Raw genomic sequence first — 226778 nt, 5'->3', positions numbered from 1 at the left:
CGGCCTTCGCGCAGGCCTTGAGATGCGTGATGAGCGCGATCTGGTGCGCAAGATCGAGCGCGGCCACCGGCTCGTCGGCGAGAATCCAGCGGGGCTCCCCGGCCAGCACGCGGGCGAGCAGCACCCGTGCCCGCTCCCCGCCAGACAGGCGGCTGGCAGGGCGATGGCGCAATTCTTCGAGCGTCAGTGCCGCGATGGCCGCCTCGATGGCCTGGGTTCCACGGTCGCGCCACGGCAGGCGGCCGAGTGCGACGAGGTTCTCTACCGCGATATCCCACGCGATTTCGGGCATCTGCGGAAGATAGCCGATCGCCTGCGCCCGCTTGCGCGGCGACACGGAGGCCAGATCGCTGCCGCCCTGCACCACCCGTCCGGCGCTGGGGGCCAACAGCCCGGCAAGACCCAGCAGCAGGCTCGACTTGCCCGCGCCATTGGGGCCGACGATGGCCGTGATCGTGCCGGGTTCGAGCGTGGCAGACAGGCCCTCCACCACGCATGCGCCGCCGCGAACCAGCATCAGGTCTTCCGCCGACAGACTCACAGTCGTCCCCGCCGCATCCGCACCAGCAACCACAGAAAGAACGGCGCGCCGATCAGCGACAGCGCGATGCCGAGCCTGAGTTCGGTGACCAGCGGCAGCACGCGCACCGCGCTGTCAGCCGCCAACACCAGGCAAGCTCCCGCCAGTGCGCTGGGACCGATCAGGCTGGAGGGCAGACGGTCGGTCAGCGGGCGCACCAGATGCGGCACGACAAGCCCGACAAAGCCGATAATCCCCGCCACCGCGACGCCCGCGCCGACCGTCAAACCCACGCCGATCACCAGTACCAGCAGCAGCCGTGCAGGATCGAGCCCCATCGAGCGCGCTGCCTCCTCGCCCAGTGTCAGCGCATCGAGACTGCGGGCGGCGAGCGCCAGTACCGCAATTCCGGCTGCGACCAGCGGGGCGGCGAGCAGCACCTCGCGCCATGAACGGTCGGTCAGCGCGCCGTTGAGCCACAGCACGATCTCCGACAGGGCAAACGGATCGGGTGCCAGGGTAATGGCGAGCGCGGTCAAGGCCCCGGCAAGGCTGGCAATCATCAGCCCGGCGAGCGTGAAAAGCGCGATCCCGCTGCCCGCCCCGCCTTGCGCGTCGGAGGCTGTGCGTCCGGCAATCAGCGCCAGTGCTGCCATGCCCGCCCCCGCACCTGCCAGCGCCATCAGCGGCAGGGCCCATTTCGTCCCGAGCCAAAAGCTCGCCACCGCACCCAGAGCTGCCATCGGAGCGATGCCGAACAGGCCGGGGTCGGCCAGCGGATTCCTGAGATAACCCTGCATCGCCGCCCCCGCCGCGCCCAGCCCGGCGCCAACGACTACTGCCAGAACCGCACGCGGCAGGCGCAGTTCGGCAAGGATCAGCGCGGCATTGGCCGGCCCCTCGCCGGCAAAGGGATCGATCCACACCCGTCCGGCCAGCAGCGAGAGTGGCAACAGCACCGCCAGCAGCATCGCAAAGACGAGGCTGGCGCGGTTCACTTGCCCAACTCCGCGCGGATCCGGTCCAGACGCATCGCCAGACCCACGATCGTCCGCCCGCCGCAGAACAAGAGGCGCGGATCGAAAGTCTCGACGCGGGTGTGCGTCAATCTGCCGAGCAGCGGGTGGCGCTGCCCGGCGCTGTCTCCGGCCACCAGCAGCAGTTCGGGCGGATCAGCGAGCACGGTTTCAAGCGGCGCGAAATCGGCCTGCGATAGGCCCATGGCCTCGCCGTGATTGGTAAAGCCGCGCGCGCGCAGCATTTGCGCCACCAGCGTCGCCTCGCCCGGAACGATCTCGCCCGGTTGCCACAGCAGGGTGGAGACCGGAAGCGCTTCCGCCGGCGGCTGCGCGGCCTGCTCCATGTCGCGCACCAGCCTTTCGCCCTCGCTTTCGCGCCCCGCGAGCGCGGCGACCTCGCGCACCTGGGCTGCGCTCTCGGCGATGCTTGTCGGGCTGCCGAAGGTCGCCACCCTCAGCCCTGCCCGTTCAAGCGCGGCCCGTGTCGGCTGTGGCAGGAAGACCGAAGCGAGCACCAGGTCAGGGGCAAGCGCGATCACCTCTTCCGCCGCGCCGCCGGTCACCTCGTAATGCGCGGCGACCTCCGGCGGGATCGAGCTCGAGCCGGGATCGCGGCTGTAATGCGACAGGGCCATCACCTGCTGAGGCGCGACCTCTACGAGGATCGCATCGAGACAGGGATTGAGGCTGACGATGGTCGGCCCGCCGGTATCCGCGCCCCCGGACGCAGGAGCCGGAGCGCAGGCGGCAGCCAGCAGCGCCAGCAGCGCAGCAAGCCCGCCGGGTGCGTGTCCGGTGCCAGTCTTGTCCCGATCCCTCGCCATGTCCGCTGCCCGCGATAGGGCCGCCCCGCGCCCTGTGCAAGCGCACCCGGTGACACCTTGGCGCGGGCCTGTCCGGTTTCGGGACGCGCTGTCGGCCGGCGCTCGCGGGCGGAGCGCGAAGCGTCTAGGGCGAGGATGAGCTCATGCCTCTTGCCCGCGCGCCCTTCGCGTCCATCGCCTCGCTCGCCGCCGCGATCCCGGTCAGCAATGTCTGGCGCAAGCGGCTTGCAGTCCTGGCAGCAGCAATCGCCGTGCCTGCGCTGGCCGCCCCCGGAAACATTGTCGCCCTGCCCGGCCCCGCGCTCGAGAGCACCGCGGCAACCGACACACGGCAGGCTGCAGCCACGGCCCTGCCATTCGAGCGGCCGGGAATGAGCTTTCCGGGCTCCGCCTTCTATTATCTCGCAGATCCGCCCGGCAGCGCGCTGGTGGCGCTGCCCAAGGCCGACCCGCTCTCGCCCGGCGCAGAGGACGGGCGCGAGCTGGGCGCACTGATCGATGTCGGCGCCCCGGCGAGACCGTTCTTCTCGGCCGGCACCGGCATCACCCACATGCGCGCGCAGGAATGTCTCGCGCAGGCCGTCTGGTACGAGGCCGCGAGCGAGAGCGAGGCCGGCCAGCGCGCGGTGGCGCAGGTGGTGCTGAACCGCGTGGCGCACCCCTCGTGGCCGGCGAGCGTGTGCGGCGTGGTCTATCAGGGCTCGGAACGGCGCACCGGGTGCCAGTTCACCTTCACCTGCGACGGCAGCCTTGCGCGCCGCCCCTCGGGCACCAGCTGGGCGCGCGCGCAGCGGGTGGCGGCCGAAGCACTGTCGGGCAGCGTCTATGCGCCCGTGGGCCATGCGACCCATTACCACACGCTCTGGGTCAATCCCTACTGGGCAGGCACGCTCGACCATGTCGGCACGATCGGCGCGCACCGCTTCTACCGGCTACGCGGCGGTGCGGGCGAGAAAAATGCCTTTTCGATGGCCTATGCCGGGCTGGAGAGCGGCCCTGCCGCCGCCCCTGCCCTTTCCCAAACGGCCGCTGCTGCGCGGCCCGCAATCGCCTATGATCTCGCGCCGCTGACGGACAACAAGCGTGACTCCGGAAGGCCCGCCAGTCCCGCCGACACCGCCAAGGCGCCTGCGTCGACGGGCGATCCGGCCTATGCGGCAGCCGGGCAGGTAAAGCCCGAATATGCGCGCGCGGGCCAGTGGAAAACGCCTCCCGCCAAGGCCCCTGCGCCTGCCCCCGAAGCCGCCGCGGATTGAAGCCGCTGTGCGCAAGCACGCAATCACGGTTAAGCGCGCTGAAACCCTGTTCGGCCACCAAGGCTTCAGCCCCGCGCTGCTAGGGCTCCTGCAACAGTCAGAACGCAAGCCCTGTCACCGCCGCACGCTTGCGCCCAGCAGGAACCTTTCTCTTCATGTCGATCCGCCTTGCCCCCGCCCTTGACCCCGCCCGCTACGCTGGCAGGGGAGCCGCCGGCCGCGGTCTGGTCACGCGGGTCAGGGTGTTGGCCGCCAATGACAATGGCACTGCACCAGAGGCCGCAGACGGCGGCTTCGATCCGGTGCTGGTCACCGCGCTGAGGCATTTTGCCCGCCACGGGCTCGATGCCGCGCGCGTGGCCCATGCCGAGGCCCGGCGCGCTGCCGCCGACGGCCAGGCACAAGAGGCCGCCGAATGGATCGCGATTACCGCGATGTTCGACCGCCGGCTCGCCGCGAGCGCCGCGCGCTCGCCGATCCCCGCCTGACGCTTCGTCGGATCCATCGCCAGCTTGTGTTCCTGCGCTACGGCGTTTCCCTGATGCGTTGACCTGATTGCCTTAATGCAATTGCGAACTGTTTGCAAAGATAGTTGCCGCTTACGGCCTTTTGACGGTTGCAAACCGGTTTTGAGAGGCCTACCGCGCCCAATGTAACGGGTGCCTGGCCGCTTGGGACGGGAGGCTGGCACCGGCGCCACGTTTGTTCTTGCGCGCTTCATCGCTTCGTCCCGAGAAATCAGGGAAGGAAGTCCAGAACATGGCCCGCAAGAAGATCGCCCTCGTCGGCGCCGGCAATATCGGCGGCACGCTCGCCCACCTCGCCGCCACCAAAGGCCTTGGCGACGTTGTGCTGTTTGACGTGGTCGAAGGCGTGCCGCAGGGCAAGGCGCTGGACCTCAGCCAGTGCGGCCCGGTCGAGGGCTTCGATGCCAAGATCACCGGCTCGAACGACTATGCCGACATCGCCGGCGCGGACGTGGTGATCGTCACCGCGGGCGTCGCGCGCAAGCCCGGCATGAGCCGCGATGATCTGCTCGGCATCAACCTCAAGGTCATGAAGGCGGTCGGCGAAGGCATCCGTGACAACTGCCCCGATGCCTTCGTGATCTGCATCACCAACCCATTGGATGCGATGGTCTGGGCGCTGCGCGAGTTCTCGGGCCTTCCGGCGAACAAGGTCGTCGGCATGGCCGGCGTGCTCGACTCGGCGCGCTTCGCCACCTTCCTCGCGTGGGAATTCGGCGTCAGCGTGAAGGACGTGAACGCCTTCGTGCTCGGCGGCCATGGCGATACCATGGTGCCGGTGCTCTCCTACTCGACGATCAACGGCATCCCCGTGAAGGACATGGCCAAGATCAAGGGCATCTCCGAAGACCGCCTCGGCGAAATCGTCCAGCGCACCCGTTCGGGCGGCGGCGAGATCGTCGCGCTGCTCAAGACCGGCTCGGCCTTCTACGCGCCTGCCACCAGCGCCATTTCGATGGCTGAAGCCTATCTCTACGACCAGAAGCGCATCCTGCCCTGCGCAGTCGAGGTCAACGGCCAGTACGGTGTTGACGGGCTTTATGTCGGCGTGCCGGTGGTGATCGGTGCGGGCGGTGCGGAAGAGGTGATCGAGATCAACCTCACCGACGAGGAAAAGGCCAACCTCCAGGTCAGCGTCGATGCGGTCAAGGAACTGCTCGAAGCGTGCAAGGCGCTGGATAGCAGCCTTGCGTAAGGCTTCTATCCTTCTATCGGCATTGTTCGCACTCGGCGCAGCCCCTGCTGCCGCCGAGATGCGGGCAGCGCCGGTCGGGGAGATCTTCGAAAGCTACAATGATTGCTTCGCCGCCACGAACGGCGGCACGCTTGACCCGACGGAGCTTGAGAAACTTGGCTGGTCGCGGGCGACCATCTCCTCGGACGGCAAGGCCGTCGAGGATGGACCGATCATTTACGGCCATGGCCAAAGAGCCCCGATCATACTGCTCAGCGGGACCGGGGGCGCGGGCATTTGCATCGTCAACGCGCGCATCAAGAGCTTTGCAGTCTTCGAGGAATTCACCGCCGCCTTCGGAGGCAAGCTGCACAAGCCCAACAAGGACGGCGAAATCACCTTTATGGCGGAAGGGCGGCCGGTCCAGATCGCCCCGACCGGCTCACGCGACAAACCGGCCATGCGGCTGGTGGTCATGACCCCAACGGAGAATAAATAATGTCCATCCTCGTAAACAAGGACACCAAGGTCATCACGCAAGGGATGACCGGCAACACCGGCACCTTCCACACCCAGGCCGCGCTCGATTACGGGACGCAGATGGTCGCGGGCGTGACCCCGGGCAAGGGCGGCACCACCCATATCGGCCTGCCGCAGTTCGACACCGTGCGCGAGGCCAAGGCCGCGACCGGCGCGACCGCCTCGTGCATCTACGTGCCGCCGCCGTTCGCCGCTGACGCGATCTGCGAAGCCATCGATGCCGAGATCGAGCTCATCATCTGCATCACCGAGGGCATCCCGGTGCTCGACATGGTCCGCGCCAAGCGTGCGCTCGCGGGCTCGAAGTCGCGCCTGATCGGCCCCAACTGCCCCGGCGTGCTGACGCCGAACGAGTGCAAGATCGGCATCATGCCGGCCAACATCTTCAAGAAGGGCAGCGTCGGCATCGTCTCGCGTTCGGGCACGCTCACCTATGAAGCCGTGCACCAAACCACCATGGCGGGCCTCGGCCAAACCACCGCGGTCGGCATCGGCGGCGATCCGGTCAACGGCACCAATTTCATCGACGTGCTCGACCTGTTCCTCGACGATCCGGAAACCGAGTCCATCATCATGATCGGCGAAATCGGCGGCAGCGCCGAAGAAGAAGCCGCCGCCTTCATCAAGGCCGAAGCTGCCAAGGGCCGCAAGAAGCCCATGGTCGGCTTCATCGCCGGGCGCACCGCCCCTCCGGGCCGCCGCATGGGCCACGCGGGCGCCATCGTCTCGGGCGGTCAGGGCGGCGCGGAAGACAAGATCGCGGCGATGGAAGATGCGGGCATCCGCGTCAGCCCCTCGCCCTCGCTGCTCGGCGAAACGCTGGCGGCGATGCTGAAAGAAAACGCTTGATTTGACGACTACCGGCCTCCGGCGCGCCTCGCGCCGGGAGCCATCCTTCCTCCTCCCCAGGAGACCCATGATGGGCAACGAACCGACCAACTTCATCCCCGCATTGACCGACCAGGAAGGCCCGCAGCCCGGCCCTTCGTGGGAAAAGCGCGGCTGGCTCGACACTGTGGCGGGAAGCGCCGCCGATCTGGTGGCGGCGATGGACCCGACCGAGATGCGCCTCGCTGTTGCCAAGGCCGCCAAGGATGCAGGGCGCGCGATGGATCCCAGGGCGGTCGAAAAGGCCGCCGCGCTCTCGATCGCGGCGATGACGCTGGTGCGGCTTTACCGTGTGCGCGGCCACATGGCGGCCGATCTCGACCCGCTCGGCCTGTCGAACCGCGAAGGTCCGGCCGATCTCACGCTCGAATGGCACGGGCTGGCGGGCAAGGAAGCCGAAGAGGTCTATGTCGGCGGCGTGCTCGGCATGGAATGGACCACGGTGGGCAAGCTCCACCAGCGCCTGCGCGAAGTCTATTGCGGCAAGGTCGGCCTCGAATACATGCACATCGCCGACACCGAGGAACGCCGCTTCCTGCAGGACAAGTTCGAAAGCCCGGGCGAGACGATCCAGTTCACCCCCGAAGGCAAGAAGGCGATTCTTGCCGCGGTGCTGCGCGGGGAACAGTACGAGGAATTCCTCGCCAAGAAGTACGTTGGCACCAAGCGGTTCGGCCTTGATGGTGGCGAATCGATGATCCCGGCGCTGGAAGCGGTGATCAAGCACGGCGGCAGCGCTGGCGTGCGCGAGATCATCTACGGCATGGCCCACCGCGGGCGCCTGAACGTGCTCGCCAACGTGATGGCCAAGCCTTACCGCGTGATCTTCCACGAATTCTCCGGCGGCAGTGCGAACCCCGACGAGGTCGGCGGTTCGGGCGATGTGAAATATCACCTCGGCACCTCGACCGACCGCGAGTTCGACGGGATTTCGGTGCACATGAGCCTCGTGCCCAACCCCTCGCACTTGGAGGCGGTCAATCCGGTCGTGCTCGGCAAGGCGCGCGCGCAGCAGGCGATCCGCGACGATCTTGCCAAGAAGGACCAGGTGCTGCCCGTGCTGATCCACGGCGATGCCGCCTTCGCGGGTCAGGGCGTGGTGTGGGAAAGCCTCTCGCTGTCGGGCGTGCCGGGCTATGACACTGGCGGCTGCATCCACTTCATCATCAACAACCAGATCGGCTTTACCACCTCGCCGAAGTTCGCGCGTTCCTCGCCCTACCCCTCGGACGTGGCCAAGGGCGTGATGGCGCCGATCCTGCACGTCAACGGTGATGATCCCGAAGCGGTGACCTTCGCCTGCAAGCTTGCGGTCGAATACCGCCAGACCTTCCACCGCGACGTGGTGATCGACATGTGGTGCTATCGCCGCTTCGGCCACAACGAAGGCGACGAGCCCAAGTTCACCCAGCCGCTGATGTATGACGCGATCCGCGGCCACCCCAAGGTTTCCAAGATCTACGAAGGCCGCCTGATTGCCGAAGGCGTGGTCGAACCCGGCACGCGCGATGCACTGGCGGCGGAATTCGTCCGTCTGCTCGACGACGAGTTCGAGGCCGGCAAGACCTACAAGCCCAACGAGGCCGACTGGTTCGGCGGTCGCTGGGCCGGACTCAACAAGCCGGTCGACCCGGAAACCGCGCGGCGCAACGTCGATACCGCGATCGAGCCCAAGATGCTCGACGCGCTGGGCCGCGTGCTGACCGATGTTCCCGCAGATCTCGACGTCCACAAGACCCTCGACCGCGTGCTCGCTGCCAAGCGCGAGATGTTCAGCAGCGGCGAAGGCTTCGATTGGGCCACGGCCGAAGCGCTGGCCTTCGGCTCCCTGGTCATGGAAGGCTACGGCGTGCGCCTCTCGGGACAAGACAGCGGGCGCGGCACCTTCTCGCAACGTCACGCGGTGTGGGTCGACCAGAAGACCGAGCGCAAATACGTTCCGCTCTCCACCCTGCCCCACGGCAAGTTCGAAGTGCACGATTCGACGCTGTCGGAATATGGCGTGCTCGGCTTCGAATACGGGTTTGCCATGGCCGATCCCAAGAGCCTGGTGCTGTGGGAAGGCCAGTTCGGCGATTTCGCCAACGGTGCGCAGATCATGATCGACCAGTTCATCGCGAGCGGGGAGGCCAAGTGGCTGCGCGCCAACGGCCTCGTGATGCTGCTGCCGCATGGCTATGAGGGACAGGGGCCGGAACATTCATCGGCCCGCCTCGAACGCTTCCTTCAGCTGTGCGCCAACGACAATATCCAAGTCTGCAACATCACCAGCCCGGCCAACTACTTCCACGTTCTGCGTCGCCAGATGTTGCGGCCGTTCCGCAAGCCGCTTGTGATCATGAGCCCCAAGTCGCTGCTGCGCCACCCGCTCGCCAAGAGCGACCGCGCCGATTTCCTCGGAGATTCGCAGTTCAAGCGCATCTTGTCCGACACGACCGAGATTGCCGATGACAAGGTCAGGCGGCTGGTGCTGTGTTCGGGCAAGGTCGCCTATGACCTGATCGAGGCGCGCGATGCGGCGGGACAGGATGACGTTTCGATCGTCCGCATCGAACAGCTCTTCCCCTTCCCCGGCGACCCGCTGGCGATCCGTCTCAAGCGCATGACGAACCTTCAGGAGGTGATCTGGTGCCAGGAGGAACCGCGCAACAATGGTTCGTGGTTCTTCGTCAACGAACGGATCGAGGAAGCCCTCACCGCCGCGGGGCACCAGGGTATGCGTCCGCGCTATGCGGGTCGCGATGCCGCCGCCTCGCCCGCCACGGGACTCGCCAGCCGTCACAAGGCCCAGCAAGAGGCGCTGATCGCCGACGCGCTGGGATTGAACGCCTGACGCACCTCACAGCTCATATCAGTTAAACGCAGGAACCCGTTCCAATGGCTACCGAAATCAAAGTCCCCGTTCTGGGCGAATCCGTCACCGAAGGCACCATCGCCGAATGGCTCAAGCAGCCCGGTGATGCGGTCGCCGCGGACGAGCCGATCTGCAGCCTCGAGACCGACAAGGTCGCGGTCGACGTGCCCTCGCCGGTTGCCGGGATCATGTCCGAACACCGCGCCAATGTCGGCGACAATGTCGAAGTCGGCGCGGTGATCGCGGTGATCGAGGAAGGCGCCACCGCGTCTGCTTCCACCCCGGCCCCGGCGGCGGCCAAGGCTGATTCGGCTGCCCCGGCGGCCTCTGACGAACTGCTCGCCGCCACCCAGACCATGTCGCCCGCGGTGCGCCGCGCGGTGCTGGAACACGGGGTTGACCCTTCGACCATCAAGGGCACCGGCAAGGATGGCCGGTTGACCAAGGAAGACGTGCTCGCCGCCGCCGAAGCGAAGAAGTCGGGCAGCACGCCCCCCGCACCGGCCCCTGCTCCCGCGCCCGCTCCCGCCCCGGCGGCGACCTCTAGCGGCGCGCGCAACACCGAACGCGTCAAGATGACCCGCATGCGCCAGACCATCGCCAAGCGGCTGAAGGGCGCGCAGGAACAGGCCGCACTGCTCACCACCTTCAACGATTGCGACATGAGCGCGGTTATCGAGGCGCGCGACAAGTACAAGGACCTGTTCGCCAAGAAGCACGACATCCGCCTGGGCTTCATGGGCTTCTTCGCCAAGGCCGCCTGCCTTGCTCTGAAGGACGTGCCGGCGGTCAACGCGTATATCGACGGTGACGAGATCGTGTACCACGACTATGTCGATATCTCGGTCGCCGTCAGCGCGCCGAACGGCCTTGTCGTCCCCGTCATCCGCGATGCCCACAAGAAGGGCTTTGCCCGGATCGAGCAGGACATTGCCGATTTCGGCGCGCGCGCGAAGGCGGGCACGCTGACCATGGAAGACATGACCGGCGGCACCTTCACCATCTCCAACGGCGGCGTGTTCGGCAGCCTGATGTCGACCCCCATCATCAACCCGCCGCAGAGCGCGGTGCTGGGCCTCCACCGCATCGAGGACCGCCCGGTGGTCCGCAACGGCGAGATCGTGATCCGCCCGATGATGTATCTCGCGTTGTCCTATGACCACCGCCTGATCGACGGACGCGAAGCGGTGACCGCGCTCAAGATCATCAAGGAAGCGATCGAGGATCCCACCCGGATGCTGATTGATTTGTAATGCCGGGCTGGACCCTCGAAGGATTGAAGTCCGCCCTGACGGGGGCCGGCATAGATCCGGATAAGTGGACGATCGCCTACAGCAAAGCCGATCTTGCCGAAGCTAACGAGGTCTATGGACTCTTCGACGAAGGCGGTTTCTGGACTGTGGCCTATGGCGAACGCGGGAAATGGAATGAGCTGGCACGGTTCAGGCAGCAGAGCGAGGCAATACGATATTTCTGGTGGCGCATGACGGATGCACCAGTCCCCTTCGAATGATCCGAGCAGGAACAGACAATGGCTAACTACGATTACGACGTCCTCATCATCGGTGCCGGCCCCGGCGGCTATGTCGCAGCGATCCGCGCCGCGCAGCTGGGGCTGAAGACCGCCTGCGTCGAAAGCCGCGAAACGCTCGGCGGCACCTGCCTCAATGTCGGGTGCATTCCCTCCAAGGCGCTGCTTCACGGCTCGGAACTGTTCGAGGAAGCCGCGGGCGGCCACTTCGCCACCTGGGGCATCACCGCCAAGCCGACACTCGATTTGGCCAAGATGATGGCCGAGAAGTCCAAGGCCGTGGGCGAGCTCACCGGCGGGATCGAGTTTCTGTTCAAGAAGAACAAGGTCACCTGGCTCAAGGGTCACGCCGCCTTCGAGGACGCGCACACCGTCAATGTCGGCGGCGAGAAGGTGACAGCCAAGGACATCGTGATCGCCACCGGATCAAGCGTCACCCCGCTTCCCGGGGTTACCGTCGACAACGCGGCCAAGCGCATCGTCGATTCCACAGGCGCGCTCGACCTCGATGAAGTACCCGAACACCTCGTGGTGATCGGCGGCGGCGTGATCGGGCTGGAACTGGGTTCGGTGTGGCGGCGTCTGGGCGCGAAGGTCACCGTGGTCGAATTCCTCGACCAGCTGCTGCCCGGCATGGACGGCGAAGTGCGCAAGGAAGCGCAGAAGATCTTCAAGAAGCAGGGCATGGACATGATGCTCGGCCACAAGGTCACCGGCGCTGAAGTGAAGGGCAAGACCGTTACCCTCACGGTCGAACCGGCCGCAGGCGGCGAGGCCAAAACCGTCACCGCCAGCCATGTGCTCGTCGCCATCGGGCGGCGTCCGAACACCGAAGGCCTCGCGCTCGACAAGGCGGGCCTCAGCACCAACAATCGCGGCCAGATCGAGATCGGCCATGATTTCCGCACGAGTGTCGACGGCATCTGGGCGATCGGCGACGTCGTGCCCGGCCCGATGCTCGCCCACAAGGCCGAGGATGAAGGCATCGCGGTCGCCGAGAATATCGCTGGGCAGACCGGCATCGTGAACCACGATGTCATCCCCAGCGTCGTCTACACCGCGCCCGAAATCGCGGGCGTGGGCCTGACCGAAGAACAGGCCAAGGAAAAGGGCATCGCCGTCAAGGTCGGCAAGTTCCCGATGATGGCCAACTCCCGTGCCAAGGCGAACCGCGACACCGACGGTTTCGTGAAAGTCATCGCCGATGCCGCCAACGACCGCGTTATCGGCGTGTGGATGATCAACAGCCTCGCCGGCACCATGATCGCGCAGGCGGCGCAGGCGATGGAATTCGGCGCCACGAGCGAGGACATCGCCTATACCTGCCACGCCCACCCCACCCATGCCGAAGCCTTCAAGGAAGCGGCGATGGCGGTGCAGGGCAAGCCGATCCATATGTGAATTGCGCACCCTTCCGGCTTTGCCTAGACCGCAGAGCCGAGGGGAGAATTTGCACATGGCCTATCCGCAACTCACCGACGCGCCCGGCGCGCTGGCGACCGCCGCTGCAATCCGGGCAGGCAGCCTCAGCGTTGCCGAGGCGATCGATGCCGCGATCGTGCGGATCGAGCATCTCGATGCCAGCATCGATGCGCTCGCCGTGCCCAATTTCGAGGCCGCCTATGCCGAGGCCCGCGCGCTCGACGCTGCCGGTCCGCAGCCGGATCAGCCGCTTTTCGGCGTGCCGATGACGATCAAGGAAAGCTTCGACGTCGCAGGACTTCCCACCACCTTCGGCCACCCGCGCTTCAAGGACACCATCGCCCCGCGCGATGCCGAACTGGTGCGGCGCCTGAAGGCCGCAGGGGCGGTGATCATCGGCAAGACCAACGTACCGGTCGATCTCACCGACTGGCAGAGCATGAACGCGGTCTATGGCCGCACCTCGAACCCCCATGATCCCGAACGCTCGCCCGGCGGTTCCTCGGGCGGGAGCGCGGCCGCGGTGGCGAGCGGGATGGTGCCTTGCGACTATGGCACCGACATCGGCGGATCGGTGCGCGTGCCGGCGCATTTCTGCGGGGTATGGGGCCACAAGACCACCTGGGGCCTGGTGTCGAAGCGGGGTCACGATCACCCCGCCATGTCGCGGCGCGATGGCTTCATCGCCGCGCATGACGGGGCGCTGAGCATCGCCGGGCCGCTGGCCCGCAATGCCGCCGATCTGGCGGTCCTGACCGAAATCGGCGCCGAAGTGCCGCTCACCCGCAGCGCAAAGCCGCTGAAGGACTGCCGCCTGCTGGCGATCACCGACCTGCCGGGCGCGCCGGTCGATGCGAGCGTCATGGCCCCGACCGAGGGTGCGATCGAAACCCTCGCCCGCGCCGGAGTAATGATCGACCGGGCAAGCGATCTTCTGCCCGATCAGGCGCAGCAATATCGCCAATATCTCAAGATGATGAACATCGCCATGGCGCGCGGCGCTCCCGCGCCCGACGGCAAGCGCGCGAGCGCGACCGACTGGTTCGATCTGCTTGACGCGCAGGCTGCCTGCTCCGCCCAGTGGGCTGCGCTGTTCGAGACCTATGACTTCGTCCTCGCACCGCCCGCGCCGGTGCTGGCTGTGCCGCATCGCGACGAATCGGTATTCAGGGGCAAGCTCACCATCAATGACGCCGAGCAGCCCGGCGCCAACGCGCTCGCCTGGGCAGGGCTGGCGACCTTCCCGAACCTGCCCGCGGCCGTCCTGCCTATCGGTAGCGGCACCTACCTCGGTTCCGAACTGCCCTGCGGAATGCAGGTGATCGGCCCGCGCTGGAGCGACCTTGATTGCATTGCAGCGGCAGAAGCGATCGGGCAGATCCTGCACGGCTGACGTGACGCCCACCGTCCTCACTCCAATTCTCGACCTGCTCGATCTTGCAGGCATTGCGCTGTTTGCCCTTTCGGGCGCGGTGCTGGCGGCGCGCCTGCGGCAAACCTTTGTCACCATGGCCTTCTTCGCGCTGGTGACAGGCGTGGGCGGCGGGACGGTGCGCGACTTGCTTATCCGTGCGCCGGTGTTCTGGATCGATGATCCATGGGTCGCCGCGGTGTGTCTGGCGACCGCTCTCATCGCATGGTTCACGCCGGTTGCGTGGTGGGAGGGCAAGGGGTTTGCCTATGCCGATGGCGCGGGCCTTGCAGCCTATGCCGTACTCGGCAGCGCCAAGGCGCTGGCCTACGGGGTGCCGCCCGTGCCTGCTGCGCTGATGGGGGTCATCACCGGCTGCGTGGGCGGGATCATCCGCGATGTGGTGGCGGGCCGTCCGTCGATCATCATGAGCCCTGAACTCTATGTTACTCCCGCCGCGCTTACCGCTGCGCTGACGGTGGCGGGGATGCTGGCCGCGCCGCTTGCCGGAGTGCCCAAGGAATGGGCCTGGGCAGCAGGCTTCGCCTGCGGCTTTGCCCTGCGCGCCGCGGCAATCCGCTGGGAATGGGGCCTGCCGAGCTATGGCGGCAGGCCCGGGGAAACAGACTAGCCGCCGATATCGCCATCAATGGTTTCGGGGATGACCTCTCCCGGAATCGGCCCGCCGGGATAGGCCGGCATGGGCCGATCGGCGAGACCAGCCTGCGCGGGCGCGCGAGCAGCGAAGCTTTCAGGCGCGGCGGCCTGCGGTTGGGCCATGCCACCCATCGCAATGCGGGCATCGGCGTAGCGCGTATCGCTCCACTGCCCCTCGGCGCGGTCGGTATAGGTCGTCGCCGGAGCCGCGCCCCAATCGCCGCCACCGCCGAAGTTGATGTCGTCGATCCTTCCGTCATTGCCGATCCGGCACTGGAACGGCGAACCGTTGAACAGCGCGCCGCTCACCAGCCAGCCACGCCCGGTACGCTCGACATTGTCGACGGTGTCAACGCGCACATCACGCTCGATCCGGGTGAGGCACTGGTCAACCGCGTTATCAAGCCCCGAAGCGCCCGTGCTGCGGCGCTCGGTGCGACGATCATCGAAGCGGCGGTTATCGTCACGCCAGTCGTTATCGCGCACAACGACCACGTCATTGGTGCGCACGCGGCGATTGTTGGAGCTGGCAATGGCGGCAATCCCGCCGATAATCGCCGCGCCGATCAGCACGTCACCGGCATCGATGCGGTTGCGTCGCCAGCCGCGCCCCCAGCCCCGGCCCCAGCGCCCGCCCCAACGGTTGCAGCGCCAGCCACGGCAGCGCCAGTCGGCAGTGTCGGCGGCGGGATCGAAGCGACTATGATCGAACGCCCCGGCAAGGCTGATCGCGCCCGGCGGAGCAGCAGGCAGATCAGCGGCGCGCGCGGGCGCGGAAAGGGCGGTGGTTACGGCAAGCGCGCCGGCCAGGGCCAGCGAATGTTTGACAAGAGCCATGGTGCTCCCTCCGGATTGTAACGAGCGCCCACCAAACGCCCCGATGCATCAAAGCCTAGGCGGTCCAGGCTTTCGAGTGCCTGAACCGCCCTTAGACTTGCGATGCTGAAGACCTATCGCAGGCCGCGGATGCCGTCAAAGTCGATCCTCGGCGCGCCGCGTCCGTCCAGACGGCAGGTGAACCGCCCGCGGTCAAAGTTGCGGCCTCGGAAGCGCGGCGAGCCTTCGACAACCATCCTGCCCTGCACGCGGAAGCCGAAGCGGGTTCGATCGACATCGCGGATTTCGGTCACGTCGGCAAACCGCCAGCCGCCAAAGCGCCGGGCCTGGTTCTCTGCAGCCCGCACACAGCGCTCCACTGCGCCGCGCGCACCGCCACCGCGAAAACCGTCTCCGCGCCAGCCGCGCCGATCCCGCCGGTCCCAGCGGTCGCGGTCGCCGTCAAAGGCACCGGCCAGCGCGGCAATGCCGCCAATCACCACCGCGCCGGCAATGATCTCGCCTGCGCCGATGCCGCCCCGGTCGCGATCGCGGTGGTCATCAGCCAGCGCCGGCGTGGCCGAAGCAAAGGCCAGCGCGCCGGCCGCGAGCGTGCCGAGCGCGGCACGCGAAAACTTGGGGGAGATGGTGCTCGTCATGGGTCTCTCGTCCTCGCTTGGCACCGATGCGGGATTGCGCCGGTGTTGATGCCAAGCTGGACGATTCGCGCTGAGACGAAGCTGAATCGTAGCGACAGGAACTGTTAATCTAAAGTCGGATTTGAATGAACATTCTTGTCAGCGCTCCAGCGCCGCCAGCACATCGCGGGTGAAGGCGGCAATGTCGAACCGGCTGCCGACCGGATCCTCGCCCCGCCGTACGATCACCACCTGGCGCGACGGCACGATCACGACATACTGCCCGCGATTACCGAAGGCGGCGAAGGTATCGGGCGGCACACCTTTGGACTTGTTCATCAGCCAGAAGCCCGCGCCATAACCGAACGGGCCATCGGGCTGCGGGCCGGAAGGGGTGGAAACGTATTTCACCCAGCCTTCGGGCAGGATGCGTTCGCCCGAGGGAAGAACGCCGTCGTTGAGATAGAGCTGGCCGAAACGGGCAAGATCCTCGGCGGTGGCCCAAACCTGGCTCGAGAGCACGTAATTCCCCTGCCAATCGGTTTCCGCCACCGTCTGGTTCATCTCCAGCTTGGCAAAGAATGCGGCAGGCGGGTGCGCTGCGAATGTGGGCTTGATCGCGGCGATCGCTGCCAGCGTATCGTTGTTGGCATAGCGGAAAACCGTGCCCGGCGGATGGACCAGTGGCCAGTTCTGCGCCCCCTCGTCCACCGTCTCGCCGCCCCAGTACAGCGGATCGGTGCGGTTGCCCGGCGTGTCGCTGTAGCGACCTGTCGCCATGCGCAGCGCTTGGTCGATTATGATGGCGCGGCGCGGGTCGCTCGCATCGATGCCCAATCCGGCGGACGCGTTCACGTCGATCTCGCCGCGCTGAACCGCCGCCCCCACCAGCGTTGCAGCGATGCTCTTGGCGACCGACCAGGTGCGCTGGGGCTCGCCCGAAAGTCCCTCGGCAAAGCCAGTGAACCGCGTGAAGCTGCCCGCTTTGACAATCACGGCTGTGGTGCGCGCGCCTTCGCCGTAGCGATCGGTGAAAGCGGCATTTCCGGTATCATCCAGCGGACCGGGTACCGCCGAGTGCATCTCGTTGAAGACCTTCTCCCATCGATCGATTGGCCAGCGATCCATTGCCGGAACGGGCGCACCGATCGGGAGCACCTTACACCCCTCACCCGCATCATGCCGAGCATAGCGCGGGGGCATGTCGGAGGCCCACTCGACCGCGACATGGTTTACACGGCGATCGGCGGCGCGGACGATCTCGAACGGCAAGTCGCGGATGATCGGATCGAGCGTGGGATAGATGCCGACGAGTTCCCACTCTTGCACGCTTTGCGGGGTCCGGGTTCGGACACCGGCATTGCGTTCGGCGTTGGCGATCGCGCTGCACAGCGTCAGCGCCTTGTATCCTGCCGCCAGCGCGCGGTTGTAGCGGGCGTCGAGCGCCTCCTGCTGAGACTGTGCAACGGCGGGAGCGGCGGCGAGAAGCAGCGGCACGGCTGGGAGAAAAATGCGGATCATGGCGCGCACCCTACCCCGCCCCGCCCAAAAGAAAAGGGCCGCGCGGATCGCTCCGGCGGCCCCTGTTCTATCGCTGTCAAGGCGCGATCTTACGCGTCTTCGTATTCGTCCTCGGACTGCACCGGGCCCGAATCCTGACCCTTCGCGGCTTCATCGCGGTCGACCAGTTCGATCACCGCCATCTGCACCGCGTCCGAAGCGCGGATGCCGGCGCGCAGCACGCGGGTGTAGCCGCCGTCGCGATCCGAATAGCGCTCGGCCAGCACGTCGAACAGCTTCTTGAGCTGGGTCTCGTCACCCAGACGGCTCATGGCGAGGCGACGGTTGGACAAGCCACCACGCTTTGCGAGCGTGATCAGCTTCTCGACATAGGGACGCAGTTCCTTGGCCTTGGGCAGAGTGGTGGTGATCTGCTCGTGCTTGATCAGCGCGGCGGCCATGTTGCGCAGCAGCGCGTTGCGGTGGCCGGTCTTGCGACCCAGCTTGCGGCCCGAAATACCATGACGCATTGTATTCTTCCTTCGTTCGTTATGGGCCCGTGTCAGGTAGCCCGTAGCCGGTTCGGATCAGGGCTCCGAACCTTCGCCCTTCTCTTCGGCCAAGCCGACACGGGAATAAATCCCGTGTCGTCGAACGGGCTGACGCCCGCCGGCCGGCTTTGCTTCAGTCCGCCCCGAGCTTACGCTCGGGAGCGGCGACGCATCAGCCCAAAAGTTCCTGTTCGAGCTTCTTGGCCATTTCCTCGATGTTCTCGGGCGGCCAGCCGGGGATGTCCATCCCGAGGCGCAGACCCATGCTCGAGAGCACTTCCTTGATTTCATTGAGCGACTTGCGGCCGAAGTTCGGCGTGCGCAGCATCTCGGCTTCGGTCTTCTGGACCAGATCGCCGATATAGATGATGTTGTCGTTCTTGAGGCAGTTGGCCGAACGCACCGACAGTTCCAGCTCGTCCACCTTCTTGAGAAGGTAACGGTTGAGCTGGTTGGCGTCGCTTTCTTCCGGCTGCACGGCATGGCCGATCATCGCGCTCTGCGGCTGCGGGATGCCGTCCTCGAAGTGGACGAACAGCGTCAGCTGATCCTGAAGGATGCGGGCAGCATAGGCGACCGCGTCTTCCGGCGTGACGGTGCCATCGGTCTCGACGGTCAGCGAGAGCTTGTCGTAGTCAAGCTCCTGCCCGACGCGGGCGTTCTCGACCTTGTAGCTCACCTGACGCACCGGCGAGTAGAGCGAATCGACCGGGATCAGGCCGATCGGCGCGTCCACCGGACGGTTCGAAACGGCCGGGGCATAGCCCTTGCCCGTATCGGCGGTAAGTTCCATGTTGAGCGTGGCGCCCTCATCGAGCTGGCAGATCACGAGGTCCTTGTTCATCACCTCGATATCGCCGGTCACGGCAATGTCACCCGCCTTCACCGCGCCCGGACCTGTGGCCGAAAGCTGCAACCGCTTGGGGCCTTCGCCTTCCATCTTGAGCGCGATCTGCTTCACGTTGAGAACGATGTCGGTCACGTCCTCGCGCACACCGGCGAGCGAGGAGAATTCGTGGAGCACGTTCTCGATCTTGATCGAGGTGATTGCCGCGCCCTGAAGGCTGGAAAGCAGCACCCGGCGCAGCGCGTTGCCGAGGGTCAGGCCAAAGCCGCGCTCGAGCGGTTCGGCAACAAAAGTCGCCTTGCGCTGGCGATCGCCGCCATCCTTGATTTCGAGGGTGTTGGGTTTCTTGAGTTCCTGCCAGTTCTTCGTGTTGACGGACATGGATTTCCCCTAATTCGCCTGTGGAAGGCGGTTCACATTCTGGACGGGCCGGAAGCTATGCGACGCGGCGCGGCTTCTGGCCCCTTCGGGCGGCGACGGCACGGATTGCCGCCGCCATCCCGGCGGATCAGACGCGGCGACGCTTGGACGGCCGGACCCCGTTGTGCGGGATCGGCGTCACATCGCGGATCGAAGTGATGTTGAAGCCCACGGCGGCAAGACCGCGCAGTGCGCTCTCGCGGCCCGAACCAGGACCCTTCACTTCGACTTCGAGCGTGCGCACACCGTGTTCGGCGGCCTTCTTTCCGGCATCGTCGGCGGCGACCTGCGCGGCATAGGGAGTCGACTTGCGGCTGCCCTTGAAGCCCATCATGCCCGCGCTGGACCAGCTGATTGCATTGCCCTGCGCATCGGTGATGGTGATCATGGTGTTGTTGAAGCTGGCGTTGATATGCGCAACGCCGCTGGTGATGTTCTTCTTGTCACGGCGCCGGATACGGCCTGGTTCGCGTGCCATTTTTGAAAGTCCTCTAGCTCGTCAGAAGGAAAAAGCTTGGGCGTGAGCCCGGCTTACTTCTTCTTGCCCGCGATGGGCTTGGCCTTGCCCTTGCGGGTGCGGGCGTTGGTGTGGGTGCGCTGGCCGCGAACGGGCAGACCATTGCGGTGACGCAGGCCACGATAGGCACGCAGATCCATCAGGCGCTTGATGTTCATCGCGGTGTTGCGACGCAGGTCGCCTTCCACAGTGAAATCGGCATCGATGGTTTCGCGGATACGCAGCACTTCCTCGTCGGTGAGGTCCTGCACGCGCGCCGTGTGCGGAATGCCGAGCTTGTCAGCGATCTGGACAGCCGTGGTGCGGCCAATCCCGTGAATATAGGTGAGCGCGATGATCACGCGCTTGTTGGTGGGGATATTGACCCCGGCAATACGAGCCACTTATTTCTCCATGCTCCACAGGGGCTTGACAGTCGGCATGACCTTGTCCCCTATCTCAACGCTCTTTCATCGACCGGCCCGCTTGCCGCACGGCCTGCGATGCGCAGGTTCGCAAACGGCAAAAAGTCCGGTCGGCACGCGCGAAGGCTGTGCCTGCCGAACTTGGTTCGAGCATGTCGAATGAGCCGCGCGCATAGGCCGATTCGGCAGCGCGGTCAACCGCTAGACGCGAGATAAGTGCGCTCCCCCATTTATGCCGGAAGAGCGATCCCCTTGTTGCAAGGCGGTCTAACCTAGGCATGGACAAGGCGGGGCGTCAAAGGAACGCTAGGCGATTATCCCCGAAGTGTCAGGCAAGAGCAACAATCAGGAACCCGCACCGTCTTCGGCAAGATCGCCAAACACATCATCTATCGAGGGTCGGGGAGCTTCTTCAGCTTCGGACGGCTCGCTTTCGGCAGGATCTTCCAAGGTGGCATCGGCCGCTTCGCCCTCGGCGCTCTCTGCCGGGGCTTCCGAAGGTTCCTCCACCGGCGCGGTCGCTACCGGTCCCAGAAGCTCCGCCAGCCCGGTGAGCTGCACACCCATGACACCGTCGACCGCGCGGGCGATCACCGGAATCTCGTACCGCATCGCGCCGCCGACATTGTACTCCCAGACGATCCGGGTACCCTCGTCGACCTTGCTGATCGCGATGGTGAGAATGCCCGTGACCGGCTCGCTCTGCAGCGGCCCGAGGGCACCCTGCATCCTGAGCGCGACTTCGGGATAGGCCTGGATCACACGCATGTGCTCGACACTGCCTTCGAGCGTGAACCGGTCGGGCTCGTTGACCTCGGGGATCTTCTCGCAGAAGCACCCGCCGGCCTGCGGCGTGAGCGTGAGGTTGGCCGAATCGCCAGACCAGGTATGCTCCGCCGCCCACCAGCCCGAGGGCGAAATCAGCGCAAGCCACACATCGCGCGGGTTCGCCTCGACGATCGCCTCGTGCCGCGAGACGAAGCCGTTGGGCCCGGAGGAGACAACTTCGGCCGATGCCGGCACCGGCACGAAAAGCGCCGCAGCGGCCAGGACAACCGGCAGACGGAATTTGAGCATCGCGGCAATCTCCCTCCAGACGCGCGGCTCTAGGGCAAAGCGCGGCGCGGTGAAAGCTCTGCTCCGCGATCAGCTGCGCAAAATGGCGTCGATCTGACCGGCGACCGTTTCGATCGCCGCCATGCCGTCTATCCGCGAGACAATCCCGCGCGCTTCATAGCCCGGGAGGATGGGCGCGGTCTTGGCGCGGTATTCCTGCATCCGCGTGCGCACGGTTTCCTCGTTGTCATCCGGACGGCGCTTGAATTCGGTGCTGCCGCAGGCATCGCACACGCCTTCGGTTTCGGGCGGATTGGCGGTATCGTGATAAAGCGCGCCGCACTTGGCGCAGGAAAAACGACCGGTGATGCGTTCGACCAGCGCATCCTCGTCAACCTCGAGCTCGATCACATGGTCGAGCGCGCGGCCGTTCTTCGCCAGAATCGCATCCAGCGCATCGGCCTGTGCGGCGGTGCGGGGATAGCCATCGAAGATCGCCCCGGTCTCGGGCGCCATCGCGGCCAATTCGGCATCGATCAGGTCGGAGACGATCTCGTCCGAAACGAGTTCGCCGCGCTCCATGACTTCCTTGGCCTTGAGCCCGACCGGCGTACCTGCCTTGACCGCGGCGCGCAGCATGTCGCCGGTCGAAAGCTGGCGCATGCCGTGGCGTTCGACCAGGCCCGCACTCTGCGTCCCCTTGCCGGCTCCGGGAGGGCCAAGAAGAATGATGTTCACGAACCGTCCCCCATTATCGCTGCCGGTCGGTGCCGACGCTTGCTTTCACTCTTGCGGGTTCAACCATCGCTGGCTTTGCGTCAAGTATACTTGCGTCTGATCTCAGCGCATCCGGCCCTTGAGCTTCGCCTTCTTGATGAGGTCGCCATACTGGTGGGCCAGCAAATGCGACTGGACCTGACTGATGGTGTCCACCGTCACGTTGACGACGATGAGCAGGGACGTGCCGCCAAGGAACAGCGGGATGCCGGTCTGGGCGATCATCCATTCGGGAATGACGCAGACCAGAGTCAAGTAGATCGCCCCGATCACGGTGATGCGGGTGAGGACATATTCGAGATAATCGGCGGTGCGCTTGCCCGGCCGGATGCCCGGAATGAAACCGCCGTTCTTCTTAAGGTTGTCGGCCGTCTCCTCGGGATTGAAGACAACCGCGGTGTAGAAGAAGCAGAAGAAGATGATCCCGATCGCATACAGCGCCATGTAGAGCGGCTGCCCGTGGGCGAGATACTGGTTGAGCGAGACGATGACGTTACCGAACGTGCTTTCGGTATCGACCGACTGACCGGCGAATTGCGAGATCGTCAGCGGCAGCAAGAGTAGCGAGCTGGCGAAGATCGGTGGGATCACACCAGCAGTGTTGATCTTGAGCGGCAGGTGCGAACGGTCCGCCTGCATCATCCCGTTCTGGGTGGCACGCTTGGGATACTGGATCAACAAGCGGCGCTGGGCGCGCTCCATGAAGGAAATGCCGAGGATCAGGATCACCACCATGGCGATGAAGCCGATGATGATAGCAGGCGCGATCGACCCGGTGCGTCCGCCTTCGAACAGGTTGGAGGCGAAGGTCGGGAACTGTGCGACGATGCCCGCCATGATGATCAGCGACACGCCGTTGCCGATACCGCGACTGGTGATCTGCTCGCCCAGCCACAGCAGGAACATGGTGCCGCCGACAAGATTGATGACCGCCACGATGCGGAACATGTAGCCGGGGTTGACCACCGCCTGCAGCCCGCTCTGCGCGCCAAAGCTTTCAAGGCCAACGGCAAGGAAATAGCCCTGGATCGCGCACAGGAACACGGTTCCGTAGCGGGTATACTGGTTGAGTTTCTGGCGGCCCGTGGCGCCTTCCTTCTTCAACGCGGCAAGCGTGGGGTGCAGCGCCGAGGCCATCTGCACCACGATCGAGGCGGTGATATAGGGCATCACGCCGAGCGCGATCAGGCTCATGCGTTCTAGGCTGCCGCCCGAAAAGGTATTGAACAGGTCGAGAATGCCGCCACGGGTCTGGTCATACAACTCGCTGAGGATCAGCGGGTTGACGCCCGGCAGCGGTACGAAGCTGAGAAAGCGGAAGACGATCAGCGCCCCGATGGTGAACCAGATGCGCTGGCGAAGCTCGGTGGCCTTGGCGAAATTGCCGAGGTTGAGGTTGCTCGCGATATTGTCGGCGCGTGATGCCATGTCGTCTTGTCGATCCTAGCTCTTGGTCCACTGGCGGGGCCCGTGCGGCCGATCACCCCGAACCATCTCCTGCGCCACCGGAAAAGCCGTGTCCCGACGCGCGCGAGCCTAAATAGGGAGCGCGGGGGCGCTTGTCGAACCCCCGCGCACCGTCTTTCGTCGATTACTGCGCGCGCGCGGCCTTGTTGGCTTCGCGGCGGGCCAGCTTCTTTTCGTGTTCCGGAGTCGGTGCCGGGGCCACTTCGACCTTGCCGCCGGCCTTTTCGACCGCAGCAATCGCGCCCTTGGTGGCGCCGGTCACGGCGAAGGTCGCCTTGGCGGTGATCTCACCCTTGCCGAGCAGACGCACGCCGTCCTTGCCGCCGCGCACCAGGCCTGCTGCACGCAGGGCTTCCTCGGTGATGGTAGCCTTGGCATCGAGCTTGCCCGCGTCGATGAACTTCTGGATGAGGCCCACGTTCACTTCGGCATAGTCCTTGCCGAACGGGTTGTTGAAGCCGCGCTTCGGCAGGCGCATGTGGAGCGGCATCTGGCCGCCCTCGAAGCCCTTGATGGCAACGCCCGAACGGCTCTTCTGGCCCTTCTGGCCGCGCGCCGAGGTCTTGCCCTTGCCCGAACCGATACCGCGGCCGACGCGGACGCGACCCTTGCGGGCACCGGGATTGTCACGGATGTCGTTGAGTTTCATGATATTGCACTCGCTTTCGCTTTTGTCGCGCTGAGAGATGGAAAGCCCCGCCGCAGCGGGGCCTTCGGGATGATTAGTCGATCACCTGCACCAGATGCGGGATCTTGGCGATCGCGCCGCGCACCTCGGGGGTGTCCTGACGCTCGACCACCTTGTGCATCTTGTTCAGCCCCAGACCGATAAGGATCTGGCGCTGGCTGGCAGGGCGACGGATGGGCGAGCCCACCTGCTTGATCTTGATGGTAGCCATGTCGGATTACTCCACGATCGCCGCAGCTTCGGCTTCCGCCTCGGCTGCGCTCGACCCGCCGCGACCCAAGAGGTCGGCCACCTTCTTGCCGCGACGCTGGGCAACCGACTTCGGCGAAGTCTGGTCAGCGAGCGCGTCAAAGGTGGCGCGGATCATGTTGTAGGGGTTAGAGGTGCCGACCGACTTGGTCACCACGTCGGCAACGCCGAGGCTCTCGAACACGGCGCGCATCGGACCGCCGGCGATGATGCCTGTGCCCGGAGGCGCCGAACGGACGGTCACCTTGCCCGCGCCGAAACGGCCGTTGCCGTCATGGTGCAGGGTGCGGCCTTCCTTGAGCGGAACGCGGATCATCTTCTTGCGCGCCGAAGCAGTCGCCTTGGTGATCGCCTCGGGCACTTCGCGGGCTTTGCCGTGGCCGAAGCCGACCCGGCCCTGACCGTCGCCGACCACGACCAGCGCCGCGAAGCCGAAGCGCTTGCCGCCCTTCACGGTCTTGGAGACGCGGTTGATGTGCACCAGCTTCTCGATGATGCCGTCATCTTCCTCTTCGCGCTTGCCACGACGGTCGTCACGACCCCCGCGACCACGACCGCGACCTTCGCCTCCTTCGCGGTTGCCACGACCACGACCGCGACGGCCCTGGGTCTCGCCCTCGGCGCCGGCTTCAACCGCCACTTCGGGGGTTTCGATGGTGTTTTCGTCAGCCATGATCAGAACTCCAGCCCGCCTTCACGGGCGGCATCGGCCAGCGCCTTGACGCGGCCATGGAACAGGAATCCGCCGCGGTCGAACACGACGGTGGTCACGCCCGCCTTCTTGGCAGCTTCGGCGATCTGCTTGCCGACTTCGGCCGCAGCCGAAACGTTGGCGCCGCTCGCCTTGGTGCCCAGCGTCGAAGCGGCAGCAACGGTCTTGCCGGCCGCATCGTCGATGATCTGGGCATAGATGTGCTTGCCGGTGCGGTGCACGGAGAGACGCGGCTTGCCACCGGCACGCGCACGCAGCGCAGTGCGAACCCGGCGACGGCGACGTTCGAAAAGGGAAAGCTTTGCCATCTTACTTCTTCTTCCCTTCCTTGCGGAAGATGTACTCGCCGCGATAGGCGATACCCTTGCCCTTGTAGGGCTCGGGCTTGCGCCAGCGACGGATTTCGGCGGCGAACTGGCCCACGGCCTGCTTGTCGATACCCGAGACTTCGACGGTGGTCTGGTCCGGGGTCTTCACTTCCAGGCCCTCGGGCACGGGAAGGTCGACATCATGGCTGTAGCCGAGCTGCAGCTTGAGCGTGCGGCCCTGCGCGTTGGCACGATAGCCAACGCCCTTGATCACCAGGGTCTTGGTGAAGCCTTCGGTCACGCCTTCGACCAGGTTCGACACGAGCGTGCGCTGCATGCCCCAGAAGGCACGCGCCTGCTTGCTGTCATTGGCCGGCTTGACCGAGATCTCGCCCTCTTCGACCTTGTACTCGATGAGGTCGGACAGGCCCATGGTGAGAGTGCCCTTGGGCCCCTTCACGCTCAGCGTGCCATTATCGATGGTGGCTGTCACCCCGCCCGGGATCGCCACCGGCTTCTTGCCGATGCGGCTCATCAGAACACCTCCGCCAGCACTTCGCCGCCGACATTGTTCGCGCGGGCCTCGGCATCCGAGAGCACGCCGCGCGGCGTCGAGACGATGGTGATGCCAAGGCCGTTGCGGACAGTCGGCAGCTCCTTGGAGCCCGAATAGATCCGGCGGCCGGGCTTCGAGACGCGGGCCACGTGCTTGATCGCGGGCTCGCCTTCGAAATACTTCAGTTCGATCCGCAGCGCCGGGTGCTTGCCCGAATTGTCCTCGGAATAGCCACGGATGTAGCCTTCACGCTGGAGCACTTCGAGAACGTTGGCGCGCAGCTTGCTGGCGGGCGTAAGGACGGAATCCTTCTTCGCCTGCTGGCCGTTGCGGATGCGGGTGAGCATATCACCCAGGGGATCGGTCATAGCCATCTATGTATTCCTCACCAGCTCGACTTGGTCAGGCCCGGAATCAGGCCCTTGTTGCCGAGATCGCGCAGTTCGATACGGTTGATGCCGAACTTGCGGTAATAGCCGCGGGGGCGGCCGGTGGTGGCGCAGCGGTTGCGCACCCGGGTCGGGTTCGCGTTGCGCGGAAGCTCCGCCATCTTGAGCCGGGCCATCAGGCGCTCGGTCTCGTCAAGCGAGGTGTCATTCGCAATCGCCTTCAGCTTCTCGTACTTCGCAGCATACTGCTTGACGAGCTTCTTACGGCGTTCGTTCTTGTTGATCGAACTCAGTTTCGCCATGGACTTAAGCTCTCTTCTTTCGTGTCTCTACGAGGCGACGGCTCACGCCGCCTCCTTCTGTTCGGCCTTGGCTTCGCCCTGGAAGGGGAAGCCGAACAGGCGCAGCAGCTCGCGCGCCTCTTCGTCGGTCTTGGCGGTGGTGGTCACGATGATGTCCATCCCCCGCACCTTCTCGATCTTGTCGTAGCTGATCTCGGGGAACACGATCTGTTCCTTGAGACCCATCGCGTAGTTGCCACGGCCGTCGAACGACCGCGCGTTCAGCCCGCGGAAGTCGCGGATGCGCGGCATCGCGACGGTCACGAGGCGGTCGAGAAATTCGTACATGCGGTCGCGGCGCAGGGTCACCTTGCAGCCGATCGGCATGCCTTCGCGCAGCTTGAACTGGGCGATCGACTTCTTGGCCTTGGTGATGACCGGCTTCTGGCCGGCGATCAGCGCCATTTCCTCGGCAGCGGTCTGGACCTTCTTCTTGTCCTGGCTCGCCTCGCCCACGCCCATGTTGAGTGTGATCTTTTCGAGCCGCGGGACTTCCATCCGGTTCTTGTAACCGAACTTCTCGGTCATCGCCTTGACGATCTCGGCCTCGTAGCGGGCCTTCATCCGGGGGGTATAATCAGCCATCGATGGTCTCCCCACTCTTCACGGCGACGCGCACCTTCTTGCCGTCCTTCACTTCGAAACGGACGCGGGTGGGCTTGCCATCCTTGGGATCGGCCAGAGCGACCTTGGAGATGTGCATCGGGGCCGGGAAACGGTCGATGCCACCCTGCGGGTTCACCTGGCTCGGCTTGCGGTGACGGGCGACGATGTTCACGCCCTCGACAACGACCTTGCCGTCCTTCGGCATGACCTGGGCGACCGTACCGGTGCGGCCCTTGTCCTTGCCCGACAGCACGACGACGCTGTCACCCTTCTTGATCTTGGCGGCAGCCATCACAGCACCTCCGGAGCGAGCGAAATGATCTTCATGAAACCGCGCCCGCGCAGTTCGCGCACGACGGGGCCAAAGATACGGGTACCGATCGGCTCCTCGTTCTTGTTCACGAGCACCGCGGCATTGCTGTCAAAGCGGATCACGCTGCCATCGGGACGGCGCACGTCCTTCTTGGTGCGCACGATCACCGCGCGGTGAACGTCGCCCTTCTTGACCTTGGCGCGCGGCTGCGCCTCCTTGACGGAGACGACGATCACGTCGCCGACGCCCGCGGTCCGGCGCTTCGACCCGCCCAGCACCTTGATGCACTGGACGCGCTTGGCGCCGCTGTTGTCCGCGACGTCGAGATTGGATTGCATCTGGATCATTGATCCGTTTCCTTCTCACTGGCTTGCCGGGACGCCCGATCCGACCGGGGCCCGGTAGTTCCGTTAACGCCTAACTCAGTTACCGGCTTCCGCGACGTCGAGATCGGCCTCGATCGCCTGGGTGCCGCCCGCAACCACCCGGTCCTTCACGGCCCAGGTCTTGGTCTTGGAAATCGGGCGGGTCTCTTCGATCCGCACGACATCACCCACGGTGTATTCATTGTTCTCGTCGTGCGCGTGATACTTCTTCGAACGACGGATGATCTTCCCGTAAAGCGGGTGCTTCACCTTGCGTTCGACCTTCACGGTCACGGTCTTGTCGGTCTTGTCGGAGGTGACAGTCCCGATCAGGATACGCTTCGGCATTGTCTACTCCTCAGGCCTTCTGAGCTGCGGCCTTGGCCGCGCGCTCGGATTGCAGCGTCTTGATCTGCGCGATGGTCCGGCGCACCTGACGGATGCGCGAGGGAGCCTCGAGCTGGTTGGTCGCAGCCTGGAACCGAAGGTTGAACTGCTCGCGCTTGAGCTCGGTGAGCTCGGCGTTCAGCTGGTCATCGGTCTTGGTGCGAAGGTCCGCGATATCGGCCATTATTCGCCTCCCAGGTGGCTGGTGTCGCCGAGACGGGCGACGACCTTGGTCTTGATCGGCAGCTTCATCGCCGCACGCTCGAACGCCTCAGCGGCCAGCGGGCCGGCGACGCCGTCGAGTTCGAACAGGATGCGGCCTGGCTTGACCCGCGCGGCCCAGTATTCGACCGAACCCTTGCCCTTACCCTGACGGACTTCGGCAGGCTTCTTCGACACGGGCACATCGGGGAACACGCGGATCCACAGACGACCCTGACGCTTGATGTGACGGGTGATGGCACGACGCGCCGCCTCGATCTGGCGGGCGGTGATCCGCTCGGGCTCCAGGGCCTTGAGGCCATAGGAGCCGAAGTTGAGGGTGGTGCCACCCTTGGCTTCGCCCTTGATCCGGCCCTTGAAGGCCTTGCGGAACTTGGTTTTTTTCGGTTGCAGCATGATCTGTTACCTTTAGCGGGCCGGACGGACGCCGGAAGTCTGGGCTTCCATCATCAGGCGGTCCTGCGCGGTCGGATCGTGAGCGAGAATCTCGCCCTTGAAGATCCAGCACTTGATGCCGATGATCCCGTAGGCGGTCAGCGCTTCGGCTTCGGCATAGTCGATGTTGGCACGCAGCGTATGGAGCGGCACGCGGCCTTCGCGGTACCATTCGACGCGGGCGATTTCAGCGCCGCCAAGACGGCCGCCGCACACGATCTTGATGCCTTCGGCACCCAGACGCAGCGCCGACTGCACCGCGCGCTTCATCGCCCGGCGGAACGCCACGCGGCGCACCAGCTGGTCGGCGATGCCCTGCGCAACGAGCTTGGCGTCGATTTCCGGCTTGCGGATCTCGAGGATCTGCAGCTTCACCTCGCTCGCCGTCATCTTCATCAACTTGGCGCGCAGCTTTTCGAGATCCGCGCCCTTCTTGCCGATGATGACGCCCGGACGCGCAGCATAGATCGAGATGCGGCACAGCTTGGCCGGACGCTCGATCACCACCTTGGAAATCGCCGCCTGGGGCAGGCTCTCCATGATGAACTTGCGGATCGCGAGGTCTTCCTTGAGCAGGCCCGCATAGTCACGCCCTTCGGCGTACCAGCGGCTGTCCCAGGTGCGGTTGATCTGCAGGCGCAGACCGATCGGATTGCTCTTCTGGCCCATCTTACGCCTCCTCTGCTTCGCGAACGACGATCCGCAGACGGCTGAACGGCTTGAGGATCCGGGTCGACTTGCCGCGGCCGCGGGTGTGGAACCGCTTCATCGTCACCGACTTGCCAACCGAAGCCTCGGCCACGACCAGCGCGTCAACGTCGAGGTTGTGGTTGTTTTCCGCGTTGGCGATCGCCGAGGCGAGCACCTTGCTCGCATCGCGCGCCATCGCCCGCTTCGAAAAGGCGAGGATGTTCATCGCCTCTTCGGCCTTCTTGCCGCGGATCAGGGCGGCAACGAGGTTCAGCTTCTGCGCCGAACCACGGATCGTGGTACCGACGGCCAGCGCCTCGTTATCGCCCACGCGGCGGGGTGCCTTTGCCTTGCCCATTAGCGCTTGCCCTTCTTGTCGGCAGCGTGACCGGGGAACGTGCGCGTGGGCGCGAATTCGCCGAGCTTGTGGCCGACCATTTCTTCCGAAACCGAAACGGGAATGAACTTGTGCCCGTTATAGACATTGAAGGTGAGCCCGACGAACTGCGGCAGGATCGTCGAACGCCGCGACCAGGTCTTGATCGGCTTGGCGTTCGTGGTTTCCTGCGCTTCCTCTGCCTTCTTGAGCAGGCTCAGCTCGACAAACGGACCTTTCCAGACGGAACGTGCCATCGTCTCTTACCTCTTCTTCTTCGCGTGACGCGAACGGATGATCATCTTGTCCGTCTGCTTGTTGTGGCGCGTACGGGCACCCTTGGTCGGCTTGCCCCACGGGGTTACCGGATGACGGCCACCCGAGGTGCGGCCTTCACCACCGCCGTGCGGGTGGTCGACCGGGTTCTTCGCAACGCCGCGGGTCAGCGGACGCTTGCCCATCCAGCGCGAACGGCCGGCCTTGGCAAAGTTCTGGTTGCCGTTGTCGGGGTTCGACACCGCACCAACCGTACCCATGCAATCGGCACGAAGGTAACGCTGCTCGCCCGAGTTGAGGCGCACGATCACCATCGCGCGGTCACGTCCGACGACCTGGACATAGGTGCCGGCCGAACGGGCGATCTGGCCGCCCTTGCCCGGCTTCATCTCGACGTTGTGGCAGATCGTGCCGACGGGCATCTGGCCCAGCAGCATCGCGTTGCCCGGCTTGGTGTCGACCTTCTCGCCCGCGATGACGGTGTCACCGACAGCCAGACGCTGCGGAGCGATGATATAGGCCTGCTCGCCGTCCTCGTACTTGACGAGAGCGATGAACGCGGTGCGGTTCGGGTCATATTCCAGACGCTCGACGGTGGCCGGCATGTCCCACTTGCGACGCTTGAAGTCGATAAAGCGGTACTTCTGCTTGTGACCACCGGCGATGCCACGCGAGGTGACATGACCCTTGTTGTTGCGGCCACCGGTCTTGCGCTTGCCTTCGGTCAGCGCCTTGACCGGCTTGCCCTTCCACAGGGCCGACTTGTCGACCAGGATCAGACCGCGACGCGCGGGACTGGTCGGCTTGTAGTTCTTGAGTGCCATTGTTCGTTTCCTGTCCCTTGGCCTCAGATACCGCTGGTGATGTCGATCATTTCACCCTCGGCGAGGGTGACGATCGCCTTCTTCACGTCGGTGCGGCTGTATGCCTTGCCCTTCCAGCGCTTGGTCTTGCCCTTCATGACCAAGGTGTTCACCGCGACGACCTTCTTGTCGTAGATCGCTTCGATGGCTTCCTTGATCTGGGGCTTGGTGGCGTCCCGCGCGACCTTGAAGACGACCGCGTTCTGCTCGGACGCAAGGGTCGACTTCTCGGTGATGTGGGGAGCGAGGATCACGTCGTAATGACGCGCATCGACGGTCTGCTTCTTAGCCATTGAAGCGCGCCTCCAGCTTTTCGACCGCGGCCTTGGTGAGAACCAGCGTGTCGTGGTTGAGGATGTCGTAGACGTTGGCGCCGATCGCCGGGAGCACGTTGATGCCCGGCAGGTTGCCCGCAGCCTTCTTGAAGCCCGCGTCGACCTGTTCGCCGTCGATCACCAGCACCTTGCCCGAAAGACCGGCCTTGGCGAGGTGGCCCTTGAGGAGCTTGGTCTTGGCATCGGCCAGCGCAAGACTGTCGACCACCACAAGACCATCCTTGGCCTTGCTCGAGAGCGCCATCTTGAGGCCGAGCGCGCGGATCTTCTTGTTGAGCGACTGCTCAAAGTCGCGCTTGCGCGCACCGTGAGCCTTGCCGCCGCCGATGAAGATCGGAGCCGAACGGTCGCCGTGACGGGCGGTGCCGCCACCCTTCTGGCGGCCGAACTTCTTGCCGGTGCGGGCCACGTCCGAACGCTCGCGCGTGGGACGGGCGGTGCCGCGGCGGTTCTCCAGCTGCCAGGTCACGACCCGGTGCAGGATGTCGGCGCGCGGCTCGATGCCGAACACGTCATCCGACAGCTCGATATCGCCCGACGCCTTGCCGCCGTCGATTTTCTGAACCTTCACCTTCATGGCTCAGCCTTCCTTGTTTTCTTCGCTGGCCGGAGCTTCCGCTTCGGGAGCCTCGGTCACGATCGCTTCTTCGGCCGCAGCTTCAACCACCGAGGGGGTTTCATCAGCCACAGGCGCGTGCTTCTCGATCACGGCGCCGGGGAACGGCAGGCCTTCGGGAAGCGGCAGCTTGACCGCATCGCGCACGAGCAGCCAGCCGTTCTTCGAACCCGGGACCGAGCCCTTCACGAACAGCAAACCGCGCTCGGCGTCCGTACGGACGATTTCTAGGTTCTGCTGGGTGCGCTGACGGTCGCCCATGTGGCCGGCCATCTTCTTGCCCTTGAACACGCGGCCCGGATCCTGGCGGTTACCGGTCGAACCATGCGCACGGTGCGAGATCGACACGCCGTGGGTGGCGCGCATACCGCCGAAACCCCAGCGCTTCATGGCGCCCGCAAAGCCCTTGCCCTGCGTGTGGCCGGTGATGTCGACCTTCTGGCCGGCGACGAAATGTTCGGCGCTGATCGTTGCGCCAACCGGAACCAGCGCATCGGCGCTGTCGACCCGGAATTCGGCAACCTGCTTCTTCAGGCCGACATCGGCCTTGGCGAAGTGCTCGCGCTGCGGCTTGGCCACGTTCTTCTGCTTGGCCTCGCCCGCGCCGAGCTGGACCGCGAAGTAGCCATCGCGGTCTGCGGTGCGGTGCGACACCACCTGGCAATCCTCCAGCGCCAGAACGGTCACAGGCACGTGCCGCCCATCCTCCTGGAAGAGGCGGGTCATCCCGACTTTCTTTGCGATAACGCCGGTGCGCATCGTCTTGTTACTCCTCAACAGAGGCACCCGGCGGACCATCCGCAAGGTGCATGGCAGACCACGGCACGATCGCCGCAGCCCGGTTCAGCCCGAATTGTCATGCATCGCCCCGTCCGGGCTGAGTGCTTCCGCTGGCCGGGTGGCCGCAGGAAGCGAGACGGGGGACGCAGCCCGGAGTGTTTCTCCGGCGGTATCCACCCTATCGTCAGGCGAGGCGCTCAAGGCCTCAACGATAGAGGCCCCTCACCTTGGCGAGGGGCATTTCGGCCGGCTTACGCCAGCTTGATCTCGACGTTCACGCCGGCAGCCAGATCGAGCTTCATCAGCGCGTCGACCGTCTGGGCGTTGGGCTGCACGATGTCGAGCAGCCGCTTGTAGGTGCGCACCTCGAACTGCTCGCGCGACTTCTTGTCGATGTGCGGGCCGCGGTTCACGGTGAACTTCTCGATACGCGTCGGCAGGGGAATGGGGCCACGAATAAGCGCGCCGTTCCGGCGGGCCGTCTCGGCGATTTCGCCGGTGGCCTGATCAAGAACGCGATGGTCGAACGCCTTGAGGCGAATGCGGATATTCTGAGCTTCCATGTCCTACTACCGATGCGAAAGAGCCAAGGAACCGCCAGCAAGGCCGACAATCCCCAAAACAAAAGGCCCGCCCCGTGCCAACCGGTTTCCCGTGTGCGGGCGGCCTTCGTGAAATTCGTTACAGCGGAAACGAATCCCCGCTGCGGAGCCGCGCCTATACGGAGCGGCAAGGATTCTGGCAACCCCCGAACTGCGACGAATTGCGCGTCATGCTGATCGCGGCTCGCCCGGCTCGGAAAAGGGCCAGTCCCCTCAACCAAAAGGGCCCGGCACCATGTGGTACCGGGCCCTTCCGGATATCGTACGCCCCAGGCGGGGCGTGATGCTTACTTGGTGATCTTCGCGACCACGCCCGAGCCGACGGTGCGGCCGCCTTCGCGGATCGCGAAGCGCAGGCCTTCGTCCATGGCGATCGGCGCGATCAGCTTGACGCCGATCGAGACGTTGTCACCCGGCATTACCATCTCGGTGCCTTCGGGAAGGATCACTTCGCCGGTCACGTCGGTGGTGCGGAAGTAGAACTGCGGACGGTAGTTGGCGAAGAACGGCGTGTGACGGCCACCTTCGTCCTTCGACAGCACGTAGACTTCGGCTTCGAACTCGGTGTGCGGCTTGACCGAACCGGGCTTGCACAGCACCTGGCCACGCTCGACTTCTTCACGGCCCACGCCGCGGATCAGCGCACCGATATTGTCGCCCGCTTCACCGCGATCGAGCAGCTTGCGGAACATTTCGACGCCGGTGACGGTGGTCTTGCGGGTGTCCTTGAGGCCGACGATTTCGACTTCGTCGCCCACGTTCACCACGCCGGTTTCGACGCGCCCGGTCACCACGGTGCCGCGACCGGAGATCGAGAACACGTCTTCGATCGGCATCAGGAAGTCCTTGTCGATCGGACGGTCCGGCTGCGGGATGTACTCGTCGACCGCGTTGATGAGCGCGATGATCGAATCCTTGCCGATGTTGTCGTCACGACCTTCGAGCGCGGCCAGAGCCGAACCCTTCACGATCGGAATATTGTCGCCGTCGAAGTCGTACGAGCTGAGCAGCTCGCGCACTTCCAGTTCGACGAGCTCGAGGATTTCCTCGTCGTCAACCTGGTCGACCTTGTTCATGTACACCACCAGCGCGGGCACGCCGACCTGACGGGCGAGCAGGATGTGCTCGCGGGTCTGGGGCATCGGGCCGTCAGCGGCGTTCACCACCAGAATCGCACCGTCCATCTGGGCGGCACCGGTGATCATGTTCTTCACGTAGTCAGCGTGACCCGGGCAGTCGACGTGCGCGTAGTGACGGTTGGCGCTCTCGTATTCGACGTGGGCGGTCGAGATGGTGATCCCGCGCTCACGCTCTTCCGGAGCCTTGTCGATGTTGGCGAAGTCGACGGCCGCGCCGCCGTAGGTTTCCGCCATCACCTTGGTGATCGCAGCAGTCAGCGTGGTCTTGCCATGGTCGACGTGACCGATGGTGCCGATGTTGCAGTGCGGCTTGTTCCGCTCGAATTTTTCCTTGGCCATTTCTCTGGTGTACCTTCTTGAATGAAACGATGTGTTCGCGGGAGAAAGGCGGTGCCCGCTGAATCAGGCGCCGCCCCTAGACCGATCGCTCGGCTTAGGCAAGTTTCTCCTTGACCTCGGCTGCGACGTTGGCCGGAACCTCGTCATAGTGCGAGAACTGCATGGTGTACTGCGCGCGCCCCTGGGTGAACGAGCGCAGTTCGTTGACGTAGCCGAACATGTTGGCGAGCGGCACGTTGGCCTCCACCGCCTGGGCATTGCCGCGCGTGTCGGTGCCCTGGATCTGACCGCGCCGGCTGTTGAGGTCGCCGATCACGTCGCCGAGGTAATCCTCGGGGGTGACGACTTCGACCTTCATGATCGGCTCGAGCAGCTTGATGCCCGACTTGCTGGCGACTTCGCGCATGGCACCGCGGGCGGCGATTTCGAACGCGATCGCGCTCGAGTCGACGTCGTGGTAGGCACCATCGATCAGCTTGATCGAGAAGTCGATGATCGGGAAGCCGACGAGGTGGCCGCTTTCGGCCTGCTCGCGGAAGCCCTTCTCGATCGCCGGGATGTATTCACGCGGGATGTTCCCGCCCTTGATCTGATCTTCGAAGATCACGCCCTGGCCGCGCTCACCCGGAGTGACGACAACCTTCACGCGGCCGAACTGGCCCGAGCCGCCCGACTGCTTCTTGTGGGTGTAATCGACCTCGACCTCGCGGGCGAGATATTCACGGTAGGCCACCTGCGGCGCGCCGACATTGGCCTCGACCTTGAACTCGCGCTTCATGCGGTCGACGATGATGTCGAGGTGAAGCTCGCCCATGCCCTTGATGATGGTCTGGCCGCTCTCGTGATCGGTCGACACGCGGAAGGACGGATCCTCCTGCGCGAGACGGTTGAGCGCGACGCCCATCTTTTCCTGGTCGGCCTTGGTCTTGGGTTCGACCGACAGCTCGATGACCGGCTCGGGGAATTCCATCCGTTCAAGGATGATCGGCTTGGCCGGATCGCAGAGCGTATCGCCGGTGGTGGTGTCCTTCATGCCCGCCAGAGCGACGATGTCGCCGGCAAATGCCTCATCGATGTCCTCGCGGTTGTTCGAGTGCATCAGCAGCATGCGGCCGATCTTTTCCTTCTTGTCCTTCACCGAGTTCAGGACCTGGCCCTTGGTGAGCTTGCCCGAATAGATGCGGGTGAAGGTCAGCGAGCCGACGAAGGGATCGTTCATGATCTTGAACGCCAGCGCCGAGAACGGCGCGTCGTCGCTCGACGGACGCTCCTGCTCCTCGTCGCTGTCGGGCAGCACGCCCTTGATCGCGGGAACGTCGAGCGGCGAAGGCATGTAGTCGACCACCGCATCGAGCAGCGGCTGGACGCCCTTGTTCTTGAACGCGGAACCGCACAACACGGGCACGAAGGCGCGCTCCATGGTGCCCTTGCGGATAAGGCGCTTGAGCGTGGCGGCGTCGGGGATGTTGCCTTCGAGATAGGCTTCCATCACCTCGTCGTCCTGCTCAACGGCGGTCTCGATCAGCTTCTCGCGGTATTCGGCGGCCTTGTCGGCGAGATCAGCGGGGATCTCGACGAATTCGTATTTGGCGCCGAGGCTCTCGTCCTTCCAGACAATGCCGCGGTTGTTCACCAGGTCGACCACGCCCTGAAGCTGGCTCTCGGCCCCGATCGGGAGATAGAGCACCAGCGGGGTCGCGCCGAGACGGTCGATGATCGACTGAACGCAGTAATAGAAATCGGCGCCGGTGCGGTCCAATTTATTAATGAAGCACATGCGGGGGACGCCGTATTTGTCGGCTTGACGCCAAACAGTTTCCGACTGGGGTTCCACGCCCGCCACGCCGTCGAACACGGCGACGGCGCCGTCGAGGACGCGCAGACTGCGTTCGACTTCGATGGTGAAGTCCACGTGGCCCGGGGTGTCGATGATGTTGATGCGGTGCTTGGGCTGGTTCGCACGCAGCGCTTCGGGATCGCTCATCGGATCCATGGTCGCATCTTCGGCGGTCCAGAACGTGGTCGTCGCGGCCGAGGTGATGGTGATCCCGCGCTCCTGCTCCTGCTCCATCCAGTCCATCGTCGCAGCGCCATCGTGCACTTCGCCGATCTTGTAGGACTTGCCGGTGTAATAGAGGATACGCTCGGTCGTGGTGGTCTTGCCGGCATCGATGTGAGCCATGATGCCGATATTGCGATAGCGCTCCAGCGGATATTCGCGGGCCATATCAGGTTCCTTACGAGTGAGGGGGCCGCCAGCGTGCGGTCAGCGCCCCATATAGAGATGATTGTGACAGCCGAAAGACCAGACCCCCCGGCTGCCCACAATCAACGGAGTTACCAGCGGTAGTGCGAGAAGGCGCGGTTGGCATCCGCCATGCGGTGGGTGTCTTCGCGCTTCTTCACGGCATTGCCGCGGTTGTTGGCTGCATCCATCAGCTCGCCCGACAGGCGTGCGGCCATGGTGGTTTCCGGACGACCGCGCGCGGCCGAGATCAGCCAGCGGATCGCGAGCGCCTGGGCACGCTCGGGACGCACCTCGACCGGCACCTGGTAGGTCGCACCACCGACACGGCGGCTGCGGACCTCGACCTGCGGCTTCACGTTGTTGAGCGCATCGTGGAACAGCTGAATCGGATCGGCCTTGGCCTTGGCCTCCACCGTCGAGAGCGCCCCATAGACGATCTTTTCGGCAACGGCCTTCTTCCCGTCGAGCATGAGGTTGTTCATGAACTTCGACAGCACCTGATCTCCGTACTGCGGATCAGGCAGGATTTCCCGCTTCTCGGGACGACGACGACGTGACATGTTTTCGAACTCCTTCGTCGTTGGGGGCCTTGCCAGCCCGCGCCCCCGCCCTTCCACCCGGAAGGATACTTGTCAGGGCGGAAGGGCGGGGGCGCGGGCTGGCAAGGCACCAAGCCCCGGGCGGATGCCCGGGGCGCACCCAACAAAAAACTCTTACTTCGGACGCTTGGCGCCGTACTTCGAACGCGACTGCTTGCGGTCCTTCACACCCTGCGTGTCGAGCACGCCGCGCAGCACGTGATAGCGAACGCCCGGAAGGTCGCGCACACGCCCGCCGCGGATCAGCACCACCGAGTGCTCCTGCAGGTTGTGGCCTTCGCCCGGGATGTAGCTGATGACTTCGCGCTGGTTGGTCAGGCGCACCTTGGCCACCTTGCGCAGCGCCGAGTTCGGCTTCTTCGGGGTCGTCGTGTAGACGCGGGTGCAGACGCCGCGCTTCTGCGGGTTCTGCTCCATCGCAGGGACCTTGGACTTGGCCTTCTGCGGAACGCGGCCCTTGCGGACCAGCTGGTTGATCGTCGGCATTAAGTGTTTCTCTCTTCACCGTGTGAGAGGTGGTACCCGGGCCGGACGATGCGGGGAGAGAGGATTGCCTTGCGCGAGGCTGTCATCCCGGGCTTGACCCGGGACCCAGCGAACAGAGGCGCCCGCTGCAAGCGGACCGCCTTCGCCCTTCACACAAGCCGAAACGCTCCACCCTTATCGTCAGGCCCTTCGGCCACCGGGTTACTTTGACGGCTGCCCTTGCTGGAAGGACGAGACCGCCAATGTTCAGCTCGCTTTCCGAGGCAGTGCCCCGGAAGGATGCGCGCCCTTAGGCGGGATTGGGGTGGGGGTCAAGGGAGAGTGTTGGAACAAGCGTTCCACCCTACCCCCCGTCACCCCGGACTTGATCCGGGGTTCGGCTTCACTGCCTTGCTGACTCGGAAAAAAAAGCCAAGCCCCGTGTCAAGCACGGGGCGACGAGGAAGGGTCAGAGCAAAGTACCCTGCTTGCCCGTATCCTCGCGCTTGGCTGCCTTGGCCACGCTGGCATCGACCCACGGAATATCGGGCCGCTTGCCTTGGAACAATTCGGCAAGCGTCAGGACTTGTAGATGCAGGTGTTTATTCCGTGCACCATCAAAGCTCATCGAAAAAGCGGTCTACGATCGTCACATCGTGAACGATACGCTCTTTAACATCGACACCCAAACGTAGATCGAAAAGCAACTGGCAAAGTGCTTCACCATCAATCAAGTCTATGGCGGGCGCACCATCTCGAGTTGCCTCACGGCGAGCATCAGGCGTAAAAGTCCCAGTCGTTAAAATCAGGCCTTTATCCGCACGCCCCTGCATCGCTCCACGAAAATCCCGTACGGTCCCAGCGCTGACCGAGCCGCTGTATCGCTTGCATTGGAAGAGAACCTGAAAGCTGATGAGCTTCATCCGAAGCACACCAACGCCATCAATTCCACCATCTCCAGATTTACCCAACACCTCGACTTTTACGAATCCACTCTCCCTCAAAATTCTCTGGGCAAGCCTTTCAAATGCGGCAGGATCCATTGCCTTCATCTTGATCAGCAAAGCATCTGTCCAATCTTGGGCAGTCTCTTCGGTTTCGTCCTGCGACAGGCCCGAGCGTTCTTTTGAGTTTTTGCGTTGTCCATGCCGCGCAGCGTACCCTTTGGCGACAGCCTTACGAACTTCATCATCGGTCATACTTAGGGCAGCACGCCCTTCGTCGGTCAAAACCCAGACACCGCGCTTTGGATTGTCCACGAACCCGGGATACTTAAGATAACTCCGCGCCCACGACATCCGGTCAGGTGCAATAAGTGCCCCCGAGCTTTCGTAGGAGACAGACATTTGTTCGGGTGACAAACCAAGCCGCTCAATCAAAGCGCCTTCGATTTCTTCATTGGTCGCAGAACCTCCCAACGCGACAAGCACCTCTAGCGTTGGGCGCATAAAGTCATCATGCCGTGGAAGATCAATCATTGCTTCACTCCATTAACCCACGCCTGCATCTCCATGACGCTGTCTGAAAAACAACGCTTATAGTCGGCGATATGCTCGCGCAGGACGTGGAGATTGTCCCCGAAATAGAGCTTGTTCGGCATGGTGCGGCCCCCGGCGATTTCAATTCGTAAAACAGCAGGAAGCTGGACCCCGGGTCAAGCCCGGGGTGACGAAAAGGGGGGAGCAGAAACATTTTCCTACTCCCCCGCCCTGTGCCACCCCTCCCCCATGCCCGCGCCCTCCGCCGACGACTCCCCCGCCCAGCCCAAGCGCAACAAGCGCAAGATTGCGCGGCAGGCCACCTCCGAAGTCGCGTGGGAGTTCGAGCCGGCGGTGGTCTCCGAGGAGGACATGCTGCTCGCCTTCCGGCCCTATCTCCACAAGCGCCCGCGCCGCAATTCGATCACGCCCGATCTCCAGCGCGCGTTCGTCGCGCGGCTGGCCGAGACGGGGATCGTCAAGGCGGCTGCGGTGCATATCGGGCGCAGCCTCGAGGCGCTGTACAAGCTGCGCCAGCAACCGGGCGCGGAGGGCTTTGCGGCCGCCTGGGACGAGGCGCTCGGGTGGGGGGTGCTCAGGCTCGAGGATTGCGCGATCGAGCGGGCGCTGTCCGAGGGGCTGGCCAACCCGCGCGTCAACTCGATGCTTGCCTTCGTGATCCGCCACCGCCACGCGCAATATATCGATGCGCGCGAGGTGATCAGCGGCCACTGGCTCTACGAAACCATCCGAGCCGAGGTGCTGCGTGAGGTGGGGCTGGAATACGAGGAGGAGGAGGAAGGGGAGGCCTTACCTCCCTTAAAGGCTCTGGATCGGGCCGAAGGCCCGCAAGCGCGACCGCGCGCCGCGCCTTATGGCGCGAAAGCCAAGCAGCGCGGACGCGCTGCGCCCGGCGCCTGAGGGCGAAACAAAAGACTCAAGCGCTCAAAAACCCCACCAGCGCGCGCACCTTCTTGCTGCGCCATTGCGGCGCGGGTGCGAGCAGCCAATAGGCGCGGGTGCCGGGGTGCGGCCCGTCGAGCACGGTCAGCTGGCCGCGCGCAATCGCGCTCTCGGCCAGCGCCAGCGGCAGGACGGTGCGCCCCATTCCGGCGAGCGCCGAGGCGAGCGCCTGTCCGGGGCTGCCGGCCTTGATGCAGGGGGCGATGCCATCGGGCAGCGGCATCCCCGGCCAGTCGATCCATGCGTCCCTGTGCTCCGGCGCGGCGACGGTAACGCGCATCGCGGGGGCAAGCTGGACGCCCTGAAGCTCGCCCGGCCCGTCGACCAGCCGGATCGCGAGATCGAGGTTGGCCTCGGTGAAATCGGCGTGCTCGTCAGGGGCGAGGATGTACTGGATGCCCGGAGTGCCGGCCTGGAACCGCGCGAGGCGGGGGGCGAGCCATTCGGCGTAGAATTCGCGCGGGACAGCGATGGTGTAGCGGTCCGAGGCTTGGCCGGCCTGCATCGCCTCGACGCTTTCCTCGAACCTCAGAAAGCCTTCGCGCAAAGGGTCGAGCCCCGCCTCGCCCTCGGGCGTGAGTTCCAGCCCCTTGGAGGTGCGGCGGAACAGGACGACGCCGAGCACATCCTCCAGCGCGCGGATCTGCTGGCCGACGGCGGCAGGGGTGACGGCAAGCTCGTCCGCCGCGCGGGTGAACGAGAGGTGCCGCGCCGCCGCGTCGAACACGCGCAGGGCATTGAGGGGGAGATGGGTGCGCTTCACGCCGCGTGGATTAGGCCCGCCAAGGGCTTAGGGCAAGGCTCAGCGCGGCCGGTCAGTTCGGGGGGCGCCCCTCGGCCGTCTCCGGCGCGGAGAGGGGGAAGAAGGGGATGCGCACCTCGAACGGGGAGCCATCGGCGCGCTGGAAGGTGTAGAAGCCTTCCATCGAGCCGAACGGGGTCGTCAGCGGGCAGCCCGAGACATAGTCGTGGCTCTGCCCGGGCGCGAGCAGCGGCTGTTCGCCGACCACGCCCTCGCCATCGACATGGTTCACCATCCCGCGCCCGTCGGTGATGCGCCAGTGGCGGGTGCGCAGGCGCAGCGGTTCGTGAGAGCCGTTCTCGATGCGGATGTGATAGACCCAGAACCACTTGCCGGCCTCCGGATGGGATTGCTCGGGCAGGTAGTTGACGGCGACCCGGACAGTAACCCCGTCGGTGGTGGCGGCGTGCTGGAAGAGCTCTTTCATGTCGGGCCTCAACGTAGCGATTCTGTGCAGGGTCACAAGAGGGGCAACGCGCTTAATCCACCCTGTATCCCGCGATGCGCGCAATTTGCTCGCCTGAGGGGCCGGAGGGCGACATAAGGTGCCTTGCGTGAAGGGAGATACGGGGATGATCGCGGATCGGCTGCAAACCGCCCTGCCCCTGACCCGCCGTGCGGTGCTGCGCGGGATTGGTGCGGGCGTGGTGGCGGGAATGACCGGCGGGTGCGCTGCCCGGCTTGCCATGCCGGTCGACCCGGCGGCCAGCGCAGTGCCCGATCTGGTCGACCTCGCCCGCTTCGATCCGCGCCTCAGGTTCGACATACGCTATGCGCGCACAGACAATTTCATGGGCCGGGTGCTCTACCCCGTGGCCCGCGCGGTGGCGCAGCGTCCGGTGGCCGAGGCGCTCTCGCGCGTCCAGACCCGGGCCGAGGCGGCGGGTTATGGCCTGCTCATCTTTGACGCCTATCGCCCCTGGCGCGTCACGAAGATGATGTGGGAGGAAACTCCGCCCAACAAACGCGAATTCGTTGCCGACCCGCGCGGCGGATCGCGCCACAACCGGGGCTGCTCGATCGACCTCTCGCTGCACCGCGACGGCGTGGAGGTGGCGATGCCCAGCCCCTATGACGACTTCACCCCCGCCGCCTATCGCAGCTTCGCTTACGCCCCGGCAGAAGCGCTGGCGGCAAGCCGGATGCTCGAAGGCTGGATGGTCGCCGAGGGCTTCGTGCCGCTCGCCAACGAATGGTGGCACTACGACTGGGCCGAATGGCGCCGCTATCCGATCATGGATGTGCCGCTGGAGGATGTGACGGCGGGGTGAGAGGCCATCGCTGGCGATGCGGAACAAAACCCGCTTCCGCAGCGCGCCGCCCAATTGCAGTCCTTCAGCAAACGACCCCGCAAGAGACACTAGGGCGCGCGTCGGTTGCACCAAGGGGCCAATTCCTGCACCATGACAGGATGCGGTACTCGAAGACACTCATCGGGCTCGCGCCTGTATTGCTCATGCTCGCGACCCCTGTGCAGGCCATGCCGAAGGACCCAGCGGAACTCGCTGCCATTATCCAGAACAAGTATGGCGGCGATGCCAATTCCTATGTCGATGACAACAAGGGCGAATTCCGGAAGATGGGCTGCAACGGCCGCGCCGATCTCCTGCAGGCGCTTCTCGATGCAGGGCTTGTGCTCGAGAACCTCGAACAGGGCCGCTATTCCGCTCATACTCAGGCGATCCGTTGTGCCTTCGAGAAGGGCAAGATGGAAGCACTAGCCCTGGTTTTGACGCCTGACGCCATGGCCATGTTCGAAGAGGTGGAGTTCGGACAGACGTGGCAAGCCTCGCTTTTGAGCCAGGCGATCTACTGGGATTCCTATGATCGGGTGCGATATCTGCTCGAGAACGGCGTGCATGCCGTTCAGCACGATAAGGACGCCGCCATCCTGACCCGCGAGGAACACCTCCTGCTTGCGGCCTATCAGGCGCTGGATACGGAGAAGGAGGACGCGATCCGGGCGTTTCAGGATGCGGGCTTTGGCCACATTCTCGATGCGGCGCGCAACAAGGCCAATTACCGCTATGTGATCGACAGGATCACAGGAAGCGGCGGCGGCGGTGGCGGCGGCCTGTTCCGGTCCTTGCTGGGCGGCGTGGCAGGCGCGGCGCTCGGCGGGACCACCGGTGCGGCGCTCGGTTTCCTCGGCGCGGGCGCGAATGCGGCGGACGAGAACGATACAAACGGCGCTGCCCAAGGCAATGGTCCGCTGCCGCTGGCGACCAACCGGGCGGACCTCGGGCTTGACCTCGCTCCGGTGACCGCACCGCGGCGCGGGCTTCAGGTGCAACAGGTGCTGCCGGACGGACCCGGCGCTCTGGCCGGACTGGCAAAGGGCGATGTGATCCTGACCATTGCCGGGTTGCCGGTTGCCTCGCGCGGCTCGTTCTATGTTGCCACGCACAAGGCTTTCGGCATCAAGGAGTATGCGGTCGAATACATGCGCGGGGGCGAGGTTATCACCACGGTCGTGGGCAAGGCTCAGCCGCAAGAAATCGCCACGCCGGAGGAGCGCCGAACTCCGAGCGACGCCAATGTCGCGGCATCTGTCGGAACCGACACGGCAACGACACTCGATCAACTCAAGAAGCTGGGAGAGCTGCGCGAGAGCGGGGTTCTGAGCGAGGAAGAGTTCGAGGCGATGAAGGCACGGATACTCGAAGGAGGCTGAGGCGAGAGCGTTGCTGCTCCCCATCCAGTTTCAGCCATCAGCACCGAGTTTGTGCAAACCCGGAATCTGCTCTCACCCCTTGGCGAGTTCTTCCTCGACCTGCCCCAGCCGTTCCTTTCCGAAGAACATTTCTCCCCCGACCCACATCGTCGGGATGCCGAAGGCGCCGCGCTCCACCACGGCGTCGGTGTTGGCGGCGAGCGCCTGTTTGACTTCGTCGCTCTGCGCGCGGGCAAACAGGTCTGCAGCATCGAGGCCCGCCGCGCTCACCGCCGCGCCGATCGCTTGCGGATCGAACACGTCCAGCCCTTCCTCCCAGATCGGCGCCAGCAGTGCCTCGACGAAATCGACCCCGCGCCCGTCATCGCAGGCTGCTGCAAGCATCCGCTGCAAGGTGATGGAGTTGAACGGAAATTGCGGGTGAAGCCGGTATTTCGTCAACCCGTGCTTCGCGATGAAACGGTCCATCTCCAGCTGGGCATAGGCGTTCTTGCCCTTCACCTCGGCATCGCGGATCATCGGCGGAGCATTGCCGGTGAGGCGGTGCATCCCGGCAAGGAACACCGGAATCACCGCCAGTTCAGCGCCGTGGCGCGCGGCGATTTCCCTGAGCGGCCACCACACCAGATAGGCATTGGGCGAGACGAAATCGAACACGAGTTCAACGCGCTTGCTCATGGCTTCCCCCTATATCCCTGCCGCGGCCAGCGCGCGGTCCATGTCTTCGGTGAGGTCGGCAATGTCCTCAAGGCCCACGTTGATCCGCAGCAGGCCTTCGGTCACGCCCATCGCCGCGCGCGCCTCGTCGCCCATGTTGGCGTGGGTGGTCGAGGCCGGGTGGCACATCAGGCTGCGCGCATCGCCAATATTGTTGGAAATGTCGATCAGCCCGAGCGCGTCGAGAATGGCGAAGGCGCGCGCGCGGCTGCCGACGTCGAGCGCGAAGATCGGACCCGTTGCATCCATCTGCTTCAGCGCCAGATCGTGGCGCGGGTGGCTGGGCAGCCCCGGATGACGCAGGTGACCGCCTACCGCGACGATGCGCGGTTCGAGGAAACGGCCGAGCGCGACCGCATTCTCGCTTTGCTTGAAGGCGCGCAGCGGCAGCGTCTCCAGCCCCTTCATTACGACCCAGGCGTTGAAGGCCGAGAGCGTCGGTCCGGTGTTGCGCTGGAACGGCATCAACACCTCGTCGATCCACTGCTTGCTCGCGCAGATCGCGCCGGCCAGCACGCGGCCCTGCCCGTCCATCAGCTTGGTCGCGCTGTAAGCCACCACGTCCGCGCCAAACTCCATCGGGCGCTGCAAGACCGGCGAGGCAAAGGCATTGTCGACCACCGTCGTGATGCCGTGTGCGCGGGCCAGAGCGCAGACGTAAGCCAGATCGACAATATCGAGCGTGGGGTTGGCCGGGGTCTCGAAGAAGAACACCTTCGTTTCGGGCCGGATCGCGGCCTCCCATGCGGCGTTGTCGGCGCTGTCGATCACCGTGGTTTCGATCCCGAAGCGGGGCAGCAACTGATCGACCAGCCAGCGGCAGCTCCCGAAGGCGGCGCGCGCGGCGACCACGTGATCGCCGGCGGAAAGCTGGCACAGCAGGGCCGCGGTCATCGCTGCCATGCCGCTTGCCTGAGTGCGGCAGGCTTCGGCCCCTTCCATAAGCGCGATGCGTTCTTCGAGCATCGCGACGGTCGGGTTCTGGAGGCGCGAATAGGTCATGCCCTCGGCCTCGCCCGCGAACCGGTCGGCCACCGTCTGGGCATCGTCATAGGTGTAGCCCGAGGTGAGGAACAGCGCCTCGCTGGTCTCGCCATGTTCGGAGCGCCAGGTGCCGCCGCGCAGCGCGCGGGTTGCGGGGCGCCAGTTCCTCGTGGCGGCGCGGTCCATTCCGGTGGTCTTCTTCATGGCGCGAGTGCTTAGGCGGGCGCGAGGCCGCTCGCAAGCAGGCCGTCGCGCGCGGTATCCTCGTGACCCACGGCGGCGAGCATCAGCGTGCCTTCGATCAGGGTCAGCAGATAGCGAGCGCCGCCCTTGGGGTCGGGGTCGTCTGCGGGCATCTGCCCTTCGAGCCAGCCGAGCAGTTCGGCCGTGATCGCATGGGCTGCCGGAGCAAAGCCGGTAAGGCCGCGCGCGGCACCGGCGACGATTTCCCACCAGAGGGCCATGAAGGGCTGCATCTGGGGGCTGCGGGCATGGGTGAGGATGCGGGCGAGCGCCTGCCCCCGGGTCGCCGCCCTCTCGCTGCCGAGCGCGGCATCGAGCGCTTGCGAATAGGTGCGCGCGACAAAGCCGAGCAGTTCGGCGATCAGCGTCTCCTTGCTGCCGAAATGGTAGAGCAGCATCCTGTCGCTCGTCCCCGCAGCCCTTGCCAAAGGGCGCAGGCTTGCCTGTCCGAGACCATGGGTCAGGACGTGCGCGGCCAGCGGTGGCAGCAGGCTCTCCTTGGACATCGGCGAATTTTTGACTGAGGCGGGCATGGCGGGGGTTGTAGCAAGTGCTACAGCAAGCTACAAGCGGACGTAGCACTTGCTACATAAAGATGGAGATTCGCCCCTATGCCAAACGAACTGACCCCCTTCCTCGCGCTTGCAGGCGGAGGCCTCGTCTGGGCCGTGGCGGCGATCCTTTCGATCATGTTGCGTCCCAATGCGCCCGGCAGCGCGTTGCTGGCGGCAAGCCTCGCCGCCGGGTTCGCCGCCTTCACGGCGATCACCATCGCGACCGAGGGCGTGTTTCCGGTGGTGCTCAATCACACCAGCAACCTGTGGGGCGTGCAGGTGTGGTGGGATCTGCTCCTGTCGCTTTCGGTCGCCTACTTCCTCATCGCCCCGCGTGCCCGGGCTCAGGGCATGAACCTGCCATTGTGGACCGTTTTCATCCTCGCCACCGCCAGCATCGGCCTGCTGGCCATGTGCGCGCGGCTGTTCTGGCAGGAGAGCAAGGCAAAGGCCGCAAGCTCCTGAACCCGCTTGCTCTTGGCGCTGCCCCTGCCTAAGCGACAGGGGCCATGGCCGAGGCGCAAGCGTCCCTCTCTGCTGCCGCGCAGCCGCCGCTGCATCCGCGTGATCCGCTATTATGGTGCATCGCGCTCATGGGTCTTTATGCACTGCTGGCAGGCTGGCGGCTGGCGACCCCTTCGACCCCCTATTTCGACGAGGTTCATTACCTCCCCGCCGCGCGCGAATTGTTGGCGCTGTGGCAATATGGCGAGGGCGCCTATCTCAACCGCGAGCATCCGCTGCTTGGCAAGGTGATGATCGCGCTGGGCATGGGACTGGCCGGGGACAATCCGCTCGGCTGGCGGATCATGCCGTTGCTGGCTGGCACGCTGGCGCTGTTCGCCGGCATGCGCGCGCTGTGGCATGCCAGCCTCGACCGTTTCGCAACACTTGCCTTCGGGTTCCTCCTGGCGACCGGCTTCCACCTCTTCGTGCAATCGCGCATCGCGATGCTCGATGTGTTCATGGCGGCCTTTCTCGCGCTTGCGGCGTGGCAGTTTGCTGCAGCCATCCGCGAACCGGAAACGGGTCGCTGGCGCCTCGCCTTGACGGGGGTCGCTCTGGGCTGCGCAATGGGCGCCAAGTGGAACGCGATCCCGCTCGCCGTGCTGCCGGGCCTTGCCTTCTTTGCCGCGCGCCTTTCGGCCGGGCGCCGCCGCCTGTTCCTGTCGCGTCGGGGGATGCCCGTGCCCGGGATCACGCTGGTCGAGGCTTTCGTGTGGCTCGGCATCGTGCCGCTCGCCACCTATGCGCTGACCTTTGCGCCGGGATACTGGCTGGGCGGCTACCTGCGTCCCTCGCCGCTGGCAGAGGCGGGCCTGATCGGGTTCCACGGCGAGATCCTCAGCCTCCAGCAGCAGGTCATTACCCCCCACACCTACCAGAGCACCTGGCCGCAATGGATGCTGAACACGCGCGGCATCTGGTATCTTTACGAGGTCGTCGACGCAGCGCAGCGCGGGGTGCTTCTGATCGGCAATCCGCTGACCATGCTGCTGGGACTGCCCGCGCTGGCGTGGTGCCTTGCAAGCGGAGCATGGCGCGGCGACTGGGCGCGGCTCGGCGCGGTGATCGGCTATGCGGCCAGCCTCGGCCTGTGGCTGATCGCACCCAAGCCGGTGCAATTCTACTACCACTATTTCGTGCCGAGCTTCTTTCTGCTAGCGGCGCTGTCGCTGGCGCTGTCCGACTTGCGGCGCACGGGCTGGGGCGCATGGCTGGCATGGGGCACGCTGGTGGCATCGGCAGGCATCTTTGCGCTATTCTACAAGATCCTCGCCGCCGCCCCTCTCGAAAGCGCTGACAGCTTCGTCAAGTGGACGTTGCTGGCAGGGTGGCGATAGGCCCCTAAAACCGCCCCCAGACAAAGCGGCTCGACAAGGCGTAGTTCCAGACCGAGCCGACCAGGATTCCCGCCAGCGCAGCAAGTGTCCAGAACACGCCCTTGCCTTCCAGAAAGGTCGCCACCGCGACATTGGCGAAGGCCCCGACGGCGCAGGTGGCACAGAACCCCAGCCACCCGCGCAGCACCTGACCCCAGCCTTTCAGCCTTTTATCCCGATAGGTCAGCCAGTTGTTGAGCCAGAAATTGAAACTCATCGCCACCAGCACGGCGCCCGTCTGCGCCAGCGCGAAGCCCTCGCCCAGCACGAACAGCAGGGCCGATAGCGCAGCGAAATGCACAACCACGCCCAGCCCGCCGACCGTGCCGAACAAGGCGAAACGGGTGGGGATCAGGCGGCCGAACGTCTTGTCGTAGAGCCCTGCCAGGAAATCGAACAGCACGGCACGGTCCAGCTTGCTTTCACCTTCCCGGCGAGCGGCAAAGCGCAGGGGAAATTCCTTGACCCGCATCGGCGCATCCGCCGTCGCCAGCAAATCCAGCAGGATCTTGAACCCGATCCCCGACAGGCGCGGCACAAGCGCGCGGGCAGTGCTGGCAGGCAGCATGAAATAGCCGCTCATCGGATCGCTGAGGTTCACGCCCGTCAGTCGCCGCGCAAGGCCGTTGGCAAAGGCAGACAGCCGCTCGCGCTCGGGCGCGGCCCAGTCGTCGGTGCTGGCACCGGGCATGAAGCGGCTGGCAACGCAGATTTCCGCTTCACCCGCCTTGAGCGCCGCCAGCATGCCCGGCAGCAAGGCGGGATCGTGCTGGTGGTCCGCATCCATCACAGCCACGAAAGGCGCAGGGGTGGCGCAGAAACCCTCGATCGCCGCGCTGGCAAGGCCTCGGCGCCCGATCCGCTGGATCACCCGCACGCGGTTATCGCCAAGCGCGAGCGCACGCGCCTCGTCCGCCGTCCCGTCGCGGCTGTCGTCATCGACGATGATGACTTCCCATCCCTCGGGGCCCATCGCGGCGGCGATCCGCTCCACCAGCGGAGCAAGATTCCCGCGCTCGTTCAGGGTCGGCAGGATGATCGCGAGATCGAGCATCGCTCTAGAGGCGCGCGCGCACCGCCTCGCCGATTGCCGCCGTGCCGTGACTGCCGCCCAGATCGCCGCCGAGGATACCGTCGGCCAGCGTGGCCGCCACCGCGTTCTCGACCCGCGCGGCCTCGGCATCCATCCCGAAGGAATGGCGCAGCATCATCGCCGCCGAAAGGATCGTCGCCATCGGATTGGCCTTGCCCTGCCCGGCAATATCGGGCGCGCTGCCATGGATCGGTTCATACAGTCCGAAAGTGCCGAACGCCGTCTCGCGCTCGCCCAGCGAGGCGGAAGGCAGCAGGCCGATCGAGCCCACCGCAGCACTCGCCAGATCGCTGAGAATGTCGCCGAACAGGTTGCCGGTCAGCACCACGCCGAAGCGGTCGGGATGGCTCACCACCTGCATCGCAGCATTATCGACATACATGTGGTCCAATTCGACATCGGGGTATTCCGCCGCCACCTCGATCACCACGTCGCGCCACAGCTGGCTGGTTTCCAGCACATTGGCCTTGTCGACGCTGGTCAGCGGATGGCCGCCGGCCGCCGCAGCACGGAAGGCCACATGGGCGATACGGCGCACCTCGTGTTCGGCATAGGACATGGCATCCCACCCCTCGTGCTCGCCTGCCTCGCTCACCCGCCGGCCCTTGGCGCCGAAATAGACATCGCCCGTCAGTTCGCGCACGATCAGCATGTCCAGCCCGCCCGCTATATCGGCGCGCAGCGGCGAGAGATGTTCCAGCCCCGCGAACACACGCGCCGGGCGCAGGTTGGCGAAAAGGCCGAGATGCTTGCGCAGGCCGAGAATGGCCTGCTCGGGGCGCAGATGGCGTTCCAGCGTATCGCAGGAGGGATCGCCCACCGCGCCGAACAGCACCGCATCGGCCGCGCGCGCCATGTCGAGCGTCTCGTCCGGCAACGGCACGCCGTGGCGCTTGTAGGCGATGCCGCCGACATCCCCCTCGAACAGGGTCAGGCCCGGCAGGGCGAGACTTTCCAGCACCGCAACCGCCTCGGCAGTGACTTCCGGGCCGATCCCGTCACCGGGCAGGATGGCAATCTTCACGCGTGAATTCCCCTTACGCCATGCGGGCCAGCCGCTCGGTCAGCAGTCTCCGCGCGGCCATAACATCGCGTCCGCGCCCTGCAAGCAACGAGTTCGCAAGCGGTGCCTCGAGCGCGCCAAGCGCCTGCATCTGCGCGGCGAAATCCGTTCCCGGATCACTGCGAACGCCGCCATAGCCCATTTCCGCAAGCAGCATCGTCTCGTAGGCGACAAGGCCCGGCACCCAGCCGCGTGCCGAGGGCGCAAAGGCGATCGCGCCCAGCAGCGCCTCAAGCGCCGCGAAGATCGCAGGGCAGGGATAGCGCTCGGGCAAAGCCGCGGCAGCAAGCGCGCAGACCCACTGGATCGCGGCCGCCGGCAAGGGTTCGGTCATCAATGCGGCGCGCGAATGTTCGAGTTCGAGCCGCGCAAAGGGCAACTGGGTGCCGGAACGCACCGCGAGTTCCATTGCGACGCGGTTGCCCGGCACCATCACCGCCCGCATCTGCCGCCCTCGCCCGCCTGCGACATAGGCGGCGACCAGGCCATTATCGGGGGACAGCAGCCGCGCAATCGCGCCGGTCTCGCCGTGAGCGCGCGATGCGAGCAGGATCGCGGACGAGCGCAGGTTCATCGCCCGCGCGCGCCCCGCTTCACTTCTTGGACAGCTTGGCTTCCAGCGCGGCGACCTTGGCTTCCAGGGCATCGGCCTGTTCGCGGGCCTTCTGGGCCATGGCCTTGACCGTGTCGAACTCCTCGCGGGAGACGAAATCGATCCCGCCCATGGCCTCGCGCAGCCGTTCGCGCGCGCTTTCGCGGGCTTCGCGGGTCATGCCCGCCATTGTCCCGGCGGCACTGTTGGCGATTTTGACAAGGTCGGCGATGATCGGGTTCTGGCTTTGCATGGCAGGCTATTTGGCGATGCGGACAGGGCTTGTCCAGTGTGCCCGGGGCAGAAACGGTGCCGTCACAATTCAACCCGCATCTGCGCGCCGCTCGATCCGCGCAGGCCGCCGTCTGGATTGGCCTGAATGAAAGCGTAGTTAAGCACCCCGGCAAAGCACACCCAGGCAAGATAGGGCAGCAACAGCAGCCCCGCCACGCGCCGCACGCGCCAGACCAGCGCGACCGCCGCGACCAGCAGCACCGCCGAAGCGCCCAGCAGATAAAGCCCGCCGGTCATGTCCTGCATCCCGAAAAACACCGCGGTCCAACCCTGCGTCAGCAGGAATTGCACCGCGAACACACCAAGCGCGAGCCCTCGTCCGGGGGCACCCCAGGCGCTCGCCACGAGCGCGAGAGACAGGCCGATCAGCACGAACAGGATACTCCATACGATCCCGAAAACAGCCGTCGGGGGATAGATTGCGGGCTTTTCCAGTCCGGCAAACCACGGCGTATCGGGGCCGCCCAACTGGCCGGCGGTAAAGCCGATCAGCAGCACCAGAGGCACCAGAAACAGCGCCCAGCGCAGGAAGCTCGCACGCAATTGTTGTTTGGAAGCAAGGACGTTCATTCTGTTTCCCCATGCCTGGGCGCAGGTGATTCTCCCGCGCCCGACCGTCGCGGAAAGGCGATAACAGAGCCGCCCGCGCGCGCCAAATTCGCTGCGGAATTCTGACCCATATTGGACCACCTCCTACCGCAAAGCCGACAAAAAGATGTCCCGCCGGCCCGCGGGAAAAGGAAAGGCTTGGGGCATGACGCTGCACTCTGCTAAGGCCTGCCACATTCCTGCCGTGATTCGGAAGCGTGGTGGCGGCAGGAAGATAACCAACCCGCGCTTCCGCTCATTGCAGGCCGGCAACCCGGCCCTACAGGGGAATGAACCATGAAGAAGATCGCTGCTCTGATCGCCGTCGCCGGCCTCGCCACCGTCACCGCTGCTTGCTCGGCCCCGGCTGAAGAAGCCGCCACCGAAGCCGACACCACCGCGGTTGCCGAAGAAGCCACCACCGAAGAAGCTCCGGCCGAAGACGCGATGGCTGCCGAAGGCGAAATGGCTGCCGAAGGCGAAGCCATGACCGAAGAAGCTCCGGCTGAAGAAGCTGCTGCCGAGTAATCGCCAGCACGTTTCGGTGCCGGCGTAATGCCGGTTCACGGACACGGATCAGGCCGGCAGTGACCCCAGGGGTTGCTGCCGGCCTTTTCGTTGGTGCCGGCCTTTTCGTTGGTGACTCAACAGCGCCGCGCGCTGATCAGGAATTCGACGTTGCCCTGCGGTCCGGTAATCGGGCTTTCCACGATACCTTCGACCGCCCAGCCCAGCCCTTCGAGCCAGCCGCGCACCTCGGCGCACACGCGCTGGTGAAGCACGGGATCGCGCACCACCCCACCCTTGCCGACCTCCTCCCGTCCGACTTCGAACTGCGGCTTGATCAGCGCAACGAGACGGCACTGCGGCGCGGCGAGTTGCAATGGCACCTCCAGCACCTTGGCAAGGCTGATGAAGCTGGCATCACACACCACCCAGTTGCAGGGGCGGTCGATATGTTCGGGCGTCAGCAGCCGGGCGGAGAGCTGTTCGAGCACGGTGACGCGCGGGTCTTCGCGCAATTTCCATGCCAGCTGGTTGGTGCCGCTGTCGACGCAGAAGACGTGATCCGCCCCGTGGGTCAGCAGCACATCGGTAAAGCCCCCGGTGGACGAGCCGATATCCATCGCCACCGCCCCTGCCGGGTCGAGGTCGAAATGCTCCAGCGCGTGCGCCAGCTTGATCCCGCCCCGGCTGACCCAGGGATGGTCGCGCCCGCGCACATCGAGCGCCGCATCAACGGCGACCTGCTGGCCGGGCTTGTCGATCTTGACCTCGCCCGCAAACACCAGCCCCGCCATCACCAGCGCCTGCGCCCGTGCGCGGCTTTCAGCCAGCCCGCGCTCGACCAATAGCTGATCGACGCGGCGCTTTTGCGGCTTGGCGGGGCGGGACGGCGTTTCGGGCATGAGCGTTCCAAGAGGGTGGACAGGGGTGGCTCCTAGCGCGCAAAGTAGCGCGATGAAAGCTGCCCTGCCCCTCCTCGCCCTCGCCCTTGCTGCGCTGGCCGGCTGCGTGCCCGCGGCCAAGGTTCCACCTGCCCCTGCCCCGGTTGCGCGCCCGGCACCTGCGCCTGTGCCCGCGCCTCCCGCGCCCCCGGTGCTGCAGGCCGTTCCGAACGATAACTGGATCAACGCGGCGATCACGCCGGGCGACTGGCGTTACGAAGCCGGCGCAGCCGGCCCGCTGGCGGTATTTGTCGGCGCGGGCGGCAAGGGCGATTTCGTGATGACCTGCAACCGGGCGGCCCGGACCATCGACCTGTGGCGGGCAGGCACGAACCCCGCGCCGCTTGCCATGACGATCCGCACCGAAACCGGGACGCGCAGTCTTGCAGTGGTTCAGGCCGAGGACACCAACCCCTATCTCACTGCCAGCCTGCTCGCGTCCGATCCGCTGCTCGATGCCATGGCGCTCAGCAAGGGGCGCTTCGCGATCGAGACCGAAGGCCTTCCGCCGCTCTACCTTCCCAGCTGGGCCGAGGTGACGCGCGTGATCGAGGATTGCAGAGGATAGGCGAAACGTAGACCGTGCGCACCGGTTCGGACCCACAGGGTCCGCAAGGGCGACCGTCCGTCCACAGGGGCCCGTAGCGCAGCGAAGGAACAGACCCGAGGACCTGCCCGCGCAGGCGGGCACGCACACAAGGACTTCCGATTCCATACATTAATATCCACAGGCTTGTGCTCAGCCTGTCCACAACCCGCCGCGCAAATGAAAAGCGCCCGGAGGCTTCCCTCGGGCGCGCGGTCCTGCGGCACTGCGCAGCGACATGTGAGTATGACGTGGGAAAAACATTATTCAAGTCTTGTCGCGCGCCTTCCCATGATTCACATTGCATACCGAGGCCAGCGGCGAACGCGGTCCTCGGCCCCCGGTGATACGAGAGGGTCCTGGCACACTAGCGCGAAAGGAGGTGATCCGATGTCTCATGGTTCAGCAGAGAGGTCGGCAAGTTTCCGCGCGAGGCACTACCGGTAATCCATTACCTCTAGAGGCTTCGTGAGCGGCACTTCCTGGCCGCTGACCATGAAAGGGCGTTTCCACCGACGGGCTGGGGACGCCCTTTTCATTTGTGTCTTGCGTCCTCGCCTCCGCGAGGACGTGCTCGCTATGCGTCCTCCGCTTTGCTGCGGACCCGCTGCGGGCGCGCAGTCGCGCTTGCGGGCCTGTGGCCCGTTCTCGTTTTCGAAAGCGCCTGGGCGCCTGCGGCCCGAAATCGCGCCAAAGAGTAATCTTGCTCTGCGCGGCCCGCAGGATTAGGCGCGTTTCATGCAATTCACCCGCCTGCCCCACCCCTCGCCCACGCCCGACGCCACCCGCGATGCGCTGATCGCCGATCCGGGTTTCGGGACGGTGTTCACCGATCACATGGTGGTGATCGATTATGACGAGGCGCTGGGCGGCTGGCAGACGCCGGTGCTTGGGCCGCGCGAGCCGATTGCGCTCGATCCGGCGGCAAGCGTGCTGCACTATGCGCAGGAGATCTTCGAGGGGCTGAAGGCCTATCGCCACCCCGACGGCGCGCTCGGCCTGTTCCGGCCCGAAGCCAACGCCGCGCGCTTCAACGCCTCGGCTGAACGGCTGGCCATGCCCGCGCTGCCGGAAGAGCTGTTCCTCGGCGCGATCCGCGCGCTGCTGGCAGTCGACGGCAACTGGTATCCGGCGGTCGAGGGCGGAGCGCTTTATTTGCGCCCCTTCATGATCGCGACCGAGGCCTTCCTCGGCGTGCGTCCGGCCAAGAAGTACAAGTTCATCGTCATCGCAAGTCCGGCCGGCAACTATTTCAAATCCGTTGCAAAGGCGGTGAGCATCTGGATCTCCGACTACACCCGCGCGGCCCCCGGCGGGACGGGGGCGGCCAAGTGCGGGGGCAATTACGCCGCCAGCCTCGTGCCCACCGGACAGGCCTTCGCCAAGGGGCATGACCAGGTGCTGTTCCTCGATGCGGTCGAACGCAAGTGGGTCGAGGAGCTGGGCGGAATGAACCTGTTCTTCGTCTTCGCCGACGGCACCGTCATCACCCCGCCGCTGACCGGCACGATCCTGCCCGGCATCACCCGCGACAGCCTGATCGCGCTGCTGACCGAGCAGGGCCTCACGGTCTCGGAAGCCCCCTATTCGATCGACCAGTGGCGCGCCGACGCAGAGAGCGGCCACCTTGTCGAGGTGATGGCCTGCGGGACGGCGGCGGTCGTCACCGCGGTCGGCAAGGTGGCGGGGCCGGAGGGCGAGTTCACCATCGGCGCGGGCGGCATCGGCCAGACCACCGCCGCCCTGCGCGAGACGCTGGTGGGCATCCAGACCGGCAAGATCGCCGACACCCACGGCTGGGTGACGCGGGTTTAGGAGACGCTGATATGCTCGGATTGACCTTCGCCGCCCTCGCCCTGCTTGCGCAGACGAGCGAGATCGTCTGGCGCGATGCCGAGACGGTCGAGGTCACAGTCACCTTCGCCGCCAAGGATCGGGGCAACCCCTTCCCGCAAGGCACCGCGCTGCTGAAAGCCAGGGCCGCCGAAGCCTGCGGCGACAAAGGCACCCCTGCCGCGCAGGGCGAGCCGGTGGTGACCGGGATCGCGATGGCCGGGGGCAAGCCGCAAGTCTCGATGAGCGGGGTCTATGCCTGCCGCAAGAGCTGAACCGGGCGTCGGCGTCGCCGCGCTCTACCAGTTCACGCGGTTCGATGATCCCGAAGCTCTGAAGGAACCGCTACTCGCCGCCTGCGAGACGGCGGGGGTCAAGGGCACGCTGCTGCTGGCGTGCGAGGGCATCAACGGGACGATTGCGGGGGGCGACAAAGCGCTGGCGAGCGTGCTCGGCACGATCCGCGCGCTGCCCGGCTGCGCCGACCTCGACGTGAAGTTCTCCACCGCGCCCGCGATGCCGTTCCAGCGCATGAAAGTGCGGGTCAAGCGCGAGATCGTCACGATGGGCGAGCCGGATATCGATCCCACGCTTTCGGTGGGCACCTATGTCGATCCGCATGACTGGAACGCGCTGATCGCCGATCCCGATACCCTCGTGATCGACACCCGCAACGACTACGAAGTCGCCATCGGCACCTTTGCGGGCGCGGTCGATCCGGCGACGCCCTCTTTCCGCGATTTCCCCGCATGGTTCCGCGCCCACCGCGAGGAGTTGCTGGCGGGCAAGAAGAAGGTCGCCATGTTCTGCACCGGCGGCATCCGCTGCGAAAAATCGACCTCCTTTCTGCGCTCGGAAGGGGTAGATGAGGTGTATCACCTGCGCGGAGGCATTCTCAGATATCTTGAACAAGTCCCTGAAGAACAGAGTCTGTGGCAAGGCGAATGCTTCGTCTTTGACGAGCGCGTGAGCCTGCGCCACGGGCTGGAACCCGGCACCCGCGCGATCTGCCGCCCCTGCGGCCGCCCGCTGGCCCGCGGCGAGGCATGCCCGGTCTGCGAGAGCGGGAATGCTGCGCCGTGAGCCAGCCGCCTGTGCTCTATTCCTTCCGCCGCTGCCCCTATGCGATGAGGGCGCGCATGGCGCTGTGGATCGCGGGGATCACCGTGGAGCTGCGCGAGGTAAAGCTCGCCGCCAAGCCGCCCGAACTCGTCGCCGCCTCGCCCAAGGCGACCGTTCCGGTGCTGGTGCCGGAGGACGGCACCGTGCTTGACGAAAGTCTCGACATCATGCGCTGGGCGCTGCGCTGGAGCGACCCCGAAGGCTGGCTGGCGGGCGAGGATGCGGCGCTGATCGCGGCCAATGACGGGCCGTTCAAACACCATCTCGACCGCGCCAAATACCCGAACCGCTACGAACCGGACGGAGTGGACCACCGCGCGGCCGCGCTGGCGATGCTCGGCCTGCTGGAACAACGGCTGGAAGCAGCGCGGTTCCTGTGCGGTCCAAACCGCACCTTCACCGACATCGCGCTGTTTCCGTTCATCCGCCAGTTTTCAGGCATTGACCCCGACTGGTTCGCCGCCCAGCCGCTGCCGCGCTTGCAAACGTGGCTGGAAGAGCTCGTCACATCCGCCCTGTTTGCGCGCGTCATGCAGAAATTCGTCCCTTGGAAAGCGGGGGACGCGCCGATCCTGTTCGGCCCTTAATCCCCCAGCCCGTCCCGGAACGCATCGACCAGCCAGCTTGCTGCCGGGCCAAGTCGCGTGTCGCGCCGCCAGAGCGCGCTCAAGCCATAATGCGCGCCGGGCTTTTCGGGCAGGTCGAGCTCCACCAGCGCGCCTGACGCCAGATCGCCCGCCACCATGCCAAGCGGCATATTGCCCCAGCCCAGCCCCTCTTTCAGCAGCGAGTGTTTCGCGCCCAGATCACCCAGCCGCCAGGTCAGCGGCGAGAGCACCGAGAACTCGCGCCCCTCGGTCAACGGCGAGCGGTCGGTCAGCACCAGTTGCAGGTGACGGCGGCTTTCGCCCGGCGCCACATCGGGCCGTGCCAGGGGGTGCGACGGCGCGGCGACGGGGACGAGATCGAGCTCCCCCACCGCCTGGCGTTCCAGCGCGGGATGATCGCCGATCACCGGTCCGCCTATGGCAAGATCCGCCCCTCCCTCGATCAGGCAGGCGGCGACCGCGCCCAACCCCTCGATGCGCAAGGTCAGCGCGCAGGTAGGGAACATCCGCCGGAAATTCCCGAGCACCCGTGCGGCGACCTCGCCCGGCACCATGACATCGATCACCAGCGTCAGCGAAGGCTCCTGCCCGGCATGCAGCGAGCGCGCCTTGGCCAGCAACGCATCGACCCCGTCAACCACCGCCCGCGCCTCGGCCAGCAGGCCCTCTCCCTCGGGGGTGAGCACCGGGCGGCGCGAGCCTTCGCGGTCGAACAGCGAGAGCGCCAGCTGCGCCTCAAGCTGGGCGATGCCGTAGGACACCGCCGAAACCGCCCGCCCCATCGCCTTTGCCGCGCCCCCGAAGCTGCCGTGTTCGGCGACGGCGATGAAGATGTGCAACTGATCAAGCGTCGGTTCACCGAGTTTCATGTGGTGAATGTTCGGATAATCCGAACATCTTGGCAAGTTTTATCGCACTTATCCGCACACCGTCGCTGGCCTATCTCCGCCTCAACACGCAACCAAGGAGACACGCGATGATCGAACTGCGTCCCTTCAGCAGCCTCGGTGCCGCCAACCACGGCTGGCTCGATGCGCATCACCACTTTTCTTTCGCGAACTACCACGATCCGGCGCGAGTCCACTGGGGCGCCCTTCGGGTCTGGAACGACGACCGGATCGCTCCCGGCACCGGTTTCCCGACCCACCCGCACAATGACATGGAGATCATTACCTATGTCCGGACCGGCGCGATCACGCACCGGGATTCGATGGGTAACGAGGGCCGTACCGAAGCGGGCGACGTACAGGTAATGAGCGCCGGGAACGGTGTGCGTCACTCGGAATACAATCTCGAGAACGAGGAAACCACGCTGTTCCAGATCTGGATCATCCCTGACGAGCGCGGCGGTGCGCCCAGCTGGGGTGCGCGTCAGTTTCCCAAAAGCGAACGCGCGGGCGCGTTCATCCCGCTGGCGAGCGGGGTAGCCAATGATAACGACGCGCTGCCGATCCGTGCCAATGCCCGCGTGCTGGGCGCAACAATCAAGGCAGGCGAGAGCGTGACCTACAGCCCTCGCTCGGCCGACCGCCGGCTCTACCTTGTGCCTGCCACGGGCAAGGTGCGAATCGAGGATGTCAACGGCGCCGAGACCGTGGAAGCCGGGGCACGCGACGGCGTGGCCATGACTGCGCTCGAAACCGTCACCATCACCGCGCTGGAAGACAGCGAAGTGGTGCTGGTCGACGCAGCCTGACACTTCCCCCGGAGCCGGCCGGTTCCCCCACCCCTCTCCCCGGCCGGCTCCACCCCCTCTCGTCAATCAGGAGCATTCCCATGAGCAATATTCTCTACGTCACGGCCAGCATCCGTCCCGAGGCTGAATCGGTGTCGCGCGGGCTCGGCCAGCGCCTGGTCGAAGGCCTTGCCGCTAGGACCGGCGCCAGCATTACCACCCGTGATCTCGCCACCAACGACCTGCCCTATGTCAGCGCCGAGCGCTTCGCCGCGAACCTCGCCCCTGCGGCGGAACGCAGCGCCGAGCAGGCTGAACTTGCGACCATCGCCGATAGGCTGATCGAAGAACTGCAGGCCGCCGACACCATCGTGATCGCCTCGCCGATCTACAATTTCGGACCCCCCGCCAGCCTCAAGGCCTGGGCCGATCTGGTTGCGCGGGCCGGCACCACCTTCCGCTACACCGCGAACGGCCCGGAAGGCCTGCTGACCGGCAAGAAGGCCTATATCGCGATTGCCAGCGGCGGCACGCCGGTGGGCAGCGATATCGACTTCATGAGCCGCTGGCTGACCTTCTTCCTCGGCTTCCTCGGCATCAGCGACGTCGAAATCGTCGCCGCCGACGGGATCATGGGCGCCGATGGCGAGGCGAAGATCGCCGCCGCGCAGGAAACCGCGCTGAAGCTTGCAGCCTGATCGGGTTCACGAAACGCCGCGCTGTTCCCCCGGGAGCGGCGCGGCGCTGTCGAACACCATCGCGGCGCTGGCCTGGCGCGCGTAATATTCAGGGCGGCGCGGAAATTTGACGAACACCAGCAAGGTCAGCGCCATGGTGGCGCCCGCGCCCACGACGAGGAAGATCGACGCGAGGCCGCCCATAGCATCGGTCTTTCCGAGCATGAAGGCTCCGAAGGAAATGCCGAAATTGCCCACCGCCATATAGATCGTGAACTGCGTGGCGGCGACGCTCGGCTGGCAGAGCCGCATAGAGATCGGCAGCGCGGCCACCGTCAGCAGGTAATCGACCGAGATCCACAGATAGACGAAAGCCATGAAAAAGAGCGGGTTGCCCCAAAGGGGTTGCCCGAAATACATTGTCGTAAGCATCGCCAGCTGGACCACGCACCACAGGATCGCAATCCGCTTCGCCCCGAAGCGATCTCCCAGCCATCCGCCCAGCGTCATGCACAGCCCCCCAGCCACCAGCCCGGCGGTTGCCGTCAGGGCGGCGATTTCCGCAACGTTCCAGCCCCCGTAATTCGCGCCGATCAGCGGGGTCGCGCCGGTCAACCCGCCGTTGAAGATACCGCGACCGAACAGTACGGGCAGCCACAACAGGCTCACAGGCTTGCACAAGGCGGCCACCGTCGTCTTGAGCAGCGGCCACCAGGACTCGATCTGGATCGCCAGATTGCGCTCACTGGCCGCACCCTCGGTCCACGGCAGCGCCCGCTCGCCGACGCGCTCGCGGAAGGCGGCGATATAGGCGCACAGCAAGAAAATGATTGCGGCAACCGTGAGAAAGGCCGCCGGCGCGCCGAAATCGTCGATCAGGAAGCCGCAGATGGCCGTGGCGGTTGCGATACCGATCGACTGCCCGCCGAACATCATGCCGCTTCCGCGCGCGCGCTCGTCCTCGGTCATGATATCGACCGCAAGTCCGTCGACGGCAACGTCCTGAAAGGTCGTCGCCATGTTCACGACGAAACCGATCGCGCCCAGAAAGGCGACGTCGGTGACCGCCGGATCGATAATCGCGGCCACGACCAGGCTGGCGATCATGGCGCTTTGGGCACCCAGAATCCATGCACGGCGACGCCCCATGGGCAGGAAGGTGTAGCGGTCCATGATGAAGCCGTTGACCAGTTTCAGCGACCACGGCAGCGCTGTCAGCGCCGCGACCGATCCGACATCGGCCGCGCTCGCGCCGTTGACCGCCATCCACGCCGGCACCGCGAACCAGAACAGCCCGATCGGCATGCCCTGCCCGACATAGAGGATGAACAGGGTAAACAGCCGCAAGGGGCGGCTGTGTTCGAGCACCATGCCTGTGGGCTTTGTCTGATCGACGATTGATCTTCCCCCGAAGTTCGCCTTGCGGTTCGTTCGCTACACATGAACCGCAGCCGACCTTATGGCGGGGAAAGGGACTGGCAAGGCGACGGGGGCCGTGACCTGCACAATTGACGCTTTTTTGACGCTGCAGGGCCGCGCCTGCGCCTCAGAGCCGCGGGCGCACCAGCAGCGGCTTGAAGATGTTGCGGCTAGGGCGGATCACGATGATCGCCACGCCGGCCAGCGCCAGCGCGCCTCCTGTCAGTAGGGGCCAGCCGATCCGGTCGCCCGTCAGCCAGGTGCCGAAGGCAATCGTCAGCAGCGGGGTGAGCAGCGTCAGTGGCACGATCAGGTTGGCATCATGCCGCTGGAACAGCCGGAAATAGGCCGAATGCGCCCCGACCGAGACGACCAGCCCGGCAAACAGCACACATCCCGCCACCGCCATCGGCGCGGCCTCTACCGCGGCGACCTGTCCGCTCTCCATCGCCAGAGTCGCCGGGAGCATCACCGCGATCGAGGCGACAGCAGCCCAGGCCTGCAGCGCCACCGCGCCCACCGCCAGACGCTTGACGAAGACCGAGGCAAAGGCCCCGATCAATACGCCCGCAAAGGCGAAGGCCAGCCCCGTCAGACTGCTCGACCCCGTGGGTGATCCGATCGCCAGCCCCACACCGCCCAGTGCCAGCACCATGCCGATCCCGCGCCGCCAGCGCACTTCCTCACCCAGAAAGATGATCGCAAACAATACCGTAAGCGGCGCTCCGGCGAGATTGACGATCCCCACGGCCGAAGGGCTCGCGGTCTGAAGCCCGACGAATTGCAGGCCGAAGCTCCCTCCGGTGATGGCGAAACCGACGGCGAGCACAAGTAGCAGGCGCGCCGGAATGTCGCGCAGCAGCGGGAACAGCACCACCAGCACGACCGCCGAACGCAGCACGGTGTAGAACAGCGGCGGCAGGCCGAGCGTCGAGACCGCAATCTTGCTGACCACGACATTCATCGCCCAGGCGACATTGCAGAACAGCATGATCGCCAGCGCCGAAAATGGCAGGTTGGCGGGCATCAGGTGACGGTGTCGCCGAATACCTTGTCCACGACATCGGCAGGCAGGCTCTCGCGCAGTTCCTCGCGCCAGACGCTCGCCACCGCATCGGAAGGCGCGCGCCAGTCTCCGCGCGGCGACAAGGCGCCCGCAGAGGACACTTTCGGGCCATTCGGCAGCGCCGAACGCTTGAACTGCGAGAAGCCGAAGAAGCGGTGCAGGAACTTGTCAAGCCACCGGGCAATGGTCGCCAGATCATAGGCGTTCCTGCGCGCCTCGGGGAAACCGGCAGGCCACAGGCCGCCCTCGCGCTCCCGCCATGCATGCCACGCCAGAAACGCCACCTTGGACGGGCGCTGGCCATAGCGGATCACGTGGTGGAGGAAGAAATCGTTGAGCTCGTAAGGCCCGATAATGCTCTCGGTCGACTGGATCTGCCCGTCGGCGCCCGGCGGCACGAGCTCGGGCGAAATCTCGGTATCGAGGATCGCGCCCAGCACGTCCCCGCAAGCATCGGTGAACTGGCCGGTCGCGATGACCCAGCGGATGAGATACTGGATCAGCGTCTTGGGCACGCCCGCATTAACGCCGTAATGGCTCATGTGGTCGCCCACGCCATAGGTGCACCAGCCCAGAGCCAGCTCCGAAAGGTCGCCGGTGCCGACCACGAAGCCCGAATGCTGGCCTGCCAGGCGGAACAGGTAATCGGTCCTGAGGCCCGCCTGCACGTTTTCAAACGTCACGTCATGCACCGGCTCGCCATCGGCAAAGGGGTGCCCGATATCTTCGAGCATCTTGTGCGCGGCGGGGCGGATGTCGATTTCGCCCGAGGTAATCTCCATCGCCGCCATCAGCTTGTGCGCGTTGGTCTTCGTGCCTTCCGAGGTGCCGAAGCCGGGCATGGTGTAGCCGCGAATGATGCTGCGCGGCAGGCCGAGCCGGTCGCAGGCCTTGGCGGCGACGATCAGCGCGTGGGTGCTATCGAGCCCGCCCGAAATCCCGATCACGAGGCTCTTTGTGCCGGTCGACTGGATGCGGCGCATCAGCGCATCGACCTGGATGTTGAAAGCCTCGTAACAGTCCTCGTCGAGCCGTTCGGGCCGGTGCGGTACGAAGGGGAAGCGCGCCACTCGGCGCTGCAAGCCGATATCGCCTTCAAGGCAGGCGTGTTCAAAGACAATCCGGCGATAGGTGTCCTCGGGGCGCCCTGCAGCCTCGGCGGCATCGGCGAAGGTCTGGTTGCGCAGGCGCTCGGCGGCGATGCGATCCGTGTCGATATCGACCACGGTCAGCTCGCCGGTCAGATCGAACCGCGCGCTTTCGGCGAGAAGGTCACCCATCTCGTAGATCACGCCCTGCCCGTCCCACGAAAGATCGGTGGTGCTCTCGCCATGGCCGCTCGCCGAATAGACATAGGCAGCAATCGCACGCGAGGCGGCGGAGCGGCAATGCAGGTGGCGATCATCCGCTCGCCCGATGGTGACAGGCGAGGCCGAAAGGTTGCACAGGATCAGCGCCCCCGCGAGCGCGGCCATGGTGCCGGGCGGATTGGGCGCCCAGAAATCCTCGCAGATTTCGACGCCAAAGCGGAAACCGGGCAGGTTGGCGGCAGCGAAGACGAGGTCGGTGCCGAACGGAACCTCCTCGCCCGCCACCGCGATCCACAGGTCGGCAAGCCCGCGCCCGTGAGCGAAATAGCGCTTCTCGTAGAACTCGCGGTAATTGGGCAGGTAGCTTTTGGGCACGACCCCAAGCAATTCGCCCCGGGCGATCACCAGCGCGCAATTGTAAAGCTTGCCTGCGCGTCTGAGCGGCGCACCCAGCACCAGCACGGGCGACAGATCGGCGGAGGCCGCGACAACCTCGGCGACGGCCTGCTCCACCCGATCAAGCAGCGCATCCTGCAACAGCAGATCGTCGATCGCGTAGGAGGAGAGAGTCAGTTCGGGGAACACCACCAGATCGACGTTGGCAGCATGGGCCTTTTTCGCCTCGTCGAGCACGCCTGCGGTGTTGAAGGCGACATCGGCCGGCCGCGCACACGGGGTCGCGGTCGCCACGCGCACGAAGCCGTGGGCGTGCATGTCGAAGAAGGGGTGCGAGATCTCGCTCATGATGCTTCACGCGCTTCCTGATGCCTTGGCGGACAGGCTCTAGCGGTTAATCCTTTCTGTTCCTAGCATCGCTGACCAAAAGACCTGCTTCGCGCCGCACAAGCCTTTCGATTGTCACCTTCGCTTGCGAAGCGGCGAACCAGCCTCCAAGTGTCCAGCAACAGTCAACAGGAGCCGCAACGCATGGCAGACAGCACCTATACCCCGCCCAAGGTCTGGAACCCCGATACCGTCTCCGGCGGGCGCTTTGCCGGTATCAACCGCCCGACCGCGGGCGCGCGCAGCGAGAAGGCCCTGCCCGAGGGCAACCATCCCTTCCAGCTCTATTCGCTCGCCACGCCCAACGGGGTGAAGGTGACGGTGATGCTGGAAGAATTGCTCGAAGCCGGGCACACGGGCGCCGAATATGACGCCTTCACCATCAATATCGGCGACGGCGAGCAATTCACCAGCGGCTTTGTCGCGGCCAATCCCAATTCCAAGATTCCCGCAATGATCGACAAGAGCGGGCCTGTCCCCTTCCGCGTGTTCGAAAGCGGCGCGATCCTGGTCCACCTGGCGGAGAAGTTCGGTGCCTTCCTGCCCGCCGATCGGGCAGCGCGCGCCGAGGTGCTTTCCTGGGTGTTCTGGCAGGTCGGCACCGGCCCCTTCATCGGCGGCGGATTCGGTCATTTCTATGCCTATGCGCCCGAGAAATACGAATATCCGATCAATCGCTACGCCATGGAGGCCAAGCGTATCTTCGATGTCGCGGACAAGCGGCTGGCGGAGAGCCGGTTTCTGGGCGGCGAGGAATATACCATCGCGGACATGGCCAACTGGCCGTGGCTCGCGCCCTTCGTGGCCGGACAGATCTACAATGATGCCAAGACGTTCCTTGCCATCGACGAGTATCAAAATGTCGGCCGCTGGGCGCGCGAGATTGCCGCAAGGCCGGCGGTGAAGCGCGGACGGATCGTCAACAAGACCTGGGGAGAGGAGGACACCCGGCTCGTCGAACGCCATTCCGCCGCCGATTTTGCGGGCAAGAACCTCGACTGGACCTTCTGAGCTTGCCGGCGGCGCGATTATGACGCGCCGCCCCCTTCACAAGGCAAAATCACGCGCTATAGAGCGCGGCTCTGCTGGGGCGTAGCCAAGCGGTAAGGCAGCGGTTTTTGGTACCGCCATGCGAAGGTTCGAATCCTTCCGCCCCAGCCACGCATTTTTTCACACTCCAAAATCCTTAAAGATCACGCGGCTCTGCTGGGCTCAAGACCCCGCGCCGGCATGCTTTGGGGCGTAACGATGGGCATTGCTCCACAAGCACGCCACCACCACCGAGCCTTACCGGAGAGACCCGCCGTTCAGCAGATTCCGCAGGTGGCGGTATTGGGGATCAATATGACGCCGCCGTGGAGCTTCGCGCCCTCATTCCCGTGATTGCGGGACCGCTGGCATTGGCCCCGTAGCGGAAAAAGTCCGGACAGCCTCGTTCACCATCTAGACGAGCGCGACGGGCTTTGCGCTGATCATTTCTTCCATGACGAAATGCCCGGTGACCACCGACAGGTCGAACCCGTCGACGAGGCTCTGGTAGAAGCGGTCGTAGCCGGAGATGCCGCGGGTGACGACCTTGATGAGGTAATCCCATTCGCCGCCGATCCGGTAGAGGTCGACGACGCCGGGCATGCGCTCGACATGGGTCTTGAAAGCGTCGGCCCATTCCTTCGAATGGTGCGGGGTCTTGATCATCACCATCACAACAAGATCGAGCCCGAGGCGCGCAAGGTCCAGTTCGGCGCGCTGGCCAAGGATCACGCCTTCGGTCTGCAGGCGCTGAAGCCGCCGCCAGCACGCGTTCTGCGACAGCCCGACCTTGTCGGCGAGCGCCCGCTGGCTGAGCGAGGAGTCGGCCTGGAGCGCGGCGAGAAGCTTTCTATCGATCTGGTCGATTTGAACTGTTTCAGTGGTCATATGACACGCCGTATAGCGGATTCCGCCCGAAAGAGGTGATGATAATTGATCCGGGCTGCGCGATTATTGTCGTATGACCACTGCCACCGCCTGCGTCCAGGCCTCGCCCGTGCCCGCCGCTCCGCCCGCGTCTCCGTTCGCCACATTCCGCGCCGGGATCGAAGCTGCGCTTCAGGAAGGCACGCTGGCGAAAGACATCATCGGCAAGGGCCTCGTATTCGAGGGGCCAGCCGGGCCGGTGAGGCTGGTCTATGCGGACTATGCCGCTTCGGGCCGGGCATTGATGCCGGTCGAACGCTTCGTGATGGAGCAAGTGCTGCCGGTCTATGCCAATCCGCACACGCAAGCCTCGTTCTGCGGGCGCGCGATCAACCGCCTGCGCCGCGCCGCACGCGAGGAGATCGCGTCGTTGTGCGGTGCGGGCGCAGGGGACGCGGTGATCTTCGCGGGCAATGGCGCCACGGCGGGCATCCAGAAGCTCGTCCGCCTGTTCGGGGCCGACCGCCTCGATGCGAAAGGCAAAAGGCCGGTGGTCCTGGTGGGGCCTTACGAACATCATTCGAACCTGCTGCCCTGGCGCGAGAGCATGGCCGAGGTGATCGAGCTTCCCGAAAGCCCCGATGGCGGGCCGGACATGGAGGCGCTCGAGGTGCGACTTGGCGAATTCCACGGCCGGCACATCATCGGCGCCTTCTCGGCGGGTTCCAACGTCACCGGCGCGCTGACCGATATCGCCGCCGTCTCGCGGCTGGTGAAGGCGTATGGCGGGCGCGTGATATGGGACTATGCCGGGGCCGGTCCCTATCTTCCCATGAGCATGCGTCCTGCACCCGACGTGCTTATCGATGCGCTGGTCACTTCACCGCACAAGTTCGTCGGCGGGCCGGGGGCCTCGGGCATCCTTGTGGTGCGCAGGGACGCGGTGATGATCGACAAGCCCTCCGCGCCCGGCGGCGGCACGGTGAGCTTCGTCACGCCCGATGCCCACGATTACCTTGCCGATCTTGCCGCGCGCGAGGAAGCGGGGACGCCCAATGTCATCGCCGAGATCCGCGCGGCGCTCGCGATTATCGTGCGCGATTGCATGACGCGCGCCGGGCTGGACAAACGTGCCGACGCCATGCGGCGCGAGGCGCTCGCGCGCTGGCGGGCGAACCCGCAGATCGAGATCCTTGGCCCCGGTCACGCGGCGATGCTGCCGATCGTGTCCTTCCGCGTGCGCGGCGCGGACGGCGGACTTGTCCATCACCAGCTCGTCACGCGCATCCTGTCCGACCGCTTCGGCGTGCAGGCGCGCGGCGGATGCGCCTGTGCCGGTCCCTATGTCCACCGCCTGCTCGACATCGATGCCGGACGCTCGGCGGCGATCCGCGCAGCCGTCAGGGCTGGCGACGAGCTGGAGAAGCCCGGCTTCGTGAGGGTCAACTTCTCGCCCCTGATGGACGGAGACGAGTTCGCCATTCTTCTCGATGCGGTTGACGCCGTTGCGCACAACGGCGCGCATTACGCCGGACAATACGCCGTCAATCCGGCGACCGCCGTGTTCGAGCCGGTCGAAGCGCGATCCTTTTGAGATCAAGGTCTTGCGCGGCTCGATCGTCAATCCGCCAGCCACAGATCATGCGCGTCAATCCTCAGGCGGGTGATGGCCCGCATCGCCTCGGTGCGGGCCTCGGCCTCGATCCGGAAGGCATCATGCACCATGCGCTCGCCAAGCAGCAGATCGGCCAGGTCGATCTCGCCTAGCTGATGTCCGCGCCGCAGCTTTTCGAGCGCGGCCATCTGTGCTGCTACGCTATCGCGCGAACGCTGCCAGGTGAGAATGCGGAAGCGCGCTTCGGTGACGTCGGAACGCGCCGTCTCGCTGACTTCGAAACGGGCAAGCTGTTCATCGGCCTGCGCGGCGGAGGCACCCGCCCTTGCCTCGCTCGCCAGCGCCTTGCGATGCCCGCCGCCCAGCGGCAGGCTGACGACCACGCCCGCACCGCGCTCGATACCGCCGAATTCGGAAAAGAGCCTCAGGCCCACGGTCGGATCGGCGAAGCGATCGGCCCTTGCACGATCGGCAACCGCCGCCATGCGCGCGCTCTCGGCCTCGGCGGCGGCGATCAGGTGACTGTTGACGATCACCAGATCTCCCAACTGCGACAGACGCGCGTCGGCCATGTCGGGCATGGGCACCTCGGGCGCATCCACAGGCAGGGCAAGCGCGGGGAAATGGGTTTCGAGCCGGGTGCGCGCCAGCGCCGCCAGACCCGATGATTGCTCCAGCGCGCGCCGTGCCTCGGCCAGCGCTGCCTCTGCCTGATCGACTTCCAGTTGCGCGGCGTCGCGCAGGCTCCGGCGCCGCGTGACGGCGGCAAGCCCGGCCTCGTAATTGGCGACTGCCGCCCGGTCGACCCGCGCCTGCGCCGAAGCCGCCAGCCAGTCGAACCAATGCGCGGCGAGCAGCAGGGCAGCTTCGTGCCGCGCATCTTCGGCGACATTCTCGGCCACCTCGGTGCCATACTGGCCGATCGCCCTGTCAAGCCGGGCCTTTCCGGGCAGGCGGATCGGTCGGCTGAGCTGAGCGTCATATTCGGGAAACTCGTTCCCGCCCGAAACGCTGCGGCGGGCGTGACTGCCCTGGACGGTGAATTCGTAAGGGCCCTTGCGCAGCGCATCGGAACGGGCGCGCGCCGCTTCGAGGCGGGCGCGGGCGGCGGTCACGCTGGGATGCTCGGCCAGCGCGCGTTCGACCGCCTCGGGCGGAGGCAGGCCCGGATCGGCGGCGAGCGGGGCAGCGAGCATCGCGGCAAGAGACGTGAACAGGATCAGGCGGCGGATCATGCGGCGGCCTCCGGCAGGTCTTCGGCACGCTCCGCCGGGCCTTCGCCAAAGCGCTCGTAAAGGATCGGCAGCAGCACCAGGGTCAGCAGCGTCGCCGACACCAGCCCGCCAATCACGACGATGGCGAGCGGCTTCTGGATTTCCGATCCCGGCCCGGTGGCGAACAGCAGCGGGACGAGGCCGAAGGCGGCGATGCTCGCGGTCATCAGCACCGGGCGCAGCCGCCGCTCGGCCCCGCGCCGTACCGCTTCGGCGAGCGGCATGCCGGTTTCGCGCAGCTGGCGGAAATAGGTCACCATCACGAGTCCGTTCAGGACTGCGATGCCGAGCAGGGCGATGAACCCGACCGAAGCCGGTACCGACAGATACTCGCCCGACAAGGCCAGCGCGATCATCCCGCCCACCGCAGCAAAGGGAATGTTGGTAAGGATCAGCAGCGAGGCGCGCACCGAGCCAAGGCTGAGATAGAGCACGACGAAGATCAGCAGCACCGCAACCGGCAGCACCACCAGCAACCGGGCCGAGGCACGTTGCTGGTTTTCGAACTGTCCGCCCCATGCGATCCGGTAGCCCGGCGGCAGCGGCACGTTGGCCGCGATATCCGCCTTGGCATCATCGACATAGCTGACGATGTCACGCCCGGTGACAAAGGCCTGCACCATCGCGAAGCGCGAGCCGTTCTCGTGCTCGAGCTTGACCGGCCCTTCAGAGCGCACGACCGTGGCGACATCGCTGGCGCGCACCAACTGGCCCCCAGGCGAACGATAAACGAGATCGGCGAATTTCTGCGCGTCAAGCGCCCCGATGCCATCACCACGCAGCACGATCGGCACGCGTCGAACGCCATCGGCCACCACGCCCGCGCGCACGCCTTCGACCTGCGCGCGCATCATGTCCTGCAAATCCGCCACCGGCATCCCCACCCGGCCCGCAGCCACCCGGTCGATATCGACCAGCAGGTAATCGACCCTGTCATTGGCGACAGTCATCGCCTCGCTGGTGCCCTCGATCCCTTCAAGCCGGTTCTGGATTTCGCCCGCCAGCCGCGCCAGCTCGGCGGCATCCGGGCCGAACAGCTTGATTGCCAGATCGCCCCGCGCGCCGGTCAGCATTTCCGAGGTGCGCATTTCGATCGGCTGGGTGAAGGTCGGCTCGATCCCCGGAAACTGCGCCATGACCTTGCGCAATTCGTCCAGCAGCCAGTCCTTGTCGCGCACTCGCCATTCTTCGCGGGGTTTCAGTTGCAGGAAGCTGTCGGTCTCGTTGGGGCTCATCGGATCGAGGCCCAGCTCGTCCGAGCCGACGCGGGCGATCACTGCTTCGACTTCGGGCACCTGTTCGAGGATCGCGCGCTGCACCTTCAGATCCCCCTCCACCGAATGGGCGAGCGAGATCGAGGGCAGCTTGGAAAGCTGCACGATCACCGAACCTTCGTCCATCACCGGCAGGAAGGTCTTGCCGGTGACGCTGTAGGCCGCGCCCGCCAGCACCAGACCGATGCCCGCCACGGTGAACACCCGTCGCTTGTGCGCAAAGGCACCCTCCAGCAGCGCACGATAGCGCGGGGAGACCCGCCGCATCAGCCAGGGTTCGTGATGATGGCCGTCCGCTTCCGGCTTCACCTTGAGCAGGTAGAACGCCAGCACCGGCACCAGCGTCAGCGACAACACCAGCGCGGATGCGAGCGCCAGCACGATGGTAAGCGCTACGGGTGAGAACAGCTTGCCCTCCAGCCCTTCCAGCGTGAGCAACGGCAGGAAGACAATGGCAATGATCGCAAGGCCCGATGCGACCGGCTTGGCGACTTCGGCCGCGGCCATGAAGACATTGTGGAGCTTGCTTGAGGAGGCGTGTTTGGGATCGGACAATCGTTCGACCACGTTTTCGACCACCACCACCGCGCCGTCGACCAGAATGCCGACCGCAATGGCAAGCCCACCGAGGCTCATCAGGTTGGCGGTAAGGCCGATCGCGCGCATGAAGATGAAGGTCAGCAATACCGCCATCGGCAGCGCCAGCGCCACAATCACCGAGGCGCGCACATCGCCAAGGAACAGCAGCAACAGGATCACGACCAGCACGGTCGCTTCGAGCAGCGCGGTCTCGACCGTGCCGACAGCGTGCGTGATGAGATCGGAGCGATCGTAGAAGACATTGACGCTCATGCCCGCGGGCAGGCTCAGCTTGGTCTCCTCAAGCCGTGCCTTGACGCCTTCGACCACCTTGGCGGCATCCGCACCGCGCAAGCCGATGACAAGGCCCTGCACGGCCTCGCCGGCTCCGTTCTGGCTGACCGCACCGTAGCGGGTGAGGCTGCCGGTGCGCACCTGCGCCACGTCGCCGACCCGCACCACCGCACCGCCGGCCGAGCGCACGACCACAGCGGCGAGATCGTCGAGATTTCGGATCGCGCCGGTCGCGCGCACGATCAGGGCCTCCTCGCCGCTGGTCAACCGTCCGGCGCCGTCATTGCGGTTGTTCGCTTCGATGGCGGCGGAAAGATCGGCGGTGCTGAGCCCGGCTGCGGCCAAGGCGGCGCTGTCGGGGGCGACCTCGAAGGTTTCGGCATAGCCGCCCAGCGAATTGACATCCGCCACCCCCGGCACGGTGCGCAGCGCGGGGCGGATGATCCAGTCCAGCACCCGGCGCTTCTCGGCCAGCGACTGCGGGCCTTCGAGCGTGAACATGAACATTTCGGAGAGCGGCGTGGAAATCGGCGCTAGTCCGCCCTCGACCCCCTGCGGCAGGTCGGCCATCACCGCGCCCAGCCGCTCGGCCACCTGCTGGCGCGCCCAGTAGATGTCGGTCGCATCGGTGAAATCGATGGTGATATCGGCAATCGCATATTTGGCGACCGATCGCAGCACGGTCTGTTCGGGGATGCCGAGCATCTCCATCTCGATCGGGGTGACGACCCGGCTTTCGACCTCCTCCGGGGTCATGCCGGGGGCCTTGAGGATGATCTTGACCTGTGTGGTGCTGATGTCGGGGAAGGCATCGATCGGCAGGTTGAGAAACGACCAGCCGCCCAGTCCGGCGAGCAGGACGGCGAGGCCGAGGACGGCGAGGCGCAAATCGAGCGCGCGGCGGACGAGCGTGTCGAGCATCTATTGCGCGTTCATCGCTTTGAGTTCGGCAACACTGCTGGCGGCAACCACCTCGCCTGCTGTCAGCCCTGCGGAAATCACCGCCAACCCGCCTCCGCGCGCGGCAATGGTGACCGGGCGCTTTTCCCAGTCCTTGCCTTTCCGGACAAACACATGGTCCTTGTCGCCGATGCGGGTGACGGCGTTCTCCGGAACGGCGATGCCGCGCCCCTGCCCAAGAATGGTGACGGTCACATTGCGTCCCGCGATCACGCCGGGCGCCGCGCCGATGCTGGCGCGTGCCATGACCGATCGGGTCGCCGGGTCAATCGAGGGCGCAACCGCGATGATCTGCCCGCCGACCGGTCTTTCCACGTCCCCGCCGAGCGCCAGTTGGACCGCCATGCCTGGGCGCACCGATTGCGCGAGCCTTTCAGGAAGCTGCAATTCGATCTGATAGGCGCCTGTCCCCTCGACCACGAAAGGCGCGGTGAGGGTGTCCACCCCGCCGCCGGTCTCGATCCCGACATGGGCGACGCGTCCGGCAATCGGCGCACGCAGCGTCATGGTGCCGTCCGCGCCAACCTGTCCAAGCGCGGCCAGCCGCTCGAACTGCGCGACGCTCGCGCGAGCCTGTTCGAACTCGGCCCTGGCCTCGTCGGCGCGGGCTTCGGCAATGATGCCTTCCTCGGCCAGTTGCGAGAGTCGCTTTGCCCGCGCCTCGGTCAGCGATGCAGCCGAACGTGCACGCGCCAGATCGCCGCTGATCTGGACGGGATCGGTCGCGCGCACCAGCCCGAGCGCCTCGCCGCGCGCAACCTGCTGTCCTTCGATCACGTAGACCCGCACCACCGCGCCCGCGAAAGGCGCAGTGACCGCAACCCGGGCCTCCGGAGGGAGGCTGATGGTTCCGGGCACACTGCCGAGAGGGACGTTGCCGACCTCCCGAGCAGTCGCAGTCTCGATCGCCAATCCCTCGGTCGGATTGCCTTCGGCGGCCGGATCACCGGACTGCTGTGCAGGGGGGGCAGAGCAGGCAGGCAAGGCTGCGAACACGGCAAATGCGGCCAATCGGGCGATGAGGTGCGTGGTCATGCTCCCGATCATGCCGCGCCAAGCTGACAGAAACTTGCCAGTCTGGCAGGTTCTTGTCAGTTTCGCGGACCATCACCGGCTGTAGAAAGGAAGCGGCACGGTATGCGACTGCTCGTAGTCGAAGACGATCCCGAACTCGGCCGGAGGTTGAGCGAGCGGCTGCGCGGTGCCGATTTCGCGGTCGAACTCGCGGCAAGCCGATCCGAAGCGGAAGAATGGCCCGATGTCGAGCGGATGGCTGCGGTGATCCTCGACCTTGGCTTGCCCGATGGCAGCGGGCTCGATCTGCTGCGCCACTGGCGTAACAGGCGGGTGGAAACACCGATCCTCATCCTGACTGCGCGAGGCAGCTGGCAGGACAAGGTCGAAGGACTGAATGCGGGCGCCGATGATTTCGTGGTCAAGCCGGTGCGCTTCGAGGAATTGCTGGCCCGCCTCAACGCGCTGTTCCGGCGTCAGCAAGGCACCCGCGCGACCGCGTTGACGGCAGGCGATCTGACGCTCGACCCCCTCGCGCGCAACGCTGCTTTGGCAGGCGCGCCACTGGCCCTGAGCCGTCAGGAATTCCGCCTGCTCCACCTCTTTCTGCGTCGCGCCGGACAGGTATTGTCCCAGACCGACATTCTCGATGATCTTTACGCACTGGATGACGAACGCGAACCCAACACGGTCGAAGTGCTGATCGGCCGCCTGCGCCGCAAGATCGGACGCGAGCGCATCACGACGCTGCGCGGTTCGGGCTACAGGTTCGAGAAATGATGCGCGTTCCCGTGGCGGGCAGCTTGCGGCTGCGCTTTCTGCTGGCGGTCACCTTGTGGGTGATCCTCGGCATCGCCGCCATCTGGTTTTCGGCGGTCAGCATCTTCAGCCGCCATGTCGAGCAATCCTATCACGAGGAACTTGAGGTTCATGTCCGCGAACTCGGCCGACTGACCGAAATTGCCCCGGACGGCATGATCGTGCTGACGAGACCCTTGTCGGATCCGCGTTATGATGTGCCCCTGTCCGGCTTCTATTGGCAAGTCACCGCCGATGGACGCGCGCCGCTGCGCTCGCCCTCGATGACGCGTGGCAGCCTGGAGGAGGATATCGCCCATTCGCCCGAGATACTTCACCGGCTGGAAAATGGCCCCACCGGTCCGGCAATAACCTATGGTTTCACGCGCAAGGGGGCGGCGGGCGAGGACATCCACTTCGTCATTGCCACCGATCAGCGCGAACTTGACCGGCTGATCGGCAGCTTCACCCGCGATCTCACGGCATGGCTGGCTGCCCTTGCCGCACTGTTGCTGGCAACGGGCTTTACGATCATTTCCTTTGGCCTCAGGCCGCTCGATCGCCTCTCGCTCGCATTTGCCCGGCTGCGGCATGGCGAGACCGACAAGCTCGAAGGCGACTACCCCGCCGAGATCGCCCCGCTCGCCGCCGATCTCAACGCCTATATCCATCAGAACGAGGCAATGGTCGCGCGCGCGCGGGTGCAGGCAGGCAATCTTGCCCACTCCTTGCGAACGCCGCTTGCGATCATCACCGACGAGGCGGAACGGCTTGCCAAACACGGCGAAAGCCGCGCAGCCGGCATGGTGCTGCTTGATCAGGCGAGCGCGATGGAACAGCAGATCGAATACCAGCTCGCCCAGGCTCGGGCTTCTGCTGGAAAGCCGCCGTCAGGACGCGGTGTGGTGCTGCCCGATATCGCCATGCCGATCTTGCGAGCGATGGAGCGATTGCACCCGGACAAGGGCTTCACACTCGATGCGAACGGGTGCAAGGGCGTGGTGCTTCCGCTCGATCCGGTCGATTTTGCTGAAGTGCTTTCAATCCTGCTCGATAATGCCGGCAAATGGTCACGCTCCCGCGTTGCCTTGTCGTTCACATGCGACAAAACAGGGGCGTGCACGATCCGGATCGCAGATGACGGTCCGGGGATTCCCGCAGATCGGATCGACCAAGCCTTTGTCGTGGGAACACGGTTCGACCGCGAGGCCGCCGGCTCGGGCCTCGGCCTGGCGATTGCACAAGAACTCTGTGCGGCGATGGGGATCACGCTCACGCTTCGCAATGGCACCCAAGGGCTGGTTGCCGAACTGCGCCACACAGCGGCAAGACCGGTAGAGACTTGAAAGCAGGTCAGGCTCGCTCAGGCATCTGCGGCCTGCGACACCGGTCCCGGCAACCCGCCATTGAAGAGGTGGCGCGAGCGCGTGCTTCGGCGCCAGAGCGGGCGGTGCCGGACAATATCATGCCCCCGCCGATCAAGGTGCTGGCGCGACCACCGGCCACCAAAAAACCCGGATCAGCCGGGTCCCTGCGTCAGGAATCAAAAAGCCCCGGAAAACCGGGGCTTTTCAATTGTTTGGGGAACTCTAGATTAACGAGCGCCAAACAGGAAACCAAACCATGCCCACATAAAAGCCTCCTATCAAGCGTGAACTCTGTAGGACGGCTTTTAACACAAAATTAACCTTAATCAAGCGTTAACTACGATTCTTTTCCCTCCCATCATGATGAGCAGTTCGGGCATGGCGATTGCCTGCGAGAACAGGAAGCCCTGCGCCTGATCGCATCCCATGGCGCGAAGCTGATCGGCGACAGCCTCGGTTTCGACCCCTTCAGCCACCACGACCTTGCCCAGCGAGTGGGCGATCTCGATCGTCGCGCGCACGACGGCGTGGCTTTCTTCGGAAGTCGCCATGTGCTGGACGAACTTCTTGTCGATCTTGAGCTCCGAACTCGGAAGCTTCTCGAGGTATTCCAGGTTGGATTGACCGGTGCCGAAATCGTCGATCGAAAGGCCGATGCCGCGCGCATTCAACGCGGAAATCTGCGGCGCAATCAGCTTGTCCTCGAGCTTGGCGGTTTCGGTCAATTCAAGCGTGAGGTTCTCCGCCGGGAAGCCGATCCGCCCGAGCATGGTCATCATGTCGAACAGCAGGTGCGTATCGCTCAGGCTCTTGGCCGACATGTTGATCGCCAGCTTGAATCCGGGATCGAGCGCAATCGCTTCCCTGCCATCGACCAGAGCCGCCTCCATCACGATCATCGTCAATTCATTGATCCGGTCACTCGCCTCGGCCGCCAGCACCAGCTCCTGCGGATTGACGAAATCCTGTCCGTCAGGCTTCCAGCGGATCAGCGTCTCGGCCCCGACGATCCGTCCGGTGGCGAGGTCGATCTTGGGTTGGTAGGCGACCCCGATCTTGCGCTCCCGCAGGCCCTTCTCGAGCACCCGCATGATTTCGAGGCGGTAGTTGCGCGCCTCGACATAGGCAGCATCATTGATGATGAAGCGCACCCCGCGATTGGCGGCTTCATCGGCGGCCTGCATCGCCTTCTTGATACGCTGGCCGAGCGGGAGCGAATAATTGGTGTCGATCCCGATCGCCGGAGTGCTGCTCGCCGATTGCCAGTCATAACTGATCGCGGTCTTGAGCATGAGCGCCAGACCATCGGCGTGCCGTTCGAGGCTGACCTTATCCATCCGCGGCGCCAGCCAGACCAGACTGTCACGCTCGAAGGCGACGTCCCCGGCCTCGCCCGGCCCCTTGATATAGGTGATCAGACTGTTGACGAATTCACCGAGTTCGCGCGGGCTCCATTCCTCGGACATTTCGGCAAGATTGGCGATCCTGAGCGCATAGACATCGAGCGCGGCGCTTCCCTTGTCGAGACTGAGCGCCGAAGTGGTCATCGCATCGACGTCGCTGCTGTAATATTTCTTCGCAATGCGGTGGAAGCCGATGCCCGCAAAGCCCAGGGCGAGCATGGCAGGCATGATGTCGATGTTGAACCGCACTTCGTCGAGCGGAAAGGCCAGCAACGGCAAGCCCACGGCAGCGAACCACAAGGGCCGTGCCGAGCGCGACCTGCCCAGAGTATAGGAACCGATCGCCATCACCACGATCAGCATGGCCGGGAACCAGTACAGATCGGTCGGGACACCGGACTTCAATGTCTGCGCGCCGATCACGTGAAAATAGCTGCCCGGCACGCGCCCTTTCAGAGGCATGACAAGAAAGTCGGAGGACTCGAAAAAACTACGGCCGATAATCACGCTTCGACCGCGCAGCTTGGACGCGGGAACGCGACCCTTCAGCACATCGACGTAGCTGTAGGTGGGAATCGTCCATGGATTAAAGGCGAAATCGGGCCGATAGCGCAGGCTGCTGCCGTCATATCCGGCCAGCGCGGCCGAAATCGAAGGATAGGTCGTTCCGTCGATGTCCACCGATGTAGGGAACACGACCGAGAGGCTGAACGGGCTTGCGAAGCCTGTCATCGACGCCATGGCGGCATGCTGGCGAAAACGTTCAAGCGGCAGGATCCGGTCGATTTTCTGGAATTTGATCTGGTAGGAGGGTGTCATCCCGAGCCAGACCTTTCCCTTGTGACGTTCCAGCATGCGCTCGAATGTGGCATCGGATGCCGGCGTCTCCGGGTCGGCGTGAGCACGGTCGAACACGATCTTGTCGACCCCGGCGGCAACGAGCCGGTCGACCAGCGCGCTGTCATCGGAGCGGGAGGGCAATTCCTTGCCCAGTTCGTTGAGCGTGGCATCGTCCACCGTCACCATGACGATATCCGGCGGAGCGGGCCGCGACCGCAATTGCGCGCGGACGGCGCGATAGGCGTCTTCGGCTGGCAGCGGCAGGTCGATTGCGGCCGATACGAGCCCGAACAGGATCGCGAAAATGGCAACCTTGTTCCGCTTGCGCCGCAGCAGTGCCTCGCCGGACTGCAGGACGTTTTCCTCAGGGGGTTCGGGCGCAAGTTTCTCCGCCCGGCCCGGAATGCGCCGCAATAAGCCTGCCAGAGATGCCAGCGATGGAGTCATGGGCGCCCGGATCGTTAACGAATGCCGGATTTTCTAGCGCCGAGTGGTTAATTCATCCCAAACGATGGCATTCTGCCTCGGGAAAGATCCGGAAGCTCGATCTTCCAGGCAAAGGCTAGACGAGGCCTGCGCCAAACAATCCGAGCGCGATAGTCAGCGCCCCCAGACCAAGCGACAAATGCCAGCGCAGCTGCTGGAAATCGGGCGCGGCAAATCCCAGCGCGCGGTCGATCATGGGGGAAAGCCCGATCAGCGCGCCCAGGTACAGCAGCGCTGGCCCGGGCCATTCCCAGCCGAAAGTCCACGGCAGGAACAGCGCGACCGCGATCAGGCTCGGCATGACCGCCACGATGTAGGCGCCGGTCGTCGCAGGCGCGCCCGCTCTGGCGCTCCCCACTGCCTGCCCCCACCATACCCCGCCGAGGAAACTGAAGATCGCTGCTGCATAGGCAAAGCCACCGGCCAGCGCCGAATAGCGCCATTCATGACCCGTCAGCACCATGGCAAGACACAGCAGCTGCGGCAGCAGCCCGGCATAGCCCAGAGCGCGGGCAGCGGGCGAGAGCGAGGTTTTTCCGTCCATGCCGCCTCAAAAGCCTGCAAGGCCGCGCGGTTCCCGCGTGCTTGCACAGGGGCCGTGTTTGCGGCACTTGAGCGGGCATGGGACTGTTCGATCTGACCGGCCGCGTAGGCCTAGTAACCGGCGGCAATGGCGGGCTGGGCCTTGCCATGGCGCGCGGCCTTGCCAAGGCGGGCGCCCATGTCGCAATCTGGGCACGCAACGCCGACAAGAACGCCGCTGCAGTCGAGGAGCTGCGCGCGCTGGGCGATGGTGACATACTGGCGCTGAGCTGCGACGTTGCCAAGGACGAGGCCATCGAGGCGGCGATGACGCGCACGCTCGGAGCTTTCGGCCGGGTGGACGCATGCTTCGCCAATGCCGGGATTTCCGGTGCCGGCACGGCGATCCCCGACATCACGGCGCAAGGCTGGGACCACACCATGGCGGTCAACACGCGCGGGGCGGCACTGGTCTACAAGCACGTCACCCGGCACATGATCAAGCGCGCGAAAGCGGGCGATCCGGGCGGCAAGCTGATCGCGACCTCCTCGGGCCAGTCGATCATGGGAGTAAACCGCTCGTCGGACTATGCCGCGTCCAAGGCTGCCCTGAACGGCCTGACCCGGGCCGCCGCCTTCGAACTGGCGCGCCACAAGATTACCGCCAATGCCTTGCTATTCGGCTATTACGAAACCGACATCACTGCCAAGGCCGATCCCAAATTCGGGGAATGGATGGCGCGGCGCATCCCCTTGCGCCGTCCGGGCGATCACGCCGGGCTGGAAGGGCTGGCCGTGTTCTTCGCCTCGCCGCACAGCGACTACATCACCGGACAATGCCTGCCGGTCGATGGCGGACTTTGCATCAGCTAGGGCGGAACACCGCCCTGCCCCGACCGTTACCGATCAAACCCCCGCAACCGGAAACCTTCCCCCTGTGGCCGACGACGACCAGATCCCCGACTTCGCAGACCTGCCCGAAGACCGTAACCGCCAGCGCGCCGTGCCGGCCGGACGGATGGCGCGTTTCGGCACCTTCGGCAAGCTGGTCGGCGGCGTGGCCGGCGGCATGGTGGCCGAAGGGGCGCGGCGGCTGGCGAGCGGTGAGGGGATTTCCGCACGCGACCTGATCCTTACGCCCGGCAATGTCCAGCGTCTCACCGACCGGCTTTCGCACCTGCGCGGCGCGGCGATGAAGATGGGCCAGATGATCAGTCTGGATGCCGGCGATTTCCTGCCCGAGGAGCTTTCGCGCATCCTCGCCACGCTGCGCGATCAGGCGAATTTCATGCCCACGCGCCAGCTCGATCAGGTGCTGAAAAGCGAATGGGGGCCAGACTGGCGCAAGCAGTTTCGCTGGTTCAACCCCCGCCCCATCGCCGCCGCCAGCATCGGCCAGGTGCACAAGGCCCTGACCCGCGAGGGCGAGGAACTGGCGATCAAGGTGCAATATCCGGGTGTTGCCAGATCGATCGACAGCGATGTGGACAATGTCATGACGCTGCTCAAGGTCGCCGGCTTCGCCCCGCCCGAACTCGAGATGGAAAAGCTGATGGCCGCGGCCAAGCAGCAGCTCCACGAAGAGGCCGATTACCAGCGCGAGGGCGCGCAGATGGCGATGTACCGCGAACAGCTGGCCGATGTCCCCGGCTTTGTCGTCCCGCGCCTGCACGAAGGGCTGACCCGCGGCTCGATCCTCGCGATGAGCTTCGAGGAAGGGGTTTCGATCGAGGAACTGGGTAGCGAACCGCCCGAGCGCCGCGACGAGGTCTTTGCCCGGCTGATCCGGCTGGTGGCGCGCGAACTGTTCGATTTCGGCGTCATGCAGACCGATCCCAATTTCGCCAATTTCCGTTACCGGCGCGAGACGGGCGAGATCGTGCTGCTGGATTTCGGTGCCTGCCGCCCGGTCGATCCGGCGGTCGCCAACGGGTATCGCAGGATGCTCGAGGCGGGCCTCAGGGGCAATGCGCAGCAGGTGCTTGCCGCCACCATCGAGGCGGGATTCATGATGCCGATCGTCGCCGAAAAGCACCCCGAACGGGTGAACAGGATGATCGACATCGTCATCAACGAAATGCGCGAGGATGCGCCCTTCGATTTCGGCGACCGCGCTTTCATCCCGCTGCTGCGCGACGAAGGTTTCGCGATCGCGCAGGACAAGGACACCTGGGCCTTCCCGCCGATCGAAACGCTGTTCGTGCAGCGCAAGGTTTCGGGCACGGCGCTGCTCGGCGCGCGCCTGAAGGCCAAGGTCAACATCCGCCGTATCACCGAGGAAGTGCTGGCGAGCACGTCGCCGCGCCCGCTGGCGGATGCCTGATCCGGCAGCAGGTTAGCCCCCTGTTAGACCCCCGCCAGACCCCTTCCAGGCCGTTCCTGACCCCGCCTGGACCCGCCCTGCCCCGGCTTAGGGCCTTGTTTTCCAGCTGTTTCACGTGGAACACCGATGATCTGCGATAGACATTGCAGACCGTCTGTCATAATGCGCCCGCATGCTCGGGGGGGTAACCGATAACAGGATCGCAGTGCTGTTCGTGTGTCTCGGCAATATCTGCCGGTCACCGATGGCCGAAGGCGCGTTTCGTGCGGCAGCCTCGCGCTACGGGCTTCAATGCGACGTGGATTCGGCCGGTACCGCCAGCTATCATATCAACCACCCGCCCGATCCGCGCGCTGTCGCCACGGCACTCGGAAAGGGAGTGGACATCAGCAGCCAGCGGGCGCGCCAGATCGCGCGCGAGGATTACTACAGCTTCACCCACATCATCGCGATGGACGGGGCCAATCTCGCCGGGATCAAGGCACAGGCTCCGCGCGATGCCACGGCCCGTGTGGCGCTGCTGATGGACGCGGTCGCCGGACGCGAGGGAATGGCGATCGCCGACCCCTATTACGGCGACGAAGCCCTGTTCGCGAAGGTGTGGGAAGATATTGCCGAGGGCGTGGAAGCGCTCGCCGCCCGCTTCGCTATCGAGGGGGTTGGCATCAGGCTCTAGCCGCCGCGCAGCAGCTGCACACCCCAGTCGCGTTCGAACAGATAGAGCAGCAGCCGCGCGGCCTCGCCGCGTTCGCTGGTCAGCCCCCCGTCGCGCTCCATCAGCAGCCGGGCATCAGCGTGGGCGGCGGGCAGGAGGCGCTGCACCTGGTCGAGTCCGGCAATGTGGAACGCGGCCTCGCCCGATTGCCGCGTACCCAGTAATTCGCCGCCCCCGCGCAATTCGAGGTCTTCCTCGGCGATACGGAAGCCGTCCTGCGTTTCGCGCATCAGGGCCAGCCGCGCGCGGCCAGTTTCCGACAATTCGCTGCCGCGCAGCAGCAGGCAGACCGATTTCTCCGCGCCCCGCCCCACCCGGCCGCGCAGCTGGTGCAGCTGGGCGAGGCCGAAACGCTCGGCCTGCTCGATCACCATCAGCGTTGCGGCAGGCACGTCGACGCCGACTTCGATCACTGTCGTCGCCACCAGCAGCTTCGCTTGCCCGCTGACGAAGCGCTCCATGTTGGCGTCCTTGACCTCGGCACGAAGCTGGCCGTGGACGAGGACGACCGCATCGCCAAACCGCTCTTTCAGCGCCGCATACCGCGCCTCGGCCGCGGCGATATCGGCCAGATCGGGCACGCCATCGATCTCGCGCACCATCGGGCAGACCCAGTAAGCCTGCTGCCCGCTGGCAAGGTGCCGCTCTACCCCCGCCACGACATCGTCGACCCGCTCCATCGCCACCACCCGCGTATCGATCGCCTGCCGCCCGGGGGGCATTTCGTCGAGGCGACTGACATCCATCTCGCCATATTGCGCCAGTGTGAGGGAGCGCGGGATCGGGGTGGCGGTCATGGCGAGGGTATGCGGCGCGCGCCGCCCCTTGCCCGCCAGCGCAAGCCGCTGCGCGACGCCGAAGCGGTGCTGTTCGTCGATCACGACCAGACCCAGATCACGGTAACTGACCGTATCCTGGAAGATCGCATGCGTGCCGACCAGCAGCTGGATCGAGCCATCCATCAGACCCATCAGAATGCTCTCGCGCTCGCGTCCCTTGGCGCGGCCTGTCAGCAGCGCAATCTCGACCCCCGTTGGGCCGAGCATCTTCCTGAGCGTCTCGAAATGCTGGCGCGCGAGGATTTCCGTCGGGGCGAGCAGTGCGGCCTGCTTGCCCGCCTCGACCGCGATCAGCATCGCATTCAATGCCACCACGGTCTTGCCCGCGCCGACATCGCCCTGCAGCAGGCGGAGCATCGGTGCCTCCTGCGCCATGTCGCCCTCAATCTCGGCGATGGAGCGTGCCTGCGCACCGGTCAGCGCGAAGGGCAGTTGCAGCTTGGCCCGAAGTCTCCCGTCGCCCACCAAAGCCTGCCCCTTGCGCCGCCGCCCTTCGGCCTTGACCAGCAGCAGCGCAAGGCTGTTCGCCAGAAGTTCGTCATAGGCGAGCCGATCACGTGCCCTGGCATCGGTCCCCTCGTGCGCCAGCCGCAGTGCCTCGCGCCATGATGGCCAGCCTGAACGCTCCAGCTGGCCCGGCTCGATCCATTCGGGCAATTCGGGAAGCCGGCCGAGCGCCTGTTCGACCAGCCCGGCGACGCGCGGCTGGGTCAAACCTTCCGACAGGCGATAGACCGGCTCGGACAGCCGCCCCATATTGGCCGCGCTCTCCACCTCGATGTGGTCGGGATGGACGATCTGGAGCATGTCGCCATAGCGATCGAGTCGCCCGGCGATCCAGCGCCGCTCGCCCACCGGCAGCAGCTTTTTCGCGGCATAGGCCGCCTTGCCGAACCACGTCAGCGCGCAGATATTGCCCTTGGCGTCCTGCGCCAGCACCCGATAGGGTCCGCGGCTGCCCGCACGGGGGCTGCGGTGCTCGACCGGGGTGAGCGCGATGATCACCTGCTCGCCCTCGGCACCCTCGTCGAGATCGGCAATCGCGCGCCTACTGACGAAGCGCTCGGGCAGGTGATAGGCCACATCCTTGACGCGCCCGAGGCCAAGCCGTTCGAGCGGCTTCATCAGCTTCGGCCCGACGCCCTCGAGCGTCTGGACTTCGGCGAACAGCGGATTGAGAGCCTCGGGGCGCATAACGCATCCGCTACCATCCCGGTCGCGTCTTTGCGAGTTGAAGCGGCGGGAAGCTGTGGCTAGGTGAGCGCCATGACCAAGACCCTCCCATCTGGCCCATCCTTCGAACAACGTCTTGCGCGCGCCAAGTTCCGTTCGTGGCATCGCGGCACGCGCGAGGCCGATTACATGATCGGTGGCTTCTACGATCGCTATCACGCCGATTGGGGCGAGGCCGAGCTGGCATGGTTCGAGGCACTGCTCGACGAAGACGATGTCGATGTGATGGCCTGGGCTCTCGGCAGTGCCGCGCCGCCGTCACATCTGGCCGGCGATTTGTTGGCGGCAATGCAACGCCTCGATTACGTCGATATTCCGCGCTAGGGCGCCCCTGCCCTGCCCACTTTTTGCGGGAACCGCTCCGGCGCGCGGAGCTTCACTGGAAACACCATGCCCGATCTCAACCGCATCCTGTCCGCGCGCGAGCCGCTGACCCTGTCCTCGCTGCCGCGCGGGAGCCTGCCGCTGGTGCTGGCAGACATCGCGCGTGCGGCGCACGGGGTTAAGGGCGGGCAGCGCGCAGTGTTCATCGCACCCGACGAAGCGGCGATGCGCGCAGGCGCCGAGGCGGCACGCTTTTTCGCGCCCGAGGTCGAGGTGCTGACCTTCCCGGCGTGGGACTGCCTGCCCTATGACCGCGCCAGCCCGGCGCTCTCGATCAGCGCCGAACGGCTGGCGACGCTGCACCGACTGCAGAACCCGTCGGGCAGCGCACAGCTGCTGGTCACCACGGTCAACGCGGTGCTGCAGCGCGTGCTCACCCCGTTCCGGGTGCGAGAGAGCGTGCGCGAGTTTCGTCCCGGCACCAGCATCGGCCACGAAAGCCTCGCCGCGCTGCTCACCCGACAGGGCTACAGCCGCACCGACACGGTGATCGATCATGGCGAATTCGCGGTGCGCGGCTCGATCGTCGACATCTTTCCCTCCAGCCTCGATGCCGGGCTCAGGCTCGATTTCTTCGGCGATGAACTGGAAAGCCTGCGCCTGTTCGACCCGGCCACCCAGCTTACGGTTGAGCGGGTTGACCAGCACCTCCTGCTGCCCGCCTCCGAGGCGCTGGTGGACGAGGACAGCATCAAGCGCTTCCGCACCCGCTACCGCGAGCTGTTCGGCGCCCATGCGACGCAGGACCCGCTTTACGAGGCCGTGTCCGACGGGCGGCGGCTGGCGGGGATGGAACACTGGCTGCCGCTGTTCGAAGAGAAGCTGGCAAGCCTGTTCGACCATATCGGCAAGAATGATCTTGTGGTGATCGATCAGGGAGCTCTCGGGGCTGCCGAAGAACGCCTGTCTGATATTGCCGACTATCATGAACAGCGCGGCCGGATCGCCGGCGAGAGGAAGGGCAGCTATCGCCCGCTGGCGCCGGAAGCGCTCTATCTGACCCGCGCAGAATTCGATGCTGCGCTGGCTGCGCTTCCCGCCCATCGCGCGAGCGGCTTCGCCGCCGAGGAAGGCGCGGCCGTCCTCGATTTCGGCTTTCGCTCGGGCCGCGATTTCGCTCCCGAACGCGGGCGCGGCGAGAATATCTACGAGGCCGCCGCCGCGCATCTCAAGGCCGTAGCCAAGGCCGCTCGCAAGCCGCTCTTCGCCGCCTATTCCACCGGCAGCGCGCGGCGCATAGCCTCGATCCTCGAAGAGGCCGGCGCACCCACCGCTCTGGCGGACAGCTGGCAGCACGGGCTCGGCCTTGCGGCCAAGGGCAAGGTCGCGGTGCTGGTGCTGCCGCTCGAGAACGGCTTCGCCAATGACAGCCTCGAACTCCTCACCGAGGCCGACGTGCTGGGCGACCGGCTGGTGCGGCGCAAGAAGAAGCGCAAGGATTCCGATGCCTTCCTCGCCGAACTTCAGGCCCTGTCGCGCGGTGATCTGGTGGTTCATGTCGAACACGGGATCGGGAAATATCTCGGCCTCGAGCCGATTCCCGTCGGCAAAAGCCAGCATGATTGCGTCGCGCTCGAATATGCGGGCGGCGACAAGCTGTTCATTCCGGTCGAGAACATCGATGTCCTCTCGCGCTACGGCTCGTCCGATCAGGTCGTGCCGCTCGACCGGTTGGGCGGCGAGGCGTGGCAGCGGCGGCGGGCGAAACTCAAGGAGCGCATCACCGCCATTGCCGGCGAACTTATGCAGGTCGCCGCGGCGCGTGCGCTGAGGCAGGCCCCCGCCCTCCCGGCTGATCCGGCCACCCTCAACCAGTTCGTCGACCGCTTCCCGTGGTCGGAGACCGAGGATCAGGAACGCGCCATCGCCGATGTGCTGTCGGACCTCGAAAGCGGCCGCCCGATGGACCGGCTGGTGTGCGGCGATGTCGGCTTCGGCAAGACCGAGGTCGCCCTGCGCGCGGCCTTTGTCGCGGCGATGAACGGGCAGCAAGTCGCCATCGTCGCTCCCACAACCCTGCTTGCCCGCCAGCATTATCAGAACTTCGCGGAACGCTTCTCCGGCTTCCCGCTCAAGGTCGGGCGGCTGTCACGGCTGGTATCCGCAAAGGAGGCTGCCGAAACCCGCGAGGGGCTTGAAAACGGGCAGATCGATCTGGTGGTCGGCACCCACGCGATCCTGTCGAAGAGCACCAAGTTCAAGAACCTCGGCCTTGTCATCGTCGACGAGGAGCAGCGCTTTGGCGTCACCCACAAGGAAAAGCTGAAGCAGCTGCGCGCCGATGTCCACGTCCTCACCCTCACCGCCACCCCGATCCCGCGCACCTTGCAAATGGCGATGAGCGGGCTGCGCGAGCTTTCCACCATCCAGACCCCGCCGGTGGATCGCCTCGCGGTGCGCACCTATGTGATGGAATGGGACGACATGGTGATCCGCGAGGCGCTGCTGCGCGAACATCACCGCGGCGGGCAGAGCTTCATCGTCGTGCCGCGCATCTCCGATATGGCGACGGTCGAGGAATGGCTGCGTGAACACGTGCCCGAGATCAAGTCGGTCTCGGCCCACGGCCAGATGTCGCCCGGCGAGGTCGAGGAGCGGATGGGCGCTTTCTACGACCGCAAGTATGACGTGCTGCTATCGACCACCATCGTCGAAAGCGGATTGGACATCCCCTCCGCCAATACCATCATCATCCACCGTGCCGACCGCTTCGGCCTGGCGCAGCTCTACCAGTTGCGCGGGCGCGTGGGCCGCGCCAAGCTGCGCGCCTATGCCTATCTGACGCACGAGAAAGATGTTGCCCTGTCGGAAGTCGCGCAGAAGCGGCTGAAGGTGCTGGGCGATCTCGACAGCCTTGGCGCGGGCTTTCAGCTGGCGAGCCACGATCTCGACATTCGCGGCGCGGGCAACCTTCTGGGCGACGAGCAATCGGGCCATATCCGCGAAGTCGGCTTCGAACTCTACCAGGCGATGCTGGAGGAAGCGATCCTGGCCGCCAAGGCGGGCGAGATGGGCCTCGAGCGACCGCGCGACAAGGTAAGCCCCCAGATCACGGTCGATGCCCCGATCATGATCCCCGAGGATTACGTCCCCGACCTCGCCGTGCGCATGGGCCTCTACCGCCGCCTCAACCAGGCGGAAGGACAGAACGAGATCGAGAGCCTCGCCGCCGAGATGATCGACCGTTTCGGCGACCTGCCGCAGCCGACCAAAAACCTCATCCGGCTGATAGAGATCAAGCATCAGGCGATCACGGCCAATATCGCCAAGATCGATGTTGGCGCGCGCGGGACGCTGGTGACATTCCATCAGGACGACTTCCCCGATCCCATGGGCCTGATCGCCTATGTCGAGCGGCTCAATGACGGCGGGAAAGACACTGCCAAGCTGCGCCCGGACATGAAGCTGGTGATCAACCGCGCATGGAGCGATCCGCTGAGCCGACTCAACGGGTTGTTCCAGCTGACCAAGGGCCTGTCTGGCATCGTCAGGAAAGCGGCAAAGGCAAAGAAGGCAGCCTGAAAACTCCGCAAATCCGGAGTGACACGGCTTCGCGATCTGCTAGCCTCCGGCCGGCTTGAACCGGGACAAGGGGGGACTGAAATGCGCTATTCGACGTCGAGCGGACGATATCGCCAAATTCCGCGGGTTTTGATTATGGCATCGGCATCGATGCTGCTGTTCGGCTCGCCGGTTTCCGGACAGGTTGCCAGCCCTGACCGACCGGTAAGCGATCCGGCCGGTCTGGAAAGCCCGGTCAATCCCGAAGCGGCCGCCGTCCCCGTCGAGGACCTTTCCTATTCCCGCACGCTGGGCGCTACTGCGTGGAGCCGCGACGGCAAGGAGATCTTCCTTGTGACCAGCCTGACGGGCCGGAACAATATCTGGAAAATCCCCTCGACCGGGGGCTGGCCGGTCCAGTTGACCCGTTCCGAAGAGCGGCAGGGCGGACTGATGCCTTCGCTCGACGGGAGCCTGTTGTATTTCACTGAGGATGTCGGTGGAGACGAACAGTTCGATATCTTCGCCGTGCCGGCCAATGGCGGTGCGGTGCGGAACCTTACCAGGACGCCCGAATTGCGAGAGACATCGCTGGTGATCGCGCCGGGCGGCACGACGGGGGCGGTTTCGACCAAGCTGCGCAGCGAAGGGCAGGTCAACCTCGCTTTGATCGATCTTGCGACCGGTCAGACAATGCCGCTGGTGACCGAGCCTGACCCGGCCCTGCGCTGGAGACCGATAGCATGGATCGAGGACGGCAAGGCGCTGATGGCGGTGCGCTCGAACGCCAACAGCACGCTGGCCGAGGTCTGGCGGATCGAGGTGCCGAGCGGCAAGGCACAACTCATTCTAGGCAAGCCCGGCACGATCTACGAAGCAAGCGACGTGACGGCCGATGGCAGGCTGGTGGCGGTAGCCACCAACGAGGGAACGGGCCAGCTGCGCGCCGGCATCTACGATACAAGCGCGAAGTCCTGGCGCTGGCTGGCGCCAACACCATGGGAACAGTCGACCGGGACCTTCAGCCCCGATGGCAAGACCCTCACGGTGACCCGCAATGAAGACGGCCGCACCACCGCCTCGCTGGTCGATGTGGCAACGCTGCAGGAAAGGCCGCTGCCTCTACCGCCGGGCATCAACAGCTTTGCAGGTGCCGATACGCCGTTCTCTCCCGATGGCGGGCGCATTCTCGTCGCCCATTCGGGAGCGGACCGTCCGAGCGATCTGCAGGTAGTCGACCTTGCAACCGGCAGCGCCAATGCCGTCACGGCGATGGGCGTGGCCAGCCTCAAGCCGGAGAACCTGCCCAAGACCCGGATCGTCACCTACAAGAGCTTCGACGGGACGCTGATCAGCGCGATTGTCACCATGCCGTTCAACCTCAAGCGCGACGGCACCAACCCTGCCGTCATGCTGCCCCATGGCGGACCGACCGGTCAGAGCCGCGACGGCTTCAACCGCACCGCCACCGCGCTCGCCAGCCGCGGCTATATCGTCATGCAACCCAACGTCCGCGGTTCAACCGGCTATGGCCAACCGTTCCAGAATGCGAACTATCAGGACCTGGGCGGCGGCGATCTGCGCGATGTCATCGCTGGAAAGCAGTTTCTTGTCGAAAGCGGCTATGTCGATCCGGACAAGGTCGGGATCACGGGCGGATCCTATGGCGGCTACATGACATTGATCGCGCTCGCCAAAACGCCCGACGAATTCGCGGCAGGCGCGCAATTGTTCGGCATCATCAACTGGTTCAGCATGTACGAGACCTCGGATGCGCTCTTGCGGCAATACCTGATCTCGCTGCTGGGTGACCCGGTAAAGGATCGCAAGGTCTACGAGGCAACCTCGCCGATCACCTATATCCGCAACATCAAGGCACCTCTGCTCTCACTACAGGGCGACCGGGACATCCGGGTGCCCCGCGGTCAGGCGGAGGAGGTTGCGGCGATCCTTGCCGAGATCGGCACGCCGAACGAGACGGTTTTCTACCCCGCCGAAGGCCACGGGTTCGCCAAGCGAGAAAACCAGATCGATTCGCTTCGCCGGGTTATCGACTGGTTCGACCGCCATCTGAAAGGCGCTGAACCGCGTCCCTAACCATGGCCCATCCCCCGCGCCGTCTTGGCCAGTGCGAGCACGCTTTCGCTCGACATTGGCTGGGCGCGCAGGAAACCTTGCCAATGGTCGCAACCTTCTGCGGTGATTGCGGCGCGCTGGATCTCGGTCTCGATCCCCTCGGCATAGATCGCAAGGCCCAGTGCCTTGCCGAGCGCCACAATCGCCCGGAAAACAGCAAGCGCGGTGGGATCGCCGGGCACGCCGTCGACCATCACCTTGTCGAGCTTCAAGCCATCAAGCGGGAGTTCGCGCAAATAGCGGAAATTGCAGAAGCCAGCGCCGAAATCGTCGAGCGCGGTGCGGAATCCCAGCTTGCGCAGCGCGCCCAACGCTGCGGCGGCCTGCTTGAGATTGCGCAACAGCAGATCCTCGGTGATCTCCAGCATCAATCGTGACGGGGCAATATCCGACTGCCCGATCAGGGCGGCGAAATCGGCGGCGAAGCGCTCCTCGCCCAGTTCCTCGGGGGTGATGTTCAGGGACAAGGTGAGATTGTCCGGCCAGGTCGCTGCGTCCTCCAGGGCGCGGGCGACGACATGGCGTGATAGCGGAGCCACCAGTGCGGCGCGCTCGGCAATCGCAAAGAGATCGCGTGCGCCGATCGCGCCCAGCGTGGGATGCCGCCAGCGCGCCAGCGCCTCGGCCCCGACCACAGCGCCGCTGGCACAGGAAAACTGCGGCTGGAACAACACTTCGATCTCGCGCCGGTCGAGCGCGCGCAGCAAATCGGCCTCGAGCATGCCGGGGCGCACGCCGGGCAAGCTGCCGCGCGCGGCCATTCGCAATGATGTCCGGCTCTCGTCCATCGCCGTCCTTTCCTCTCTCCCCTTAACCCCGGATCGTGCGTCTGGCTTACATGATTTGCAATCTGGTCGAATCTGGCACATCAGGGCCATCCGCCAGCACGGCGCCGGGGATAAGTGGCATGGCCCCGGCTCAGCGAAACGGGAGGGGGACGGATGACGAGCAACGGCACGCCTTTCCAGCGCCTCGCGCTGCTGGCCTCCGACACACCGCGGGCTCAGGAGGCGCATTATGCACTTCTGAACCAGGGAGAATGGGTTCCTGTCAGTCAGGCAGACGCGGTGGTGGTGCTCGGCGGGGACGGTTTCATGCTGCAGACACTCCACGCGATGATCGATTCCGGGCGCGTGATCCCCGCCTATGGCATGAACCTGGGCACGGTCGGTTTCCTGATGAACCGCTACGACAAGCGCGCGGCGATCGCGGCGCGGGTCGCAAAGGCGCGGCGGTGGTCGATTTCGCCCTTACGCGTTGAAGCAATTACGCAGGACGGCGAAAGTCACGAGTTTTGCGCCATCAATGAACTCTCGCTGCTGCGCGAAACGCGCCAGACCGCCAAGATCGAGGTTACGGTGGGCGACCGGGTGCGGATCAACGAACTGGTGTGCGACGGTGTGCTGGTGGCGACGCCTGCGGGCTCGACCGCTTACAACCTGTCGGCAAATGGCCCGATCCTGCCGCTGGATAGCAAGATGCTCGCGCTTACCCCGATCAGCCCGTTCCGCCCGCGGCGCTGGCGCGGGGCGATTCTGCCCGACCGGATGAAGATCATCCTGAAGGTGCTCGACCCGTCCAAGCGCCCGGTTGCGGCCGTCGCCGACCAGAAGGAACTGCGCGACATTGCCGAGGTCCGCCTCCAGATCGCGCAGGACATTGCGCTCACCCTGCTGTTCGACCCGGGCCAGAGCCTCGAGGAGCGGATCGTCGCGGAGCAATTCGTGACGGGCTAGATCACGCACGAAGAGTGTCAAAACCCCCTTGCAATCATCCGCCCCGCCCCATATAGGCGCGCCTCTGCCAGCGGACTTGTCTGCCGGTTGCTCCCCGATAGCTCAGCGGTAGAGCATTCGACTGTTAATCGAATGGCCGTAGGTTCGAATCCTACTCGGGGAGCCATTTCCTTTTCAAAACAGTGACTTACGCGGCCTCACACCCCCGCCAGCAGCCGCACCCCCACCACCAGCACCAGCACCGCGGTCAGCCAGCGGATCCATTGGAGCGGCAGCAGGCGTGCGGCCATGAGGCTGCCGATCTGGCCGCCCACCACCACCGCCAGCAGCAGCGGCAAGCCTGCGCCGATCGCCTGGCCCATCATGCCGGGACCATTCTTGAGCAATTGTCCGGCCAGACCGAACAGCGAATTGACGAGGATGAACAAGCTCGCGGTCGCGGCAATCGCACGCGCGCCCTGCCAGCGGGCCAGATGCAACAGCGGGGCAAGGAAGATGCCGCCGCCAATCCCCACCAGTCCGGCCAGAAACCCCAGTGGCGGCGCGACAAAGGGCATCCACCGGGCAAACCGCGTCGGCTCGCCCGCGTGCGCCTCGGCCACGGGCACCAGCATGGTCAGGCTGGTCAACACAAGGCTCGCACCCAGCAGGGTCAGAAAGGCCTCCCGCCCGATCGGCACCAGCCCGCCGAGGAAGCTGGCGGGCGCGGCCAGACCGACCAGCACCAGCGCCGGGCGCCACGGGGTAATACCGGCCCGCGCGAAGCGAATGCTCGCGCCCGCCACCACCACGATGTTGCAGGCGAGGCTGACCAGCGGCAGCACGCGGTAATCCAGCCCCGACAGCGCCAGCAGCGCCGAATAGGTCGAACCGCCCCCGAAACCGACGCTGGCATACAGCAGCGCGGTAACAAGGAAGCCCGCCGCCAGCAGCACGGGCACCGCCCCTAGCATCACTCAGCCCCCGGTGCCGCGCAGGTCAGACGATCTGCCGCTCGCTTACTGCGCCATGGCAATGCTTGTACTTGTTGCCGCTGCCGCAGGGACAGGGCGCATTGCGGCTGATGTCGAGATTGGCGAAGGGGTTGTCCGGGTTTGCTCCGCCCGGCCCGAAGGCTGCGCGCGGGCTTCCGGCGAGGGAGCCGAACAGCTCGGGCCGCATCTCCGATCCGTCACCATCAGCCGAGTTGTCGAGGCCGGTCAGCGGATCGATATGTCCAGTGAGGAAATCGGGCAGCTCGGGAAGCTGCTGCGGCTGCGGCGGCTCGATCCTGAGTTCGGCGCGGAACAGGATCTTCGTCACCTCCTCGCGCAGGGTGTCAAGCATGGTCTCGAACAGACCGAAGGCTTCCTGCTTGTATTCGTTGATCGGCTGCTTCTGCGCGATCGAACGCATCCATATCACCTGCCGCAGCGCGTCCAATGTGGCCAGATGTTCCTTCCAGTGATGATCAAGCTGGCGCAGCAGCACGTCCTTTTCGACCACGCGCCAGATTGCCGGATCGGAGGAATTGATCTTTTCCTCCGTCATCGCGTCGGTCATGGTGCGCAGGCGCTCTTCGAGCAGTTCGGGCTCGACCTGGTCTTCTTCCAGCCATTCCTCGAACGGCGGCTGGAGGCCGAAGATGTCCTCGACCTTCTGCTTGAGGCCGGCAATGTCCCACTGCTCGGGATAGGAACCCGGCGGGCAGGCTGTGCCGACGATGGTGTTGATCGTGTCGTGGCGCATGTCGACGACCACATCATCGACCGCCTCGCTATCCATGATTTCGGCGCGCTGCTCGTAGACCACCTTGCGCTGGTCGTTCATCACGTCATCGTACTGCACGACCTGCTTGCGCATGTCGTAGTTGCGCGCCTCGACCTTCTTCTGCGCGGTCTCGATCGCCTTGGAGAGCCACTTGGAGCCGATCGCCTCGCCATCGGCAAGGTTCGACTTCATCATCTTGGAAAACAGCGTGTCGGGGCCGAAGATGCGCAGCAGATCGTCTTCAAGACACAGGTAGAAGCGCGACAGGCCGGGGTCGCCCTGACGGCCCGAACGGCCGCGCAGCTGGTTGTCGATGCGGCGCGATTCGTGGCGTTCGGTGCCGAGCACGAACAGGCCGCCCGCCGCGATCACCCGCTTCTTTTCCTCGGCCACCTCGGCGCGGATGCGGGCGACGGCTTCGTCGCGCTCCGGGCCTTCCGGCATCTCGCCCAGTTCATCCTGGATGCGATATTCGACATTGCCGCCCAGCTGGATATCGGTGCCGCGCCCGGCCATGTTGGTGGCGATGGTGACCGCGCCAAAGCGGCCCGCCTGTGCCACGATCCGCGCTTCCTGCTCGTGGAAGCGGGCGTTGAGCACCGAGTGCGTCACGCCTTCCTTGTCGAGATACTGGCTGAGCAGTTCGGACTTCTCGATCGAGACCGTGCCGACCAGCACCGGCTGGCCGATTTCCTGCTTTTCCTTGATCGCCCGCGCGATGGCGCCGAACTTGTCGGCAGTATTCTTGTAGAACTCGTCTTCCTCGTCGATGCGCGCGACCGGCAGGTTGGTGGGGATTTCGACCACGCCGACCTTGTAGATGTCCCAGAATTCCGCCGCTTCGGTTGCCGCCGTGCCGGTCATGCCGGAAAGCTTGGGATACATGCGGAAGTAGTTCTGGAAGGTGATCGAGGCCATCGTCTGGTTTTCCGGCTCGATGCGCACACCTTCCTTGGCCTCGACCGCCTGATGGAGTCCGTTCGACCAGCGCCGTCCGTCCATCATGCGACCGGTGAACTCGTCGATGATGACAACCTTGCCGTCCTTGACGATGTAGTCGGTGTCGCGCTTGCGGGCGAAATTGGCGACCAGCGCCTGATCGAGGTGATGGACGACCTGGGTGTTCTCGACATCGTAAAGATTGGGCGTGGCAAGCAGGCCCTTATCGAGCAGGATCTTCTCGATTTCCTCCAGCCCGTCCTCGGTCAGCTGGACGCGTTTGACCTTCTCGTCGATGTCGAGCCAGTCAGCCGGGATCTCACGCGCGACCTCGTCAAGGGCGACGTAAAGTTCGGACTTGTCCTCCGTCGGGCCGGAAATGATCAGCGGAGTGCGTGCCTCGTCGATCAGGATCGAATCCACTTCATCGACAATCGCGAAGTTGAACGGACGCTGGCACATCTGGCTGCGTTCGTGCTTCATGTTGTCGCGCAGGTAATCGAACCCGAATTCGTTGTTGGTGCCGTAAGTGATGTCGGCGTTATAGGCGTCGCGCTTCGTCTCTTCGCCCATGCCGGGCACGATCACGCCGACGGTCAGGCCCAGCCAGTTGTAAAGTCGGCCCATTTCGGCCGCATCGCGCCGGGCGAGGTAATCATTGACCGTGACGACATGCACGCCCTTGCCTTCGAGCGCATTGAGATAGACCGCCAGCGTCGCCATCAGGGTCTTGCCCTCGCCGGTGCGCATTTCGGCGATCTCGCCGCGATGGAGCACGATACCGCCGATCAGCTGCACGTCGAAATGGCGCATCCCGAAGACACGCACCGATGCCTCGCGCACGGTGGCGAAGGCTTCGGGCAGGATGTCGTCAAGTTTGGCCCCATTGTCGATCAGGTCGCGCAGCTTCGCGGTCTGGGCCTGCAGGTCTTCGTCGGAGAGAGCCTGCACCTGCGGTTCAAGCGCATTGATCTGGGTAACGATCTTGCGGAGCGACTTCACATATCGGTCGTTGGCCGAGCCGAAGACGGACTTGATGATGGTATTGAGCATGGGTCGGGCGTGCCTTTGAACGGGAGCGGCCCCCTCGCAGGGCGGCCTGAAATCTGTGAGGAAACGCGCGCGCATGGGCGCAGCGCGGAAAGCTTCGGAAAATCGGCGGAAAGTGCGCCTATTCGAAGGCGCGCTCGATACCCATGAGAACCGGCAGGCGCAGCGCGCGCGGATGCGCCGGGCTGCGTTCGGGTGCCTCGACTGCGCGGGTCGCACGCAACGTGGCGGGGGGCGCTTGCACCGCAACGCTCTCGCTGCTGCAAGCCTCGTCCCCGGCGGCGGCGGAGATGCTGGAATCGCATGCCAGCGCATCGACCAGCGATGCCTGCGCCGGGCTGCCGAAGGCAGCAAGGCCGGTAAGCAGAGCCAGAAGGGCGAAGATTTGCCGGGTCATCGCCTTCCCAAATAGGGAATCCCTGCGCCCGCGTCCACCAGCTTTGCCGATTTACTGAAAGCCATCCCCGGCCTAGAGGCGCTCATCATGCAGATCGACCCTTCGCCCCTCGCCCTTCCGTTCCCAGTTTTGCCCGCGATTGCGGGGGTAACCCTGCGCGTTGCCCGGGCGCGTTACAAGGACTGGGACCGGGCCGATCTGACCTTTGCCGAACTGGCCGACGGCACCAGCGTTGCGGGTGTTTTCACCAAAAGTGCCTGCGCCTCGTCCGAAGTCGAACTCGGGAAGGCCAACGTCACGCAGGGGCATGCGCGGGCGCTGGTGGTCAATGCCGGCAATTCCAACGCCTTCACCGGCTGGCGCGGGCGCGAGGCGGTGGAAGCGATCATGGCGCAAACGAGCGCGGCACTGGGCTGCCCGCGAGAGCAGGTGTTCGTCTCCTCGACCGGAGTAATCGGCGTCCCGCTGCCTCAGCACAAGGCGCGCGCCGGGATCGCAGCCGCGCTGGAGGCCGAACCCTGCGGTTGGGAAGACGCGGCGAACGCGATCGGCACCACCGACACCTTTGCCAAGGGCGCGGGCGCGAGCGCGATGGTAGGCGAGACCCGCGTCGAACTTGCCGGGATCATCAAGGGCTCCGGCATGATCGCGCCCGACATGGCGACCATGCTCGGCTACGTCTTCACCGATGCGGACGTTGCGCCTGCCTTCCTCCAGGAAGTGCTGGAGCGCGCCAATCGCCAGACTTTCTCCTGCATCACGGTGGACGGCGACACCTCGACAAGCGACACGGTGATGGTCTTCGCCACGGCCAAGGCGGGCAATGCCCGAATTTCAGGCTGGGACAGTCCCGGCGCGGATGCTTTCGCTGCCGCACTGGCCAACGTCTGCCGCAAACTTGCGCAGCTCGTGGTGCGTGACGGCGAGGGCGCGCGCAAGTTCATCACCATCCGGGTAAGCGGCGCGGTGAGCGATGCCAGCGCGCGCACCATCGGCCTCGCCATCGCCAATTCGCCGCTGGTAAAGACTGCGATTGCGGGCGAGGATGGCAATTGGGGCCGCGTGGTCATGGCGGTGGGCAAGGCAGGCGAACCGGCCGACCGCGACAAGCTCTCGATCGCTTTCGGGGGCATCTGGACGGCGAGGAACGGCGTGCCGGTCGAGGGCTATGACGAAGCGCCGGTCGCATTACATCTCAAGGGCGAGGAAATCGACATTGCGGTGGACCTCGGACTGGGTGAAGGCAGCGCCACCGTTTGGACCTGCGACCTCACCCACGGCTACATCGCCATCAACGCGGATTACCGATCATGAGCGCGCTGGATGACGAAATCCGTGACCTGATGCGCTTTGCCGCGCAGCGTTCGATGCTGCCGCGCTTCCGCCAGCTTGCCGCGCACGAGGTCGAGATGAAGGGTGCGGACGATCCGGTGACCGTGGTCGATCGCGAAGTCGAAGCCTTCCTTACCGAAGCCCTCACTCGCCTTGCTCCGGGCGTCGCGGTGGTGGGCGAGGAAGCAGCCCATGCCGATCCCGCCGTTCTCGATCACCTTTCAGGTCAATGCTGGATCATCGATCCCCTCGACGGCACGGCGAACTTCGCCGAAGGCAAGGAGCCGTTCGGGATCATCGTCGCGCTGGCCGATGCGGGCCAAGCCGTGGCAGGGTGGATCTATGACCCGGTCAAGGACCGCTTCTGTCACGCCCGCAGCGGCGAAGGCGCCTTCGTGAACGGCGAGAAAATCGCCGCGCGCACCACCGGAGCCGATCAGCCGGTCACCGCTGTCAGCCGCATTTTTCTAACCCCCGAACAATCGGCAATGGTCGATGCTAAGCTCGCGCCGCACTACACGCTGGTCGACATCCCGCGCTGCGCTGCGGAGCAATATCCGCGCCTCGCGCTCGGGGAGAACGACGTTTCCAGCTTCAAGCGCACTTATGCATGGGATCACGCGGCAGGCGTCTTGTGGCTCAATGAGGCGGGCGGCAAGGCAGCGCGGCTCGACGGCAGCGAATACCGGGTGGACGAGCACGGCAAGCCGGGGCTCGTCGGCGCGTCCAGCCCGGCGATCTGGGACGAATTCGTCGGGCGGGTGACGGGCTGACGCCTACAACTCGCTTTCGATCCAGCCCTTCAATTGGCTCTTGGGCGCGGCGCCGACCTTGCGGGCGACGGGCTGGCCGTTCTTGAACAGCACCATCAGCGGGATCGACTGTACCCCCATCTGCGCGGCAATATCGGTGTTCTCCATGATGTCGACCTTGGCGATCTTGACCTGCCCGGCCAGTTCCTCGCTGATCTCTTCGAGCGCGGGAGCGATCATCTTGCAAGGGCCGCACCAGTCAGCCCAGAAATCGACCAGCACAGGGGTATCGCTGTCCAGCACATCGGCCTGGAAGCTGGCATCGGTGACATTGACGGTGGCCATTCGACTATCTCCTTTTGCCCGCGAACATAGGGGCGCACGGGGCTCAAATGCAATCTAGTGCGGAGCGGTTTTCACTCAATATCCGGCAGCGACAAGGATTGCTGCGCCGCCTGCAAAGCGTTCTTGTGTAACTTGAGGTCATCGGACGCGAGATCGAACAGCACCGGGGCATGGGTGTAGAGCACGCCTGCGCGCACCTCGTGCCCGGGATAGATGGCCTCCAGAGCGGCGACATAGGCCGCCATCTGGCGCAGCGTCGCAACCGGAATGTCGGCAGCGCTGGCGGGCGGGCGGCGAGTGGTCTTGAAATCGACCACGGTGACGCGCTCCTGCTCGATCACAAGGCGGTCGGCGATGCCAGCCACCACGACGCCCTCGACTGTCGCAGCGAGCGGCACCTCCGCCAGCGCGCGGGGCGAGAAAAGCGCAGCAAAACCGGGGTGGTCGAGCACCCCCATTGCGGCAGCGCACATCTCATCACGCAGTTCGGCCGCTAGATCCCCCGCCTGCCGCTCGAGCCAGCGCCGTGCAGCCTCCTCGCGCTCGGCGGGTGCAACATCGGGCAGACGTTCAAGCAGCTTGTGAATCAGGCTCCCGCGCCGCGCCGCGTTGCGGCCTGCATCGGGCGGTAATGGCGGCTCGGAGCCCGTCTCCTCGCCTGCCGCCGAGGGTGCGAGCGGGCGTGGCGGGCGCGGTTCGGGGCCGATGGGCGCCAGCATCCAGCGCGGCAGTCGGGGTGCGCCGTCCTTGCCCGTTCCGGTGTTATCATCCGGCACCAGCGGCTCGGCACGATGCCCCCATTCCTTGCGCCAGTGCCACACCGGATCGGTCAGTTCCTCGCCTTCGAACAGCGGCGCAAGGCGGGCATACCAGCTATCCTCGTGAGGGACGCCGTTCCTCGCTTCCTTCTTGTTCAGCGATCCGCCGATGAACAGCGCCTCTTCCGCCCGCGTGAGCGCGACGTAGAGCAGCCGCCAATGTTCCTGCATCGCGGCGGACTTCGCGGCCTCCTCTGCCTCGGCGATCCGGCCTGCCTTCTCGTTCTTGCCGAGCGGTGGCAGCGGGACCTCGCGCAGGCGCTCCGGGCCAAGGCCGAAGGGATTGTCTTCCAGCGCAAGCTCGCCCGCTTCGCCCGGCGCACCGGTGGCATCCGCAAGGATCACGATCGGTGCCTGCAACCCCTTGGAGCCATGCACCGTCATCACCCGCACCTGCCCGCTCGCGCTGTCCGAATCGCGCTTGAGATCACCCGTCCCCGCGTCGAACCAGGTCAGGAATCCGGCAAGGCTCGGCCAGTGCTCGGCCTCGTAGGCGAAGGCCGCGTTGAGGAGTTCGTCGAGCGGGTCATTGGCCTCGCTGCCAAGCCGCTCGACCAGCCGTGCGCGGCCCTCCCAGGATCCGGTGAGCACCCATGATATGAGCGCCTGCGGGGTCTGGTAATCGGCTCGCCGCAGCAGATCCTTGAGCCGGTCGGCCGCCTGCGCGACGAACGGCGGCGCGTCCTCGCGCTTCAGGTGTTCCCAGAGGCGCTGCTTCGGCGCGCGCGGGACATGAGCGAGGATATCATCCTGCGTCCAGCCGATCAGCGGCGAGGCGAGCAGGTTCGCAAGGCTCAGGTCATCCTGCGGCTGTGCGGCAAAGCGCAGGGCGGCAAGCACGTCCTTCACCGCCAGCGGCGCACCCAGCCGCAGCCGGTCGACCCCCGCCACCTGCACGCCGCGCGCGTAGAGTTTGGCCACGATCTGCGCGGCGAGCTCCTTGCGCTGGCGCACCAGCACCATGATATCGCCCGCCTGCGCATGGCGCCGGGTGCCCTTCTCGAGCACGAAAGGCTCTTCAGTCAGCCAGCGCTTCACCTGCTCGGCAATGCGTTCGGCCAGCAGGGTGTCGTGGCGGGGCAGCCAGTCGCGCTCGGTCTCCTCGCTGTCATCCTCTTCCGCTTCGGCTTCACCCTCACCCTTCTCCGGCACTACCGGCGGCCACAGTGTCACGAGGCCGGGTCGATCGGCGCCTTTATGGGGGGCGGGCGGCGTGTCGAGGCCGAATTCGCCAAAGCCGAGCAGGTCGATCATGCGGTTGACGAAGTCGAGCACGATATTGGCGGAGCGGAACGACTGGCCAAGGTCGAGATCCTGCCAGCCGGGCTCGCGGCGGTTGGTGCGGCTGGCGCGAATGCCGTCCTGTGCGGCCCGGATTCGGGCGTGGATGCGCTCCTTGGCGCGGGCGAAGTTTTCCGGGCTGGTTCCCTGGAAGCCGAAGATCGCCTGCTTGTAATCGCCCACGGTGAAGATCGTGCGCAGTTTGTCGCCGCGCGCGCCCTCGCCGGTAAAGAAATCGTCGATCAGTGCCTCGACGATATCCCACTGGCTCCGGTTGGTATCCTGCGCCTCGTCGATCAGGATATGGTCGAAATGGCGGTCGAGCTTGTAGCGGATCCAGTCCGAAGCCTCGCGGTCGGACAGCAGGGCTGCAGCCTTGCGAATGAGGTCGCCGAAATCGAGCAGCCCCTCTCGCGCCTTCCTCGCTTCCCAGCGGATGGCGAAGGCGCGACCGATCTCGAGCGATGACGTGACGATCTCGGCGCAGGCTATTAGGGCGCGGCGTTCCTCGAATCGCACCATGGAATCGCTGATTGTCTGCTGGTTCGCGATGAAATCCGGATCGACCTTGGCGGCGTGGCGCAGGTTGCCATTGGGGAGCAATTCGGCATTGAGCACCCCACCGATAAGGCAATCTAGCGAGTCTGCGCGGGCTGCCTTATCGAGCAACAGCCACCGCTCAATTCCGGCGATCGCTTTATCGCCCGAAGGCTTCCCCCATGCTCGCAGTGCGGCGAGGATGGCCATGAGCTCGCCATCGGGGAAGATGTCGGGATCTAGCGGCTCGCTCGCCCAGACCGCGTCCGCATCGGCGGGCATATCGAGCATCTGTCGCACCCGCGCGGCCATCGGCGGTTGCCAGCTTCCCGGCCCTTCCCATAATTCCTGCGCTCCGGCGGCGCGCATCAGCCACTTGTGCAGGCTGGCCGGGTCCTTGCGCGTGGTGAAGTGTTGAAGACCATCGAGCACCGCCACGTCATTGGTGCGCTCGGCCTCCTCGACCATGTCGGAAAGTACCTCGCGCGCCAGCAATTCGCGGCTGCGGTCATCCATGACCCGCGTGCCGGGCGCGAGACCCGCTTCCTCCGGGAAATTCCCGATCAGGAACTGTGCGAAGGCGTGGATCGTGTCGATCCTGAGGCCGCCGCCTGGACAGTCCAGCACACTGGCGAACAGGCTGCGCGCGCGCTCCTGCGTGGTGGGACTGATGTCTGCGCCGAGATGGCGCAGCTCCTTGGCGAGCGTGCCCGCGTCCAGCCGCACCCAGCGCGCCAGCACCGCGTTGATGCGGTTCGCCATCTCCGCCGCGCCCGCCTTGGTGAAGGTCAGGCACAGGATCTGCGAAGGCTCGACATCCTCGCGCAGCAAGAGCCTGAGAACGCGGGCGGAGAGCACCTGCGTCTTGCCTGTCCCCGCCGAGGCTGAGAGCCAGACGTTCTCTTCCGGCTCCGCCGCCGTACGCTGGTTGTCCTGCAAGGGGAAGACAAGGCCGTTGCCGCCGCTCATGCCGCGTCCTCCTTGCCCGACAGGCGCACGATCCATTCTTCCAGCCGCATCAGCTGGTCATATTCATTGTAGCCCTGGTAATCGGGGTTCTCGCGCGCGCGGAACGGCGTGCGGCCCTTGATGTAGTCGCGGATCGCCTCGCCCAGCTTGTCGGCGTGGAAGGTCAGATAATTCTCGGGCAGCAGACCGGTCCGGGCACCATAGAGCTTCATCGGGGTTTCGCGGTAACCGAAGCCATCTTCCTTCTTCGCCTTGCCAAGCGACCAGTACTCGAACCGCGTCGGCGTGCCGGTAACGACCTTTCCGGTATCCTTGTCCGCAAAGCGCCCGTCCCGCGCGATCAGGCCGAGCAGGCCGAGCTGCAGCGCATAACCGGCGGTCACCTGCTTCTTGGGGGGCGGCGCGCCGGTCTTGTAATCGACGATCGCAAGGCTGCCGTCGGCAAGACGGTCGATCCGGTCGGCACGGCCCATGACCTTCACCCCGTTCACCTCCATCACGCCCGAAATCTCGCTCGCCAACACCACACGCCCTTCGGCCTCCTGCACAGCGATCCATTGCTCAAACCGTTCAAGCGCAGCGATCAGGCGCGGTTGCCACAGCGCGCGGAACAGGGGATGAACGCGCTCGGCCTTGAAATGCGCGGCGGCAAACGGGGCAAGCGCGACATCGGGACCGGCAATGCGCGCCTTGTGCCACTGGTCGAGGATGTCGTGGACCAGCGTGCCGCGCAGTGCCGGATCACTGAAGGGATCTGCGGCGAGCGGCTGCAATTGCCTGAGGCCAAGGATCGCCTGCGCATAGAACTGGTAGGGGTCGCCCAGCAGCCGGTCGAGCGCGGTCACCTTGATCGCCACGTCGCGCAAATCCGGCGCGGGATCGGGTGCGGGGCGCGGATAGGGCTTGGCAATCGGGCGCAACCGGTCGAGATGCGGCAGCAGCGCGGGGATACGTGTTTCGCGATGCTCCCTTTCCAGATCCTCGCCCAACAAAGCTTCGACCCTCAGCAGGAAACGCGAGGGCAGCGTCGGCCCCTCGGCATCGCGCAAGGCGCGGCTCAGCACCACTTGCGGAGCACCCAGAGCCCCGGCCAGATCGTGCGCCGCAAGACCGATTCGGAACTCCGCTCCCGGCACGCCGAGCGCGCGCAGGATCGCGGGCGCGAGCAGCGCGTCAGCCCCCGGCGGCTGCGGCCACGAACCTTCGTTCAGGCCGCCGCAGATCACCAGATCGGCCCGTGCCATGCGCGCTTCGAGCAGACCATAGACGGCAACACGCGGATGTCCGCCGTAGCCCGAGCGCACCGCCACCGCGTCCATGCAATCGCGCAAGATCCCGGCGAGGTCCGCCGTCTCGATCGTGGTTCCGAGCGCCGCCGCATGGCCGCGCAGTTCCTCGGTCATCGTGCCGAGCGCGCGGCCATCCTCGCGTTCCCACACGGCGGTGCGGGCAAAGGCTTCGGCAGCATCGGCAAGTCGGCCAAGCGCCTCGGCGAGCGGGATCTGCACGGGCCAATCAGCGAGCGGAGCGACCAGCGCTTCGGCCTCCGCCCACCAGTCGGCCGCTCCGGCTTCTTTCGCGGCCTTGCGCAACGGCGCCATACCCGGCGCCGGGGAAGGCCCGCGCAGTTGCCGGTCGAATGCGCGCAATCCCTTCAGCCAGTCGCGCCGCGCCTCCCTGTCCCACGCGCGCACCAGCGGATGGGCGAAGGCGGCAACCAGATTGGAAGGATCAGGGCCATGCGAAGCAAGCTCGGCCAGCAGACCGAACAAACGCCCCGCCGGTGTGAGGGCTAGCGGCCGACCGGCGGAATCGTCGGCGGCAATATTCCAGCGCTCACAATGCTGCACCACCCGGCGCGCAAGGCCCCGGTCGGCAGTGACGACGGCAATACGCTTTTCCGGCTCTTCCAGCGCCTCACGCACCAGCAGGGCGATAGCTTGTGCCTCCTCCTCGATCGTCGAGCTGGTCATCAGGCGCACACCCGAAAGACGCCGCCGGTCGGCGTCGAGGGTAATCCACGAACGGCTCGCCTGCGGGGGCAGGAACAGCGAGGAGATCGCGCGGCTGCGCGCGGGCTCGGCCGCTGCGATCCCGCGCCGGTGCCACGGCTGCACCTCTGCGCGGTTCACACCCATCCGGTTAAGCAGCAGCTTGAGGTGATATTGCGGGTGGGTCAGCGCGTCCTCGGCCCCGAACACCGCCCCGCCCGGCTCGTCCGATGCACCTGCACGACCGATTTCCGCCCAAGCCTCGTCGCTCATCTCGCGGTCGAGATCGGGCAGGATCACCGCGCCTTCGGGCAAGTCGGCGATCACCCGCAGCAACCGCGCCAATGCAGGCGCGGCGCTGGTGACGCCAGCGGCAATGATCGGGTGTGGCGGCGGGCTTTCTTTCCAAAGCTTCGCCGCGCGGTCGAACAACAGGTTGCGCCGCGTCGCGGCATCGACTTCGCCGCGCGCCTCAAGTTCGGCCTGCCAGCGCGTGTTGACCCGCGCAAACAGACGGATCGACCGCTTCCAGTGCTCTGCAAGATTGCCGAGTTGGTCGAGCACCGCATCGCTCAGCAGGTCCTCCGGCGCCTTTTCCTCGACCAGCAGCCGGTCGATAGTACGTGCCATTTCGCGCGCCAGATTAAGCCGCGCGCGGCCCGGCAACGGCTCCATCTCCTGGGTGTCGCGTTCCTCGGCAATCAGCCGGTCGAGCGCCAGCCAGCGCGCCACCGGATCGCAAGCTGGCGGTATCTCCGCAGCCCCCAGCGGATCAAGTGCCGCACCCAGCCTTTCGTCGAGATCAAGATCGCCCACCGCCACCATGCGCGGCATCAGGAGCCCGACCGCGCCCGTCTCCCCGGCATGGCGGATGAAGGCTTCCGAGAGCGTGCGCGCGGCACGGCTTGACGGTACCAGCACCGTCAAACGGGCAAGGCCGAAGCCCTCTTCGCGATAGCGCGGCACCAGCCCCGCCACCAGCGCATCGGCAAATCCGCGATGCGCGGCAATCGAATAGACCAGCGGACCGGTGCGGCGCGGCTCAGCCACGCTGCAAGGCCTCCTCGGTCGGACGGATCGCCTGCGGCGTGCCGACCTCGAACCACAGCCCGCCGAAGGACAGGCCAAAAAGCCGCCCTTCGTCAATCGCACGGTTCCACAGGATGTTGGTGGAAAATGGTCCTTTCGGCGCATCGCGCAGCAAGCGGTGCGAGACAAGCTGGATACCGGTATAGATGAAGGGTGCGATCCGCCCGTCGCGGCGGCGCGCCAGCTTGCCTAGCGGATCCATATGGAAATCGCCCGGCCCCGAAAAATTGGCCGCCCGCGCATGCGGCACCACCAGCAGCAGCGCGTCCATCTGGTCCGGGTCCCAGCGCCGTGACAGATCGGCAAAGGCGTTGTTCGGCCCGTCGAGCCAGATGTTGTCGGCGTTCAGGGCGAAGAAGGGATCGGGCAGGCCGGGCAGCGCCTTGATCATGCCCCCGCCGGTTTCGAGCAGCAGCGCGCGCTCGTCAGAGATCGTCACCTGCGGAGTCTTGCGCGCTGTTACATGCGCCTCGAGCGCATCGGCGAGATAGTGGACGTTCACCACCGCCCTGGCAACGCCGGCTTCCTTGAGCCGGTCGAGCGCATGATCGATCAGCGGCTTGCCCGCGACACGCACCATCGGCTTGGGCTGGCTTGCAGTCAGCGGCCGCATCCGCTTGCCCAGCCCGGCAGCGAGGACCATCGCGGTGTCGGAGACGAGCGCGCCGCTCATCCAAAGGCTCCGTGGGCGAACCGCAGGCTGGCCGGGATATTGGCATCGAACCAGTCCGCAACCGGGCCGAGCGCCGGATGCGCCAGATCACGTTCGAGTGCCGCCCAGACGCGCGGAATCATGGAGAGATATTTCGGCTTGCCGTCGCGCGCGTTCAGACGCGTAAAGATTCCGACGATCTTGGCGTTTCTCTGCGCGCCGAGCCGGGCGTAATCGGCCAGGAAATCCTCATCCGCTACGCCGGCATGCTGCGCGTAATGGAGCAGCATCGCAGTCTCGAGGTCCTCCGCAACGTCGCGCCTTGCATCCTGCAGCAGCGAGACAAGGTCATAGGCCGGGTGCCCTACCAGCGCGTCCTGGAAATCGATCAGCCCTTGCGGAGCGTCAGCCTTGCCATCCAGCAGCATGATGTTTTCGGCGTGATAATCGCGCAGCACTGTGACGCCGGGGCTCTGGCGTTCCAACAGCGGGGCAAGCACTTCTTCCCACGCCGCCGCATAGGCCGCGGCATCGACATCGAGGCCTTGCGCGGGGCAATACCATTCAGTGAACAGCGCCGCTTCGCGCGCATAGACCGCCATGTCATAGGGCGCGAAGGGACCGGGCGGCAGGCGGTGAAGCGCAACCAGCGCCTCCACCGCGGCTTCATAGGCCGCGCGCTCGTCCGCCGGGTTCAGGTCGAGCCAGTCGCGCATCCGGTCATTGCCGAAATCCTCGGTCAGCACCCAGCCTGCCTCAGGCTCGGCAGCAAGGATGGCAGGTGCCCGCATCCCGTTGCCATTGAGCCAACCCGCTACATGCAGGAACGGCGAGGGGTCTTCGTGCGGCGGCGGCGCGTGCATCAGCATGGCGCTCTCGCCACCGGTACGCCGCAGCCGGAAATAACGCCGGAACGAGGCATCGCCCGGCAGCGGCTCGATCTGCGCACCGGCCCAGCCCGAGCGGGCGACAAATTCGGCGAGACCCTCCGGCAGCTGATTCATGGCATCCGCCCTACCCAATCCTGCCCAGCGCGGGCAATCGCAATCCGCCCCCCTTCCCCGCTTTCTCCGGCCGGTTCGAGCGTGATGGCAAGGCACCCCGGTTCTTGATCGAAGCCCCCTGCATGATCGGGCCATTCGGCCAGCAGCGCTGCCCCTTCGCGATAGTCGTCGAGCCCGATTTCCAGCAGCTCCGAAGGGCTTTCGAGCCGATAGAAATCGGCATGGACCACCGGCAGCCTCAGCGGCGGCGCATCATAGGTCTCGATGATGGTGAAAGTCGGCGAAGGAACCTCGCCCCGATGGCCGAGCGCGGCAAGGATCGCGCGGGCGAGCGTGGTCTTGCCCGCACCCAGCCCGCCTTCGAGCGCGACCACATCGCCCGGTCGCAGCCGGCGGGCAATACGCGCGCCATACGCGGCCATCGCCGCCAGATCGGGCAAGGTCTCGCGCGTGCTGCTCACGGTAGACGGATCGTCGCGGTGGTACCGGCGCCCTTGCGGCTGGCAATTTCCAGCGTGCCGTCATGCGCTTCGATCAGTTGGCGGGCGAGCGGGATACCCAGTCCGGTCCGGCGTTCCGGCGTTCCGTCTTTGCCGGCGGCCAATCCGCCAAGGGCGCGTGACAACTCGTTCGAGGTCATGCCGCGCCCATTGTCGGCAATACTGATTTCCATGCCCCAGTCCGCCCCTTCCGGTGCTCTCCTGATCTCGATAATAATCCGACCGCCATCGGGAGTGCCGGCAATCGCGTTGTCGACAAGATTGCCCAGTGCACGACCAAGCTGGCGTGGATCGCCGTCGACGATCCGCCCGCGACGGCCCTTGAGGTCGAGGCTGAGACCCGCCGCGATGATCGCCTGCTCGCGTTCGCGCACCAGCTTCGTCAGGAATTCGAGCAAGTCGAGGCGCTCCTTGCGGATCGGCAGCAGGCCCGCCTCGCTTTGCGACAGGTCCAGCACGTTCTCGACCTGCTCGGTCAGGCGTTCGACCGCGCTGAGGATGGCATCGACATATTCGCCTGCAGCCTCGGGATCGCTCGCCACGCCCGCCTTGAGCAGTTCGGCATAGCCGCCGATCGTGGTTAGCGGGGTACGGAATTCGTACGACATGTTGGCGAGGAACTTCGCCTTGACCGCATCGGCCTCCTCCAGCGCTTCGGCACGCTCGCGCAAGGCTTGCTCGGCCTTTTGCGAGGCCGTGATGTCGAGCACGGTGAGAAGGCCGTTGCCGTCGGGCAGCGGCACACCGGCAAAACGCAGGGTGCGCCCGTCGGCGAGTTCCACCTGCCCGCCCTTTTCGCGCCGGTCGAGCGTCGCCGCACGCACCGCCGCACCGATCAGAGCCACCTCTTCGGGGTTCACCAGGTTACGCCCGATCGCACCAAGCAGCTCATCGGCGCTGGGATGGGCGTCGAGCAGTTCGGGAGTAAGCCCCCAGGTGCCTGCAAAACTGCGGTTCCACAGCTGCACCGATCCATCGGGCGCGAAGATCGCCAGCGCCTCGAACAGGCTATCGAGCGTGGCGGTACGGGTGCGCAGCAGGGTATCGCGCACAGCGGAGAGCGCGAGCTGCTCGGTACGGTCCTCGGCAATCAGGACGAGTCCGCCATCAGGGAGCGGCTGTGCAACAATCCTGAGATGCGTGCCGCCCGGGAGCGGCCAGGCCTCTTCCAGCGTCGCCCGCGCCTCGAACCAGCCCGCACGCTCGCGGCGCCACTCGGGAAAGTCGCGCACTTCCGGCGTCCGTCCGCGCTCGCGCGCCTCCGCCAGAAAACGCTCGAACGGCGTGTGCGCGGCGATCGTCTCGTCAGTCAGCGAGAAAAGGCGACGGAAGGGACGGTTTGCAAACACCAGCCGTTCCTCGGCATCGAACTGCGCCACCCCGACCGAGAGCTGGTCGAGCAGCGTGCGCTGGGCCTCGCGGAAGGCACGGAATTCGCGCGCGACCTGCTGCTGTTCCTCGATGTCGATGGCATAGCCTGCCACGCCTTCCTGGCCGAGCGGCAGGTCCGAGACCCGCAATGTGCGCCGCGCGCCGTGAATGGTAGCCGCAACCGGGCGTTCGGACTTTTCCTGGCTCTGGAGCGTATCGCCCGCAATCTCTGCCGGGGTGCGGCCGTCTTCAGGTTCGAGCAGCTCGATCTGTCCCTGCACCACCTCGGCCGCATTGCTTGCCCCGACAGCATCGACATAGGCCTGGTTCACCAGCTGGAGCGAAAGGTCGCTGCCGCGGAACCACATCGGCATGGGGGCAGCCTCGATAAGGCCGACCAGCGCGGCAAAATCGCCGGTGGCACGTGCGGCAGCGGCCCGCAGGCGGGCCATTTCAGCGTGGCTCTCGGTGAAGTCGAACACCCATACCAGAGCCGCGCCAGCCGGGGAGACCTGAGGATCGGCAAGCGTGCCGTAAAGCGCAAGACTGCGCCCTGATCCGGGCGGATTGAGTGCCATCCGGAAAGGCGCGGCGCTCTTCTGGGTGGTCTGGATATTGCCCCAGAGTTGCTCCAGCTGGTCCGGCGCAAAACCCCCGGACTGTGGATCACCCTCGACAGCGGCGAGCTCGCTCAGGTAGTTCGGCACTGTCTTGAAGCCGAGCAAGCGGGCAAGCCGGTCGGGTGCCTCGATCCGTCCATCGACCCGGACCAGAAGCGGCACTGCCGGTGCGACATCCAGCAGCGTCTGCATCCGCCGGACACTGGTTTTGAGCGCCTTGGCGCGCTTCTTGCCCGCGCTTGCTCGCAGGATGACCAGCGCAGCGCCCGCCACCCAGGCAGCGAGCACCAGCGCGATCAGCACAAGCGAGAGCGGCGAGACATCCATCTCTCACCAGCTATGCGCGCTGATGCGTCAGTGCAACGGGGTTAAGCTGTTGAAGCCACAACCCCGCTCACCGGGGCCGATCAGTAGCGGTAGTGATCGGGCTTGAACGGCCCTGCCTGCGGCACGCCGATATAGCTCGCCTGCTTCTGCGAAAGCTGGGTGAGCTTCACCCCGAGCTTTTCAAGATGCAGCGCGGCAACCTTTTCATCGAGGTGCTTGGGCAGGACGTAAACGTCGTTCTCGTATTCGTCAGCCTTGGTGAACAGCTCGATCTGGGCCAGCGTCTGGTTGGTGAAGCTCGCGCTCATCACGAAGCTCGGGTGGCCGGTCGCGCAGCCGAGGTTTACCAGGCGGCCCTTGGCGAGGATCAGGATGGACTTGCCATCGGGGAAGGTGACGAGGTCGGTGCCTTCCTTGATTTCCTTCCAGTCGTAGTTGGAAAGGGCCGAAATCTGGATCTCGCTGTCGAAGTGGCCGATGTTGCACACGATCGCCATCGGCTTCATGTTCATCATGTGCTCGGCGGTAATGACGTCCTCGTTGCCGGTAGCGGTCACGAAGATGTCGGCGCGCTTGACGGCGTCCTCCATGGTCACGACCTCGAAGCCGTCCATTGCGGCCTGAAGGGCGCAGATGGGATCGATCTCGGTCACCATCACGCGGGCACCGCCATCACGAAGGCTGGCAGCCGAACCCTTGCCCACATCGCCATAGCCCGCGACGCAGGCGACCTTGCCGGCCAGCATCACGTCGGTCGCGCGGCGGATCGCGTCGACCAGCGATTCCTTGCAGCCGTAAAGGTTGTCGAACTTCGACTTGGTGACCGAATCGTTCACGTTGATCGCGGGGAACGGCAGCTTGCCCTGCTTGGCGATCTGATAGAGGCGCATCACGCCGGTGGTGGTCTCCTCCGAGACGCCCTTGATCGCCTTCACCGTCTTGGTGAGGTAGCCGGGCTTGGCGGCGACAAAGGCCTTGAGCGCGCGCTGGAACTCGATTTCTTCCGCATTGGTGGGCTCGCCCATTTCCTCGCCCGCCTCGATCCGCGCACCCCACAGGGCGAACATGGTGGCATCGCCGCCATCGTCGAGGATCATGTTGGCGGTGAGGTCGGGATCGGCCTCGGAGGACCAATCGAAGATGCGGCCTACATAGTCCCAGTAATCGGCCAGCGTCTCGCCCTTGATGGCGAAAACGGGGATCCCGCGTGCGGCGATCGCGGCTGCGGCATGGTCCTGGGTCGAGAAGATGTTGCAGGTCGCCCAGCGCACTTCGGCACCCAGAGCCACCAGCGTCTCGATCAGGACGGCGGTCTGGATGGTCATGTGCAGGCTACCGGTGATGCGGGCGCCCTTCAGGGGCTGGGACGCGCCATATTCCTCGCGCAGCGCCATCAGGCCGGGCATCTCGGTTTCGGCGATGCGGATCTCGTCGCGGCCGAAATCGGCGAGCGCGATGTCCTTGATGACATATTCCTGGGTCGGGGCGAGAGTGGCCATGTGTCTGTCTCCTGCGTCAAGCGCACGCAATGGGGGTGTAATCCTGCCGCCAGCCCCTAGCCGCGCGCCGCTCGGGAGGCAAATATAAACTTATCTTTATATGTCTATTTGTTGCCCGTGGCGCGGGAAGCGCTATACGACGGCCCGGTTTTCCCCCTCATGCAAGGATGAGCAAGCACATGACGATCTCCGTTGGCGACAAGCTTCCCGATGTCACGCTGATCAAGGCCGGCGCCGAAGGGCCCGAGCAGGTCAAGGCTTCCGACTACTTCGCCGGCAAGCGCGTCGCGCTGTTTTCGGTCCCGGGTGCCTTCACCCCGACCTGTTCGGCCAAGCACCTGCCGGGCTTTGTCGAGAAGGCTGCCGACCTCAAGGCCAAGGGTGTCGATGAAATCGTCGGAACCGCGGTCAATGATGCCTTCGTGATGAGCGCGTGGAATGCATCGGCGGGCAGCGGCGACATCACCATGCTGGCCGACGGCAACGGCGATTTCGTCGAGGCGCTGGGCCTGACGATGGATGCCTCGGGCTTCGGCATGGGCAAGCGCGGGCAGCGTTTCTCGATGGTGATCAATGATGGTGTGGTCGAGCACCTCAATGTCGAGGAGCCGGGCGACTTCAAGGTGTCGAGCGCGGAGTATATGCTCGGCCAGCTCTGATCCGCTAGCCGCAATCAACCGAAAAGGGGCGCTTCCCGATCCGGGAAGCGCCCCTTTTTCGTGCCCCGCCAATCGCTCTCAGGTCAGCGGCGGCGCGCCATAGGTTACCCACAGAGCAAGACCTGCCGCAAGCCCGACCGCCAGCGCAGCACGCGCCCATGGCGTAGGGCCAATTCCTGCCACTTGCGCCATCGGCGGGCGCGCCCCGCCCACCATCGGGCTGAGCAGATCATCGCCCTTCACCGCGTAGAAGGTGATTGCCGCCAGATGCAACGCGATCATCGCGACCAGCACCCAGAAGAACGTCTCGTGCAGTTCGGTAATGGTGTCGGCGGTCATGACCCCGACCAGCGGGTTCAATGGCCCGGTCATGCCGTCATAGGGATCACCCGCAAACAGACCCATTCCGACCTGCAGCATCATCGCCCCGATCAGGGCGATGGTGCTCCAGCCGCCCAGCGGACTGTGGCCAATCTGCGGACCAACGCTGCGGTCCCCGCGCAGATAGGCGAGAACCTTGCCCGGCGCTTTGACGAATTGCGAGAACCGCGCCGTCTCCGGCCCGAGAAAGCCCCACAGCACGCGAAGGGCAAGAATGCCGAACAATGCCAGCCCCATCCTGCGGTGCAGCGCCCATTTGGAGTTTTCCGCCGTCCACCACATCGCGGCGATCAGCAACGGAAAACTCCAGTGGGCGAGTCGCAGCAGCGGATCCCACACCCGGACATCGGGTGCGAGCGCCCTGGGCTGGCCGGACGACTCGTTCATCGGGAGTTACTTCTCGTCGTCGAGCCGGAAGTTGTCGTGGCAGCCCTTGCAGGCACCGCCCATCGCCATTGCCTGAGCCCCGGTTGCCGCCTTGTCACCCTCGCCTGCGATGGTCGCCAGCTTGGCGCTTTCATCGACCAGCTTCTGGGCAGCAGCCTTGAACTCCTCGGGCTTTTCCCAGATCGTCGCCAGCGCTTCGGTGTCGTAACCGTCATCCACGCTGGTCCCTGCAGGGAAATGGCCTTCGATCTTCTGCGCGCGGGTGTTGATGTCGGTTGCGCTGGCAGCGATCAGAGCAAAATCGGGCGCGTCCTTCTCCAACTCGCCGCGAACCGCCTTGAAGGCATCGCCGATCGCCTCGAAATTGTCATGCCGCTCCTTGAGCACTGCCGGCTCTTCGGTCGCGGTGGGCGCGTCGGTGGGCGTTTCGCTCGAACAGGCAGCCAGCGCACTGGCGAGCGCGGCGGCGAGGACAAGACGAGAGGCAGTCGTGCGAACCATCATTGAGCTCCTTCAGCAGACGAAAAGATTGATCCCCAAAGCCAAGCTATGCCGCTTTCACCCTTATCGCAAATCTTTGCTGTCGAACGCGCCGATCAGTAGCCCATCAGGCTCATGACTTCCTTGCGGCTGCGATGGTCATCCATGAAGCAGCCGAGGATGCGGCTGGTCACCATCTCGACCCCGTGAGTCTTGACCCCGCGCCCGGTCATGCAACCATGCTGCGCCTCGATCACCACAGCCACGCCGTGGGGTTCGAGATTATCCCAGATGCACTGTGCGACTTCGGCGGTGAGGCGCTCCTGTATCTGCAGGCGATGCGCGAAACCGTGCAGCACGCGTGCGAGCTTGGAGATGCCGACGACCTTTTTGTTCGGCAAATAGGCGATCGCCGCCTTGCCGGTGATCGGCGCCATGTGGTGTTCGCAATGCGACTGGAAAGGAATGTCCTTGAGCAGCACGATCTCGTCATAGCCGCCGACCTCCTCGAACTGGCGCGTCAGGTGGATCGCCGGATCTTCCTTGTAGCCCTCGCAATATTCGAGCCACGCGCGGCCCACCCGCTTGGGAGTGTCAAGCAGGCCTTCACGCGTCGGATCATCGCCCGCCCATTCAAGCAAGGTGCGGATCGCGTCCTGCACATGCTCGGGCACATCGGGTTTGCCCAGCGGATTGTCCGGGTCGAACTCGTCGTCGTGGGCGCAAACGTAATTCATCTTTGTCGATCTTTCCTCGCCGATCGGGAAGAGCGTTAGCGACCCCTCATCCCGCATGTGTCGAACTTGCGTGACGTTAACCGTCAAGGCCGCCTGACGTTCCGCAGGAATTTGCCCTGAACCTTACCGGTTGCCTCGCTGGAGCCGGGCCCCATAATACCAATGTAGGCGTGAATTGTCGCAATTCATCCCTGCGGCGCCAGGAAAAAGGAGTTGAGCGTGACCAGCCCCGCCGATTTCGAGAGCGCAGCTCGCGCAGTCCTCGGCCGGCTTCCGGGCGCGTTTCGCGAACACCTCGCGGACGTGGTTCTCCGAATCGAGGAATTCGCCTCTGCCGAACAGCTCGCCGCCGTCGGGATCGAGGATCGTTGGGAACTGACCGGACTTTACGAAGGCGTCGCCCTGACTGAACAATCGCAATGGGATCACGAGCGCATGCCGCCGGTCATCAGCCTGTTTCGTCAACCCCTGCTGGCCGAAATGCGCGAGACCGGGGTCGGCTTTGCCGAACTGGTGCGTCATGTGGTCATCCACGAGGCCGGACACCATTTCGGCCTGTCGGACGAGGACATGCATGCGCTGGAGGACGGCGTCGAGGATTGAGCGGTCAGCCAGAACCGACAACGCCCGCCCCTCGGCCGAGGAGCGGGCGTTGTTGGCGCACCCGAAAGGATTCGAACCTCTGACCCCCAGATTCGTAGTCTGGTGCTCTATCCAGCTGAGCTACGGGTGCGCACTGAGGGGCGGCACATAGGGGCGTCAGCTGGCCTTGGCAAGGGGCGTTTGCGGGCTTTCAGAGATTTTGGAACAGCCGCTCTGCAAGTTCGCAGTCGAGCGGCGGCTTGGCGAGGCCGGCGATCTCTGCGGGCGTGAACCAGCCGATCGCACCGCCTTCCAGCGCCTCCGGTTCGCCATGCCAGCCGGTGACGGTGTAAAGCAGTATGACAAGTGCCGGTTCCGCCTCTGCGATATCGGTCCCGGCAAATCCTGCCGGGCTGATACACTCCGGCGAACAGGTGATTCCCAGCTCCTCCCGCAATTCGCGAATCAATGCTTTCTTCGGGATTTCAGCCGGTTCCACCTTGCCGCCGGGAAACTCCCACAGGCCGCCATGATGTTTGTCCGCAGGCCGCCGGTGCATCAGCCACCGGCCATCACTGCCTTGCAAGGCGCCCGCCACCACCGCGATCCAGCATTCGCAAGCGTCGGTTTTTTTTCCATCCATCAGCTGCTCATCAACCTTTTCTTAACCCGCAGGCACGATTTTTGGGACGTCAGACCGCAATAGACAGGTGGACTCAGTATGTTGACGACCTTTTTCAGGACCATGAAGGACGATACGTCTGGTGCCACCGCAATCGAATACGGCCTGATCGTCAGCCTTATCGTGGTTGCCATTCTGGTGTCGATGCAAGCCGTCGCGAGCGAGACCCTGGAAATGTGGGACCACATCGAGACTGAATCGCTGGAAGCAATGGGGGCCTGAGTTGCGGAATAAAAAGCCGCGTTAGGAATTTCTCAACAGCTGCCACTTAATCATCCGATCACCGGGCCGGGCCAAGCGGAACGGTAAGGGTACTGAAGACCGAAACCAGGAGACTACCAATGACCTTCATCAACAAGCTTCTTCGTGACGAACAGGGCGCGACCGCCATCGAATACGGCCTGATCGCCGCTCTCATCGCCGTGGCCGCCATCGTCGGCATGCAGGCTCTGGGCACCCAGCTCGGCAACACCTTCAACGGTGTGTCGACCACCCTGGAAAACAACCAGGCCCAGAACGGCTAATTTTAGCCCGAAAAAAAAGAAGCGGCGGGGCTCGTCCCCGCCGCTTTTTGTTTGTCTGGCGTCCGCGCATATCGGGCGACCGCGTATTGCAGGCTTGGGTCGCCGATTCTAGCGCGCGCGCACTACCAGCTTGACCCTCTGCCCCGGCACCAGCTGGTCGCGGCTGCCCAGCGCATTGAGCACCCTGAAGCGTTCTTCCTGAGCATTGGGATAGGCCATCCGCCGCGCGAGGCTTGACACTGTATCGCCGCGCGCCACCGTCACCACCTGCAGCCGCTTGGGCACCACCGCCCCAGCCTCGTTCGCAGAGATCCGCTGCATCGACTGGAACATCGGGTTGAACACCCCGGCGCGGCCGGCGGGCGCGATGGCGATGAAGTGATAGGCCCGGTCACGGGCGAATTCATAAGCGAAAACAATCACATCAACCTGTGACTGGCCGTTGTTGACCCGCGCCTCGCCATAGGCGGCGGGAAGGCCGTTGATCGTCGTGCGCTGCAGGCGCTGCGGCGCGAGGCTGCGGTTCTGCCCTCCGAGCGCGGTGAATTGCTCGCGCACATAGGTTTCCAGATTGCCGTTGTAGGCCGCGAGCGTCAGCTGCGCCTGGCCGCCCTGCCCGTTGACGCTGACCGCGCTCGGGCTGTTGACCATGTAGAACCCCTGGGGCGCGGTGAAGGACAGACGCAGTTCGGGATGGATAAAGCGGCTCCCGTCGATCAGCCCCTGCTTCGGATCATCACCATAAAGCAATCCGTCGATGCGGGTGAGGAAAGTGTCGCGATTCGTGACACCGCCGGTTGCCGCGCCTGCCTTGGCCAGCGCACCCTGCACCCGGCTGGCCGGATCGGGGTGGGTAGAGGCCCATTCGGGCACGCTTGCATTGCGGCCCTGAAGCCGCGCATCGAGCGAGTTCTGCGCAGCGAGGCTTGCCAGCACCGTACCCATCGCTCTGCGGTCGTAGCCTGCGCGGGACAGATACTGGATGCCAAGGTCATCGGCCTCCAGCTCCTGCGAGCGCGAGAAGCTGAGCGTCAGTAGTTGCGATCCTTGCAGGAACCCGCGCGAGAGCATGTCGCCAAATCCCGAATCGCCAAGCAGGATCGAGGAACCGATCGCACCCAGCAGACCAAAGATCGAATTGCGCTGCGCCGCCTGCTGTCGCCGCTGCGAATGGCGAGCCGCAACATGGCCGACTTCATGGCCCAGCACCGCCGCAAGTTCGGCCTCGTTGTTCATCAGCGTCACCAGCTGACGGGTGGTGTAGATATATCCGCCCGGCACCGCGAAAGCATTATGCACGGGCGAATTCAGCAGGCTGACAGTGAAACTCTCGCGCGCGTTGCCGAGGCCGGACTGGACCGCGATATTCTTGCCGACCTGTTCGACATAGGCCGCCTGCGGCCCGCTCATCGCGCCGCCGAACTGGGCGAGAAATTGCGGATGATATTGCGCGCCCTGCTGCGCTTCGGTCTGGGTGATCGGCGTCGATGCCGAAGGGATTGGAGCGCCTGCGCCCATGCACCCGGCCAGCGCAAGAGGCGCCGCGCCCAGTGCGAGCATCCTGAATGCAAGTCGTGCCATTCCACTCTCTCCCGATACCTTGCCTGGGCGCCAGCCTATCGGCAAACTGGCGATTGGCAAAGCCTCCGAAAGATGCGGCTTAACCGCCGATGGCCAGAAACCGCGCTTCGCGGTGGGCGACCAGGTCGGTACCGCTGCGGCCCGAAAGCTGGTCGAGTTCCTCGGTCAGCGCCTGACCGAGCAGCCGCGCGGCGGCGACAGGATCGCGTTGCGCGCCGCCGACCGGCTCCTTCACGATCCGGTCGATCACCTTGTCACGCTTGAGATGCTGGGCGGTGACCTTCATGGCCTGCGCAGCATCGGCGGCCCTTTCGCTGGTGCGCCACAGGATCGAGGCGCAGCCTTCGGGCGAGATCACCGAATAGACCGCGTGCTCCATCATCAGGACCCGGTTGGCACTGGCAAGCGCTACCGCTCCGCCCGATCCGCCCTCGCCCACGATCGCGGCGACCATCGGCACCGGCAGTGCAAGACAGGCTTCGGTCGCACGGGCGATGGCTTCGGCCTGACCGCGCTCTTCCGCCTCGATGCCGGGAAAGGCCCCGGATGTATCGACCAGCGTCACCACCGGCAGACCGAACCGGCCCGCCAGCTCCATCAGGCGGATCGCCTTGCGATATCCCTCGGGTTTGCCCATGCCGAAATTGTGGGCGATGCGGCTTTGGGTGTCGTGGCCCTTCTCGTGCCCGATCAGCATCACCCGCCGCCCGTTCAGCGTGGCAAACCCGCCCATGATTGCAAGATCGTCGGCATAGAGCCGGTCTCCGCCGAGCGGCATGAAGTCGCTGAAGGCGTGGGCAACATAATCGCGGAAATGCGGCCGCTGCGGATGGCGCGCGACCTGAGTCTTCTGCCACGGCGTCAGCGAGGCATAGGTGCTGGCGAGCAGCTCGGTGCTCTTGGCTTCGAGCCGGGCGATCTCAGCTGCGACATCGACATCGTGCAACGCGTTGACATCGCGCAGCTGGGTGATGCGCTCTTCGAGCTGGGCGACCGGCTTCTCGAAATCGAGATAGGAAATCATTGCGCGGCGCTAGTCCGATGTTGCCCGGGTTGCAAGTGAAGGCGTTGCAAGTGAAGGCTGGGCGAGCGGATGGCGCGCATTGACCAGCGCCACCAGCCGCGCCGGTTCGACATGGGTGTAAATCTGGGTAGTGGCGATGTCGGCATGCCCCAGCAGGGTCTGCAGCACCCGAAGATCGGCCCCGCCCTCCAGCAGATGGGTGGCGAAGGCGTGGCGCAGCACATGCGGGCTGATCGTCGCCGGATCCAGCCCTGCGCGCGCGGCGAGCCCTTTCAGCAGCTGGAACAGCCTGACGCGGGTCAACGGCTTGCCGTCCCTCGAAGGGAACAGGTAGCGCGAGGCCGGCAGGCCGGGCCGCACCGCAAGCCAGCGCGCCAGCGCCTCCAGCGCACGCGCGCCCACCGGCACCAGCCTGCTCGTGCCGCCCTTGCCGGTGATCGTCAGGAACGGTGCATCGCGCGGCACAGCGACCAGCGGTAGCATGACCAGCTCGCTCGCACGCAGACCGGAACCATAAAGCAGTTCGAGCAGTACAAGGCTGCGCACCGCTCCGGGCTCCTCGCTCGCCGCTTCCAGTTCGGCCCGCGCGAACAGGGCGGCGATCTGGTCATGCGCCAGGACCTTGGGAAGCGGGCGGCGGGTGCGCGGCGATGGCAGCGCGCCGGAAGGATCGTCCCTTCGCCAGCCCTCATCGATAGCAAAGCCGAAGAACTGCCTGAGCGCCGAAGCCTTGCGCGCAACGCTCGCCGGGGCGAGATGCGCCCATTCCTGAGCCAGCGATGCGACCGCCTCGCGCGGGGCCGCGGCAAGATCGCCGATGGCCTCCTCCGCCCCGGCAAGATCGCGGGCATAGGCGGCCAGCGTGTTGTTTGCTGCTCCGCGCTCGGCGGCGAGCATTGCGAGGAAAGCGTCCGTTGCGGCGGACATGGGGTTCAGCCGCGCGCGACCGCTTCGGCCGCGATCATCCGCGCCTCGGCTTCGAGCCCCACCCGGCGCAGGGCGGCGGTGATGTGATAGAGATGCAGCGGGGTCATCGCCTGCCAGCTTGTTCCCTGCATCCCCAACCCGGCGAGCAGTGCGACGAGCGCAGGATTGTCCACCTCGGCCGCGCGCGAAATGGCGCGGCTCCAACGGGTCTGGCGGGCAAGATCGATGCCGAGCCTTTCGGACAATGCGGTCCTGTCACCGGCCGAAAGCTTGCCGAGTCCGGCAAGGCCCGCCACCAGAAACGCCGACTTGCGAGCGCTGCGGCTGTCGTCCTCGTCGAGAAATCCGTCGATGGGTTCCCGGCCCACTGCGCTGGCGTTCCGGTCGGAAAGCACGATCAGCGCCCAACCGAGGGAGCCTACCTCGACCACCGAGCGCCACGCCAATGCGTCGCGATCGAGACCGGCGGCAAGCATCGAGCCGATCAGCGCCCCCGCGGCATCGGCATGGGCCGCATCGGCCGGAATGCGGGCGGCGGCATAGGCGGTAAGCACCCGCGCGCCGTAGCCATCGCCACCGCCCAAGGGATTGTCCGGACCCCACAAGCGCTGCATTGCCGAAATGCGGGCAGCTGGGTCGGCGGCAAGGTATGCCTCGCGCAAGGTGGCGGCGGTGGTGGCCACATCGCCGCTTGCCGCCGGATCGGCATAGACGGCGCTGTAGAGATCGATCAGCGCCTGCGAGGAGAGGATCCCCTCGCGCGCTGCCGGTCCGGCAAAACCCGCCCGCTGCACTGCAGGCAGCATTGGCAGAAGCGCGCCGCTGCGGGCGTAGTAGGCGCCGCCCGCCGCATCGCGCGCTGAGGAAAGCAGGTCCTCGGGCACGGGCTCGCCCAGCGCGGTGGCAAGTCCGAAGCGCCACGGGGTGAGCTCGTCGATCCCGTCCCATTCGATCTCGACCGCGCGCTGGCCGCGTCCGGCCGCCCCTGCAAAGCGGCGCGCGAGCAGCACGTCGATGCGCGGCGCGATGCCGCGGAACAGCGCCCGGTCAAGCTGCGCGGCCGCGAGCGCGCCCTCTCCGGCATAGGCGTTGCAGATCGCCTGCATCAGCTGCCATTGACCATCCTCGCGGGCCGAGCCCTGCAAGCGCACCGCCGGGCAGCCCCCGGTGACATCGCCGACACCGAGATAGGCCGCAAGCGCCTGTTCGGTCAGTTCGGGCGACCAGTCGACGGTGTCGATATCCTGGACCATCGCACGCGACACGGCAAACTCGCCAAGACGGTTGAGCAAGGCGACCCGCAAGGCGGCGAATTCGATGGGCGCCATGCCCTCGGGCGCGGCCATACGGCTGGCAAGCGCTCGGCGCAGGAGGATATGGCCCCAGCGCGAGACCATCGGCCCCTTGTTACCCGCCAGTGCGGCGCGCACCAGCGCAGGCGGCTGCTTGGCGAGTGCGCGCGGCGGCAGTCCGCCCTCATCGCTCGCCAGCACCCCGACGCGGGTCAGCGCACGCCGCGCACCGGGCGGAATGTCGAACTTGGGCTTGAGGCCGAGCAGCGCGTCAAGCTCCTCGGTCGAAAGCTCCTCCAACTCCTCCAGGCTCGGCAGGCGGGCGAGCTCGTCGCGCGTGATCGAGGGCAACGACGGTGCCTCGACCGGCACGTTGGGTTGCATACCCGCTTGCGGCTGGCCGGGCACGACGGGGCCGGGAACTGGCGCACCCGGCGCCGGACGGGCAATCGGAGGCGGGGCAGCCGTGGGTGCGGGGGCAGGTCGCGGCGTCGCCGTAGGAGCGGGCGCGGGATCGTCGAAGCCGGGAGGCAGGATCGATTCGGGTTTGCCTTGCGCGACAGCGAGATCGGCCAGTCCCGCTCCAGCGAGCGCACCCGCAAATGCGAGCGCTGCGACGCTCGCCGCCAGCGTCAAGCGCGACCGGGCGCGGTTCACCGGGCGTCTCCGGGCAACTCGACCGGCTGGGCGATCGGGTGAAGCGGTTCCTCGCCGCCATCGACCCAGGCCAGTGTCGCGAGCGCCAGCATCACCAGCACAACCACGGCGACCCGGCCCAGCCGCAAGCGCGGGCGGGGCGCCGGTTCGCGCGCAAGAATCTGCCGGGGTGCCAGCGGACGTGAGAGGTTTGCCATATTGCACGCGCCCTAGCCCATCTATAGGCGATGCGGCAATGTCCGCCGCGTCTGCATCACCCGAACATCTCCCCGCCGCGCTGGCCGCGGTGGCCGCACGGATTGACCGTCCGGTAGTGCTGGTCGGGCTGATGGGGGTGGGCAAGTCCACCGTCGGTCGCAAGCTCGCCCGTATGCTGGGGCGCGATTTCATCGATGCCGACGATGCCATTGCCGAGGCTGCGCAGCTTTCCATCCCGGAAATCTTCGCACAATTCGGCGAGCCCTATTTTCGCGACGGAGAACGGCGCGTGATCGCCCGTTTGATCGAGGAAGGCCACGGTGTGATCGCGACCGGCGGCGGGGCCTTTGTCGATCCCGACACCCGCAAGCTGATCCTGGAGAAAGGCATCGCGGTGTGGATCGACTGCGATGTCGATACGCTCGTGGAACGGACCGCGCGGCGCGGCAACCGTCCGCTCCTGAAACAGGGCGACCCGAAAGAAATCCTCACCCGGCTGGCCGCCGAACGCGGCCCTTTCTACGCCGAGGCTCCCATCCGCGTGGTCAGCGAGAACGGCCCCCATACCGACACCGCCCGCGCCATCATAGAGGCGATCGACCAATGGCTGTAATTCCTGTCGCGCTGGCCGGGCGCGGTTACGAGGTGGTGATCGAGGGTGGACTGCTTGATCGTCTGCCGCAGGCCGCCGCGCCGTTCCTTAAGGGCTATGGCAACGGCCGTGCCGTGCCGTTCGTGGCCGATACCAACACCCGTCGCCTTTATGCCCCGGCGATGGAGCGCGCCCTTGCCGCCCACAACCTCAAGGCCGAATGGTTCATCGTCGAGCCCGGCGAGGATGCCAAGAGCTGGCGGGGGCTGGAGAAACTCACCGACTGGCTGCTGGCGCTGGGGGTCACCCGCAAGGATCATGTCTTCGCGCTCGGCGGCGGAGTGGTGGGCGATCTCGTCGGCTTTGCCTGCGCCATCACCAAGCGCGGCTGCGGGTTCGTGCAGATCCCGACAACGCTGCTGGCGCAGGTCGATAGCTCGGTCGGCGGCAAGACCGCGATCAACACAGCCGCGGGCAAGAACCTGATCGGTGCCTTCCATCAGCCTTCACTGGTACTGATCGACCCATTGGTGCTCGCCACCCTGCCACCACGCGAAATGCGCGCCGGTTATGCCGAGGTGCTGAAATACGGCCTGCTCGGCGATGCGGCGTTCTTCGCCTGGCTGGAGGCGAATGGCGACAAGGTGCTGGCACGCGAGCCCGCCGCGCTCGAACACGCCATCGCCACCAGCATTGCCATGAAGGCGCGGATCGTTGCCGAGGACGAACGCGAAACGGCAGACCGCCGCGCGCTGCTCAATCTCGGCCACACCTTCGGCCATGCGTTGGAGGCCGAAACCGGCTTTTCGCAAGCGCTGCTGCACGGTGAGGCGGTCGCACTCGGCATGGTGCTGGCGGCGCGCTATTCGGCGCGTCGGGGCGAGATTTCGCAAGAGGATGCCGCGCGGGCCACGGCTGCGATTGCGGCAGCGGGTCTTCCTTCCGAGATCGCCGCGCTCGGCCTTTCGCGTGACGGCGCGGCGCTGGTCGAACACATGCGCCACGACAAGAAGGCCGAAGGCACCACCCTGCCCTTCCTGCTGCTGAAGGCGCTGGGCGAGGCTTACGTGGCGCGCGACGTGGACCTCGCCGACATCGCCGCATTTCTGGACGGGGAGCTTGCTGCGTGACCCGCTTCGTCGATCTTTCGATCCCGATCACCAATGACGTGATTTCCGATCCCGAGGTGATGCGGCCCAAGGTCACCTACATGACCCACGAGACAACGTGGGAGCAGATCGCGATGTTCTTCCCCGGCCTGACCCGCGAAGACATGCCCGATGGCGAAGGCTGGGCGGTGGAGTTCGTCGAACTCTCGACCCACAACGGCACCCACATGGACGCGCCGTGGCATTACCACTCCACCACGGATAGCGGAGCGCGCCCTGCCCCCAGCATCGACGAGGCCCCGCTCGACCGCTTCTTCCGTCCCGGCGTGAAACTCGATTTTTCCCGCCTTCCCCACGGCCATGTCGTCAGTGCCGCCGAGGTGCAGGCGGAACTGGCGCGGATCGGATATACGCTCGAACCGCTCGATATCGTGCTGGTGCAGTCAGGCGCGGTCTACGGCTCCGAGGGGTTCACCGATCAGGGCGTGGGCCTTGGCGCGGAGGCGACCTTGTGGCTCACCGAGCAAGGCGTAGAGGTTGTCGGCACCGACGCGTGGAGCTGGGACGCACCCTTCAGCCACACCGCGCGGCGATGGGCCGAAACGCGCGATCCTTCGATCATCTGGGAAGGCCACAAGGCCGGGCGCATCCGGCCTTACTACCAGATCGAAAAGCTCGCCAATCTCGCCGCCCTGCCCCCGCACGGCTTCATGGTCAGCTGCTTTCCGGTGAAGATCGAACGAGCCAGCGCGGGCTGGATCCGCGCGGTGGCGATGGTGGAAGACTAGCGGTGCGAATCGCACCCGCCGACCTTGCCGACCCGCAGGTGCGCGACCTGATTGCCTACCACCAGCGCGAAATGCTCGAAAGGTCGCCGCCCGGTCTCAGCTTTGCGCTCGACCTGTCGGGATTGCAGCGGCCCGATGTCAGCGTCTGGGCGGTGCATGTCGAAGAACGGCTCGCGGCGATCGGCGCTTTGAAGAGGCTGGGGCGCGCGCGCGGCGAGATCAAGTCGATGCGCACCCATCCCGATTTCCTGCGCCGGGGGCTCGCTGCAGCACTGCTGGAGACAATCATTGCCCAGGCGCGCTCCGAGCAACTGGCCGTGCTCAGTCTGGAGACCGGAAGCGGTCCGATGTTCGAAGCGGCGCTGGCGCTCTATCGCCGCCGCGGCTTCGTGAACGGGGAAGCCTTCGCCGATTATGCGCTGTCGGACTTCAACCAGTGCCTGCACTTGCAGCTTGGCTGATCCGGAGAAACCTCAACCCACCGGACGGCTCGGCAGCTTGGCGACATTGTCATTGTCGAGCGCCGCCGCCTCGCGCGCAGCTTTTACCGCAGCTTCTTCCTCGAGCATCCTGTCATGCTCGGCGAATAGTCGCTCGATCTCGGCGCGGCGTTCCAGCAGCATGTAGGCGATGCCCGGCGCAAGGCTTTCGCCCTCGCCGATCTGGCCTAGCAAGCCGGCGAGATCGCTGACCGTCGCATCGCGCGCCGTCTTGAAGAAGTTCCCCTTGCGATCGAAGAACCCGGTCCCCGTATGTGCCACGATCAAACCCTCCCACGAGATTCAATCCGAGCGCGGAAAATACCGCGAATCAGCGAGGTGTTATTCTTGCACGAAGCAGTTTGCAGCATAGTGGATTCCACAAGATTCAGTCCGAAATCATCATTCTGGCGTAAATCTACAACAAAACACGTAATATAATTGCAATCAGTTGAAGCAATTTGAGCACCTGAAGCAAAAACATCACCAATAGACCGGGGGTGAAGCGGGTCTGGCACGGGTCAAGCAGGGGTCAAGCAGGGGTCTGGAGCAGGCTAAAGAGGGGCAAGACAGGGTCTGAAAGGGCCTGGACAGGCGCTGAATTGCGCCCGCTTGTGGGATTGCCCGAGGGCCGTTCCATCATTCGGGGCGAATGGCGCACAAACCGAGGGCAATCGCGCCACAGCGCCATCTTGCCGCAGGGCCAGGATGTAGGAAAGCGCGCGCCCGCGACGGTCCGCCTCAGAACAGCCGCGACCCGTTCGGCACCCGCTGGTCAGGCGCGAACAGCACCACCGCCCCGCTCTCGTCGGCAAAGCCCAGCGTCAGCACTTCGGACATGAACTTGCCGATCTGGCGCGGCGGGAAATTGACCACCGCGGCCACCTGGCGGCCGGGCAGATCTGCCAGCGCATAATGCTCGGTGATCTGCGCGCTCGACTTCCTGACGCCGATCGCCGGACCAAAGTCGATCCACAGCTTGAAGGCGGGCTTGCGCGCTTCGGGGTAGGGCTCGGCGGAAATCACCGTGCCGATGCGGATATCGACCTTGAGGAAATCCTCGAAGGGGATGTCCTTGCCCGAAGGCGCATCGGGATCGTGCCGGACGTGCATTATTCCAGTTCGAGGATCACCGCATCGACCGCGAGGCTCTCGCCCTCGGCGGCGTTGATCTTCGCGATGACGCCTTCCTTTTCGGCGCGCAGGATGTTTTCCATCTTCATCGCCTCCACGGTCGCGAGCGGCTGGCCGGGCTGGACGGTCTCGCCTTCGGCCACGTGGAGCTTCACGAGCATCCCGGGCATCGGGCAGATCAACAGCCTGGACAGGTCGGGCGGGACCTTTTCAAGCATGAGGGACTCATGCCGGGCCAGTCGCAGCGGCATGACCAGCGCGGTATGCGCCGCGCCGTGTGTCGTCACCTTCCACTGGTTGCCGTTGCGCTCGACGATCAGGCCGAGCTTGTGCTCAGGGCCTTCTGCGATGCGCCCGGTCGCTTCGGCCTGGACCATGCCGGGCATCCAGTCACAGGTGCCTTCGACCCGTACGCCATCGACCATGGCGTGCCCCTCACCGAGCACCACCTCGAAACGTTCCTCGCCAAGCTTCACCAGCCATTCGCTCGTCACCGGCAAAGGCCCGTCAAGCTGGCCGCTTATCCGCCGCGCGCGCGATTGCAGGGTGAATTCATTGCCTGCGCACACGGCCGCAAGGATGCGCTTCAGATCATCGCTGGTCGCGGCCCCGGTAAAGCCTTCGGGATATTCCTCGGCGATGAACCCCGTCGTCAGCTCGCCCGAGCGGAAGCGCGGGTGCTGCATGATCGCGCTGAGGAAATCGACATTGTGCCCCAGCCCCTTGATGCGGAAATTGTCGAGCGCCTCGATTTGCAAATCGGCCGCCTCGTCGCGCGTGGGCGCCCAGGTGATGAGCTTGGCGATCATCGGGTCGTAGAAGCGCGAGACCTCGCCGCCTTCATACACGCCATCATCGACGCGCACCGAGCCGGTGCCGCGCGCGACCCCGCGCCTAGGCTTTCCTGCGACGGTTTCATCTTCCTGCCAGCCGGGGAGCGGCGGGGCGTAATGCACCAGTCGGCCGGTGGAGGGCAGGAAGCCGCGATAGGGGTCTTCGGCATAGACGCGGTTTTCGATCGCCCAGCCGTCAATGCCGATATCGTCCTGCGTCATGCTGAGCTTCTCGCCCGCCGCCACGCGGATCATCTGCTCGACCAGATCGATGCCGGTGATCGCTTCGGTAACGGGGTGTTCGACCTGAAGCCGGGTGTTCATTTCGAGGAAGTAGAAGCTCTCCCCCGTCGGGTCCGCGCCGCTGACGATCAGTTCGACCGTACCCGCAGAGCAATACCCCACCGCGCGCGCCAGAGCGACGCATTGCTCGCCCATCGCGCGCCGCATCTTGGGCGTGACGAAGGGCGACGGCGCTTCCTCGACCACCTTCTGGTGGCGGCGCTGGATCGAGCATTCGCGCTCGTTGAGGTAGAGGATATTGCCGTGCTGGTCGCCGAGGATCTGGATCTCGATGTGGCGCGGATTGAGGATGAATTTCTCGATGAAGACGCGGTCATCGCCGAAGGAATTGAGGCCTTCGCGCTTCACGCTTTCAAAGCCCTCGCGCACGTCGGCCTCGGAATAGGCCAAGCGCATCCCCTTGCCCCCGCCACCGGCCGAAGCCTTCATCATCACCGGATAGCCGATGTCGTTCGAAATCCGAACCGCGTGCTCGGTATCCTCGATCTCGCCGACAAAGCCGGGGACGACATTGACGCCCGCCTCTTTCGCCAGCTTCTTGCTCTCGATCTTGTCCCCCATCGCGGCGATGGCGTTCACCGGCGGGCCGATGAAGGCGATGTTCTCCTTCGCCAGCGCCTCGGCGAAACTCGTGCGTTCCGACAGGAAGCCATAGCCCGGATGCACCGCCTCGGCCCCGGTCTGCTTGCAGGCAGCGATGATCTTGTCAGCGACAAGATAGGATTCCGCCGCAGGCGACGGCCCGATATGCACCGCCTCGTCCGCGAGTCCCACAAATGGCGCGCGAGCATCGGCGTCGGAATAGACCGCGACGGTCTTGATCCCCATTTTGCGCGCGGTGGTAATGACCCGGCAGGCGATCTCGCCACGGTTGGCAATCAGGATTTTCGAGAACAAGGCGGACAACCTCTCTTGCAGATGCGTTATCTTGTCACCTGGCTATGCCGAGGGATTGCCCATGCTGCAAGCTAGCGGATTTGGGCGGCGTCAGGCATGGGCGGCGGCGAAGGCGGTGAGGCTGTCGGCATAGGCAGGCGCCCCGCGCCGGTCACCCTCCCCGCTGACGAGGGTTTGCACAGCGCGGCCCAGCATGGCGATGTTGGCAGGCGAAAGCTTGCCGAGCTGTTCCACATAGATCCCGATGGTGAACAGGATCGCGCCGGTCTGCGGCAGACGCCGCAGGGTCTGGCGTTCGGAGCGCACGAACAGGGTGCTCCCTGCGTTCTCGGGCGTGACATGGGCGAAGGCTTGCGTAGCGGGGCGGTCGGGGAGCCAGCGACGATCCCCCGTCGCCGCGATGAACCAGTTGCACCGCGCGTAGATCGGGCCGGGGCGCAGGGTTGTCATGAAGCGGTCGACCCCGGTGGCGAGTTGCTCCTCATAGCCTGCGATGGGCGCATGGAGCGCGCGCAGGGGCAGGCCGATCTTCTCGCCCGGGTGCCAGTCAGAAGGCCACGCCACCGCCGCGCCGATCAGGCGGTATTGGTCTGAGCCTTCAGGGAGCGTCAGGAGACACATATCCTCGTGGCGGCTGAGCGCGGCTTCGGGTAGCGCGCCGGAAACGCCCAGCATGGCGGCAAGTTCGCGGCCGGGTGCTTCGGCTTCGGGGGTAAGTTGGACGCCCTCAGGCCAGTCGACAAAGCCCTGTTTGCGGGCGGCCATGTCGGGGTCAGGCTGGAGCCACTCCTCCTCGGAAAGCCGCACGAGCCCCATGCGGAGCTGGCCGCCGCCGCGTGCCTTCGGAAGCAGTTTGTCGACGGAAAAGCCGAGAGTCATTCAATCGCGCGGCTCGAAGTGGACGAAAGCGAAGTCGTCGATCACCCCGTCCTCAAGATCATCAGGATCGGGATCTTCGTCCTTCTTGAGGTAGAAAGTCCCGCGCTCGCCATCCTGCACATAGTAATAGGGAAAGCCGCAATTGATCACATCGCGCAGATAGAACCGGTAGCGGCGCGTTCCTGTGCGTGTTTCAACGTCGACATAACCTACGCGCCACCAGCGATTATCTTCTTCATCGTAGGTTTCCTCTTCAAGGTAGAACGTTCCGGTGATCCGCTTGTCGCTCTCCTCGGCAAGATACCGCGCCTTGTATCGCTCGAACTCCCTCAAGCCCTCTGGAGACAGAGTTGCGCAGGCATAAACCGGGGTTTCGAGAGCCGTGTTGGCGACAAGCGCTGTCGCGATCGCAAGAAGAGCTTTTGCTCTCACTCCGCCGGTTCCACCTGTTTGCACGCCCGCGCCGGTTCCTCGCCCCTCAGCGCCGTCAGACCCAGTTTCGCGAACAGCGCCCCGTCCTTGTCGTCGCCCGCATTGGGCGCGGTGAGCAGCTTGTCGCCGGTGAAGATCGAGTTCGCGCCTGCAAGGAAGCACAGCGCCTGCGTCGCCTCGGACATGGACTCGCGCCCGGCCGACAGCCGCACCATCGAGCGCGGCATGGTGATGCGCGCCACCGCGACCGTGCGGACGAACTCGATATCGTCGATTTTCGCAAGCGGCGTGTCGGCCAGCATGTTGCCCAGCACCGTCCCCTTGACCGGCACCAGCGCGTTGACCGGCACGCTCTCGGGATGCTGTGGCAGGGTGGCAAGCGTGTGGACAAACCCCACCCGATCCTCGCGCGTCTCGCCCATGCCCACGATCCCGCCGGAGCAGACATTGATCCCCGCCTTGCGCACGTGATCGAGCGTATCCAAGCGGCACTGGAAATCGCGGGTGGAGATGACCCGCTCGTAATATTCGGGCGAGCTGTCGATATTGTGGTTGTAGTAATCGAGCCCCGCTTCCGCGAGCATCTCCGCCTGATGCGGTTCGAGCATCCCCAGCGTCATGCAGGTCTCGAGCCCCATGGCGGACACGCCCTTCACGATCTCGACAATCGCGGGCATGTCGCGATCCTTGGGATTGCGCCATGCCGCGCCCATGCAGAAGCGCTGCGAGCCTGCATCCTTGGCCTGCGCCGCGCGCTGGAGCACGGACTGCACGTCCATCAACTTGGTCGCCTCGACGCCGCTGTCGGCATGAACCGACTGCGAGCAATAGCCGCAATCCTCCGGGCAACCGCCGGTCTTGATGCTGAGCAGGGTGCACAGCTGGACTTCGGTCGCGGGGTGGTAGGCGCGGTGGACAGAGGCGGCCTGGAAGAGCAGTTCGGTGAAGGGCAGGTCGAAGAGGGCCGCGATCTCTTCGCGGGTCCAGTCGGTGCGGGGGTGGGTCAAGCGTTCAAAACTCCGTTCGGGCTGAGCTTGTCGAAGCCCAGCCCTTCATCTTCATACCGCCGATAAAAGGAAATGCAGCCCTTCGACAAGCTCAGGGCGAACGGAGGAGATGAACCTTATGTCGCCGCCTCATCGATCTCATCGATTCGGTACATGACGAAAAGTGAACCATCCTCGCGAAGCTTCAGAAAAAATCGTCCTGCCGCTCGCTCATGCCGGGGCACAAAGTAAGGTATGCAATTGGGTGCGGCCCTAACGCCGTTCGCCACCGGTGGCTCGGGAGGAACATAGACTGAAACCTCGATTTCGGTCTCAGCCAACAATTCCCGTCCCTTCAGAACCGAATGTGCCATCAGCTGGCATTTACCCTGCACTTCAAGACAACGTGCCTCTCCGATCACGACGACGTCACCTATGTCGAACATCGCGCTAGGCACAGGTATTCGGCAAGCATTGGCCTGCACTGCCGAGAGCGATGCCGTGAAGGCGACAACTGAAACGGCAAGCCTTCTCACTCCGCCGCCTCGTCCAGCCCCTCGCCCAGTGGCGGCATGTTGTGGCCGAGAAGCACGAGGATATCCGCCGCGCATTCGACCACGTTCGAGCCCGGGCCATAGATCCCCTGCACCCCCGCCTCGCGGAGGAAGTCATAGTCCTGCGGGGGGATCACGCCGCCTGCGGTCACCTTGATATCGCCGCGGCCCGCTTCCTTCAAAAGCCGGATCAGTTCGGGGATCAGGGTCTTGTGGCCTGCCGCCAGGCTCGATGCGCCGACCACGTCGACATCGTGCTCCAGCGCCATCGCGGCGCTTTCCTGCGGGGTCTGGAACAGCGGGCCGGAGATGACCTCGAAGCCCATGTCGGCAAAAGCGCTCGCGATCACGTTCGCCCCGCGGTCGTGGCCGTCCTGGCCCATCTTGGCGATCATGATCTTGGGCTTGCGGCCCAAGCGGCGGCCCACGGCTTCCACGCCATCGGTCACCTGTGCCCAACGGCGGTCGAATTCATAGGCGCTGGCATAGACGCCCTTGACCGGCGCGGGGGTGGCATCGTGGCGGCCGAAGACCTCTTCCATCGCCGAGGAAATCTCGCCCAGCGTCGCATCGTGGCGCGCGGCTTCCACGGCCAGCGCCAGCAGGTTCGCGCCGCTCTTGCAGCCTTCGGTCAGCGCCGCGAGCGCCGCACGGCACGCTGCCTCGTCGCGGCCTTCGCGCACCTTGGCGAGGCGGGCGATTTGCCCTGCGCGCACCTTCTGGTTGTCGACCTCGAGCGTCTCCAGAGCGTCTTCGGCGTCCTTGCGGTACTTGTTGACCCCGACGATGACGGTTTCGCCCTTGTCGACCTTCGTCTGCTTTTCCGCCGCCGCGCGTTCGATCGCGGCCTTGGGCGCGCCGGTGGCGACGAAGGCGGTCATGCCGCCTGCCGCGTCCACTTCCTCGATCAGCTTCCACGCCTCGTCCACCAGCGTCGAAGTCAGCGCCTCGATATAGTGCGAGCCGCCGAGCGGGTCGACGACCGAGGTGATCCCGCTTTCCTCCTGCAGCACCAGCTGGGTGTTGCGGGCGATGCGGGCGCTGAAATCGGTGGGGAGCGCAATCGCCTCGTCCAGCGCGTTGGTGTGGAGCGATTGCGTGCCGCCAAGCACCGCCGCCATTGCCTCCACCGTGGTGCGGATGACGTTGTTGTAGGGGTCCTGCTCCTGCAAGCTCACGCCGCTGGTCTGGCAGTGGGTGCGCAGCATCTTGGAGCGTTCGTCCTTCGCCCCCAGCCCGTCCATCACCCGATACCACAGCGTGCGCGCGGCGCGCAGCTTGGCGATCTCCATGAAGAAGTTCATGCCAATGCCGAAGAAAAAGCTGAGGCGCCCGGCGAACTTGTCGATATCCAGCCCCGCCCCCATGGCGCGGGTGGCATATTCCTTGCCGTCGGCGATGGTGAAGGCGAGCTCCTGCACTGCCGTCGCCCCGGCCTCGTGCATGTGGTAGCCAGAGATGGAAATCGAGTTGAATTTCGGCATGTTGGCCGAGGTATATGCGATGATGTCCGAGATGATCCGCATGCTCGGCTCGGGCGGGTAGATATAGGTGTTGCGGACCATGAACTCCTTGAGGATGTCGTTCTGGATGGTCCCTTCGAGCTTGTCCTGCGACACGCCCTGACGTTCGGCGGCGACGATGAAGAAGGCCAGCACCGGGATCACCGCGCCGTTCATCGTCATGCTGACGGACATGGCATCGAGCGGGATCTGGTCGAACAGGATCTGCATGTCCGCGACCGTGTCGATCGCCACGCCCGCCTTGCCGACATCACCGACGACGCGCGGGTGATCGCTGTCATAACCACGGTGCGTGGCAAGGTCGAAGGCGACAGACAGCCCCTTTTGCCCCATCGCCAGATTGCGGCGGTAGAAGGCGTTCGATTCCTCGGCGGTCGAGAAGCCCGCATATTGCCGGATCGTCCACGGACGGCCCGCATACATGCTCGCCTTCACCCCGCGCGTGAAGGGCGCAAAGCCGGGCAGGCCCGGATCGAATCCTTCATGATCTTCGTTGGTATACAACGGCTTGATCGCAAAACCTTCAGGCGTTTGCCAGGTCAGGTCGCGGCCCTTCACTTCCTTGGCGGCGAGGGCGTTCCAGTCTTCGATGGTGGGTTTGTCGGTCATGTCTCGGCCTTTAACCGTTCGTGTCGAGCGAAGTCGAGACACCGCGCTCCGGCATCTCGACTGCGCGCTTTATACTCCGTCCGGTAGAAACGGAGACGGAGGGTTTTAGTGCCCCTTGAACTCGGCTTTCCGCTTCTGGAGGAAGGCCATGCCGCCCTCCATCGCGTCCTTGGTGGCGCCGGCGATGCGCTGGCCCTCGGCTTCGGCGAGCAGCACCATCTGCAGGTTCTGGTCGAGCGCGGTGGCGATGTTGCGCTTCATCGTCGAGTAGGCGACCGTCGGGCCGTTGGCGAGCTTCTCGGCCAGCGCGCGGGCTTCGGTCATCAGGTCGGCATCCTCGACGCACTTGTAGACGAGACCCCATTCCTCGGCTTGGCTACCCGAAATCTTCTCGCCCAGCATCATCATGCGGGTGGCGCGCGCGCGGCCGATGGCGCGGATGAGCAGCCAGGTCGAGCCGCCGTCGGGCACGAGGCCGATATTGACGAAGGCCTGAAGGAAATAGGCGCTCTTGGCCGCGATGGTGAAGTCTGCCGCCAGCGCGAGGCTGCACCCGACGCCCGCCGCCGGGCCGTTGACCGCGCAGATCACCGGCACCTGCGCGCGGATCAGCTGGCTGACCGCGGGGTTGTAATGGTTGATCAACGCCTCATGGCTGCCGCCCTTGCCGCCGAGCGCCGAGCCGGAACCGCGCGCCGACAAGTCCGCGCCCGAACAGAAGCCCTTGCCCTCGCCCGTAATCAGCACCGCGCGCGCATCGCCCAGGTCATAGAACGCCTGCCCCAGCTCGTCCGCCATCTGCGGCGGCATGGCGTTCAATCGCTCGGGGCGGTTCAAGGTGATGGTGAGCAGCGGGCCTTCGCGGTCAACGCGGATGGTTTCGTAGGACATTCTTCTCTCCGGGTGAGGTGTGTCAGTTCGACCAGTGCGCGCCTTCGCGCGGGGTCTCCATGATCTCGGTAAGCATGCCGCCCATGTCCTTGGGATGGACGAAAAAGATAGGGGTGCCGTGCGCACCGATGCGGGTGGGGCCGAGGATGCGCTTGCCGAGCGCCTCGAACTCGCTGCGCGCTTCATCGATGTCGGGCACTTCGAAGCACAGGTGATGCTGCCCGCCCAAGGGGTTCTTGGCGAGGAAGCCTGCAAGCGTGGAGTTCTCCCCCAGCGGCTCGATCAGCTCGATCTGGGTGCCGTTCGTGCCGTTCTCGCCGGGCGTATCGACGAAACAGACCTTTACGCCCTGCTCTTCAAGGTCGAAAGGCGTGTGGATCTTGGTCGCGCCCATGACGTCGCGGTAGAACGCGATCGAGTCCGCGATGGAGGGCGTGGCGACCCCGATGTGGTTCAAGCGGCCGAGTTTCATCGTGTTCGTATCCCGTCCTTCAGATTGAGAATTCGGCGAGCAGCGCGGGCTCAGCATCCATGATCGCGGCGGCGTCCGCATCCTGCTCGTCGGCACCCGAGCCGTCGATCATCTGGACCGATATCTGCGTCGATCTCGCAAGGTCGACCATCTGCGGCGTGTGCTCGAAGATCGAGGTGAGGATATGCCGCGCATCCTCGAGGCTGGCCGGATCGCAGACGACGGTGAAGAACACCGTCTTCGCCTTGTCGCCGCGCTGCTGTTTCCACTGCATCAGCGCCCCGCCCGCCTGCGAGAGTTCGGAGAGGTAGTATTCCTCCCCGTCCCACACCACGGTGACGAGGGCCGCGTAGCTCTTGGCGAACAGGCCTTCCTTCTTGCTGGCTTCTCCTATGTGCATTGGTTGGTCCTTTTGAGGGTGGGGCTGGCGATGTGGTTGAGGCGGCCGAGGTTCATGAGTTTCCTGCCTTGCATGGATAACTGGATTGAAGGACTGCAATGACAACTGTCGCTGCCGGTAGGCTCATCGCATCAGGACGTCGTTCAACGAACACGAGAAACTGCAACCTCATCTCGTCTGCGGTCACATCTTTGGACAGACAAATTGTTTGCTTGCCGGTCAGCACGGCATTGAGCGTCATCGCAGCGTCAGCGATGCCGGTGATGGCACCGAGACAATACCCGATCATCAATCGGCCATCTTCGGTGGCCTCTGATGCTGCGCACCGCTCATGCAATGAGTTGGTGGACAGTATCCTATCGGCTCTCACCCCCTCTTGCGCTTGAAGAGGTGAACCTAAGAATGCGAGCGCGCCAAGGAGCGCCTTAAAGCGGAATATTGTCATGCTTCTTCCACGGGTTCTCCAACTGCTTCGTCCGCAGCTTGCGTAGCCCCAGCGCAATCCGGCGGCGGGTCGAGTGCGGGTGGATCACCTCGTCGATATAGCCGCGCTGCGCCGCGACGAAGGGGTTGGCGAAGCGGTCTTCGTATTCCTTCGTGCGCTCCGCGATCTTGGCGGGGTCGTCCTTTTCGGAGCGGAAGATGATCTCCACCGCGCCCTTCGCGCCCATCACCGCGATTTCCGCCGTGGGCCAGGCGTAGTTCAAATCGCCGCGCAGGTGCTTTGATGCCATCACGTCATAGGCCCCGCCATAAGCCTTGCGGGTGATGACGGTGATCTTGGGCACGGTCGCCTCGGCATAGGCGAAGAGCAGCTTCGCGCCGTGCTTGATGATCCCGCCCAGTTCCTGCGCGGTGCCGGGGAGGAAGCCGGGGACGTCGACAAAGGTCACGATCGGGATTTCAAACGCATCGCAGAACCGCACGAAGCGCGCGGCCTTCTTGGAGGAATTGATGTCGAGCACGCCCGCCAGCACCATCGGCTGGTTCGCCACCACCCCCACGGTGCGGCCCTCCACCCGGCCGAAACCGCAGATGATGTTGGCGGCGTGGGCCGGCTGGATCTCGAAGAAATCGCCCTCGTCCAGCACCTTGGTGATCACCTCGTGCATGTCATAGGGCTGGTTGGCGTTGTCGGGGATCAGCGTGTCGAGGGAGTTTTCTAAGCGGTCCCACGGATCGCTGGTTGGCAGCGTCGGCACCTCCTCGCGGTTCGACAGCGGCAGGAAGTCCATGAAGCGCCGGGTCGCCAGCAGGGCCTCGACATCGTTTTCGTAGGCCAAGTCCGCCACGCTGGTCTTGGTGGTGTGGGTGATCGCCCCGCCCAGTTCTTCCTGCGTCACGACCTCGTTGGTGACGGTCTTCACCACATCGGGGCCGGTGACGAACATGTAGCTCGAATCCTTCACCATGAAGATGAAGTCGGTCATGGCAGGCGAGTATACCGCCCCGCCCGCGCACGGCCCCATGATGAGGCTGATCTGTGGCACCACGCCGGATGCGAGCACGTTGCGCTGGAACACCTCGGCATATCCGCCAAGGCTCGCCACGCCTTCCTGAATCCGCGCGCCGCCCGAATCGTTGAGGCCGATGACCGGCGCGCCGACCTTCATCGCGGTGTCCATCACCTTGCAGATCTTCTCGGCATGGCGTTTCGACAGCGACCCGCCGAACACGGTGAAGTCCTGGCTGAAGACATAGACCAGCCGCCCATTGATTGTGCCCGAACCCGTCACCACCCCGTCACCGGGGATGCGCTGGGTCTCCATGCCGAAATCCATGCAGTCGTGTTCGACATAGGTATCGAGCTCCTCGAAGCTGCCTTCGTCGAGCAGCACGTCGAGCCGTTCGCGCGCGGTCAGCTTTCCCTTGGCGTGCTGGGCGTCGATGCGCTTCTGGCCGCCGCCCATGCGGGCGGCTTCGCGGCGGCGTTCCATTTCGGCGATATTGGCGGACAACGGGCATCCCCTCTCATTTGCAATTGCCAAGGTCGTTGCCTTAGCCAGCCCCAAGCGTCAACGTGGCAAAATTGGCGGGCGGCGCGGAAAGGATCGGGATGCGGCAAGCAGACATGCTGGTAATCGGCGGCGGGGTCGCGGGCCTTTCGCTGGCTGCAAGGCTGGCGCGGCACGGGCGCGTGGTGGTGCTGGAGGGCGAGAGCGCGCCCGGTTACCACGCCTCGGGCCGCTCGGTCGCCTTTGCGCATTTCGGCCTTGGCGAAACCCGCGTGCGCACGCTGACGGCGCTGAGCATGGCGGAGCTTGCCCGGCATGGCACGGTGCATCCCGCACTGCATATCGCCAGCGCCGCGCAGATCGGGGCGCTCGATGCGCTGGAGGACGTGCACCGCGCATTCGGCTGCGACACCACGCGGATTGGCCCGGACGAGGCGCTGGAAATGATGCCCGTGCTGAGGCCGGACGCCTGCGCGGCGGCGCTGGTCGATCACGGCTCGCTCAAGCTCGATACCGACGCGATGCTGCAGGCCCATGCGGCAAGCCTGCGCGCTGACGGCGGCGAACTGGTCACCTCGGCGCGGGTCAGCGCGATTGCCCGCGAAGGAGACCGCTGGCGGGTCGAGGCGGGCGGGGTCAACTACACGGCTCAGATCCTCGTCAACGCAGCCGGCGCATGGGCGGACGATATCGCGCAGCTGGCCGGTGTGGCTCCCGTCGGTCTCCAGCCGCGCCGCCGCACGGTCATCAGCTTCGCCGCGCCGGAGGGCGAGGATGTGCGCGGCTGGCCCTTCACCAAGACTGCGGGCGAAGGCTTCTACCTGCTGCCCGAGGGTCGCGGGCAATTGCTCGCCTCGTCGATGGACCAGACCCCGTCGGAACCGTGCGATGCCGCGCCCGAGGAACTCGACATCGCCATCGCCGCCGACCGCGTCGAAAAGGCAACCACGCTGGCAATCCGCCGCATCAGCCATAGCTGGGCGGGCCTCAGGAGCTTTGCGCCGGACGAATTGCCGGTCATCGGCGAGGCGGCAGGCGCAAGCGGGTTCTTCTGGTGCGCGGGGCAAGGGGGCTATGGGTTCCAGACCGCACCCGCCCTTTCGCGCATTGCCGAAAGCGTCGTGGTCGGCCAGCCCTTCCCCGAAGATTGCGTGGCGGCAGGTCTTACCGCCGCGGATTTCGCCCCGGCAAGGCTCGGCGCCTAGAACCTGATCATGACCTTGCGCGCCAGTGCCGGCGAGAGCGAGTAGACTGCACGCAGCAGCTTCACCATGCCGACATTGGCCTCGTCGCGGCCCTGTTCCAGTGCGGCGATGATCTGCCGCGCACATTCCTGCGGCGGCATCTTGGACATGTCGCGGTCAGCGGTCATCTGGGTGTCGACCACCGGCGGCAAGGCTTCGATCACCCGGATCGGCTCGCCCTTCAGCTGGGCGCGCAACGACATGGTGAAGCTTCTAAGGCCCGCCTTGCTGGCGCAATAGACCGAGCTCGCTGTGTTGGGCGCGATAGCGAGCCCGCTCGTCACGTTGATGATCGCCGCTTGCGGCCGGGCGCGCAGGCGCGGCAGCAGCGCGGTGGTGAGACGCACCGGTGCCGAGAGGTTGGCATAGAAACACCCGTCCGCTGCATCGGGATCGGGCAGGCCACCCCGCACATCATGCGCAACGCCCAGCCCGGCATTGTTGATGAGGATATCGACCGGACGATCCTCCAGCGCCGCCACCAGTGCATCGACCCCGGCTGCGTTCGAGAGATCGGCGGAGAGGGTTTCAAAACCCTCCGCCGCCATCGCCGCCAGCCGGTCGGGATCGCGTCCGGTGAGGATAACCTCGGCGCCCTTGGCCTTGAGCTGCCGTGCGATCTCGCGCCCGATCCCGGCGCTGCCGCCGGTCAGCAGCACGGTCTTGCCGGCGACGTTCATTTGAACAGCACCAGTTCTTCGGCCATCGTCGGGTGGATGGCGACCGTGGCGTCGAAATCGGCCTTGGTCAGGCCGGCTTTCACCGCGATCGCGGCGGCCTGCATGATCTCGGGCGCTTCGGGGCCGATCATGTGGATGCCAACGATCCGGTCGTTCGCGGCATCGACCACCATCTTGTAGAGGCTGCGTTCGTTGCGGGCCGCGACCACGTTCTTCATCGGGCGGAAATCGGCCTGGTAGACCTTGACGCTGCCAAGCCGGTTGCGCGCTTCGCCTTCGGTCATGCCCACGGCGGCGATCGGAGGGTGGCTGAACACCGCGCTGGGCACGCAGGAATGATCGACCGCATAGGGCTCCACCCCGCCGAACACGGAATCGGCAAAGGCCTGCCCTTCGCGGATCGCCACAGGTGTCAGCTGTACGCGGTCGGTCACATCGCCCACGGCATAGACATAATCGACATTGGTGCGGCTGAAGGCATCGACGACGATCTCGCCGCGCTTGCCGCACTGGACACCGATGGTTTCCAGCCCCAGACCCTCGATATTGGGAACCCGGCCCGTGGCAACCATCACGCAGTCAAAAATGCGCTCGTCCTGGCCGGTGAGCTTGACCTTGAGCGTGCCATCGTCCTGCTTTTCGACATATTCGAACTCGGCCATGAAGCAGAACTCGATGCCTTTGGTGAGGCTGATCTGGAGCAGCCGGTCGCGCAGCGCCTCGTCATAGCCGCGCAGGATCGTGTCGGAACGGTTGGCGATCGTCACCTTGCTGCCGAATTCGTTGAAGATGCCGGCAAATTCATTGGCGATATAGCCCCCGCCCGCAATCAGGATGCGGCGCGGTATCTCGGCGAGATGGAACGCCTCGTTCGAGGTGATGACGTGTTCGTTACCCGGAAAATCGGGAATGTGCGGGCGGGCGCCGGTGGCGATGAGGATATAATTGGCGGTGACGACCTTGCCGCTCGCCAGCGTGACCTCGTGATCGCCGGTAATGGTCGCCCGTTCCTCGAATACGGTGACGCCGTGGTTGGAGAGGGTCTGGCTGTAGAGGCCCTCAAGCCGGGTCACGTCGTTCTGGACATGATCGCGCAATCGCGCCCAGTCGAAGCTCTTGCCCTCGATATTCCAGCCGAAATGCTTCGCGTCCTCCAGATCCTCGGCGAAATGGGCGCCATAGACGAGCATCTTCTTGGGCACGCAGCCGCGGATCACGCAGGTGCCGCCGACGCGGTATTCTTCCGCCACCGCCACACGCGCACCGTGGGCGGCAGCGACGCGGCTGGCGCGCACCCCGCCGGAACCCGCCCCGATGGTGAAGAGGTCGAAATCATATTGCTCGGCCATGTGCGCTGGTTCTCCTGTCACTTGCAGGCGCGCTATGGCCGATGGCAACGGGGATGCCAACCGCAAGGCGCGCCTCTCGTGACGGGAGGTTCGCCCTGCGGCAGGATCAGGTTACGCCTCAGGCGCTGGCGGAGCGCGGACGACCGCCGCCGCCGCCGCCGCCGGGACGGCCCCGACCGCGACCGCCGCGACCGCGACCGCCATTGCCGCCGGGCTTGCCGTGATGTTCGCCGCGCGGCTTGGCGTGCTGCACACGACGCTCGCCGCGGGCCTCGTCACCGTGACGGCGTTCACCGCGCGGGCTTTCGGCGCGCTGGTCAGGCCGGCGCTCGGTCTGCGGACGGCCCTGCTGGGTGCGGCGTTCGCCATCGGGACGACGCTCGCCGCGCTGTTCGCCGCGCTGGTCCGGACGGCGTTCGCTCTTGGCTCCGCGCTGGCCGAGCGGGCGCGGCTGCACCCGCTTCATCGGCTGACGCGGCGCAGGCTTGTCGGGTCCGACCCCTTCCACCACCGCCCGGAAATTGTCCGGCAGCGGCAGACGTTCCAGCTCCGCACCCGTCGTCTTGCGGATATCCTTGAGGTAAGCGCGTTCGTCCTCTGCACAAAAGGCAATCGCCACCCCTTCCTTGCCCGCACGCGCGGTGCGGCCGATGCGGTGGACATATTGTTCGGGCACATTGGGCAGTTCGTAGTTGATCACGTGGGAGACGCCCGGAATGTCGATCCCGCGCGCGGCCACATCGGTCGCGATCAGCACCGGCACGCGGGCGCGGCGGAACTCGTCCAATGCCCGCTGGCGCTGGGGCTGCGACTTGTTGCCGTGGATGGCGTTGCTCTCGATCCCCGATTGCGCCAGCTTCTTAACCACCCGGTCAGCGCCATGCTTGGTGCGGGTGAAGATGAGGATGCGCTCGAACTCGCCGGGCACTGGATGGCGGCCCTTGAGGATCATCTCCAGCAGGCTGAGCTTCTCGTCCTGCTGCACCATGAACAGATACTGGTCGATGCGCTCTGCGGTGGTGCTTTCGGGGGTCACGGAAACCTGCACCGGGTTGTTGCAATAGCCGCCCACAAGTTCCTTGATTGCCTTGGGCATGGTGGCGGAAAAGAACAGCGTCTGGCGATCCTTCGGCGCCAGTTCGCGGATCTTGCGCAACGCGTGGATGAAGCCGAGGTCGAGCATCTGGTCAGCCTCGTCCAGCACCAGCACCTCGATGCCATTGAGGTTGAAGGCCTTCTGGTCGACCAGATCGAGCAAGCGGCCCGGCGTCGCCACCAGAATATCGGTGCCGCGATGCAGCTTGTTGCGGTCCTTGCCGACGGACGTGCCACCGACGATCACCTGCACCTTGAGCCCGGCAAGCGCGCCGTAATCCTTGGCGCTCTGGCCGATCTGCACCGCCAGTTCGCGGGTCGGGGCAAGCACCAGCATGCGGCAGGACTTGAAGGGGATGTTGTTGTCGGCCTCGCGCAGCCGGTCGATGCCGGGCAGCATGAAAGCGGCGGTCTTGCCGGTGCCGGTCTGGGCGATGCCGAGCAGGTCGCGGCCCGCCAGCACAGGCGGGATCGCCTGCTCCTGGATCGGGGTCGGCGTCGAATAGCCCTTCATGTCGAGGGCCTGGAGCACGGGCTGCGACAGCCCGAGGTCAGCGAAAGTTGTCATGTGTTACTCGCAATATGTGCGGCGCGCTTCCGCCAGTCCCAATGGACAAGCGGGCGCGGCGCGGGGGTTCAAACCGCCCGCGTGAAAAGGGAAGTCCTTGGGAAAGACCGATGCGCGGCCGGGGCGGATGATGTCAGATGTCCGCCGCTTCACGCTGGCTAGCGCGCTTCGATGCGCCGCAGATGGGCGCTGGGAGCGTGAAAGTCAATCGATTACGCGACTAGCCCAGCCCTGCCGCCGCCATCAGCGCCTTCGTGCTAGGGTCGAACTCCCCCTCGCTCTGTTCGATCTGCTTGGCGATCGCCTTGCCCAGCTCCACCCCGAACTGGTCGAAGGGATTGATGCCCATCAGTACCGCATTGGCGAAGGTGCGGTGCTCGTGGAAGGCGATCAGCGCGCCTAGTGCCGCCGCGTCGCAATCGTCGAGCAGGAAAGTGGTCGAAGGCCGGTCGCCCGGATAGGCGCGCGCGGGATCCTCCGCCGCCTTGCCCGCCATGAGCGCGGCGCCTTGGGCAAGGCAGTTCATCAGCAGGATTCGGTGATGTGCGGGGTCGAGATCGTCTCCAGGCGCGATCGAGGCGATGAAATCGACCGGCACCAGATGCGTGCCCTGATGCAGCAGCTGGAAGACCGCGTGTTGCGCGTCCGTGCCCACTCCGCCCCAGGTGATAGGGGCGGTCGGCCCGTCGACAGGCGCGCCGCCTGCCGTCACGCTCTTGCCGTTCGATTCCATTTCGAGCTGCTGGAGATAGTCGGGCAGCAGCGCGAGGCGCTCGTCATAGGCGAACACCGCGCGGGTCTGGCAGCCCATCAGGCGGGTGTAGAACTGGTCGGCAAAAGCGGCGAGCAAGGGGGCATTGGCGCGGCCCTCGGTGGAACGAAAGTGATCGTCCACCGCCTTGGCCCCAGCCAGCATCGCCCCGAATTCCTCCATGCCGACCGCCAGCGCCACCGGAAAGCCGATGCTGGAGAACAGCGAATAGCGCCCGCCCACGCTTTCGGGGAAAGGCAGGATGCGGGTCTCGTCCACGCCCCATTCGACCGCCTTTTCAGGCGAGGCAGTGAGCGCCACCACCCGCCCGCCGGGGTCGGACACGCCGTTGTCAGCAAGCCACTTCAGCGCGCTCGCGGCATTGGTCATGGTCTCGATGGTGGTGAAGGTCTTGGAGGCGACCGCGATCAGCGTGGTCGCCGGATCGCAGGCGGCAAAGGCCTGTTCGAGGGCCAGTCCGTCGATATTGGAGACCACATGCACATCGACGAGCGCCAGATCGCGGGTCAGCGCGTCGATCGCCAGCGCCGGGCCAAGCGCCGATCCGCCGATGCCGATGGCGATGCAGTGGCGCACTTCGCCCAGTGCGCCTTCGTGGATGGCCGATACCAGCATCCCCATGCGCGCCAGCAGAGCTTCGGCCTCCTCGACCTGGGCCTCGGTGCCGCTGCCGCGCAATGCGCCGTGAGTGGCGGCCCGGCCTTCGGTCACATTGACGATCCCGCCGCTGAACAGCGCTTCGCGCGCGGCGGCGAAGCCGGCCGCCTCGGCCATGGCTTCGAAGGCGTCGAGCGCTTCGGGGCCGAGATGGGTCTTGGCAAAGTCGACGGTCATCCCTGCTTCGGCCGCGCTACCGGGAGCGAGCGGCCAGGCGATCTGGCGGGTCATCGCTTCGACCCGCGCCGGATCGGCCGCGAAAAGGGCTGCCAGCCTCGGGTTCGGCAGGCCGCGCAGGCGCTCCCACGCCGCTGCCACGCCGGCCTCGTCCCGTCCCTTGCCCGATTCCATCATCACCGTTCCCCTTTGCGCATGCGTGCCGCTGCGACTAAGGGCATGAGCAATGGATGTTAAGAGCCAATCTCTGGGAAACGTCGCCATGCCTGCCTTGCAGGAGGTCGAGCCCCCGCGGGACGGTTGGGGGAGCTTTGCCTGGTTCCTCGTCAAGCTGGTGGTGCTGGTGCTGGCTTTCCGCACGCTGGCCTTTGCGCCTTTCTCGATCCCCTCGGAAAGCATGTTGCCGCGGCTCATCAACGGCGACTATCTGCTCGCCGCCAAATGGCCCTATGGTTTCTCGCGCCATTCGCTGCCCTTCGATCTGCCGCTGCCAGGCGGGCGCGTTCTGGGCGGCTTGCCGGAGCGCGGCGACGTCGTGATCTTCAAGCATCCCGTCGACGGACGCGACTACATCAAGCGGGTGATCGGCCTGCCCGGCGACCGCGTAGCGGTGGTTGCGGGGCAGGTGGTGCTGAACGGCACCCCTGTCACGCGCGAACCCGTCGCCGATTTCACCCTGCCCCTCTCGGCCAATACCGACTGCGGATGGGCGGGCCTCAGATCGGGTCTGCCCGATGGCAGCGAGACCTGCACCTACAGCCGGCTGCGCGAGACCCTGCCGGACGGCGCATCCTACGAGGTGCTCGACTTCGGCCCCTCGCCCGGTGACAGTTTCGCAGCCGTGACCGTGCCCGAGGGCACGCTGTTCGTGATGGGCGACAACCGCGACAACTCGCGCGACAGCCGCTGGCCGGCGGCGGCGGGCGATGCGGTGGGCATGGTCCCGCTCGACCGGCTGGTGGGGCGCGCGACGATCATCGTGTGGTCGACCGACGGCAGCGCCGAATGGCTCAAGCCGTGGACCTGGTTCTCCGCCACCCGCTGGGACCGCATCGGAGACAGCCTGTGACCACCCTCGAACCCGATACCCGTGACTGGCTGGAAGCGCAGGGCTTTGCCGTGAGCGAGGAGACGCGCTGGCTCGAGGCGCTGACCCACGGGAGCTATAATGGCGCGGGCGGCGGGGCGATCGATTACCAGCGGCTGGAGTTTCTGGGCGACCGGGTGCTGGGCCTGTCGGTCGCGGCGTGGCTGTATCGCGCGGGAGACGGGCCGGAGGGCAGGCTCTCGCAGCGCCTCAACGCACTCGTCAGCGGCGCCACCTGCGCGCGGATCGCGCGGGCAATCGGTCTTCCGGCCCATATCCGCCTGGGCAAGCAGGCGCGCGACGATGGCGGGGCGGACAGCGACAAGATCCTCGGCGACGTGATGGAGGCGCTGATCGGCGCCTGCTTTATCGAAAACGGCTTCGATGCCGCACAGGCCACGGTCTACCGCTTGTGGGCGAGCGAACTGGAAGGCGATGTCGGCAAGGCCAAGCATCCCAAGAGCGCGCTGCAGGAATGGGCGGCGGGCAACAAGCGGCAGATGCCGGTCTATGAAGTCACCGACCGCTCCGGCCCCGACCATGCGGCGCGCTTTACCGTCAAGGTATCGGTCCGCAATGTCGGCGAGGCCGAGGCCACCGCGAGCAGCAAGGGCGAGGCGGAACGGCTGGCGGCCAAGGCCTTTCTGGAGCGGCACGGCTGACCGATCCGCCCCCGTGATGTTCCACGTGCAACCCCGCGCAAGGCCTGCGCGAACGGGGGTCTGGAAGGGGTCAAGCAGGGGTCAGACGGGGGGTGAGAGGGGGTCTGGCCCCGCCTGAAGCCCTGCCAGCCCGGTGTGGCCGCCGTCCCCCTTCGACAAGCCTGCCCCAAGCAGGTATGGGCGGCCCATGAACCAGACCGATACCACTTCCGGCACCCCCACCCGCTGCGGCGTCGTTGCCGTGCTCGGCGCGCCCAATGCGGGCAAGTCGACCCTCGTGAACGCCCTCGTCGGCCAGAAGGTCGCGATCACCAGCGCCAAGGCGCAGACCACCCGCGCGCGGATGCTCGGCATTGCGCTGCACGAGGTCGACGGCGCGCCCACCCAGATGATCCTCGTCGACACTCCCGGCATCTTCGCCCCGCGCCGCCGGCTGGACCGCGCGATGGTGAGCGCCGCGTGGGAAGGCGCGGAAAGCGCCGACGCGGTGCTGCTGCTGGTCGATCCGATCAAGCAGCGCCGCCACGAGCTGGAGCCGCTGCTGGAAACCCTCGCAACCCGGCCCGAACGCAAGATCCTCGTCCTCAACAAGGTCGACCGCGCCAAGAAGGAGCCCTTGCTGGCGCTGGCGCAGGAACTGACCGGCAAGGTGGACTTCGCCGAGGTCTTCTTCGTCTCCGCCCTCACCGGCGAGGGGGTGCCCGAGATGAAGGACACGCTCGCCAGGATGATGCCCGAAGGCGTTTGGATGTATCCCGAAGACCAGGTCTCCGACGCCTCCGAACGCCTGCTCGCCGCCGAGATCACCCGCGAACAGCTCTACCAGCAGCTCCACGAGGAACTGCCCTATGACAGCGCGGTGCGGCCCGAAAAATACGAGCATCGCAAGGATGGCAGCATCGAGATCCACCAGCAGATCGTGGTGACGCGCGACAACCAGCGCGCGATCGTGCTCGGCAAGGGCGGATCACGCATCAAGGCGATCGGCGAGGCGGCGCGCAAGGAATTGTCCGAAGTCTTGGGCGTGAAGGTGCACCTGTTCCTGCACGTGAAAGTCTCCGAGAACTGGGCCGAGGACAAGGAGATTTTCGAGGAAATCGGGCTCGATTGGGTGCGGTAGGGTGCGAGCCGGGCGCATGTTAGCGCCAAGAGCCGACATTGTGGAAACGACCCGGCTGCGCACAGTGCCCGGAGCAAATTCGCTTCACGACAGCAGTCATTCGGTCGGCCCGACTTCAACGCTATGGAGCCGGGCCGTCGGCTGAACGGCAGGCTCGTGCCGAAACTGGCCCAAAGCCGCATGCCGACCCCGCCTTGCCTGCAAGCATCAGCGCGCGGGCGCTCGCGCCTCTCCCGCAATCGCGCTCAGGTTCTCCGGTGACGCCGAAGCGAAAAACACCAGCAGATCCTCCATGGGCTTCTGCTGCTCACGCAACATCCCGACCAGTGGACGATCAATGTCCACGATGAGCAGCATGGAAATGCTGAAAAGCAAGAACAGTCCGACCGCAGCAATGCGTGTGGACATGCCGACAAGCGAATATCCAAGGAAGGCCGCGGTCGCCATCATGTAGATCATCAGTACCGCATAGACCGCCGAGGGAACCTTTGCGGCGCGGGCATTTTTCCGGGCGGCGTCAAGATCGATCACCTCGTTGACCGAGGCGATGAACAAGCTGGTGACCGGGTTCGCTCCGGACGTTTCCGGTGTCCGTGCGGTGTGCGCCCACAGTTCAACCAGAAGCTCGTCGTTCTTGGCCATCCGTTGTTCGAAACGATCGTCAATCCGCCCGGCCAGGGCCAACCTGTTGTCGGCATATTCGACCAGGATCGCGCTGGCCCGCGCTCTTTGCGGCTCATCGATCAACTGTGCCCGAAGATAGGCCGTTCCGATCGCGTTGGCCTCCTGCAAGACCATCTCGCGGCGATCTTCGTAACGGCTCAGCGCCAGCGAGAATGTGAAGCCCAGAAGGAGCGCAAGAAGACCCAGAACGGCCGAGACAATGAAGGCATCATTTGCTTCGCCCTCGGTTCGATCGAAAACGAGAGCCGGCAAGCGACGCGCCGCGAGACCAGCAACGGCCGAGATGACCATCCCACCGAACAGGAGCAACGCGATCTGCCAGAGCGATGCGTGCTCGAACAGATCGATCAACGGTTCCGGTATGCTGATGTCGTCGACCCCGATCATGGCTTGCCCCCCTCTGGCAAGTGGCGGAGATCGCCCGCAATCCTCGTGGCGTCCCTCCGATCCGCGGCATTTCTACATCGCGATTTCCGGGCAATCCATCGGGAAATGCGATGCCCGGTGACAATCAGCGGCACACTCGCCCTGGGGATCAGAAACGAGGAACCAGCCAGTTGGCAATACCCCCCGCGGTGGCGCAGCCTTCATCTCTCGACCTCGATTGTGGTGCGCTGTACATTCCGGTCATGGATTCAATACCGGAACCAGAAGCTGCATGGCTCCGTATTCGGGCTTTTCCGCCGCGTCGGCTGGAGTCCGGTGGCAAGCGGAATGGCGCATCCGAATGATGGATCGAGCGCAAGCAGAACGCGTTCTCCTCGAAAACGGATGGCTGGCCGGACAGGAGCCCGACCTCGTCTAGGCGTTCCTGGGACATGCCTGCATGGTCGAAATCGGGACCAGCCAATCTCCGTTCCACCCCGGCGATGATCCGAGCGGGCTGTTTGGCGTCGTGCAGGGCGGGATCGGCGTCAGCATCACCTCGATAGACGACGAGATGCACCTTGCCGATGTTCTGCGGGCAGGTTCGTGGTTCGGCTATCGGCCGTTCCTTTATGGTGCGGGGCGCTCGGTCAAATACTACTTCACCGCAATCGAGCCCTCGCTCCTCGCTTATGTCAGCCTGCCTGACCTGCAAGCGATCGCCGCCAAGTCGGCGCACAACCAGCGCGCCCTGTTTTCACTCAGCGACTTCGCGCTCGAGATCGCCACCCGGACGATTGCCGCGCTGATGATCCGCAACCCCCAAAGGCGGATCGCGGAGATCCTGGCCCGGGTCAGCGTTCCGGCGGGCGAAGCGCGGGATGTGCATTCATCATGCGTAAGATTGACCCAGAGCCAGATCGGCGAAATGGCTGCGCTTGACCGGAAAGTGGTCAATCGCGCCCTCGGCCGGCTGGTAGACAGGGGGCTGGTACAACTCACCTATGCCGGTGTTATCGTCCCCGACCCTGCCGCGCTCCGTGCCTTCGCGCGGCAGTAAGGACCGGTGCGGCGTATAGGAGGCCGCATTATCCCAAATGGGATATTTGACCAGACGGCCTGAAGGTATCCTCCCATCGCAGCCAGAGTCGACTGGGGGATATCGATGCGTTTGTTCCAAATCGCCGCTGCGGCCTTGCCAAGATGGGCATCACCCGCGACACCCCCGATCCGGCGGGCGGGATCATCCGCAAGCGCGCCGACGGCGAGCCTGACGGCGTGCTCGAGGAAGCGGCGCATTTCAGCAACATGGGCAAGCTGCTCACCGCCCTCGACGGTGCGGCGTCGGTAGCGATCGTCAAGGCCGGAACCGATCTGTGGGCGCGCTTCGGCTACACCACGGCGCAGGACGGGCGCGCCACCGGCAGCACCGTTGCGGTGCTCGAAGAGGCCGCTGCCGCGGGCCGCCTGCCGATCGACGTGGTCGCCTATATCGACGTGCTGGTCGATCGCGACATGGCAAGGACGACCGGCGCCCGGTGCTGATCCACGGCCAGTTCCTGCGCAAGGACCAGATTGCCGCCTTCGACCGGCTGGGCGTGATCCCCTCGCTGTTCCCGATGCACACCTTCTACTGGGGCGACTGGCACCGCGATCACACGGTCGGCCCGGTCGATGCGGAGAACATTTCGCCCACCGGCTGGGTGCGCGAGCGCAAGATGATCTTCACCTCGCACCACGATGCGCCCGTCGCCTTCCCGGACTCGATGCGCGTGCTCGATGCCACGGTCACGCGCCGGTCGCGCAGCGGCGATATCCTCGGCCCGCAGCACCGCATGGACGTGATCACGGCCTTGAAGGCAATGACGATCTGGCCCGCCTACCAGCATTTCGAGGAAGACCGCAAAGGCTCGCTTGCGGTCGGCAAGCTGGCCGATTTCGTGATCCTCTCGGCCGATCCAACTGCCGTCGATCCGGAAACCATCGACCAGATCAAGGTCGAGGAGACGATCAAGGAGGGCACCACCATCTACCGGCGAAAGTGACGCAGTCGGCGAAGTCGAACATCAGGGAGAAATCGGGATGAGAGGAACGGCTATCGGAACCGCGCTGCTGGGGGCCATCGTGCTTGCGGGCTGCGCGCAGCCGGATGCGGCGGCGCCCGCTGCCGAAGAAGCGATCGAACGGCCTGACCAGGCACCCGCCGTCGCCGCTTCGGATGATCTCATGCGCCTGACCTGCGCCGATTTCCTCGCCACGGCCGAGATCGCGCGGACGCAGCCCGCCGACGATGCGGCGCTTGCCGCGCAGGACGAGATCGCCAATGGGCTGACCTGGCTGCACGGCTATCTTTATGCCTCGAGAGCCGGAGAGATCGATCCGCGCAGCCAGGACTGGATGGCCGCCACTGCCAAGCGTGTCTACGAGACCTGCTCGACGGCGGAAAAGCCCGCCGAGACCAGCCTGTTCGAGGTGGCAGGGTCATGAATACGGGCAAGACCTTCGCCATCGCGGCGCTGGCCGCGTTCGGCCTGGCAACCTTCTCCGGCGGTGCGCTGGCGAAGGATCGCTGGGACCGCGAGCGGGACAAGCGGCACCATCATCACGATCGCTGGGAAGACTGGGACAACCGCCGCGACGCGCGCCGGGCGGGTGCGATCGCAGGCACAGCCGCTGCCGGCGTGGCGGGCGCGGTCGCGCGCGACAATGCGCGCGACGATTACCGCGAATGCATGGACCATTACCGCAACGACTACCGCTACGAGCGCTATTGCCGCGAGGAATATTATCGCGACCAGCGCGCCGCCAGCCGCGCCGCGCGGCGCACGGGTGTGATCATCGGCCTCGGGGTCGAGGAGATCGTGCGGGACTGACGCAGAATGTCCCCGAACCGGGGAATGGCCGGGGCAAGAGGGGGATGGTGACATGCAAATGGACTGGGCGACGATTTCGGCGGCGATGACGTCGGCTGCGCTGCAGATTGCGGCGGGTTTTGCGCTCTACATGATCGGGCGCCGGATTTCATTGGGCGGGGAACGCAATGAAAGCAGGGATCGTTCTTGCAGCTCTGCCGCTCGCCTCAGGATCGCTTGCCGAGGCTCCGCATCCGGCCACGCCGTCCGTCGGCGCCCCCAATCCTGCTGCGGTGTTCTGCATCGAGGAAGGCGGCCAGCACATCATTGTTGGTGCAAACGGACAGCAACGCGGCATCTGCCGCTTCAGCGACGGGCACGAAGTCGATGCCTGGCAGTTTTTCCCTGAAAGTCATGGCGTTGGCGAGGCGCGGGTGATCAACCCTGCCGCACAATTCTGTCTTGCCGGAGGCGGTCGTTATCGCGTCGAACGGACCCCGGCCGGCGATGTCGGGCTGTGCACTCCCGCTGGCGGGGCCGAGATCGACGCATGGCAATTCTACCGCAACGCTCAGCGCGGCGGCACCATGGCGCTAGGCAATCCGGCAGCGCGGTTCTGTATTGCCCAGGGCGGGAGTTACCGCATCGCGCGGACGACCGAGGGCGATCGTGGTTACTGCTCGCCGCCCGGTGGTACTGAAATCGATGCCTGGCAACATTTTCGACAGCAAATGGGCGCGTCGCAAGGGAGGGACAATTGAACGAATTCAGTCGCGGCATGTTCGTTGGCGCGGGCCTGGGAGGCGCCGCCGACCTATCACCGTTATCACTGGCAGCGGCACAATCGCGGTCCTTGCAGGACGTCGGTGGATCGGTGCTGACGAACTCGCAGGCAACGATCTATACCGCGCGCGAAATCGTGACGCTCGATCCCGTGCGAGCAAAGGCCAACGCGGTCGCGGTGATCGGCGACCGGATCGGCTGGGTGGGCAGCCTTGAAGACCTTGTCGCCGCGCTGACGATGTCGTCGGAAATCCTCTCGATCGAGGATTGGGTGCTGCCGACCGGCACGGTGAAGGCCGTGCGCAACAAGAAGGATTTCATCGAACGGCTGACCCAGGCGGTCTCGAGAGGCGATCCGGCGGAACCCTTGCTGACCTGGGGCTATCATCCGGCCTTTTACGGCGAACTCACCCGCGCCGAACTCGACAAGGTCAGTCCGGAACGGCCGGTGATAGTGTGGGGGCGTTCGTGCCACGAGATGTTCCTCAACACCGCCGCACTGGCGCTCGGCAAGGTCACGCGCGAGGTGGTCGACGGCTTCTCGGCCTCGGCCAAGGAGCAGTCGAGTTTCGAGAAGGGCCATTTCTACGAACAGGGTTTGTTCGCGGTATTGCCTTTCATCGCGGGCTTCGTCGCTTCTCCCGAACGCCTGCGCGCCGGGCTTGAACTCATCCGCGACTACATGCACGCCAAGGGCATCACCTTCGGCAACGAGCCGGGCAGCATCCTCGCCAAGCCGGTGCAGGACGGGGTCAATGCGGTATTCTCGAGCCCCGACATGCCGTTCCGCTGGTCGTTCATGCCCGACGGCAAGAGCATCGTCGACAAGTTTGCCGACGATGCACAGGTGATCCCCGAAACCGAGAAACTGGCATCCTGGTACGGCGGCATGACCGGCATGACGACCAAGCAGGTCAAGCTGTTCGCCGACGGGGCGATCTATTCGCAGCTGATGCAGGTGCGCGAGCCCTATCTCGACGGGCACGAGGGCGAATGGATGACCGATAAGGAGGTGTTCGAACGCGCCTTCCGCATCTACTGGGATGCGGATTACCAGATCCATATCCACGTCAACGGCGATGCCGGCCTGGAGCTGCTGCTCGACACGTTGGAGGCAAACCTGCGGCGCCGGCCCCGCCACGATCATCGCACGGTGCTCGTGCATTTCGCGGTGAGCGGCGCGGACCAGGTCGAACGGATTGCCCGGCTCGGTGCGATCGTGAGCGGCAATCCCTATTATGTCAGCGCGCTGGCGGACCAGTATGGCAAGGTCGGGCTGGGGCCTGAACGCGCCGACGCGATGGTGCGTCTCGGCGATCTCGACCGCGGAACGGTGCGCTGGTCGCTCCATTCCGACATGCCGATGGCACCGGGCGATCCGCTGTTCCTGATGTGGTGCGCGGTCAACCGCATTACATCGTCAGGCCGGGTGGCTGGCGCAGAACAGCGGGTGAGCGCGCTTGATGCGCTTCGCGGGGTGACGATCGAGGCGGCCCATTCCTTGCGGCTGGAGGACGAGATCGGCAGCATTACCCCGGGCAAGCGCGCCAATCTGACCGTGCTTGATGCCAATCCGCTGACCGTCGCGCCCATGGACATCCGTCATATCGGCGTCTGGGGGACCGTGATGGAAGGCCGCGTGCTTCCGGTTGAGGGTGTCGCCGCCGCGCACCGCGAGACAGCGGGATCACGCCTCGCACACGACCCTGCCTTCAGCGAAACCGCCTTTGCCCATGCCTTGAAGGCGGGACACGCCGGCCATCCGGGATGACAGGAAGGGCTGCCGGGCGGGCGCGTCCGGTACCGGAAAAAAGGCCAACCCCGTGTCAGGCACGGGCTGACGAGGTCGTGGTTTTCACCCCCGCCCCAGCTTCTCCAGCTTGGCGCGCAGGGAGGCCTCGTCGAAGGGCTTGACGATGTAATCGTCCGCGCCAGCGGCGATGCCGTCGTGGATGTCCTTGGCCTCGCCGTTCGAGGTGCAGAATACCACCACCGGCTCCTTGGGCGTGGGGATGCTGCGCAGCTTGGTGACGAAGGTGATCCCGTCCATTTCGGGCATGTTCCAGTCGGTGAGGACGAGGTCGGGCATTGCCCGCTTGCAGCGCGCCAGCGCCTCCTCGCCGTTCTCGGCCTCGATCGCGACATAGCCGAGGCTGATCGCGATCTTGCTGGAAACCTTGCGAATCACGCGGCTGTCATCGACGATCAGACAGGTGCGGGCTGTGGACGCCGATGGCTCGCGCCCGGCATAGCGGTCGCGCATGACCTTGGCGGCAGCGACGACGGCGTCGGTATCGGGCGCGTCATCCTGCCCCCTTGCCGCAGCCGGTGCGGCCGGAGCGCGGGCCTGCATTTCGGAAAGCGCGTCCTGGACCGATGCACTCTCGCGCTCGCGCTCGCTCTGGGCCAGCTTCTCGGCCAGCGTCTTGCCTTCCATTCCCTGAGCCATGCCGGAGCGGCGATTGGGGCCGGAATTGCGCTTGATCAGGTTCTGCATGGTCAATGCCCTCCGTGCAGGCTGGCAAAGCCATCGTCATATTCGGCGGCATAGTCGCCGCCTGCCGCAGCCGCCTCGCCGGGCGTCATGCGGACGTGGAGATAGGGCATCCAGACATCGCCGAACTCGGCCTTCTGATACCACACGTCGAGCACGTCGTAGCTGGCCCACATCCCGTCCGGCTCGCGCAGACGGATGCCCTCGCCGATGCGCGGCACCGCGGCAAAGCGGATACGGTCCTGGGTCTGGTGCGTCTCGTTCTGGACTTCGATTTCAATCACGGTGCAGCCCCTGGTCTCGGGTCACCAGTGATAGGCCGGAAATGCTTTATGATTTACGAACGGATTCCTGTTCGCACGACGGAGCACGCACCTATTTTGTCGTGGGCTTCTTTTTTGCCGGAGCCTTCTTTTTCGCGGGCGCCTTTTTCTTCGCCTTTCCCTTAGCCCCACCCTTGGCAATACGCGCATCGATCAGCGCGATCGCCGCGTCGAGCGTCACGTCTTCCGGCTTGGTGTCGCGCGGAATCGTGGCGTTGGTGGTGCCGTCGGTCACGTAAGGCCCGTAGCGCCCCGGCATGACCTTGATCTCGCCGCCGCTGGCAGGGTGCGCGCCGAGGGTGGCAATGGGTTCGGCCTTGCCGCGCGCCGCCCCGCCGCGTGTTGCGGCCTGGGCGAGGATATCGACCGCGCGGTTCATCCCCACCTCGAACACCTCGCGGGTGCTGGCGAGCTTGCCATACTTGCCGTCATGCCTGAGATATGGCCCATAACGCCCGATATTGGCTTCGATTTCCTTGCCGGTATCGGGATGCGCGCCGATGATGCGCGGCAGGTCGAGCAGCTTCACCGCCCAATCCAGATCAAAATCGTCGAGGTCCTTGGGGATGCTTGCCCGCTTGGCCTCCTTGCCCTCGCCCATCTGCACATAGGGGCCGAAGCGACCCGACTTGCGGTGGATATCCTCGCCGGTTTCGGGATGCTGGCCAAGGACCCCGTCCTCGGCCCCGCTCTCGCCATCGCCGCCACCTTGCGCAAAACGGCGGGTGTATTTGCATTCGGGATAATTGGCGCAGGCCACGAACGCCCCGAACCGTCCGCCGCGCAAGCTCAGGCGGCCATTGGCGCGGCCTTCCACGGCGCAGAGCGGACAGGCGCGCGGGTCGGATCCGTCCTCGCGCGGGGGGAACAGGAAGTCGGAGAGATATTCGTCCAGCGCCTCGGTCACTTCCGAGGGCAGCTTGTCCATCACCTCGTCGGCCTTGGGCTTGAAGTCCTTCCAGAAGCGGGCAAGCAACGCCTTGTAATCCTCGCGCCCGTCGGAGACGATATCAAGCTCGTCCTCCATCCCTGCGGTGAAATCATAGGCGACATAGGTGGGGAAGAAGCGTTCGAGGAAGGCGGTCAGCAGCCGGCCCGATTCCTCGGCGAAAAAGCGGTTCTTCTCCATCCGCACATAGGCACGGTCGCGCAAGGTCTGGATCGTCGCGGCGTAGGTGGAGGGCCGCCCGATGCCGAGCTCCTCCAGCCGCTTGACCAGCGAGGCTTCGGAAAAGCGCGGCGGCGGCTGGGTGAAGTGCTGGGTCGCCTCGACGCTGCGCTTGGCCGGGCAATCGCCCGCGCGCATCACCGGCAGCAGCCCGCTTTCATCATCGTCGGCATCGTCGAAGCCTTCCTGATAGACCGCGAGGAAGCCGGGGAATCGGATCACCTGGCCGGTAGCGCGCAATTCGTGGCTTCCGGTCGCATCGCGCAAGGTGACAGTCGTACGTTCGAGCAGCGCGGTCGCCATCTGGCTTGCCATGGCGCGCTTGAAGATGAGGTCATAAAGCTTCGCCTCGTCGCCCGTTCCGGCGCGTTCCCGAGTGAAATCGGTCGGGCGGATGGCTTCGTGCGCTTCCTGGGCATTCTTCGCCTTGGTGCTATAGAAGCGCGGCTTTTCGGGCCGGTAATCCTCGGAAAACCGCGCGGTGATGGCGTCGCGCGCGGCGTGAATCGCGCTCATGTCCATCTGCACCCCGTCGGTCCGCATATAGGTGATCGCGCCGGCCTCGTAGAGGCTCTGCGCCAGCCGCATGGTGTGCTGCGCCGAATAGCCGAGCTTGCGGGCGGCTTCCTGTTGCAGGGTCGAGGTGGTGAACGGCGGCGCGGGGTTGCGCTTGACCGGCCTGGTTTCCACGCCCTCTACCGTGAAGCGCCCCGCCTCGACCGCGGCCTTGGCCTCCAGCGCGATGCCTTCTTGGCCGAGACTCAGCTTTTCCAGCTTCTCGCCACGGAAGCGCACCAGCCGCGCGTCGAACTCGGTGCCGTCGTGTTGCATGTGCGCGACGACGTTCCAGTATTCATCCGCGCGGAAGGCCTCGATCTCGCGCTCGCGCTCGACGATCAGCCGCAGCGCGACCGATTGCACGCGGCCTGCACTTTTTGCCCCGGGCAGCTTCCTCCACAGCACCGGCGAGAGCGTGAAGCCGAACAGGTAATCCAGCGCACGGCGGGCGAGATAGGCGTCGATCAGCGGCTGGTCGAGCTCGCGCGGGCGCGCCATCGCCTCGGTAACGGCCTGCTTGGTGATCGCGTTGAAGGTGACGCGCGCGACGTTCTTGGGCAGCGCCTTCCTTTTCGCCAGCAGTTCCTGCACGTGCCAGCTGATCGCCTCGCCCTCGCGGTCGGGGTCGGTAGCGAGCACCAGCCGGTCGGCCTTCTTGGCCGCTTCGGCGATTTCCTTGAAGCGGCTCTGCTTGTCGCGATAGAGTTCCCAGTCCATCGCGAAATCATCGTCCGGCTTCACGCTGCCATCCTTGGGCGGCAGGTCGCGGACATGGCCGTAGGAGGCGAGGACCTTGAAGTCCTTGCCCAGATATTTCTCGATAGTCTTCGCCTTGGCCGGCGATTCGACGATGACAAGCTGCATGGCGGCTATGGAGGTGTCCCTTACGTGTGTACGCGCGAGGGTGGGGCCGCACTTCTTATGCCGTCAAGCGGCTTGTGCAAGCGGAAAGCCTAGCTTGCCAGCCGCACCGTGCCGTCGGATTCGCGCACCAGTTCACCGGCCAGCTCCATTTCGAGCAGCGCCATGTTGACTTGTGCAGGGCTCGCGCCCGATTGCCGGACCAGTTCATCAATGGTGACGGGCGCGTTGGTAAGCAGGCACCCGACATCGCGCGACAGATCGGCACGCGCCTCGCCCCAGTCGAGCTTGGCGAGTTCGGAATAATCGAAATCGGCCGCCCCATCGCTGACCCTGAAGCGCGAGCGCGGCGCTCCGGTGAAGCTCTGGAGCAGTTCCACCACCTCCTCGGGCGTCTGCACCAGCACCGCACCTTCGCGGATCAGCTGGTTGCAGCCCAGCGCCCGCGCATCGAGCGGGGAGCCGGGGATCGCCATGACCTCGCGCCCCGCTTCGCCCGCCAGCCGCGCGGTGATGAGGCTGCCCGATTGCGGCGCGGCCTCGACCACCAGCGTACCGAGCGCGAGCCCTGCGATAATGCGGTTCCTTGAGGGGAAATGCCGCCCGCGCGGCTCGGTGCCGGGGGGCTGTTCGGCGATCAGCAGGCCTTTGCTGGCGATGCGTTCCTGCAATTCGGCGTGTTGCGGGGGATAGGTGATGTCGATCCCGCTGGCGATCACGCCGATGGTCGCGGGAAACGCGCCCTCATGCGCCGCGCCGTCGATGCCGCGCGCAAGGCCGGAGACGACGGTGAAGCCCGCCTCGGCAAGGCCGGAAGCGAAATCGCGGGCCAGCTTGACCGCCGCAGCGCTGGCGTTGCGCGCGCCGACCAGCGCGACGCAGGGTTGGGATGCCAGCGCCAGCCTGCCCCGGCAGGTAACGATCGGCGGCGCTGAATCGAGTTCGCCCAGCAGCACGGGATAATCGGGCTGGTCGTGGAACAGGTAACGCGCGCCAGCTGCGCGCACCGCCAGCACCTCGCGCTCGATGCTATCCGCGCTGGCCGGGCGGTATGGGCCCCTGCCCCGGCTGGCGAGATCAGGCAGCGCATCCAGCGCCGCGCCCGCGCTGCCGAAGCGGGCGATGAGCTGGCGATAGCTCACCGGGCCGATATTGGGCGAACGCAGCAGGCGGATGCGCGCAAAGGCTTCGGCCTGCGTCAGTTCGGACTTCGAGAGCATCGGCTGCGACCCCTGTTGCTCCATCAGATGGCGTCCGCCGTCATGTTCCGCCCCCCACCTTCGGCTCCTCCCCGCGCATCAGCCGGGAGATATTGGCGCGGTGCTGGACGATCACGATCGCGGCAATCGCAATCAGCGGGGCGATGATCTGCGCAAAGCCCATGCCCCACGCCACCAGCGGCGCGGCGATGACGCTGACCAGCGAGGAGACGGAGGAAATCCGGCTGATCGCGAGGCTCGCCACCCAGATCATCGCGCACACAAAGAACGCGGGGAAAGCCAATGCGCCGAGCGCGCCGGCGGCGCTGGCAAAGCCCTTGCCGCCCTTGAACTTCAGCCAGGGCGTGAAGCAGTGCCCGGCCACCGCGGCGACCGCCGCCACGCCTTCGGTGCCGCTCCACAGCGCGCCCGCGATCAGGATCGGCACCACCGCCTTCGCCGCATCGAGCAGCACGGTCGCCGCTGCCAGCCCCTTGTTGCCGGTGCGCAGCACATTCGTCGCCCCGATGCTCCCGCTGCCGATGTTCCGCACGTCGCCCAGTCCCGCCGCGCGGGTCAGGATCAGGCCGAAGGGGATGGAGCCGAGCAGAAAGCCGAGCACGGCGGCGAAAACGAAATCCATAGAGCCCTTCCCGTTGGTGCTGAGCTTGTGGAAGCACCGCACTTCTTCTAGCGGACTCTAACTAGAGAAAAACGGCCCTTCGACAAGCTCGGGGCGAACGGATTTGAGAGACTTGGACAAATCCTCCCCCATCCTGCTGTTCGATTCCGGCGTCGGTGGCCTCACCGTTTACGACGCGCTGCGCGACGTCCTGCCCGATGCCCCGGTGATCTACGCCTCCGACCTTGCAGGCCTGCCCTATGGCACCAAGACCGAGGCGCAGATCGCCGCGCGCGTGGCCGGGCTGCTGGGCCGGATGGCCGAGCGCTACCAGCCGCGCCTTGCCTGCATCGCCTGCAACACCGCCTCAACCATCGCCTTGGGCATGGTGCGCGATGTGCTGGAGATCCCGGTGGTCGGCACGGTCCCGGCGATCAAGCCCGCCGCCGCGCTGACGCAGAGCGGCACCATCGGCCTTGTCGGCACCGAGGCGACGATCCGGCAGGCCTATGTCGACGAACTCGAACGCGAGTTTGCCGAGGGCAAGCGCCTGCTGCGCATAGCCGCGCCGGGGCTGGTCGAGGCGGCCGAGGCCAAGCTGCGCGGCCAGCCGGTCGATCCGGCAGTGATCGCGGATGTGCATGACCGGCTCACCGCGATGGCCGGTGACGCGCAAATCGATACGCTGGTGCTCGCCTGCACTCACTTCCCGCTGCTGGCCGGGGAACTGGGCGAGGCTTTCGGGCCTGGAGTGCGGCAGGTGGACGGAGCGCAAGGCATCGCGCGGCGCATCGCGCACCTGCTGTCAGGGCAGAGCTTCGCTGCCAGCGGCCCCAATCGCTTCATTGTCACCGGGCCGATGGCCGGTGCGGCCGGGCTCGAAGCCGCGCTCGCCGCACGCGGGTTTGCGCCGCCAGAGATCTTCTGAGCGATCCCGTTGCGCTGCGAGCGAATCGCAAAGATCGCGGGTGGTCAAACCGATCACCCTTACCTAGATAACCGCGAAACTTTCCCCCGGTTTTCGGGTTATGGGACCATCGGCCGGGCATTCCAAGGCACCGGAACCATCCCCGCCCGCGAGACAAAGAGACGCGCGTGAATTACGATCAGATCTTCGACCAGGCGATCGACCGCCTGCATGAGGAAGGCCGCTACCGCGTCTTCATCGACATCATGCGCAACAAGGGCGCCTTTCCCAACGCCCGCTGTTTCCACGGCCATAACGGCCCCAAGCCGATCACCGTGTGGTGTTCCAACGATTACCTGTGCATGGGCCAGCACGAAAAGGTGATCGGCGCGATGGAAGCCGCGCTGCATGATGTCGGCGCCGGATCGGGCGGCACCCGCAACATCGGCGGCAACACCCACCTGCATGTCGAGCTGGAAGCCGAACTGGCCGACCTGCACGGCAAGGACGCGGCGCTGCTGTTCACGAGCGGATATGTCTCGAACGATGCGACCCTGTCGACGCTCGCCAAGCTGCTGCCGGGCTGCGTGATCTTCTCCGACGCGCTGAACCACGCCAGCATGATCGCCGGCATCCGCAATTCGGGCTGCGAAAAGCGCGTGTTCCGCCACAATGACGTGGCGCATCTGGAGCAGCTTCTGGCCGCCGAAGACCCCGACACCCCCAAGCTGATCGCCTTTGAAAGCGTCTATTCGATGGAGGGCGACGTCGCCCCGATCCACGCGATCTGCGACCTGGCCGAGAAATACAACGCGCTGACCTATATCGACGAGGTTCACGCGGTCGGCATGTACGGCGCGCGCGGCGGCGGGATTTCGGAGCGCGATAATGCCGCGCACCGCATCGACATCATCGAAGGCACGCTGGGCAAGGCCTTCGGCGTGATGGGCGGCTATATCGCGGCGTCCTCAAAGGTGGTGGACTGCATCCGCTCCTATGCGCCGGGCTTCATCTTCACGACCTCGCTCTCGCCGGTGCTGGTGGCGGGCGTGCTGGCTTCGGTGCGGCACCTCAAAGCGAGCAGCGCCGAGCGCAATGCGCAAGCGCGCGCCGCCGCCCTGCTCAAGCTGAAATTCGCCGAGGCCGGCCTTCCGGTGATGGATTCGGTCACCCACATCGTGCCGCTGATGGTCGGCGACCCGGTCAAGGCAAAGCGCATCAGCGACATCCTGCTGGCCGAATACGGCGTCTATGTGCAGCCGATCAACTTCCCCACCGTGCCGCGCGGCACCGAGCGCCTGCGGTTCACCCCGGGGCCGCATCATACCGAGGCGATGATGGACGAGCTGACGAGTGCGCTGGTCGAAATCTGGGACCGGCTGGAGCTGGAACTGCGTCAGGCGGCCTGATCGCCCTCGCCTTGCCGTAGCGGACTTTGTGACAGCGCGCGGCTGGGCTAGTCCGCTCCCGAACACAGATTCGGGAGAGAACAATGGGCGGCACGCCTGACCAGACCTATGCCGAAGTCGTCCTCGGGCGGCGCAGCATCCGCGGCTATCTCGACAAGCCCGTCCCGCGCGCGCTGATCGAGGAGGTGCTGGCAATGGCGATGCGTTCGCCTTCCTCGATGAACACCCAGCCCTATCACTTCCACGTGATCACCGGCGAACCGCTCGATCGCATCCGCAAGGGCAACACCGAACGCATTCTCGCAGGCGAGCCCGATAGCCGCGAGTTCCGCAAAGGCCACCCGTTCCAGGGCGTCCACCGTGACCGGCAGGTGGGCTGCGCGATCCAGCTGTTCGAAGCGATGGGCATCGGGCGCGACGACAAGGAAGCGCGCCAGGACTGGGTGCTGCGCGGCTTCCGCCAGTTCGATGCGCCGGTGTGCGTGATTGTCACCTACGACAAGGAATTGTCCGACGCCGACGACACCGTGTTCGATTGCGGCGCGGTGACCACGGCGCTGGTCAACGCCGCGTGGAGCAAAGGGCTGGGCTGCGTGATCAATTCGCAAGGCATCATGCAATCGCCGGTGGTGCGCGAACATGCCGGCATCCCCGAGGATCAGGTGATCATGAAGGCCGTGGCGATGGGTTGGCCCGATCCCGACTTTCCGGCGAACCCGGTGAAGATCACCCGCCGCGAAGTAAGCGAAGCGGCGCGCTTCGTCGGCTTCGACTGAGGCTCACGGACGGCTTGCCCGATTCCCGATTGCCGCATCCCCGCTTGAATCCCCTCGCCCGCGCGGGCATCACGGCGGGGGGACAAACGGGGAGAGGGATATGCGCAGAACGGTTGCGGCGATGGGTGCCGCGCTTGGGTTGATGATTTCAGGCAGCGTGACGGCGCAGACCGCGCCCTCGGCCGCCACCCGCGACGCGCAGGAAGCAGCCGCCAGCACGCTCCCGCCCGAAGGCGCGCGCGACGGCGATTTCGTCACCCGCGGATTCATCGCCACCCTGCCCGATCCCGTCATCCGCAATCTCGCCGGAGAGCCGGTCTGGAACCTCGATGCCTATGGCTTTGTCGATGGCCCTGCTCCGGCGAGCGTCCATCCCAGCCTGTGGCGGCACATGCGCCACCTCAAGCACCACGGGCTTTACCGCGTCACCGACAATATCTGGCAGGTGCGCGGCTTCGATCTCGCCAACATGACGATTATCCGGGGCCAGACCGGCTGGATCGTGATCGACCCGCTCACCAGTGTCGAGACGGCCAAGGCGGCGATGGCGCTGGTCAACCGCGAGCTGGGCGAACGGCCAGTCAGCGCGGTGATCTATTCGCACAGCCATGCCGACCATTTCGGCGGCGTGCGCGGTGTGATCGATGCGGGCGATGCGGCGGCAGGCCGCGTCGCGGTGCTCGCGCCGGACGGCTTCATGGAAGAGGCCACGTCTGAAAACATCATGGCCGGGGGCGCGATGCTGCGGCGCGCGGCCTACCAGTTTGCCACCGGCATGACGCCGGGCCCGCAGGGGCAGATGGGCAGCGGCATCGGCATGGCGGTTTCGGGCGGAACACTGTCGCTGATCGCGCCGACCGATACTATCGCCGCGACCGGAGAGACGCGGATGGTGGACGGCGTGGCGCTCGAATTCCAGATCGTCTCGGGGTCCGAGGCCCCGGCGGAATTCAACGTCTTCATCGCGCCCGAAAGGACCTTCCTCGCCGCCGAGATCGCGACCTGCACCATGCACAACATCCTCACCCCGCGCGGGGCCAAGGTGCGCGATGCGCGGGCCTGGGCGCATTATCTCGATGAGGCGGCGATCCGCTATGCCCCGCAAAGCGACAGGGTCATCTCCAGCCATTGCTGGCCGATCTTCGGGCGGGCGGAAGGGACGGCATGGCTCACGGCGCAGCGCGACAATTACCGCTATCTCCACGACCAGACCGTGCGCCGCATGAACCGCGGCGAGACGATGGCCGAAATCGCGGAAGGCCTCAGCCTGCCCGACGATCTGGGCGCGGAGTGGTCGACCCACGGCTATTACGGCACCTACAGCCACAATGCGAAGGCGATCTACCAGTTCTATCTGGGCTGGTATGATGCGGTGCCCGCCAACCTCAACGCGCATCCGCCGGTAGAGCGTGCGCTGCGCATGATCGACGCCATGGGCGGCGCTGAACGGGTGCTGGCGCTTGCCCGCAATGCCATGGCAGGGGGCGATTATCGCTGGTCGTCCGACCTGCTCCAGAACCTTGTCTTTGCAGAGCCCGGCAACGCCGCAGCGCGCGCGATGCTGGCGGAAAGTTACGAACAGCAGGGCTATCAGGCGGAGAGCGCGATCTGGCGCAACCAGTTTCTTGCAGCGGCTGCCGACCTGCGCGGCGCGGGCGCGCGCCGGGCGGCGACCCAGAGCACCGATCTGATCGCGGGCGTGGCGACACAGGAACTGCTCGATTCGGCGGCAACCCGCTTTGCCCCCGAACGCTTCGGCGCGCGGCGGCTGACCATCGCCATCGAGCTTACCGACCGCAAGGAACGGGCCGTGATCGAGGCCAATGGCAGGGTGATGATCGGGCGGGTCGGTTCGCTTCCGGTGCAGCCCGATGTCACCCTGCGCGGTCCGCGCGCGCTGCTGCTGGCGCTACTGTTTCTCAAGCAGCCGGTGGCGATGATGCAGGGTGCCGGGCTTCAGGTCGAAGGCGATGCGGCCGCGATGCAGGCGCTGGTCGATGCACTCGATCCGATGCCGCAGGGCTTTGCCATCGTCGAGCCGTAAAAACTCGGAGCCGCGCGAAGGGTACGCGCACGCGCTGCGTTTGGAGGCACAAGAGCAAGCAAACCGCGCAGCAGCCGGGAAAGGGGAGTCATGAGTCCGGTCAGCATTGCCCTAAACCGCTTCGGCTATGGGCTTGCGCGTGGCGAGCAGCCCCCCGGCGATCCGCAGACCTATCTCCTGCGCCAGCTGGATGCCTATGATCCGGCCCCGCGCACCATAGCAGCGCGAGCAGGGACCCGCGGCAAGACCGGCGAGATGCTGGAATTGCTGCGGAGCCTGCGACGAGAGATGCAGCAGGCTGGCAAGACGGGCATGGGCGGGACGGTCATGGCAGGCCCGATGAACGACATGGCACAGGATAACCCCCGCGCCGCCGCACTCGCCGGCCTGCCGCCCGAATATCGCGCGAAGTTTCTCGAAGCGCGACGCGTGCTGATCGACGATCTGGCCGTGCGGGTGAATGTCGCTACCGCCAGCCCCGCCCCGATGGTCGAGCGGCTGGTGCATTTCTGGTCCAACCATTTCAGCGTCTCGGTCGGCAAGCCCGGCACCCAGTTCGAAGCCGGGCCGCACGAATTCGCGGCGATCCGCCCGCATGTGCTGGGCCGTTTTTCCGACATGCTCAAGGCGGCTGCATTGCATCCCGCAATGCTGCTCTATCTCGACCAGTTCCAGTCGACCGGACCGGGATCGCCGTTCCAGCAGCGGCGCGGGCGGCGGGCAGCGCAGGCAGGCAGGCGCGGCGGTCTTAACGAGAACCTCGCGCGCGAAATTCTCGAGCTGCACACGCTGGGCGTGGACGGCGGCTATTCACAGGCCGACGTGACCGAGCTCGCCCGCGCGCTGACCGGATGGACAGTGCCGGGGATCGGGCGGGTCGGGCGTTTTGCCGAAGATCAGCCCAATGGCGCGGCGTTTGTCGCTCTGGCGCACGAGCCGGGGTCGCGGCAGATCATGGGCCGCCGCTATGCCGCCGGCGGGCCGGACCAGGCGCTGGCGGTGCTCGATGATCTCGCCGCGCATCCGGCGACCGCACGGCACATCGCCAGCAAGCTCGCGCGGCATTTCGGCGGAGACACGCCGCCCGCCAGCCTTGTCGCCCGGCTGGAGGCCGATTTCCTGAAGACCGGCGGGGATCTGGCGAGCCTCACCCGCACTCTGATTGCCGCGCCCGAAGTCTGGGTGCCCGGCCCGGTCAAGTTCCGCACGCCGTTCGAATGGTTCATCGCCGCCGCGCGTCTTTCGGGCATGGATGCCTTGCCGCCGCAGCGCATCGCGCGGGTGCTGAACGAGCTTGGCCAGTCGCCCTGGCGCGCGCCCTCGCCTGCCGGCTATGACGATATCGCAGCCAGCTGGGCCGCGCCCGACGTGCTACTGCGGCGGGTCGAACTGGCCGAGCGCATGGCGCAGGGCGCGCCGGCCGAGGATGTCCTCGCCCGCGCCGAAGCCGCTTTTCCCGATGCCCTGAGCGACACCACGCGCACCATGCTGAAGCGCGCCGAAAGCGGGCGGCAGGCGCTGGCGCTGCTGCTGGTATCCCCTGAAATGATGCGGAGGTAGGCCGACATGCTCACCCGTCTCGATCGCCGTACATTGCTCGCCGGTTCGCTCGCGCTGGGTGCCAGCGGGCTGGCCCTGCCGCGCATCGCGCTGGCGCAGGGCCAGGGAACGCACAATCTGCTGTTCGTGCTGCTGCGCGGCGCGGCGGACGGCATGGCGATGCTCGCGCCGGTAGGCGATCCGGGCCTTGCAGCGCTGCGCGGGGCGAGCCTCGACGATTATGCCAATGCCCCCCGGATCGGCAGCTTCTTCGCCCTCCATCCGGCCTTTGCCGAGGTCGGCAAGGCGGTCGAGGCAGGCGAAGCGCTGTTCGTCCACGCGGCAGCTACCGCTTATCGGGAACGCTCGCATTTTGACGGGCAGAACCTGCTGGAGACCGGAGGGACCGCGCCCTATGCGACGCGCGACGGCTGGCTCAACCGGCTGGCGGGACTGCTGGGCGAAGCGCACAAGGGCGAGGCGCCGCGCGCGCTCGCCGTCGCGCCTTCCGTGCCGCTGGCGCTGCGCGGGGCCGCGCCGGTATCGAGCTATGCGCCCTCCGCCCTGCCCGATGCGAGCGAGGATTTCATGGCCCGGGTGGGCGCGCTCTACGAGGCCGACAGCGAGCTTGCCGGCCTGTGGTCGCGCGCGCTCGAAACCCGCGCGATGGCGGGCGACGATGGTCTCAGGAACCTGCGCGATGCCAGCGCCAACGGCGCGCTTATCGCCTCGCTGATGCAGGGGAAACGCGGCGCGCGGATCGCGATGATCGAGATCGATGGCTGGGACACGCATGCCAACCAGCGCGGCACCTTTGCGCGGCAAGCCCGCGGGCTCGATGCGCTGCTGGCGGCCTACAAATCGGGCATGGGCGAGGCATGGCGCAACACCATGGTGCTGGTGGCTACCGAGTTCGGCCGCACCGCGCGGCTCAATGGCACTGGCGGGACCGACCACGGCACCGCATCAGCGGCGATGATCCTCGGCGGCGGGGTGCGCGGCGGGCGAGTGATTGCCGACTGGCCGGGCCTGGCTGCAGGCCAGCTTTACGAAGGCCGCGACCTTGCGCCCACCACCGCGCTCGAAAGCGTGCTGGCAGGCGCTCTGGCCGAGCATTTCTCGCTCGACCCGGCACGGGCGCTGGGGCGGCTGTTCCCGGGACGGGCTGCGACGCCGCTGGCCGGGATCGTGCGGGCCTGACCCGCCTCTCCCGGCCAGCGCCGCGCGCTCAGAAGCGCGCGGTCACCCGCACCCAGCCGCCGCGTCCGACACCCGGCAGGCGTTCGCCCACCGGAACATCCGACGCGCCGACCCGGCTGCGACCCGCAAGGTGCGGTGCATAAGCCTCGTCAGACAGGTTCTCGACACCAGCCTCGAGTGCCAGCCCCTCGGCAAGGGCATAGCGCGCAAACAACCCTATCGTGGCGAAAGCCTCGGACGCGTCCTCGCCATTGCTTGCCGCCACGCGGTCCTGCGCGGCCGCGGCAAAGAGTTCGGCACCCAGCGAGAGCCGCTCGTTCGCCCAGACCGCCGAAAGCCGGAGATTGGCAGGCGGGACACGATAGAGATTGTCGGTCACGTCCCGCCGCTGTCCGCGCACAAGGCTCGCGGTGCCCGCCAGTTCGACCTGCGCCACGGGGCGGATGCTGAAGTCGAGGTCCGCGCCGTAAAGCTCCGCATCGGTGTTGGCGAAACGCAGCGGCGTGGGATCGCCGTTGATGTTCGCAACCATCTCGACCGTGCTGTCGATCACGCCGATCGTGGCATCGAACGGCACGCCCTGGATGAAGTCGTCCACGCGGCGATAGAACAGCGTCGGGCGGATCGTAAGCCAGTCACCATCATAATCGAACCCGGCTTCCGCGATCCACGCGGTCTCGGGCCTCAGCGCCAGATTTCCGACATAGATGTTCCCGTCGGCCAGCCCGAAGCTTGCCTCGGTCGGGAGCCAGCCGAACCGTTCGAGCACGCTCGGCACCCTTTCCTTGCGCGCCAGGGTGACACGCGGCGTGAAGGCTCCGAGCGGGGCCCAGCCGCGCAGCACGACATCCACAGTGGTGTCCGCGTCCTCGCGGTCCGCAGCGGTAAAGGCTGCGGCGAGCGCCCGCGGGCCCATCGGCACGGCAGCGCCCAGCCGCGGCGCGCCGACCGATTGCTCGGTGCGGTCGATCCGCGCCCCCGCCTCGAACTCCATCGCGCCCAGCCCGCCGCGCCATTGCACGAAGGCACCGATCCGGTCGGAGCGGGCATCGGGCTGGCTTTCGATGAAGAAGTCGGGATTGAACGGATTGGTGATGGTGACGAACTTTTCCGTCAGTTCCGCGTCGCCGCCGATCTGGACATAGTTGCCCGCAGTGCCGAACCGCAGCGAGGCCTCGGCCGTGGTGGTATCGGCATCGGCAAAGGTCGCCCGCGCGCGCATCGGCGGGGCGGCGGGCTGGCGGGTGGTCTGATTGTCCATCAGGTGCCGCACCGCGACATGGCCGAGCCGCAGATTGAGCGTCACGTCCTTGGCAATCTCCCCGCGAAAGCCGCCCTGCACGAAGTCGGTATCGAAATAGACAATGTCGAGCGCGAAGGGCGGGTTGCCCGAAGGATCGGTCTCGCTGCGGCGATATTCGACGAAGAGCTCGCCCGGTCCGGTGCGGAAACCGGCGTGGACGCCGTAAAGGTTGCGTTCGAAGGACGTGCCGGTGGCCGTGCCGCCGGGGAAATCGTAGTCATCCCCCTCCTCGCGCGCGGCGATGACGCCAAGACGCCAGGTTTCGTTGGTCAGCCCGGCCATGCCGCCCACGGCATAGCTGTCATCCACGCTGCGATACTGTGCGGCGGCGCGCAGTTGCGGGGTGAGGCTGGCGCTGTCGGTGAATTGCGCCTGCACCAGCTCGGCATTGACCGCGCCCGAAAGCGCCGGGCCGATACTCACCGGCGCGACCCCGCGCGCGACCTCGATCCGGTCGACGAGGATTGACGGCGCATAATGCAGCGGCGGGTCCATGGCATTGGGGCCGCCGGTGGCAAAACGCTGCCCGTTCACGCGCCCCAGCACCCGCTCGCCAGCCAACCCGCGATAGGACAGCTGGCCCGAAAGCGCGCCATTGCCGAAGATGTCGCCCCCCGGCACGCGCGCGGCGATCGCGGCGGCATCGGCAGGCAGCGCGATCTGCTGCGGCGGAGCGATGCCATCGGCGCTGATCGCCTCTGCGCGGCGGGCGGTGACGATGATCGTATCGGTCAGCAGCGCATCTGGATCGGTGGATGGGGGATTGTGCTCGGCCGCAGCAGGAACGGCGGCCAGCATGGCGGCGGCGCCGAGGCACCGCCTGAAGTTACGCGAATTCATGATGATAAGTCCAGCTACTCCGCCCAGCGCGGTCCGTGATCGGGGACAGCGCCAGCGGCCCGGGAAGCTCCCGGTCGAGGCATGACAGCGCAGCCCGCCCCCGGTCAGGCAGGAGCGCGGACGGCGCGGCTGAGGTCAGGCGGAAAGTGCGGGCGGACCGGTTGCAGGCGGCGGCGGCGCGGCAAGACCGCGACCGGGGACAAGCGCCAACCGGGACAGGGGCGGGGGCACGATCGCCACCGGTGCCAGCAGATCAAGCTCGATCGGCTCGGGCGGCAGCACGGGCGCGCCGAGGGCGGCAAAATCGCACAATGCACTGGCCAGGCTGGCATGGCCGTCATGACCGGAATGGTCGCCGGCAGCTGCGGGCGCGTCGGCCCCGGCCATGGCATGATGGGCGTGATGTGCGGCGTGTTCACCGCCCTGCATCATCGCCATCGCCATCGCCATCGGAATCGGCGCAGGCGCAGGCGCGGCGGGCCTGCCCAGTGCCGCCAGCGCGGGCGACACGCCCGGACACGGCACCAGCAGCGCCTCGCCATCGCGCGCATTGCCGATCATCCAGCCATGCGGCACCGCCCATTGCGCCACCGCTGCAAAGGCAGCAAGGAGCAGGGCGAAACGGGCCAATGGAGTGCGGGAACGCGACACGATGACCCGCGGTTAGGGCAAGAAACCGGAGATGGAAAGGGGCCAGTTGTCCCCCCGCCCCTTCACCGCGCTAGAATGAACACTCCGCATCGGACGCGGTTTGATCGCGGACGATCTCGCTGATCTGGATGGCGAATTTGCCCTTGGAGGCGAAGGTCAGCCGGTCACCGACTTCTGCCAGACAGGCGCTGGTAAGCACCATCTCGCGCCAGCCCTTGCCCTCGGCCACGGCAAGGCTGCGCGTGATATCGAGCGGCTCGCCGCCAGCGGTCACGCTGACCTGCCCCTTGGGCCGGTTCTCGACCTGATAGACGATACGCCAGCCTGCCGCGCTTTCCGGCCCGGTCAGTGTCAGCTTCGCGCCCGGAGCAAAGGCGATGCGGCGCGCGTCTTCCTGCGCCTTGCGGTCGATGCCGGTGGCGGTAATGCCGTTGCCCACGCCGCGCAGGTCGGGCAGCACGGCATTGTCGGCCACCGCCTGCACCTGCATGCCCAGCCGTCCGGATGCGAACCACGTCGCGCCGTTATCGGCGGTCAGCGCCCTGCAAGTCTCGTCGAGCGTGGCGAGTTCCTGCCTGTCGCCGAGATCCTGCCCGAAGCCGAGCGGAAACAGCGCGCCCTCGGGCCCGTTTACCGGGGTGCCATCGCACTGTGCAGGCCAGCTGAACGCGAGGCGCCCGGTGGCGGGCCGCTTGCCGAACAAGACATCGGCCACCCCTGCCCCCTCGCTCCCCGGCAGCCAGGCGGCGACGAAGGCATCGGCCACGTTCAATTCGCGGTTGACCCACAAGGGACGACCCGAGAGGAACACCGCGACCGTAGGAATGCCGCGAGCACGGTAGGCGCGCAGCAGTTCAAGTCCTTCCTCGTCGCGGAAGGCGAGATCCTTGCGGTCGCCGACGAACTCGGCATAGGGCTCCTCTCCGAAAACGACGATGGCCACATCCGCGCGGGCGCCCGAAGGCCCGTCCGCGGCCAGCACCGCCTCACTGCCTGCTGCCTTGGCCGCGTCGGCGATCCCGGCCCAGATCGAGGTCGCACCGGGGAAGTCGTCGGCAGTCAGTTCGCCCCCGCCCTGCCAGGTCACCGACCATCCGCCCGCCTGCTGGGGCACGTTGTCGGCGGCGATCCCGGCAACTTCGATCCGCGCGCCAGGCTTGAGCGGCAGGACGCCATGGTTCTTGAGGATAACCTGCGACTTCGCCACTGCCTCGCGCGCAATCGCGCGGTGCTCGGGCGAGCCGAGCAAGTCCCACTTCCCGCCAAGCGCCCGTGCCGAGGGCTTCACCTCGCCGTCGAAAATACCGAGTTGCTGCTTCAGCCGCAGCACCCGCAGAACCGCCTCGTCGAGCCGCTCCATCGGGATCGTGCCGTTCTTCACCTGCTTGACGAGGCTGGCGTGGAGCGCTTTCCAGTCCTCGGGCACCATGTAGACATCAAGGCCCGCCAGCAGCGCCTGCGGGCAGTCCTTGTTGGTGCAGCCGTCCACCTGGCCGTGGCCGTTCCAGTCGCCCACCACAAGGCCCTTGAAGCCGAGATTTCCGCGCAACTCGCCCGTCAGCAGCGGCGCGTTGCCGTGCATCTTCGTGCCGTTGATCGAATTGAAGCTGGCCATGACGCTGGCCACGCCCGCGCCGATCGCGGCTGGATAGGGCGCGGCGTGGATCGCCATCAATTCGGCAAGATCACCGTCGACGTCGCCCTGATCGACCCCCTGCGCCGTGCCGCCGTCACCGAAGAAGTGCTTGGCCGTGGCCGCGACCTTGCCCGCGCCGAGGAACCCCGGCTCGCCCGGAGGGCCCTGCAACCCTTCGACCATCGCTGCACCAAGGCGGGCGACCAGGGCCGGGTCTTCGGAATAGCTTTCATAGGTGCGCCCCCAGCGATCGTCGCGCGCGACCGCGATGGTGGGGGCAAAAGTCCAGTCGATCCCGGTCACCTCGATTTCGGTCGCGGTGGCGGCACCGATGCGGCGGACAAGGTCGGCATCGCCCGTCGCGCCAAGCGCGATATTGTGCGGAAAGACGGTCGCGCCGATCACATTGGCATGCCCGTGCACCGCGTCGGTCGCCCACACGGCGGGGATCACGGGCTCATCGCCCTTCATCGGAGCGGTGGAGGCTTCCCAGAATTCGTCGGCCAGCTTGAGCCAGTCCGCCGCCGGGGCCAGATCATCGCCATAGGGGCCGGAATTGCCGCCATTAAGGATCGTGCCGAAGCGATACTTGCGCACATCCTTCGGCGTGATCGAGCCGATATCGGGCATGATGATCTGCGCGACCTTGCGCTTCAGGCTCATGCGGGCGAGCATTTCCTCGGGGGTTGCGGGCGATGCTTCGGCAGTCGTGCCGGCAGACGCTCCGGTCGACTGGACCGGTGCCGTTGCCGCACAGCCAGCGAGCAGGGCGGCAAGCCCCGCGCCCGTCGCGAGCTGCCCGAAATTCATTCGCATCACCAGACAAGTCCCTCCCAAGACCAATCCATGCTGGTCAGGCGTTCCTTTGAGAACGTTATCAAGATATGCCAAGGCCCACTCGCTTTTGCAAGCGGCAAGCGCTCATTTCAACGGGCGCGCAAAGCTGGCAAGCAGTATCGCGCTTCCGAGGGAAAGCACGGCGAACAAGAAGAACAGGGCCGAATAGCCGAAACCGGGTACCAGCATCACGGTCAGCCACGGCATAACCATCGCCGGCAGCGTGTTGGTGAGATTGAACAGCCCGAGATCGCGGCCACGATGCTGCGGTGAGGGCAGCACCCTGAGCGTCTGGCTGGCATGGAGCGACAGGAAGATCGCGGCGGCAATCGCAAAGATTACATAGCCCGCGATAGCCAGTGCCAGCGTGCCGGCCACCGCCATTACCAGCATGCCGATCGCACACAGCAGCGCGCATGCGGCAAGCGGCAGGATCGGGCGACCATGACGGTCCGACCAGCGTCCCAGCACCAGCGACAGCGGCAAGGCGCAAACCAGCACCACGCTGAAGATGTTGGCGGCAGAATTCTCCGGAAAGCCGGGCGCGAGCGAGCGCAACCAGAACAGCAGGAAAGCAAACATTCCGCCCTCGGCCACCTGCACCAGAAAGCGCGCCAGCCACATCCGCCGCACCGCCGCACCGCCGCTCACCCGCTCGGTATCCGCACGCTCTCGCTTCGGGCTCATCAGTTCGGCGCGCGCCCGTCCGCCGCCGAAGATCACTGCCGGCAGGACCAGCACCGCGACCAGAACGGCAACCACCCACAGCCGCGCCCCTGCCGGCACAATGGCGCCATATGTCACCAGCGACCCGGCCAGCGCGCCCAGCGCCGGAGACAGCGCCAGCGCACCGCCCAGCACGCCTTTCTGGCTATCGGGAAAGCAATCTCCTGCCCATGCCATCAGCGGCGACAGCATGAGATTGAGTCCGACCTGCCAAGCCATCACCAGCAGCACCAGTTCGCTCGCCGAGCGCGCCTCGCCGACAGCCAGCAGCAGCACGCCGGAAAGCACCAGCCCCGTTACAATCCACAGCCGGCGCGCACGCGTGCGGTCGCTCAGCATCCCCGCGGCGATGTTCGCAAGGCTCGCCACCACCGCGCCATAGAAGGCAACCTGAGCGAGAACGGCCACATCCTCGCCACCCTGCATTTCGGCGATGCGCTGGGGAAGCAGCACGGTCAGCAGCGGAACGAAGGCCACCGCCCCGCCCGCAGCGGCAAGCGCGAACAGGGCGAGAAACCAGACCGGCTGATGCACCGGTTCAGCGGCAGCCGGCGGGTTCAAGCCTTGTCCGGAGCGGGCGCGGTAGAGGACCGTTCGACCAACGCGGCGGCAACTTCTATGACACCGTCGCCTGTCCCTTCCTCGCCGCGCGCGATAAGCTGCTCGACTGCGCGCGACACGGTCTCGGCAATCGGCTGGTCGATCGCGGTCAGCGGCGGATTGGTGAAACGCACGATCGGCGTGTTGTCGAAAGATATCAGCGACAGGTCGCGCGGCACCGCAAGACCGCGGTCGCGCGCGACTTCGAGCGCCGCCAGCGCCATCTGGTCCGACGAGGCGATGATCGCGGACAGATCGGGGTTGCGGTCGAGCAGGGCGCGCGCTGCGCGGGTGCCGCTCTCATAGCCGAAGTCGCCGGTTTCGAGCAGGCCTTCGCCCGGCAAGCCATGTTCGGCCAGCGCGCGCTTCCAACCGTCGATGCGCCACCCGCTGAGGCTGTATTGCGCCGGTCCGGCGATCATGCCGATGCGGCGGTGGCCGAGTTCGATCAAACGGCTCGTGGCAAGGTGGGCAGCGCCTTCATCGCCCATCGTCAGCGCGATGCCTGGCCCCGGCTCCCGCGAACCGATGCGCGCAAAGGGGATGCCGCGCTGGGCCAGCAGATCGGTGATCAGGCGGTTTTCCGAGTGTGGCGGAGTCAGCACCACACCATCGGGCTGGAGCGCCGAAATTGCCGCGCCGAGTTCACGCTCGACATGATCGGAATGGGTATCGATCAATTCCACCATCATCCGGTAGCCATGCTTCGAACAGGTCAGGATCCCGCCCAGCAGCATCTGGTCGACCCAGTCCGTACCGCGCCGCTCGCGCCAGTCGGCCAGCGTCCGCTCGCGGTCATTGATGGCAAGGATGATGTAGGAGCGCGAGCCGCTCATGCGCTGTGCCGCGAGGCTCGGGACATAGCCCAGCCGGTCGATCGAGGCGCGCACCTTGTCGCGCAGCTGGGGGCGCACGTTAGGGCCGTCGTTGACAACCCTGCTTACGGTCTGGAGCGAGACACCGGCGTCCTCGGCCACATCCCTGATCGTCACTGTTTTGCGCGCCCGCGCCATTGCCCCCGTTTTCCCGTCCCGCTTACCGCATGCACGCGCGTCCCGTTTCGGGATCGCGCCCGCAGCGATAGACCCTAATCCAGTCGATAGCGAATTGCGCGGGAAAGCTTTTCGCCGCAACCCCTTTCGCGTTGTTTTCTTCCGCGAGACGTCCGCCGACTGCGAGATTGGCCATGATATAGAAAGGCTGGTCGAAGGGGGCCGCCGGATTGCCGCGTGCGAGCGGAGAGGCCGTGGTCCAGGCTTCAGCAGAAACAGTCAGGTGCACCCGGTCATCGACAAGGAACCGGATCAGCCCTTCGCTCCACTCGACGGCGTAAACGTGGAAGTCATCGGACGGGAGCGCCAGATCGGGCAAGGCCGCGCGGCTGTCGACGAAGAGGTTATTCGGCGCATAATCCCCGAAATGCAGTGCGCTGATCGTGCGGTTCTCGCCCCGCCCGCCTTCGCACTTCCTGCACCTTGCGCCGATATTGACCGCTTCGAGAATGTCGATCTCGCCCGAGCGCGGCCAGCCGCCATAAACAGGCTGGTTGGGCATCATCCAGACTGCGGGCCACGTACCCTGGCCTGCGGGCACCTTTGCGCGCACCTCGATCCGGCCATAACGCCAGGCGTGCAGACCGATGGTGCGGACCTTGCCCGAAGTATAGGGCTGGGACATGCGCGGGTTGGGGTTTTCGGCAATCTCGGGCGGACGCGCCGGGCCGCTAAAGCGCTCTTTCTTCGCCTTGAGCAGCAGAAGGCCGCCTTCGACCGCGATATTCTCGGGCCGGTCGGTATAGCACTGGCGTTCCCAGTTGCCCCCGCCCCAGCACGAAACCTCGGGCGTCCATTTCGTGCGGTCGAGACTGTCGCCGGCGAACTCGTCGGCCCAGACCAGTTCCCAGCCAGCGCCTTCAAGCGGTGCCAGATTCGGCTGGGGAGCAGCGCTTCCCCCGCAAAGCAACAGGGCCGCTGTCAGCGCTCCCGCCTTCAGCAGCCCTGTCATCATGATGTCCTCGCTGTCGTCAGAAGTCGAAACGCGCGAGGAAGGTAAAGCGGCGATCGTTGCGGAATGCGGAGCGCAGCACCCGTGTCCCGTCGAAATCGACCACCTGGCTGGTGCGCGTCACCTCGTCGAGCAGGTTGACCCCCTGCACGCCCAGCTTCACCCCGTCGATCACCGAGAAGAAGATCGACGCGTCAAGCTGGCCGGTGGATTCGCCCCAGATTGGCGAGAACGGGAAGATGTCGTCACGCGGGGTGATCAGGAAGGCCGAACGCCAGTTGTAGGCGGCACGCATCGACAGCCAGTCCTTTTCGTAGAACACGGTCGCGTTGATGGTGTTCTTCGAAATCCCTGCCAACGGCTGACCTGCGGCGAACGGCCCCAAGGTGCCTGCGCGGTCCGTATTGGTGAAGTCCGAACCGTCGACATAGGTGTAGGTCAGCTGCGTGCCGAGGCCGCTGAGGATACCCGGCAGGAAGTCATAGGTCTGCTGATAGGCAACCTCGACGCCCTTCAGCGTTCCGTTCTGCTGGTTGACCGGACGGTTGATTTCAACGTCGAGCGACGGAACCAGCGGGCTGCTGACATTGATGACTTCCACGACATTGTCGACGATGCCGCCAAGGTCCTTGATGAACCCGTTGACCGTGAGCGAGCCGACCCGGTCGAAATACCATTCGACCGACAGGTCATAGTTCCAGGTCTCGATCGGGCGAAGGTCACGGTTGCCGGTCCGCAGTGCGAACAGAGGACCGGTGTCCAGCGTGCCTTGCGCACGCAGGTTGCCGGTGTTGTCGCCGATTGCACCGCCCGAACGGAACGCCCCCAGATCGGGCCGGCTGATGCCCTTGGACACGGCCATTCTGAACAGCAGTCCGTTGCCCGTATCGAGCAATGCATTGAAGCTCGGCAACCAGTTGTTGAAGCTCTCGTCGCGGTTATCGACAAGGATCTCGGTGGTGTGGGCCGCAGCAAATTCGGCAAGGCGAGCGGGCGAAAGGCTGCAATAGGCCGGGCGCTGGTCAGGCGGCAGGTTCTGGGCCGTGGCACAGGCCGCGTTGACTTCGGAAAGCTGCGCAATCCCGTCGCCATTGCCGCCCGCCAGCGGGCTGTCGAATTGCTGGGCGTTGGGCAGGCCAAGCAGGCCGCCAGCCGCCACCGTGGTCCGCACGAAGCGCAGGCCGACATTGCCCGACAGCGCCCAGCCATTGCTGAAATCGGTGCCGTAATCGACACGGGCATAAAGCGCCTTCGTCTCTTCGCGCACGTCGTCGATCTCGTTCGGGCAGAACGGCGAGCACGGTATCACGGTCTGGGTGACCGGATCGGTGAAGGTGCGGCCGTTCACGCCAAAGAACGGGTTGGGCGTCTGCGAGAATGTGTTGATCGCGGCAGCCTGAGCTGCCGATTCACCCGACAGATACTCCCCGAGGAAGTCGTCACCACCAAAGAAGAAGGCGCCGCCCGGCAGCGGAGCGGGCGCATTGCCGCGCTGGAATCCGTCACCAAAGGGCGAGAACGGGGTCGAGAAGCCCGGGAAATCATCGACGAAGGCACCGCCGCCAATCGCGAATTCCTGCCCGGGCAGACCGGTGAAGAAACGGCCCGGCTGGAACCCGCCGGTGGCAGCACAGCCCGGCCCCGCATTCCACGGCGCGCAGCCTGCACGCCCGGCCCAGGGCGCCGAAAGGTTGCCCCAGGTGGTGAAGTTGGTGTCGCGCGTTACCCGGTCACGCTCCGACCAGCGCGCGCCGAAACGAGCCTTTCGGAAGAAGCCGTCGTCGCTGATGTCGTATTCCGCGTCGAGCCGCAGGCTGTCGAGCTGGCCTTCGTTACGGGCGACGCTGTCGAGCAGGAACCAGTAATAGGTGTTTTCGCCCGAGGTGAAGTAATCCGCCGGCGCGCCCGGAGGGGCGAGGAACTGCACCTGCGGAGTCCGCCCGGAATTGTCGATCGCGATGTTCGCCCAGGAGTTCATCACCCCGATGATGCTGTCCTGCCGCAGGTCGGATTCGATCCGCTGCGCCTCGAAATTGACCCGGAAACGATCGGAGATGTTCCAGTCGACGTCGAACGAGAAGTCCTGCGTGGTCGCAAGGGTATCGCGCTCGAACCGCAGGGTCTCGAAGGGGATACCGCCGCGGCCGAAGGGGTTGGCATAGGCATCGCCGATGCGCTGGCTCAACACGCCGCGCTGGAAAATGCCGTTCTGGTCGAATTCCCAGGTGCTGCCTGCGGCCGGAACCGGGAAAAGCAGGTCATCATTGACCAGCGCCAGCGCCGAGAACTCCTTGGTGAAAAAGCTCGTTTCCGCCCGCAGCCATTCGAAGGTCATGAGGAAATTGCGGTCGGGGCTTTCATATTGCATCACCGCCGAGATCGCCTCGCGGTCACGCTCGAGATCGGTGGTGCGTACGCCTGCACCCTTGGGAACGACCAGAGCACCGGCCGGCGGGAAGTTGCTGGCATCGAATCCGGCATCGCCGCTGAACCCGTCGCTGCCGACCGGACGGACGCGGAAGCAAGGTCCATCAAGCGAGGGAGCACGATAGCACGGATCGGTAATCTGGGATGCATCGGTGCGGCTGATCAGTTCCGACTTGGCAAAGCCGAGCTGGAAACCGAGCGTGCCGGCTTCCGTTTCGACGGTCGTCGATCCGGTGACCGAGAAGCCGGGCGAGACCTCCTCCGCGAAATCCCCGTAATTGGCCTCGATCGTGCCTGCGATGTGCGTGCCGGGGCGATCGAGCGGCTTGCGGGTGACGAGGTTGACCGTGCCCGCGATCCCGCCTTCGATCATGTCGGCGGTGAGGTTCTTGAACACCTCGACCCGTCCAAGCAGCTCGGGCGAGACATCGTTGAAGCTGAGAACGGTTCCACCCGTGGCCGAGAAGATGTCACGGCCATTGAGTTCCGAACGCACGAAAGGCAGACCGCGCACGATCACGCCGGTGCCTTCAACCGAGAAACGGTCGGGGTCGGAGGGCTTTTCGAAGCGGCCGATATTGACGCCGGGGACGCGCTGGAGCGCTTCGGCCACCGAACGGTCGGGCAGCGCGCCGATATCTTCGGCGGTGATCACGTCAACGAAAGTGTCGGCGTTGCGCTTGAGGTTCTGGGCCGATGACAGCGCGGCGCGGAAGCCGGAAACGACGATCTCGGGCTGTTCGGTGTCGGCGACCTGCTCTTCTTCAACAGCCTGATCGTCCTGCTCGGCATCCTGGGCAAGCGCCGGGCTTGCGATGACCGCAGAAATCGCCAGAGCCGAAGCCGTGCCGAGAACAAACAGCCGCCCACGCGGCGCAACGCTTGCGTAATTCATGGTGTTTTCACTCTCCCCTCGCCCCGCGCCGGATTCCAGTCCGCCACTCGAGCCTTGCACATCATGCGTAGCGCATATTGTTAGCGTTCTCAAGACTTGTAATCTGCGCATCATATTGCATTCTGGCAACACTTGGCGGGGCGGCAGAATCCCGGACAGCAAGGGCGTTATCGCCCGTTGGGGATCGAGGAACCTATGGCAATTCAAAGAATAATCATCGTCGGCGGAGGTACAGCCGGATGGATGGCGGCGGCTGCCCTGTCGCGGCTCAAGGCCGGGCGACCTGTGGAAATCACCCTGATCGAATCCGAAGCGATCGGCACGGTCGGGGTTGGCGAGGCAACGATTCCACCCTTTGTCGGCTTCAACCAGCTGATCGGTGTGGACGAACGCGAAATGCTCAGCGCGGTGGGCGGCACCTTCAAGCTCGGCATCCAGTTCGAAAACTGGGGCAGGATCGGCGACAGCTACATCCACCCCTTCGGCGCCTATGGCTACACCATGGGCGGGATCAGCTTTCACCACGTCTGGCACCGCATGGCGCAGGGCGGGGACAAGCGCCCGATCCAGGTTTTCAACCTTGAAACCATGGCCGCCTATTTCGGCAAGTTCGCCCGCACCGAGGATTACAAGCGCGACGATCTGCCACCGGTCAATTACGCCTATCACCTCGACGCCGGACGCTATGCCGCGTTCCTGCGCCAGCTGGCTGAGAGCCGCGGCGTGGTGCGACAGGAGGGGCGGATTGCCGATGCTGCAATCGACGGGGAAAGCGGCTTCGTCACCGGCGTCACGCTGGATGATGGCCGACAGTTTGCAGGCGATCTGTTCATTGATTGCTCGGGCTTCCGGGGGCTGCTGATCGAACAGTCACTCAAGACAGGCTACGAGGACTGGACGCACTATCTTCCCTGCGACCGCGCGGTAGCGCTGCCCTGCAAGCGGGACGACGGCAGCCCGCCCCCGCCCTTCACCCGCGCCACCGCGCACCGCGCCGGATGGCAATGGCAGGTGCCGCTCCAGCACAGGAACGGCAACGGCCATGTCTATTGCTCGGCCCACATGGAAGACCAGGAAGCGCTCGACATCCTGCTCGGCAATATCGCGGGCAAGCCGCAGGCCGAGCCCAACTGGCTGCGTTTCACGACCGGACGCCGCAAGAAGTTCTGGAACAAGAACGTCGTCGCGCTGGGCCTTGCGGCAGGCTTCATGGAGCCGCTGGAATCGACCTCCATCCACCTCATCAACACCGGGATCGACAAGCTGCTCTCGCTGCTGTCGCTCGACGGGATCACACAGGCGCAGGAGGATGCCTTCAACCGGCTGACAGGGCGCGAATATGCCCGCATCCGCGACTTCCTGATCCTGCACTACAACGCCACCAGCCGCACCGATTCGGATTTCTGGAACTATCTGCGCACCATGCCCGTGCCCGACACGCTGACCGAGAAGGTCGAGCTGTTCAAGGCCAACGGCCAGATCTTCCGTGAGGAGGACGAGCTGTTCACCGAAACCAGCTGGGCAGCGGTGATGATGGGTCAGGGGATCGCCATGGGCAGCCACAACGCCATGGCCGACGCGCTCGACCCGGCCAAGACGGCCGAGGAAGTGAACGAGATGGAACAGTCAATCCGCTATCTCGTCCAGCACATGCCGGGGCATGGTGACTATCTGGCGCGCTATTGCCCCGCGCCCGCTGCCGCCTGAGCAAGCACCAGCGCCGCCAGCGCGCGGCCTGACACGAACGCCCCTTCGACGCGGGGGCTGTGCAGCCAGTCGCCCGCAATGCCGAGGCCGAGCGCGGGATCGAACCGTGCATCCTCGCCTGCGAGAGGCTGCGGCAGAGCGTAAAGCCAGCGATGCGCATCGAGATGAACCGGCGTGACTGGTGCGATGCGGCAAGCGGCGAAGAAATCGGCCAACAGGATGTGCGCCACTTCCTCTCTCGGCACATCAAGCAGTTCGCGGCTGCGCGCCGGACTGGCGTGGATCACCCAGCCTTCCGCCCCGCTTCGCCCCGGCTTGGCCGAATTGCGCGCCGCCCAGCTGACGGGTGCGGCGTCGCTGCGGAACGTATCGGCGGCCTGCGAAAGGCGCTCGGAAAAGGCAGCCATCACTGCCCAGCATGGCGCGGAACCGACGCCCGCCGCCAGCGCGGCAAGTTCGGGCGCGGCCTCGGCGAGCAGCGCCGCCGCCTGTTCGGCAGGCACGGCGACCAGCACGCGCGCAGCGGTGAAGCTCAGTTCGCCTGCCACGACCCGCCACCGCGTGCCATCGCGCAAAAGGCGCTCGGCCCGCACGCCCCAGCGCACGTCCAGCGCGCTTGCCATGGCGCGGATCGGTGCGTTCATTCCCGGCACGCCGACCCATGCCTGCTCGCCAGCGGCAGGCCAGCGCGCGACCACGCCCGCCTGCTCCCATGCGGCGACTGCATCGCGAAAGGCGGCGTCGCGCGCGGTGAAATATTGCGCGCCGTGATCGAAGCTCACCGTCTCGCCCGCAATCTCGACCCGCCGTGTGGCCATTCGCCCGCCGGGGCCGCGCCCCTTGTCGAGCACCGTTACGCTGGCCCCGCTGCGGGCCAGTTCGGTGGCGCAGGCAAGGCCAGCCATGCCCGCCCCGATCACCAGATAGTCGCTGTAATCTTCGTCCATCCGGCGCCAACGCATGGACGCCGTGCCGGTTTCACGAAACCCGCCTATCAGGGCGCGCTGCGCGGCGGGCGCGCCTCGGCCAGCAGCAGCGAGAAACGCTCTTCGCTGTCGGTCCAGCGCGCGCGGGGTTCCCAGCCTCCTGCAGCCAACAGCATGTTCGACGTGCGGCGGGTGAACTTGTGGCTGTTTTCGGTGTGGATGCTCTCGCCCGCATTCATGGAGAAGTCCTGTCCGCTTACGGAAAATGCAACGTCGCGCAGCGCCACCAGATGCATTTCGATCCGCGCATAGACATCGTTCCAGCGCGCCTGATGGGCAAAGGCATCGACCGGAATATCACCGCCAAGTTCGCGGTTTATGCGGTGGAGCAGATTGCGGTTGAAGCGCGCCGTGACGCCTGCGGCATCATCATAGGCGGAAATCAGCACCTCCTCGTCCTTGATGAGGTCCATGCCGATCAGCAGCAGCGCGCCCACACCCAGCGTCTCGCGCATCGAGCGCAAGAGGTCGGTCGCGGTGCGGGCGACCATATTGCCGATCGTCGATCCGGGAAAGAAGCCGAGCTTGGGCAGCCACTCGACTTCTGGGGGCAATTCGACCCGGCGCATGAAATCGGCCTCGACCGGATGCACCGGCAGCCCCGGAAACTTCGCTGCGAGCTCGGCAGCCGCCGCGCGCAGGAAATCGCCCGCGATATCGAGCGGTACATAAGCCGAAGGCGCAATCGCGGACAGCAGCAGCGGCGTCTTGACCGAGGAACCTGATCCGAACTCTACTACCGCCCGGCCCGGCCCGATCAATTCGGCAAATTCGAATGCGCGGGCGCGCAGGATCTCGGTCTCGGCGCGGGTGGGGTAATATTCGGGCAGCTGGGTAATGTCCTCGAACAGCTGCGATCCGGCATCGTCGTAGAACCAGCGCGCGGGGATCGCCTTCTGCTGTTCGGAAAGACCCGCCAGCACGTCTGCACGGAAGGCCGGATTGACCCCGCGCTCGTCGCGCTCGACCAGTTTGAGCCCTTTGGGGCCGGTCATGCCGCACCATCCTTTGCAAGCCTCAGGCCGGTGAACTGCCAGCGCTGGTGGGGATAGAAGAAATTGCGGTAGGAGGCGCGCGAATGGCCCCGCACCGTAGCGCAGCTTGCGCCGCGCAGCACCACCTGCCCGCTCATGAACTTGCCGTTATATTCGCCCACTGCCCCTTCGGGCACACGGAAGCCGGGATAGGGCAGATAGGCCGAACGGGTAAATTGCCAGCAATCGCCGAACATGCCTGAGCTGCCGATCGGCAAGACGGGCCCCGCCCCGTCGAGCTGGTTGCCCCCCGCCGGGTCATGGCTGGCCGAGATCACCTCCCACTCGAACTCGGTCGGCAATCGTGCGCCCGCCCAGGTGGCGAAGGCATCGGCCTCGAAATACGAGATATGGGTGACCGGCGCGTTCGGATCTCGCGCCTGCCAGCCCTGATGGGTGAAATACGCGCCGTCCTCGCGCCAATAGAGCGGCGCGGCGATGCCGTTCCCCTGCACCCACGCCCATCCGTCGGCGAGCCAAAGGCGCGCCTGACGATAGCCGCCATCGGCGATGAATTCGTCCCATTCGCCGTTGGTAACCAGCCGGTCGGCCAGCGCGAAGGGCTCCAGCAACACGCGGTGGCGCGGGCCTTCGTTGTCGAAGGCGAAGCCTGGTCCGTCTTGGCCGACCAGCGCGATCCCGCCGGGGTGGGTGTGCCAGCCCATCGCGGCAGCGGCGGACGCGGCAGGCGTCGCGCCGTCCCACATCGCCGGGCCGAGCGGATTGGAGAAAAGCGCATGCTTGATGTCGGTCAGCAGCAATTCGATATGCTGCTGTTCATGCGCAATACCCAGCGCAACAAGACCCGCGAGCGCCGGATCATCCAGAAGCGGCGTCATGGCCTCATCCACTGCCGCACGCCAATCCAGCACCGCGTCAAGTGTCGGACGCGACAGCATCCCGCGCGCCGCCCGCGCGATGCGCGCACCTTCGGCCTCGTAATAGGAGTTGAACAGGAACGGCCAGTCCTCGCGATGGAGCCTGTAGCCCGGCGCGTGTTCGCGCAGCAGGAAGGTTTCCCAGAACCACGTCGTATGCGCCAGATGCCATTTGGCGGGGCTGGCGTCCTCCATCGACTGGATCGTCGCATCCGCATCGCTCAGCGGGCCGACCAGCGCCTCGGTGAGCGAGCGGGTGGCATGGAACTGCTGCGCCAGAGGGGCGCCGGCAACGGCGCTTACCGCCTCGGCAGACAAGCTTCGGGGCACGGGCTTCTCCTGTCGCCGCCTTGCATCAAGGCTGCGACCATGCCGCAGACCCGTGACAATTGAAAGGCATGGCGCGCGCGGGATCAGGCCGCGTCGGCGCTGACCTCGGCCTCGCGCCCGCCCGCGGCCTCGTTGAGCATCTCGGCCACCAGGAAAGCTAGCTCGAGCGACTGTTCGGCATTGAGGCGCGGGTCGCAATGGGTGTGATAGCGGTCGCCCAGGCGTTCCTCGGTGATAGCCACGGCCCCGCCGACGCATTCGGTCACGTCCTGCCCGGTCATCTCGATATGGATGCCGCCAGGGTGCGAACCTTCGGCGCGGTGGACCGCGAAGAAGCCCTTTACCTCGCGCAGGATGCGGTCGAAGGGCCGGGTCTTGAAGCCGGTGTCGGACTTGACGACATTGCCGTGCATCGGATCGCAGCTCCAGACCACGGGATGGCCCTCGCGCATGACAGCGCGCACCAGCTTGGGCAGGCCATCCTCGACCTTGTCGTGGCCATACCGGCTGATCAGCGTGATCCGCCCTGCCTCGCGCTTCGGGTTCAACTCGTCGAGAAGGCGCAGCAGCGCGTCGGGTTCCAGCGAAGGCCCGCACTTCATACCGAGCGGATTGCCGATTCCGCGCGCGAATTCGATATGCGCCGAGCCGGGGAAGCGGGTGCGGTCACCGATCCAGACCATGTGCGCGCTGGTCGCGTACCAGTCGCCGGTCAGCGAATCGCGGCGGGTCAGCGCCTGTTCGTAAGGCAGCAGCAGCGCCTCGTGGCTGGTGTAGAAGCTGGTGCCCTTCAGTTGCGGCACGGTGCCGGGATCGACCCCGCAGGCCTCCATGAAATCGAGCGCCTCGCCGATCCGGTCGGCCATCTCGCTGAACTTTTCGGTCCACGGCGTGCGGCCCATGAAATCGAGCGTCCACTGATGGACTTGCCTCAGGTTGGCATAGCCCCCGCCCGCAAAGGCGCGCAGCAGGTTCAGGGTCGCGGCAGCCTGGGAATAGGCGCGCACCATGCGCTGCGGATCGTTGCGACGCGCGGCGGCGTCGAACTCGATGCCGTTGATATTGTCGCCCAGATAGCTCGGCAGAGTCACGTCGCCGATTGTTTCCGTCGGCGAGGAGCGCGGCTTGGCGAACTGCCCGGCCATCCGCCCGACCTTCACCACCGGACGCTTGCTGGCGAAAGTCATCACCACAGCCATCTGCAGCAGCACGCGAAAGGTGTCGCGAATGTTGTTGGGGTGGAACTCGGCAAAACTTTCCGCGCAATCGCCGCCTTGCAGCAGGAAGCCGTGACCATTGGCCACATCGGCAAGATCCGACTTCAACGCACGCGCCTCGCCCGCGAACACCAGCGGGGGATAGGCGGACAAGGTCCGCTCCGCATCAGCCAGTTCGGCGGCGTCCTCGTAATGCGGAAGGTGCCGCGCTTCGCAGGCTTTCCAGCTCTCCGGGGTCCAGGTCTCGGGCACGTTGACTACTCTTTCGTTCCATGATGCACGCCGAGGGCGCGCAGGCGCGGCCTGCTACAGGAGGCGCGTTTCAATTGTAAAGCGACAATGGCCTTTGCGACAATAATATTTCCCGCGTCGACCGGGTCGCCCTCCCCCGCTCAGCGTCCCGCCGGTGCACCTGCAGCCGCACGGGCGGTCGCGGCGGTGCTGCCTGCAGGGGCCTTGGCCAGCTCCTGTCCTTCCGGGATAACGGCCAGCAAGAAAGGTTCGCCCTTGGCGAGATAGCGGTCCGCCAGAAACTGCATCACCTGCGGGCTGGTTTGCGAATAATCCGCCAGCAGCGTGCGCAGCAACGCCACCCGTTGAGGATCGAGGGTCGCCCCTTCCAGATTGTAGAGCCAGAACTGGTTACCGGTCGAAGCACGGCGGATCAGCTGGGCGAGCGGCTCGGTCACGCGCGCCAGTTCGTCGGCGGTGGGCGGGTTCGCGGCGAGATCTTTCGCGATGCGATCGGCCTCGGCGAAGAACACCGGCACGAACTCGGGCTCGAGCTGCGCAAGCGCGGTGATACGCCCGCCGCTCGGCAGGTCCTCGGGCCACTTGGAGAATACCTGGGGCGAATAGCTCGCGCCGGCACGCTCGCGCAGGGCGTCGAGCAGGCGATTATTGAACAGCTGGGTTAGGATTTCCAGCTGACGGCTCTCGCGCAAGCTGGCGACCCCGCCGCCGCTTGCCCAGGCGACCACCGCGGCCGCCTGGTTAGCATCTCCGCGGTGCCTGACGATCGCAGGCTTGCCCGGGTTAGCCGAGAAGGAGGGCACCCGCGCAGCAACCTCGGCCGCGATCGGCTCGCGCGGGGGCAGCGCGCCGAAAGTCAGACGCAACTGTTCGACGATTGCAGGCTTGTCGAACTCGCCGAACACCAGCACCTCGATCGGTCCCTGCTGCAGCAGCGGCTCCCACACGACACGGAATCCTTCGGGCGTGACCGAACCGAGCGCTGCCGGGTCGGGCGTGGCAAAACGCGCATCACGCCCGGTGACCAGATATTCCAGATCACGATTGAGCACACCGCCGGGGCTGGTTGAATAGGTGTTGTAGGCGAGTTCCGCCGCGGCCTTGGCGCGGATCACCGGATCAGCATCCCAGCGCGGCATCCCGAGCTTGGCAGCGAAGAGGTAAAGCTGGTCGGCAACGTCTTCCGAACGGGTCTGCGCTGTGAAGGTGAACACCGCATCGTCGATGGCAAAATCGAAGCCCAGCTTGCGACCGGTCGCGAGGCGGTCAATCTCGTTCTGGCCGAGCTCTCCCAGGCCGGAACCGACCAGCGCTGCCTCGCCCATCGGCGCATAAACCGCGCTGCCCGCGTCAAAGGCACGGTAGCCCGCACCGAAGCGCACCCGTACGGTGACCCGGCCCGGTTCGGCATCATTGGCCCAGACCAGCGCCTTGACACCGTTGGCGAAGTCGACCTGCTCGATCTCGAGCACGCCCAGCGGTTTCTGGACAGCGATCGTGCCGGGCTCACCTACCGGCGGGAGATCGTCGAAAGAAATGCTCGCCACCGCGAGGCGGGCGCTGCCATCGGCCTCGGCCTCCCGCGCGAGTGCGAGGCGCAATGCCTGCTCGTCCGCCTCGCCCGGCTGCGGCGTTACGTAAACCGAACGCGTCACCACACCATCGAACAGCCCCTTGGTATGGGCCAGCACTTCCTCGGGGTTGAGCCGCGATTTCATCCCGCGGAACACGTCGAGCACCACCCGGGGCGCGGCGACGGTTTCGCGGATATCGACCGCGTTGACGAGATTGTTGACGAGATTTGATCCCGACTGCACGCTCTCCTGCTCGACCTCGTTGGCGAAGACCACGTCGAATTCCGCCGCCTCGCGGTCGATTTCCTCCTGGGTCGGCGGATTGACCATTGCATCGGCAATCACAGCGCGCACATCAGCCAAGGCCGCCTGCCAGTCGCTGGTCAGGGGCGCGAAGGTAACGAAGGTCGCATCGACCGAGCGGGAGATGTCGTCCTGCTGGACCTGCGCATAAAGGAAGCTGCCGCCGCCGCGGGCACGCGCCTCGAGCCGGCGGTTGATAATCGCCTGGGCGATGGCATCGAGCAACAGGCCCTCGTTGTAGACGATGGTATCCTCTACCGGACGCCACGGGCGCATGATGGCATAGGTCAGGCTGCGCGGCAGATCCGGCTCGACACCGACTGCCAGTTCACCGATCGGCGCAGGCGCCATGCCCTCACCAGCCGCAGAGGCGGGCGCGACCGGATCGCCGAAATCGGGCGCTACGCCCGGCTTGCCGGTGCCTTTCCAGTCGCCGAACCATTGCTCGACCAGCCCGGCGAGCACCACCGGATCGGCATCCCCTGCGACCACGATCACGGTATTCTCTGGCCGGTACCAGCGATCGTAGAACGCCTGCACCGTCTTGCCGCGTGCGGCCTTCAGTGTCTCGTCAATGCCGATCGGATTGCGGGTGGCGAGCCGCTGTCCGGCGAAGAAGGTGCGCCGGGTGAGGTCGGCCATGCGCTGCCCCGCACCGCCGCGCTCGCGCTTCTCGGCCAGCACGATCGGCAGTTCGGCGCTCACATTGGCATCACTGAGAACAGGCTCGCGGATCATGCCCGACAGCAGCTTGAAGCTTTCCGACAGCTTGGCCTCATTGATGTCGGGAATGTCGAGCTTGTAGACCGTATGGGTCGGACTGGTCTCGGCATTGGTATCGCTGCCGAAGGTCGCACCCAGACGTTGCCACGCGGCAATCGCCTCGGCCGGTCCGAGATACTTGCTTTCGCGGAACAGCAGGTGTTCGAGCAGGTGGGCAAAGCCCTGTTCGCTGTCTTCCTCATGGAGCGAACCGGCATCGATGCGCACCCGGATCGAGATCTGCCGCGGCGGCACCCCGTTACCGCGCACCGCATAGCGCAGCCCGTTCTTCATCTCGCCGAACAGCCACTTGTCGTCGACCGGAACATCCGACCCGCGATAGAGCCACGGCACCTCGCCCTCGGCCTGCACCGCCTGCGGTGCGGGAATCGGCGGGGTAGCGGGCGCAGTCTCGGCCGGAGCGGCAGGGGCCGGCTGGGCGAGCAGCGGCTGCACCAGCACGAACGGAGCAAGCAGGATGGCGAAAGCGCGGTGGGCGCGGGTCAGCAAGGTCATGGGCCGGACTATAGGATGGCAAAAGGTGAAGCGATAGTGAATGTCTGCCCGGCGATGCCGGACGGGTTTGCGTGCTTGAAATCAGACGAAATCGGTCTTAAATGCCCGCCATGTTCATCGAAACCGAAACCACCCCGAACCCCGCCGCGCTCAAGTTCCTGCCCGGACGCACCGTGATGGATACTGGCAGCCGGGAATTCGCCACGCCCGAAGCCGCCGAAGCCAGCCCGCTGGCGCAAGCGATTTTCGACACCGGCGAGGTCGTGAACGTGTTCTTCGGCGCGGACTTCGTCAGCGTCACCGCCGCACCCGGCGCGGACTGGAGCGCGCTGAAGCCACAGGTGATCGCGATCCTGCTCGATCATTTCGTTTCCGAGGCTCCGCTGTTTGCCCCCGCCACCGCAGGCGGGATCGCAGTGCCGCCCGAAGACGACATGGCGGTGGAGGAACGCGCCGAGGATGCCGAGGTCATCGCCGCGATCAACGAACTGCTCGAAACCCGCGTCCGCCCTGCCGTAGCAGGCGATGGCGGCGACATTGCCTATCGCGGCTTCCGCGACGGGGTCGTGTACCTGACCCTGCAAGGGTCGTGCTCGGGCTGCCCGTCGAGCACCGCGACGCTGAAGCACGGCATCGAGGGGCTGCTGAAACATTATGTCCCCGAAGTCGTTGAAGTCAGGGCCGCCTGACTTCCTTTCTCGCAATCACGGGGATTTCCCATGACCACCCAGTTCCACGACCACGTCCTGTCGGACGCGGCGCTTGCCCAGCTGTTCAACGAAGCGCGCAGCTATAACGGCTGGCTCGACAAGCCGGTGTCGGATGAACAGCTCCACGCGATCTGGGACCTGATGAAGATGGCGCCGACCTCGGCCAACATGCAGCCGGTGCGGATCGTCTGGATCAAGTCGCCGGAGGCAAAGGCAAAGCTGGTCGAATACGTGATGGAGGGCAACAAGGCCAAGGTCGCAGCTGCCCCCGTCACCGCTGTGATCGGTTACGATATCGACTTCCACGAAGAACTGCCCTGGCTGTTCCCCCACACCGACGCGAAAAGCTGGTTCGAGGGTGACGAGAAGGGACGCGAGGAGGGCGCCTTCAGGAACTCTTCGCTTCAGGGGGCATACCTCATGCTGGCCGCCCGTGCGATCGGGCTTGATTGCGGGCCGATGTCGGGCTTCGATCCGGCCGCTGTCAACGCAGCGTTCTTCGCCGATAGCCCCCGCCACCGGGTCAATTTCATTTGCTCGGTGGGCTACGGCGACCCCGCCAGCATCTTCGAGCGCAGTCCCCGCCCGGATTTCGCGACCTTCAACCGCATCGCCTGACGCGCATCTCGCGCTTGCACGCCGCCCCGCGCTGGGGCATCGGCTTGCGCCATGCGGATGCTTGCCATCGAAACCGCCTCCGAAGCGTGCTCGATCGCCCTGTTCGAGGGCGAGACGCTGATCGCGCATGACCACCGCGTGATCGGGCGCGGCCATGCCGAAGCGCTGGTGCCGATGATCGCCGCCCTGCCCGAAAAGGGCCGCAGCCAACGCATCCTTGTCTCGCTCGGTCCGGGCAGCTTTACCGGGGTGCGCATCGGCCTTGCCACCGCGCGTGCTCTCGGCCTCGCCTGGGGAGCAAAGGTGCTCGGCTATCCGACCCTCGCCCTGATCGCCGCGCAGGCCCAGGCCGAACGTCCCGGCAGGCCGGTGACGGTGTGCACCAATGGCGGGCACGGCGAATGGTTCGTGCAGGATTTCGGGTCCGACGGCCTGCCGCTCACTGATGTGGTCTCGCAAACCCCGCGAGAAGCCAAGGACGACCTGCACTATGACTTTGCGGCAGGTAACCGGGCGCGCGACCTGCTGGCCTTCGCCGGCGTGAGGGCAGTCGCAATGGACATCCTGCCCGAAGCCGATGCCGTGCCGCTGCTGCCAGCCTCGCTGATGACCGACAACCTCGCCCCGATCTATGGCCGCGCGCCCGATGCCACGCCAATGGCCGGACACCCGCCTGCATGACCCTTCGCCCGCTCCTTGTTGACCGGATCATGGCGGTGATGGGTGCCGCTTTCGACCCGGCCTATGGCGAGGCATGGAACCGGAGGCAGGTCGCCGATGCGCTGGCCTTGCCGAGCACCCATGCGCTGGTGGTCGATGCCGATGGTGCCTTCATTGCCGACGGCGACGCGACAGCCCGCGCGCCGGCCGGCTTCGTCCTCAGCCGCCATGTCCTCGACGAAGAGGAATTGCTGTTGATCGCAGTGGTTCCCGGCGCACGCCGGCGCGGCATCGCAGTAACCCTCATCAAAGGTCTGATCGATGCGGCGCGCGAACGTGGCATTAATCGCATCTATTTGGAAATGCGGCGTGGAAACCCTGCGCTCCACCTTTATCGCAAGATGGGATTTGACCCGATAGGCGAACGTCGCAACTATTACCGGATGGCGAATGGCGAAAGAATCGACGCGATTACTTTTGGACGTTCGATTTGATTTTATCCGATTCTACCGAAGTTTAGCTTAAGCAAAATCTCCCAGTTGCCAATGCAATGTTTTTCCTCCATGGGCCAGTAATCGGAAAAATCCGAAGAATAGGTCGAGGAACTCATGGAAAACTCGGGAATCGATATGAAAGAAACCCTTATTACGCTGACCAGCGATATCGTCGCAGCGCATGTCAGCAATAATGATGTCGCAGTTGGCGATTTGCCGAGCCTCATCACCAACGTCTACGCAGCGCTCGCCAATCTGGGTGAACAGCCGGTGGTGGAAGAACCCAAGCCGCAGCCGGCCGTCGCAATCCGCAACTCGGTCAAGCCCGAATACATTGTCTGCCTTGAAGATGGCAAGAAACTGAAGATGCTCAAGCGCTACCTGCGCACCAATTACAACATGTCGCCCGAAGAATACCGCGCACGGTGGGGCCTTGCTGCCGATTACCCGATGGTCGCCCCCGCCTATGCCGAAAAGCGCCGCGATCTTGCCAAGAAGATCGGTCTTGGCCGCAAGCCCGGCGCGACCCGCACCCGCCGCACCAAGAAGGCAAGCTGACCAGCACGGCATAAGCCCTGTTGAGAGGGCCGCATGCCAGCTTGAGCAAGCAGCCCCGTCCCTATAAGGATGGGGCTGCTTTGCTTTGCATGGGACGCAAGCCGCGGGCCGCGCACATTCGGCAATGGAGCTGTCATTGAGCCAGAAGATCGATCTTGAACAATTGTGCGCCGAAAAAGGTCTGCGCATCACCGAACAGCGCCGGGTGATCGCCAAGGTGCTATCGGAGAGCGACGATCACCCCGACGTCGAACTGCTGCACTCGCGGGCCGCGGCAATCGACCCGAAGATCTCGATCGCCACGGTCTACCGCACCGTGCGCCTGTTCGAGGAGGCGGGCATCCTCGATCGCCACGATTTCGGCGACGGGCGCTCGCGCTATGAGCCGGTGCCCGAAGCCCATCACGATCACCTTATCGATGTCGAGACCGGCAAGGTCGTCGAGTTCGTCGATCCGGAAGTCGAGGCGCTCCAGCGCCAGATTGCCGAGAGACTGGGCTACCGGCTCGTCGATCACCGCATGGAACTTTATGGTGTCCGGCTTTCCCGTGAGGAATGACACGCACGGCGAGCGCGACATGCGGCCTGCCGAACAGCGCGACTGGGATATCAGGCTTGCCGCAGCGGGGGGCGAGAACACCCCGGTGTCGCCCATGGGGTGGCTGCGCATCGCCTTGCGCACGCTGGCACTGGTGCTGCTGATCGCCGTTTTCGTACCGCTGCATTTTCTTTATCGCACTGTCGCCTACGGCTCTCCCTTCCCTATGCTGTTCCTGCGGTTTGCCGCGCGGATTTGCGGTGCGAAGGTCGAGGTGATCGGAACGCATTTGCGGCGGGATGTCTTCTACGTCGCCAATCATGTTTCCTGGGTCGATATCCTTGCGCTGGCGGGTGCGAGCGGAACCGCCTTCGTCGCCAAGGCCGAACTCGCCCAGTCCCCCGTGGTTGGCTGGCTGGCGAGCCTCAATCGTACCGTCTTCGTCAAGCGTGAACACCGCATGGGCGTGGCCGAACAGATCAACGCATTGAAGGAAGCGCTGGTCGACAATTGGTCGGTCACCGTTTTTCCCGAAGGGACCACCACCGACGGGCAATCGCTGCTGCCGTTCAAGACCAGCATGCTCTCGGTACTCGAACCGCCGCCGCCCGGTGTGCTGGTGCAGCCGGTCGTGCTCGATTACGGGCCGGTCGCAGAATGGATCGGTTGGATCGGCGAGGAAGGCGGGCTCAACAATGCCAAGCGCGTGCTGGCGCGCAAGGGCTCCTTCCGGCTTCGGCTCTATTACCTCGAACCCTTCAGCCCCGAGGATTTTCCCGGACGCAAGGCAATTGGCATGGAGTCACGCCGCCGCATCGAGGAAGCCTTGCTGGAAATCCTCGGGCGCCCGCTGCGCGAATTTGCCCATACGGTGCCGCCGGTGCGCTACGCACCGCGCGCGGAAGAGGTATCCGCCGACTAAAGCCCTGCGCGCACCAGCCAATCGTGGAAGATCCGTACCGGGCGGCTTTCGAGCGCCACCGGCTTGCACACGAACCAGTAGGAATACGGGCTTTCCACCGGCACGCCCGGCAGATTGGTAAGGCGATTGTCATTCGCACGGCGCAGGTGATCGTCGTGCATGATGGCAATACCCAGTCCTTGCGCGGCGGCCTCCAGCATCAGGGCGCCCGAATCATAGTGATCGATCGCGCCTGCTTCCATGTCCTCGAGCCGGTTGGCCTTCTTCCACGCGACGAAGCTTTCGGGCAGTTCGTTGTGGATCAGGAAGGTCTGCTTCGACAGGCTTTCCGCAGTGATCTCCGGCCCGATCGCGCGGGCAATGTCCTTCGAACAGATGGCATGAACGAGATTGTGATCGAGCCGCACCGCGTGCAGCCCGCTCGCCGGCCCGCGCGACAGGATGATTGCCGCATCAAGCGTATCGCCCACCCGGTCCTCCAGATGCGGCGCGGTATCGATGTCGATGTGCAGCAAGGGGTGGCGCTTGCGCAACTCGCCCAGCCGCGGGAACAGGCGCTGGCTGCCGAACATCGGCAGCACGCCCAGCCGCAGACGCAGCAGCGCGATATTGTCCGACTGGCTTTCCACAGCCCGCGCCAGCGCCTCCAGATGCGGGTTCACCGCCTCGTAGAAGGCCTGTCCTTCATCGGTGAGCTGCATTGACTGGCGCGCGCGGGTGAACAGTTTCTTGCCGACGAACTCTTCGAGATTGGTGATCCGCCGCGACAGCGCCGAAGGGCTGAGGCCGATCTCCTCTGCCGCCGCCCGCGCCGATCCGAGGCGGACCGTGCGCATGAAGGCTTCGAGCGCGCGCAGTGGGGGCAGACGGCGTGAGGGCATGGCATTCTCTCCTTGTGGGGAGAGATACGCGCAAAAAGACCAAAGGATGCAAAAAATCGAAGAAAAATTGCATCGGGAGCGGGCGGGTTGCGCCTACTGCACCTCGTCATCGATCATGGGCGGGTGAAGCCGCAGGCGGGTGACGTGAGTTTCATCACCTGCTGTCACTTCAATCCGCCAGCCGCTCGGATGTTCCAGCACGGTGCCGACCGGCGGCACGGCTTCGGCCAGAACAAAGGCGAGGCCGCCGAGTGTATCGACCGCTTCCTCGACCTCGGCAAGGCGCGGGTCGATCTGTTCGGCGATGTCGTCCAGTTCCGCACGGGCATCGCAGTCCCACATGCCCTCGCCCAAGGGCACGCACAGGGCTTCGGGCGCATCGTCATGCTCGTCCTCGATCTCGCCGACGATTTCCTCGACCAGATCCTCGATAGTGATAAGCCCGTCGGTGCCGGAAAATTCGTCGACCACGATTGCGAGGTGCACCCGCTTGGCGCGCATGTCCGCGAGCACATCAAGCGCCCCGCGCGCCTGCGGCACGTAGAGCGGCTCGCGCAGCAGGCTGGTCCAGTCCGCAGGCGGCTCTGTAAGATTGGCGATGATCGGGAAGATATCCTTGATGTGGATCATCCCGATCACGTCGTCCAGCGTCTCGCGATAGACCGGCATGCGCGAATGGCCGTGTTCGGAGAAGGCGGCGACCAGTTCATCCCAGCTGATCGAGGCATCCACCGCTATGATCTCGCCGCGCGGCACGGCGACATCGTCGGCGTCATGTTCGGAGAAGTGCAGCAGGTTGCGCAGCATCTGGCGCTCGACCCGCGACAGATCACCGCGCTCGCCGGAGCGGTCATCACCGCCGGAGACCCCGTTCTCGTCCTCGTGCTCGTCAATCGCTTCCTCGAGCTGTTCGCGCAGGGACCGCGCGCCTTCGAGCCTCAGGATCTTGCGCAAGACAGGCCACAGCCCGCTGCTACTGTCCGCGTCTCCCGATTGGGACGCGGAAGATGGGGAATCGGCCATGGCCTTCGACGATGCTCCTCCTGTTGTCATGCGCCATATGGGTCAGCGATGCCCATTTTTGCAAGTATAGCTGTCTCCAGCGCTTCCATTTCTTCCGCCTGTGCATCGGACTCGACATGATCGTGGCCTGCCAGGTGCAGCAATCCATGGACGATGAGATGGGCCGCATGGGCTTCCAGACTAACGCCCTTCTCTTGCGCCTCGCGCGCGCAGGTCTCGTGGGCGAGCGCAATGTCGCCAAGCATCGCGGGCGGGCCATCGGCAGCCAGACCTGCCAGCTCGCTACGCTCCAGCATCGGGAAGCTGAGCACATTGGTAGGCTTGTCGCGCCCGCGCCATTCACGGTTCAATCCGTGGACTTCCTCGTCGGAGGTGAACAGCAAGCTGACGAGGAGGCGGGGGTTGGCGAGCAGCGGCTCGCCCTCCCCCGCCGCAACGGCGGCACGCTCTGTTAGCGCCTCCCATTCGCCCGCAGGCCAGGCTTCGATGTCGATATCAAGCTGCATCGCGGGCGTCCTGAACGGCCACGGAGGATGGGAAGGAGTGCATGCCCGCTGCGATAGCGCGAAAAGCGAGCTGTAGGAATTGTCCGCTGATGGGGCAGCTGCGATGGCGCATGAAGGGCTGGAGTTGGGTGGACAGCCAAGGCAGCCTGTGACAATCGCAAGCGCTGCGCCCCGGAACCCTCGGCCGTGGCCACACTGCAGGTTGCGGTTACCCTTGCTGCTCTTCGAGGTAGCCTGCTTCCTTGGCATCAGCTCGGCTGCAAAACATTCGCTCTGCATTGGCCCGAGCATATTCGGGGCTGGCCGGGGTGCGATAAACTAGGCCGCCTTGCGCATCCCGCGTGCCCTTGATGTTGCATTGAGTTTCGCAACCGACAATGGCGCACCGAGTTTTCGAAACGCGGGGCTTGCCGCGGGTCGCTCCTGTTCTGGCGGTATCGACGGTCGCAGTATTGTCCAATGTCGAATTCGCGGCGGGAGCGTCAGCGTGAAGCTCGGAAACACCGAACAGTTGGCCAGCTGATTGCTGTGTCGGATGCGCGTCAAGCCTATGTGCAATGGCAATGGGATCCATTGTCACAGCAAGAATTGCGAGGAAGGCAGACATCACCATCCTTCCATAGAAACCAGAAATTCGTGAAAGCAGACCTGATGTTCAAAGTTAACCGCACCCGAATCGGGCGCTTGCTCCAGTGTCCGCAGCAAGGTCGCTCCCCGAACGGCGGGGCCTGGCCGGAATATCACCGAAACAGCCATTCGTGCGCTGTCGCGGCGACCGCTCATCTTGTATTCATCGCTTGTCCGCAAGTCGAACCCGTCGAGGGCTTTTGGTTGTCACGGTGAGAGGAGATCGCGGCATTTTGCGCCTGGCATCGTGCCTGCTGATGCTTGCCCCGCTTTGCGGTGCCGCGGCCGAGCCGGGCACTGCAGGGAGCGATCTGCCCATCCAGCAACACCTTGCCAGCCTTGCCGAGGCCGACACGCCGCTTGCCTCGCTGCGTGCGAACCTGCCCGAATGCCAGAATGGCTGCATCACCCCGGGCGAGGCTGCGGCGATGGCCTTTGCCGCCGGCGAGGGCGAAGCACGCCCGGGACGCTTTCTGCTCGACGTGCGCGGCGGCGGGCAGAGCCTCCACGGCGAGCTCGGCACGCTGTTCTTCGTCAATTCGCGGCAGGATTACGCCACATTGGGCACGCTCACCGTCGCCTTCGAGCCTGCCGCGCTGCGCGCGCTGCTGCAACGCGCCAAGGTGTGCGGCGCGGCCGATGTTGTCGAGGGACAGATCAGCGTGAAGGGCTGCCGCCGCGAGGGCTTGAGCGACCTCAACATGTTCACGATGATGCAGCGCCTCGGCGGGCGGCGGATCGTCGTCGACGGCGAGGTGCGCCTGCAATGGATCGATTCAGCGATCGGCGCGCCCCGCCCGCTTCCCAACAAGCGCGGCGAGCACGAGCGGGGCTATTATCAGGTGTGGGTGCAGGTGTCGGACGCGGATCAGGTGATCTTTGTCTACGAGGACTGAGCAAGCGGGGTGAAGAGTCGGCCGCAGGACGCCTCGATCATTACCGGCCGACAGGCTTCTTGATCTTGGCGCCGCAGATCCATTGATCACTGGACGGCATGTGAAGCGACGTCGTCAGCAACTCGGCCTTCTTCGCGAGCCGCCAGCGGCGAAAGACACGTTGCGAGGAGCCGAGCGGCTTTACCTCCTCCTCGAACTTGCCAAAGCGATCGGCAAGCACATCGTTCATCTGCGAACATTCCAGTTCGCCCAGCTCGATATCGATATCGCGCAATCTGCCATCGGCATCGAAATAGAACAGTAGCCGGTATTCATGACCATCGTTGGTCCATGTTCCGGCCAGCGGGGCGTAGGAGGAATAGGTCTTGCGCTGCCTTGCGGTCTCCAGCCGGGTGACGACGATATCCGATTTCGCCGCCCCGACCTCGGCCTCGCTCATGCCCCAGTCAAAGCCCTGCCAGTCGGCCGCACGGGCTGGCGCTGCAAGAACCAGCGCCGCGGCGGCGGCGGCGAGCGGTAGCCTCACGCACCCTCCCCCTCATAGGCCTCGACAATGCGCCCCACTATCGGGTGGCGCACGACGTCGGCAGCGGTGAAGCGGATCGTGCCGAAGCCCTCGACGCCTTCGAGCCGCCCGACCGCATCGGCGAGCCCGCTCATCCGGTCGCCGCCGGGAATGTCGACCTGCCGCGGGTCGCCGCAGATCACCATCCGGCTGTTCTGGCCGAAGCGGGTAAGGAACATCTTCATCTGCTCGCGCGTGGTGTTCTGCGCCTCGTCGAGAATGATGAAGCTGTCCGCCAGCGTGCGTCCGCGCATGAAGGCGATGGGCGCGATCTCGATCTCGCCATTCGCAAGCCGCCGTTCGACTTGCTCGGGCGGCATGCAGTCGTAGAGCGCATCGTAGAGCGGGCGCAGGTACGGATCGACCTTGTCCTTCATGTCGCCGGGCAGGAAGCCGAGCTTCTCCCCCGCCTCCACCGCCGGGCGCGACAGGATCAGGCGCTGCACGGAGCCGGTGATGAGCTGGCTGACCGCCTGCGCCACCGCGATATAGGTCTTGCCCGTCCCCGCAGGGCCAAGCGCGAAGATGATGTCCTCCTTCGCCAATGCCTTCATGTATTCGATCTGGGTCGCCGATCGCGGCACGATGGTTTTCTTGCGCGTGCGGATCATGATCGGCGGGGCATCGCGCTCACCCGAAATGATGCCTTCCAGTGTCGGTTCGCTGGACATGGCGATCAGCGATTCGATTGCGCCGCTATCCAGATCCTCGCCCCGCGCCAGGCGATCATACATGGTCTTCAGCGTCTCGCGGGCGCGGGCGACGTCGTCCTCCGGACCCTCGATCACCACCTGGTGCCCGCGCGCGTGGATATAGACCCCGAGCCGGTTTTCCACCTGCACCAGATTGGCGTCGAACTGGCCGAACAGCGGCCCCAGCAGCGACTGGTTCTCGAAAGTCAGCTCAACCCGGGCGCGCCGGGGAGCGGGAATGCCGCGGGGATCGGGCGAAAGAGCCGGATTGGCGGCGCGGGAGGGTCGTCGGCCCATAGCTTCCTTTGGTTCAGGCCGCGGGACAATCCCTCGCCCTGAGTCGTGAAGGTAAGGCTGGGACGCGCCAAAGCAAGCGGGGGACGGTGACGCGGCGGTGGAAAGTCGTCAAACCGTCACGGTCTGGCGCACGATCCCCCTGAGCGAGTTCGGTCCGGCTTCGGCCAGCTCGACCTCGATCATGTCACCGATCTGATAGTCGCCTTCGAACCACACTGATTGCAGCCAGGGCGACTTGCCGAGCCATTGTCCGGGGTGCTTGCCCTTGCGCTCGACCAGAACGGTGCAGGTCTTGCCCACACTCGCCGCGTTGAACGCCATCTGGTGGTGGGCGATGCGGCTCTGGAGGCGCTGGAGGCGCTCGTCCATGATCTCGGGCGCGATCTGGCCGTCCATCGTCGCCGCAGGCGTGCCGGGGCGCGGGGAATATTTGAAGCTGAAGCAGGCGGCGTAGCGCACTTCGTCGACGATGCTGAGCGTGTCGGCAAACTCGGCCTCGGTCTCGCCCGGGAAGCCGACGATGAAATCGCCTGACAGGGCAATATCGGGCCGTGCGGCGCGGAATTTCTCTATCAGTTTCAGATAGCTGTCAGCGGTGTGCTGCCGGTTCATCGCCTTGAGGATGCGGTCGTTGCCCGCCTGCACCGGCAGGTGCAGATAGGGCATCAGCTTGGCGACCTCGCCATGCGCAGCGATCAGATCCTCGTCCATGTCGTTGGGGTGGCTGGTGGTGTAGCGGATGCGTTCAAGGCCATCGATGCCGGCCAGCGTGCGGATCAGCCCGCCCAGCCCTGCGCGGCGGCCCTTGGCATCCTCTCCGCGCCACGCATTGACGTTCTGGCCGAGCAGGGTGATCTCCTTCGCGCCCGCTTCGACCAGCTTGTGCGCTTCATCCACCAGATGACTGAAAGGTCGCGATATTTCGGCGCCGCGGGTATAGGGCACCACGCAATAGGTGCAGAACTTGTCGCAGCCTTCCTGCACCGTCAGGAAAGCACTCGGCCCGCGCTTCTTTCGCTGCGGGAGCGCGTCGAACTTGGCGATGGCGGGCATGTCCGTATCGGTCGCGCGCTCGCCCTGCTGGGCCTTGTCCAGCATCTCCGGCAGGCGGTGATAGGCCTGCGGGCCGACCACGATGGAGACGGCAGGCGCGCGCGCCATGATCTCCTCGCCCTCGGCCTGCGCGACGCAGCCTGCGACCGCGATCAGCGGGGCCTTCCCGGCTTCCTCGCCCGCCTTCACCAAGCGGCCGATATCGGAATAGACCTTCTCGGCGGCCTTCTCGCGGATGTGGCAGGTGTTGAGGATGACGAGATCCGCCTCCTCGCCCTCGGGCGCGGGGGCGATGCCCTGCTCGGCCAGCAGCTCGGCCATGCGCTCGCCGTCATAGACGTTCATCTGGCAGCCGAAGCTCTTGACCCGGTAGGTCTGGGGGGGCGCGGAGGGTTTCATGAGGGGTGCGCCTTTAGCGCCAAGCGGCTTGCGGTTCAACGAAAAGGGGCGACCGAAGCCGCCCCTCCCCGATCCGGAATCTCTCGCTGAGGCTCAGGCCACCGTCGCCTTGACGATCTTGCCGGGCGCGCGCGGCGGTTCGCCCTTGGGGATGGCGTGGACATGTTCCATGCCGCTGATCACCTGGCCCCACACGGTGTACTGCTTGTCGAGGAAGCGCGCGTCGTCGAGGCAGATGAAGAACTGCGAATTGGCGCTGTTGGGGTTCTGCGCGCGGGCCATCGAGCACACGCCTTCGACGTGGGGCTCGGCGTTGAATTCGGCCGGAAGGTCAGGCTTGTCGCTGCCGCCCATGCCGGTGCCGGTCGGATCGCCGCCCTGCGCCATGAAGCCCGAAATCACGCGGTGGAAGATCACGCCGTCATAGAAACCTTCCTGCGCCAGCTCGGTGATGCGCGCGACGTGGCCGGGCGCAAGGTCGGGGCGCAGCTTGATGACGACGTCGCCGTGCTCGCCGGTGCCATTGTCGAGGGTGAAGGTGAGGGTTTCGGCCATTCTCGTAACTCCTGCATGAATTTGCCCGCGCTTTTAGCAGCCAATGCGCCCCTGTCACCCTCCCGCGCTTGCTTTTCACCCTTGCCCGCCTAAACCGCCGACATGGCCGAAGACCTCATCCCCGAAGACAATCTGCTGATCGCCGATTCCGGCGAGGTCGAGGTGCGCCCGGACGACCGTGTCGACGATGAACGCCACGACGAGGAAAACCGGCTCAAGCCCTCCTTCATCAGCGCCGTCCACGATGCGCTGGAAGCAGGCGACAAGGGCGCGGTCTATGATCTGGTCGAACCGCTGCACGCAGCCGACGTCGCCGACCTGATCGAACTGCTCGAACGGTCCGAACGCACGCAGCTGGCCGCGGCCATCAGCGACCTGATGACCAGCGACGTGATCGCGGAACTCAACGATTACGTGCGCGAGGACCTGATGGAGGCCCTGCCCGCGCAGGCGGTCGCAACCATCGCCGAACAGCTCGACACCGATGATGCGGTGCAGCTGATCGAGGACTTGGACGAGGCCGACCAGCGCGCGATCATCGCCGAGCTGGAGCCGGAAACCCGTGCCGCCGTCTCCAGTGCGCTGTCCTACCCTGAAGAGACCGCCGGACGGCTGATGAGCCGCGATTTCGTCGCGGTGCCCGAACACATGACGGTGGGCGACCTGATCGATTTCCTGCGCGAGGAAGGCGATCTGGAGCACGACTTCTTCGAGGTCTTCATCATCGACGAGCGCCACCATCCGGTCGGAACCTGCGCGCTGAACTGGATCCTCACCACCCCCCGCGGCGTGCGGCTCACCGACCTGATGAAGCGCGACCAGACCCTGATCCCGGTCACGATGGATCAGGAAGAGGTCGCTCTGATGTTCCAGAAATACGCGCTGATCTCGGCGGCGGTGGTGGACGAGAGCGGACGGCTGGTCGGCCAGATGACGGTCGACGACGTGGTTCACATCATCTCCGAAGAAGCGGGCGAGGACGCGCTGCTGATGAGCGGTGCGGGCGACGGCGACATCAACGAACCGATCCGCGAGGCCTATACCGCACGCGTGCGCTGGCTGGTCGCCAATCTCGGGACGGCGGTGGTTGCATCCAGCATCATCGCGCTGTTCGGGGCCGCGATCGAGCAGCTGGTGGCGCTCGCGGTGCTGATGCCGATTGTCGCCAGCATCGGCGGCAATGCGGGCACCCAGACGATGGCGGTGGCGGTTCGCGCGATTGCCACCAACCAGCTCACCCGCGCCAATACGCGGCGCATATTGTGGCGCGAATTCCGCGTCGCGCTGCTGAACGGCGGCACCATCGCGGCACTGATCGGGCTGGCGGCGGGCGTGCTGTTCACCCCGATGATGGGCGTGGTCATCGCGCTTGCCATGATCATCAATATCGCCGTGGCGGGCCTGGCGGGCGTGCTGGTGCCGGTAATCTTCGAGCGGCTGGATCAGGATCCGGCTGTGGCGAGCAGCGTGTTCGTGACGATGATCACGGATTCGATGGGCTTCTTCGCCTTCCTAGGTTTGGCAGTGGCGGCAGGCCTCGCCCCGCTTTAACCCGTCCCCCGAGAGACAATCGGGGAGAGCGATATGGCAGGACGGGTTGAAGGCAAAGTGGTGCTGCTGACGGGCGGTGCGATGGGTCTGGGCAAGGCCTCGGCCAAGGCGTTGCTGGCAGAGGGCGCGCGCGTCATCATCACTGATATCGACGAAGCGGCGGGGCGCGCCACCGCAAGCGAACTGGGCTGCGGCTTTCTTCCCCAGGACGTGACCGACTGGACGCGCTGGCAGGCCATCATCGCCGAGGTCGAACAGGCTCACGGCAGGCTCGACGTGCTGGTCAACAACGCCGCGATCACCGTGTTCGGATCGGTGATGGACATCAGCCCCGAGGATTTCCGGCGCTGCTACACTGTCGATGTGGATTCGATCTTCATGGGCTGCAAGGCGGCAATTCCGCTGATGGCCCGCCATAAAGAATGGGACGGCGGCGGGGGTTCGATCGTCAATTTCTCTTCCGCGGCGGGCAACAAGCCCTCGCCCGATCTTGCCGCCTACAACAGCGCCAAGGCGGCGGTGGCGATGCTGACCAAGTCGATCGCGCTGTGGTGCGCACGCGAGCAGAACGGCATCCGGGTGAATAGCGTGCAGCCCGGCACGATCCTCACCCCCAATGTCGAAAGCGTCATTCAGGGCACGCCCGATCCGGAAGCGACCCGCGCGGCGTTCTCTGTCGCCCAGCCGATCGGTCGCATGGGCGAAGTCGATGATATCGCCCATCTGGTGGTCTATCTCGCCAGCGATGAAAGCCGCTTTGCCACTGGCGCGCCCTTCATTGTGGACGGGGGGCTTAGTATCGCTTGATCGGGCGCGCGATTGGCCCACATTGCAGGACATGCCTCTCCACCTGACCAAGATCGCCTTCGGGGCGAAGAGCTATGACCATCTCGAAGGCTGGTATCGCGGCCGCTCGGAAATCCGGCTGACCACCCGCAACCGCCCGACGCGGCACGAGGAATGCGTGGGCGGCTCGCTTTACTGGATCATCAACCATGCCATCGTCGCGCGCTCGCCGATTACCGGTTTTGCCAAGACCGATGACGGGCGCTGGGACATCTGCCTCGCGCCCGAGCTGATCCGCGTCCACACGCAGCCCAAACGCGCACATCAGGGCTGGCGTTACCTGACGGATGACAAGGCCCCGCGCGATGTGGCCGAGGGCGAGGATATCGGCGATGCGCTACCGGGCCGCCTGGCGATGAAGCTGGAGCGGCTCGGCCTTGTCTGAGCGTGGTCTGACGGCTATTTCAGCGCGCGCCCCTGCCGGATCAGTTGCGCCAGCCTGACGCTGGTTCCCGAAACGCAGCGACGGGCATGATCCGCGCCGACTGTGGCGGCGCTGGCAGTCGCCTCGGCGAACAGGCGCCCGCCGACCGACACCACCACCAGATTGCCCGCGCCGGCCTTGCGGCTGGCCTCGACCGTCTCGCGCAGCTGCGCCAGCGCGCGCTGGCGCGGCAGGGCGTCGGACAGGGCGATATCGACCGCATCATGGCCCTGCGCCGCGATCTGGTTGGCGAGCGCTTCCTTGCTGGTGGGAAAGGCCATCTCCACCCGCCATCCGGCATCGGTGAACTGATCGGCCAGCATCGCGGTGGAGAGCATGTGCGGCTCGCCCGGCGCGGTCGCCAGCAGGATCGAATAGCGGCTGCGGCGCAGGCTGGTGGTGCAGGCGTGCGAGCGCACCGCATGGCCCGCCAGCTGCAACATGCTGAGCCCGATGGTCAGATCGAATTCGCAGCACTTGTCGGCCAGCCAGGCATCGCCCAGTGCGCGCGCCACCGGCTCGATCAGGTGGGCGATGATATCATCCGCGGTCCAGCCCTGATCGGCGATGCTCGCCAGCCGCGCGCTGATCCGCGCGTCATCGCCCTCGAGCGCCAGCTGGGCAATGCCCGGCACGTAATGGGCCAACGCATGCGGGGCGAGATCGCTCGCGCGAGTGGTCCGGCGCGGGTCGTCCTCGCGGCTGTAAAGGAGCAGGTCCCAGTCCGAGAACAACCGGCCCGAAACCATGTGCTCGGTCAGCACCTCGATGTCGCAATGACGCTCGTCGCGGCGGATCGAGGACCACACCTCAGCGAGGCCATCGGGCGGGCCTTCGAGCGTCTGCAGGTAACGCCCATTGTCGTAAAGCAGCATGCCGGTGACGCCGAGCCTGCGGTTGCGGTCGCGCGCCTCGGCGACAAGCCGTTCAAGATCGCTTTCTGAAGGCCGCGTCACCGCGCGGCTCTGATAGGTCAGACAGCCGATCCACTTGTCCGAAGCCGAACCGGCCAGAACGGATCCCGTTTGTACCTGCATCGTACCCTCCCCTCCGGCGTTCAGGGACAAACGGGCCTATCGGGGGACTTCTTGTGTGATCCCCTTGCGATAACCCGGCGGATGATCCCTTCCGCGGATTGTATGATTTTTGCAGAGACGGATCAGCCGCATGGCTGCGACGACCGCCTGAACCCGGCACCCGCATCGCCGGATCGCGCTACGGAAACCGAGTGAGTCGCAGCGTTGACCATCGCAAGGGATGCGTCAATCCTTAAAAACGATTCACCGTGGAGGAGGGGCGCTCCACCACGAGAGCGTCTGGTTGTCGTGGGCCGAGGTCCACACCCCTGCCGGGGTCCAGCGCAGCGCGCCGCTGCCCACCGCATCGCCCATCCGCGCGCGAATCGCAAGGGTTTCCGGATCGATCACCACCATTGTCTGGTCATCGGTGGTGCGCAGCCACACAGCGCCGCCGCCGGTGTCGATATCGCCCCACTTGAGATTGTCGCCGACCTTGGTGCGGCCCGCCACAGTGAGCGCCTCGGGATCGACCTTGGCCACGGTGCCGTCACCCTGTTCCTGCACCCACACCGCGCCCTCGCCCGCCGCAAGGAAGCCGGGAGTATCGCCCAGCGCGACAGTGCCGGTAACGGTGTTGGTGGCCGGGTCGATCTTCTGGAGCACCTTGCCCTCGCTCGACACAGCCCACAGCGCGTCGAAGCCGAAGGCGAGATACCAGGTCTCGGGCGCCACATCGATGGTAGCGACCACTTCATTGGTGGCCGGATCGATCCGCGCGACCTTGCCGGCCGGATCGCTCGCAACCCAGACCGAACCGGCGCCGGCAACGACATTGGTTTCGCCCTTGGGATTGGCGAGACCGCTGGCGACCTTGGCCTCGAGCGTCGCTGCCTCGAGATTGATGCGGTAGATTTCCGCGCCCTTGCAATTGGCGACCCACAGCGATCCTTCGGCAATCGCCATGGTGCCGCAGGGACGCGGGACGGCGAAGCTGGCGACCTTTTCGCTGGTGGACCACTGCTCCACCCGCCCGTCATTGGTGACCCAGACCGTGTCACCGTCAACCGCAAGGAAATCGGCAAAGCCCGGCACCTCCAGTGCCTTTTCCACCAGATCGGGCGCAGGCCCTTCGGCAGGCGGGGGCGGTTCGCCGGGGCCGCAGGAGGCCAGCAAGGCCGAGGCCGTGAGGAGCGAGAACGGGCGTGCTGCCTTGTGTCGGGCCATCGCAATCCTTTCCTGTATCGTCCGGGCGCGGGGCTGGCAGGCAGGCACAACCCCGGCGAGGATGGCAGGATGCTCGGCCATATTACACTTTTTGGCAATCGTAATAATTCCCCATAGACAAATCTGCGCGATGGGGTGATGCTGCGCTTGCGAAAGGAATCCGAATCATGCTCCATCTGGCCCGCCGCGCTGCCCGCTTCCTGCTCATCGCCTGCGCGCTCGCGGTTGCGGCCTGCTCGGGAGCGGAGGAACCGGCCGAGCCGCGCACCAGCTTCAACATCGGCTGGTCGATCTACGCCGGGTGGATGCCGTGGCCCTATGCCCAGCAGACCGGGATCGTGAAGAAATGGGCCGATAAATACGGGCTCGAAATCAACTTCGTGCAGGTCAATGACTACGTGGAGTCGGTCAACCAGTATACCGCGGGCAAGCTCGACGGAGTGACCGTCGCCAACATGGACGCGCTGACCATTCCGGCGGCGGGAGGAAAAGATACCAGCGCGATCATCCTCGGTGACTATTCCAACGGCAATGACGCGGTGCTGCTGAAAGGGGCGAGCAACGTTGCCGCGATCAAGGGCCGCGAGGTCTATCTGGTCGAGCTTTCGGTGTCGCACTACCTGCTTGCCCGCGCGCTCGAGGAAAACGGGATGAAGCTGACCGACGTTAAGACGGTCAATACCTCGGATGCCGACATCGCCAGCGCCTTCACCTCACCGCAGATTGATGCGGCGGTGGCCTGGAACCCGCAGGTCACCACCATGAAGGGCGTGCCCGGCACCACGGCGGTGTTCAGTTCGGCCGACATTCCGGGCGAGATTCTCGATCTGCTGGTGGTCGATACCGCCACGCTCAAGGCGAACCCCGATCTCGGCAAGGCGCTGGCGGGCATCTGGTACGAGACCATGTCGATCATGGCGAAGCAGGATGACGAGGGCGCCGCCGCACGTGCGGCCATGGCCAAGCTGGCGGGCACCACGCCTGAGGCGTTCGAGGGCCAGCTTGCCACCACCTTCCTCTATACCGACCCCAAGGCGGCAGTGACGGCGATGGCATCTCCCGATCTCGTCACCACCATGACCCGGGTGCGCGATTTCAGCTTCGCCCAAGGCCTGTTCGGTCAGGGCGCGCGTTCGGCGGATGCGGTGGGGATGTCCTTCCCCGGCGGCAAGACGCTGGGCGATGAAAACAACGTCACGCTGCGCTTCGATCCCACCTTCATGCAACTGGCCGCGGACGGGAAGCTGTAAGGGCGGCGGGCGGATAGCGGCAGGACAGGCGCGATGCGCTGGGTGAACCGCTCAATCGGGCGCGGCAATGCTCTCCTGCTGGGCGCTATCCCGCTGGGGGTGCTGGCGCTGACCTATCTCTTTGCCGCTGCCAGCCGCCATGCGGCCAATCCTTCCGACAAGATCCTTCCCCTGCCGGGCGCGATGGCCGAGGCTATGGCGGCTCTGGTATTCGAGGCCGACCCGCTTTCGGGCCAGTTCCTGTTCTGGGCGGACACGCTGGCGAGCCTGAGCCGGCTCGGCATGGGGCTCGGCATTGCCACCTTTTCGGCGCTGCTGGTAGGCCTAGTGCTGGGCGCGCTGCCTCCGGTGCGCGCGACTTTCGGCCCGACCGTGACGGCCATCGCGGTGATCCCGCCGATCGCGCTCTTGCCGATCCTGTTCATCACCTTCGGCCTTGGCGAGACGGCCAAGGTGGCCCTGATAGTGGTCGGGATAGCCCCCTTCATGATCCGCGATGTGGCGGGCCATATAGCGGCGCTCCCGCGCGAACAGGTGGTAAAGGCGCTGACACTGGGTGCATCAAGCTGGCAATTGCTGCTGCGCGTCGCCCTGCCGCAGGCCATGCCGCGTCTGATCCAGGCGCTGCGGCTGTCGCTCGGCCCGGCGTGGGTGTTCCTGATCTCGGCCGAGGCGATCGCGGCGGACGTGGGACTTGGCTACCGTATCTTCCTTGTCCGGCGCTACCTCGCGATGGACGTCATCCTGCCTTACGTCGCGTGGATCGCGCTGCTGGCTGTCGCCATCGATTTCCTGCTCAACCGCACCAGCCGCGCGGCTTTCGGCTGGGCGCACAAGGCGGGGCATTGAGCCGATGCTGAGCCTTTCCAACGTCTGGGTCGAATATGGCGAGAAGGTCGTGCTCGAACGCATCAGCCTCGACATTGCAGAAGGCAGCTTCGTGTCGATCATCGGACCTTCGGGGGCGGGCAAGAGCAGCTTGCTCCGGGTCATCCTGGGGCAGGACCAGCCGAGCCGGGGCACCATCACGCTCGACGGGGAGCCCCTGCCCAAGGAATGCGGGCCGGATCGCGGGGTGGTGTTCCAGCGCTATTCGGTGTTCCCGCATCTGACAGTGCTGGGCAACACGCTGCTGGGGCTGGAGTTTGCGCAGGCTCCGTTTGCTGCGCGCCTGTTCGGCGGCGCCCGCAAGGCTGCGATCGCGCAGGCCGGGGAGATGCTGGCGGAGGTCGGGCTGGCGGACAGCATGAACCTCTACCCATCCGAAATGTCGGGCGGGATGCAGCAGCGCCTCGCCATCGCGCAGGCGCTGATCAAGCGGCCGCGCATCCTCCTGCTCGATGAACCGTTCGGCGCGCTCGATCCCGGCATCCGCACCGATATGCACGCGCTCATCACCCGGCTGTGGCGCGAGTTCGGGCTGACCATCGTGATGGTCACCCACGACATCAAGGAAGCCTTCGGCCTCGGCACGCGGGTGCTCACGCTCGACAAGCGCCGCCACGATCCGCACGCGCCGCACCGCTACGGCGCAGGCGTGATCTACGACATCGCACTCACCCGCAAGGTGCAGGCGGAGGCGGAGGCACAGGTGGTCGGTATTACGATTGACACGTTTGGTAATAATTGAGATGGTCGCCCGCATGAACGCCCCCGAGCCCTCCCGTCTCGCCCGCCTCTCGATGAGCCTGCCGGCCGAGCTGTTTCGCCAACTCGACGTGATGGTGGAGGAACGCGGGCTGCCCTCGCGCTCGCAGCTGATTGCAGAGCTGATCCGTCATGCGCTGGCCGAGCACGAGGCGCTGACCCGCCCGGAGGACATGCTCGCGGGGACCGTTACCATCGTCTATTCGGGCAGCGGCGGGCGCGTGCGCCAGCAACTGGCCGAAACCCAGTCCGATTACCTCAAGGAGGTGATCTCCTCGCAGCACGTCTTTCTCGAACAGGACCAGTCGTTGGAAGTGCTGCTGGTGCAGGGTCCCGCCGTGCGCCTCAAGCAATTGTGCGATGCGCTGCGCACCATCCGCGGGGTGCAGCAATTGCAGCTGGTCACCACCACCGCCCTGCTGCCGCCGCTGCACGAGCAGGAAGGACTTGTACCCGATGCCGGAAAGGAGGCCGCCGAATGAGCCAGCTTGCCGATCCCAAGGCGGCGCGCGACCACGCCCGCGCGCAGGGTGGAACCCGCGTCGAAACGATGCCGGTGCTCCCGCCGGTGGCCGACGACCTGCCCGCAGGCGTGCCCGCGACCGATCTCTTGTGGGAGGAAACCATCGCGCCCGGCGGCTATGCCTCGCGCCGGATCGCGCGCGGCACCCGCCTGCGCCTGATCGACAAGGGCGGCGATGCCTGCGCTTCGCTGAACATCTTCAACGCCGAATTGCCGACCGAACGGCTCAATGTTGCCGACACCGTGAAGGTCCAGTGGAACGCCTATCTCGGTGTCGGCAAGCTGCTGCTGTCGGACATGGGGCGCGTTCTGATGACCATCCTTGCCGATAATGCCGAAACCCATGATGCGTTCTGCGGCACCTCGAACGCGGCCACCAATCAAGCGAAATATGGCGAGGGCCGCAATTCGGGCGCCTTCCCCAATGGCCGCGACCGGCTGATCCTGGGCGCGGCCAAGCACGGGCTGTCCCGCCGCGACGTGCATCCGTGCGTGAACCTGTTCAAGGGCACCCGGATCGAGCCCGACGGCGCAATCACGCCGGTTATCGGCCCCTTCACGCCCGGTCGCAGTATCACCTTGCGGGCCGAGATGGATGTGATCGTGGTACTCGCCAATTGCCCCCACGTCCGCGATCCGCGCCCTGAATGGAACTCCACCCCGCTGCGCGCCACCGCATGGCGCGGCGCGATCACCCCCGAAACCGACCCGCTGCGCAATGCCACGCCAGAAGGGCAGCGCGCCTTCCTCAATGTCGAGGACTATTACCGCCGCTAGACAGGAAAGCCCTGCCATGACCGACGACCCGGCCCTCTCCGGCCTTTCCGGCACAATCGTCCACGACGAAATCGTTCCCGCCCGCGCCCCCTGGCTGCACCATGTGCGGGCGGGCGAGACCCTGCGCATCGTCGACGTAGAGGGCAATCAGGCGGTCGATTTCCTGATCTATGCCGCTGCCGACGATGCCGAGCGTTACTCCGCGCAGGACACCGTCGCCGCGCAAGGCAATCTGTTCCTGCGCAAAGGCACCGTTCTGCTGTCGAACGAAGGCAACCCGATGATGACCATCACCGGCAGCGCGGTTGACTATCACGACACCATCGGCGGGGCGTGTTCGTGCGAGAGCAACACGCTGCGCTACGGCCACCATACCAAGCACCAGCATGCCTGCGTCGAAAACTTCCTTGAGGCCAACCATTGGGAAGGGCGCGGTAAGCGCGACATGGTGCCCAACATCAATTTCTTCATGAACGTGCCGGTGATGGATGACGGGACGCTGGGAATCGTCGACGGGATTTCCGCCCCCGGCCTGACGGTCGATCTGCGCGCCGAGATGGATGTGATCGTTGTCGTCTCCAACTGCCCGCAGATCAACAATCCCTGCAATGCCTTCAACCCCACGCCTGTCCGCATGATCGTGGCCGCATGAGTTTCGACACGGTCCTCGTCGCCAACCGTGGCGCGATCGCCACCCGGATCATCCGCACGTGCAAGCGGATGGGCTTGAAGTCGGTCGCGGTCTATTCCGAGGCCGACGCCGGCTCGCTCCATGTGGCGCAGGCCGACATGGCGGTGTGCATCGGTGCAGCTCCGGCGGCCGAGAGCTATCTCAACGTCGCCGCGATCCTCAAGGCGGCAAAGGACACGGGCGCAAGCGCAATCCACCCGGGCTACGGTTTCCTCGCCGAAAACGCCGACTTCGCCGAACAATGCGCCGCCGCCGGCATTGCCTTCATCGGCCCAACGCCGGACAACATCCGCACCTTCGGCCTCAAGCATTCCGCCCGCGCGCTGGCCGAGGCGCATGACCTGCCGCTCGCGCCCGGCACCGGCCTGCTGACGGGCGAGGACGAAGCCGCCGAGGCCGCCGCACACATCGGCTATCCGGTGATGCTGAAGGCAACCGCGGGCGGCGGCGGGATCGGGATGCGCATCTGCGAAACCGAGGCCGCCGTGCGCGAAGGCTTTGCCGCCGTCGTCCGGCAGGGACAGGCAAGTTTCGGGGACGCGGGCGTCTTCCTCGAACGCTACATTGCCAATGCTCGCCACATCGAGGTGCAGGTGTTCGGCGACGGGCAGGGCCGCGTCATGGCGCTGGGCGAGCGCGACTGTTCGCTCCAGCGGCGCAACCAGAAGGTGGTCGAGGAAGCCCCGGCTCCCTGCCTTGCCGATGCCAAGCGCGCCGATCTGATCGCGGCTGCGGTGCGGCTGGGCGAGGCGGCGCAATATCTGTCGGCCGGGACGGTCGAATTCCTGTTCGATGCCGACCGCGAAGAATTCTTCTTCCTCGAAATGAACACCCGGCTTCAGGTCGAACACGGCGTCACCGAGGAGGTGATGGGGATCGATCTGGTCGAATGGATGATCCGCGGCGCGGCGGGCGATTTCGCCATGCTCGATGCGCCCGCGCCCACCCCCAAGGGCCATAGCGTGCAAGTGCGGCTCTATGCCGAAGACCCGGCGCTCGATTACCGTCCGACCACCGGCACGCTCACCAATGTCGTCTTTCCGGGCGATATCCGGGCCGAGACATGGGTGATGGCGGGCAGCAATGTCAGCGCCTTTTACGATCCGATGCTGGCCAAGCTGATTACCCGCGCACAGACCCGCGAGGGCGCCATTGCGGCAATGCAGAAGGCGCTCGAAGCATCGCGCGTGGACGGGATCGAAACCAACCTGCGCTGGCTGCGCGACGTGCTGGCCGAGCCGCGCTTTGTCAGCGGCGATGTCACCACCCGCCTGCTGGCAAGCGTCACCCACCGCCCCGCCAGCATCCGGGTGATGTCCGGCGGCACCGCGACCACGGTGCAGGACTGGCCCGGCCGGCTTGGCCTGTGGGACGTAGGTGTGCCGCCCTCGGGGCCGATGGACGATCGCTCGCTTCGGCTGGGCAATATGCTGCTCGGCAACGCCGAAGGAACTGCGGGCCTAGAAGTCACGGCGAGCGGCCCGACCCTGCTGTTCGAGGCCCCTGCGCGCATCTGCCTAACCGGTGCGGATTTCGGCGCGAAGCTGGATGGCGAGCCGGTGGCGCTAGGCCAGCCGATTGATGTGGCGGCGGGGCAGACGCTCAGCATGGGGCGCGTCTCGGGTGGCGGGATGCGTGGATACATCCTGTTCGCAGGGGGCCTCGACATTCCGGCCTATCTCGGCAGTCTCAGCACCTTCACCCTCGGCCAGTTCGGCGGCCACGCTGCCCGCGCGCTGGTAGCAGGCGACGTGCTGCATCTGGGCCGAGCCGAAACCGGCAGTCCAGCCGTTGCGGAAGGCCTTACCGAGCTCGGCAAGATGTGGGAGCTGCGGGTGCTCTACGGCCCCCACGGCGCGCCTGATTTCTTCACGCCGGATGATATCGCGCGCTTTCTCGCGGCCGATTGGCAGGTGCACTACAATTCCAACCGCACCGGCGTGCGGCTGGTCGGCCCCAAGCCCGAATGGGCGCGGCGCGACGGGGGCGAAGCGGGGCTTCACCCGTCGAACATCCACGATAATCCTTACGCCATAGGCGCGGTGGACTTTACCGGGGACATGCCGATCATCCTCGGGCCGGACGGGCCATCGCTCGGCGGGTTTGTCTGCCCCTTTACCGTGATAGCGGCGGACCGCTGGAAGATCGGGCAATTGTCGCCCGATGACCGCGTACGCTTCGTGCCGTTTACCATCGACGATGCCATGGCGGCAGACGCCGCGCCGCTCATCGCCCTGCCCGAACCCGCCAGCCCGCGCGCGATTGCCGGGCTGTCGCCGATCCTCGCCGAGATTCCGGCGCAAGGCGCCCGCCCGCGCACGACCTACCGCCAGCAGGGGGATCGCAACATCCTCGTCGAATATGGCGACATCGTGCTCGATATCGAGCTGCGCATCCGCGTCCATGCCTTGATGCAGGCGCTTGAGGCGATGCAGCTTCCCGGCGTGATAGACATCACCCCCGGCATTCGCTCGCTGCAATTGCATTTCGACGGGAAGGTGCTCGACCAGAAGCGCGCGCTCGCCGCGCTGATGCAGGCCGAGGAGGCGATGGGGGATCTTGAGGATTTCACCACGCCTTCGCGCATCGTTCACCTGCCGCTGAGCTGGCGCGATCCGGCGATTACCGAGACGATCCAGAAATACATGGCCGCCGTGCGCGACGATGCGCCGTGGTGCCCGGACAATATCGAGTTCATCCGCCGCATCAACGGCCTCGCCGATGCGCAGGCGGTTGAAGACCTGATCTTCGATGCAAGCTACCTCGTGCTGGGCCTTGGTGACGTTTACCTTGGCGCACCGGTGGCGACGCCGGTCGATCCGCGCCACCGGCTGGTGACCACCAAATACAACCCAGCGCGCACCTGGACCCCGCCCAACGTGGTCGGGATCGGCGGGGCATACATGTGCATCTACGGGATGGAGGGGCCGGGCGGCTACCAGCTGTTCGGACGCACGATTCAAGTGTGGAATACCCACCGCCAGACCGATGCCTTCACCGATGGCAAGCCGTGGCTGCTCAGGTTCTTCGACCAGATCCGCTTCTATCCGGTCTCGGCGGAAGAACTGGCCGAATGGCGGCGCGATTTTCCCACCGGGCGGCGCTCGATCCGGGTGGAGGAGAGCGAGTTCCGGCTGGCCGACTACCGCGCCTTTCTGAGCGACAATGCTGACAGCATCGCCGCTTTCGAGGCGCAGCGGCAGGCCGCCTTCGACGCCGAACGCGCCGCGTGGCAGGCCTCCGGAGAATTCGACCGCGTCACAGACCTGCTGGCGGAGGACACGGGCGGCGGCGAACCGACCGCAATCGACCTGCCCGAAGGCGCCGACCTGATCGAGGCCCCGTTCGGCGGCTCGGTGTGGAAGGTGCTGGTCGCCCCCGGTGACGAGGTGGCCGAAGGCGAAGTCATCGCCGTGATCGAGGCGATGAAGATGGAATGCCCATTGGAAAGCCCGGCCAGCGGCACCATCGCCGCGCTCTATATCGAGGAACGTCAGTCGCTCCAGCCGGGCGCGCCGATGCTTGCGCTGAGGAAAGCTTCGTGACCGCGCCGGAACGCCTTTCCGCCGGGGCCATCGCCGCGGCCGTAAATGCGGGCGAGAGCAACGCTGTCGCGGTGATGGAGGCGAGCCTTGCGCGCATTGCCGCCTATGACGCGGTCCAGCCGCAGGTGTGGATCAGCCGCGCCGCGCCAGAGGCCCTGCTGGCGCAGGCCCGCGCCATCGATACGCGCGTCGCGGCGGGCGAGCACCTGCCGCTTGCAGGCGTGCCCTATGCGGCCAAGGACAATATCGACGTGGCAGGCATGGAAACCACTGCTGCCTGCCCGGCCTTTGCCTACACGCCCGAACAATCGGCCACGGTGATCGAAAGGCTTGAAGCGGCCGGAGCGATCTGCATCGGCAAGACCAATCTCGACCAGTTCGCCACAGGGCTGGTCGGCACCCGCAGCCCCTATGGCGCGCCGCGCAATGCCTCCAACCTCGCCTATGTCAGCGGCGGTTCGTCCTCCGGATCGGCTGTGGCGGTGGCGGCGGGGCTGGTCGCCTTTGCGCTCGGCACCGATACGGCGGGGTCGGGACGCGTGCCGGCGGCGTTCAACCACCTTGTCGGCTTCAAGCCCACCAAGGGCCGCTGGAGCACGCGCGGCCTTGTCCCCGCCTGCCGCAGCATCGACTGCATCACCGTCTTCACCGACGCGCTGGCCGACGCCCGATTGGTCGACAGCGTGGTGGCGGGCTTCGACGCTGCCGATCCCTTTTCGCGCCAGCTTGCCGATGTGCCCATCACCGGCAAACGCATCGGCGTGCCGCGACCCGACCAGCGGGTGTTTTTCGGCGACCTGCAATCGGAAGAACTCTACGCCCGCGCGCTCGCCGTGCTGGGCGCGCAAGCCGAACTCGTCGAAGTGGACATCACCCCGCTGCTGGAGGCCGCGCAGCTGCTTTACGGCGGTCCCTGGGTGGCCGAACGCACCGCAGCCGTCGACCCCCTGCTGCGGGCGAACCCTGACGCCATCGATCCGGTGGTGCGCAGCATCCTCGAACCCGGCCTTGCCATGAGCGCGGTCGAAACCTGGAACGGCATCTATCGCCTGGCCGGCCTCGCCCGCCATGCCGAGGCACTGTGGGAAAGCGTCGATGCGCTCGCCTTCCCCACAACCGGTACCACCTACCGCATTGCCGAACTCGCCGCCGCGCCCATCGCACTGAACAGCAATCTCGGGCGCTACACCAATTTCGTGAACCTGCTCGACATGGCCGCCCTCGCCATTCCCGCAGGCGCACGCGGCAACGGCACCGGCTTCGGCATCACGCTGATCGGGCCGGCGCATAGCGACCTTGCGCTGGTCACGATGGCCGAAACCTACCTTGCCGCCGCCGACCTCCCGCCCCTTCCCCCGCTCGATAACGGAGACCGCATGGACACGATCAAACTCGCCGTCGTCGGCGCGCATCTCGAAGGGATGCCGCTGCACTGGCAGCTGACCAGCCGCAATGCCAGGTTCGTCGGCGCCTTCAGCACCGCACCGACCTATCGCCTCTATGCCATGGCCGATAGCGTGCCGCCGAAGCCCGCCCTGGTACATAGCCCGGACGGCGGGGAAATCGCACTCGAAGTCTATGAACTCGGCCTCGCCGAATTCGGCAGCTTCGTCGCCGAAGTCCCTCCGCCACTCGCGATCGGTACGGTGACCCTTTCGGACGGCACCAGCGTCAAGGGATTCGTCGCCGAGCCGCGCGCGCTCGAAGGGGCTGAGGACATCACCCATCTGGGTGGCTGGCGGGCCTATATCGGGGGGCTCTAATTGCAGCCGGACGCCGCCCAGACCCTGCTTGCCGCCTTGCGCGAACGCGGCGAGACTGCGCACGCCGATGCGCTGACGGCGCTGTTCGAGGAGCGCGATTCCCTCGTTCGCGCCAAGGAAGCCGCAGAGGCCGCCAACGAAGCCAAGACCCGCTTCCTCGCCAGCGTCTCCCACGAAATCCGCTCGCCGCTCAACGCCATCTACGGCTATGCCCAGCTGCTCGAACGCGGCGAGGGACGCAATCCCGCAGAGGCGGGCAAGGTCATCCGCCGCAGCGCCGAGCACCTCTCCAACCTGGTCGAAGGCCTGCTCGATATCGCGCAGGTCGAAAGCGGTTGCCTGAAGCTGGCGCGCGACACGATCCGCTTTCCCGCCTTTGTCCAGCAGGTGGTGGACATGTTCGCCCCGCAGGCGGCGATGAAAGGGCTGACGCTCAAGCTCGAAGCGCCGCCGGGCCTGCCCGAATTCGTCCGCACCGATCCCAAGCGATTGCGGCAGGTGCTGATCAATCTGCTGTCAAACGCAATCAAGTTTACCGATCGCGGTGCGGTGACGCTCAAGGTGCATTACCGCAACCAGCTGGCGCGGTTCGAGGTGGCCGACAGCGGGATCGGCATCGCGCCCGAGGATATCGAGCGCATCCTCCAGCCCTTCGAGCGCGGCGGCGGCGCTTCAGCGGAGCGGTCCGGGATCGGGCTTGGACTCGCGATCACCCAGGCGCTGGTGCACATGATGGGCGGCGAATTGAAGGTGGAGAGCACACCGGGCGAAGGCTCGCGCTTCACCGTGCGGCTGATGCTGTCGCAGCCGCTCACTCCGCCCGTCGATCTGCCCGATGGCGAAACGCCGCATCTCTACCTGGGGCGTGAGCGGCGATTGTTGCTGATCGACGATGATCCCGCCCACCGCGAAGCGCTGCGCGCCTTGCTTGAAGCGCGCGGGTTCCGGGTGCGCAGCGCAGCGGATGGCGAGGAAGGGCTGGCACTGGCCGGCGCAATGCAACCTGATCTGGCGCTGCTCGATGTGTCGATGCCGGGAATGAGCGGCTGGGAGGTCGCGGCGATGCTGCGTCAGCGTCACGGGCCGCGCCTGAGGATCGTGATGCTGACCGGCGAGGCGGAACAGTCCGGCCCGGTAGAGGAAGGCACTCCCATCAGTGATTTTTTCCTCACCAAGCCTTTCGATTTTGCCGTTCTGCTCGACGTCATCAGCCAGCAGCTCGCCCTCGAATGGCCTGCGCCGAAGGCCGGCGGGGAACCGGCCGACCATAGCGGCAGCGCCGCCCTGCCCGCGCTGATGGCCGTCGAGGCCCTGCCCCACATGGACGAGATCGCGCGGCTGGTGCGCATCGGCCATGTGCGTGCGATCGAGGCGCAGATCAATGCCCTCGCCGCACTTGGACCACAGGCTGCGGCTTTGGCCGAACGGATGCGGATGCATCTCGATGCCTTCGACCTCAAGGCGCTGGCAGCTCTGGCGCGGACGGAGAACGGGACATGATTGCAAGGGAACGCGGCACCGGCGTGCGGGACTGCATTCTGGTGGTCGACGACAATCCTGAATCGCTGCGCTTTCTGGTCGACACGCTCGAGGTCGAGAACATGGATGTGCTGATCGCCCGCAGCGGGGAGGCAACGCTCGAACTGCTGCGCGAAGCGCTGCCCGACCTCATCCTGATGGACGCGCTGATGCCGGGAATGTCCGGGCTCGACACCACCCGCCGGATCAAGGCCAATCCGGCGACTGCCCATATCCCGGTAATCTTCATGACCGGGCTGACCGATCCCGAACACGTCGTCGCCGCACTCGAGACTGGCGGGGTAGACTATGTCCGCAAGCCGGTGGTCGTCGGCGAGCTCTTGGCGCGGATGCGGGTGCATCTGGCCAATGCGCGCGCCTCCTACCGCTCGCGTCTCGCGCTCGGGCGGGCCGGACGCAGCCTTGCGGCCATCGGCACGCGCGGCCAGCTGCTGTGGTGCACCCCCCAGGCCGAGAGCCTGTTCCAGCGCCTCGATCCGGCGTGGGACATCGATAGCCGCAACCTGCCGGGCGGCCTCGCTCCCGCTCTGGCCCAGCTGCGCAGCGAGCCGGGCTATTCGGCAAGCGTCAATCTGAGCATTGCCGGGATCGAGATCGAAATAGCGCTGGCCGAAAGCGACCGGCCGGACGAAACGCTCTTCAAGGTGACCGAAGTGGGCGAGGCGTCCAAGGTCGACGTGCTGCTGCGCAATACCGAGCTTACGCGGCGAGAGGCCGAGGTGCTGCTGTGGGTGAGCTATGGCAAGACCAACCGCACGGTGAGCGAAATTCTGGGGATCAGCCCGCGCACGGTGAACAAGCATCTCGAACAGGTGTTCAGGAAGCTCGGTGTGGAAACCCGCGCTGCGGCGACCGCAGTGGCCGTGCGCTATCTTTCCGAATGAAAACCGGGTACGCTGGCGCCGGCGTGAAACCTGCGGATGCCACTACGTCATTCGGCCACTTACTGAGCCCATTTGCCGAGGATAACGCCGTGGTGAAGACGCTGTAATCCGCTGCCTGCGCAACCCGGTACCGCACAGGCCGCAATTTGTCGGACCGGACATGAATTGACGCTTTTTTGACGGTCTCGGCGATTGACCCGAGCAAATCCGGCGGGGCAATGGTCGGGCAGGAAAGTGGACGGGGACATAGCGGCAAGGATTGAGACAGCAGACTGAGATTGAAGGAAATTCGATAAGAACCGGGATCACTACCCCGATTGCCCCTACCCGGGGAGGCGTGGGTCGGCAGAAGTGAACATTTGATTGGAGTGCGCGAATGTCCGGAGTGAGGGTTGGAAATCGGATCATCGGAGCTGAATCGCCCGTCACGGTCGGATGGGAGAACATCGGCAAGGTCGAAGGCGGCCCGATCAAGCAGTTCTTTTTCACCTACTTCCAGCCGGCCGTGCTCTTCGGCCTGATTCTGTTCTGGTATTATGCCCCCAACGAATGGGCGCTGGCCTCGATCGGCATAGCGATCGGCCTCGGTTTCAAGGTGTTTCTGCTCGGCCTCGAATGGGTCAATCCGCGCTATCGCAGCTGGCAGCTGACCTGGAAGGAATTCGCCACCGACGTCTTCTATGTCGGGATGGGCTATACCCTGATCAGGATGATGAACGCCTATATCGGCGATGATGTCATGATCGAGGCGATCCGGGGCGCGTTCGATTGGGACAAGTTCTCCTGGTTCACCGGCCTGCCGCTGCTGTTGCAGGCGATCCTGATCTCGATGATGTTCGATTTCGGCCAGTACTGGATGCATCGCGGGATGCACAACTGGTACCCGCTGTGGCTGACCCACGCCCCGCACCACTACATCACCCAGCTCAACATCAACAAGGGTGCCGTCGGCAATCCGGTCGAGCTGTTCCTGATCGGGCTGGGCATCGGCGGCTTCTTCGACTTCCTGCCGCGCGCGGCCCTTCTCGCCGGCGCAATCGGCATGGCGGTGGGCACCTATCAGCACATCAACGTGCGCTTCAACACGCCGCGCTGGTGGAGGTTCATCTTCAATACCACCGAGCATCACAGCGTTCACCACTCGCGCGATTACGAGGCGACGCGGAGCAATTACTCCGGCACCTGGATCATCTGGGACCGCATTTTCGGAACCTGTGTCGACGGCGAGGCGGAACTGTTGGGCATGGAAGGCGGACGCCGGATGGACATCGCCGAAACCATGGTCTTCCCCTTCAGAGAGGGGTACAAGACCTTCCGCGAGTGGCTGCGCAGGCGGTCGCAGGCACCCGAGGCTCACGCGCCGCAAGCCGAGCCGGCCGAATGACCGCCTTTACCTCCCGGACCGAGCGCGGGGCATGAACATCAACTTGCCCTATATCGACCGGATCTGGCGCGCCTCGGGCGAGGTCAGGATCGACGAGCCGCTGACGCCGGAAGAAGCGTTCAAGCGGCTTGACCCGCTGTTCCAGACCCCCGGAACATCATATGCGGTCGAAGGCGACACGCTGCACTATTCCAAGCACAATCCTGCCGCGCAGGACAAACTCGCCACCTTCACCAGCGGTGCCCTTCGCGTCGAGCAAGCCAGCGACGGGACGTCCCGGCTGCTGTTCCATGTCAGGAGCACGGCGCTGCTGCTGTGTTTCCTCGCGCCCTTGCTGTTTCTCGGCTTTGCGCAACTGATGGTGACCATCAACGGCTGGGAAAAGGCGAGCCCAGAAGCGATCGAATCGGTAGAGAAGAAGGACAAGGACAAGGACACGCCGAAGGCAAAGCGCGAGCTTCATCCGATCGACAAGTTCCTTGGCGCACCCGAACCTGACGATCCGGCGAAGAAGAAGGATCGCAAGAAGGACGAGGTGAAGGAGAAGTTCCCGCCCACCCGTGCCTATGTGCTCGCGGGGCTGTTTTTCCTTATCTACCTCGTCGGGCGCGTGCTTGAGCCGTGGCTGCTCAAACGGACCTTCCGGGCCGCGCTGGTCGGCACCCTCGAAGAATCGGCGATAAATGTCGTGCAGCAGGAACCGGCGACCGGCACGCGACCGGAGGCCTGCTGACCGGCAAACCTGGCGGATGGCATGACCGTCGAGCCGCGGCGGAATAGCCGAAAAATACTCTTACAGTAGATACAAGGCCATAGGAACTATGGCTTTTCGTTCTGAATGAAACAATATTTCATGTTAGAGCGATATCGCGACGTCTTATAAGTCAAATAGCGCATAGCGACTTATTACGAATCCCCACATCAGTATGACGATTGCGTTGCACGCGGGGGAAGCGTGCAGGCAATTGGCTGAACCTGTGCGGATAATGACACCGGGCTGCCGATGGAGGGGAGGATAACAATCACCCATTTGTCGGGGGCCATGATGAATATTTCCAAGAACGCGCTGATCCGTCGCACTCTCCTCTCCACCACGCTCCTTACAGGAATTGCCGCGGCCGCGCCGGTTATGGCTGCCGAAGACCTTGCCGCCGAGATACTGGCCGAGGATGCTGCAGCCGAAGCGGCCGCCGATGCTCCCGACGAGGCGATTGTTGTCACCGGTTCTCGCCTTCGTCGCGATTCCAACCTCGATTCGCCTTCCCCGGTGGTCAGCATCACCGCCGAGAGTTTCCGCGGCGAGCAGGAAGTGGCCGATGCATTGCGCACTATCCCGGCACTTTCGGCCTCGGTCAGCTCGGCCCAGTCGGTTGCGCCCGGCGAAGTAGGATCGGGCGCTGCGGTCGGCGCGGCTACCCTCAACCTGCGCGCACTGGGCGCGGAACGCACGCTGGTACTGGTCAACGGCCGCCGCCATGTGGCGGGCGTTGCCGAAACCTCCGTGGTCGATATCAACTCGATTCCCTCGGCATTGATCAAGGAGGTCGAAGTTCTCACCGGCGGCGCCTCGGCAGTCTATGGCGCCGACGCCGTGACGGGCGTCGTCAACTTTATCCTGGACCGTGAATTCGACGGGCTTGAAGTCGGCCTGACCGGCGGGATCTCCGACAATGGTGACGGCGAAAACCTTGATGCCTATGTCAAGTTCGGCAAGAACTTCGCCGACGGGCGCGGCAATATTACCCTCGTGGGCGACTATGCCTATGACAAGGGCATCCGCTTTGGCGACCGCAGACAGTTCCGCGACGGCAATATCGCAACCAACGGGCCGAACCCTGACCTGCGCTTCCAGCGCGGCGATCTGGGCACGAACACGCCCAATTTCAGCAATTTCTTCAGCCTCGCCAATGGCCGCTTTCCCTATGGTTTCGTAATCCCGACCCCGGGCAGTTCGCGCTATAACCAGATCTTCCCGGCGGGCACCGCGCCAACTGCGGCAGAACAGGCGCTTATCGACCGCGCACTCGCCGCGCCGACCCGCGCCATCGGCTCGCAATACCAGTTCAACATCACATCGGCAGGCGGGGTCATCATCCCGGCCGACTTCGCCGATCCCAACTCGGACATCGACGGCGACGGCGTCAGCGACTGCACCGAGAGCTTCACCGGCTTCAACGGCCTGTTCGACTACGCCGGCTTCGGCGCGCTGGGCGGCTGCTACATCGCCACCGGCAGCGGCATCGAGGTGATTGACGATGACGGCCTGATTGCCAGCAACTTCAATTCCTTCGGCGGCGATGCGGTCATCTTCGACAACAACGGCTTCCTGATCCCGAAGACGGAGCGTTTCGGCTTCAACCTGCTGGCCGACTACGATCTCAGCGACAAGGTGAACGCCTATTTCGAGGGTAAGTATTTCCGCCAGGAAACCACCTTCGGGACCAACCAGAACTCGTTCTACGACCTCTTGACCATTGCGCCCGACAACCCCTTCATCCCGGACGTGCTGCGGCCGATTTCCGATGCCGCAGGCGGCCTGTTCATCACCCGCGACCCGACCGATCTCGGCCCCAATATCGACACCAACATCTCCGAAACATTCCGTTTCGTCGGCGGGTTCAAGGGCGATCTGACGGACGAGATCACCTTCGACATTTCGGCCAACTGGGGCCGTTACGACCTCAAGTCGATCAACCGCAACAACGTGCTCTACGACCGCTTCCTTGCGGCAATCGACGTGACCTCGGATGCACAGGGCAATCCGGTGTGCCGCAGCGAGCTTGACCCGACCACGCGCTCGCCCTCGACTCCCTTCGGCATCCCGACCGGCGAGTTCGGCTATCTCACCTTCGTGCCGGGACAGGGCCAGTGCGCGCCTGCCAACCTGTTCGGTGTCGGCTCGATCAGCCAGGAGGCGGTGGACTTCATCACGGTCACCACCACCAACACCTTCCGCACCGAGCTGTTCGAAATCCACGGGCTTGTCAGCGGCGATACCTCGGCCTTCTTCAACCTGCCCTATGACAGCATCCAGTTCGCGCTGGGTGCCGAGTACCGCAAGGAAAAGAGCAATTCCTTCTTCGATCCGCTGGTGCGCGGCATCCTGCCGGTGACCACTGTCGACGGGACGGCGGGCCAGTTCGTCGGCGATGCGCCGGGCTTTGATGGCAACGGCTTCTCGCAGACATCGCTCGCCACCCCGCCCGACGGGTTCTTCCAGAATTCGGGCGGCAGCTACGACGTGGTCGACATCTTCGGCGAACTCGGCACCACGCTGGTCGAGGGTGTGCCCTTCGTCGAGGAACTGCGACTGGAACTCGCCGGACGTTTCTCGGACTACAGCACGGTCGGCAGCGTGTTCACCTACGCGATCAACGGTTTCTGGGCTCCGATCGAGGACCTGCGCATCCGCGGCACCTATTCGCGCGCGGTGCGGGCACCGAACATCTCGGAACTCTTCGCCCCGCCGCAGGCCGCCTTCTTCCGGCCCTTCGACCCCTGCGACCAGACCGAGATCGACCGGCTGAGCGCAGCCGGCGATCCAAACGTCACCAACCGCATCGCAAACTGCCGGGCGGACGGCATTCCCGAAGGCTTCTCGGACCCGCTCAGTGCGCGTTTTGCCGGGACCATCGCCGGCAATCCCGACCTGCGCGAGGAAACCGCGGATACCTACACCGTGGGCATGGTGCTGCAGCCGCGCTTCATTCCGGGGCTGGCGATCACGGCGGATTACTACAATATCCGCATCGATGACGCGATCAGCACCATTGCGGCCCAGGACGTGGTCGATAACTGCTACGATAGCTCGACCTTCCCCAACGATTTCTGCAACAGCTTCACCCGCAACCGCGATGCTGCTTCCGCGCAGTTCCTCGGCTTCACCTCGCTCAACCTGACCACGATCAACTTCGTGCGGATCGAGACGGCGGGGATCGATACCTCGGTGTCCTACAACACCATGATCGGCGAACACCGTGTCGGCCTTTCGGCGACGGCATCCTGGACCGACAAGATCGACTTCTTCTTCGATCCGACCGATCTCACCCGCATCGATCCCGAACTGGGCGAAATCCAGCGCCCCGAATGGTCGGGCCGTGCGACTGCGACCTATGGGTATGGCGATTTCAATCTCAACTACACTGTCACCTATCTCGACGGGATGGCCCTGCGCGGTGTGGAGATCGAGACTATCGATGCCCAGTTCGGTCCCGCAGGTCTGGTCGGCGAGACCTGGATGCACAATATCGGCGCATCCTACACCTTCACCGACATGGGCCTGGAAGTGTTCGGCGGGATCAACAACCTGTCGGACGTGAAGCCCTTCATCACCGAGCGGGCCTATCCCGCCAGCCCGATCGGGCGCTCGTTCTTCCTCGGATTGCGCTGGACGATGTAGGAACGCCCTCCAGCGCTGTTCCGGAAGAGCCGGGGAGCCCTGTCAGGCTTCCCGGCTTTTCTGTGCGACGCGCCGCAATGCATTGACATAAACTTCGGGGGCCTGCGCGCCGGGGATCAGGAACTTGCCTTCCACAATCATCGCCGGAACGCCGGAGATGTTCATGTCCCACGCCTGCTGCTCCTCGGCGATGACGCGGGCTTCGAGCGCCGCATCGTCGAGCGCCGCCTTGGCAGCCTCGCGGTGGAGGCCGACGCTCGCTGCGATATCGAGCAGCACGGCGCGATTCCTCAAGGGCTTGCGCTCGTTGAAATGTGCCCGGAAAAGCGCGAGCTTCAGTTGCGTCTGCACCTGCGGCCCGGCCTCTTCCAGCGCGAAGGCCAACAGCTTGTGGCAATCGCGGGTGTTCCACATCATCGCGGGCGGCGCCTCGCCCTCCCCTTCATAAGCGAGCGACACGCCAGCGCCTTCAGCAATCGCCTTCATCTGCCCGCGGATCGCAGCACCCGCCTCGGCGGAGCGGCGATATTTGCGTTGCAGATGCGCTTCCTGCTCCTCGCCTTGCGCCGGCATGTCCGGGTTCAATTCGAACGGCCGCCAGCGGATCTGCGCCGCTATCTCGCCTTCCAGTTCCCCTAGCGCCTTGGTCAGCTGCCCGTAGCCGATCAGGCACCAAGGGCACATCACATCGGACCAGATGTCGATTGTCAGACGCTGGGGCAGTTGTGCGCTCACCGGTCGAGCCACCATGCGATCAGGTGATGGGCGATGGCGAATTGCTGCGGGAAGATCAGCTGGTCATTGCCCTGCGGCCCGGCGGCGCGGGCATCCTCCAGTTCGGCGCGGGTGAACCAGCGCGCATCGTCGAGCTCGGTGCGGTCGATGGTCAGTTCCGGATCGTCGGCCACAGAAGTGCAGCCGATCATCAGCTGGCTGGGGAACGGCCAGGGCTGGCTGACGATGTAGCGCACGTCGCGCACGCGCACGCCTGCCTCCTCGTGGATTTCGCGCGCGACCGCTTCCTCGATCGTCTCGCCCGGTTCGACGAAACCAGCAAGCGCGGAATACATGCGCGGCGGAAAACGCGGCTGGCGACCGAGGAGCAGGCGGTCCTCATGTTCCACCAGCATGATCGTGACCGGATCGGTACGCGGGAAATGCTGCGCGCCGCAAGCATCGCAATTCCTCTGCCAGCCGCCCTTGGCAGGCTTGGTCGGCGCGCCGCAATTGGCGCAGAACCGGTGGCGGGCGTGCCAATCGACCAGGCTCCTCGCCCCGCCATAGATCGCCAGATCCTCCGGCTGGAGCATCTGCATCGCCTGCCACGCTCGCGGCATCGCCGGGCTGGTCGAGCCCTCAGCCGGGACCGGCGCGAAATGCGCGCGGTCATCCATCATGCCGAGGAACACCAGCTCGGTATCCTCGCCCACATCGGCGATGGTGTGCCACAAGAGGCGGCCATCATCGTCGAATTCGGGCAGCAGCCCATCGAGGTTCAATACCCGCGCGCGCCAGTTCATCAGGTTGCCGAGCGCCGCCGGATCGACGCGGATATTATCGGCCCGGTCGATCGGCGATCCGGCAAAGGCCATTGGCAAGGGCGCGTTGGCGGGCAAGTCCATCACGCCGCCTGCTTTGCCCGCATTGCGGCAATATCCTTCTCCAGCGCGGCGAGAAATTCGTCGCGCACGGGATAGGCTTCTGCAGGCATGTACTGGGTGAACAGGGTCGAACGCAACTTCAGCCCGTAATCGACCGCGGCGAGCGTGCCCGCCGCCCCGCCCCAGCCGAAGGTCTGGTCGACCGAGCGCCCGCCCGCGCCATGGCCTTGGCCCTCCATCCAGCTACCGGTTGTATCCACGCTCGCGGGAAGCAGATTGGAGGTACCGACGCGCACCGCCTCCTCGCTCATCACCCGCACGCCGTCGATCTTGCCATAGCCCAGCAGCATGCGCAGGAAGCGGTCGTAATCCTTGGGGCTCGACACCAGTCCCCCGCCTCCCGCCGGCACTTCGGGCGGGTCGAGATAGATCGAGTTCACGCCCGGATCGAGCGGGAAGGCATTGCCGGCTACGATGCCGTAATTGTCGGTAAGGCGATAGGCTTCGCTCTGCGGTACCTGCATCCAGGTGCTGTTCATGCCGCAAGGCTCGAAGATGCGCTGCTTCAGGAAGGCCTCAAACTCCATGCCGCTCGCCACCTCGATCACCCGGCCAAGCAGGTCGATGCTGCACGAATAGCTCCACTTGGTGGCAGGCTGGTACATCAGCGGCAGTCCGGCAAGGCGATCTGCCCAGGCCTCCAGCCCTGGCGCGGGCGTGACCGGCGGGAAACCGGGGATCGGCATCCGGCTGACCCGCCCGCCGACAAGGCCATTCTCGTTATAGGCGGCGAGCAGCGGACCCTTGCTGATGATCTGGTAGCCAAGCCCAGCCGTATGCGTGAGCAGTTGGCGGATCGTGATCGGACGATCGGCGGGGACGGTATCTTCTAGCGGACCTTCGGGATCGACCAGCACGCGCATGTCGCGGAAGGCGGGCAGAATGTCGTGAAGCGGCTGGTCGAGGCCGAGCTTGCCTTCGTCGATCAGGATCATCGTCGCCATGCCGGTGATCGGCTTGGACATCGAATAAATGCGGAACAGCGAATTCTCGTCCACCGGCGCGGGCTTGGCCAGCGACAGCGTGCCGCCGCCAACGGTGTGGGCGTGGTCTTCCTGCGTGCCCCAGCCAAAGGTCAGGAACATGTTGGCGACCTTGCGCTCCGACACATAGCGGTTGGCCATCGCCGCGACATTGGGCCAGCTTTCGGAGACATCATGCGCCAGCAACGCGCGACCGAACGGCAAGCCGGACAGCGCTGCCCCCGCGGCCAGCAGCGAGCTGCCCCGGAACAAGGCACGACGGGACAGGATGGCGGAATCGACGGCAGCGGTGGTCATGGGGGATGAATCTCCGAAAGGCGGGTTTTCGTCCCCTGTGTGGGGCAGCGCGGCGCGAGGGTCAATCACCCTCGTCCGCCTTTCGCCCTTGCAAAACAGAGGTGTCCTATCCATGTAAGACACATGCTCAATCTGCTTGCCTATCTCATCGGCCTTGTCAGCCTGGTGATTGTCATTCCGGCGCAATTGCCCTTGCTGGGCGCGATCAACTGGATCGCGCTGCCGATCATCGCCCTTGGCGTCATTATCGGCGCGCTGTCTTCGAAGGATGGCGGGCGCAATTTCTGTCTGGTCGTGCTGCTGATCGCGGCGGTGCGGCTGATGCTGGGCGGCGGGTTGTTCTAACCCGAAGCCAGCGCCAGCCGCGCGGCCTTGGCAAACAGGGTCGCAAGGCCCGCTTCCTCCAGCCGGTCAAGCGGCCACCATTGTCCCTCGCCGGGCGGCGTGGCTTGCGTCTCCAGCCCCAGCACCCGCAAGGTAAGGTGGGCATGGGTGAAGCCGTGCCGCACCGCGCCAAGCTCGTGCCAGTCACCCGCCAGCGGCACTTCGCCCGCGCCATCGCCCTGCGCGCTCCAGCCATCATCGGGCAGCGCACGCATCCCGCCCAGCATTCCGGTGCCGGGGCGGGTCACCAGCCAGACTTCGCCCTCGCGGGTGATCCAGAATGCCGTCCCGCACCGTTCAGGCACGCGCTTCTTGGGCGGCTTGACCGGCAGGCGCTCAGGCTCGCCCGTGGCGAAGGCGCGGCAATCCTCGCGCAAGGGACACAGCAGGCAGCGCGGGCGGCGTGTGGTGCAGGTCTGCGCGCCGAGATCCATCATCGCCTGCGCGAAATCGCCCGCACGGGCATCGGGCGTGATCCCATCGGCAGCGGCACGGATCGCCTTCCTCGCCCCAGGCAGCGGCGCCTCGATTGCAAAGACCCGCGCGACCACCCGCTCGACATTGGCATCGACCACCACCGCGCGCTGCCCAAAGGCAATCGCGGCAATCGCGGCCGCCGTATAATCGCCAAGGCCCGGAAGTTTCCGCAGCTCGGTCTCCGTGCGGGGAAAGCCGCCCCGGGCCGCGACTTCACGCGCGCATTTGAGGAGGTTGCGGGCACGCGAATAGTAGCCCAGTCCCGCCCATGCGGCCATTACCTCCTCGTCCACTGCCTCGGCCAGAGTCTCGACCGTCGGCCAGATGGCCAGGAACTTTGCGAAATAGGGCTTCACCGCCGCGACGGTTGTTTGCTGTAGCATGACTTCGGACAGCCACACGCGGTAGGGCCAGGTGGGATCGACGGGCAGCGGACTGCCCGGCGGGTGACGCCATGGCAGGTCGCGGGCATGCTTGTCGTACCAGGCAATCAGTTTGTCGGAGATACTGGCGG

221 protein-coding genes and 3 tRNA genes (2 of these 224 cut by a window edge) are annotated in these 226778 nt (G+C 65.4%); 90 read left to right on the top strand and 134 right to left on the bottom strand.

Annotated elements, in window-relative coordinates; genetic code table 11:
* The 3 genes in view from I603_RS02220 to I603_RS02210 are tightly spaced (each overlapping or abutting the next) and all read right to left on the bottom strand, a layout consistent with a single transcriptional unit that may run on beyond the window.
* Positions 1-541, bottom strand: partial view of an ABC transporter ATP-binding protein gene (locus tag I603_RS02220; RefSeq protein ID WP_068862171.1) — the 5' portion only. Its footprint begins 221 nt before the window's first position; only the first 541 of its 762 coding nucleotides appear in the window; its start codon is at positions 539-541; its stop codon lies beyond the left edge, outside the window.
* The gene (locus I603_RS02215; RefSeq protein ID WP_068862170.1) at positions 538-1518 is read right to left on the bottom strand and encodes a FecCD family ABC transporter permease; all 981 of its coding nucleotides are present in this window, start codon (positions 1516-1518) and stop codon (positions 538-540) included. The genes I603_RS02220 and I603_RS02215 overlap by 4 nt, the downstream gene beginning before the upstream one ends.
* Positions 1515-2363 carry an ABC transporter substrate-binding protein gene (locus tag I603_RS02210; protein WP_068862169.1) on the bottom strand — a complete coding sequence of 283 codons (849 nt, stop codon included), beginning with the start codon at positions 2361-2363 and terminating at the stop codon, positions 1515-1517. Before I603_RS02210 ends, I603_RS02215 begins: the two co-directional genes overlap by 4 nt.
* Before the next feature lie 143 nt (positions 2364-2506).
* Between I603_RS02210 and I603_RS02205 the strand changes: the two genes are divergently transcribed.
* The 11 genes from I603_RS02205 (at position 2507) to I603_RS02155 (ending at position 14597) form a co-directional block, all read left to right on the top strand.
* Complete coding sequence (locus I603_RS02205) at positions 2507-3619, top strand: cell wall hydrolase (protein WP_084439775.1); 1113 nt, start codon at positions 2507-2509, stop codon at positions 3617-3619.
* 155 nt (positions 3620-3774) lie between these two features.
* Entirely contained in the window at positions 3775-4107 is a 333-nt protein-coding gene (locus I603_RS02200; RefSeq protein ID WP_068862168.1) for a hypothetical protein, read from the top strand.
* Between the two features lie 271 nt (positions 4108-4378).
* Positions 4379-5341: a malate dehydrogenase gene (gene mdh / locus I603_RS02195; protein WP_068862167.1), complete on the top strand. Its 963-nt coding sequence runs from the start codon at positions 4379-4381 to the stop codon at positions 5339-5341.
* 22 nt (positions 5342-5363) lie between these two features.
* On the top strand, positions 5364-5819 hold the full coding sequence (locus tag I603_RS02190) for a hypothetical protein (RefSeq protein ID WP_068862166.1): 456 nt from the start codon (positions 5364-5366) through the stop codon (positions 5817-5819).
* Entirely contained in the window at positions 5819-6709 is an 891-nt protein-coding gene (gene sucD, locus I603_RS02185; protein WP_068862165.1) for a succinate--CoA ligase subunit alpha, read from the top strand. Before I603_RS02190 ends, sucD begins: the two co-directional genes overlap by 1 nt.
* Positions 6710-6779: 70 nt before the next feature.
* Positions 6780-9581: a 2-oxoglutarate dehydrogenase E1 component gene (locus I603_RS02180; RefSeq protein WP_068862501.1), complete on the top strand. Its 2802-nt coding sequence runs from the start codon at positions 6780-6782 to the stop codon at positions 9579-9581.
* Positions 9582-9625: 44 nt separating this feature from the next.
* The gene (gene odhB, locus I603_RS02175; protein WP_068862164.1) at positions 9626-10855 is read left to right on the top strand and encodes a 2-oxoglutarate dehydrogenase complex dihydrolipoyllysine-residue succinyltransferase; all 1230 of its coding nucleotides are present in this window, start codon (positions 9626-9628) and stop codon (positions 10853-10855) included.
* The gene (locus tag I603_RS02170) at positions 10855-11115 is read left to right on the top strand and encodes a hypothetical protein (RefSeq protein ID WP_068862163.1); all 261 of its coding nucleotides are present in this window, start codon (positions 10855-10857) and stop codon (positions 11113-11115) included. The genes odhB and I603_RS02170 overlap by 1 nt, the downstream gene beginning before the upstream one ends.
* 18 nt (positions 11116-11133) lie before the next feature.
* On the top strand, positions 11134-12534 hold the full coding sequence (lpdA, locus tag I603_RS02165; protein WP_068862162.1) for a dihydrolipoyl dehydrogenase: 1401 nt from the start codon (positions 11134-11136) through the stop codon (positions 12532-12534).
* Between the two features lie 55 nt (positions 12535-12589).
* A complete protein-coding gene (locus I603_RS02160) occupies positions 12590-13948 on the top strand; it encodes an amidase family protein (RefSeq protein ID WP_068862161.1) in 1359 nt (452 codons plus the stop codon).
* Position 13949: 1 nt separating this feature from the next.
* Positions 13950-14597, top strand: coding sequence for a trimeric intracellular cation channel family protein (locus I603_RS02155; protein ID WP_068862160.1), 648 nt, complete (start codon positions 13950-13952; stop codon positions 14595-14597).
* Here I603_RS02155 and I603_RS02150 read toward each other — a convergent pair.
* The 38 genes from I603_RS02150 to I603_RS14875 all read right to left on the bottom strand — a co-directional run bounded on the left by I603_RS02150 (position 14594) and on the right by I603_RS14875 (position 40115).
* Positions 14594-15460, bottom strand: a complete 867-nt coding sequence (locus I603_RS02150; RefSeq protein WP_068862159.1) for a hypothetical protein — start codon at positions 15458-15460, stop codon at positions 14594-14596. The genes I603_RS02155 and I603_RS02150 overlap by 4 nt on opposite strands.
* A gap of 113 nt (positions 15461-15573) precedes the next feature.
* On the bottom strand, positions 15574-16098 hold the full coding sequence (locus I603_RS02145) for a hypothetical protein (protein ID WP_068862158.1): 525 nt from the start codon (positions 16096-16098) through the stop codon (positions 15574-15576).
* A gap of 138 nt (positions 16099-16236) precedes the next feature.
* Positions 16237-17598 carry a serine hydrolase domain-containing protein gene (locus I603_RS02140; RefSeq protein WP_068862157.1) on the bottom strand — a complete coding sequence of 454 codons (1362 nt, stop codon included), beginning with the start codon at positions 17596-17598 and terminating at the stop codon, positions 16237-16239.
* An 89-nt stretch (positions 17599-17687) separates the two neighbouring features.
* Entirely contained in the window at positions 17688-18107 is a 420-nt protein-coding gene (gene rplQ / locus I603_RS02135) for a 50S ribosomal protein L17 (protein ID WP_068862156.1), read from the bottom strand.
* A 193-nt stretch (positions 18108-18300) separates the two neighbouring features.
* Positions 18301-19356, bottom strand: coding sequence for a DNA-directed RNA polymerase subunit alpha (locus I603_RS02130; RefSeq protein ID WP_068862155.1), 1056 nt, complete (start codon positions 19354-19356; stop codon positions 18301-18303).
* A 127-nt stretch (positions 19357-19483) separates the two neighbouring features.
* Complete coding sequence (gene rpsK, locus I603_RS02125; protein WP_017666383.1) at positions 19484-19873, bottom strand: 30S ribosomal protein S11; 390 nt, start codon at positions 19871-19873, stop codon at positions 19484-19486.
* A gap of 53 nt (positions 19874-19926) precedes the next feature.
* A complete protein-coding gene (rpsM, locus tag I603_RS02120) occupies positions 19927-20295 on the bottom strand; it encodes a 30S ribosomal protein S13 (protein WP_068862154.1) in 369 nt (122 codons plus the stop codon).
* A 366-nt stretch (positions 20296-20661) separates the two neighbouring features.
* Positions 20662-21393 (bottom strand): hypothetical protein, encoded by a 732-nt coding sequence (locus I603_RS02115; RefSeq protein WP_068862153.1) that lies wholly within the window; start codon positions 21391-21393, stop codon positions 20662-20664.
* A gap of 69 nt (positions 21394-21462) precedes the next feature.
* A complete protein-coding gene (locus tag I603_RS02110) occupies positions 21463-22110 on the bottom strand; it encodes an adenylate kinase (RefSeq protein ID WP_068862152.1) in 648 nt (215 codons plus the stop codon).
* Positions 22111-22212: 102 nt separating this feature from the next.
* Complete coding sequence (gene secY, locus I603_RS02105) at positions 22213-23577, bottom strand: preprotein translocase subunit SecY (RefSeq protein ID WP_068862151.1); 1365 nt, start codon at positions 23575-23577, stop codon at positions 22213-22215.
* 163 nt (positions 23578-23740) lie between these two features.
* The gene (rplO, locus tag I603_RS02100) at positions 23741-24265 is read right to left on the bottom strand and encodes a 50S ribosomal protein L15 (protein ID WP_068862150.1); all 525 of its coding nucleotides are present in this window, start codon (positions 24263-24265) and stop codon (positions 23741-23743) included.
* Positions 24266-24338: 73 nt separating this feature from the next.
* Positions 24339-24515: a 50S ribosomal protein L30 gene (gene rpmD / locus I603_RS02095; protein ID WP_068862149.1), complete on the bottom strand. Its 177-nt coding sequence runs from the start codon at positions 24513-24515 to the stop codon at positions 24339-24341.
* Between the two features lie 6 nt (positions 24516-24521).
* Complete coding sequence (rpsE, locus tag I603_RS02090) at positions 24522-25226, bottom strand: 30S ribosomal protein S5 (protein WP_084439773.1); 705 nt, start codon at positions 25224-25226, stop codon at positions 24522-24524.
* A 2-nt stretch (positions 25227-25228) separates the two neighbouring features.
* On the bottom strand, positions 25229-25573 hold the full coding sequence (rplR, locus tag I603_RS02085; protein WP_068862148.1) for a 50S ribosomal protein L18: 345 nt from the start codon (positions 25571-25573) through the stop codon (positions 25229-25231).
* Position 25574: 1 nt separating this feature from the next.
* Positions 25575-26108 carry a 50S ribosomal protein L6 gene (gene rplF / locus I603_RS02080; protein ID WP_068862147.1) on the bottom strand — a complete coding sequence of 178 codons (534 nt, stop codon included), beginning with the start codon at positions 26106-26108 and terminating at the stop codon, positions 25575-25577.
* Entirely contained in the window at positions 26108-26503 is a 396-nt protein-coding gene (gene rpsH / locus I603_RS02075) for a 30S ribosomal protein S8 (protein WP_068862146.1), read from the bottom strand. Before rpsH ends, rplF begins: the two co-directional genes overlap by 1 nt.
* Before the next feature lie 11 nt (positions 26504-26514).
* The gene (gene rpsN / locus I603_RS02070; protein WP_068862145.1) at positions 26515-26820 is read right to left on the bottom strand and encodes a 30S ribosomal protein S14; all 306 of its coding nucleotides are present in this window, start codon (positions 26818-26820) and stop codon (positions 26515-26517) included.
* Between the two features lie 42 nt (positions 26821-26862).
* The gene (rplE, locus tag I603_RS02065; RefSeq protein ID WP_068862144.1) at positions 26863-27444 is read right to left on the bottom strand and encodes a 50S ribosomal protein L5; all 582 of its coding nucleotides are present in this window, start codon (positions 27442-27444) and stop codon (positions 26863-26865) included.
* The gene (gene rplX, locus I603_RS02060) at positions 27437-27757 is read right to left on the bottom strand and encodes a 50S ribosomal protein L24 (RefSeq protein WP_068862143.1); all 321 of its coding nucleotides are present in this window, start codon (positions 27755-27757) and stop codon (positions 27437-27439) included. The genes rplE and rplX overlap by 8 nt, the downstream gene beginning before the upstream one ends.
* A complete protein-coding gene (gene rplN, locus I603_RS02055) occupies positions 27757-28125 on the bottom strand; it encodes a 50S ribosomal protein L14 (protein ID WP_068862142.1) in 369 nt (122 codons plus the stop codon). Before rplN ends, rplX begins: the two co-directional genes overlap by 1 nt.
* Before the next feature lie 75 nt (positions 28126-28200).
* Entirely contained in the window at positions 28201-28491 is a 291-nt protein-coding gene (gene rpsQ, locus I603_RS02050) for a 30S ribosomal protein S17 (RefSeq protein ID WP_068862141.1), read from the bottom strand.
* A 10-nt stretch (positions 28492-28501) separates the two neighbouring features.
* Positions 28502-28714: a 50S ribosomal protein L29 gene (rpmC, locus tag I603_RS02045; RefSeq protein WP_068862140.1), complete on the bottom strand. Its 213-nt coding sequence runs from the start codon at positions 28712-28714 to the stop codon at positions 28502-28504.
* The gene (gene rplP, locus I603_RS02040; protein WP_068862139.1) at positions 28714-29148 is read right to left on the bottom strand and encodes a 50S ribosomal protein L16; all 435 of its coding nucleotides are present in this window, start codon (positions 29146-29148) and stop codon (positions 28714-28716) included. Before rplP ends, rpmC begins: the two co-directional genes overlap by 1 nt.
* A 12-nt stretch (positions 29149-29160) precedes the next feature.
* Positions 29161-29856, bottom strand: coding sequence for a 30S ribosomal protein S3 (gene rpsC / locus I603_RS02035; protein WP_068862138.1), 696 nt, complete (start codon positions 29854-29856; stop codon positions 29161-29163).
* Position 29857: 1 nt separating this feature from the next.
* A complete protein-coding gene (gene rplV, locus I603_RS02030) occupies positions 29858-30235 on the bottom strand; it encodes a 50S ribosomal protein L22 (RefSeq protein WP_017665140.1) in 378 nt (125 codons plus the stop codon).
* Positions 30235-30510, bottom strand: coding sequence for a 30S ribosomal protein S19 (rpsS, locus tag I603_RS02025; RefSeq protein WP_068862137.1), 276 nt, complete (start codon positions 30508-30510; stop codon positions 30235-30237). The genes rplV and rpsS overlap by 1 nt, the downstream gene beginning before the upstream one ends.
* Positions 30511-30516: 6 nt before the next feature.
* Entirely contained in the window at positions 30517-31353 is an 837-nt protein-coding gene (rplB, locus tag I603_RS02020; protein WP_068862136.1) for a 50S ribosomal protein L2, read from the bottom strand.
* A gap of 23 nt (positions 31354-31376) precedes the next feature.
* The gene (locus I603_RS02015) at positions 31377-31685 is read right to left on the bottom strand and encodes a 50S ribosomal protein L23 (RefSeq protein ID WP_068862135.1); all 309 of its coding nucleotides are present in this window, start codon (positions 31683-31685) and stop codon (positions 31377-31379) included.
* Positions 31678-32304 (bottom strand): 50S ribosomal protein L4, encoded by a 627-nt coding sequence (gene rplD / locus I603_RS02010; protein ID WP_068862134.1) that lies wholly within the window; start codon positions 32302-32304, stop codon positions 31678-31680. Before rplD ends, I603_RS02015 begins: the two co-directional genes overlap by 8 nt.
* Before the next feature lie 3 nt (positions 32305-32307).
* On the bottom strand, positions 32308-33102 hold the full coding sequence (rplC, locus tag I603_RS02005; RefSeq protein WP_068862499.1) for a 50S ribosomal protein L3: 795 nt from the start codon (positions 33100-33102) through the stop codon (positions 32308-32310).
* A gap of 272 nt (positions 33103-33374) precedes the next feature.
* Positions 33375-33686, bottom strand: coding sequence for a 30S ribosomal protein S10 (rpsJ, locus tag I603_RS02000; RefSeq protein ID WP_068862133.1), 312 nt, complete (start codon positions 33684-33686; stop codon positions 33375-33377).
* A 326-nt stretch (positions 33687-34012) separates the two neighbouring features.
* Complete coding sequence (gene tuf, locus I603_RS01995; RefSeq protein ID WP_068862132.1) at positions 34013-35203, bottom strand: elongation factor Tu; 1191 nt, start codon at positions 35201-35203, stop codon at positions 34013-34015.
* A 94-nt stretch (positions 35204-35297) separates the two neighbouring features.
* Complete coding sequence (gene fusA / locus I603_RS01990; RefSeq protein WP_068862131.1) at positions 35298-37430, bottom strand: elongation factor G; 2133 nt, start codon at positions 37428-37430, stop codon at positions 35298-35300.
* A 110-nt stretch (positions 37431-37540) separates the two neighbouring features.
* Positions 37541-38011 carry a 30S ribosomal protein S7 gene (gene rpsG / locus I603_RS01985; protein ID WP_068862130.1) on the bottom strand — a complete coding sequence of 157 codons (471 nt, stop codon included), beginning with the start codon at positions 38009-38011 and terminating at the stop codon, positions 37541-37543.
* Between the two features lie 153 nt (positions 38012-38164).
* Complete coding sequence (gene rpsL, locus I603_RS01980; protein WP_006831873.1) at positions 38165-38536, bottom strand: 30S ribosomal protein S12; 372 nt, start codon at positions 38534-38536, stop codon at positions 38165-38167.
* Positions 38537-38984: 448 nt separating this feature from the next.
* Positions 38985-39143 carry a hypothetical protein gene (locus I603_RS14405; protein ID WP_157090848.1) on the bottom strand — a complete coding sequence of 53 codons (159 nt, stop codon included), beginning with the start codon at positions 39141-39143 and terminating at the stop codon, positions 38985-38987.
* On the bottom strand, positions 39133-39993 hold the full coding sequence (locus tag I603_RS01975) for a restriction endonuclease (protein WP_068862129.1): 861 nt from the start codon (positions 39991-39993) through the stop codon (positions 39133-39135). Before I603_RS01975 ends, I603_RS14405 begins: the two co-directional genes overlap by 11 nt.
* Positions 39990-40115 (bottom strand): hypothetical protein, encoded by a 126-nt coding sequence (locus tag I603_RS14875; RefSeq protein ID WP_267889886.1) that lies wholly within the window; start codon positions 40113-40115, stop codon positions 39990-39992. Before I603_RS14875 ends, I603_RS01975 begins: the two co-directional genes overlap by 4 nt.
* Positions 40116-40242: 127 nt before the next feature.
* Here I603_RS14875 and I603_RS01970 point away from each other — a divergent pair, with 127 nt between their 5' ends.
* Positions 40243-40914 carry a hypothetical protein gene (locus I603_RS01970; RefSeq protein WP_068862128.1) on the top strand — a complete coding sequence of 224 codons (672 nt, stop codon included), beginning with the start codon at positions 40243-40245 and terminating at the stop codon, positions 40912-40914.
* A 16-nt stretch (positions 40915-40930) separates the two neighbouring features.
* Here the strand turns inward: I603_RS01970 and I603_RS01965 are convergent, their stop codons facing one another.
* Both I603_RS01965 and apaG read right to left on the bottom strand, forming a co-directional pair.
* Positions 40931-41719, bottom strand: a complete 789-nt coding sequence (locus I603_RS01965) for a LysR family transcriptional regulator (protein ID WP_068862127.1) — start codon at positions 41717-41719, stop codon at positions 40931-40933.
* A 52-nt stretch (positions 41720-41771) separates the two neighbouring features.
* Positions 41772-42185, bottom strand: a complete 414-nt coding sequence (apaG, locus tag I603_RS01960) for a Co2+/Mg2+ efflux protein ApaG (protein ID WP_068862126.1) — start codon at positions 42183-42185, stop codon at positions 41772-41774.
* Positions 42186-42312: 127 nt separating this feature from the next.
* Here apaG and I603_RS01955 point away from each other — a divergent pair, with 127 nt between their 5' ends.
* Together I603_RS01955 and I603_RS01950 are read left to right on the top strand one after the other, a co-directional pair.
* Positions 42313-43029, top strand: a complete 717-nt coding sequence (locus tag I603_RS01955) for a M15 family metallopeptidase (protein WP_143736730.1) — start codon at positions 42313-42315, stop codon at positions 43027-43029.
* 185 nt (positions 43030-43214) lie between these two features.
* On the top strand, positions 43215-44432 hold the full coding sequence (locus tag I603_RS01950) for an SHOCT domain-containing protein (RefSeq protein ID WP_143736729.1): 1218 nt from the start codon (positions 43215-43217) through the stop codon (positions 44430-44432).
* Positions 44433-44504: 72 nt separating this feature from the next.
* On the opposite strand, the gene I603_RS01945 is transcribed toward I603_RS01950, so the two are convergent.
* Genes I603_RS01945 through I603_RS01935 form a run of 3 tightly spaced genes read right to left on the bottom strand, consistent with a single transcriptional unit; the run spans position 44505 to position 46909 of the window.
* Positions 44505-45110 (bottom strand): 2-hydroxychromene-2-carboxylate isomerase, encoded by a 606-nt coding sequence (locus I603_RS01945; protein WP_068862124.1) that lies wholly within the window; start codon positions 45108-45110, stop codon positions 44505-44507.
* Positions 45111-45119: 9 nt separating this feature from the next.
* Positions 45120-46337 (bottom strand): trans-sulfuration enzyme family protein, encoded by a 1218-nt coding sequence (locus tag I603_RS01940; RefSeq protein WP_068862123.1) that lies wholly within the window; start codon positions 46335-46337, stop codon positions 45120-45122.
* 11 nt (positions 46338-46348) lie between these two features.
* Positions 46349-46909 carry a TetR/AcrR family transcriptional regulator gene (locus tag I603_RS01935; RefSeq protein WP_232305217.1) on the bottom strand — a complete coding sequence of 187 codons (561 nt, stop codon included), beginning with the start codon at positions 46907-46909 and terminating at the stop codon, positions 46349-46351.
* Between the two features lie 78 nt (positions 46910-46987).
* On the opposite strand from I603_RS01935, the gene I603_RS01930 reads away from it, so the two are divergent.
* Positions 46988-47395, top strand: a complete 408-nt coding sequence (locus I603_RS01930; RefSeq protein ID WP_068862122.1) for a hypothetical protein — start codon at positions 46988-46990, stop codon at positions 47393-47395.
* A gap of 44 nt (positions 47396-47439) precedes the next feature.
* Positions 47440-48774 (top strand): phospholipid carrier-dependent glycosyltransferase, encoded by a 1335-nt coding sequence (locus tag I603_RS01925; RefSeq protein WP_068862121.1) that lies wholly within the window; start codon positions 47440-47442, stop codon positions 48772-48774.
* Positions 48775-48778: 4 nt separating this feature from the next.
* Here the strand turns inward: I603_RS01925 and I603_RS01920 are convergent, their stop codons facing one another.
* From I603_RS01920 to I603_RS01905, 5 genes are all read right to left on the bottom strand, one after another.
* The gene (locus I603_RS01920; protein ID WP_086621831.1) at positions 48779-49867 is read right to left on the bottom strand and encodes a glycosyltransferase family 2 protein; all 1089 of its coding nucleotides are present in this window, start codon (positions 49865-49867) and stop codon (positions 48779-48781) included.
* A gap of 4 nt (positions 49868-49871) precedes the next feature.
* The gene (gene leuB, locus I603_RS14210) at positions 49872-50930 is read right to left on the bottom strand and encodes a 3-isopropylmalate dehydrogenase (RefSeq protein ID WP_084439769.1); all 1059 of its coding nucleotides are present in this window, start codon (positions 50928-50930) and stop codon (positions 49872-49874) included.
* A gap of 13 nt (positions 50931-50943) precedes the next feature.
* Positions 50944-51543 carry a DNA repair protein RecO gene (recO, locus tag I603_RS01915; protein ID WP_068862119.1) on the bottom strand — a complete coding sequence of 200 codons (600 nt, stop codon included), beginning with the start codon at positions 51541-51543 and terminating at the stop codon, positions 50944-50946.
* A 19-nt stretch (positions 51544-51562) separates the two neighbouring features.
* Entirely contained in the window at positions 51563-51814 is a 252-nt protein-coding gene (locus I603_RS01910) for an accessory factor UbiK family protein (RefSeq protein WP_068862118.1), read from the bottom strand.
* 62 nt (positions 51815-51876) lie between these two features.
* Positions 51877-52425 carry a TspO/MBR family protein gene (locus I603_RS01905; protein ID WP_068862117.1) on the bottom strand — a complete coding sequence of 183 codons (549 nt, stop codon included), beginning with the start codon at positions 52423-52425 and terminating at the stop codon, positions 51877-51879.
* A gap of 315 nt (positions 52426-52740) precedes the next feature.
* Here I603_RS01905 and I603_RS14650 point away from each other — a divergent pair, with 315 nt between their 5' ends.
* A complete protein-coding gene (locus I603_RS14650) occupies positions 52741-52971 on the top strand; it encodes a hypothetical protein (RefSeq protein WP_068862116.1) in 231 nt (76 codons plus the stop codon).
* Between the two features lie 116 nt (positions 52972-53087).
* On the opposite strand, the gene I603_RS01895 is transcribed toward I603_RS14650, so the two are convergent.
* Entirely contained in the window at positions 53088-53852 is a 765-nt protein-coding gene (locus tag I603_RS01895; protein ID WP_068862115.1) for a TlyA family RNA methyltransferase, read from the bottom strand.
* A gap of 52 nt (positions 53853-53904) precedes the next feature.
* Here I603_RS01895 and I603_RS01890 point away from each other — a divergent pair, with 52 nt between their 5' ends.
* From I603_RS01890 to I603_RS01870, 5 genes are all read left to right on the top strand, one after another.
* Complete coding sequence (locus tag I603_RS01890) at positions 53905-54459, top strand: hypothetical protein (protein WP_068862114.1); 555 nt, start codon at positions 53905-53907, stop codon at positions 54457-54459.
* Positions 54460-55215: 756 nt separating this feature from the next.
* A complete protein-coding gene (locus I603_RS01885; RefSeq protein ID WP_068862113.1) occupies positions 55216-56292 on the top strand; it encodes a branched-chain amino acid aminotransferase in 1077 nt (358 codons plus the stop codon).
* Positions 56293-56303: 11 nt separating this feature from the next.
* Complete coding sequence (locus tag I603_RS01880; RefSeq protein WP_068862112.1) at positions 56304-56585, top strand: hypothetical protein; 282 nt, start codon at positions 56304-56306, stop codon at positions 56583-56585.
* Complete coding sequence (gene trhO, locus I603_RS01875) at positions 56566-57393, top strand: oxygen-dependent tRNA uridine(34) hydroxylase TrhO (RefSeq protein ID WP_084439768.1); 828 nt, start codon at positions 56566-56568, stop codon at positions 57391-57393. The genes I603_RS01880 and trhO overlap by 20 nt, the downstream gene beginning before the upstream one ends.
* A complete protein-coding gene (locus tag I603_RS01870) occupies positions 57390-58019 on the top strand; it encodes a glutathione S-transferase (RefSeq protein WP_232305216.1) in 630 nt (209 codons plus the stop codon). The genes trhO and I603_RS01870 overlap by 4 nt, the downstream gene beginning before the upstream one ends.
* Here I603_RS01870 and I603_RS01865 read toward each other — a convergent pair.
* Complete coding sequence (locus tag I603_RS01865) at positions 58016-58909, bottom strand: LysR family transcriptional regulator (protein ID WP_068862110.1); 894 nt, start codon at positions 58907-58909, stop codon at positions 58016-58018. The genes I603_RS01870 and I603_RS01865 overlap by 4 nt on opposite strands.
* A gap of 107 nt (positions 58910-59016) precedes the next feature.
* On the opposite strand from I603_RS01865, the gene I603_RS01860 reads away from it, so the two are divergent.
* Positions 59017-59736 carry a pirin family protein gene (locus I603_RS01860; RefSeq protein WP_068862109.1) on the top strand — a complete coding sequence of 240 codons (720 nt, stop codon included), beginning with the start codon at positions 59017-59019 and terminating at the stop codon, positions 59734-59736.
* 80 nt (positions 59737-59816) lie between these two features.
* Positions 59817-60413, top strand: a complete 597-nt coding sequence (locus tag I603_RS01855) for an FMN-dependent NADH-azoreductase (protein WP_068862108.1) — start codon at positions 59817-59819, stop codon at positions 60411-60413.
* Positions 60414-60419: 6 nt separating this feature from the next.
* On the opposite strand, the gene I603_RS01850 is transcribed toward I603_RS01855, so the two are convergent.
* The 3 genes from I603_RS01850 to I603_RS01840 form a co-directional block, all read right to left on the bottom strand.
* Positions 60420-61763 carry an MFS transporter gene (locus I603_RS01850; protein ID WP_068862107.1) on the bottom strand — a complete coding sequence of 448 codons (1344 nt, stop codon included), beginning with the start codon at positions 61761-61763 and terminating at the stop codon, positions 60420-60422.
* A 175-nt stretch (positions 61764-61938) separates the two neighbouring features.
* A complete protein-coding gene (locus I603_RS01845; RefSeq protein ID WP_068862106.1) occupies positions 61939-62838 on the bottom strand; it encodes a DMT family transporter in 900 nt (299 codons plus the stop codon).
* Positions 62838-64931 carry an NAD(+) synthase gene (locus I603_RS01840; RefSeq protein WP_068862105.1) on the bottom strand — a complete coding sequence of 698 codons (2094 nt, stop codon included), beginning with the start codon at positions 64929-64931 and terminating at the stop codon, positions 62838-62840. The genes I603_RS01845 and I603_RS01840 overlap by 1 nt, the downstream gene beginning before the upstream one ends.
* Positions 64932-65114: 183 nt before the next feature.
* Here I603_RS01840 and yghU point away from each other — a divergent pair, with 183 nt between their 5' ends.
* Complete coding sequence (gene yghU / locus I603_RS01835) at positions 65115-65981, top strand: glutathione-dependent disulfide-bond oxidoreductase (protein WP_068862104.1); 867 nt, start codon at positions 65115-65117, stop codon at positions 65979-65981.
* Between the two features lie 75 nt (positions 65982-66056).
* Positions 66057-66131 (top strand) — tRNA-Gln (locus I603_RS01830).
* Positions 66132-66413: 282 nt separating this feature from the next.
* On the opposite strand, the gene I603_RS01825 is transcribed toward I603_RS01830, so the two are convergent.
* Positions 66414-66887, bottom strand: a complete 474-nt coding sequence (locus tag I603_RS01825; protein ID WP_068862103.1) for an Lrp/AsnC family transcriptional regulator — start codon at positions 66885-66887, stop codon at positions 66414-66416.
* A 73-nt stretch (positions 66888-66960) separates the two neighbouring features.
* Here I603_RS01825 and I603_RS01820 point away from each other — a divergent pair, with 73 nt between their 5' ends.
* The gene (locus I603_RS01820) at positions 66961-68460 is read left to right on the top strand and encodes an aminotransferase class V-fold PLP-dependent enzyme (RefSeq protein WP_084439766.1); all 1500 of its coding nucleotides are present in this window, start codon (positions 66961-66963) and stop codon (positions 68458-68460) included.
* Positions 68461-68486: 26 nt separating this feature from the next.
* On the opposite strand, the gene I603_RS01815 is transcribed toward I603_RS01820, so the two are convergent.
* Genes I603_RS01815 through I603_RS01805 form a run of 3 tightly spaced genes read right to left on the bottom strand, consistent with a single transcriptional unit; the run spans position 68487 to position 73897 of the window.
* Complete coding sequence (locus I603_RS01815; RefSeq protein WP_068862102.1) at positions 68487-69716, bottom strand: TolC family protein; 1230 nt, start codon at positions 69714-69716, stop codon at positions 68487-68489.
* Positions 69713-72823 (bottom strand): efflux RND transporter permease subunit, encoded by a 3111-nt coding sequence (locus I603_RS01810; protein ID WP_068862101.1) that lies wholly within the window; start codon positions 72821-72823, stop codon positions 69713-69715. Before I603_RS01810 ends, I603_RS01815 begins: the two co-directional genes overlap by 4 nt.
* Positions 72824-73897, bottom strand: coding sequence for an efflux RND transporter periplasmic adaptor subunit (locus I603_RS01805; RefSeq protein ID WP_158093654.1), 1074 nt, complete (start codon positions 73895-73897; stop codon positions 72824-72826). It lies immediately after the preceding gene.
* Positions 73898-73999: 102 nt separating this feature from the next.
* Between I603_RS01805 and I603_RS01800 the strand changes: the two genes are divergently transcribed.
* Together I603_RS01800 and I603_RS01795 are read left to right on the top strand one after the other, a co-directional pair.
* Entirely contained in the window at positions 74000-74656 is a 657-nt protein-coding gene (locus I603_RS01800) for a response regulator (RefSeq protein ID WP_068862100.1), read from the top strand.
* Positions 74653-76020, top strand: coding sequence for a sensor histidine kinase (locus tag I603_RS01795; RefSeq protein ID WP_084439762.1), 1368 nt, complete (start codon positions 74653-74655; stop codon positions 76018-76020). The genes I603_RS01800 and I603_RS01795 overlap by 4 nt, the downstream gene beginning before the upstream one ends.
* A 347-nt stretch (positions 76021-76367) precedes the next feature.
* On the opposite strand, the gene I603_RS01790 is transcribed toward I603_RS01795, so the two are convergent.
* On the bottom strand, positions 76368-78731 hold the full coding sequence (locus tag I603_RS01790; protein WP_068862098.1) for an EAL domain-containing protein: 2364 nt from the start codon (positions 78729-78731) through the stop codon (positions 76368-76370).
* A gap of 115 nt (positions 78732-78846) precedes the next feature.
* The gene (locus I603_RS01785; RefSeq protein ID WP_068862097.1) at positions 78847-79314 is read right to left on the bottom strand and encodes a DUF3429 domain-containing protein; all 468 of its coding nucleotides are present in this window, start codon (positions 79312-79314) and stop codon (positions 78847-78849) included.
* Positions 79315-79391: 77 nt separating this feature from the next.
* Here I603_RS01785 and I603_RS01780 point away from each other — a divergent pair, with 77 nt between their 5' ends.
* The 3 genes from I603_RS01780 to I603_RS01770 all read left to right on the top strand — a co-directional run bounded on the left by I603_RS01780 (position 79392) and on the right by I603_RS01770 (position 82291).
* Positions 79392-80165, top strand: a complete 774-nt coding sequence (locus I603_RS01780) for an SDR family NAD(P)-dependent oxidoreductase (RefSeq protein WP_068862096.1) — start codon at positions 79392-79394, stop codon at positions 80163-80165.
* Between the two features lie 64 nt (positions 80166-80229).
* On the top strand, positions 80230-81615 hold the full coding sequence (locus I603_RS01775; protein WP_232305215.1) for an ABC1 kinase family protein: 1386 nt from the start codon (positions 80230-80232) through the stop codon (positions 81613-81615).
* 172 nt (positions 81616-81787) lie between these two features.
* Positions 81788-82291, top strand: coding sequence for a low molecular weight protein-tyrosine-phosphatase (locus I603_RS01770; RefSeq protein ID WP_068862095.1), 504 nt, complete (start codon positions 81788-81790; stop codon positions 82289-82291).
* On the opposite strand, the gene recG is transcribed toward I603_RS01770, so the two are convergent.
* Positions 82288-84363, bottom strand: a complete 2076-nt coding sequence (gene recG / locus I603_RS01765; RefSeq protein ID WP_068862094.1) for an ATP-dependent DNA helicase RecG — start codon at positions 84361-84363, stop codon at positions 82288-82290. The genes I603_RS01770 and recG overlap by 4 nt on opposite strands.
* A gap of 72 nt (positions 84364-84435) precedes the next feature.
* Here recG and I603_RS01760 point away from each other — a divergent pair, with 72 nt between their 5' ends.
* The 3 genes from I603_RS01760 to I603_RS01750 all read left to right on the top strand — a co-directional run bounded on the left by I603_RS01760 (position 84436) and on the right by I603_RS01750 (position 90384).
* Positions 84436-84726, top strand: a complete 291-nt coding sequence (locus tag I603_RS01760) for an FAD assembly factor SdhE (protein ID WP_068862093.1) — start codon at positions 84436-84438, stop codon at positions 84724-84726.
* A 66-nt stretch (positions 84727-84792) separates the two neighbouring features.
* Positions 84793-88308, top strand: a complete 3516-nt coding sequence (mfd, locus tag I603_RS01755) for a transcription-repair coupling factor (protein WP_068862092.1) — start codon at positions 84793-84795, stop codon at positions 88306-88308.
* A 135-nt stretch (positions 88309-88443) separates the two neighbouring features.
* Positions 88444-90384 carry a S9 family peptidase gene (locus tag I603_RS01750; protein WP_086621828.1) on the top strand — a complete coding sequence of 647 codons (1941 nt, stop codon included), beginning with the start codon at positions 88444-88446 and terminating at the stop codon, positions 90382-90384.
* On the opposite strand, the gene I603_RS01745 is transcribed toward I603_RS01750, so the two are convergent.
* A complete protein-coding gene (locus I603_RS01745) occupies positions 90381-91211 on the bottom strand; it encodes an EAL domain-containing protein (RefSeq protein ID WP_068862090.1) in 831 nt (276 codons plus the stop codon). The genes I603_RS01750 and I603_RS01745 overlap by 4 nt on opposite strands.
* Before the next feature lie 153 nt (positions 91212-91364).
* Between I603_RS01745 and I603_RS01740 the strand changes: the two genes are divergently transcribed.
* A complete protein-coding gene (locus tag I603_RS01740) occupies positions 91365-92159 on the top strand; it encodes an NAD kinase (RefSeq protein ID WP_068862089.1) in 795 nt (264 codons plus the stop codon).
* A 91-nt stretch (positions 92160-92250) separates the two neighbouring features.
* Positions 92251-92325: transfer RNA gene (locus I603_RS01735), tRNA-Asn, on the top strand.
* Positions 92326-92356: 31 nt separating this feature from the next.
* Here the strand turns inward: I603_RS01735 and I603_RS01730 are convergent.
* From I603_RS01730 to I603_RS01720, 3 genes are all read right to left on the bottom strand, one after another.
* On the bottom strand, positions 92357-93112 hold the full coding sequence (locus I603_RS01730) for a sulfite exporter TauE/SafE family protein (RefSeq protein WP_068862088.1): 756 nt from the start codon (positions 93110-93112) through the stop codon (positions 92357-92359).
* 25 nt (positions 93113-93137) lie between these two features.
* Positions 93138-95900 carry a preprotein translocase subunit SecA gene (gene secA / locus I603_RS01725; protein WP_068862087.1) on the bottom strand — a complete coding sequence of 921 codons (2763 nt, stop codon included), beginning with the start codon at positions 95898-95900 and terminating at the stop codon, positions 93138-93140.
* A gap of 118 nt (positions 95901-96018) precedes the next feature.
* Positions 96019-96294, bottom strand: a complete 276-nt coding sequence (locus I603_RS01720) for a hypothetical protein (protein WP_068862086.1) — start codon at positions 96292-96294, stop codon at positions 96019-96021.
* Positions 96295-96381: 87 nt separating this feature from the next.
* On the opposite strand from I603_RS01720, the gene argJ reads away from it, so the two are divergent.
* Both argJ and I603_RS01710 read left to right on the top strand, forming a co-directional pair.
* Positions 96382-97608: a bifunctional glutamate N-acetyltransferase/amino-acid acetyltransferase ArgJ gene (argJ, locus tag I603_RS01715; protein WP_068862085.1), complete on the top strand. Its 1227-nt coding sequence runs from the start codon at positions 96382-96384 to the stop codon at positions 97606-97608.
* Positions 97605-98399 (top strand): inositol monophosphatase family protein, encoded by a 795-nt coding sequence (locus I603_RS01710; protein ID WP_068862084.1) that lies wholly within the window; start codon positions 97605-97607, stop codon positions 98397-98399. Before argJ ends, I603_RS01710 begins: the two co-directional genes overlap by 4 nt.
* Before the next feature lie 3 nt (positions 98400-98402).
* Here I603_RS01710 and trxA read toward each other — a convergent pair whose 3' ends face one another.
* The 8 genes from trxA to ahcY form a co-directional block, all read right to left on the bottom strand.
* Positions 98403-98723, bottom strand: a complete 321-nt coding sequence (gene trxA / locus I603_RS01705; protein ID WP_068862083.1) for a thioredoxin — start codon at positions 98721-98723, stop codon at positions 98403-98405.
* Positions 98724-98794: 71 nt separating this feature from the next.
* Complete coding sequence (addA, locus tag I603_RS01700; protein WP_068862082.1) at positions 98795-102328, bottom strand: double-strand break repair helicase AddA; 3534 nt, start codon at positions 102326-102328, stop codon at positions 98795-98797.
* On the bottom strand, positions 102325-105369 hold the full coding sequence (gene addB / locus I603_RS01695; protein ID WP_068862081.1) for a double-strand break repair protein AddB: 3045 nt from the start codon (positions 105367-105369) through the stop codon (positions 102325-102327). Before addB ends, addA begins: the two co-directional genes overlap by 4 nt.
* Complete coding sequence (locus I603_RS01690; RefSeq protein ID WP_068862080.1) at positions 105362-106081, bottom strand: nucleotidyltransferase family protein; 720 nt, start codon at positions 106079-106081, stop codon at positions 105362-105364. The genes addB and I603_RS01690 overlap by 8 nt, the downstream gene beginning before the upstream one ends.
* On the bottom strand, positions 106078-107064 hold the full coding sequence (locus I603_RS01685; RefSeq protein WP_068862079.1) for an aminoglycoside phosphotransferase family protein: 987 nt from the start codon (positions 107062-107064) through the stop codon (positions 106078-106080). Before I603_RS01685 ends, I603_RS01690 begins: the two co-directional genes overlap by 4 nt.
* Positions 107061-107525, bottom strand: coding sequence for a tRNA (adenosine(37)-N6)-threonylcarbamoyltransferase complex ATPase subunit type 1 TsaE (gene tsaE, locus I603_RS01680; RefSeq protein ID WP_084439760.1), 465 nt, complete (start codon positions 107523-107525; stop codon positions 107061-107063). The genes I603_RS01685 and tsaE overlap by 4 nt, the downstream gene beginning before the upstream one ends.
* Complete coding sequence (locus I603_RS01675) at positions 107522-109882, bottom strand: PAS domain-containing sensor histidine kinase (protein WP_068862078.1); 2361 nt, start codon at positions 109880-109882, stop codon at positions 107522-107524. Before I603_RS01675 ends, tsaE begins: the two co-directional genes overlap by 4 nt.
* A gap of 80 nt (positions 109883-109962) precedes the next feature.
* Entirely contained in the window at positions 109963-111381 is a 1419-nt protein-coding gene (gene ahcY / locus I603_RS01670; RefSeq protein WP_143736728.1) for an adenosylhomocysteinase, read from the bottom strand.
* Between the two features lie 179 nt (positions 111382-111560).
* On the opposite strand from ahcY, the gene I603_RS01665 reads away from it, so the two are divergent.
* Complete coding sequence (locus I603_RS01665) at positions 111561-112040, top strand: peroxiredoxin (RefSeq protein ID WP_068862492.1); 480 nt, start codon at positions 111561-111563, stop codon at positions 112038-112040.
* A 78-nt stretch (positions 112041-112118) separates the two neighbouring features.
* Here the strand turns inward: I603_RS01665 and I603_RS01660 are convergent, their stop codons facing one another.
* The 3 genes from I603_RS01660 to folE form a co-directional block, all read right to left on the bottom strand.
* Positions 112119-112808: a cytochrome b/b6 domain-containing protein gene (locus I603_RS01660; protein ID WP_068862076.1), complete on the bottom strand. Its 690-nt coding sequence runs from the start codon at positions 112806-112808 to the stop codon at positions 112119-112121.
* A 6-nt stretch (positions 112809-112814) separates the two neighbouring features.
* Positions 112815-113312 (bottom strand): c-type cytochrome, encoded by a 498-nt coding sequence (locus tag I603_RS01655; protein WP_068862075.1) that lies wholly within the window; start codon positions 113310-113312, stop codon positions 112815-112817.
* Between the two features lie 92 nt (positions 113313-113404).
* Positions 113405-114025 (bottom strand): GTP cyclohydrolase I FolE, encoded by a 621-nt coding sequence (gene folE, locus I603_RS01650; protein ID WP_068862491.1) that lies wholly within the window; start codon positions 114023-114025, stop codon positions 113405-113407.
* Positions 114026-114238: 213 nt separating this feature from the next.
* Here folE and I603_RS01645 point away from each other — a divergent pair, with 213 nt between their 5' ends.
* On the top strand, positions 114239-114628 hold the full coding sequence (locus tag I603_RS01645) for a metallopeptidase family protein (protein WP_068862074.1): 390 nt from the start codon (positions 114239-114241) through the stop codon (positions 114626-114628).
* Between the two features lie 53 nt (positions 114629-114681).
* Here the strand turns inward: I603_RS01645 and I603_RS01640 are convergent.
* A tRNA-Arg gene (locus I603_RS01640) sits at positions 114682-114758 on the bottom strand.
* Positions 114759-114818: 60 nt separating this feature from the next.
* The gene (locus tag I603_RS01635) at positions 114819-115250 is read right to left on the bottom strand and encodes a (deoxy)nucleoside triphosphate pyrophosphohydrolase (protein ID WP_068862073.1); all 432 of its coding nucleotides are present in this window, start codon (positions 115248-115250) and stop codon (positions 114819-114821) included.
* Between the two features lie 102 nt (positions 115251-115352).
* On the opposite strand from I603_RS01635, the gene I603_RS01630 reads away from it, so the two are divergent.
* Positions 115353-115511 (top strand): Flp family type IVb pilin, encoded by a 159-nt coding sequence (locus I603_RS01630; protein WP_232305214.1) that lies wholly within the window; start codon positions 115353-115355, stop codon positions 115509-115511.
* A 119-nt stretch (positions 115512-115630) separates the two neighbouring features.
* Positions 115631-115813, top strand: coding sequence for a Flp family type IVb pilin (locus I603_RS01625; RefSeq protein WP_068862071.1), 183 nt, complete (start codon positions 115631-115633; stop codon positions 115811-115813).
* A 108-nt stretch (positions 115814-115921) separates the two neighbouring features.
* On the opposite strand, the gene I603_RS01620 is transcribed toward I603_RS01625, so the two are convergent.
* The 5 genes from I603_RS01620 to I603_RS01600 all read right to left on the bottom strand — a co-directional run bounded on the left by I603_RS01620 (position 115922) and on the right by I603_RS01600 (position 121491).
* The gene (locus I603_RS01620; protein WP_068862070.1) at positions 115922-117394 is read right to left on the bottom strand and encodes a M48 family metalloprotease; all 1473 of its coding nucleotides are present in this window, start codon (positions 117392-117394) and stop codon (positions 115922-115924) included.
* Positions 117395-117473: 79 nt separating this feature from the next.
* Positions 117474-118418 (bottom strand): acetyl-CoA carboxylase carboxyltransferase subunit alpha, encoded by a 945-nt coding sequence (locus I603_RS01615; protein ID WP_068862069.1) that lies wholly within the window; start codon positions 118416-118418, stop codon positions 117474-117476.
* A gap of 9 nt (positions 118419-118427) precedes the next feature.
* On the bottom strand, positions 118428-119345 hold the full coding sequence (locus I603_RS01610) for a tyrosine recombinase (protein ID WP_068862068.1): 918 nt from the start codon (positions 119343-119345) through the stop codon (positions 118428-118430).
* A gap of 5 nt (positions 119346-119350) precedes the next feature.
* Entirely contained in the window at positions 119351-121294 is a 1944-nt protein-coding gene (locus I603_RS01605; RefSeq protein ID WP_232305213.1) for a hypothetical protein, read from the bottom strand.
* Entirely contained in the window at positions 121291-121491 is a 201-nt protein-coding gene (locus I603_RS01600) for a hypothetical protein (protein WP_068862067.1), read from the bottom strand. The genes I603_RS01605 and I603_RS01600 overlap by 4 nt, the downstream gene beginning before the upstream one ends.
* Before the next feature lie 38 nt (positions 121492-121529).
* Between I603_RS01600 and I603_RS01595 the strand changes: the two genes are divergently transcribed.
* From I603_RS01595 to I603_RS01580, 4 genes are read left to right on the top strand one after another with little or no spacing between them, the layout of a single operon-like run.
* On the top strand, positions 121530-122105 hold the full coding sequence (locus tag I603_RS01595; protein ID WP_068862066.1) for a shikimate kinase: 576 nt from the start codon (positions 121530-121532) through the stop codon (positions 122103-122105).
* Positions 122096-123214 carry a 3-dehydroquinate synthase gene (gene aroB / locus I603_RS01590; RefSeq protein ID WP_068862065.1) on the top strand — a complete coding sequence of 373 codons (1119 nt, stop codon included), beginning with the start codon at positions 122096-122098 and terminating at the stop codon, positions 123212-123214. The genes I603_RS01595 and aroB overlap by 10 nt, the downstream gene beginning before the upstream one ends.
* Complete coding sequence (locus I603_RS01585) at positions 123211-123981, top strand: cyclase family protein (protein ID WP_068862064.1); 771 nt, start codon at positions 123211-123213, stop codon at positions 123979-123981. The genes aroB and I603_RS01585 overlap by 4 nt, the downstream gene beginning before the upstream one ends.
* A 2-nt stretch (positions 123982-123983) precedes the next feature.
* A complete protein-coding gene (locus tag I603_RS01580) occupies positions 123984-124442 on the top strand; it encodes a GNAT family N-acetyltransferase (protein WP_068862063.1) in 459 nt (152 codons plus the stop codon).
* Positions 124443-124454: 12 nt separating this feature from the next.
* Here I603_RS01580 and I603_RS01575 read toward each other — a convergent pair whose 3' ends face one another.
* From I603_RS01575 to I603_RS01520, 13 genes are all read right to left on the bottom strand, one after another.
* Positions 124455-124742: a hypothetical protein gene (locus I603_RS01575; RefSeq protein WP_068862489.1), complete on the bottom strand. Its 288-nt coding sequence runs from the start codon at positions 124740-124742 to the stop codon at positions 124455-124457.
* A gap of 459 nt (positions 124743-125201) precedes the next feature.
* Positions 125202-125573, bottom strand: coding sequence for a tRNA-binding protein (locus I603_RS01570; protein WP_068862062.1), 372 nt, complete (start codon positions 125571-125573; stop codon positions 125202-125204).
* Entirely contained in the window at positions 125573-127627 is a 2055-nt protein-coding gene (locus I603_RS01565) for an acetyl-CoA carboxylase biotin carboxylase subunit (protein ID WP_068862488.1), read from the bottom strand. Before I603_RS01565 ends, I603_RS01570 begins: the two co-directional genes overlap by 1 nt.
* Before the next feature lie 90 nt (positions 127628-127717).
* Complete coding sequence (locus I603_RS01560; RefSeq protein WP_068862061.1) at positions 127718-128506, bottom strand: heme-dependent oxidative N-demethylase family protein; 789 nt, start codon at positions 128504-128506, stop codon at positions 127718-127720.
* Positions 128507-128938 (bottom strand): hypothetical protein, encoded by a 432-nt coding sequence (locus I603_RS01555; protein WP_143736727.1) that lies wholly within the window; start codon positions 128936-128938, stop codon positions 128507-128509.
* Complete coding sequence (bioB, locus tag I603_RS01550; RefSeq protein ID WP_068862059.1) at positions 128935-129945, bottom strand: biotin synthase BioB; 1011 nt, start codon at positions 129943-129945, stop codon at positions 128935-128937. Before bioB ends, I603_RS01555 begins: the two co-directional genes overlap by 4 nt.
* A gap of 116 nt (positions 129946-130061) precedes the next feature.
* Positions 130062-130460 (bottom strand): hypothetical protein, encoded by a 399-nt coding sequence (locus I603_RS01545; protein WP_143736726.1) that lies wholly within the window; start codon positions 130458-130460, stop codon positions 130062-130064.
* On the bottom strand, positions 130457-132610 hold the full coding sequence (gene scpA / locus I603_RS01540) for a methylmalonyl-CoA mutase (protein WP_068862057.1): 2154 nt from the start codon (positions 132608-132610) through the stop codon (positions 130457-130459). Before scpA ends, I603_RS01545 begins: the two co-directional genes overlap by 4 nt.
* Positions 132611-132715: 105 nt before the next feature.
* Positions 132716-133501, bottom strand: a complete 786-nt coding sequence (locus I603_RS01535) for an enoyl-CoA hydratase-related protein (protein ID WP_068862056.1) — start codon at positions 133499-133501, stop codon at positions 132716-132718.
* Between the two features lie 22 nt (positions 133502-133523).
* Positions 133524-133973: a methylmalonyl-CoA epimerase gene (gene mce, locus I603_RS01530; RefSeq protein WP_068862055.1), complete on the bottom strand. Its 450-nt coding sequence runs from the start codon at positions 133971-133973 to the stop codon at positions 133524-133526.
* 19 nt (positions 133974-133992) lie between these two features.
* A complete protein-coding gene (locus I603_RS01525) occupies positions 133993-134373 on the bottom strand; it encodes a hypothetical protein (protein WP_068862054.1) in 381 nt (126 codons plus the stop codon).
* A gap of 52 nt (positions 134374-134425) precedes the next feature.
* Positions 134426-134818: a Rap1a/Tai family immunity protein gene (locus tag I603_RS14395; protein ID WP_143736725.1), complete on the bottom strand. Its 393-nt coding sequence runs from the start codon at positions 134816-134818 to the stop codon at positions 134426-134428.
* Entirely contained in the window at positions 134799-136331 is a 1533-nt protein-coding gene (locus tag I603_RS01520) for an acyl-CoA carboxylase subunit beta (protein ID WP_068862053.1), read from the bottom strand. The genes I603_RS14395 and I603_RS01520 overlap by 20 nt, the downstream gene beginning before the upstream one ends.
* A 62-nt stretch (positions 136332-136393) precedes the next feature.
* Between I603_RS01520 and I603_RS01515 the strand changes: the two genes are divergently transcribed.
* Positions 136394-137533, top strand: a complete 1140-nt coding sequence (locus tag I603_RS01515) for an NAD(P)/FAD-dependent oxidoreductase (protein WP_232305212.1) — start codon at positions 136394-136396, stop codon at positions 137531-137533.
* Here I603_RS01515 and I603_RS01510 read toward each other — a convergent pair.
* From I603_RS01510 to pgi, 4 genes are all read right to left on the bottom strand, one after another.
* Positions 137530-138252, bottom strand: a complete 723-nt coding sequence (locus tag I603_RS01510; protein ID WP_068862052.1) for an SDR family oxidoreductase — start codon at positions 138250-138252, stop codon at positions 137530-137532. The genes I603_RS01515 and I603_RS01510 overlap by 4 nt on opposite strands.
* Positions 138249-139601 carry a glutathione-disulfide reductase gene (gorA, locus tag I603_RS01505; protein WP_068862051.1) on the bottom strand — a complete coding sequence of 451 codons (1353 nt, stop codon included), beginning with the start codon at positions 139599-139601 and terminating at the stop codon, positions 138249-138251. Before gorA ends, I603_RS01510 begins: the two co-directional genes overlap by 4 nt.
* A gap of 118 nt (positions 139602-139719) precedes the next feature.
* On the bottom strand, positions 139720-141264 hold the full coding sequence (locus I603_RS01500; protein WP_068862050.1) for a DEAD/DEAH box helicase: 1545 nt from the start codon (positions 141262-141264) through the stop codon (positions 139720-139722).
* Positions 141265-141484: 220 nt separating this feature from the next.
* Positions 141485-143047, bottom strand: coding sequence for a glucose-6-phosphate isomerase (gene pgi / locus I603_RS01495; RefSeq protein ID WP_068862049.1), 1563 nt, complete (start codon positions 143045-143047; stop codon positions 141485-141487).
* Between the two features lie 85 nt (positions 143048-143132).
* Here pgi and lepB point away from each other — a divergent pair, with 85 nt between their 5' ends.
* The 3 genes from lepB to era all read left to right on the top strand — a co-directional run bounded on the left by lepB (position 143133) and on the right by era (position 145739).
* Positions 143133-143939: a signal peptidase I gene (gene lepB, locus I603_RS01490; RefSeq protein ID WP_232305211.1), complete on the top strand. Its 807-nt coding sequence runs from the start codon at positions 143133-143135 to the stop codon at positions 143937-143939.
* On the top strand, positions 143936-144619 hold the full coding sequence (rnc, locus tag I603_RS01485; RefSeq protein ID WP_068862047.1) for a ribonuclease III: 684 nt from the start codon (positions 143936-143938) through the stop codon (positions 144617-144619). The genes lepB and rnc overlap by 4 nt, the downstream gene beginning before the upstream one ends.
* A gap of 187 nt (positions 144620-144806) precedes the next feature.
* Positions 144807-145739, top strand: a complete 933-nt coding sequence (gene era / locus I603_RS01480) for a GTPase Era (protein WP_068862046.1) — start codon at positions 144807-144809, stop codon at positions 145737-145739.
* A gap of 207 nt (positions 145740-145946) precedes the next feature.
* Here the strand turns inward: era and I603_RS01475 are convergent, their stop codons facing one another.
* Positions 145947-146810 (bottom strand): bestrophin-like domain, encoded by an 864-nt coding sequence (locus tag I603_RS01475; RefSeq protein WP_068862045.1) that lies wholly within the window; start codon positions 146808-146810, stop codon positions 145947-145949.
* Positions 146811-147249: 439 nt separating this feature from the next.
* On the opposite strand from I603_RS01475, the gene I603_RS01470 reads away from it, so the two are divergent.
* The 7 genes from I603_RS01470 (at position 147250) to I603_RS01440 (ending at position 152195) form a co-directional block, all read left to right on the top strand.
* Positions 147250-147849 carry a Crp/Fnr family transcriptional regulator gene (locus I603_RS01470; RefSeq protein WP_068862044.1) on the top strand — a complete coding sequence of 200 codons (600 nt, stop codon included), beginning with the start codon at positions 147250-147252 and terminating at the stop codon, positions 147847-147849.
* 143 nt (positions 147850-147992) lie between these two features.
* Positions 147993-148334 carry an amidohydrolase family protein gene (locus I603_RS14645; protein WP_068862043.1) on the top strand — a complete coding sequence of 114 codons (342 nt, stop codon included), beginning with the start codon at positions 147993-147995 and terminating at the stop codon, positions 148332-148334.
* Positions 148328-148834 carry an amidohydrolase family protein gene (locus I603_RS14640; protein WP_068862042.1) on the top strand — a complete coding sequence of 169 codons (507 nt, stop codon included), beginning with the start codon at positions 148328-148330 and terminating at the stop codon, positions 148832-148834. Before I603_RS14645 ends, I603_RS14640 begins: the two co-directional genes overlap by 7 nt.
* Before the next feature lie 37 nt (positions 148835-148871).
* Positions 148872-149276 (top strand): hypothetical protein, encoded by a 405-nt coding sequence (locus I603_RS01455; RefSeq protein WP_068862041.1) that lies wholly within the window; start codon positions 148872-148874, stop codon positions 149274-149276.
* On the top strand, positions 149273-149662 hold the full coding sequence (locus tag I603_RS01450) for a hypothetical protein (protein WP_068862040.1): 390 nt from the start codon (positions 149273-149275) through the stop codon (positions 149660-149662). The genes I603_RS01455 and I603_RS01450 overlap by 4 nt, the downstream gene beginning before the upstream one ends.
* A 167-nt stretch (positions 149663-149829) precedes the next feature.
* Positions 149830-150402, top strand: a complete 573-nt coding sequence (locus I603_RS01445) for a DUF333 domain-containing protein (protein ID WP_068862039.1) — start codon at positions 149830-149832, stop codon at positions 150400-150402.
* Positions 150399-152195 carry an amidohydrolase gene (locus I603_RS01440; protein ID WP_198157203.1) on the top strand — a complete coding sequence of 599 codons (1797 nt, stop codon included), beginning with the start codon at positions 150399-150401 and terminating at the stop codon, positions 152193-152195. Before I603_RS01445 ends, I603_RS01440 begins: the two co-directional genes overlap by 4 nt.
* 84 nt (positions 152196-152279) lie before the next feature.
* Here I603_RS01440 and I603_RS14870 read toward each other — a convergent pair whose 3' ends face one another.
* The 5 genes from I603_RS14870 to plsY all read right to left on the bottom strand — a co-directional run bounded on the left by I603_RS14870 (position 152280) and on the right by plsY (position 157670).
* On the bottom strand, positions 152280-152921 hold the full coding sequence (locus I603_RS14870) for a response regulator (protein WP_267889885.1): 642 nt from the start codon (positions 152919-152921) through the stop codon (positions 152280-152282).
* A 2-nt stretch (positions 152922-152923) separates the two neighbouring features.
* Positions 152924-153202 (bottom strand): hypothetical protein, encoded by a 279-nt coding sequence (locus I603_RS01430; protein ID WP_068862037.1) that lies wholly within the window; start codon positions 153200-153202, stop codon positions 152924-152926.
* 91 nt (positions 153203-153293) lie between these two features.
* Positions 153294-155831, bottom strand: a complete 2538-nt coding sequence (gene topA, locus I603_RS01425) for a type I DNA topoisomerase (protein ID WP_068862036.1) — start codon at positions 155829-155831, stop codon at positions 153294-153296.
* 89 nt (positions 155832-155920) lie between these two features.
* Complete coding sequence (gene dprA / locus I603_RS01420) at positions 155921-157048, bottom strand: DNA-processing protein DprA (RefSeq protein WP_232305210.1); 1128 nt, start codon at positions 157046-157048, stop codon at positions 155921-155923.
* Positions 157049-157088: 40 nt separating this feature from the next.
* Entirely contained in the window at positions 157089-157670 is a 582-nt protein-coding gene (gene plsY, locus I603_RS01415; protein WP_068862034.1) for a glycerol-3-phosphate 1-O-acyltransferase PlsY, read from the bottom strand.
* Positions 157671-157782: 112 nt separating this feature from the next.
* On the opposite strand from plsY, the gene murI reads away from it, so the two are divergent.
* From murI to I603_RS01385, 6 genes are all read left to right on the top strand, one after another.
* Positions 157783-158577, top strand: coding sequence for a glutamate racemase (murI, locus tag I603_RS01410; protein WP_068862033.1), 795 nt, complete (start codon positions 157783-157785; stop codon positions 158575-158577).
* A 167-nt stretch (positions 158578-158744) separates the two neighbouring features.
* Entirely contained in the window at positions 158745-159965 is a 1221-nt protein-coding gene (gene hemA, locus I603_RS01405; RefSeq protein WP_068862032.1) for a 5-aminolevulinate synthase, read from the top strand.
* An 83-nt stretch (positions 159966-160048) separates the two neighbouring features.
* Entirely contained in the window at positions 160049-160741 is a 693-nt protein-coding gene (locus I603_RS01400) for a nitroreductase (RefSeq protein ID WP_068862031.1), read from the top strand.
* A gap of 100 nt (positions 160742-160841) precedes the next feature.
* Positions 160842-162785 (top strand): alkyl/aryl-sulfatase, encoded by a 1944-nt coding sequence (locus I603_RS01395; RefSeq protein WP_084439754.1) that lies wholly within the window; start codon positions 160842-160844, stop codon positions 162783-162785.
* A gap of 90 nt (positions 162786-162875) precedes the next feature.
* Positions 162876-164345 carry a DUF1800 domain-containing protein gene (locus I603_RS01390; protein ID WP_068862030.1) on the top strand — a complete coding sequence of 490 codons (1470 nt, stop codon included), beginning with the start codon at positions 162876-162878 and terminating at the stop codon, positions 164343-164345.
* Positions 164346-164351: 6 nt separating this feature from the next.
* Complete coding sequence (locus I603_RS01385; RefSeq protein ID WP_068862029.1) at positions 164352-165524, top strand: DUF1501 domain-containing protein; 1173 nt, start codon at positions 164352-164354, stop codon at positions 165522-165524.
* Between the two features lie 28 nt (positions 165525-165552).
* Here the strand turns inward: I603_RS01385 and I603_RS01380 are convergent, their stop codons facing one another.
* The 7 genes from I603_RS01380 to I603_RS01350 form a co-directional block, all read right to left on the bottom strand.
* On the bottom strand, positions 165553-167667 hold the full coding sequence (locus I603_RS01380) for a TonB-dependent receptor plug domain-containing protein (RefSeq protein WP_068862028.1): 2115 nt from the start codon (positions 167665-167667) through the stop codon (positions 165553-165555).
* A 135-nt stretch (positions 167668-167802) separates the two neighbouring features.
* A complete protein-coding gene (locus tag I603_RS01375) occupies positions 167803-168318 on the bottom strand; it encodes a hypothetical protein (RefSeq protein WP_143736724.1) in 516 nt (171 codons plus the stop codon).
* Positions 168319-168388: 70 nt separating this feature from the next.
* Positions 168389-170770: a glycoside hydrolase family 3 protein gene (locus I603_RS01370; RefSeq protein WP_086621826.1), complete on the bottom strand. Its 2382-nt coding sequence runs from the start codon at positions 170768-170770 to the stop codon at positions 168389-168391.
* Positions 170771-170875: 105 nt separating this feature from the next.
* A complete protein-coding gene (locus tag I603_RS01365; RefSeq protein ID WP_068862025.1) occupies positions 170876-172078 on the bottom strand; it encodes an MFS transporter in 1203 nt (400 codons plus the stop codon).
* Entirely contained in the window at positions 172075-173130 is a 1056-nt protein-coding gene (locus I603_RS01360; RefSeq protein WP_068862024.1) for a LacI family DNA-binding transcriptional regulator, read from the bottom strand. Before I603_RS01360 ends, I603_RS01365 begins: the two co-directional genes overlap by 4 nt.
* A gap of 22 nt (positions 173131-173152) precedes the next feature.
* Positions 173153-174124 carry a glycoside hydrolase family 16 protein gene (locus tag I603_RS01355; protein WP_169711376.1) on the bottom strand — a complete coding sequence of 324 codons (972 nt, stop codon included), beginning with the start codon at positions 174122-174124 and terminating at the stop codon, positions 173153-173155.
* A 16-nt stretch (positions 174125-174140) separates the two neighbouring features.
* Complete coding sequence (locus I603_RS01350) at positions 174141-177443, bottom strand: TonB-dependent receptor (protein ID WP_068862023.1); 3303 nt, start codon at positions 177441-177443, stop codon at positions 174141-174143.
* 195 nt (positions 177444-177638) lie between these two features.
* Here I603_RS01350 and I603_RS01345 point away from each other — a divergent pair, with 195 nt between their 5' ends.
* Entirely contained in the window at positions 177639-179150 is a 1512-nt protein-coding gene (locus I603_RS01345) for a tryptophan halogenase family protein (RefSeq protein ID WP_068862022.1), read from the top strand.
* Here the strand turns inward: I603_RS01345 and I603_RS01340 are convergent.
* The 5 genes from I603_RS01340 to I603_RS01320 all read right to left on the bottom strand — a co-directional run bounded on the left by I603_RS01340 (position 179123) and on the right by I603_RS01320 (position 187002).
* On the bottom strand, positions 179123-180097 hold the full coding sequence (locus I603_RS01340) for an NAD(P)/FAD-dependent oxidoreductase (protein ID WP_068862021.1): 975 nt from the start codon (positions 180095-180097) through the stop codon (positions 179123-179125). The genes I603_RS01345 and I603_RS01340 overlap by 28 nt on opposite strands.
* A gap of 47 nt (positions 180098-180144) precedes the next feature.
* Complete coding sequence (egtD, locus tag I603_RS01335) at positions 180145-181131, bottom strand: L-histidine N(alpha)-methyltransferase (RefSeq protein ID WP_068862020.1); 987 nt, start codon at positions 181129-181131, stop codon at positions 180145-180147.
* Complete coding sequence (gene egtB, locus I603_RS01330) at positions 181128-182378, bottom strand: ergothioneine biosynthesis protein EgtB (protein ID WP_198157202.1); 1251 nt, start codon at positions 182376-182378, stop codon at positions 181128-181130. The genes egtD and egtB overlap by 4 nt, the downstream gene beginning before the upstream one ends.
* 83 nt (positions 182379-182461) lie before the next feature.
* Positions 182462-183847: a class II 3-deoxy-7-phosphoheptulonate synthase gene (locus I603_RS01325; RefSeq protein ID WP_068862018.1), complete on the bottom strand. Its 1386-nt coding sequence runs from the start codon at positions 183845-183847 to the stop codon at positions 182462-182464.
* Positions 183848-183987: 140 nt separating this feature from the next.
* Positions 183988-187002, bottom strand: a complete 3015-nt coding sequence (locus I603_RS01320; RefSeq protein WP_068862017.1) for a M16 family metallopeptidase — start codon at positions 187000-187002, stop codon at positions 183988-183990.
* Positions 187003-187112: 110 nt separating this feature from the next.
* Between I603_RS01320 and I603_RS01315 the strand changes: the two genes are divergently transcribed.
* The 7 genes from I603_RS01315 to I603_RS01285 all read left to right on the top strand — a co-directional run bounded on the left by I603_RS01315 (position 187113) and on the right by I603_RS01285 (position 191502).
* Positions 187113-187691: a NifU family protein gene (locus tag I603_RS01315; RefSeq protein WP_068862483.1), complete on the top strand. Its 579-nt coding sequence runs from the start codon at positions 187113-187115 to the stop codon at positions 187689-187691.
* 30 nt (positions 187692-187721) lie between these two features.
* The gene (locus tag I603_RS01310; protein ID WP_068862016.1) at positions 187722-188330 is read left to right on the top strand and encodes a malonic semialdehyde reductase; all 609 of its coding nucleotides are present in this window, start codon (positions 187722-187724) and stop codon (positions 188328-188330) included.
* Positions 188331-188381: 51 nt separating this feature from the next.
* Positions 188382-189011 carry a tRNA (adenosine(37)-N6)-threonylcarbamoyltransferase complex dimerization subunit type 1 TsaB gene (tsaB, locus tag I603_RS01305; protein ID WP_068862015.1) on the top strand — a complete coding sequence of 210 codons (630 nt, stop codon included), beginning with the start codon at positions 188382-188384 and terminating at the stop codon, positions 189009-189011.
* Positions 189008-189484 (top strand): GNAT family N-acetyltransferase, encoded by a 477-nt coding sequence (locus tag I603_RS01300; protein WP_068862014.1) that lies wholly within the window; start codon positions 189008-189010, stop codon positions 189482-189484. The genes tsaB and I603_RS01300 overlap by 4 nt, the downstream gene beginning before the upstream one ends.
* A gap of 114 nt (positions 189485-189598) precedes the next feature.
* Positions 189599-190042 carry a Ros/MucR family transcriptional regulator gene (locus I603_RS01295; RefSeq protein ID WP_068862013.1) on the top strand — a complete coding sequence of 148 codons (444 nt, stop codon included), beginning with the start codon at positions 189599-189601 and terminating at the stop codon, positions 190040-190042.
* Positions 190043-190178: 136 nt separating this feature from the next.
* Positions 190179-190601 (top strand): Fur family transcriptional regulator, encoded by a 423-nt coding sequence (locus I603_RS01290; protein WP_068862482.1) that lies wholly within the window; start codon positions 190179-190181, stop codon positions 190599-190601.
* A 94-nt stretch (positions 190602-190695) separates the two neighbouring features.
* Positions 190696-191502, top strand: coding sequence for a lysophospholipid acyltransferase family protein (locus I603_RS01285; RefSeq protein WP_415858442.1), 807 nt, complete (start codon positions 190696-190698; stop codon positions 191500-191502).
* Here the strand turns inward: I603_RS01285 and I603_RS01280 are convergent.
* The 4 genes from I603_RS01280 to I603_RS14390 form a co-directional block, all read right to left on the bottom strand.
* On the bottom strand, positions 191499-192383 hold the full coding sequence (locus tag I603_RS01280) for a LysR substrate-binding domain-containing protein (RefSeq protein WP_084439752.1): 885 nt from the start codon (positions 192381-192383) through the stop codon (positions 191499-191501). The two genes, I603_RS01285 and I603_RS01280, sit on opposite strands and share 4 nt — an antisense overlap.
* 93 nt (positions 192384-192476) lie before the next feature.
* A complete protein-coding gene (locus tag I603_RS01275; protein WP_068862011.1) occupies positions 192477-193406 on the bottom strand; it encodes a hemolysin family protein in 930 nt (309 codons plus the stop codon).
* Between the two features lie 26 nt (positions 193407-193432).
* On the bottom strand, positions 193433-193912 hold the full coding sequence (gene ybeY, locus I603_RS01270; protein ID WP_068862010.1) for an rRNA maturation RNase YbeY: 480 nt from the start codon (positions 193910-193912) through the stop codon (positions 193433-193435).
* Positions 193913-194120: 208 nt separating this feature from the next.
* Positions 194121-194519 carry a sunset domain-containing protein gene (locus tag I603_RS14390; RefSeq protein WP_143736723.1) on the bottom strand — a complete coding sequence of 133 codons (399 nt, stop codon included), beginning with the start codon at positions 194517-194519 and terminating at the stop codon, positions 194121-194123.
* Between the two features lie 277 nt (positions 194520-194796).
* On the opposite strand from I603_RS14390, the gene I603_RS01265 reads away from it, so the two are divergent.
* Positions 194797-195435: a phage portal family protein gene (locus I603_RS01265; RefSeq protein WP_068862009.1), complete on the top strand. Its 639-nt coding sequence runs from the start codon at positions 194797-194799 to the stop codon at positions 195433-195435.
* Between the two features lie 40 nt (positions 195436-195475).
* Here I603_RS01265 and I603_RS01260 read toward each other — a convergent pair whose 3' ends face one another.
* The 4 genes from I603_RS01260 to I603_RS01245 form a co-directional block, all read right to left on the bottom strand.
* Entirely contained in the window at positions 195476-195961 is a 486-nt protein-coding gene (locus I603_RS01260; RefSeq protein ID WP_068862008.1) for a hypothetical protein, read from the bottom strand.
* Positions 195958-196989: a PhoH family protein gene (locus I603_RS01255; protein ID WP_068862007.1), complete on the bottom strand. Its 1032-nt coding sequence runs from the start codon at positions 196987-196989 to the stop codon at positions 195958-195960. Before I603_RS01255 ends, I603_RS01260 begins: the two co-directional genes overlap by 4 nt.
* 108 nt (positions 196990-197097) lie before the next feature.
* Positions 197098-198441: a tRNA (N6-isopentenyl adenosine(37)-C2)-methylthiotransferase MiaB gene (gene miaB / locus I603_RS01250; protein WP_068862006.1), complete on the bottom strand. Its 1344-nt coding sequence runs from the start codon at positions 198439-198441 to the stop codon at positions 197098-197100.
* Positions 198442-198534: 93 nt separating this feature from the next.
* Entirely contained in the window at positions 198535-198996 is a 462-nt protein-coding gene (locus I603_RS01245) for a peptidylprolyl isomerase (protein WP_068862005.1), read from the bottom strand.
* A 102-nt stretch (positions 198997-199098) separates the two neighbouring features.
* On the opposite strand from I603_RS01245, the gene mgtE reads away from it, so the two are divergent.
* From mgtE to I603_RS01230, 3 genes are read left to right on the top strand one after another with little or no spacing between them, the layout of a single operon-like run.
* Positions 199099-200547, top strand: coding sequence for a magnesium transporter (mgtE, locus tag I603_RS01240; RefSeq protein WP_084439750.1), 1449 nt, complete (start codon positions 199099-199101; stop codon positions 200545-200547).
* A 33-nt stretch (positions 200548-200580) separates the two neighbouring features.
* A complete protein-coding gene (locus I603_RS01235) occupies positions 200581-201354 on the top strand; it encodes a glucose 1-dehydrogenase (RefSeq protein ID WP_068862004.1) in 774 nt (257 codons plus the stop codon).
* Between the two features lie 31 nt (positions 201355-201385).
* The gene (locus I603_RS01230) at positions 201386-201778 is read left to right on the top strand and encodes a DUF1489 family protein (protein ID WP_068862003.1); all 393 of its coding nucleotides are present in this window, start codon (positions 201386-201388) and stop codon (positions 201776-201778) included.
* Between the two features lie 14 nt (positions 201779-201792).
* On the opposite strand, the gene I603_RS01225 is transcribed toward I603_RS01230, so the two are convergent.
* A complete protein-coding gene (locus I603_RS01225) occupies positions 201793-202854 on the bottom strand; it encodes a BLUF domain-containing protein (protein WP_068862002.1) in 1062 nt (353 codons plus the stop codon).
* 243 nt (positions 202855-203097) lie between these two features.
* Positions 203098-204141 (bottom strand): Vgb family protein, encoded by a 1044-nt coding sequence (locus I603_RS01220; RefSeq protein ID WP_232305209.1) that lies wholly within the window; start codon positions 204139-204141, stop codon positions 203098-203100.
* Positions 204142-204227: 86 nt separating this feature from the next.
* Between I603_RS01220 and I603_RS01215 the strand changes: the two genes are divergently transcribed.
* From I603_RS01215 to I603_RS01155, 13 genes are all read left to right on the top strand, one after another.
* On the top strand, positions 204228-205310 hold the full coding sequence (locus I603_RS01215; RefSeq protein WP_068862001.1) for a putative urea ABC transporter substrate-binding protein: 1083 nt from the start codon (positions 204228-204230) through the stop codon (positions 205308-205310).
* Between the two features lie 33 nt (positions 205311-205343).
* Positions 205344-206159 carry an ABC transporter permease gene (locus I603_RS01210; protein ID WP_068862000.1) on the top strand — a complete coding sequence of 272 codons (816 nt, stop codon included), beginning with the start codon at positions 205344-205346 and terminating at the stop codon, positions 206157-206159.
* A 4-nt stretch (positions 206160-206163) separates the two neighbouring features.
* Positions 206164-206940, top strand: a complete 777-nt coding sequence (locus I603_RS01205) for an ABC transporter ATP-binding protein (RefSeq protein WP_068861999.1) — start codon at positions 206164-206166, stop codon at positions 206938-206940.
* A gap of 13 nt (positions 206941-206953) precedes the next feature.
* Positions 206954-207439 carry a CopG family ribbon-helix-helix protein gene (locus I603_RS01200; protein ID WP_232305208.1) on the top strand — a complete coding sequence of 162 codons (486 nt, stop codon included), beginning with the start codon at positions 206954-206956 and terminating at the stop codon, positions 207437-207439.
* Positions 207436-208257, top strand: a complete 822-nt coding sequence (locus I603_RS01195; protein ID WP_068861998.1) for an urea amidolyase associated protein UAAP1 — start codon at positions 207436-207438, stop codon at positions 208255-208257. The genes I603_RS01200 and I603_RS01195 overlap by 4 nt, the downstream gene beginning before the upstream one ends.
* A gap of 16 nt (positions 208258-208273) precedes the next feature.
* Positions 208274-208909, top strand: coding sequence for an urea amidolyase associated protein UAAP2 (locus tag I603_RS01190; protein ID WP_068861997.1), 636 nt, complete (start codon positions 208274-208276; stop codon positions 208907-208909).
* Positions 208906-212493, top strand: coding sequence for an urea carboxylase (gene uca, locus I603_RS01185; RefSeq protein WP_068861996.1), 3588 nt, complete (start codon positions 208906-208908; stop codon positions 212491-212493). Before I603_RS01190 ends, uca begins: the two co-directional genes overlap by 4 nt.
* Positions 212490-214256 (top strand): allophanate hydrolase, encoded by a 1767-nt coding sequence (gene atzF, locus I603_RS01180; protein WP_068861995.1) that lies wholly within the window; start codon positions 212490-212492, stop codon positions 214254-214256. The genes uca and atzF overlap by 4 nt, the downstream gene beginning before the upstream one ends.
* Complete coding sequence (locus tag I603_RS01175; protein ID WP_068861994.1) at positions 214257-215756, top strand: ATP-binding response regulator; 1500 nt, start codon at positions 214257-214259, stop codon at positions 215754-215756.
* Entirely contained in the window at positions 215753-216679 is a 927-nt protein-coding gene (locus I603_RS01170; RefSeq protein ID WP_068861993.1) for a response regulator, read from the top strand. The genes I603_RS01175 and I603_RS01170 overlap by 4 nt, the downstream gene beginning before the upstream one ends.
* 376 nt (positions 216680-217055) lie before the next feature.
* Positions 217056-218063 (top strand): sterol desaturase family protein, encoded by a 1008-nt coding sequence (locus tag I603_RS01165; protein ID WP_068861992.1) that lies wholly within the window; start codon positions 217056-217058, stop codon positions 218061-218063.
* Positions 218064-218094: 31 nt separating this feature from the next.
* Positions 218095-218796 (top strand): hypothetical protein, encoded by a 702-nt coding sequence (locus I603_RS01160; RefSeq protein WP_068861991.1) that lies wholly within the window; start codon positions 218095-218097, stop codon positions 218794-218796.
* A gap of 309 nt (positions 218797-219105) precedes the next feature.
* The gene (locus I603_RS01155; RefSeq protein ID WP_158093653.1) at positions 219106-222462 is read left to right on the top strand and encodes a TonB-dependent receptor domain-containing protein; all 3357 of its coding nucleotides are present in this window, start codon (positions 219106-219108) and stop codon (positions 222460-222462) included.
* Positions 222463-222504: 42 nt separating this feature from the next.
* On the opposite strand, the gene I603_RS01150 is transcribed toward I603_RS01155, so the two are convergent.
* From I603_RS01150 to I603_RS01140, 3 genes are read right to left on the bottom strand one after another with little or no spacing between them, the layout of a single operon-like run.
* Positions 222505-223197, bottom strand: coding sequence for a DsbA family oxidoreductase (locus tag I603_RS01150; RefSeq protein WP_232305207.1), 693 nt, complete (start codon positions 223195-223197; stop codon positions 222505-222507).
* Entirely contained in the window at positions 223194-224084 is an 891-nt protein-coding gene (gene nudC / locus I603_RS01145; protein ID WP_068861989.1) for an NAD(+) diphosphatase, read from the bottom strand. Before nudC ends, I603_RS01150 begins: the two co-directional genes overlap by 4 nt.
* Positions 224084-225403 carry a serine hydrolase domain-containing protein gene (locus I603_RS01140; RefSeq protein WP_068861988.1) on the bottom strand — a complete coding sequence of 440 codons (1320 nt, stop codon included), beginning with the start codon at positions 225401-225403 and terminating at the stop codon, positions 224084-224086. The genes nudC and I603_RS01140 overlap by 1 nt, the downstream gene beginning before the upstream one ends.
* A 123-nt stretch (positions 225404-225526) precedes the next feature.
* Here I603_RS01140 and I603_RS01135 point away from each other — a divergent pair, with 123 nt between their 5' ends.
* Positions 225527-225748 carry a hypothetical protein gene (locus tag I603_RS01135; RefSeq protein WP_068861987.1) on the top strand — a complete coding sequence of 74 codons (222 nt, stop codon included), beginning with the start codon at positions 225527-225529 and terminating at the stop codon, positions 225746-225748.
* Here I603_RS01135 and I603_RS01130 read toward each other — a convergent pair.
* Positions 225745-226778 carry the 3' portion of an A/G-specific adenine glycosylase gene (locus tag I603_RS01130; protein WP_068861986.1) on the bottom strand. The gene runs 4 nt beyond the window's last position, so 1034 of the gene's 1038 nt are visible here — the last part of the coding sequence; its start codon lies beyond the right edge, outside the window; the stop codon is at positions 225745-225747. The genes I603_RS01135 and I603_RS01130 overlap by 4 nt on opposite strands.

The organism is Erythrobacter dokdonensis DSW-74, from assembly GCF_001677335.1.
Classification (GTDB): Bacteria; Pseudomonadota; Alphaproteobacteria; order Sphingomonadales; family Sphingomonadaceae; genus Erythrobacter; species Erythrobacter dokdonensis.
Note: the sequence above shows the minus strand (reverse complement) of the source record. Positions and strands in the feature narration are given on the sequence as shown.

Excerpts from the sequence above, each read along its gene's own strand:
- dprA (WP_232305210.1), bottom strand. The coding sequence starts at position 157,048 with ATGCTCTCGAAGTCCGAACTGACGCAGGCCGAAGCCTTTGCGCGCATC.
- I603_RS01140 (WP_068861988.1), bottom strand. The coding sequence starts at position 225,403 with ATGACCACCGCTGCCGTCGATTCCGCCATCCTGTCCCGTCGTGCCTTG.
- rpmD (WP_068862149.1), bottom strand. The coding sequence starts at position 24,515 with ATGGCTACCATCAAGATCAAGCAGGTGGGCTCGCCCATCCGTCGCCCT.
- rpsK (WP_017666383.1), bottom strand. The coding sequence starts at position 19,873 with ATGGCACGCGAACCAGGCCGTATCCGGCGCCGTGACAAGAAGAACATC.
- I603_RS14645 (WP_068862043.1), top strand. The coding sequence starts at position 147,993 with ATGGGCATCACCCGCGACACCCCCGATCCGGCGGGCGGGATCATCCGC.
- I603_RS01675 (WP_068862078.1), bottom strand. The coding sequence starts at position 109,882 with ATGGATGTCTCGCCGCTCTCGCTTGTGCTGATCGCGCTGGTGCTCGCT.
- I603_RS01390 (WP_068862030.1), top strand. The coding sequence starts at position 162,876 with ATGAGTCCGGTCAGCATTGCCCTAAACCGCTTCGGCTATGGGCTTGCG.
- I603_RS01655 (WP_068862075.1), bottom strand. The coding sequence starts at position 113,312 with ATGATGGTTCGCACGACTGCCTCTCGTCTTGTCCTCGCCGCCGCGCTC.
- I603_RS14405 (WP_157090848.1), bottom strand. The coding sequence starts at position 39,143 with ATGAGCTTTGATGGTGCACGGAATAAACACCTGCATCTACAAGTCCTG.
- I603_RS01235 (WP_068862004.1), top strand. The coding sequence starts at position 200,581 with ATGGCAGGACGGGTTGAAGGCAAAGTGGTGCTGCTGACGGGCGGTGCG.
- I603_RS01665 (WP_068862492.1), top strand. The coding sequence starts at position 111,561 with ATGACGATCTCCGTTGGCGACAAGCTTCCCGATGTCACGCTGATCAAG.
- I603_RS01470 (WP_068862044.1), top strand. The coding sequence starts at position 147,250 with ATGGTCGAAATCGGGACCAGCCAATCTCCGTTCCACCCCGGCGATGAT.
- I603_RS01945 (WP_068862124.1), bottom strand. The coding sequence starts at position 45,110 with ATGAGCAAGCGCGTTGAACTCGTGTTCGATTTCGTCTCGCCCAATGCC.
- I603_RS01805 (WP_158093654.1), bottom strand. The coding sequence starts at position 73,897 with ATGACCACGCACCTCATCGCCCGATTGGCCGCATTTGCCGTGTTCGCA.
- rpsS (WP_068862137.1), bottom strand. The coding sequence starts at position 30,510 with ATGGCACGTTCCGTCTGGAAAGGTCCGTTTGTCGAGCTGAGCCTGCTC.
- I603_RS01840 (WP_068862105.1), bottom strand. The coding sequence starts at position 64,931 with ATGAGCGAGATCTCGCACCCCTTCTTCGACATGCACGCCCACGGCTTC.
- rplB (WP_068862136.1), bottom strand. The coding sequence starts at position 31,353 with ATGGCACTCAAGAACTACAAGCCGACCAGTCCCGCGCGTCGCGGTCTG.
- ybeY (WP_068862010.1), bottom strand. The coding sequence starts at position 193,912 with ATGCAGCTTGATATCGACATCGAAGCCTGGCCTGCGGGCGAATGGGAG.
- I603_RS02115 (WP_068862153.1), bottom strand. The coding sequence starts at position 21,393 with ATGCTCAAATTCCGTCTGCCGGTTGTCCTGGCCGCTGCGGCGCTTTTC.
- I603_RS01535 (WP_068862056.1), bottom strand. The coding sequence starts at position 133,501 with ATGTCCTACGAAACCATCCGCGTTGACCGCGAAGGCCCGCTGCTCACC.
- rplQ (WP_068862156.1), bottom strand. The coding sequence starts at position 18,107 with ATGCGTCATGGTATTTCGGGCCGCAAGCTGGGTCGCAAGACCGGCCAC.
- argJ (WP_068862085.1), top strand. The coding sequence starts at position 96,382 with ATGCAGATCGACCCTTCGCCCCTCGCCCTTCCGTTCCCAGTTTTGCCC.
- rpsJ (WP_068862133.1), bottom strand. The coding sequence starts at position 33,686 with ATGGAAGCTCAGAATATCCGCATTCGCCTCAAGGCGTTCGACCATCGC.
- I603_RS01930 (WP_068862122.1), top strand. The coding sequence starts at position 46,988 with ATGCCAAACGAACTGACCCCCTTCCTCGCGCTTGCAGGCGGAGGCCTC.
- I603_RS01310 (WP_068862016.1), top strand. The coding sequence starts at position 187,722 with ATGACCACCCAGTTCCACGACCACGTCCTGTCGGACGCGGCGCTTGCC.
- I603_RS01770 (WP_068862095.1), top strand. The coding sequence starts at position 81,788 with ATGCTCGGGGGGGTAACCGATAACAGGATCGCAGTGCTGTTCGTGTGT.
- mce (WP_068862055.1), bottom strand. The coding sequence starts at position 133,973 with ATGAAACTCGGCCGCTTGAACCACATCGGGGTCGCCACGCCCTCCATC.
- recO (WP_068862119.1), bottom strand. The coding sequence starts at position 51,543 with ATGAACCTGCGCTCGTCCGCGATCCTGCTCGCATCGCGCGCTCACGGC.
- I603_RS02145 (WP_068862158.1), bottom strand. The coding sequence starts at position 16,098 with ATGACGAGCACCATCTCCCCCAAGTTTTCGCGTGCCGCGCTCGGCACG.
- I603_RS01825 (WP_068862103.1), bottom strand. The coding sequence starts at position 66,887 with ATGACCACTGAAACAGTTCAAATCGACCAGATCGATAGAAAGCTTCTC.
- I603_RS01690 (WP_068862080.1), bottom strand. The coding sequence starts at position 106,081 with ATGAGCGGCGCGCTCGTCTCCGACACCGCGATGGTCCTCGCTGCCGGG.
- I603_RS01600 (WP_068862067.1), bottom strand. The coding sequence starts at position 121,491 with ATGGCAAACCTCTCACGTCCGCTGGCACCCCGGCAGATTCTTGCGCGC.
- I603_RS01295 (WP_068862013.1), top strand. The coding sequence starts at position 189,599 with ATGGAAAACTCGGGAATCGATATGAAAGAAACCCTTATTACGCTGACC.
- I603_RS01635 (WP_068862073.1), bottom strand. The coding sequence starts at position 115,250 with ATGGATGGAAAAAAAACCGACGCTTGCGAATGCTGGATCGCGGTGGTG.
- apaG (WP_068862126.1), bottom strand. The coding sequence starts at position 42,185 with ATGAAAGAGCTCTTCCAGCACGCCGCCACCACCGACGGGGTTACTGTC.
- I603_RS01910 (WP_068862118.1), bottom strand. The coding sequence starts at position 51,814 with ATGCAAAGCCAGAACCCGATCATCGCCGACCTTGTCAAAATCGCCAAC.
- I603_RS01360 (WP_068862024.1), bottom strand. The coding sequence starts at position 173,130 with ATGGCGCGGGCGCGCAAAACAGTGACGATCAGGGATGTGGCCGAGGAC.
- I603_RS01385 (WP_068862029.1), top strand. The coding sequence starts at position 164,352 with ATGCTCACCCGTCTCGATCGCCGTACATTGCTCGCCGGTTCGCTCGCG.
- I603_RS01500 (WP_068862050.1), bottom strand. The coding sequence starts at position 141,264 with ATGACAACTTTCGCTGACCTCGGGCTGTCGCAGCCCGTGCTCCAGGCC.
- rplD (WP_068862134.1), bottom strand. The coding sequence starts at position 32,304 with ATGAAGGTGAAGGTTCAGAAAATCGACGGCGGCAAGGCGTCGGGCGAT.
- rplF (WP_068862147.1), bottom strand. The coding sequence starts at position 26,108 with ATGAGCCGCATCGGCAAGAAGCCGGTGGCGATCCCGGGCGGGGTGACA.
- lepB (WP_232305211.1), top strand. The coding sequence starts at position 143,133 with ATGCCTGCCTTGCAGGAGGTCGAGCCCCCGCGGGACGGTTGGGGGAGC.
- I603_RS01855 (WP_068862108.1), top strand. The coding sequence starts at position 59,817 with ATGAGCAATATTCTCTACGTCACGGCCAGCATCCGTCCCGAGGCTGAA.
- odhB (WP_068862164.1), top strand. The coding sequence starts at position 9,626 with ATGGCTACCGAAATCAAAGTCCCCGTTCTGGGCGAATCCGTCACCGAA.
- rplO (WP_068862150.1), bottom strand. The coding sequence starts at position 24,265 with ATGAAACTCAACGACATCCGTGACAATCCCGGTGCCCGCAAGGGTCGC.
- I603_RS01315 (WP_068862483.1), top strand. The coding sequence starts at position 187,113 with ATGTTCATCGAAACCGAAACCACCCCGAACCCCGCCGCGCTCAAGTTC.
- I603_RS01475 (WP_068862045.1), bottom strand. The coding sequence starts at position 146,810 with ATGATCGGGGTCGACGACATCAGCATACCGGAACCGTTGATCGATCTG.
- I603_RS01320 (WP_068862017.1), bottom strand. The coding sequence starts at position 187,002 with ATGACCTTGCTGACCCGCGCCCACCGCGCTTTCGCCATCCTGCTTGCT.
- I603_RS01800 (WP_068862100.1), top strand. The coding sequence starts at position 74,000 with ATGCGACTGCTCGTAGTCGAAGACGATCCCGAACTCGGCCGGAGGTTG.
- rplX (WP_068862143.1), bottom strand. The coding sequence starts at position 27,757 with ATGGCTGCCGCCAAGATCAAGAAGGGTGACAGCGTCGTCGTGCTGTCG.
- I603_RS01170 (WP_068861993.1), top strand. The coding sequence starts at position 215,753 with ATGATTGCAAGGGAACGCGGCACCGGCGTGCGGGACTGCATTCTGGTG.
- mdh (WP_068862167.1), top strand. The coding sequence starts at position 4,379 with ATGGCCCGCAAGAAGATCGCCCTCGTCGGCGCCGGCAATATCGGCGGC.
- I603_RS01885 (WP_068862113.1), top strand. The coding sequence starts at position 55,216 with ATGCAATTCACCCGCCTGCCCCACCCCTCGCCCACGCCCGACGCCACC.
- I603_RS01745 (WP_068862090.1), bottom strand. The coding sequence starts at position 91,211 with ATGGACGAGAGCCGGACATCATTGCGAATGGCCGCGCGCGGCAGCTTG.
- I603_RS01525 (WP_068862054.1), bottom strand. The coding sequence starts at position 134,373 with ATGCACATAGGAGAAGCCAGCAAGAAGGAAGGCCTGTTCGCCAAGAGC.
- I603_RS01230 (WP_068862003.1), top strand. The coding sequence starts at position 201,386 with ATGCCTCTCCACCTGACCAAGATCGCCTTCGGGGCGAAGAGCTATGAC.
- I603_RS01350 (WP_068862023.1), bottom strand. The coding sequence starts at position 177,443 with ATGAATTACGCAAGCGTTGCGCCGCGTGGGCGGCTGTTTGTTCTCGGC.
- addA (WP_068862082.1), bottom strand. The coding sequence starts at position 102,328 with ATGAGCGGCGGCAACGGCCTTGTCTTCCCCTTGCAGGACAACCAGCGT.
- I603_RS01400 (WP_068862031.1), top strand. The coding sequence starts at position 160,049 with ATGGGCGGCACGCCTGACCAGACCTATGCCGAAGTCGTCCTCGGGCGG.
- rplC (WP_068862499.1), bottom strand. The coding sequence starts at position 33,102 with ATGCGCACCGGCGTTATCGCAAAGAAAGTCGGGATGACCCGCCTCTTC.
- I603_RS01345 (WP_068862022.1), top strand. The coding sequence starts at position 177,639 with ATGGCAATTCAAAGAATAATCATCGTCGGCGGAGGTACAGCCGGATGG.
- pgi (WP_068862049.1), bottom strand. The coding sequence starts at position 143,047 with ATGATGGAATCGGGCAAGGGACGGGACGAGGCCGGCGTGGCAGCGGCG.
- scpA (WP_068862057.1), bottom strand. The coding sequence starts at position 132,610 with ATGACCGACAAACCCACCATCGAAGACTGGAACGCCCTCGCCGCCAAG.
- I603_RS01660 (WP_068862076.1), bottom strand. The coding sequence starts at position 112,808 with ATGAACGAGTCGTCCGGCCAGCCCAGGGCGCTCGCACCCGATGTCCGG.
- I603_RS01820 (WP_084439766.1), top strand. The coding sequence starts at position 66,961 with ATGACCACTGCCACCGCCTGCGTCCAGGCCTCGCCCGTGCCCGCCGCT.
- I603_RS02150 (WP_068862159.1), bottom strand. The coding sequence starts at position 15,460 with ATGGCTCTTGTCAAACATTCGCTGGCCCTGGCCGGCGCGCTTGCCGTA.
- I603_RS01615 (WP_068862069.1), bottom strand. The coding sequence starts at position 118,418 with ATGATTTCCTATCTCGATTTCGAGAAGCCGGTCGCCCAGCTCGAAGAG.
- I603_RS14870 (WP_267889885.1), bottom strand. The coding sequence starts at position 152,921 with ATGCAGAACCTGATCAAGCGCAATTCCGGCCCCAATCGCCGCTCCGGC.
- secY (WP_068862151.1), bottom strand. The coding sequence starts at position 23,577 with ATGGCATCACGCGCCGACAATATCGCGAGCAACCTCAACCTCGGCAAT.
- topA (WP_068862036.1), bottom strand. The coding sequence starts at position 155,831 with ATGCAGCTTGTCATCGTCGAATCGCCGGCCAAGGCGAAGACTATCGAG.
- folE (WP_068862491.1), bottom strand. The coding sequence starts at position 114,025 with ATGAATTACGTTTGCGCCCACGACGACGAGTTCGACCCGGACAATCCG.
- lpdA (WP_068862162.1), top strand. The coding sequence starts at position 11,134 with ATGGCTAACTACGATTACGACGTCCTCATCATCGGTGCCGGCCCCGGC.
- I603_RS01625 (WP_068862071.1), top strand. The coding sequence starts at position 115,631 with ATGACCTTCATCAACAAGCTTCTTCGTGACGAACAGGGCGCGACCGCC.
- rpsG (WP_068862130.1), bottom strand. The coding sequence starts at position 38,011 with ATGTCACGTCGTCGTCGTCCCGAGAAGCGGGAAATCCTGCCTGATCCG.
- rplE (WP_068862144.1), bottom strand. The coding sequence starts at position 27,444 with ATGGCTGATTATACCCCCCGGATGAAGGCCCGCTACGAGGCCGAGATC.
- I603_RS02015 (WP_068862135.1), bottom strand. The coding sequence starts at position 31,685 with ATGGCTAAGAAGCAGACCGTCGATGCGCGTCATTACGACGTGATCCTC.
- I603_RS01560 (WP_068862061.1), bottom strand. The coding sequence starts at position 128,506 with ATGACTCTCGGCTTTTCCGTCGACAAACTGCTTCCGAAGGCACGCGGC.
- I603_RS14650 (WP_068862116.1), top strand. The coding sequence starts at position 52,741 with ATGAAGAAGATCGCTGCTCTGATCGCCGTCGCCGGCCTCGCCACCGTC.
- secA (WP_068862087.1), bottom strand. The coding sequence starts at position 95,900 with ATGCTCAATACCATCATCAAGTCCGTCTTCGGCTCGGCCAACGACCGA.
- I603_RS01570 (WP_068862062.1), bottom strand. The coding sequence starts at position 125,573 with ATGCACGTCCGGCACGATCCCGATGCGCCTTCGGGCAAGGACATCCCC.
- tsaB (WP_068862015.1), top strand. The coding sequence starts at position 188,382 with ATGCGGATGCTTGCCATCGAAACCGCCTCCGAAGCGTGCTCGATCGCC.
- I603_RS01610 (WP_068862068.1), bottom strand. The coding sequence starts at position 119,345 with ATGTCCGCCGCAACGGACGCTTTCCTCGCAATGCTCGCCGCCGAGCGC.
- I603_RS14395 (WP_143736725.1), bottom strand. The coding sequence starts at position 134,818 with ATGACAATATTCCGCTTTAAGGCGCTCCTTGGCGCGCTCGCATTCTTA.
- I603_RS01265 (WP_068862009.1), top strand. The coding sequence starts at position 194,797 with ATGCTTGCCCCGCTTTGCGGTGCCGCGGCCGAGCCGGGCACTGCAGGG.
- I603_RS01785 (WP_068862097.1), bottom strand. The coding sequence starts at position 79,314 with ATGGACGGAAAAACCTCGCTCTCGCCCGCTGCCCGCGCTCTGGGCTAT.
- I603_RS01450 (WP_068862040.1), top strand. The coding sequence starts at position 149,273 with ATGAATACGGGCAAGACCTTCGCCATCGCGGCGCTGGCCGCGTTCGGC.
- I603_RS01445 (WP_068862039.1), top strand. The coding sequence starts at position 149,830 with ATGAAAGCAGGGATCGTTCTTGCAGCTCTGCCGCTCGCCTCAGGATCG.
- I603_RS01205 (WP_068861999.1), top strand. The coding sequence starts at position 206,164 with ATGCTGAGCCTTTCCAACGTCTGGGTCGAATATGGCGAGAAGGTCGTG.
- rpmC (WP_068862140.1), bottom strand. The coding sequence starts at position 28,714 with ATGGCCGATATCGCGGACCTTCGCACCAAGACCGATGACCAGCTGAAC.
- I603_RS01750 (WP_086621828.1), top strand. The coding sequence starts at position 88,444 with ATGGCATCGGCATCGATGCTGCTGTTCGGCTCGCCGGTTTCCGGACAG.
- I603_RS01275 (WP_068862011.1), bottom strand. The coding sequence starts at position 193,406 with ATGGCCGATTCCCCATCTTCCGCGTCCCAATCGGGAGACGCGGACAGT.
- I603_RS01195 (WP_068861998.1), top strand. The coding sequence starts at position 207,436 with ATGAGCCAGCTTGCCGATCCCAAGGCGGCGCGCGACCACGCCCGCGCG.
- I603_RS02140 (WP_068862157.1), bottom strand. The coding sequence starts at position 17,598 with ATGATCCGCATTTTTCTCCCAGCCGTGCCGCTGCTTCTCGCCGCCGCT.
- I603_RS01865 (WP_068862110.1), bottom strand. The coding sequence starts at position 58,909 with ATGAAACTCGGTGAACCGACGCTTGATCAGTTGCACATCTTCATCGCC.
- I603_RS01950 (WP_143736729.1), top strand. The coding sequence starts at position 43,215 with ATGCTCGCGACCCCTGTGCAGGCCATGCCGAAGGACCCAGCGGAACTC.
- I603_RS02160 (WP_068862161.1), top strand. The coding sequence starts at position 12,590 with ATGGCCTATCCGCAACTCACCGACGCGCCCGGCGCGCTGGCGACCGCC.
- I603_RS01370 (WP_086621826.1), bottom strand. The coding sequence starts at position 170,770 with ATGCGAATGAATTTCGGGCAGCTCGCGACGGGCGCGGGGCTTGCCGCC.
- rplR (WP_068862148.1), bottom strand. The coding sequence starts at position 25,573 with ATGGCAAAGCTTTCCCTTTTCGAACGTCGCCGTCGCCGGGTTCGCACT.
- era (WP_068862046.1), top strand. The coding sequence starts at position 144,807 with ATGAACCAGACCGATACCACTTCCGGCACCCCCACCCGCTGCGGCGTC.
- yghU (WP_068862104.1), top strand. The coding sequence starts at position 65,115 with ATGGCAGACAGCACCTATACCCCGCCCAAGGTCTGGAACCCCGATACC.
- I603_RS01895 (WP_068862115.1), bottom strand. The coding sequence starts at position 53,852 with ATGCCCGAAACGCCGTCCCGCCCCGCCAAGCCGCAAAAGCGCCGCGTC.
- I603_RS01225 (WP_068862002.1), bottom strand. The coding sequence starts at position 202,854 with ATGCAGGTACAAACGGGATCCGTTCTGGCCGGTTCGGCTTCGGACAAG.
- I603_RS01730 (WP_068862088.1), bottom strand. The coding sequence starts at position 93,112 with ATGCTAGGGGCGGTGCCCGTGCTGCTGGCGGCGGGCTTCCTTGTTACC.
- sucD (WP_068862165.1), top strand. The coding sequence starts at position 5,819 with ATGTCCATCCTCGTAAACAAGGACACCAAGGTCATCACGCAAGGGATG.
- I603_RS02210 (WP_068862169.1), bottom strand. The coding sequence starts at position 2,363 with ATGGCGAGGGATCGGGACAAGACTGGCACCGGACACGCACCCGGCGGG.
- I603_RS01160 (WP_068861991.1), top strand. The coding sequence starts at position 218,095 with ATGAACATCAACTTGCCCTATATCGACCGGATCTGGCGCGCCTCGGGC.
- I603_RS01815 (WP_068862102.1), bottom strand. The coding sequence starts at position 69,716 with ATGATCCGCCGCCTGATCCTGTTCACGTCTCTTGCCGCGATGCTCGCT.
- plsY (WP_068862034.1), bottom strand. The coding sequence starts at position 157,670 with ATGGATTTCGTTTTCGCCGCCGTGCTCGGCTTTCTGCTCGGCTCCATC.
- I603_RS01795 (WP_084439762.1), top strand. The coding sequence starts at position 74,653 with ATGATGCGCGTTCCCGTGGCGGGCAGCTTGCGGCTGCGCTTTCTGCTG.
- I603_RS14875 (WP_267889886.1), bottom strand. The coding sequence starts at position 40,115 with ATGCCGAACAAGCTCTATTTCGGGGACAATCTCCACGTCCTGCGCGAG.
- rplP (WP_068862139.1), bottom strand. The coding sequence starts at position 29,148 with ATGCTGCAACCGAAAAAAACCAAGTTCCGCAAGGCCTTCAAGGGCCGG.
- I603_RS01925 (WP_068862121.1), top strand. The coding sequence starts at position 47,440 with ATGGCCGAGGCGCAAGCGTCCCTCTCTGCTGCCGCGCAGCCGCCGCTG.
- I603_RS01975 (WP_068862129.1), bottom strand. The coding sequence starts at position 39,993 with ATGATTGATCTTCCACGGCATGATGACTTTATGCGCCCAACGCTAGAG.
- uca (WP_068861996.1), top strand. The coding sequence starts at position 208,906 with ATGAGTTTCGACACGGTCCTCGTCGCCAACCGTGGCGCGATCGCCACC.
- gorA (WP_068862051.1), bottom strand. The coding sequence starts at position 139,601 with ATGGCCGAGCAATATGATTTCGACCTCTTCACCATCGGGGCGGGTTCC.
- rpsQ (WP_068862141.1), bottom strand. The coding sequence starts at position 28,491 with ATGCCGAAGCGTATCCTGATCGGGACTGTCACCTCCGACAAGACCGAC.
- recG (WP_068862094.1), bottom strand. The coding sequence starts at position 84,363 with ATGCGCCCCGAGGCTCTCAATCCGCTGTTCGCCGAAGTCCAGACGCTC.
- fusA (WP_068862131.1), bottom strand. The coding sequence starts at position 37,430 with ATGGCCCGCGAATATCCGCTGGAGCGCTATCGCAATATCGGCATCATG.
- aroB (WP_068862065.1), top strand. The coding sequence starts at position 122,096 with ATGGCTGTAATTCCTGTCGCGCTGGCCGGGCGCGGTTACGAGGTGGTG.
- I603_RS01860 (WP_068862109.1), top strand. The coding sequence starts at position 59,017 with ATGATCGAACTGCGTCCCTTCAGCAGCCTCGGTGCCGCCAACCACGGC.
- I603_RS01935 (WP_232305217.1), bottom strand. The coding sequence starts at position 46,909 with ATGCCCGCCTCAGTCAAAAATTCGCCGATGTCCAAGGAGAGCCTGCTG.
- I603_RS01190 (WP_068861997.1), top strand. The coding sequence starts at position 208,274 with ATGACCGACGACCCGGCCCTCTCCGGCCTTTCCGGCACAATCGTCCAC.
- I603_RS02130 (WP_068862155.1), bottom strand. The coding sequence starts at position 19,356 with ATGTCCGTCAACACGAAGAACTGGCAGGAACTCAAGAAACCCAACACC.
- miaB (WP_068862006.1), bottom strand. The coding sequence starts at position 198,441 with ATGAAACCCTCCGCGCCCCCCCAGACCTACCGGGTCAAGAGCTTCGGC.
- ahcY (WP_143736728.1), bottom strand. The coding sequence starts at position 111,381 with ATGGCCACTCTCGCCCCGACCCAGGAATATGTCATCAAGGACATCGCG.
- I603_RS01685 (WP_068862079.1), bottom strand. The coding sequence starts at position 107,064 with ATGAATCAGCTGCCGGAGGGTCTCGCCGAATTTGTCGCCCGCTCGGGC.
- I603_RS01340 (WP_068862021.1), bottom strand. The coding sequence starts at position 180,097 with ATGGACGAAGATTACAGCGACTATCTGGTGATCGGGGCGGGCATGGCT.
- rplV (WP_017665140.1), bottom strand. The coding sequence starts at position 30,235 with ATGGGCAAGGCAAAGGCACCCCGCCGCGTGGGCGATAACGAGGCGCTG.
- I603_RS01850 (WP_068862107.1), bottom strand. The coding sequence starts at position 61,763 with ATGGTGCTCGAACACAGCCGCCCCTTGCGGCTGTTTACCCTGTTCATC.
- I603_RS01760 (WP_068862093.1), top strand. The coding sequence starts at position 84,436 with ATGACCAAGACCCTCCCATCTGGCCCATCCTTCGAACAACGTCTTGCG.
- I603_RS02170 (WP_068862163.1), top strand. The coding sequence starts at position 10,855 with ATGCCGGGCTGGACCCTCGAAGGATTGAAGTCCGCCCTGACGGGGGCC.
- rpsE (WP_084439773.1), bottom strand. The coding sequence starts at position 25,226 with ATGGCTGACGAAAACACCATCGAAACCCCCGAAGTGGCGGTTGAAGCC.
- I603_RS01880 (WP_068862112.1), top strand. The coding sequence starts at position 56,304 with ATGCTCGGATTGACCTTCGCCGCCCTCGCCCTGCTTGCGCAGACGAGC.
- I603_RS02205 (WP_084439775.1), top strand. The coding sequence starts at position 2,507 with ATGCCTCTTGCCCGCGCGCCCTTCGCGTCCATCGCCTCGCTCGCCGCC.
- I603_RS01285 (WP_415858442.1), top strand. The coding sequence starts at position 190,696 with ATGGGGTGGCTGCGCATCGCCTTGCGCACGCTGGCACTGGTGCTGCTG.
- trhO (WP_084439768.1), top strand. The coding sequence starts at position 56,566 with ATGCCTGCCGCAAGAGCTGAACCGGGCGTCGGCGTCGCCGCGCTCTAC.
- I603_RS01940 (WP_068862123.1), bottom strand. The coding sequence starts at position 46,337 with ATGAAGAAGACCACCGGAATGGACCGCGCCGCCACGAGGAACTGGCGC.
- rpsN (WP_068862145.1), bottom strand. The coding sequence starts at position 26,820 with ATGGCGAAACTGAGTTCGATCAACAAGAACGAACGCCGTAAGAAGCTC.
- I603_RS01165 (WP_068861992.1), top strand. The coding sequence starts at position 217,056 with ATGTCCGGAGTGAGGGTTGGAAATCGGATCATCGGAGCTGAATCGCCC.
- I603_RS01595 (WP_068862066.1), top strand. The coding sequence starts at position 121,530 with ATGTCCGCCGCGTCTGCATCACCCGAACATCTCCCCGCCGCGCTGGCC.
- I603_RS01210 (WP_068862000.1), top strand. The coding sequence starts at position 205,344 with ATGCGCTGGGTGAACCGCTCAATCGGGCGCGGCAATGCTCTCCTGCTG.
- rpsH (WP_068862146.1), bottom strand. The coding sequence starts at position 26,503 with ATGGCTATGACCGATCCCCTGGGTGATATGCTCACCCGCATCCGCAAC.
- I603_RS01155 (WP_158093653.1), top strand. The coding sequence starts at position 219,106 with ATGATGAATATTTCCAAGAACGCGCTGATCCGTCGCACTCTCCTCTCC.
- rpsL (WP_006831873.1), bottom strand. The coding sequence starts at position 38,536 with ATGCCGACGATCAACCAGCTGGTCCGCAAGGGCCGCGTTCCGCAGAAG.
- I603_RS01920 (WP_086621831.1), bottom strand. The coding sequence starts at position 49,867 with ATGCTCGATCTCGCGATCATCCTGCCGACCCTGAACGAGCGCGGGAAT.
- I603_RS01720 (WP_068862086.1), bottom strand. The coding sequence starts at position 96,294 with ATGACCCGGCAAATCTTCGCCCTTCTGGCTCTGCTTACCGGCCTTGCT.
- mfd (WP_068862092.1), top strand. The coding sequence starts at position 84,793 with ATGCCCGATCTCAACCGCATCCTGTCCGCGCGCGAGCCGCTGACCCTG.
- tuf (WP_068862132.1), bottom strand. The coding sequence starts at position 35,203 with ATGGCCAAGGAAAAATTCGAGCGGAACAAGCCGCACTGCAACATCGGC.
- I603_RS01255 (WP_068862007.1), bottom strand. The coding sequence starts at position 196,989 with ATGGGCCGACGACCCTCCCGCGCCGCCAATCCGGCTCTTTCGCCCGAT.
- I603_RS01890 (WP_068862114.1), top strand. The coding sequence starts at position 53,905 with ATGAAAGCTGCCCTGCCCCTCCTCGCCCTCGCCCTTGCTGCGCTGGCC.
- I603_RS01355 (WP_169711376.1), bottom strand. The coding sequence starts at position 174,124 with ATGATGACAGGGCTGCTGAAGGCGGGAGCGCTGACAGCGGCCCTGTTG.
- trxA (WP_068862083.1), bottom strand. The coding sequence starts at position 98,723 with ATGGCCACCGTCAATGTCACCGATGCCAGCTTCCAGGCCGATGTGCTG.
- rplN (WP_068862142.1), bottom strand. The coding sequence starts at position 28,125 with ATGATCCAGATGCAATCCAATCTCGACGTCGCGGACAACAGCGGCGCC.
- I603_RS02180 (WP_068862501.1), top strand. The coding sequence starts at position 6,780 with ATGGGCAACGAACCGACCAACTTCATCCCCGCATTGACCGACCAGGAA.
- I603_RS01510 (WP_068862052.1), bottom strand. The coding sequence starts at position 138,252 with ATGAACGTCGCCGGCAAGACCGTGCTGCTGACCGGCGGCAGCGCCGGG.
- I603_RS01905 (WP_068862117.1), bottom strand. The coding sequence starts at position 52,425 with ATGAACGTCCTTGCTTCCAAACAACAATTGCGTGCGAGCTTCCTGCGC.
- I603_RS01710 (WP_068862084.1), top strand. The coding sequence starts at position 97,605 with ATGAGCGCGCTGGATGACGAAATCCGTGACCTGATGCGCTTTGCCGCG.
- nudC (WP_068861989.1), bottom strand. The coding sequence starts at position 224,084 with ATGGACTTGCCCGCCAACGCGCCCTTGCCAATGGCCTTTGCCGGATCG.
- I603_RS01620 (WP_068862070.1), bottom strand. The coding sequence starts at position 117,394 with ATGGCACGACTTGCATTCAGGATGCTCGCACTGGGCGCGGCGCCTCTT.
- I603_RS01845 (WP_068862106.1), bottom strand. The coding sequence starts at position 62,838 with ATGCCCGCCAACCTGCCATTTTCGGCGCTGGCGATCATGCTGTTCTGC.
- I603_RS01220 (WP_232305209.1), bottom strand. The coding sequence starts at position 204,141 with ATGGCCGAGCATCCTGCCATCCTCGCCGGGGTTGTGCCTGCCTGCCAG.
- I603_RS01300 (WP_068862014.1), top strand. The coding sequence starts at position 189,008 with ATGACCCTTCGCCCGCTCCTTGTTGACCGGATCATGGCGGTGATGGGT.
- I603_RS14390 (WP_143736723.1), bottom strand. The coding sequence starts at position 194,519 with ATGTCTGCCTTCCTCGCAATTCTTGCTGTGACAATGGATCCCATTGCC.
- I603_RS01135 (WP_068861987.1), top strand. The coding sequence starts at position 225,527 with ATGCTCAATCTGCTTGCCTATCTCATCGGCCTTGTCAGCCTGGTGATT.
- I603_RS01455 (WP_068862041.1), top strand. The coding sequence starts at position 148,872 with ATGAGAGGAACGGCTATCGGAACCGCGCTGCTGGGGGCCATCGTGCTT.
- I603_RS01630 (WP_232305214.1), top strand. The coding sequence starts at position 115,353 with ATGAAGGACGATACGTCTGGTGCCACCGCAATCGAATACGGCCTGATC.
- I603_RS02200 (WP_068862168.1), top strand. The coding sequence starts at position 3,775 with ATGTCGATCCGCCTTGCCCCCGCCCTTGACCCCGCCCGCTACGCTGGC.
- I603_RS01215 (WP_068862001.1), top strand. The coding sequence starts at position 204,228 with ATGCTCCATCTGGCCCGCCGCGCTGCCCGCTTCCTGCTCATCGCCTGC.
- egtD (WP_068862020.1), bottom strand. The coding sequence starts at position 181,131 with ATGACCGGCCCCAAAGGGCTCAAACTGGTCGAGCGCGACGAGCGCGGG.
- mgtE (WP_084439750.1), top strand. The coding sequence starts at position 199,099 with ATGGCCGAAGACCTCATCCCCGAAGACAATCTGCTGATCGCCGATTCC.
- I603_RS01200 (WP_232305208.1), top strand. The coding sequence starts at position 206,954 with ATGAACGCCCCCGAGCCCTCCCGTCTCGCCCGCCTCTCGATGAGCCTG.
- I603_RS01380 (WP_068862028.1), bottom strand. The coding sequence starts at position 167,667 with ATGAATTCGCGTAACTTCAGGCGGTGCCTCGGCGCCGCCGCCATGCTG.
- I603_RS01810 (WP_068862101.1), bottom strand. The coding sequence starts at position 72,823 with ATGCTCGACACGCTCGTCCGCCGCGCGCTCGATTTGCGCCTCGCCGTC.
- I603_RS01780 (WP_068862096.1), top strand. The coding sequence starts at position 79,392 with ATGGGACTGTTCGATCTGACCGGCCGCGTAGGCCTAGTAACCGGCGGC.
- I603_RS01395 (WP_084439754.1), top strand. The coding sequence starts at position 160,842 with ATGCGCAGAACGGTTGCGGCGATGGGTGCCGCGCTTGGGTTGATGATT.
- I603_RS01790 (WP_068862098.1), bottom strand. The coding sequence starts at position 78,731 with ATGACTCCATCGCTGGCATCTCTGGCAGGCTTATTGCGGCGCATTCCG.
- I603_RS01970 (WP_068862128.1), top strand. The coding sequence starts at position 40,243 with ATGCCCGCGCCCTCCGCCGACGACTCCCCCGCCCAGCCCAAGCGCAAC.
- I603_RS01740 (WP_068862089.1), top strand. The coding sequence starts at position 91,365 with ATGACGAGCAACGGCACGCCTTTCCAGCGCCTCGCGCTGCTGGCCTCC.
- I603_RS01280 (WP_084439752.1), bottom strand. The coding sequence starts at position 192,383 with ATGCCCTCACGCCGTCTGCCCCCACTGCGCGCGCTCGAAGCCTTCATG.
- rpsC (WP_068862138.1), bottom strand. The coding sequence starts at position 29,856 with ATGGGCCAGAAGAGCAATCCGATCGGTCTGCGCCTGCAGATCAACCGC.
- I603_RS01245 (WP_068862005.1), bottom strand. The coding sequence starts at position 198,996 with ATGGCCGAAACCCTCACCTTCACCCTCGACAATGGCACCGGCGAGCAC.